Origin of the sequence: Paenibacillus sp. ACRRY (genome assembly GCF_022346995.1) — a bacterium.
Lineage (GTDB): Bacteria > Bacillota > Bacilli > Paenibacillales > Paenibacillaceae > Paenibacillus.
Genome location: NZ_JAKRNM010000009.1, coordinates 1 through 198,375 on the forward strand (window position 1 = coordinate 1; position 198,375 = coordinate 198,375).

The window sequence follows — 198,375 nt, forward strand, 5'->3', positions numbered from 1 at the left end:
GATAGCGGAGGGGTTCCACACGTACCCATCCCGAACACGACCGTTAAGCCCTCTAGCGCCGATGGTACTTGGACCGAAGGGTCCTGGGAGAGTAGGACGCTGCCAAGCGAACTCTTTCATCATACATAGAAAACAGGCTCTGCATGTTAGCGTTGTACGATGAATTGCATTTGCCCTGCAAATGCATATTATTCCCTGATAGCTCAGTTGGTAGAGCACTCGACTGTTAATCGAGTTGTCACAGGTTCGAGTCCTGTTCGGGGAGCCATTTGCTCTCATAGCTCAGTAGGTAGAGTGCATCCATGGTAAGGATGAGGTCACCGGTTCGATCCCGGTTGAGAGCTTTGGAAATGGGGCCCGTTGGTCAAGGGGTTAAGACACCTCCCTTTCACGGAGGTAACAGGGGTTCGAATCCCCTACGGGTCATAGGATGGAGGCTTAGCTCAGCTGGGAGAGCATCTGCCTTACAAGCAGAGGGTCGGGGGTTCGAGCCCCTCAGCCTCCACCATCTTGATTATTGGGGATTAGCCAAGCGGTAAGGCAACGGACTTTGACTCCGTCATGCATAGGTTCAAATCCTATATCCCCAGCCATTTATTTAGAGCCATTAGCTCAGTTGGTAGAGCACCTGACTTTTAATCAGGGTGTCGAAGGTTCGAGCCCTTCATGGCTCACTTGTTATATGCGCGTGTGGCGGAATTGGCAGACGCACTAGACTTAGGATCTAGCGTCTTTGACGTGGGGGTTCAAGTCCCTCCACGCGCATCCTTTATAAGCGGACGTGGCTCAGCGGTAGAGCATCGCCTTGCCAAGGCGAGGGTCGCGGGTTCGATTCCCGTCGTCCGCTCCAATATTATATGCGCCCTTAGCTCAGCTGGATAGAGCGTTTGACTACGAATCAAAAGGCCGGGAGTTCGAATCTCTCAGGGCGCGCCATTATTTTTATCAATATCGGGATGTAGCTCAGCTTGGTAGAGCACCTGGTTTGGGACCAGGGGGTCGCATGTTCAAATCGTGTCATCCCGATTTTATAATTACGCGGGTGTAGTTCAATGGTAGAACTTTAGCCTTCCAAGCTAATAGCGTGGGTTCGATTCCCATCACCCGCTTAGATGATTTTAAGAGCAGCCTCTACACGATGTAGAGGCTGCTCTTTTCTATATGACAACGTTTAGGGTAATATATAAAAAAACAAATGTAAGAAGCCAAGACCTCCATGTTAGAAGGTCTTGGCTTCTTGTGCTCTGTGCATTACTTAGTACATCAAACGAGACAGCCTAAAAGGGCTTCTAAACACTTTAGTTGCGTTTGGGAGCCTTCGGATAGCTATTAGCGCTCGTGACGGTCAGACACTTTTCTACGCATACCTGCTAAGCCAAGAAGTCCGAGCAAACCGAGCCAGCCCCAGTCCATATCATTGTCTCGGTCAGTTGCAGCATTTGCACGAACATTGTTCGTACGGTAGTCACCCGTGTTGTAGTTTGTGCTGTTCATTTGTGTACCACGGTTTTGATCCATACCATGGTTTGCTGAACCATTTGCAGCGGCAGGGCCAGCTAATGCTGCCACTAGGAGTGTAGAAGCAATAAGTGTAGATACCTTTTTATTCATCAGATGTCGCCTCCTTTTTGTTTGAACTATATCTAATCTGCCTTTTACTAAATAAAATTATGTAATTGTTTGTGCGTTAAAATATCCCTCTGGCATAAGTGAACATGCTACATAAAAATTTGCCCACTAATATTAGTTAGGCAAGAATCCCATTTACCCTCAAACTCTTCGGAGATCCAGAATAAACTTTAATGAAGAATCATTTAAAATGACTTAAAGAAACTATTTTGAGCATTAAAACGCATTTAACATAATCAGGTATCAATTCTGGCTTGGTTACATCACTGAATCATCTTTGCTTATAGCCCCTAGGTTGTCGTTTCTATAAGGGGAGGTAGCAAATGATAATAAATTTTTAAATTGATACTTTAATTTATTACATCACTGTGGTAAAGTATACAAAAGCTTGCTTTGCCGGTCATGTTTTTGCCTGGAGATTGAACTGCTTAAATCATGGACATTTTATGATACTCTTCTGTATAAGTGATATTTAATCTTGCTGTATATTTATAAATAAACGCGAATATGTATAAGATGTTTGTTTATATATAGCATGTGAAAAAGATATCATGCGACAAGCTTTTGCCCATTAAATGAAGCAAATCAAGAAAATGAATAATAAAGTGCGTTTTTGTGCGGAAAATCGGGGATAATCCCCTTTTTTACTAATAGAAAAATAAAGATTTTCGTACCATTTTATTGTATGATGTTATGAAGGTGTCAAATTTACGTGTACGAATGTGAACGATCAGATGGGAGGATAAGCATGACTGAAACTATGGTAACCGCCAGCAAAAGCCAATCCAACAACCTGCTTCGGCGAGACGTGCGGTTCCTGGGCAATATACTCGGAGAAGTTCTTGTCCATCAAGGAGGCACGGAGCTTCTCGATATCGTTGAGAAAATTCGGGAAACGAGCAAATCGTTGCGTGCAGAATTTTTGCCTGAACTGTATACAGAGTTCAAAACGATGATCCAGGAATTAGATTCTGAAAATCGTCACCAGGTCATTCGAGCTTTTGCAATTTATTTTCAATTAGTTAATATTGCTGAACAAAACCATCGGATCCGGCGTAAACGGGATTATGAACGATCTGCAGGGGATGCAGTACAGCCTGGTTCGATCGAGAAGGCCGTACAGGATCTGAAGGAACGCGGATTGTCTCATACCGAAGTAGAGCAGATTCTGGACGAATTGTCGCTGGAACTGGTTATGACAGCTCACCCAACCGAGGCTATGCGCCGGGTTATTCTGGATATCCACAAACGGATATCTGAAGATGTCATGCTGCTTGATAATCCTACGCTGACGTTGCGTGAACGTGAACAATTGCGGGAAAAGCTGTTGAACGAAGTTATTACACTCTGGCAAACAGATGAACTTCGCGACCGCAAACCGACTGTACTTGATGAAGTACGGAACGGTATGTATTATTTTCACGAAACGTTGTTCCACGTACTTCCGGATGTATATCAGGAGCTTGAACGCTGCCTGAATAAATTTTATCCTGACCACGACTGGCATGTGCCGACGTATTTGCGCTTCGGTTCCTGGATCGGTGGAGACCGGGACGGAAATCCTTCGGTAACTTCAGACGTAACGTGGCAGACGCTGTTGATGCAGCGCAAGCTCGCTTTGCGTGAATATCAGCGGATTATGATTGAGCTCATGGAACATCTTAGCTTCAGTACGAACATCATTCGTGTGTCGGATGAACTGGTTGAGTCCATTGAGCAAGACCGCAGCTGTGTCACTTTGAAGAAAGTAGACATTTGGCGTAATGAGAAAGAGCCTTATCGGATCAAACTGGCTTACATGATTGCCAAAATGAATAATGTACTTGACGAAAATAAAGTCGGACAGCCGGACCGTTATGACAGTGCTCAGGAATTGATCGATGATCTGATGATTATTGACCGCAGCCTGCGCCATCATTTTGCGGATTATGTAGCGGATACGACCGTTCGTAAAATGATCCGCCAAGTGGAGCTTTTCGGATTCCACACCGCTGCGCTGGATGTTCGTCAGCATAGTCAGGAACATGAAAATGCGATGTCCGAAATTTTGGCCAAGATGAATATTGTTGAAGATTATGCTCGTCTGACGGAGGACGGTAAAATTGATCTGCTAGCTCGCTTGCTTGAGGATCCGCGTCCATTAACTTCTCCATATCATCAGTACAGCGAAGGAACAAAAGAATGTCTTGATGTATTCCGGACAATCAAGCGTGCACAGAGTGAGTTTGGTACAGGCTGCATTACAAGTTACCTGATCAGTATGACGCAGGGAGCAAGTGATCTGCTGGAAGTCATGGTATTTGCCAAGGAAGTAGGATTGTTCCGCAAAGGACAGGGTGGAGAGATTATTTCGACACTTCAGGCTGTGCCACTGTTCGAAACCATTGATGACCTTCATGCCGCTTCTGATATCATGCAGAAGCTCTTCAACCTTCCGGTATATCGCGCAAGCGTAGCATCCCGGAATGAGCTGCATGAAATTATGCTCGGTTATTCAGACAGTAACAAAGATGGCGGAGTGGTAACGGCTAACTGGGAGCTACGGGTAGCTATGAACGCCATTACTGCTGTTGGTAATAAGCATGGCGTCAAGCTGAAGTTCTTCCATGGTCGTGGCGGTGCATTGGGACGTGGAGGCATGCCGCTTAACCGCAGTATTCTTGCACAACCACCGCATACGATTGGTGGGGGAATCAAAATTACGGAGCAGGGCGAAGTCATCTCATCCCGCTATTCCCTGCAAGGTATTGCTTACCGCAGTCTGGAGCAAGCGACATCGGCATTGCTCACAGCTGCACTGAACGGAATGGAGCCACAGGAATCAGTATCTGAACAACGCTGGGATAGCATCATCAAGGATATTTCCGAGGTATCTCTCACGAAGTATCAAGACTTGATCTTCCGTGATCCAGACTTCTTCAATTTCTTTAAAGAATCAACACCGTTGCCAGAGGTTGGTGAGCTCAACATTGGTTCAAGACCATCCAAACGGAAAAACAGTGATAAATTTGAAGACCTGAGAGCAATCCCATGGGTATTCGCCTGGACTCAAAGTCGCTATCTTCTCCCTGCATGGTATGCAGCTGGAACAGGCTTGCAAAGCTACTACCAGAATAAAGAGGAAAATTTGGCTGTCCTCAAGGACATGTATGCCAACTTCCCATTCTTCCGTACACTTATTGATACGGTACAGATGGCTGTTGCCAAGGCAGATCTTGTGATTGCCAAAGAATATTCCGCGATGGCCTCCAACAAGGAAGCACGTGATCGCATTTATGGTCAGATTGAGTCTGAATTCAAGCTGACAAAAGAACTGATTTTGAAAATTACCGGAGAAGCAGAGATTTTGGATGATGTACCGGTAATCCAGGAATCCATTCGTTTGCGTAATCCTTACGTTGATCCATTGTCCTATATGCAGGTGCAGCTGCTTAGTGAGCTGAGAGACATGCGTGAGCGCGGGGAAGATGATACCGAGTTGCTGCGTGAAGTGCTGCTGACGATTAATGGTATTGCTGCAGGACTTCGCAATACGGGCTGATGCATTAACCGCCCCATAATGATTCATGTAGTGAATAGTTAATGGAATTGGATAATAAAATGCACGGTTCTCTCCGCAGTCTTGTGGGAGAGATGAAACGGGACTCCAGTAGGGGTTCCCGTTTTTACTGTTTTTGGTGGATATTTTCCGGCACAGTCTTGATTTTTGACCAAAGTTGATTTACGATTTGATTGGTGAATTACAAGTGTGGACGGGTATCAGAAGGCGGAAGACCCATCAGCATGTCTGGGGGAATAAAGGTGGACAATTTGGAGAACAGGCTGGTTAAGCTGGTCCTAAAGGGTGATCAGCGGGCCTTTGCAGAAATCGTAGAACTATACAAGGACAAGCTATTTCATTTGGCATACCGGATGCTGAACAATCGTCATGAAGCTGAAGACGTTGTGCAGGAAACGTTTTTGCGTGTGTTTCGCAATATGGAGAAATATGATCCGAACCAGAAGTTTTCAACCTGGATCTACCGGATTGCAACCAACTTGTGTATCGACCGTTTACGGAGGAAGAAACCATCTTACTCTTTGGATGCCGAGTTGAATGATCAGGAAGGATCCGATGGTTATGCCATGCTTCCAAGTGATGATCGTACACCAGAGAGCGAAGCACTATTGTCAGAAACACAGACGCTCATTCGTGAGGCTATTGACAGTCTGCCGGCCAAGTATAAGTCCGTCATGATTTTGAGATATTTACAGGACTTGTCGCTTCAAGAAATCAGTGATGTCACAGGCATGCCCGTAACAACGATCAAAACACGTGTGCATAGGGGCCGTGACTTTTTGCGTAAAAAACTGGAATATAAGCTGTAAATCAATTTCAATTTTTTTAGGCGAAATTATTTGAAACATATCCGAAACGGATGCGTATGTAATGTATGCAAGTCTTATGCGTGGTATTTGAAGATGCATGGACTAAGTGATCTAAGAAAGGATTGGCTCTCATATGGATTGCAACTCGGCCGTCTCTTTAATGCATGAATGTTTGGATGAGTCGTTGTCCCCGGCCCAGAAGGTAGAACTGAAAGGTCACCTTGTTACCTGTCCGGAGTGTCGCATGCGCTTTAAAGAGTTGGAACAGACGGAAATGCTGCTCTTTGCCATGAAACATTATTCACCGTCTGCCTCGGATGAGCTGACCAATCGTATTATGAATGCTCTGCCACAGCCCAAGAGACAACAGGTATGGCTCAAATGGGTCAAAGGACATCCCGCGCTGACGGCGGCAGCCTTCTTTTTGGTCGTGATGCTCTTTAGCGCTTGGAGCTTCTGGGATCAGAATAACGAAATGGTCGTTAAGGGGAATAATCTGGACCAGATCGTCATTGAAGGAAACACGGTTATTGTTCCTCAAGGCAAGTCAATTGCGGGCGATCTTACGATAGAGAATGGTACCGCCCAGGTATATGGTGATGTAGATGGCAATCTGACAGTGATCGACGGACAACTGTATCAAGCTTCGACGGCGCATATTTCCGGTCAGGTGAAAAGCATTGATCAGGCGCTAGACTGGTTCTGGTACAAAATAACCAATATGGTGAATGAAGTGGCTTACCGCTAGCACAGGGTAAATTCTTCAATGGTATATACCAAGCAGGGTACCTCCAGTTTGCATGGGGTACTCTTTTTTTATTGGTGACATTGTAATTTATGGTATTTGTGTTGTTTCTGCGCAGTTTGTGACTGGCGTAACTTGCAACCTGAACGTTATCGTTATAACCTAGATACTAAAGAGAACATACTACTACATATAGATAAGCATTTTGCATCTATCCGATAAGGGTCTTCCGATCGGCAAGATATAGAGCCAATTGGTTTTATTCGTTTATACACGGGTTGGACCTGGGAACTGGATACGCTCCAACTTCAGCAGTCGGAAGCTTGTCGAAAGATGTAAAAGCTAAGACCATGGATTATTCAAAATCCGAATGGGTTAATATGAGATCAGGGTTTACTCATCAATGGGGATAGCGGGGGCTAGCTTATGAACTATTTTGCTGACTTAACGTGGAAAGAGTCCATTAAGGACGTTATCGATATATTGATTGTTACCTATATTATGTACAAACTGATTTTGCTTGTACGGGGTACACGTGCTGTCCAGCTGCTTAAAGGTATTCTGTTCCTTGTGGTGATCTGGGCACTAAGTACGTGGCTAAACCTGTATACGCTCAAATGGCTCATGAACCAGATGTTCACATTTGGTGTGGTAGCCGTCTTTATTATATTTCAACCGGAACTGCGCCGTGGTCTGGAGCAACTGGGACGTGGTAAATTGTTCGGACGCTCAACAGCAGCCAGCGATGAAGAATTAACGGTGTTAATTGGGGAGATTATCAAGTCTGTTAATTATTTGTCTCGTCGTAAAATTGGTGCGCTTGTTGTCTTCGAACGGGAAACGGGCTTGAATGATTACACGGAATCCGGGATTCAGATGCAATCGTTGGTTAGCTCGGAACTGATGATCAATATCTTTATTCCAAATACACCGCTCCATGATGGGGCTGTTATTATCCAGGGCAAACAGATCTCTGCAGCGGCATGTTATTTGCCATTATCCGAGAATCCGTTTATCAGCAAGGAACTTGGAACCCGTCACCGTGCCGCCATCGGTATCACGGAGGTAGCCGACGCGATCTGTCTGGTTGTCTCAGAGGAGACAGGACAAGTATCGCTGGCGATGAATGGACAGGTCGTTCGTGACATTAAGGAAGAGTCGCTGATTGCCAAGCTATATGAAGAGCTTCGTCCAACATCCAATCTAAACAAAAAGAATAACTGGACTTCCTTCTGGAAACGGAAGGGGGGAACGAAGTAATGGATAAATGGTTCAACAATAATAACTTTGCCAAGGTCCTTGCGCTTGCAGTCAGTTTGCTGCTCTGGTTTATGATTCATCTGGATGAAGTCCCTACCACGCCAACGATTGCTACTGGAACGACCAACAAGGTGGTAGAGCGTACCGTACCTGTTCAGCCCTATGGCCTTGACAGCAATTCGTATGTGCTCACTTCATTAAGTACGGATGAGGTACGACTGGAGATCAAAGGACAGCGTTCCATGTTAACTTCTATATTTACAAATGATGATTATAAGGTACTCGTTGACCTGAGTCAGGTCAAAGATGGCTCCAATACGCTGCCGCTCGTTCCCGATCTGCCTTCTGGCGTCGAGGTGGTTAGCATGGAGCCTTCCATGGTTACAGTCAATGTAGAAAAATTGGGCACCAAATCCTTCAATGTGAATATTGTACCCGAAGGAGATCCATCCGCTGGATACAGCCTTGGCACCCCTGTCGTAGAGCCGTCTGGTCCGGTTAAGGTAACTCTGCCGGAAGGGCAGTTGGACGCTGTAGCGAAGGTTCAGGGCAGTGTGAGCGTGAAGGATGCAAAGGATGATGTGGCGCAGAAAAAGGTGAAACTGCAGGCATATGATGCAGAAGGCAAAGTACTTGAGAATGCAGTCATTACGCCTCAAACCGTTGAAGTTCGCATTCCGGTTAATCAGCCCTATAAATCTGTACCCTTAAGAATCAAATATTCAGGACAGCTGCCGGAGGGATTGGTACTGTCCAGTGTGGAACCAAACGTGAAAGAAGTCTCGGTTTACGGTACGGATGGGGCGCTTGCGGGTATACAGGCCTACGACCAAGTTACCTTGGATCTTACACAATTCGAAGAGGCAGGTACATCGACAGTTAACGTGGACTTGACGCCGCCTCCGGGTTTTGAGAAAATCGAGCCTAGTTCGATTCAGATCAAGGTTACTGTGTCACCATATGATGAGACAGAGGAGACAACAAAGGTCTTTCCCAATGTTCCCATAACTCTTACGGGGGTGGGAAACGGCTTGGAAGCTGCACTGGTCACGCCAAAGAGCGGCGGTGTAAATCTTACACTGAAGGGTTCTCCGAGTATGCTTGAAGGTCTGAGCGTCGAGGATATCAAGCTGATGGCAGATCTTCAGGGGCTTGCCGCCGGGACGCATGATGTGCAGCTGGATGCTGAATTGCCCCGATTCGCTGAGCTGGATGGTGCCTCTAATCCATTGAGCGCTACAGTCAAGATCAGTGAAAAAGCTGAGGATACGACAGTTCCCCCAAGCGAAGAGCCCACGGATGAAGGCAACGCCGGACCGGACCCTTCGCCTGCAGAAGTGGAGAACGGGGAGACGGAACCTGCACCTGATGAAGGGGAAACGACAGAATCGAATACGGATAATCAGGAGCAGCAAACCCAGCAAGGTAATACAACGAATCGAGGGAACTCGAGTAACAGCAGCGGTAGTAGCGGCACCAATGGCTCAAATCCGTAATGATTCAGAATGATTTGATAAAATAAATATTTGATGCTCTTATATGATGCGAATAAAAGGAGTTAGATCATGGGGAAATATTTTGGTACAGACGGTGTAAGAGGTGTTGCCAATAAAGAATTAACGGCGGAGCTGGCTTACAGCATCGGTCGCTGTGGCGGTTACGTGCTTGCTGGCGGTGTAGAGAGACCCAAAGTGGTGATCGGGATGGATACCCGGATCTCGGGACTGATGCTGGAATCTGCACTGGTTGCAGGTCTATTGTCCATCGGTGCTGATGTCATTCGTCTGGGCGTTGTATCCACTCCAGGAGTGGCCTATATTGCTCGTTTGCTTAAAGCCGACGCGGGAGTCATGATCTCGGCTTCCCATAATCCGGTAGAAGATAACGGAATCAAGTTTTTTGGCGGGGACGGTTTCAAATTATCTGACGAGACAGAGAACCGGATCGAAGAACTGATGGATGCAGAAACGGATCAACTGCCACGTCCTGTTGGCGGCGGATTGGGTACCGTAACGGTGGATGAGCAGTCGCGTTACAGTTATCTCGAATATTTGAAAACAACCGTAAACGAGTCATTCTCCGGACTTAAAATTGTACTCGATTGTGCAAACGGAGCAGCTTATGAGCTGGCGCCTAAATTGTTTGCAGAGCTTGGGGCAGAAGTCATTGCAATTGGTGCTGAGCCTAACGGCCTGAATATCAATGAGCAATGTGGTTCCACACACCCGGAGCATCTGAAACAAGAAGTGCTCAAACATAAAGCGGATCTGGGTCTTGCTTTTGATGGAGATGCGGATCGTCTGATTGCCATTGATGAAACGGGCGCTGAGGTCGATGGAGACTTCATTCTGTGCATCTGTGGTGATGCGATGAATCGTGCGGGCAAGCTAAAAGACAGTACAGTGGTATCCACCGTCATGAGTAATATCGGATTTTATAAAGCGACGGAGAAACTTGCACTGAAAACAGCTAAAACAGCTGTGGGTGACCGCTACGTGATGGAGGAGATGCGCCGCGGTGGGTATAATCTGGGTGGTGAGCAATCCGGCCATGTTATTTTCCTGGATTACAATACAACCGGAGATGGTATGCTGACTGCCATTCAACTCGTGGATACCCTCAAGGCATCGGGCAAAAAGCTGAGTGATCTGAAATCACTAATGACTCAATACCCACAAGTTCTGGTCAATGTACGAGTTGAAGACAAGAGCAAATACGAAGGTAATGCTGCAATCGAGCAGGCTATTACTACAGTAGAGCAACAGCTTGGTGATAATGGACGTGTTCTTGTTCGCGCGTCTGGTACAGAGTCTCTGATTCGTGTTATGGCGGAAGGACCAGATAAAGCTGAATTGGAACAGTTCGTATCTCAGATCGCAGATGTGGTGCAAAAAGAACTGGTTTAACTCCTTAGATATACATTTTGTGAACACTTTCCCACTGTGGGGTTGTCATCATAAAATGTTATAATAAAGGGTATATGCTTGAATCAAGAACTGAAATCCCGCGTCCCGATTGGTAAGGCCAAAGGTCTAATGATCCGGTCGGGATTGTGGGTAAATATGCTGAATTCGTCACAGGTACTTTGCTCCATTGCAAAATGAACCTGACGTGCATATAATGAGTGGAGTTGTCATTCAGACACAGAAAGTGAGGATCGTAAGGTATCAGTTACACAAGCGCCAGAGCTTGAAGTTGCGCGGGAAGGATTCTGAAGCAGTATGGATCTAGGAACTCAAGATTCACTGATCAGGATCGACGGCAATCAAGCTGACGAGGTGGAGGTGTTCGGATTGTTCGGCGGGGACCTCCCGGTGAAGCACCAGAGCCGTAAACCGGATTGCGGAAAATGGATAGGTGACTGTCCACACAACGCGCCGGTGTAGGTGCAAGAGTTAAACTAAATTCAAATGAATGTGCGTGAAGAGCGTAAACAGTACGCGGACGGGAAAATGATGTACATTCATGATTGCATTCATAACAGACTATAATGACTGCGGGGCGACACGAGGTCGCTCTGATCATTGATAATTGAATAGGTAAACAGTATTCATGAAACGTTAGGCAATCATTCATTTTTCCGATATGCCGCCTCTGCCTGTTTCTCTTCGTGACACGTATTCATATACAAACGGAGGAAATAAACTATGTGCGGTATTGTTGGATATATTGGTAATAAGAACACTCAATCGGTATTGGTCGAAGGATTGAAAAAGCTCGAGTATCGTGGTTATGATTCTGCAGGTATCGCGGTATTCACACCGGAAGGTCTGCAAATCACGAAAGCTCTTGGTCGTCTTGCGAATCTTGAAGCCAAGCTGGATGGTGCACCACTGGTAGGTAATGCCGGAATCGGACACACACGTTGGGCAACTCATGGTAAACCATCGGATGAGAACTCCCATCCACACACGGATGGAAGCCAGAAATTCTCTGTAGTTCACAACGGGATCATCGAGAACTATCTGGAACTGAAGGATGAATTGATGGCTCAAGGTCATACGTTCACTTCCGAGACAGATACTGAAGTTATCTCTCACCTGATTGCACGTGAATACAATGGTGATATCGTTAAAACCGTGCAAAAAGTGATCACGTTGTTGCGTGGTGCATTCGCACTGGGTGTATTGACAGAGCATGAGCCGGAGAAACTCGTAGCTGTGCGTCAAGCAAGCCCATTGATTATTGGTATTGGTGAAGGCGAGAACTTCATTGGTTCCGACATCCCGGCAATTCTGGAACATACACGTAACGTGTACATTCTGAATGATGGTGAAATGGCTGTATTGACACATGATGCTGTCGAATTGATGACGATTGAAGGCAACTTTATTTCTCGGGAAATGATTCGTGTCGATTGGGATGCTGTAACTGCAGAAAAAGGCGGATTCGAGCACTTCATGTTGAAAGAAATTCATGAGCAACCAAAAGCATATCGTGATACGATGCTGGGTCGCATCGATAATGAAAGCAAAAAGGTTCAACTTCCTGAGTTGAAAATGACTGAAGAACAAATCAAAAATATTCGTAACGTTCAAATCATTGCATGTGGTACTGCGTACCATGCAGGTCTGGTTGGACGTACAGTGATTGAGCAATTGGTGCGTATTCCGGTTGAAACAGATGTTGCTTCCGAGTACCGTTACCGTTCTCCAATCGTGCACAAAGATACACTCGTAATTGTAGTGAGCCAATCGGGTGAAACTGCGGATACTCTTGCTGCGCTGCGCGAAGCACAATCCAATGGTGCACACGTACTGGCTATCACGAACGTAGTGGGAAGCTCCATTGCACGTGATGCAGACGATGTGATTGCAACACTGGCAGGACCGGAAATCGCGGTTGCTTCCACCAAAGCATACACTTCACAGTTGATTGCATTCAATCTGCTTGGACTGTACCTTGCACAAGTGCGTGGTACACAAACATCAGAAGAAATTGCACACACCCTGGCAGCAATGCAAGCATTGCCAGAGCAAGTGGAATCCATGCTGGAGCAAGCGGATGCGATCAAAGGATATGCAGAGCAAATCTCCAAACATCAACATCTCTTCTTCATCGGCCGTGGTCTTGATTATGCGGTAGCTCAAGAAGGATCGTTGAAACTGAAAGAGATCTCTTACATCCACTCTGAGGCGTACGCTGCAGGTGAGTTGAAACACGGTACACTGGCATTGATTGAAGACGGTATTCCTGTTATTGCCTTGGCAACACAAGAGAACGTACTCGAGAAAACAGTGAGCAACATCAAGGAAGTAAAAGCACGTGGCGCGGATGTACTGGCAATTACGTACGAAGAGCACGTAGCAAGCTTGCTGAAATCCGTAGACCAAGCGTTTGCGATTCCTAAGACACTGCCACTGCTCAGCCCGGCATTGTCCGTAGTTGCTCTGCAATTGCTGGCATACTACGCTTCCCTGGCACTGGGTCACGATGTGGATAAACCACGTAACCTGGCAAAAAGCGTAACGGTTGAGTAAGAGGTAAATCGTAGGTTCGATGATAATGGATAAGAGTAGTGAATGGTATTCATGAAATCCTATAATAAGTAATAGTTAGTAAAAAAGATGATATGACTTGGTCATATCATCTTTTTTTGTTATCCAGTATACTGAACATAAGTTTTTTCATCATCCGATCAAATTTAAATAAACATATTCCAAAATGAAAGAGGTAAAATGATGGCGACTTGTGCAGATGTATTAATCGTAATCGATCTACAAAATGGCGTATGTACCAGTGGTGAGAATCATTTATATGAGTTGCCGAATTTGCTCGATAGAGTTAATCGGAGAATAGCAATTTATAGAGAATTAGATAAACCTATCATTTTTGTTCAGCACGGTGATGAAGAATTAGTGCCTGGAGAGGAACCATGGGCTATCCATTCCGATCTGGATGTTCAAGAGCAAGACGTTTTTGTGCGGAAAATACATGCGAATTCATTTTACAACACAAACCTGAGAAGCCTCTTGGACCAATTCGCTGTACATCGTATCGAGTTTTGCGGAGCCCAGACGGAGTACTGTATGGATGCTACGATTAAATTCGCTCATGGGCTGGGATATGAAAACTATATGATACAGAATGCGACCTCTACTTTAGATAATCCATGGATGTCCGCAAAAGAGACCATTTCTTTTTATGAAAACATATGGGGAAATCGATTTTTGAATTGGATAGATGGTGAATCGTAGAAGTTGGATAGATGATGAGGCGTAAAAGAACACGCATAATATATAATCACTACAAGAGCATTAATCAGCCGAGTGTAAATATATGTAAAGTCCAATAACATTAATCTAAAATGTAGTAAAGGGTCCTGATGGCAATCAATACTGTCATAGGACCCTTTTTGTTTTTGTTATCCAACAATAAGATGTTTTTCTCTGGTTGAATGTCAGTACATGCTGTTAAGTCTTTAAGGTTTGGCAGGTAAGTTACTAATTAAGCTTTGAGACAAACGTACTATCATACGGAGGCCGCCCTCCTGTCACTCTTGTGAACAGCTTTTGATTATGCCCAAGTGGTAATCGTATCAACCGGGAGGCGATAGGAAGGATATCCTTCTTTGACAGCCTTGCCTATGGAAATCAGCATCACGGGTTGGAATCGGTCTTTGTCCAGGCCAAAGACCTCTGCGATTCGGTCTTTATCATAACCGGCCATGGGATTGGTATCATATCCGTGGGCACGGGCAACAAGCATGAGCTGCATACTAATAAGGCTAGAGTCAATGAGATTCATGTCACGCAGATCGGATGGGCCCATGCCTGCATAATAAGGCTTTGCCTGCTGCACCTGCATTTCCTTAATGTCTTGAGGCATGTATCCCAATTCGACTGATTTACTGAAAATTTCGTCCATATACTCTATGTTATTGGCATCGTAAAATACAGCAATTACTGCCGAAGAGGTAAGAGCCTGTGTTTGGTTGAAAGAGGCCAGTGGAGCAAGTTTCTCCTTCCCTTCAGCGCTGTCGATAACAAGGAAACGCCAGGGTTGCATGTTAATGGCAGAGGGGGCCCGCGAAGCCTTCGCCAATATCTGACTCAATTCCTCGCGGCTGATTTTCACCTCGGGGTTGTAGACTTTAACGGAACGACGTTCCAGGACGATGTTATCGAAATCATTTGTTCTGTTAGATTGGCCAGTGGTTGTATCCATATGGTTATCTCTCCTCGATCATATTTGCGTGATTGGATTCAGGCTTTCATCCGACTCACTATGAGGAGTGTAAACTATGAAGTATACTTTATAGCAAGAGCGCGAAGAGGGGCGATCCATATGAAGATTAGTGAAGTAGCAAAACAAGTAAACCTTCCTATATCAACGATCCGTTACTATGAAAAGATAGGTATTATCACGGATGAGCATGTTCTGAGAGACCCAAATAACTACCGGGTATATGATTCAGGCATCGTGCAGCATCTGGATGTGGTGAAACAAAGCTTGGCTGTTGGCTTTACGATTCAGGATATTCAATCCATGATCGCCAAAGGCGGATTTTCACGAAATGAACAGAGAAGCATTATTCAGGATAAGATATCCGAAATTGAAGAAATTCAGAAGAAGCTGGAACATGCTAAACAAGATCTTTACGACATCCTTCAGACGGATATTACTTGTGAGGATGGCTTTGGAAAGTATTAGATCACTTCAAATCAAACATGCTCCAGTAAATCCAGATAATATTGTCTCAGTGCTTCCTTCAAGCTGGTTGGCTTCATGATCTGAATGGATTTGCCATAGCCCGCAAGATAACGAATGATAAAGTCAAGCTCATGAGGTTCATACGAGCCTACAAGATAGGTCTGTTCCGTGATCACTTCGAGTTTCATGGATGGGAAGTGCTCCTGCTGGAATAGCTCTATTCCCACTTCATTGATTCGGCATTGAAAAGAAATGGCTTGTTCGGATGACTTCCAGAGTGAATGGGCATCCTGGAGCGAAAGCTCCTTGATATGGTCCAATGGTTCGATATCTGTTAGTTGGGGTGATGTGATTCGGTCACATCGGAATACACGGTACGCCTGCTTGTGCAGATCATATGCCTGGCAATACCAATAGCCTCTCATCGCATAGAGGGCAATGGGCTGGATGGTGCGGACATTGGAGCAGGTTACGTATGAAGACGAGCTCTTGGTATGTCTGCTTGTTCGGGCATTTTGATAAACAATCTGTATCACTGTATTCTGGACGGCGGCCATTAACAGAAACTCCAGGTTCTCACTATTCTTAATCTGTTCCGTATGTTTAAACGAAACACGATGCTCGATGTTCTCGATATCCTGCCGCTGCTTATCGGATAATGCGCTTAAGAATTTCTCATGAATCGAACGGAAGGTAGCCTGAAAGGGCAGGTTAGAGAAACTCCGAAGGGCCTGCATGGCAAAATAAAGGGCATGAAGCTCTCCTGTATTAAACGATATGGGGGGCAGCTGCATCTGTTGAAGTAGACGATAACCACCGTATCTCCCGTACTCGGCATAGATGGGTGCACCGAGTTCTTCGAGTGAGGCGATATCTCTGATCGCGGTTCGCTTGGAGATCTGAAACTCCTGCATGAGATCCTGCAGGGTAAACTGCTGTTTTTGATTGATAAAGCGCAGCATCTGGTTCATGCGTTCTGATTTTTTCATCGTAAAAAACCTTTCAATGGTGCCATGTGTTGGCACCTTTTGTTGTTATGATGATAAGTGTAATCCAATCTAACCAAGGAGGCAAACGATAATGAATTTTGAAGTGATCCCATTTTTGTCGATGAACGGGGATGCGGCAGCAGCCATCGCATTTTACGAGAAGGTTCTGGGGGCCAAAGTGCTTTTTAAGAAAAGTTATAAAGAGATGAAGGAAATAAATCCGGGCTTCGAGTACCCTGCTGGCCAAGATGAGTATATTACGCATTCAGTGCTGGAGATTGGCGTGAACAAGATCATGATTGCGGAGGAGGCAATGGATCCAGAGAGACCGTGGCAATTGGGAAACAGTACGTCACTATGCATTCAATCCAAGGATAAAAGTACGATGGATCAACTATATACCTCTCTTGTACAACATGAGGGAGTGAAGGTGCTGGTGCCTTACGAACAAAATGAATTTAGCCCAGGTTATGGCATTGTGCGTGATCCGTTCGGAATTGCGATTCAGCTCTGTGTGACCTTGCACGATTTTTAACATAAAATCAAGGACGGGGGCTACTCGCCCGGTTCAACAGAATATCATCAAAAGCGTCAAAAAAAGAAGAACCATTGGTACCCATACCAATGTGCTCTTCTTTCTTTGTTTTCCTGAATAGAAATGTTCCCGCAATCTGAAGATAGCCTGATCACATGGGATACAGGAGTCTATCCTTTTTTTACTTATTTACCTTGTAAGCTGTGACGCTTGAACTTCATCATTTTTTTCACTGAAAATCAGAGCAAGTGCAGCCAGCATCAAGATGAGGGAGACAGCCCGCTGCCAGGAGAATTCAATGAGCTCACTGCCGAACAGTCCCGTTGCATCGATAATAAAACCAGCAACAATCTGACCCACGATTGCCGTAAGGTTGGCAGGTGTTACCCCGAGTTTATTCACAGCAAAAGTTGATAAGAACAGATATCCAAAACCCATGAATACAGCAGAGAGCTGTAACTTGGGTGCATGAAGCAAGTCGAGCAGGTGTCCACTACCAAAAAAATTAATCAGTACGGCCAGAATTAATGTACCTGACGCAAAAGTGAAAAATACCGTCTCCAGCAGGCCGATATTACGGCTAATGGTACCATTAATGGAGGACTGTGCACTAAGCACTGCTCCACCGATCAAAGTAACGATAACAATCAATAAACCTATGCCCATGGTGATCCTCCTTAGAATAAAGTTAGAGCTAGCGCGCCCAGCATCAATACCAAGGCGGCGATTCGTTTGCTCCCAACCGGTTTGCGGTTGCTCCCCAGCCATCCGTAATGATCAATCAGAATGCTGGTGACCATCTGTCCGACGACAATGGCAATCATGGAGATTCCTACGCCCACAATTGGAACACCAATGACCAAGGCTAGCAAGTAGATAACCCCGAGCAAACCCCCAAGGAGGTTCCACTTCGGAAATTTGGTGATGGCAGAGAGGTTTCCTTTGCCGAAGAAAATCAACAAAATCAGTGAGATGATCGCACCCATGAAGAAATTATAAAAATCAGCTTCCAGCGTGCCGACTTGTTCCCCAAGCTTGCCGTACAGCGCTCCCTCAAAACTTAGAAGAGCTCCTGTCGCAATGGCGATGATATAAAAAATCAGCTTTTTCAATTGATCTCGACTCCTTGAAATGTGATTAATTTGCAGGTGCATGACCCATCATAAGGAATTGTAGAGGCGAAGACAATGAAAGATCTTGCTTTGTTTTTCTGAAAAATTATAGATCTTGCTGTGGCAAACAGGGTATAGTAATACAGCTAGAGAGTGATCAAGCATGGACACAGGAGGAGACAGCAATGAACGAGACAAGAAAAGAAACGTCCTCCCGATTGCTGTACATAGGCAGAGTCAACGGTAATCCCAATTGGAATTTTCCAAGCCACATGCATGAGGATATCAGTGAAATTGTCTATGTATCTGATGGGGAAGGCATTATTAAAATTAACGAACATCCTTATGCCGTGCAAAAAGGCGATTTGTTAATCTATAACCAAGGTGTCATTCATGAGCAATGTACCTCTCCGGTCTGTCCACTCAGCCTTTATTATTGTGGAATAGCCAATATCTATTCAGACGGGTCAAGGCGAGAACACATCATTCCGGAAAACGCTTCTCCGTATATAAAAACTGAAGCGCACGCTGACAGAATCAGCGAGCTGCTTGACTTCATGTATGAGGAATCGTCCAATCAACAGGCAGGTTATGAGAAGATCTGTGAAGGATTGCTGGGTGCACTTCTTGCCTTAATACAACGGTTGGTTCAACCGAATGTTTCACGAAAGCAAGATTCGGATCATCTGGCTGTGCGGATCAAGGAATATCTTGATGAGAACTACCTACAGCACTTGAAATTGCAGGATATTGCTGCGCATTTTCATATGAACCCTTACTATTTATCCCATGTGTTTAAGCACAAGTATGATGATTCCCCAATCCGTTACATTGTCCACAGAAGAATGGGAGAAGCGAAGTGCCTGCTGACCAAGACAGACATGAAGGTGAGTGAGATCGCACATGTTTTGGGCTATCAGAATGCAAATTATTTCACCATTCTTTTCACCAAGACTATGGGCGAATCACCTACCCAATACAAGAAAAATGAGCGTTCAGAACGCGTCGATCTAACGGAAACGTAAACCTAATGCTGTAAGCATAGGGGGGAGTGAACACCTTGCTCTACTTCATTAACTCATCATGATGATGTTATGTATAATTAGAGGAAGGCCTAACGTCAGAGGCAGGCAAGTGTAAATAGCGAGGGGGCAGAGGACTGGATTGCGAAAACAAGGGGTTATCGGGAAAGAGAGCAGACTGCGACTACTGGAAGCTGCAACACAGGAATTTGCGTTAAATGGATTCTATCAGGCGAAAATAAGCTCTATCGTTGCCCGTGCAGGGGTAACGCAGCCTGCATTTTATCTTTATTTTGAGAGCAAGGAAGCAGCTTTTGCAGAGCTGATCGATAGTTTTCGAAATGGACTAATTCAGGTCGTCCGGGATAGTCATATCGAGGCAGGAAAGAACAGGAACGATCTCAAGGAAGCTGTCGTGGAATCATTGGGGCAGATTTACCGTTATCTCGGAGAGAATCCGGCGCTGACCCGGATCGGACTGTATCAGTCCGCGGAGTCGGTGAGAATTAAAGCCGAGATTGCGAGTTTGATGGAGCAAAATCTGATTGCAGAACAACAAGCGGGATATTACAGGCATGATCTGGATACGGTTTTCTTCGCCGAAGCGTTGCTGGCCATCGTGGAACGGTTAACATTGATCAAGCTGCTGCCGGGGCACGAAACGCCGTCCAAGCTTGCGCGGATCACACAGGATCTGTTTTTCTATGGAATTTTGGACACGAAGCATCGGGATTAAAATCCTATTCAATGCGCTATGCAGATATCAGGTTTTTGATTGGGTCATTGTTTTGCATTTGCATGATCACCTTATACTATAACACTAAGAGCCAGACTTCGTATTATCGAAGTCTGGCTCTATTCGAGTTGCTGTTAGACTGCGCTCGCAGCATAAAAACCAGAGCGCACGGCAGTACCTACTTTACCAATTTTGACGCAATCGCCGATAAGGCTGGTTTTGGATTCGAACTTGGCTCGAATCTGCTCCGCTACGGTTGTATTTTTTCTCATACCAAAAGCATTAATCATCGTATCTGCCTCAATGAACACCTTGGATCCCTCCGCATTCTCCGCATATAAACCATTAGCTTCAAAGGAAAGGACTTTGTGCCCTCCGAGTATGGTAACCCCGTGACTTTCCAGCATGGGCATTAGAGCTGCCCGATTAATGTACATCACATCCTGTCCCGCTTCCGGACGCATCTCCACAATCGTTACTTTTTTGCCTTCCATAGCCAGCTCAAGTCCCAGGTCACATCCTGTTAAACCGCCACCGGTTATGACAATCCGTTCGCCGCGAACAAGTTCCTTCTGCAAATGTGCTTCAATTGCCCCAATGACATGACCATGATGAATACCGGGGATTGGGGGGATAAGAGGTACGGCCCCTGCCCCAATGAAAATGTGATCGGCTGATTGGAGCGCTGGATCATCCGGTGTCATCTCATGATTCAGATGCATTTGCACGTGAAGCTGCTTTAACTGCCGTTCATACCAGTCAATCAAGGCACGCAGCTGACCTTTGAATTCCGGCGTAGCCGCACTGGTTACCTGTCCGCCAATCGCTGCCTCTTTCTCATACAAAGTAACCTCGTGACCTTTGAGTGCAGCTACACGGGCTGCTTCAAGTCCGGAAGGGCCCCCACCTACAACAACGATTTTCTTCGGTGTCTCCGCAGGCTCGATGACAAAACGCTTTTCATTTGCGGCCTGAATATTAACCGCACAGCTGATTTTGGTGTTGCGCTCAATAATGCGACCGATGCACTCCTCGTTACAACGAATACACGGACGGATATCTTCACGCATATTATTGCGCAGCTTGTTCGGAAGCTCGGCATCGGCGATGAGCGCACGGCCGAACATGACAAAATCGGCATCGCCAGATGCTATTAACCGTACTGCACTCTCAGGAGTATGGCTGCCCGAGTTCAGAATGGGAATGTTCACGGCTTGCCGGGCAGGTGCACACATGTAGTCCATACAGGCATCACCCAGATAGGCTGGTGGGAAAATATAATCAATTCTCTCATAGGAACCTGCATCGATATCAATGGCGTCCACGCCAGCACGTTCCAGAATCTGAAGCATCTCCAGACTGTCCTCAACCGTACGACCGCCTTCAAAGCGATGATCCAGCGCGATTCGGAACAAGATAGGCATGTTAGGACCTACTGCCTTGCGAATTGCCTGAACAATCTCAACCGCAAATCGCATGCGCTTCTCGGTGCTGCCTCCATAGTCATCTTCACGTTTGTTCCAGATGGGGGACATGAACTGGTCTATCAGATAACCCGCGTGGGCATGAATCTCGATTCCATCGAATCCTGCCCGTTTCAGCCTAGCAGCCGAATCTGCAAATTGTTCCATGATCGTCTGAATTTCCTCCACGGTGAGTGGATGACATAGTACCTCCGGATTATATATCGCAGGGATGGGCGAGGCAGATACCGGGGGCTTGCCTGAACGATCTGGCAGTGCATTACGCCCGGTCCCGCAGCTTAACTGAGCGATAATCCGGGTACCGTAACGCTGCACCGCATCCACAAGATCGGTAAGCATGGGTACGACATAATCCTTTTCAACAATGCCTTCGAGTACACCCTGTGCCAAATCTTCGGTCAGAAATTGTGCACCCAGGATGATCATGCCCGCGCCACCTTTGGCACGTTCTTCATAGTAATCAATCTCTTCGAGTGAGATTCGGCCATCGGGACCGGCAGAGTTGGTCCCCATGGGGGACATGACGATTCGATTTTTCACGTCCATGCTTCCGATGTGGAAGGGGGTGAACAGCTTTTCATAAGGATGACTCATGTGGATATACCTCCTGTTGTTCTGGCTCGTGGAATTGATCAATAAATGCATTCTAGAAATTTCGATTTCGCTAAGGTAGGTTACTGGTGAGTAATATAATGGATAAGCTCATGGTAACCCTTTTGCATGATATTAAAAGTGAAAAAAATCACAAACGTTACCATGATCTATGATCTATGATCGTGTCAACCAGTCAGTGCTGCTTGCTGCACTAATCCTAGATGAATTAGAGGGACGAGAGCAGATGGTCTCAAGGGACGGGGATAAAAAAGGCCTGCAGGAATGTATCCTGCAGGCCCAATGTATTAATCCAAGCGATTAAACCTCCTGCAAGCTCGCGGCTTCGAGCTTGGCAAGACGTTTCATGACTTTCTTCAGCATTACCGAGGCTTTGACGCGAAGAGGAAGATCAGGAGAAATTTCAATGGTGTAGTGCCCGGCAGCGATCAGCTCTTTCAGTTCGGCAACAGAGGCACAAGGGCGGTCTAATACATTAAACACACTGCCGTATTGCAGACATTGGTGCGTATCACTTCCGGCCGTTACGGGTTTGCCCAGGGACTGGGCGAATGTTTCAACCTGACTGCGGCAGGTTTGGATACCGGTTTTGTACATATCTTTGGCGTTCAGGTCGAAGGCATCCAGACGTCCAAGCAGACCTGGGTCAAGCTCATACAGAGGGGTCGATTCCCGGAAAGGGTGTGCACCAATTTTGAATAGGGGCCAGGCTTCGGCTAGATCAAGCAGGTTGGCAAAGGGGATGAATGACCCCTTGGCTGTATAATTTTCCAGCCCGGCACGAACGGCAAGGATATGCTCTTTTTGACCAATGAGCAAAATATGTCCGGTCTCCTGAATGTCCACCTCCATTCCGGGAAAAATGCGCAGTCCGTCCGCGTCATAATATTCTCCGTTGTAGGGGTAGAGACGATCCAGCGTCTCATACACATCGTAAAAGTGGCGAGTGTTGAAATGTTCGGTAAGCGCGAGGGCGTCCAGTCCGCTGGCCTTGGCTTCGGCGACCATTTCAGTGAAGTAGTCGACGGAGAAATCAGAGTTTTTGGATAATTTGCCGTGAGTATGAAGATCAATACGCATGTCGAGACACTCCTTTTATTCCATGAATGGTTAAGTATATGAATTACAAAATTTCGTAATGTGCGCCCAGCCAGAACAGGAGGACAACATAGATGGCTGACCCGACAAGAAAACCGATATCGCTTGGGGTAATCTTCAGGTGGGCCAGCTTCAGCCGTTTCGAATCCGGATTCTTCATTCCGTAAGAGAAACCACGGGTTTCGAGTGCTTCCACAGTGGTACGGGAACGTTTGGCGGTTGCCAGCATTAACGGGAAGAAGGATATAACAAACAGTTTCATGTAGTAAACAACAAGCCTCCAGTAGAACCAGCCATGGCTGGATGGGACCTGACCTCGCAGTCTGTACGAGAGCATAATGTTGCGGAATTCACCAAACAACACGGGCAAAATGCGGTACGCATACGATAGGCTGAACGAGAATGCCGCAGGCATTCCGAGTGCCAGCAAGCCATCCCCGATTCGTTCCGGATCCATACCGGAGAAGAGAGTGATGCTTGCCAGGGATACGATCGACAGCTTCAGGGTTAGGAGTAATAATGGAAATGCGGATTCCAGGTTCCCCCCGAAGAACAGCGAGATAATAAACATCCAGCCCACCTGACCGATCAGCCCCAGACATAGAATGATGATGATGAAGGGAGCAGCTCGTGACATGATGGTCGTGGTGACCATGAGCATAAACATGCCGAGCAGCACCGTACCGTTATGAACGAACCAGGGAACGATGGCAAAGAAGAGATACCAGATGAGCATGACACGCGGATCAATGCGGGACAGACTTGCATGTCCGCTGCCATATACGGTATTCATCAACTCCAGCTGAATGCGTTCAATGGATATTTTGTCAAACCAGTTGCGTACAAGCTGCATCAATGTCTTCCTCCTTGGTAAACGAATGATTCAAAAGCTTCTCCACAAATGTCTCGGGAGTCGGACAGAGTGCGGATAGACCCAGCCGATGAGATAGTTCCATCATCTGAGTAAGGGCAAGTCCGGAACGACGCAGGAGCGGCTCGTCGGCAAACACCTCGGAAGGTGTCCCATCTGCTTCAACTCGTCCATCATGCAGCACGATGACACGACTGGCCCATTGGGTAACCAGCTGCATATCATGAGTTGCGATCACGGTTGTCCGCACATGCTGATCCAGTTCATCCAATACGCCAATCAGTTCCTCTCGCGTAGCCAGGTCCAGGTTGGCGGTAGGCTCATCGAGCAGCATAAGAGAAGGTTTCATGGCTGCGCCGATCGCAAGGGTAACGCGTCGCTGTTGTCCACCGCTGAGGAGACGGGCATCCCGCTCCTGTAACGGGGTGAGCCGAAAGCGATCGAGTACATGTGCAATTTGTTCGTCGGCTCCCTTGATGCGGCGGCGTCTCAAGAAATAGGAAACCTCTTTGCGCACACTGTCTTCGATAAACATCTCGGCCGAATGTTGAAAAATATAAGCGACTCGGCCAGCCAGCTGTTCCAAGGATGAACGATGTGTGGTCTCCCCAAGCACGCTGACACTGCCTTCCTGAGGCAAACTGATGCCGGCCATGAGCCGGAGTAGTGAAGACTTACCCGCACCGTTGTTGCCCACCAGGGCGATCCGTTCTCCTTCACGGAGTGAAAAGTTAACACCACGAATAATTTCATGTTCTTTTTTGCCAAGCCCTCTATATCGCAGACGTGTATCCTTGAATTGTACGATCGGGAGAGAAGCAGTATTTGCATGCTGTTCAGAACGGGACGGTGCGTTGCTCTCCGCAGTATGGGGCTGTCTACCCTGACTGGCCAGTAGTGCGGATATCGCAGCAGTGTGCTGTTTATTAAAATAAACCGCGGCTTCCTCCACCGTAATTGGGAAAAGCTGATGATTCAGCTGCTCGGGTTGGGTTACCTGATCTCGCATCAATGATGGAGCAGCCTGAATGGCTGCACGGGTCACTTCAGGAGGTTGAATGCCCAGACGCTCTAAGTCTGCGATACGATTCAAACCTTCCTGGACTGGTAGATTCCACAGAACACGTCCTTTATCCATCAGGACCACATCCGCACAGAAGTCAGCAATAAATTCGGTATGATGCTCGATGACAATAATGGTCTTGCCGTGCTCTGTATTTAACTGATACAGGCATTCATAGATGAGTCTGGCATGCTGTGGATCCAGCTGGGAGACGGGTTCATCCACGATGAGAATGTCCGGGTCCATGGATAGTGCCCCAGCGAGTGCAAGCAGGTGCTTCTGTCCGCCGCTCAATTCCCAGATGTACCGATTGTGGATGGAGTCCAGACCGCACATCGTCAGCGCACGTTCACCCAGCTCCCTATAGTTGGCCAGTCCGTAATTCAGCGGAGCAAAGCAAGCTTCATCGAGCACGGTCGGGCGCACCAGCTGATTATCAAAATCCTGATAAACATATCCAATTTTTCTGGACAGATCTGCAACACTTTGCCCGGTCGCTGAGACTCCAAGTACATGAACTTCACCCGCAAAGTCACCCGTATAGAACTGGGGAATCAGGCCGTTAAACAATTTGCACATCGTTGACTTGCCACATCCGTTGCCTCCGATAATCGCAGTGAAGCTTCCGCGGGAGAGCTCCAGGGAGGCTCCGTTCAGAACAGGTTCTTCCGAACCCGGATAGGTGAAAATAACATCATGAATGGCAATAGCAGTATCGCATGAAGAAGCAGGATGGGAAGAGTGTGTATTAGGCATAAGGGCGATTCTCCGTACCTGAAATGGCTTTGTTTTTGCTTCGTTTTGCGCGCATGATCCAAAGTGTTACGACCGCGATGAATGCAGCAGCACCGATACTAATCCAGATCGAGGCTGAGCCGTATTGATCGGCATAGTCCGTTTCCCAAACGGCGAAGTTGATGTCCATCTCGGACAGGGATTCCGCGCCAAAAGCGATTGCGAGCAGCAGCAGACCGATCAGGAACAGCTTCGGACGGAAGAAACCGATACCTTCATATTTCATGCCAGGCTTACGAGGTTTAATGCCGAGCAGTGGCTCGATTTTGCCATAGAGAAGAGGAACAAGGTAAAGCGTAGGCAGCAGAGCGAACAGGATACCCGAGAACAATACGTCGTTCAGGAATCCAACGCCTTCAATCAGCACAACACTCTCGGCAAGTCCGGGAACGGCTTCGAGTTCTTCCACACCAATCCATACTTTGCCGATATCGACCAATGAACTTAGGAATTGATGAATGATGACCCCAGTCATGGCTGCGACGCCGACTTGCCTGCGATTGTGGGGATCACTGACCATGCGGCCTGCGACATACATTGCGAAGGAAAAGGTAATGAATTTCTCCAATTCGCCGAGTCCGCCGAATTGGCCCAGCATCAGCTCACCGAAGATGACTTCACCAAGAGCAGCACCGAGAGCGGCAATCATGGGATGGAACAGGATGCAGAGCGTCAGTGGAATAAAAGCAAAATATTCAACCGACAATTCAATCGGTCCAAGCTGCAGCTTGGGAATGAGCTCTGTAAACATGTTGGACAAACCGTACAGTGACATGGAAAGCACAAACACCATCATTTTCTGTGAAGACGTCAGCGTATAACGCTCAGTCATCTTCTTCATCGACACATACCTCCCTGAATGTTGTTGATCATAGCCACAGTCTAGGGGCAGAGTATTAACGCAAAAGGAGAGATTTGTAAATCGATTGTAATATTTATTACAAATACAAATATAAATGAAAAATTTATTACATAGATAAACCACTTGATCTCCAATCAGCTGGTATACTGATGGCAGAGCGAGAAGAGGAGTGAATCCGGAATGAATTTATTTACCCAAAAAGAACAGCTATCACCTGGTCATCTGAAAATTGCCGATTTTGTTGAGCGAAACCCTGAAGAGATATTATTCATGACGGAGCAGGAAATCGCCGACAGGCTCGGAGTAAGTATAGCCACCGTTTCACGCTTCTGGCGAGCTGTTGGATATGACAATGCCAAAGCATTCAAAATTCGGCTGCGCACCTCCGAGGATACGACACCTGCACTCAAATTAAATAAAACAATCTCCCGCATGGACACGAGCAGCTTGCCTGTGCAATTGCTGGAAGCTTCGGTATCCCATCTTCAGGAGACGTTATCGCATATGAAGCAGGGAGATTTGGAGCATGCTGCTTCCATCCTTGCTGAAGCCAGAAGAGTATATATCTATGCGCCCGGACCCTCAGCCGGTTTGGCAGAGCTGCTGTCATTCCGGTTATCGAGATTTGGATTAACCGTCATCCATCTGGCCGGAAGCGGACATGAATTGCTGGAGTCGCTAATGCACATGCAGCAGGAGGATATGGTCTTACTGATGAGCTTTACCCGTCTGCTGCCTGAAGCAGAGGTCATACTGGATTATGCCAAGGAAGTAAACAGCAAGGCCGTACTAGTGACGGACCGGGAGGATCTGTTATATGGACTCGCAACGGAATTGTCTTTCTATGTGAGTCGCGGTGAGCTCGGGGAATTCCACTCCATGGTTACTCCACTTCTTCTTATGGAGCAGCTGGTGCTCGCTGTTGGGTTATTGCAGAAGGAGCTGGCGTTATCCAAGCTGGAGAGGCTCGCTGAACTACGCAGCAGATATGCAGATAAGCTGCCTCGCGGATAATTCCGGGTATAGCCGATCATCTGACATGGTTATGATGCTCCTCATTTGGTGTAAAAACATAGATGAGAGCAATGGCTGTTGCTGACCAGCATATTGAATTACATATGGAATGAGGGAATCGTATGACAACAAGAGGAATCGACCATATAGGGATTACTGTGCCGGATGTGGAACAAGCGACTGTTTTCCTTCAGCAGGCATTTGGCGCCAGACTTGTATATGACAACATTACGCCTCAGGATCCCCCGCAAGAAGGTCCTGAAACAGAACAAAAGCTGGGACTACGATCTGGGGCGAAGGTCATTCATATTCGGATGTTATCTCTCGGAGAGAGCGCCAGTATTGAACTATTTCAGTTTGGGAATACGGAGCAGAATGATCCTGCCAGGGCATCAGACTTCGGTGTGCAGCATGTAGCCTTATATGTGGATCAGATGGAGAACGCGGTGAAACGATTCACAGAAGCAGGGGGAGAGCTACTCTCTGAGCCCAGTGCATTGTCTGGCCCTATTGAAGGCGGGAAAGGCAATCAGTTCGTGTATGGACGTGCGCCGTGGGGCATGTTGATTGAAATGATCTCTTACCCTGCCGGCATAGATTATCCCAAGGATAGTGAGGATCAACGTTGGACACCTAAGGCAGGAAGTACGGATTAGAGACTGGGAAGGCGAATTCATGTGATACGCTGGGAGTGCTCCTTGTGAGGACCGTTTCGGAAGAAACTGTCCTTTTTTTGTGCGTATTTGTCCATTTACGTGTTGACACGTTGATAATAAAATGAGGATTAGTCCATTAAGTTAACCAAAATAAGATTATGCAAAATTTTTTTAGGGAAAATCAAATATAAGTGATCCAAATGTCCTGAATTGGGGTATCAATAGTAGAAGCGTTCAGAACGATCACATGAATACATAAAAATTGGACAGGGATAGTCTACGAAAAAATAAGAAATAAGAATGAGGTTATGGGGGAAATCAGGTGCCTATAGTAGATTTGGACAAGAAAAAAGACATTGTCACGGATGCGCTGGTCATTAAGGCCATGGAAAAAAGTCTGGCGATCATTCGTTTTGACCTGGATCGGCGGGTAACGTATGTCAATGAGACATTTGCTCGTACGATGGGGTATCAGGTAGATGAAATGTACGGGATGCACCATCGGCAATTATGTTTTGCGGATTTCGCTAACAGCATGGATTATGAGTTGTTCTGGAACAGTATCTTTAACGGCGTAAGCTTCCAGGACAAGATTGAGCGTAAGGATGCTAGTGGCAACTCCGTCTGGCTTGAGGCAACATATATGCCTGTTTATGATGAGTCTAATGAGAGAATTCTTGGTGTCTCCAAAATCGCAACCAACATTACAAAACGTCAGAGAAACATCTCGGCCGTGGTCCATGAATTGAAAACGATGTCACATGAGATGAACAAGCATGCGGATATTGGAATTGAGCGCAGTCGTGAGCTGCTGTCCGGTATTACGGAAATTTCAGAAGTTTCGGCTCATAACCGGACTACTTTGACTGATTTGCAGGAGCAAGCAGGCTCGATCCAAGGTGTCGTCAAAACTATTCAACAGATAGCATCGCAGACACAGCTGCTCGCACTGAATGCTGCTATTGAAGCTGCACATGCAGGTGAGTACGGACGTGGGTTCGATGTTGTAGCCAAGGAAGTCAGAAAGTTGTCTGCTATGGTTGGGGATTCCATTAATGAAATCCGCGATAGTGTGAAAGGCATAACCCAAGAGATTAAGAACATTTCCAGCGGAACTCAGAAAGTTGAAGCCTACGCCCAGCAAAGCCAGCAGAAGATTACGGTAGCGTTGAAGGATTTTACAACCATTGCAGAATCTGCACAGCTGCTTGATGCCAAGGCGCAGCAAGTCACCAAGATTGTCTAAGATGTATTTCTCTTCTATGAATGAACTTAATAAGGATAACAACATGGCAGGTCTCCGACACAGGGGCCTGCTTTTTTATTACGCCAAAAAAACGGGAATTATTGTGAGCCTTCGGGGAAAGAATACTCAGAAATACATGTAGGTTCAGGTTCACAGCTTAGAGAAATGTTGGGGTGAGGGTGATGTGGTCCAAAATATTATCGTATGTACCCGAATGGTCGATATGGATGCAGGCTTTTTTGGTTGTAATCATTCCGCTAGTGATATTAAAAGTAGCTCGGTGGACTAGCTCTTCTATCAGAAGAGGTGCATTTATTAACTCCAGTTCACAGCAGAAGCAAAGCTCAGGAAACTCCTCATCGAATGCTTCTGACCAAGCGCAGGGAACTGAATCCGGAGCATATGCGAATATCAAGTTGACGGGACACTATACCACAGATCTGATCAGTTCAAGAGAAACCTTTGGCCAGAATGCCGACGTACATATACGGGAGTTCTTCATCTATGGCACGGACACACCTGCGGCTGTCATGTATGTCGATGGTCTGGTAGATCAGGAGTTGGTCGACGACCATTTGATCACGCCTCTTATGTTGAGAGGGGTACCCGAACTGAAACAGGATGCCTTCATCCATCCGGAAAATGCTCACCTGCTTAAGGGATACCTGAAAAATCATTTACTGCCTGTCAGTCAGGTAGAGGAAACCGAATCATTACAGGAACTTGCTCTGGGTGTACTATCCGGGAAAAATGCTCTCATTATGGATGGCATGCCTGGTGCTCTCCTCATTGGATCAGCCAAAGGAAAAACACGCAGTATTGAAGAGCCGTTATCCGAAGCCCTGCTCCGTGGGCCACGCATTGGTTTTACGGAAAGTCTCAGTGATAATACGGGGATACTGCGGAGATATGGGACTAACCAGAGCCTGTTCATACAGAAATATGAAGTAGGTACACGGATCAAAAAGGATCTGGTTATTGCGTATATTCAAGATATTGCCAACCCCGAGATTGTAGCTGAAGTACAAAAGCGAATCGAAAAGCTGGATGTAGACGCCATGTTGGAATCCGGGTATGTAGAGCAACTCATTGAGGATGATCAGCTGAGTCCTTTTCAGCAGGTGCAGAATACGGAAAGACCGGACCGGGTCATCAGTGCTTTGCTTGAAGGACGTGTTGCCATATTGCTGGACGGTACACCCTTCGCCTTAATTGTACCGACCACCTTCAGCATGCTGCTGCAATCACCTGAAGACTACTACGAGCGATGGATTCCGGGTACCTTTCTCCGCATGCTTCGTTTTCTGGCTGCCATGATTGCCCTTCTTGCACCTGCTTTGTACATCTCGTTTATTTCCTTTCATCCGGGTCTGATTCCGACCAAACTGGCATTGACCATTATCGAGACGCGGAAAGGAGTGCCGTTTCCCTCCATTATCGAAGCACTCATTATGGAGACGGCGATTGAAATATTGCGCGAAGCCGGTATACGTCTGCCGAAACCGATTGGACCCGCGATGGGAATCGTCGGGGGTCTCATTATCGGGGATGCCGCCGTACAGGCAGGGATCGTCAGTCCGTTTCTGGTTATTGTCGTTGCCGTTACGGCAATCTCGTCATTCTCCATTCCGACGTACAGCGCAGGGATAACACTGCGGATTCTGCGTTTTATAGGCATGTTTAGTGCAGCAGTACTTGGCTTGTACGGAGTGGTTTTGTTTATCCTGTTACTCTGCAGCCATCTTGCACGGTTACAGAGCTTTGGTGTTCCATATGTCAGCCCGAGTGTTCCCTATAGATTATCAGACTGGAAGGACTTTCTGATCCGGGCACCGATGAGCATGATGAAGGAACGCCCTTACATGATGAAACCCAAAGATCAGGACCGCAAGAAATGAGGGCAAGGCTATGAAAATGATGAAGAGGTGAAGCCGATGAAGCCTTCCTACACACCCATAACGACAACACAGGCTGCGATCATGATCATTAACTACATGCTGGGAGCAGGTATCCTGACCTTGCCGCGGACAACAGTGGAAGCCGTAGATACACCGGATGTGTGGATTTCCATTATCATCTCGGGTGTAATCATTACGCTCATTGGTTTCATCATGGTTACGCTCTGCCGGAGATTCCCAGGAAAAACGGTGTTTCAGTTTGTTCCGGAGATTACCGGCAGATGGATTGCCATGGTGATCAGTATGGCAATCATCCTGTATTTTGTCATTATCTCTGCTTTTGAAGTCAGGGTGCTCGCGGAAGTGACCAATTTATATCTTCTTGAGCGTACGCCGACTTGGGCCATCGTGATGGGATTTATGTGGATCGGGATCTATCTGATATCGGGCGGTTTGAATGCGATCGTGCGATTATTCGAGATTGTGTTGCCTATCACAATTGTTATCTTTGTCATCGCCATCCTGCTTAGCAGCAAAGTCTTTGAGATTAACAATCTGAGACCCGTGCTGGGAGAGGGATTTATGCCGGTCATAAAGGGATTGAAGCCGTCGCTCTTGGCCTATACAGGATATGAAATCATGTTTGTTGTTATGGCCTATATGAAGAGTCCAGAGAAAGGATTTAAGTCCGTTTTTTGGGGAACAGCTATTCCTACCATAATCTATCTGGTTACAGTCGTAATGGTGGTGGGCAGCTTGTCCATTAATGGCATGAAGACCCGAACCTGGCCTACACTTGATTTGATGCGTAGTTTTGAGATTCAGGGATTGATATTTGAACGCTTCGAATCGTTACTTCTGGTCATCTGGATTATGCAGATCTTCTCCACCTTCACCGTCACACTGTACGGTGCTTCCATAGGATGCGCTCAATTGTTCAAACGAAAGGAAATACTGGGAGCCATGTTTATTTTAGTTTCCATTATCTATTTTATTGCCTTTCTTCCAAACGACGTCAATCAGACTTTTGCACTTGGTGACTTTGTGGGAAAGGTATCTGTTTATTTGTTTGCTATCCTTCCAGCCCTTTTGCTGCTGTTAAGCTTTGTTCGCAAAAAAGGAGGCCAGAAGAAATGAAGATGCCTTGGAAGAAGCTGATATTGTTTTCTGTATCGCTATGCATGTTGTTTACGCAAACAGGCTGCTGGAGCAGCAAAGAGATTGAGGACTTGGGTGTCTATGTGGCTCTTGGAATTGATGTGCCTGAGCAAACTGAATTTGAAAAGGACGTAAACGCTCATGGTGGTCATTATCCCAAAGAAAACAATATAACCGCCACAGTGCAGATTGTACCTAAGGATTCATCCAAACAAAACAGCCAGCAAGGTTCTCCGTCAGCGGGCAAGTCCTATTTCAACGAACAATTAACGGGGGATTCTCTATTAGAAATATTCCGTCAGTTTGCACTCAGAAGAGATCGTCCCCTTATCGGACATCACTTGAAAGTGATCGTGGTTTCGCAAGAAATTTCACGGAAATATAGCTTGGAACAATTGCTTGATTTTGTATTGCGTGATAACGATATCCGTCCCAGTTGCCTGGTTGTGGTGAGTGATGAAAAAGCCATTGATGCTTTGCACTCCAATGATCCTAGTGAAATCCCGGCATTTTACCTGACTGGTCTTGTTGACAATTCATACTTGTCGAATAAAATCATGCCCGCTGTGTCACTAGCTAAGTTGGATGCAACCATGCAGTCTGGCAGAAGCTTTCTCCTCCAAAATGTCATCTCCTATAAAGGCGAACATAAATTTTCGGGTGCAGGAATATTTGACTCCAAGACAAAACGCCTTATAGGAACCTTAAGCCAAGTCGATCTCGAAGGGTTGTCGTGGATTCAGGATAGGCCTAAGGGAGGCGTAATAAAAACATATGAGGAACGAACTGGGAGTACAGTTGTATATGAGATTAAGCATACCAAAGGGGAAATTATCCCTACAGTCCATGGGGACGATATCTCGTTCCATGTTAAGGTGGAATCGGAAGGTTGGTTCATGGAAGATTGGACGGTTCCCGAAGTATCGGGAGACGAAGAATATCTTCACAAATTGGAGGATGATTTTAAGAAAATCGCGGAACAGCAGGTGAAACAGGTCCTGGATAAAATTCAGCATGAGTACAAGGTAGATGTTGCTGGGTTTGGCGAGAAACTGCGCATTAAATATCCGAAAGTATGGAAGAGGGTTAAACCTGATTGGGATAAGACATTCAGTGAAATTCCGATTACCTACGACATCAAAATCAAAATCAAGAATCAGGGATCTTCGACGGAGTAATATCTGAAGGAGCAATATCTGAAAAGGTAATACCTGGACAAGCCATACAGCCTTCTCAAACCCGCTAAGGATCTGAGAAGGCTGTTTCACATGCCCTTGCCAAAGTTATTCAATAACCAGCATACGCGGGGATGTTTCCTGAATTACACGGGAGGAGAACCAGGAGCCGAGAGCTGCAGCGATAATGCCGATGCAGGCGAATAGAACAATTCCACCCCCATTCAGAATAAGAGGAAGCTGTACTATACCATAGTCAGCAAGGATCATTTCAAGAAGAACAGGCAGCACATACACGCCAACCAGGATTCCCAGCAGAGCGCCCATGGCGGATAGGAGCGATATTCCCAAGGCAATAGACAGCCGAATGCGGCGTGAGGTCAATCCAAGTGATGTGTAGATGCCATACGTTCTGCTTTCTTTGCGGATACTAATCCGGCAGGTACTGAAAATAATAATAAATGTAACCAGGATAAACAGCAGCCCAATCAGGCTCATGGGGTAAATTAATATGTCTGCCGCTTCGGCGTAGACCGAATCGAGCAGTGTCTGCTGCGTTACAACTGAAGCGGAATCTTTAAATTGATGATTCATTTCCCTGGCCACAACTTCCGCTTCCAGCGGATCATTCAAATTAATGAATATGGCATCAAAATCACTGTAATTCGGGCGAATCGTATTCATGGCCTCCATCGTAATTCGTCCTGAGATGGACATATTGGCAATAGCTTGATAAATTCCTGTGATGAGGAATGTGCGCTTTTCCCCTTCAATATAAAGTACCAGGAAGTCACCGGGATTTTTGTTTAAGGACTCAGCTACACCCACGCCGATGGCGATTTCATTCTCCCGCTGCGGGTTATTCCCCTCTAATGTCTCAAATCCAAGATCCTGGTAGCTGCCATCCAGTACACTCAGAGCTACACTGGTGGATAGCCGTTTATCATCCCCTGAAGAGTCTGGGCTAACTACGCCAGTAATGTTTCCTTGCCAGCCTGCATTTTTGATTCTTACATCCTCTTGTATCCATTGATTGAAATCCTCTTTGGGAAAGGTACTTTTATTCACAACGACAGCGGCGATGTTGGCATTGTCATAACCCCACTGGGCTGCAGTCTGAGCAATTCCGGTGATACTGGTTAACAGAACAAATCCCAAAACCAGTACGGAAGAAGCTGTTGTTGTCAGCAAGAGCATTAGAATAGAACTTTTGATGTTTTTGATAACATGACGAATTCCAATCACTGCGGCTACAGGAAGGCGAGCGAACCCGAACAGACTGGTTAGCGGCGAGTTCATTCTCCGCGCCATCCGGGTATTGTCCATCTCCGACATTCCATAACGGATGGCCTGCACCGGCTGAATACTCCGTGCTTTTTTGGCATACATCACAACGAACAAAAGGATCATGACGAACAGGAAAAAGCCCACAAGCATGGCTGAGCCTATCCCCTCGACCGAGATGTCACGATTTCCCACGCGAAGAGAAGACACGGAGATATTAATGATGAATTTGGATATCCATATACTGAGCCCAAGTCCCGGAAGGATGGCTATACAGGAAAGTAAGAAATATTGGATGACATAAGTACCGATTGTTTTTGCCGAGGTCAGTCCGAGTGTTTTCAGAATACCGATCGTTTTATAGTTGGCCAGGATGGCATCCGAAATCGTAAATCCTATCGTAATCAGAGCGATGGCAAGCATGACAACCCCTAGGAAAACCATGATAAATCCGATGATTTGATTAATAATCAGATAGAAAGAGGAGATGCTTTCAAACTCCATCTTGGTTTCCAGAAACGGACTGCCTGCTTCAAGCGAGTATCGTTCCCAATAGGTTGAATTGGTACTGTAATTGTCGAAATGGATACCCAGCATATAATTATCGTTGCCCTCAAGAGATTGAACATGCTCCGAATAATCGGAAGGGTTCATCCAGACTCGCGCTGTATTGGTGAAGGGTGCCCCATAGGGGACATCGACTACAATACCGGATATATTCAATTCGATGGTATTGCTCCCCGTTTTGAAGCCAATAGTATCTCCTGCCGAGACACCGTAGGCATTGGCCATGGAAGTGGGAATCCAGACCGAACCGGGCTCGGGAACCACTTCTGTTGTTCCACTAGAAAAAATAAGCTTATCCACAACCCGCGGCGTTGAGGGGGTATTTATCATGTAAAGGTAAATATTAGGGATATCCTTGCCATGAAACGAGATGCCCGATACCGTTCGATACGTAAGCAATTCAGACACTTCTACGCCGTCCTGGGAAGCCCACCAGGAGTGAACAGCCTTCGGATCATTCAGGCCTTTATCAAAAGTCAAAATCTGATGTGATCCATTGGTCCGGGTATGCATTTCTCTAAACTGATTAACTGTGTTGGCCAGAATCATGACAGCTGTAGACAACAGCAGCGTGGATAGAAGAATGAGCAGAGCGATAAACGAGTTTTGTATTTTGCTTCTGCTCAGGTAGGAGAGACTAAGTTTCAACATGACAGCCATCGTTATTCCTTCCCCGATACAAAGGCAAATATCATGTCTTCACGGCCATGAACCTGATGTTCGTTATAGGGTTCGAATTCGAGAATGCCACCAACCTTGCCGTCCTGGATTAATATGAGACGATCAGCACGGCAGGCAGCCTTGATATCGTGCGTGACCATGACAACGGACTGCCCTTTTCGATGAATGTCTGTCAGGATGTCGAGAACAGCCTTACCGTGTTCCACATTCAGACTTCCAGTTGGTTCATCGGCGAAAAGGACGTCAGGAGTATTGATTAAAGCCCGCGCAATGGCGGCTCGCTGCTGCTGGCCCCCTGAAGTCTGGGAGGGAAGACGGCTGCTCAGACTGGCAATATCCAAGGATTTCATCAATTGGGCTGCCCGCAGCTGAATTTCATTCTTTTTGGTCCCGGCGATGTAACCCGGCAGTGCAATATTCTCTCGAATGGAGAGATCTGGTACCAGATTAATACTCTGATAGATATAACCAATCCGGCGAGTGCGAAAATCAGACATTTCCCGTTCGCTGTAAGCATCAATGCGTTGTTCCTGAAAATAGACTTCACCAGCAGTCACATGGTCCAGACCACTCAGCAGATAGAGCAGGGTGGATTTGCCCGAACCCGAGTTACCCATGATGACCGTAAAATCCCCTTGGTATATATCCAGATCAACATTTCGTATGGCATGGTATTGCTCCGGGCCTGTGCTGTATGTTTTGCATAGGTTATGCGCTCGAATAATCGTTGTTTTACTCAAGACAATCACTCCTCAGGTGCAGTATACGATTTATTTTAGAGGGGGGATGTTGAGGAAGTCTTATCAAATTATGAATAAAGTATTACAGGCTGGTGCCAGCCTGAATGGATTGGACGAGTCAGCAGACCGGCAGACTAAATTGAAAGCTGGTTCCTTGCCCCTCTCTGCTTGAAAAGGATATACGTCCCCCGTGTGCTTCAACGATATTTTTGCAAATGGACAAGCCAAGACCTGTCCCCTCTTGTACGTGTCTGGACACAGGAGATGCCTGTCCCCGGAAATAACGTTCAAATACGAAAGGCATATCTTGTGCCCGTATTCCCTGGCCAGTGTCTGTGATTGTCACAATGAACTGATCGGCTCTCAGCTCTGTATGAATGCAAATGGCATCCCCGCGGCGGGTGTGCTTCAGTGCATTGGATATGAGATTGGAGAGAACTTGTTCGATCCTTGTAGTGTCCATGCGGATTAACACATTTGGAACAGATTCAGGCTTTTCATACGTTAGACCTTTCATGCGCACAGCATGTCCAAACGATCCAAGCATGGCTTCGAAAGTGGGGCCACTATACACTTCGCACGGCTCTACGGATATCTGACCCAGTTCCTGCAGCGCATGAAGTAGCAGATCTTCAACCAGTTGGGCTGTTTTGTCTGTGTGAGTCTGCATGATTCGCATATACTCCATCAGGGTTTCCTCATCCGTGCACATTCCTTCAATAATGGCTTCAATATACGCTTTAACCGTAGTGATGGGCGTTTTGATATCATGCGAAATATTGGTGATAAGTTCCTTTTGCGCCTGCTCTTGCTTGGTGCGTTGTTCACTCAAATACTTGATTTCTGTACGCATCAGATCAAACATGGCATATAATTCGCCTACTTCGTCTGCATGTTTATAATGAATTGGCTTATCGTACTGTCCCTTGAGAATAGATTCGGCATGATGATAAAGCATATTTACCGGTAACAGTAATCGTTTATGTATTTTACGATGCATGGTTAACAGAAGAATGCCTAGAATAAGTGTGATTATCATGGATAAGCCTGCAACCAGATAAGGCAAGGCGGATGATGGTTGGACAGTAACCATGGCTTTAGGGATGGTAAAGAAGGCATTTCCGATCTGAATTCCATCCGCAGCATGGAGGACAGGAAAAGCCATGTCCACCGTATCCTCTCCATTGTTGGCATACACGGCATGGTTCAGATCATAATGAAAGGCGGATGCCAGATGCATATGTTCTCCTTCAGAGGATGGATCTGAAGAGATCATGATGGTACCGTCCAGACCGACATAGGATAACTTGATGCCTTGCTCTTTGGCGAGGGCACGAACGTTTTCCTGTACCTTCGGGCTGGTGAGTTGATGAAGATTCTGCTCCAAAGCAAGCATCACGGGATTGATGCTGAGCCGGACCAGATTAATAGACAAGTTGGACTCCTCGGTATGATGACCTAACCGATCTGCGGCAAGTGTCAGGCTGCATCCAAGAAGAAGAATAAGCAATATGAGTACGGTAATCAGCCAGCGTTTGGACCATTGGAGTAACGACATCTAGATTGTGGTCTCCCATCTATCTTATTCGTGGTTGAATTTGTAGCCGACTCCCCAGACTGTCTTCAGAACAACGGGCTCTGATGGGGTGGATTCAATTTTCTCTCTCAATCTTCGGATATATACAGTAACCGTATTTTCATCCCCGTAAGCGTCATAGCCCCAGACTGCATCCAGTAACTGCGACTTGGAGAACACCTGATTCTTGTGGCTCGCCAGGTAGTACAGAAGCTCGAATTCCTTCGCAGAAAGTGAAACTTCATCTCCGCTTAGCGTAACCTTGTACGCTTTTTTGTCGATCATCAGGTTGGACAGACGAAGGAGGTGTGTTTCATCTCGCTCGGATGTAAGACTGTCATACCGTCTGAAATGGGCATTGATTCGCGCAAGCAACTCACTCAAGGAGAAGGGTTTGGTCATATAATCATCTGCCCCAAAGCCCAGACCAAGCACCTTGTCTGTATCACTTCCCCTTGCACTTAGAATGAGGATCGGAATGTTGTTTCTTCGCCTTATTTCACGGCATACCTCAATACCATCCATATCCGGTAACATGATATCCAGGATAATATAGTCCGGTTGCAGCATGTCCATCATTTGCAATCCATCTTGTCCAGTGGCTGCAACGGCAGCGTCATATTGATTCTTGTTCAGATAGTCTCTTACAATGCGTGAAATGTCCTGCTCGTCTTCAATAATGAGTATTTTTCGTGGATGAGGCATAGGTATCGCTCCAATGAAGGTTAATGGAATTTCCGTTAATGATGGTTGAATCTGTAAATAGCTATGATTTTAACTATACAGGGTTATCTGGAAGGAGTCATGAGTAAATTTGGAGCAGCAAAAAGTTCAAAGAACCCATAACGTTACCTGTTTACAGGTCGTCATGGGTTCGAGTTTCCAGATATGTTACACATGCTCCAGATCAAAAGAGGGGTGGGACTGGGATTTCAGATATTCCAGAGGGGACATCCCGAAGTGAGCGCGGAACACTCGGTGGAAATAAGAATAGCTGGCGAATCCGCATGTCTCAGCGATATGCTCCAGTGTCATCTCACTGTACTTCATGCGTTCAAGGGCGACATTCAGACGAATTTCAATCGCATACTGGATCATGGTTTTGCCGTAGTGTTCCTTGAACAACCGTACCGCACGTGACAGACTTAGACCAGCGTAACGGGCAGCCTCTTCAAGTTTGAACGTAACGGTCGCATGTTCCTCAATGAATCGCTTTAGCTTCAGGGTAGAGGACACGCTTCGATCCGTCTGGAGACTTTCGCTAATCGCACGGTCGATGTACAGACAGAGTCCGCGTAATAACGCGTCTTTTAACTCTTCATTCTCTTCAAGAGGTCCCCGGCGCTGCTCCAGCAATATATTGCGCCACAGGCTGACCAGCTTGTCATCCAGACCAATTCGGTTCACGGGAGGGCGCTGAATTCGCTTCCACCATTGGTCAATCCAGGAACCTTCACAGAACAAATAATAGTCCCCGCTGGACAAGCGGCCTTCCTTATGCGGTTCTTCGACGACGAGATGATAGTCATCTCCTGGTTTCAAGAGCAGCAAATCACCGCTCGTCATCGTAAATTCTTCATCCTGCACATATACCTTGCAAGAGCCTTCGGTTTGCAGACGGAACAGGTAGGTCTGAAGCTCGCCCTTCATGTTGTGGTTAAATGCCTTGTAGTGATAAGAGTAGTCACAGATCAGTACTGAAGTCTTCAACGGTTCCAAAGATGCAAACCTCCAATATAGGTATCCTGCATGCACTTTTATAGGTGAAATCATCGTGATGCAAAATACTGGAATAAAAAATCAATCAAATAGTTCATGTTCTGACGATATTGTATATGTTCATTCTAGCCTGTTTTGCGGTAGGATGATAGCAGATAGAGCAATGAAAGCAAATTTGAGAGCAGAGGTGTATCATTCATGAAAAAACTTAATATTGGTTTGCAATTGTTCACCCTCCGTGATGAAACTGCAGCAGATTTCCGTGGCACATTGCGCAAGGTAGCAGAGCTTGGTTATGAAGGTGTGGAATTCGCTGGTTATGGTGACATTCCTGCCGAAGAGATGAAAGCATTGCTGGATGAGCTAGGTCTCAAAGGATTCAGCAGCCACGTTTCCCTGCACGCGATGCGCGAAGATTTGCAAAAACAAATTGATTACCTCAAAACGATTGGGGCTCAATATATGATCTGTCCTTACCTCATGCCTGAAGATCGCCCTGACAATGCTGAAGGCTGGACCAAGTTGTTCGCTGAACTGCAGCAATATGGTGCGGAAGCAGCGAAGCAAGGCTTGATCTTTGGTTATCACAACCATGACTTCGAATTCCATGGCCAAGTTGGCGACAAAAATGCCTTTGATGCCATGTTCGCTGAAACTACGCCTGAGGCTGTACAAGTGGAAATGGACGTATGCTGGGTCCAATTTGCGGGACAAAATCCGATCGAGTATATTAATCAATATGCGGGCCGTTTGCCGCTTCTGCATCTGAAGGACTTCAGCAAAGACGAACAGGGTCAGATGAAGACATTGGAACTGGGACAAGGTTCGGTGGACCTTCCAGCAGTTATTGAAGCATCAACAAACGCAGGCGTGGAGTGGCTGATCGTGGAGCAGGACGTATGTCAGAATCCTCCACTTGAAAGCGTAGCCAACAGTTATAACTGGCTGAAACAGAACTACCTTAACCAATTTTAATCTAGCAATTCGAATCATTCAATGAAGCTAATGCTGAATCTACTTGTCAAAGGGGACATTAATCCATGAGTAAAATTAAAGTTGCTGTATTCGGCTGTGGAGCCATTGCTGAACGCAGACATATTCCAGAATACGCTGCTAATGAAAACGTAGAGCTTGTCGCTTTTGCTGATCCAATTGTGGAGCGTGCAGAGAAAATGGCCGAAACATACGGCGGCAAAGCATACTCCAGCTATGAAGAGCTGCTTGCAAACGAAACAGTTGATGCTGTTAGCGTATGCACACCTAACTATCTGCATGCCTCCATGGCCATTGCTGCTGCGAATGCAGGCAAGCACGTACTGGTTGAGAAACCAATGGCTGTTACAACCGAAGAAGGCGAGCAAATGATTGAAGCTGCCAAGAAAAACGGTGTGTATCTGATGGTTGGACACAACCAACGCCTGATGCCTCCACATGTCAAAGCAAAAGAAATCCTGGATTCCGGCAAACTGGGTAAAGTGCTGAATTTCCGTACTTCCTTTGGTCATCCAGGACCGGAAGCATGGAGTGTGGACGGAGCAGAGAGCTGGTTCTTCCGTAAGGAAGAAGCAATTATGGGCGCCATGGGTGACCTCGGCGTGCACAAGTCTGATTTCATCCGCTATTTGCTGAACGATGAAGTGTCCGAAGTGGCTGGGTTCATTAGCACGCTGCACAAAGAAGGCACTCAAGTTGATGACAATGCGACATGCTTGCTGCGCATGAAGAGTGGTGCCATTGGTACACTCGTTGCCAGCTGGACTCAATACAGAGCAGGAGATAACAGTACTGTTCTGTGGTGCGAGAATGGCGTCATGAAAATCGGAACGGTCGAAGGCGACGAAGTAATCGTCGAGCTGACGAACGGTACGGTTGAAACGTACAAAGTTGGTGCGATGGCAACGAATGAGAAACAGGTACCAAGCGGCGTAATCGACGCATTTGTGGAATCCATTGTGACTCAAACACCTCCTACCATTTCAGGTGAAGAAGGTCTTCGTTCCCTGCAAGTCATTCTGGCAGCGTTCGAATCCGAGAAGACAGGTCAGATCATTAAACTGTAAGGCGGACTCGTTCAAAGTCATTATATATGTTCATGTGAGGGTACCTCCAGCGTTTCTCTGGTTGGTGCCCTTTTTATTTACTTTAGTAAGAAAAAGAGACGGCCTTCCGCATCGAAAGCGGAGAGGACCGTCTCTTAAACCATACTGCTTTTGAAGCGTTCTCGCCTCGATCAGTTCTTGCAGTTACACAACCGGTTTGACGTCGCTCGCAAGATCAAGCCAGGCAATTTCGTCCGCAGTCAGAGTCAGGCGCGAGCCTTCGTCACAGGATAACAACTCATCACGATTCTGCGCTCCGATCAGTGCGCAGGTCGGGAAGGACTGATTCAATACATAAGCTAACGCAATCTGAATCGCCGTCGTATTCTTCGTTTCGGCCAATTCCCCGGCACGGCGCAGTCTTTCCCAGTTGCCGTCACTGTAGAAGACACGAACCAGATCAGCATTGTCACGTACTTCAGGTGTGAAACGACCGGTGAAGAAGCCGCGTGCCTGCGAGGACCAGGACAGCAGCGGAAGCTGTGTCCGTTCATGCCATGCCAGTGTCTCTGCATCTGCCGATACACAGCCAGCCCAGAACGGCTCGTTCGCCTTGGCCAGGCTGAGGTTCGGGCTGCTGAATGTGAAGCCCTTCAGATCATGTGCAGCCGCATACGTATTGGCTTCCTCCAAACGCTGCCAAGTCCAGTTGGAGGCACCGATCGCACCAATTTTACCAGACTCAATGTGCTCATTCAGTGCTTCAAGAATGGCACCAACAGGAATATTCGGATCGTCTCGGTGTAATGCATACAATTCGACATGATCCGTCTGCAGACGTTCCAGGCTGGTAAGCAGATCGCTGCGAATGGCATCGGCATTGACACGGGGGCCGTTCATATCATGGTGGGCACCTTTCGTCAGAATGACAACCTGATCGCGATTACCGCGTTCTTGCATATAGCGTCCGAGCACTTCTTCACTCTGTCCGCCGCAATAGATATGAGCCGTATCCACGGTGTTTCCGCCAATCGCCAGAAAGGCATCCATATTCGTGGCCGCTTTTTCATAAGCATCATGCACAAAATAATCCGTACCTTTGATCAACCGGGAGATCGGTTTTCCTGCACCATTAATCGTAATGAATTCCATTGTACACACCATCCTCGTTTATAGTGTAATTCGTGTACGTTCCTCTGCAGAACGAAGACAAGCTTCAAGTACTTTCATATTGGCCACCGCATCTGATGAAGCAAAACGCAAATCTTTACCTTCAAGTACGGCACGTGCCATATCATCCCCCTGCAAGGAGTAATGGTTGACCTGAGGGACCTCAATTTCCCTGCGTTCACCGCCCGCCGTAACGTAGAAGTTCGAGCTGCGGTCCGGTTTGCTGATAAATGCGGACGGAACCTCAATGATGCCATCCGATCCAAGCACCTCCAGCGTATTGCGGAATGCTGCCCACATGCTGCTGTCAAACGTGACGCCAACGTGATCATTGAATTCAAGTAATCCCGAGGCCATCATGTCAACATGGTCATGCTCAGGGGAGAACATGCCAATGACCGTTACCGCAGAAGGTTCCTGGCCGAGCAGCAGCCGTGCTGCACTGATGGAATAACAGCCAATATCATAGAGAGCGCCGCCGCCCCATTCACGTTTGAACCGGACATTGCCTGATGAACCGGAATTATTGAACGAAAATGTACTATGAATACCGCGAATTTCCCCAATTTCACCGCTGGCAATGACGTCTCTGATCTGGTCGTAACGGGGATGGTGCCGATACATAAATGCTTCGGCGAGCAGTACTCCGGCATCATCACAGGCTTGCGCCATTTCGCGGGCCTCCTGCTCCGTTAATGCTAGTGGTTTCTCGCATAGAATATGTTTTCCCGCCTCAGCTGCACGGATCGTCCACTCCCGGTGGAGATGGTTGGGAAGGGGGATATATACAGCGTCAATGGAGTCATCCTCCAGCAGTGCTTCATAGCTGCCGTAAGCTTGGGGTATTCCAAGCTGATCAGCGGTTTGTTTCGCTTTTTCCTCGTCACGGCTCGCAATCGCGGCCACTTCATTCAACTCCGATTGTTGCAAACCAGGAATGACAGAACCTTTGGCAATGCTAGCGCTACCAAGAATGCCCCAGCGTAATTTTCGATCTGAATTCATGAGTTGTTTCCTCCTGTGGATGAATGTATATTGTGATTATAAGGAATAGATCGATGAATGAAAATGATAATATATTGAGATCTATTAACACAATATTGCTTGCCAAGGAGAAATATTCATGATGAGACAGACTGTATTGCTAACCCTTCAGGATATTCCATATTTTTGTTATCCCGAGTCCGTTGGCCATTATGTGAACCATCCGGAACATTCCGTGTTGCGGGAGGCTGGTGCGCTTAATAACTTCAATATACATTACGTAGCTTCAGGTAAGGGGTATGTGGAAGTGGACGGGATTATCCATGAAATTCGGGCAGGTCAGGCGGTACTCTATTTCCCGCAGCAGCGCCAGCATTATTACAGCAGTGAGGATGATCCGTGGGATGTGCGATGGGTTCATTTTTACGGTGAACGTCTCCATGACTACATGATTGAACGGGGGCTGCATCGCAATCTGCTGTGGACGCTGCGGCAGCAAGCCCCTTGGGAAGAGGCTCATCTGGCCTTGCTCGGGGAGGCTGAACAGAACCGGATGCTGCGTCCGGCTCAGCTGTCCACGTTGACGTATGCTGTACTGGCCGAGTTTGTCCAACATGCGGTGCCTCTGAAGAACACACGTACCAGTCAAGCGGAGAACCGTATTCTCGGATTGCTCCCGCAGATGCAGCAGGAGGCATGTCAGCCGTTTTTACTGCAGGATTGGGCGGATCTAGCGGGTGTCAGTTCGTATTACTTTTGCAAATTGTTCAAGAGTGCAGTCGAGATGACACCGATGGAATTCGTAACCCGTTCCCGGCTGCAGATGGCGAAGCAGTGGCTGCTCGAACGTCCAACGGCCAACATTGGACAGATTGCCGAGGAGGCGGGATACCCGAACGCCAGCTATTTCAACCGCCAGTTCATGGCGCACGAAGGAATGACACCTACGGAATACCGTGGACTTTATCACAATTAATAAAATATAGAGGTTCCAAGTAACCACGTGAAATCTCGGATAGCCTGGGGTTTGACAGTGAGCTCAATCAAGTCTATTATGGATAAATTAAATCCGTATACAATGAGGTGCCCTCATGAAATATTCAAAAGCAACCAACTATGCCTTGCATACCATGCTTCACCTTGTGATTACTGAACCGGAACAGCTGGTTAGTGTTCATCAACTGGCTGATTTGCAGAAAGTTTCCCCAACCTATCTGTCCAAAATATTGACCAAACTGGTTAAGGCGGGCATGATTGAATCCACTTCCGGGGCTAACGGTGGCTACCGTCTGAGTCGTAAAAATTCGGATCCTTCGTTTCTGGAGATTATTCACGCCATTGAAGGGCAGGCTTCCCTGTTCGAATGCTCTCAGAACCATAACGAGGGCTGTTTGATTCAGCAGGTGATGATTCATGCAGAGGAACAGATGGAGAACTATCTAAGCAATAAGAAAATGTCCGAGCTGGCTGCCCAAATGAAGGCGTATCAGAGGTAACCTTTGGGGGAAGAGCGATCAGCTTCTAGCTGAGTGCGGCTTCCCACTTTATTTTTTATATAGGTACGAATAGATCCAAAAGTCCGAGAGAGGCATGAAGCAACATGCCTAACTTTCGGTCTTTTTTCGTAGTGATAGCCAAGCATACAATATGCCGTTGTGCCTAATACAAGCGTAATGGTACAATAAGGAAGATTAATAGATACATATCTTTTAAACCTATTACATCTCTGGAGGGACAACAGATGAGCCAATCAACCATCACAGGACTGGAACAATTGCTTGCGCTGGAAAATATCCGTAACACGAAGGCACGCTATTGCCGCTTTATTGATACGAAACAGTGGGACGCACTGGGCGAGGTGTTTGCTCCGGATGCAGTAGCTGATTTCAGTACGGAAGGTAACCCCATTCCGGTATTAACGGGCCGTGACACCATCGTGCAGGTATTCCGTGACCTGGTGGATGTTGCTGTAACCGTGCATCACGTACACAGCGCCGAGGTTGAATTTGTATCCGCGAACGAAGCCAAGGTTATTTCTCCGATGGAGGATTGGGTGACATTCCCCGAAGGCAATGAGAACAAATCCTTCCACGGATTTGGACACTACCATGAGACGTTTGTTCAGATCGACGGTCAATGGTATATCAAGCATACAAGCTTGAAGCGTCTGCGTTTGGATATGTTTGAATAATAATCATGAGAGATATAAAGTAAATCAGAATAGCAAAAGCCCCAAGAACATGTTCTATGTCTTTGGGGCTTATTTTATATTAATAATCCTAGCCTAACCTCTTCTGTCACTCCTTAAGAGCTTGGATTAGGACGATGCGGAAGAAGCTTTTTTGCGGGACTGCATGGACAGATACACCCAAGAGAACAACACGGATGCCAGAGCAACCACGGTCATGCCCCAGAAAATATTGGTGTAGGCTGACGACAAGGACAGCTGCTGCATCGCAGTCAGAGCTACGCCGGTTACAGCGACACTGAATGCACCGCTGAAGAATTGGCTGAGTTGGAAGAGGCCCATGCCCGCACCCACCTGATCCATGGTCAGGTTGTTGGACAGTTCGTTGGAAACGCTGGTTGTGAGCGCTGAGAAACCCACACTCAGCAGGATATAAATGACCATAATGGCATAGATGCTGTTGTCGGCAAACAGAGCGAACAACCCGGCGGCAGCCAGCAGCAGCCATGGTGCAAATCTAAGCAGCAATGTATTGCCGTGCCTGTCAATCATTCGGCCAATCCGATTTGACAGAAGCATGGAGACAACTGCGCCAGGGAAGATGACCAGTCCGGATTGGGCTGGAGTCAAGGCGTACAGATGAGCCAAAATTTGCGGCAGCAGGAACAGAGTCGAGAAGTTGTTGATGTAGGAGACGATCCCGAGCGAGCTGAGCATCATATATTTTTTGTTTTTGAACAGGGCAGGTTGAACAAATGGATCGGCCGCGCGTCGAATCCGTAACCAGAACAATAGAAGTGCTACGACACCAACGACGAGAGTTACCCACTCACGTGAGGTGAGGAACAGAAGAACACCGGTTGTTCCGATCGCCAGAAGCAATGCACCCAGCAAGTCGAACGAACCCTTTTGCGGCATTTCACTTGGAAGCAGCTTGAAGAACACAGGGATCAGGAATAATGTTAACCCCGTAACGATAAAGAGATCATGCCATCCAAGAAATTGAGTAATGCTGCCGCCGATGACAGGACCAAGTCCAAGACCGAGAGAGCTGGCAGACATAATTACAGCCATGGATTTCCCCCGGCGGTCACTCGGAACGTAACGCGTGATGAGCACGATGGCAAGTCCCGGCACAGATGCGGCGCCTGCTGCCTGAATCAGGCGTGCACAGAGCAGGATAATGAAGTGATTACTGAAGAATCCCAGAACCGACGCTGCACCAAGTAAAGTGAGACCAGTTGTAAATAAAGTCCGAATCGGTACAAAGTCCGACAGGCGTGAAAAGGTAATCGACGATATGGCAAAAACGATGGAATACCCTGTAACAATCCATGAAGAAGCAACGGATGAGAGCTGGAATTCGGCTGCAATTTTGGGCAGGGCCAGATTGAACATCATCGTATTCATGACGACGAGAACGACCGTGAAACCGAGCAAACTTACAATTAACCCTTCCTGTAGTCCGGTCGTTCGTTCCCCGGATGATGCGGTTGCGGTGTTATTCATGAAAACCTCCTTGAACTAATGTGTAATTTCGCAATATTTCAGAAACGGTATGTAACATTTGCAAAATGAGATATACAGTGAATCCCATGCCTGACAGCAGGGGTTACATTGACGAAATTATAATTAAAGTTCGATTGGTATCGAACATTAGAAATATATCATGGAATTGTGCTAAAATACAATGGATAGTCTGAAAAAAGGAGACTACATTATGAAAATTTTACATCATCCTCAAATAGAGGATATTGAACTTTCTTCCGTGTTGTACGCGTTAAGTGATCCGACCCGTCTTGGTATTGTTGCGGAAGCAGCCAAGAGTGGAGAGCAGCCCTGCAGTCATTTTAATGCACCTGTTGTGAAATCCACGATGTCCCACCATATTCGCACCCTGCGGGAAGCTGGCGTCATTCGGGTGCGGGTGCAGGGTACCCAGCATTTCCTTACATTGAGGTTAGAGGATCTGGAAACACGATTCCCGGGTCTCATGCAGCCGTTGTTGCAGGCCGCTGCTCAGGCGTCCACCCATCATTCCTAAAACTTGTCCTTTCTTCAGGCTGAAGAGGGGGCATTTTTTTATTTCTACTTGGTGGAATCTCTTTTAATACAACTACTTATTTCAGCCTGTACAAGAAAAAATATACAAATTTTAATTTTGGGGTAATCCGTAGCCCTCCATGTTCCGAATATTATAATAGATGGTCTTTTTTGGGTGATGGATATTGAACGACAACAGGGGGCGGGAGTATGGTGCATAATCCGGAAACCATTCAGGAATGTATCGAAAAGGCACGGCAAAGACTCTACCAGATTGCAAATTCACATGCGGAATTAATGCATCCAGAGGTCATTCGCCAATCGATGATTCTGGATGAGTTAATTAATGAATATAACAAAGCCATTCGTATAAACGGAAAAACACCCCGAGACGGAAGCCCCGGGATGAGATGATGCGACATTGGTTCGCGTTCGTTCTATTCTTTTACCGCCCCAAGCACAATCCCCTTGACGAAGAAACGCTGCAGGAACGGATACACAAGCAGGATGGGCAGAGCGCCAATGAAGATCTGAGCCGCATTGACTGTGCGTTGAGACATGTTCTGAAGCTGTGTGGCATCCACATTCATGTTGGAGAAGTCCTGCTGAACGATAATCGTCTGCATCAACGTAGCCAGCGGATATTTGGAAGCATCATTCATATAGATCAACCCGTCAAACCAGGAATTCCACTGGCCTACCATGGTGAATAGCGAGATCGTCGCAATCGCGGGCATGGACACCGGCAGATAGATCCGGAACAAGGTTGTAATATGGTTAGCTCCATCAATAAAGGCCGCCTCTTCCAGCTCCTTCGGAACGTTACGGAAGAAGTTCATCATCAGAATCAGGTTCCAGACCGCAACCGCTCCTGGCAAAATCAGTGCCCACAGCGTGTTGATTAGCCCCAGCTTTTGAATCAAAATGTAGGACGGGATCAACCCGCCGCTGAACAGCATCGTGAAGATAAAAAACCAAGCATACATAGAGCGTCCCTTGAAATGAAGACTTTCTTTCGATAATGGATATGCCGTTAGAATGACCAGCACCATACTGAGCAGTGTGCCCAGAACGGTACGCTGAACCGAGATCCATAATGCACTGAGAAAGTTGCTGTTACCAAACGTTTTGGTATAGGCATCTACCGTAAAATCAATCGGCCAGAGTGTGACCAGATTGGCGGAGGCTGCCGCCTTGCCGCTGAAAGAGACCGCCAGAATATGGACGAGCGGCAGCACACACAGAAGTGAAATGGCCGCAATGAAGAACAGGTTGAAGCCATTGAATATCCGGTATCCGGTCGTTTTGTGATACACCTTGATTCCCCCTTAATGCAGTATGCTATGCCCCTTAGAAAATGCGGTAATTGGCGATTTTGTAAGCCATCCGGTAGGCAGTAATGACCAGGAACATCGCGACGAAAGACTTGAATAGTCCAACGGCTGTTGCGAAGCTCATTTTGCCATTCAGGATTCCCATCCGGTACACAAACGTGTCGATAATATCGCCCTTCTCATACACGAGCGGGTTATACAGATTGAAAATCTGGTCAAAACCTGCATTCAAAATATTACCAAGGGACAGCGTTCCCACTACGATAATCATCGGCACCAGGGCAGGCAACGTAATGTGCAGTGTCTGCTTGAGCCGTGTTGCCCCATCCACCTCGGATGCCTCATAGAGAGCCGGATTAATCCCCGCAAGCGCAGCCAGAAATACGATCGTGCCAAATCCGAATTCCTTCCATACATCACTGATGACAACCGTTACCCGAAACCAATCACCATCTCCGAGAAAGAAAATCGGTTCAATCCCTACAGCTGCCAGCACCTGGTTCACCAGTCCGCCCTCGGGGGACAGCATGTCGAGCAGAATGCCACCTAATACAACCCAGGACAGGAAGTGGGGCAGGTACACGAGTGTCTGTGAGAACCGTTTGAACGTAGAGTTTCGTACCTCATTCAGCAAAATGGCGAATACCACCGGGGCCACCAGGCCAGCCACAATTTTCATGGAAGCAATCAGCACGGTGTTCCAGATCACCTGGACACTGTCCGGATACTCGAACATGAACTGGAAGTTATCCCATCCTACCCATTTGGAGCCCGTGAATCCCAGCCAAGGTTTGAAATCCTGAAAAGCAATAATAATGCCGCCCATGGGTACATAGGCGAACAGCAATGTGAGCAGTACAGCAGGCAGCAGCATCAGGTGCAGCGGCCATGTGCGTTTGAAGTTCCAGCGGGTGCGTTTGCGTGGATTGCGTATCGCCTGCCGTACCGGCGTGTTGGTTGTTAATGGTTGTTCCATAGCCATCAGTGTCCCTCCTTATGTATCGTCCAGCCTCCGCATGGTGAGGCATTTCGGCCTCTTGCAAAAAGTGGAGCAACTGAATTATAGCAATGGAAAACGGCACGCTATAGACCAACATTTCAAGGCGAATGTTGATTTGTTAACCTGTTGAGGAAATCCATGATTCCAAAATCAATATAGATATGAAAGGGTTTTCAATATAAAATAGGACTTCGATAACGTTCGATCATATTTTGAGACAGGGTGAAACGATGAAATTCACAGTATTTGCAAAAACGGTCATTCTGCTGATCTGCCTGCTGGTTCCCATCTTGCTGCTCTATACCTATGCCAACCAAGCGAACGTGGACATGGTCGTGGAGGAGAAACAGCAGTCGAGTTTGAACCAATTCAATTATTTCAGCTCTCAGGTAGATAAAAATATTGAGCAGCTCTCGCTCTATGGGCTTACCCTTCTGAGGGACCCCAGCATACTGCATTACCGTTACATGACGGAAACGACCAGCCAGTATGAGAAGAACAGCATTTATTTGGACATTCTCGACAAATTATCGTTGTACCAGTCCACCAGCCGCTGGAAAAACGACATTACAATCGTGCTTCCGCAGGCAGAACTGGTGTTATCCACCAAGGCAAGCCGAACTGTCTTCAATGAGAACATGCTGAAGTTTCCCCAGCCTGGCCAGTGGCAATTGGATGACAGTGGATTCACGTATTTCTTCACGGACAATTACGAGTGGAATGCCAAGCCAGCGCCGACAGGAGTTCGTACCGTGATGGAGATTAATTTTGATCCGATGAATATTGTTGCCATGCTGGACGACTTCAAGGAAGCGCAGGGAGGAGATCCTTTTCTGTACGTACCAGGCAAAGATCCCTTATTAAATCGTAGTGCAGACCCTGATCTGGTGCAGGCAATCATGGAAAATATGTCGTTGAACGGACTGGACAGCGAGGGGAATCATCAGCTGGAGGCAGATGGCAAGCAGTATCTGGTGAGTTATGTTCGTTCCAAACAGCTTCATGGCGTTTATGTGAATCCCGTCGTACTGGATGACCTGCTCACGCCAATGGATAAGAGCCGGAACATGTTTATTACATCCATACTCTTGCTGCTGGTCTTAAGCATTGGGGCAGCATTGCTGCTCTACCGCAAAGTCCAGATTCCCATCTATCGCCTGATGCAGGGGCTGCAGCAGATTCGCAAAGGCCAGCTGTCGACCCGAATCCCGGTGGATCATTCACGCGATGAATTCGCGTACCTGACCCAGAGCTTCAATCATATGGCGGAACAAATTCAGGAATTGATCGAGAAGGTGTATGAGGAACGCATTCGTTCAAGAGAAGCCACACTCAAGCATTTGCAGTCACAGATCAATCCGCATTTTCTGTACAACTGCCTGTTCTATATTAAAAATATGACCCAGCTCGGTCATTCGGAAGCCGTTATTGCGATGTCGCTGAGTCTGGGAGATTACTACCGGTACATCACCCGGGATGAGAATGACATGACAACGGTGGAGGAGGAAATTCGGCTGCTGAACAATTATTTATCGATACAGCAGATGCGAACCAATCGGTTATCCTACGAAATTGCTGTACCGCAGGAGCTGATGCAGCAGCAGATTCCAAGACTACTCATTCAGCCGATCGTGGAGAATGCTGTTATTCATGGTATTGAACCAAGCGAAGGCAGTGGCCATATTGTGGTGACCGGAATGTCGGTCAAAGAGCAAATCAAAGGAAAATCCTTCAACCGCTACAGTTTGTTCGTGGATAACGACGGGGTTACGTTGACACCCGAAGAGATTGAAGAATTGGAACGGGAAGTGAATGAACCGATGGGCGAGGAAATTGGAACCGGCACATGGAACGTGCATCAGCGTCTGGTTACGAGATATGGGCATTCATCCGGGCTTCATTTTGCAGCAATACCTTACGGGGGACTTAGTGTGGAAATACGATGGTTTGAGGAGGAACAATCTCATGATGAATTTAATGGTCGTGGATGACGAACAATCAGCGGTGGAATCCATCGCTTCCTCTATCGCATGGAGGGAATATGGCATCGGTCAGGTATATAAGGCATATTCGGTCAAGGAAGCGTTGCAGCAGATGGCTGCCCATCAAGTTCATATCATCATTACGGATATCCGTATGCCAGGCTTGTCGGGACTGGATCTCGTTAGTCATATTCGGCAAAAGTGGGAGCAGACCAAATGCATTATTTTATCAGGACATGCTTCTTTTGATTATGCGAAACAGGCTCTTAAACATGGAACGGTAAGTTATCTGCTTAAACCGGTGCGCGATGAAGAACTGATCGAAGCCGTGCAGCAGGCCTCCGTGCAGATCCGGCTGGAAGGAGAGAAACAGCAGCTGCATCATCGTGCCATGTATTCAGTAAGAGAACATTTGCCTGAGAGAAGGGCAGAGTTAATGAAGGATGTGCTGCTCGGGCGCAAGTTTGCCGAGGATGAACTCGTGGGTAAGCTGGAACAACTGGAGATCGGCTTTCGTCCCCAGGATAAAATGCAGCTGCTGCTGATCCGCTATGATGATCCACAGCCCACGCACAAGGCATTTCGATTAATGAAATACGCCATATCCAATGTGGTGGAAGAAATTTTCAGCAGCAGCTACCATCTCTGCCATACCGATGATGCGTATGATGATCTGGTGTTCATGGCCAGTCCGAAACAGGCACAGTCTGAACCGGAACTGCTGATGGGACGGCTGGGCGATCGACTGATACACAGTGTCAAACAGTATTTGAATGCAACGATCTCGCTATCCGTCAGCAAAACAGGACGTTTCCCGCATCAGATACCGCAGCTGTATCATCAGGCTGTAAGTGCCTTGCGGAAGCAGGGGGAAGCAGGTAAAGGATTGCATCTGAATGCCGCAGCCAGCTCGCACGGAGCCTCCTTGAAATCACTTACTGCGCTCTATGAACCGCCTGGTCTGACAACGCTGCTAGAAGCCGGGAGAATGGAGGATGCACATCGCAAGATCGATCAGATCTTTGCCGAGCTATCAGGCAGTGTTTTTCCGGAGCATGTCTATGTAGCCTTTCATTATCTGGCGGCCGCTTTCTCATACATGGCTCACCGGGAAGGCAAGCAGTTATCCGATGTACTTGGAGAACAATATCAGCAGCTGCTGAAGGATGGTTACGGTGTATCGCTGCGCAGTCTGGAGGCATGGACCCGGAGCGTCATGCAGCAATGGACAGAGCGTACCCAAGACTCGGGTCAAGAGAGCGGGTCCACCCTGATTCGGCAGGTGCAGCACTGGATTGACCATCATCTGGGAGAAGACCTGTCCCTGCAGGTCATTGCGGGAGAGGTTCATCTGCATCCGGTGTATTTGTCCAAAATGTACAAACAGTCCACTGGCGAAGGCATCAGCGATTACATTATTCGCTCCAGAATGGAACGCGCTGTGCACCTGCTGAAGCATACCGGGATGAAGATCTATGAAGTTGGCCAGGAAGTGGGCTATAACAATACCCCTTACTTCATTCAAGTGTTTCGCAAGCATTATGGCCTGACACCACAGGATTTTCGGAACGGTTAACAAATCAATATGAACATTGAAATTGTGATATATGTTTGCCTCCCCGGCTGCACTATCCTTTTCATGTAAGGTGCATGAAGCATGAATGGATGATGCGTGATGCACAAAGGGTATCCAAAGTTACCTGAGGAGGGGTTAGTTCATGTATAAAAAGATGATGACGGCAGTGCTTGCATTAACCATGGTTGCTGTAACAGCATGCAGTTCGGGGGCCAAAGAGGAACCTGCGAAGGAAGCGGCTGCGCCACTTGCGATGCAGAACGGGAAGTATGAACCAGCGGTGCAGATGAGCTATTTGCGGGCCTGGAACGATGATACGAAGTTCAAGAACGGGGAAACGGCACAGAGCAATGTGCATACCCAATGGGCCAAGGAACGTCTCGGCATTGACCTGACCACACCGTGGGCAGTGTCGGTGACTAATGATGCCTTCTATACGAAGCTGCGACTGTCCCTTTCCGCCAACGAAGAGCTGCCGGATATCGTTTCCATCCGTGGGGACTACAATCTGGTGCGTGAGTTGATTGAGTCCGGTAAGTTTGCTGATGCAGGTGCACTGTTTGATAAATATGCTTCTGACACGTGGAAACAGGCGTCCGAATCGGCACCAGAGGAATGGTATCCTTACATGTATGAGGGTCAGCGTTACGGGATTCCGATCTTCGACTATGCCTACAACGGCGATCCGGTGATGTTTATCCGGGAAGACTGGCTGAAGAAGCTGGGACTGGACGAACCAAAAACGATCGATGAGCTGGTTGCGGTCATGGATGCATTTACGAATCAGGACCCGGATGGTAATGGCAAGAAGGATACGTATGGACTGACCGTCGGCATGAAGAATGCGCTGAATACATGGATGACGGAATCCGGCTGGATCTTCGGCATGTATAACACGATGCCAGGACAATGGAACGAGGCTGAAGACGGAACGCTGCAATACGGCTCGGTGCAGCCAGGAGTGAAGGAAGGTCTGGCTACAATGAAAGACTGGCTCTCCAAAGGTTATCTGCCCAAGGAAGCTGGTGTATATGATGAGATCAAGGCAGCTGAACTGTTTACGGCAGGCAAGGCCGGGATCATCGTGGGTCCGCACTGGATGCCCAACTGGCCGATTGATGACGTGAAGAAAAATGTGGACGGTGCCACCTATAAAGCCATTGCTCTGCCAACTGGCCCGACGGGTGAGAGTTATCACCATGGTTCTGGGGCAAGCAACGGAGTGGTGTTGATCAACAAGGATATGGCTAATCCGGAAGTGTACTTCACCTATCAAAATTATCTGTTCGATAACTTTGCCAATCCGGAGGTGGGCAGTGAGTTCGAGCATGGGTTTGCCCAAGGATATGATTATGACATCGTGGACGGCAAAGTTGTTGGCGAAGCCGAAGTGAAAGATGGCGTATCGCCGCTGAAATACACGATTACCTATGACGGGGCACGGATTCCGGACCTGATGATGGATACACTCGCAGAACTCGCGACAGGCAAGGAACCGGAGACACCTTTTGAGAAAAATACGAGCATTGCCAACAAACCGGAAGTGTTTGCTGCAGCTCAAGTTGTCGTTGCCCATAAGGATGATGCCATCAAGAACAAGTTCACGGGTGCGCCAACCGATACGATGAAAATGAAGAAGGATGCGCTCGACAAGCTGGAGAAGGATACGTTCAGCAAAATCATTTATGGTCAAGTTGGCATTGAGGAATTTGATGCCTTTGTAACGAAGTGGAAGTCCATGGGTGGCGACGAGATTACCGCCGAAGTAAACGAATGGTTTAAGACCGTGAATTAATACGGTAAACGGTTTATGGTATGAATTGAAATGTAAAATTGACATGAGAACGGAGAGGACAGAAAAGACCTGGAGAAGCGAAGCGGTTGCCTTTATCACCGGATTTCTTCCTCTATTCATTTAATTAAAGGAATCCGGGGATAACAGCAATCGGAAGGTTTTCTGTACTCGCAGTGGCTGATATGTACAAACTATTTTTACTATAAGGTTGGAATCATACTAAAGTATTAAATAGAGTGAAGCGGGTTTCGTGAATACACCGGATTTGGGCGGGAAGTCGCCTGATTCCGGTGTTTTTGGTTTGAGTACAGGATGTACAGACAAGTGCATAAGAAGAGATCATCCATTTTCTTAGCCAACAACCGTGCATAAGTCTTATTGTTCCAAGTGTGCTTGAGAGAGTAAAATAATAGGGGTTATGCGAACGTCAATACGTATTTTCACTTGCAAGATTTATGGAGCGATCCTAAAGAAACAGAACATGAGCTGTTATTCATTCGATAGAGTTTAATCACGAAAGGCAGGAAATTAGATGAGTACACTATATGATCAGGCCATGGAAGAGATGATTGGCGCCATTCATGAATGGTTTGACGAACAAGAGAAGCGAAGCGACTTGGACAAGGTAGTGAAGCGAACCACGCTGCAGATGGGGATCTTCGATGATGTTTTACTGGATTACAGACCTGGACGCACAACGGTTGACAGCCTGGATCTCGGTTTGGATGATGGCTTGAAATCCAGAAACGCAGGTTCATTTACGGAAGAGCAGGTGCGAAGCGAAATTCAGCCTCAGCTTGCAGAAGTGATCCAGAGAAGATTGGATGAGCTGGGAGATACACCACTGATCAACTATCGTTTCACTTTTCGCGGGAAATTTCCAACGACGGAAGGAAAGCTGCAATTGACGCTATTTGAATATATCAACGAAGAGAAGAAAGAACAGCTGCTGGAACGCATTCATTCCTATGTGGAACAAAAGCTGGAGAACGGTACATATCCAACGAAGCCGCTGGAGTCCTTTTTTCTGACGCGTCATTTACTTGATCCAGGGCTGTTTCCGAGTCCAAATATCGCCTGGATTATAGCTCAATATGACCGCATTCAGGAATTGAATAAAGGGCGTCAGGATGCTCTGGCGGAGCATCGCGGCAATATCATTCGTGCATTGAAGGATTGGGCAGAGAATCAATTTTTGCCACAGTATTATGATATTCAGTTATCGGAGTATAGGTCGAATGAATATGCACTCAAGCCAGGCGCCGTTCTGGAACAGAATGAGTCTCATGGAGAAATTGAGAACCATGGGCAGCAAGAGGCCCAGCCTATCGATCTGCTGCTGTACGCAGCGGTCATGATTCTGCGTTTTGAGCCCAGCTACAGTAAACCGACAGGCCTTACCTTCCTGGAACTGGCGAAACAACTGGGGAGCGACCGTGCTGTTCGAATGATGACGGAAGGCAGCGGGGCATATGCCAAGGAAGACATTCATGTGAAGAATGAACAAGTAGAATGCACAGCCAATGATGTGTTCTCTCTCATTACAATCGTTATCCGTCAGGAGGAAGCATCTGCCTACGAGCAGGCACTCGCATTCATTATTCGTTTACTGAAGAGAGGCTTCCCTAAGAGTTATAAGATCAAGCTCAAATCCAAGGTAAAACAATATTTGCCGATAAAGGGACTCGCCAAGTCGGATACTCATCGATTCTTCGCGAGTGCACTGGATTATCCGAGTTTGTATCCACTTCTTGAAGAGTACGCTCGTGAAGCTATTGAAGAATTCGAATGGTATGGAGACACGGAGGGGGAGAAGAACTGTATGCCAGGCAGCTATGCCACGTTTGGACTGGGACTCGCAGACGAGGCGTATTTTCCATTGGTTGAATTTTATATGGGAGAAGTGGACGACGAACACCAATTGGTTCAGGACAAATTCACTGCTGCTTTTGCCGAAAAGCATGGTATAACAGCCAGCTCTGCACCTGCATTGGTTGCCTGCCTACGACGTTCGACGGATGGCTTGAAGCTGAAGATTCAGCCCGAACTGGAGAATGACGAGAAGCTTGCTCTTATGGTACAGCAGATCAGTGGATTGGAAACCTATGAAGTAGAGCGTGTGATATATCCGGTCTGGGGCAAAGTGGAGAAGCTAGCAGGTCTGGCCCGCAAGGCCGAAGGGAAACGAAAAGAGCTACTGCTTGAGCTTCTGCAGGCTGCAGGCAAGTAGGAGCTTAACCATCAAGATGCGGAAAAGCATCTAGAAAGGGGAGAGTCATGGAAGCATTGACTCGTGCCATATGGGCAGGGTTATCTGTTCAGGAAAAAGAAGAGCTGCTGCATGGGATGATTGCCTTATGTCCGGCGGGTATGGAATATATCGGTGTAAGAACGTTTGAACGGTTCGGTCAGCGAACCGAAACGGGTGTATTTATGTATGCTGGGCGAGAGTTTGTGTTTGTACCTGGAGACCGTGTGACCTTAGGGTGGAATCAGTGGCAGGATGGCATGAATGAGGAGACTTCAGCAGATCTATCTGAGGCGATAAGTGAGTATGGCGTAGAGGACATGGATTCTTTTCTCGCGAGCCAGATGTCACCGGTGAGAGAAGCGGCTATCGCTCCCATGCTGGTAGAGTGCCATTTACAATCGGTTGGCTGGCTTGAAGCTACCGAAGAAGAGGTATTTACAAGGCATGGATCTGAGTTTGCAGCAGAGCTTGAGCATTTCAAGCATTCTGATCTAAAGGGATTGGAGCAGTATCAGGCGTTTCGCCTGGAGCGTCAGGGTGAGGAAGTCCGGATACAACGATATAACGAGGAGCTTACACTTGAAGCCTTGCTGGAGGAACAAGCTGAAGCGGGTTTTGGTTTGCTCACCGAGGATGAATGGGAGTATTTGTACGGGGGAGGCTGTCGTACGTTATTTCCCTGGGGCGATAATTTCGATTATACGATGAAGTTGAAGCATTTTGGACGATTGGAAGGGCTGACTGAGATCGTGGGTGAATCGGTCGAGACGGATCGGTCGCTCGTTGCAGAGGATGAAATGCCGTATGATTTGGAGCAGCCCAATTTTTTTGGACTCCAGTTTGCCGGAGATCCGTACAAAGTTGAATTGACGATGGATTGTTCTGGAGAAGTGCTGCCCAAAGGCGGCGATGGCGGCGAGTTGATCTGTGGCGGCATGGGTCCTTTGATTGGTTATCTTCCTGCGTCTGCTGTGTATTATCGTAACAGCAATGCCAATGAACTGGACTGGGAAGATTGGATGGATTCCATGTATTATAGAAGAGTTATTCGTTTAACAGACCTGACTTGAAAACGATAAGAAGCAGTATGGAATATTCGGTCCTTGCTGCTTTTTTTGTTTTTTTTGCTTCTCATTTAAATTTCAAGATTCAAATGTGATCTACCCCTGTGCCGCTCTACGGCTTAGTGGGTAAATATAATCAGGTTCAACGTCCCAAGAACAGGAGTGGGGGCGCATTGAGCCTGAATGCCTATCCTTTTACAATAAACAGATAGGCTCTTCCATTGGAGTTTGATGCATATATCATGGAAAAGAGGAATGACTGTGCCTACATATACTTCGTTTACCTGTTCTGGCCGGGAGGCCCTGTTTCTGTTTCAGTTCATGAATATCCCGGAAGCTGAAGTGCTCTTCGCACATCTGAATGATGCTGCATTACAGGGCGAGCAGGTCAAGCGTACATTTGAAAAAATAAAAACCGATCTGATCAAGGACGGCGTTATTGAGTCTGAGGATAACGTCATTACCATACATCCGCAAGTCCATCAGCTGCTTCAGGGCTGCAAGCTCAGCAGCGCAGTGATGAAGCTTCACCTGCATACATCAATCTCCTCGGAACAGAGTGAATCATCTCTGACTTATGGCTTCATATCCGGAACAAACATGGTTGAATGGGTCTGGAATCCTGAACAGGATCAGGTGACCCTGACTTCGTTCGAAAGCTTGCAGGACTTGCTTCGCATTATGGGGAATCGGATTGAATTGTCTGACTCTACTGAGGAATCCATCCATACCCCTATTCAGAAGCATACACTGCAGCAGCTGCTGACATTGACGAAACAATCCGGGATGGAAAGGGTAACCCATGCCTTGCGACAGGACCTGCACGTATATTCGACTGCAATTCATGAACTGAACCAAGCGTTTGTTAACATCGAAAAACAAGGGCAGTTTGAGGTGTCCACCCGCAGGATGCAGGACAAGCCACAGACCATTTATTTTATCGGCAGTCGTGCAGGCAATTGGCTGTTCATCGAAGACATGGAAAGTGAAAGAAAAGACATGTTTACAGCATTCAAGATCACAGAAGAAGAGCTTGTCCAGAGCCTTTTTCTGCTAACGACGCGTTCGTTATCCATCTTGCCTGCAGTTTAATCCCATAGAACGCAGGTATGCTTAAGGGGGAGAAATAGTTGACCAAGATTATTATGAAATCCGAGTACCTGAACTCGCTGGCACAGCAGATTGAACAGGTTACTGCACAGCTGCAGCAGGTGGATGGCGTACTCCAGCGCTCCATTCAGGGAGCGGCCTGGCAGTCGGGGAACCGGCAGACCATTATCGGCTTATATCAGTCACACCAGCAGCGGTTTCAGACTGCCGGACAGAGCATGCAGCAGCTGGCTGCATATGTGAAAACCACTCGTGAGCGAATGGAACAGGAGGATCAGTCCGGGGGTACATTTGGGCTGACGGGCATTAATCTGCTCGCACCATTTGATGGGCCTGGCAGCACGGTCGGGACACTGACTGCTGCTGCGGCTGTTGCCAAACTGGGGTATCGGGTCAGAAATGGTTATATGGTGAAGCAGCAGCTTGATCGGAATACCCCGCGAATTTTGGTTCGTGAAAGCTATGATTCCGTCAAGAATAACCCGTTAGTCAATGGCAGACCCAGAGATTATAAAATTCATTACGTCCGTGACATTGAAGCCAAAATAGCTAACGGAACAGCCACGCCTCAGATTAAGGAAATCGCCTCGATGATCAAGCCAGGTTATGCGGTTAGGTCAGCATTGACGGATAAGCTGGGCTGGGCAAGTGTCGGCATTGATGTGTTTACGGACACACAGGAGAACATCAGTCAGAACGCATCCACTGACAAAATTGCCGGGGACATCATCGGAAACGTTGTTGTTGGTGGGGCAACGACAGTAGGAGCAACCCTGCTGACTGCTGCGATTCTACCTGCGGCGGCACCCGTGCTGGCCGTTGGTGCGGTTGGTTTGGGCGTATCCGTAGGTCTGACATATCTCGCAGAAGGGGTAACCATGAACATGGATCTGGATGGCGACGGACAGGATGATTCGGTGAAAGACGTGGTGAAACACGGAGCGAAGAAGGCCTGGTCTACCGTATCAGGATGGTTCAAATAGATGGCACGTCAGAAACGTTCCACGTCATCGACGAACAATCCGGTTACAACAAGTGTAGAAGGAACCTCCTACCACCCGGACGCATTTGAGGATTATCTTGCGGTATATGCATCGGATGGAATTCGTTTCAGTGCAGGTACGCTAGTGCTCTTCTTTCTGAACGTATTCCTGCTGATCCCGGTATTTAGTGTTCCGTTCCAGTCCTTATATGCTTATATTCTGCTGCCTCCTCTGGCAGTCATGAATGTATGGGCAGTAGCCCTGATTGCGGCACCGCGCAGACTGCAGCTGAATTATGTTTTGTTCCGCGGCGTATTTGGAATCGTCTGTTCCCTGGGATTCATGATCATCGTGCAAAAGTTCGCTTATGGCATGCTTGGACTGACAACCCCATGGTATGCGATCGGATCGTTTGCAGTGTACGGTTTCGCCTTGTATCAGTATGCCAGGTTCCATCTGCGTAAGCTGCAGCAGTCCCCACATCGACCAAAAGCGGGTGCAGGCTCACGTATGCCTGTCGCTACGCTGACCATGCTGACTGGCGCGGGTTATCTGGTGGCCAATCTATCATTGGCCTTTGTCACGCAGCAGACCGTTGCGGTGGTCCTGATGTGTGTCTATATTATGCTGGCTTTTGTTGTATTTCACTTTATCATGGATATGCATCGGTATTACTGGCTGCGCCGGGTAATGCATGCCCCGAAGGAAACCACTGCCCATAAAGCGCCGAATAGTTGAAGGAGGTTACATACCATATGGAAAGAGATACATTGACTTTACTGCCCAACGGATCCGTGATCCGGCTGAAGGAAGGCACCAAAAAACTCGTCATTTACGGACGCAAGCAGATGTTAATGACAGAACCGCCTCGTCAGTTCGATTACATTGGATGTTTGTACCCGGAAGGATATATTAATCCGGATTATACGTATGTGTTCAATCATGAAGATATCGAAGAGATCATTTTCAGAGGGTATGTGGATGAGGAAGAAGAAGCATTTGCTAAGAATTTGAATGAATGAATAAATGATGGGCTTGAGTTGAAAAAAATAAATATGAACTTTGCAGAAATAAGCAAAAGTTTAAAATACGACCTTAACAGATAACGGATCAGTCCTAGCGTGACTGATCCGTTTCACGGAAGCGGGTTGCCGTCTGCTGAAGGCTGGTGCTGGTTTCCTGCAACCCGATCAGATAATTGCTGATCGACGTCATACTGTCGTTGATCCGCTGCATGAATTCACGCTGCCGTTCACCTTCCCACTGGCCTTCGGCTTGATCCACCATCATTCTCAGCTGTGCCAGAATATCATTGCCGTTCTGGGAAGCCTTGCTGAATTCACCTGCCAGCTGCTGCAGCTCCTCAGGCGAAAGATCTATTCGCTGGTTCATTGTTGTTCCCTCCTTGTCTGTTGGTGCCACTGTTAAATGTGCATATACCATTCATTATAACCTCATCTTGAGCGAATTGAAGCTGGACGAAAGCCATGTTTTCATAACAGTCATACGGTCTGGAATAGGACAAAACGCACATCAAAGCTGCCCCTGTTGGCAGGAGCAGCATGATGTGCGTTTTGGTATTTCGTTTTATTTCAGTTTTTGCACGGAAACGGCCATTTGTTCCAGCTGCGTGTGGGTCAGTGCATTATTTGGTGAGCTGAGCGTAACATAGCGATCATCCAATTGGAATGTCAGCATATCCGTTTTGTCTGGTGTATACCACTTGGCATTTACGCCGTTAGACAGTTTGACTTCTTTGCCATCATAGCTGAACGAATAGTCTTTCGGGGATACCGTCACATTCATATTTTTGAATACAAAGTTTACGCCATCACCGCCGGCACTCACATTTTTGAATGCATCTCCGGCAATCATGTGCTGAGGCGCGTAAGCTGTCTCAAAGCCATCGAATTTCGCAAATGCTTTACGAATGGTAGCTGCTTGTTCCTTGGTGTAATTTACATTGGCAAACCCGGTAATGCCTTGATTATTGTTATTTACCTTTTGGACGGAAACGGCCACCTGAGCAAGCTGTGCCTGAGTCAACTTATGGTCAGGGGAGCTGAGCGTAACATAGCGATCATCCAATTGGAATGTCAGCATGCCCGTTTGATCAGGAGTGTACCATTTGGCAGTAACGCCATTGGACAATTTTACTTCTTTGCTGTTATAGCCATCCGAGTAATCACGTGGAGATACACTTACTTTCATATGGGTGAAGATAAAGCTTACACCATCGCCCCCGGCGCCTACGCTTTTAAATGTATCACCTTTGATACTTTGCTGAGGTGCATAGGCTGTTTCAAAACCATCGAACTGTGCAAATGCTTTTTGAATCGCTTCTTTTTGCGCTGTACTATAGGTTACATTGGACAGGGCAGAAGGATTGCTCGTTGCTTCGCCGATGGTAACCTGACCTTTTTTGCCGTCGTACGATACAGGAACATGTAGCGCATCCGCAATGGCACGTACAGGCAGGTAGGTTGAATTGTTGTAAGTGATTGGTGCAAGTTTATTGCCATTGCCGTCCGTTGGTGTATAAGCTGCTCCGTCTACATTGAAGCTGATGCCGTGATTAAGATAAGCGGAGATTTTCTCCAGTTGAGTACCGGCGAATACACCTGCAGCTCCTGTTAATGTCATGCCAAGTACCATCACCGTTGCAGCGGATTTCTTCAGGTTTTTTTTCATCATATATAATCTCTCCTTTAGGCTCAGTGTATAAGTTGATCTGATAGAATTTACACTTTACCACTTCGAATGCAGTACCATCTTCCGATCCCTCTTATCCCCAGATTTATTTACTTATTTTAAAAGGGTAAATCCGGTGATAAAGGTGACCGCTTCGCTTCTTCAGATTGGTTCTGCACTCTACGTTAGAGTGTAAAACGTCAGGCTCAACTTATATGAATGTCATTTGTAGGGGCTCGCTGTCCCTTATGGCTTTATATTAAACCCGGAAGTTATCCATAATAATTCTGAATTATCTCCAACTTGTAAACATTGCAAAATGTATTTATGTGAAAAGTGAAACCAAAGAAAAGCAAAGGAGAGAGGGAAGCTTGACCGACATTCATTGTGGTTCGGATTTGGAGTTGGGTATGTGTATGGGGTGTTTTGATCAAAAGGAGTCTTGTGTGAACAGATTCATGTATAGATGCTGCGAGGGTGCTTGGCGGTGATCAGGGAGAGGGGAATAGATTCCCCAACCATCTTATATGTAGAACGAACGATTGAGATGTTGAACAGATTTAAAGTCATACTTAATTGAACCAGGCAGATCGTTTAGTTTACAAGGTAAAGGATCAGTCCGCCCATGCCAAGCACGATGGCACCAACGTATACATAGGTTAACCGGCTCAGATTCTGTTTGGTACGGCGATCATATTCGGGGTTGCTGGTTTGATTAGCTTTGGAATTTCCGATGATTAGGGTTGCAATGCCGCCAAACAAGGCAATACCAATAATTAAGATATAAGGCAGCCAACTCATGAGTGAACCTCCTTCAAAAGGGGATATAATCCATCTCCTTTATTGTACCCCAGGATAACCTGAGGCGTAAGGTTTTATTTGTGATATTAAGGAAAATAAAGCAGATATCTTACAGTGGATACAACTCAATTTCAACAATAGATCATAATAAATTCAAATGATTTTGAGCATGAAAAAAACCATTACTGATGCGGGTTCGCGGCTCTTCCAAACGGAGGTCGTGAATTTTTTTTGCCTATAGGGTGATCCAGATTGGGGATCCCTGCGTTACACCCTTTGAAAACGACGACGAGGAAACAAAAGCATACAAAATTAATTGAGGAGTGAACACGTAATGAAAATGAAAATGAAGAAGTTTATCGCGCCCATGCTAAGCTTGACACTCTTGATGCCAGGAATTGCAGGGGCTGCTTCCGCACCACAGACGTCAATGACTACGATGAAGGCATCCGTGAACACACCTGCTGCTGAACTTAGAGCAAACTTGGATCACCTACTTTCGGAACATTTTGCACTGGCGGTAACAGCTATGGCTAAAGCATATGACGGAGCAAAAGATGCAGACGCAGCTTACAAAGCACTCGACCAAAACGCCCTGGATATGCAGCCGGCTATCGCCTCCCTGTATGGTGATGCAGGTGCGAAGGAGTTCGAACGCATCTTCCGCGCTCACAATAAATACACTGACGATCTGGTGAAAGCAACCAAAATGGGCAACCAGGCTGGCATCAAGCAAGCACAGGATCATATCAATGGATTTGTCGAAGAGTTCTCCACATTCCTGAACACCGCAACAGAAGGCAAGTTGCCAAAAGCGGCAGCCAAAGAAGCACTGAAGGTACATGAGGATCTTGTGCAAAAGGTATTCGATGAATATGTAGCCGGAGATTACAGCGATGCATACAAAGCGTACCGCGAAGGTTTCAAAGAGATGTTCGACGTAAGTAAAGCACTCTCTACGGCAATCACAACACAAATGCCTGAAAAGTTTGAGAACACCAAAGCGGATACAAAAGCGGCTGATCTGAGATCCGCTCTGAATCACCTGGCTTCCGAGCACTTTGCCCTGTCTGCCCTGCAAATGCAAGAGGAATACGATGGACGCACAGCAGCCTCGAATGCTCTCGTTACAGCTGAAGCCGGGAACACAGCTGATTTCAAAGCAGCCATTGCTTCGATCTACGGTAATGATGGAGCCAACGCTTTCGAGAAAATTTGGGTAACCAATCACGTTAATGCACAGAGCGACTATGTAAAGGCCGTTAAAAACAACGACGCAGCAGCTCGTGCAGTGGTAGAGAAGCGTATTGATGGATTCACCACAGAATTCGCTGCATTCCTGGATTCGGCAACAGCAGGCAATCTGCCTAAGGCAGCCGGACAAGAAGCACTGACTACACATGAAGAGCAAGTACAGAAAGTTCTCGATCAATATGCAGCCGGCAATTATGATGCTTCGTATACAACGAATCGTGAAGGTTTCAAAGTGATGTTTGGTGTAGGTCAAGCCTTGGGTAATGCGATCGTGACTCAGAACAATGACAAGTTTCAGGAGTCGATGACACCTGCCCCAACACCAACGCCAGCTCCGGACATGACAACAGTGTGGATGCAAGTGAACAGCAAGATGCTGAAAATTAACGATAAAACGACCAACATGGACACTACACCCGTGCTCTGGAAAAACACGACGTACATTCCACTTCGCTTCCTGAGTGAGGGAATTGGTGCAACAGTGAAATGGGACAAAAAAGCCCAGGAAGTTACGGTTATGGCTGGTGATGATACACTCGTATTCTGGGTGAACAACACAGTCATGAAAGTGAACGGTATTAAGAAAAACGTAGGCTCCACAGTATTTGTTAACAAAGACGGACGTACCCAAGTACCACTGCGTTTCATTGCTGAGTTGTTGAACTGGGACGTGAAATGGGCACAAAAGGATGGTTCTATTACATTGACCCAATCAATGTAGTAGAAGGAAGTCAACCAACCGTATATCCAGCAGGAAGCAGGAGGGCTGCCCGCAAGGCAGCTCTTTTGTGTTTCACCAATTTATTCAAATATTTGGTATAATGATCATCATGTAACACCCTACATAACGGCTTGAATAGCCCTTGCGTCATGAATGAGGTATTATGATATTTCAAAATGCAGAGGAGGCCAGATGAATGAGTGCATCATCAAAACCCGAGCGTCCGGCGAAAAACGTGGATACCCGGCTGTTTATTGCTTGGGCCGTATCCGTCATCGCGACGGGAGGAAGTTTATATTTCAGCGAGATTAAGGGGTACATCCCTTGTGATCTATGCTGGTTCCAGCGAATTTTTATGTATCCACTGACCATCGTGCTTGGGATCGCGTACTTCAAGGATGATGTAGGGATCACCAAATATGTGCTTCCGCTTAGTTTCATTGGAGGTGGAATCTCGTTATATCACGTTACGATTCAGCGGATCTATTCGGCTACTGGAAATTCCGTCGCCTGTGGGCAGATTCCTTGCTATACCGACTATTTGAACTGGTTTGGTTTCATCACGATTCCATTGCTTGCCCTGATTGCGTTTATCATCATTATTGTAATGTTGTGGGGAATTGGCAAAACACCAAAATCTTCTTCATAAGAAAGGACAGATGATGGATGAGTGGACAAGTCCGTTGGTTCATGCCGTTAATTATCGTTCTGCTCCTGACGACTGTGGGCTGTTCTAACGATGAGCAATCCCAGAGTACGGATACGCTGGAGATGATTAAGGTGCAGCTCATGGTACCGGATAAGGTGTCCATCCAGGATGATGTTGCCCTGCAGATTAAACTGACGCAGGGTGGCCAGCCCGTGGATGATGCAGACCATGTGCAATTTCAGGTATGGAATGAAAAAGATGAACCAGCAGCACCTGCTGTGGATCAAGGAATGATGAATCCGGAGGATCTTGAAGCTCAGGGAGCCATTACCGCCAAATCCACAGGAGATGGAATTTACGAAGCCGATTATGCCTTTGAGCAAGCGGGGGTATATGTCGTACAGGTCCATGTAACCGCTGGAGCCATGCATGCGATGCCGAGAACTAAGGTAACCGTAGAGAGTGCTTCCAGTAATTAAAAAAAGAATGCTCAGTTGAACGTTAAAACCCGTCAGACGGAGGTACAAGCCAAACAGGGCTGATGTACCACGTATGACGGGTTTTCTAATGATGATTACTTCATGACGACTTATATGTTCTGCTTAAATATGCTAAATACTGCTTGCGTGTAAGACCTCCAGTACGTTCATTAAACTCATCGTATGATAGCTCCGGAGGAAACCCGAATTCGGCCAGGGCTTTTTCACGCTCCTCGCGGTAGGATGGATGATCGAGCGTTTTGTATTTCTGACGATCTTCAATCGTACCGAAACAATCTTCAAAGATACTGGAATACGTGCCGTGATTTAAAAACGTTCTTGAGGGTTGAAATGTGGTCTCGCTCTCCAGTTTGGAAATGGTGCCTGGCCCCCAGCTCAGACGGTAGGATACTTCCTTATTGAATGCTAAGGTAGAACCATATCCGATAGGAAAGACGATGTCCTCCTCCGTTAATTCCTTACGCCCCACATGCTCATAGCTTCCCCTCATAAAAGAATCATCCATGACAATCCATGTCCGTTCGGATAAAGGGGCTGACACGATCTCTTCCAGCTCGGGGGAACGGTTCGTGGTCTGAAACAGGTAGGGACGAACAAACAAAGGCATAGCCATGACGTCTTTCCAGATGCTCTCGTCCGCGAACAAACCGTCCTTCTCCATCTTGCGCAAATCGCCCACGACCAGAACATATCCATCCGTGAACAAGTCAATTTCTACACGGAAAATTTCTCCCGGTACAGTCCGGTGACGTTTCTTTTTGAAATGACTCAGTCGTTCCAACTTTTGATCATAGTCTTCGGGAATGGATAGTGGAAATGTTTCCAGCCATGCGATGATCTCTTGTTTATTTTGCAGATGCTTGTACCCCGATAGAGGTAAACGAATACCATTTTTACTATGTGAAGCTGTTATGTAGCAGACAGGACGATCTTCTCTAATTCCTGCTGTGAAGGTGACTCCCACTGCCTGGACACTGGAAATATTGGTGTAATTCAATTTCTTCTCTTTGCCGCGTGCAGTCAGGGGCAGTATGACTTCTCTCTGCCTGGTGGGAATGGCTACATCAGCTTCGATATAGGATTGTTCACTAATGGATATCCGTTTGCGGATCAGATCTCCGTCCAAGCAGATGAAATATCCTTCGCGAATCTCTAGAATATCCCACTGCTCATCGATCGCCTGTAACCCAAAGTAGTATCTCAAATCATTCGTCAACCAGCTGTCCATGTGTTCCTCCTATCAATAAATAATTACGTCAAAAGTCTTACGATCATGTATTCGTATAAACTATAACATGATGAAGAGTATGATATACAATCGTCACGATCCTTTTTGATGTGATTCGAAAGTTTAACCTTGACCTTGAAGTATGCTGCAAGGTTTATCCTTGTTGTATTACAGAGACGTTGGAGGATGAACGATGAGAATATTGGAATGGATTTTAGTACTTGTAACCATTGTGGCCGCCATACTGATGCTGGTCCACCCGAAGCGTGGGATGAGGATGGCTATGATAGCTGCTTTGATTTTGTTTACTACGCTGCATGGTGTAATAGAGCAATTTCGATTGCAAATGCTGCCTACATATCTTCTGGTCCTGGTTCTTTTGGTTATACTCGTTGTTCGGCAAAACAATCACAGATCATGGATCAAAGCCACGCTTTCTTCTATCATGGTATTGATACTTAGTGCAGGTTCAGTGGCACTGACCTGGTTACTTCCGGCCTTTACAATGCCTGAGCCGACGGGACCTTATGCCATAGGGACATTCTCGCAGCGGCTCATGGATGAATCCCGCGAAGAAACGAAATCGCCTGAGGCAGGAGACAAGCGGGAACTTATGATCAATGTCTGGTATCCAGTGGATCAGGAAGCTGCCAAAGGACTTTACCTGGAGCATTATCCCGCAGAGCTGGGTGAAGCCATCAGCCTCGTGTTCGGTATTCCACCACAGGTGTTTAGCTATCTGGACACGATTCCCACACATGTGGTCACAGGTGCAAAGGTATCGGCCGCAGAGAGCCATTATCCTGTGCTGCTGTTCTCGCCAGGGGTTCGTTCTGCCCGTTTCCAAAGTATGACCGCTATTGAAGAATTGGTTAGCCATGGGTACATTGTTGTGGGGATAGACCATCCTTACACCTCAGCACGAGTTACGTTTCCGGACGGGCACGCCGTGGCTTATAAAACAGACCCTGAATTCGGGACGTCACAGGAACTGTACCAGTATAATGTCAAAGGCGTAGGCATTCGTGCTGCAGACGCAAGTTTTGTACTGGATACACTTACATTATGGAATAGTCATGATCCGAACGGGCTGCTCCAAGGCAAGCTGGATCTGGATCGTGTAGGCATTTTTGGTCACTCTTACGGCGGGGCAACCACAGCGGAGACTCTGGCTCAGGATGATCGGTTTAGCGCAGGGCTTAGTCTGGAAGGTGGTTTCTGGGGTGAAGTGTCCAAGGCCGCTCTGAAACAGCCGTTTATGTATATCATGTCAGGTGAGACAGCCAAAAGTTTTGCACCGGACGCTACCGAAAAAGACAACGTGTTTTATCCGGAATTTGAACCGGATTTGGATCATGTCATGACACATAGCTTGAATGATACCTATTACCTGACTGTGGATGGTTTTTTCCACCAGAGCTTCACCGATATCTCGTTGATCTCGCCCCGAATGTTTGCCAGGGGGATGACGCCTGAGCATAATGTGGATATCACGAGATCATACACGCTGGCATTCTTCGACCGTTATCTTAAGGGGGAGGAGCAGGTACTGTTGGAAGGACCATCAGACCGTTTCCCGGAGGCAGCATACGATACCAAATATACAAGCTTAGGCAATGAACAGGTGAACCAACATGAATAGAAAAGGTGGGACAGGCTTTATGGGTACCATGACGAGAGGCGAATTGGCGAAACGGACAGGAATAAGTATGGCAGCCATCCGTTATTACGAGAACAGTGGCATACTGCCTGCTCCCCGCCGGGCATCTAACGGATATCGAATATATACAGAGGATTATCTGGTCAAAATCAAATTTATTCAGGACGCACAGGCACTGGGATATTCGCTAAAAGAGATTCAGGAAAACTTGCAGCTGCTTAGCCAGGAGGATATGGAAAGTGAACAGCTGAAAATGCTGGTACGTGACCGAATCACGGATATTGAGAGTCACATCAAGAATCTGCAGCGTATGCAGACGTTCCTTGAAGCCTTGCTCATGACATCGGAAAAGGATATCCATAACTATATTCAATCCTTCCGTAACAATAATGAAGAGTAAAATAATTAACCTCCCTTCCACATCACGATGGAATTGGGAGGTTACTCATTTCATATGAAGCCTGCTTCCCGCAAAAAGTGGTGTACAATTCTCGTCTGGTACTTGACCCGTACTGATCGCTTCAGGCTCCAGCAAGTTTCAACGGTGACGGAACGAGCCTGCAGCAGTCTGGCGGCAGCTGTCCGGGCAGATCCAGGAAGCTCATGCTGCTTCAGGTTGAAATGCCGATCACGAATGGCGATGGAACGATTCATGTGTTCAATAATTCTTCTGCATGCCGGAACGGCACGGCTTCCTGGATTGGTGATCAGGGTTTGCCCCAATACACGGGAACTGAGCTGGGACAATCCGTTAGCCTCGTGCAGGTCGATCCACCAGTCTGGCCCATGTTCACGAGCCAGACGAAAGACGGCAGAAGCAAGTGGATGCTTCGCTTTGGCAGATATGCGGCGTGGAAATGTTCTGTTCAGATCGGGATTGCCCCTGATTTTTTTGTCATAAGCTTTCTGGTTCACTCGTGGAATAATAATGAGAAGACCGCGCTGAATGACTAGTCGTCCTGCTGCGCAATCGTCGGCGAGTTTTTGCGCAGCAGCCATGCTTGCGGTTTCGTTTCCATGAACGCCGGAAGTGACAACCATCACGGGGCCAGACGCTGCACCACGTACCATGTAGTAGGGAGTGGAGTGTGTGCTGGACGCTGCTAGGACATGTTTAGTAACAAGCATGAACCTCACCTCCGTTACTACAGTACGTCATGTCCTTCTTGCATGTAACGGCATCCGAACAGGCCCTCATCCAGATCTGTCCAAAATGGGCCAATCAGTATACCTGGTGGATAATATCTTCGAAATCGGGTTCTTGCATCTCTACATCGATAATCTCACCCCATTGTTCCAGCAGCTTCAGAATATTCATAGTACTCCATTCTTTCCGGTTCACTTGTACAGTAACGACCAGACCGTCAACACCTGTAATCTGGATGGCAGGAGGTATGGTATCCGGAATATGAAACTCCCCTCGGTAAGTCACCCGGATAATCGTGGGCAGACCAATCGTGTCCCGCAGAGAGGAGATCGTACCGTCATATGTGAGCTGGCCGTGATTGATGACCATCACCCGGCTGCATAACTGCTCAATATCATCCATATCATGCGTCGTCAGCAAAATCGTTTTGCCAAACTCTTCATTTAATGTCCGCAGAAACTGGCGTATGTTCCGTTTGGCGTTCACATCCAGCCCAATGGTGGGTTCATCGAGAAAAAGCAGCTCCGGATCATGCAGCATGGAAGCTGCCAGATCTGCACGCATCCGCTGTCCAAGTGAGAGTTTACGGACAGGGGTGGACCAGAAGGATTCAAGGTCCAGCAGTTCGGCGAACTGGGACAACCGTTTCCTTTTGAGTTCAGCAGGTACGCCGTACATTTCAGCCAGAATATCATACGAATCCTTCACGGGCAGATCCCACCAGAGCTGGCTGCGCTGTCCAAACACTACCCCCAGTCGTCTTACCGTTTGCAGCCTTTCCAGATGCGGGTTCATGCCGGCTAGCAGGACTTCCCCCGAGGTCGGGTGGAGGATGCCAGTCAACATTTTGATCGTAGTTGACTTGCCGGCACCATTCGGGCCGATGTATCCAACGAACTCTCCTTGTGGAATGTCAAAACTGATGTCACGTACAGCCTCTTTGGACACGTAATCTCGTGAAAATAGCGTTCGAAGTCCGGAGAACCGGCCTTCCCGAACGACAGGCGTTTTGAATTCTTTTTGCAGTTGTCTCGCTGTAATCATGTTCATGGCAAGAACCCTCCTTAACTTCCCGTGCTTTGATATTTGGTGATGCCGTATTTCCAGAAGCGCAGACTGGCAGCCAGACACAGAACAGCTACAGCCGCAATTGCTGCAAGCACCCACGCTCCTCCTTGACCCCGCAGTAGATAAAGAGAGGGTATGTAGTTGACGAATCCAACCGGAATGACCGTCAGCAGAATGCCGGACATCCACTTGGGATATAACGTTAGCGGATATTGGGCAGCCGTACGGGCTGCATCTTCAGTGATTGTCTGCAGTTCCTCGATGCGTGTGGTCCAGAATCCCAGCGTCGCTGTAGCCAGTCCAATAGAGAAGAGAATGATGGCTCCGGTAAGAATAATCAGCAGGGACAGCGGAATGACCGTCCAGCCGATCTGCCCGCTGTGCATCATACCCGCCAGGGACCAGCATAGAATAAACCCGCCCTGCAGCACTTCGCCGATCATGATGCGGAAATTTTGCGGCAGCAGGGCAAGTAATACGGGCATGGGCCTCGTTAACAGTTGATCCAGTTCGCCGCCGACTAAATATTTCTCCAGATGATGAACCTCATTGCCGAAGGTACGGTAAAGTGTTTTGGATAACGTCATGATCGCAAACAGATAACCGATCTCATGGAGAGACCAGCCCTTAATCGCACCAAACTGATGCAGCACCAGAGCAACCATGAGAAATTCGGAGATCTGAATTAGTGCGGCCAGGAGGGATGCCAATATGAAATTGAACTTGTACTGCATCCGGCTGCGAATGCTCGTTCGAATCAGTATTTTATATAGATGGTACCAGGAAGTTCGCTTCATCCGCCTTGCACCTCCATTTTGCGGCGCATCACACGGGTGATGACCAGACAGATCAGGGTCATGAGCACACACCAAAGCAAGGTTCCTCAGAGCAAGGAGCCATCTTCAAAACCGAGATAGATTCGGGTAGGAACATAGAGCAGAAAGGGATAGGGTGATAACCAGGCCAGACGTTCGAGCCAGTCAGGCAGCCATTCGAGCGGAATGAAGAAACCAGCCAGCAAATTCATCAGGGCATGATTGCCCCAGTGAAGCCACGATGATTCGGTCGTCCAGATGGCAGTAACCCCAATGATGTAATTCATGCAGATGGATAAGTAGGATGCGCCGGCAAGACCAAACGCGGCTGATAACAGGGTTGAAGCTTCTGTGGGCCATTGGAGGGAAAAAACGATGGAGAATAGCAGGTAGATCGGAATGCTCTTGTACACGAACTGGTAGGCAATCTGTCCCCATTCGCGTGCCATTAGGTGAGTAAACAGATGCACCGGCCTCATCAGATCCAGCGCGATCTGCCCTGTCCTGACCGTAAGGGGAATTCCGAGTCCATTGGTGAGAAAACCCGAGATCCAGAGAGAGGATTGCGTAAACGCAATGTAACTGACCATCCCCTGTGTCCCGTATTCTCCGAGAGAGTGATCGGCCCCGATGCCGATCCAGAGGCAGGCATACATGTAACCGAACATGGCGCTTGCCAAGTTATGTACCATGTGTGCCCCGCGATATTGCAGATTCCGGGCGTAGGCTTTGGAAGCCAAAGTGAGATAAAGCATATGACACCTCCGATAAGTGGTTTGAACGGCGGTCCCGTTCACTTCAGTCAAGGCGAAAAAGAGAGAAGGACAACAGCATACCAATTTATTCCTTCACAGGCAAGACATTTTTTTGGAATATCCCGGAAGAAACAGGGGTGTTCAACAATGCGCCACAAGACAGCGGTCTGCTTGGTCTTTTATAATGAAGGAGCAAGGACGTAAACGTTTACAATATGAGCTATTCAAATTTAAAATAATCCGCCGGGCATGTGCCTGACGATGGAGGATACAGCTTCAACAATCCGGCAAGAGAGAAGGTTGGAATGAAAAAAATTGCATGGGTTACCGACAGTACCAGCACACTCGATCCACTGTTTGCAGAGCAAAATCACGTATACATTGTACCGCTTCGCGTCGTATTGGGTGAGGAATGCTATCGGGAGACCGAGGACATCTCATCCGAACAGTTCTATGAGAAGCTTGCAGAGGCTTCAAGGGCAAGCAGTTCTCAACCGCCTATAGGTGAGTTTATCGAACTGTATGAATCGCTAAAAGGTCAGTATGATGAGATTATCACCATTCACTGCTCAACTGCGCTTAGCGGAACGCTGCATACTTCAATGCAGGCGGCAGAGATTGCTGGAGTATCGATAACTGCAATTGATTCCAGAGCGGGAGCCTATCCGCTGCGGGAGATGATTTTGCAAGGCGTGGAATTACAGAAACAGGGATGTTCCGTATCTGAGATCAAGCTTCATATTGAACAGATGATGGATAACATGTCCTTTTACCTCATTCCGGCCAGTCTTCAGCATCTTCACCGCAGTGGGCGCGTGTCAGGCACACAGCTTGTACTCAGCCAATTGTTGAAAATTCATCTGCTCTTGCGATTTGAAGAGGGCAAGGTCGTCGTAAACGAGAAGATTCGTACTTTCAAGCGAGCCAAACAGCGCATGTTAGAGGTGCTGAAGGTCGACATGGAGAAAGTAAAACACGTGTGTATCATGCATGCCGATAATCAGGAAGAAGCCATCACGATCAAGCAGCAAATTACCGATTTGCTTCCCCGGTTGAAGACGGAAATCATGCCTTTTATCCCTGTGGTAGGTATTCATGCAGGCGCAGGTACGATTGGTCTGTGCTGGATACGAAGCGAGATGACATAGATGGATGAATGATCGAAAAGGTAGGAGAGTCTCCTTGTACACAGGTGGCTTCCCTACCTTTTTTGTTTTTTTAAGATGATATTTGAAAGAGTGTTATTCCACGCATTGCCAATTCAGGTGAACTGTGAGGTAATAAAAGAAAACAAAGAAGTTGGGGGAAATCAAGTGTCTAGTCACCGTTTGCTGCTTGTAGAAGACGATCGTTCAATTAGTGAGATGGTTGGGCCATATCTGGAGAAAGAGGGCTACAACGTCACGTATGCATATGACGGGTTAGAGGCAGAGCGTAAATTTCAACAAGCGGAGCCTGCGTTTGATCTGGTTATTCTGGACCTCATGCTGCCGCACCGAAGCGGCATGGACGTGCTGCAGACCATCAGAGCTGCCAGTCTTGTCCCCGTATTAATATTATCTGCGAAGGATGGAGAAGTGGACAAGGCACTGGGACTTGGTTTCGGTGCAGACGACTATCTGAGCAAGCCGTTTTCCCTAATCGAATTGACTGCGCGAATCAAAGCGGCAATTCGCCGAGCCAACTATACGGTACGACAGGTTACCTCGACACCAGCCAAGGATCAACGGATTGAAATTGGTGGGCTGGTGGTGGATATGGAAACCTATGAGGTAGAGCGGGGAGGCATCCCTGTAAGACTGACCTCCAAGGAATTTGGCATTCTTAAGTTGTTTGTTACGCATCCTGGCAGAGTGTTTACGAAGGCGCAGATCTATGCTTCTGTCTGGAACGATCCGTACTACGGGGACGAAAATATCATCAACGTACATATGCGGAGGCTGCGCGAGAAGATCGAGACAGATCCATCGAATCCGCAGTATATCATAACGTTGTGGGGGATCGGTTATAAGCTGGAGGTGGAGCCCAAGTGACGATACTATTGGCCATTTTAACTGGTGTTTTGCTCATTGTTGTCATTTCACTCGCCGTGAAGCTGAATAAGCGCAGCCGGCAATTGGCATATATTCATCAGAAGCTTGGAGGCATTCTGGAAGAGGGTACATATGAGCGTCTGTTGGTCTTTAGCAGCGATGCCCAGATTCGCCTCCTGCTGGGGGATATTAACGAATTGCTGGATTACGCACACCGAACCGGTGCCCGTTATGCCAATCAGGAGAAGGAGATCCGCAATATGCTCTCCAACATCTCCCATGACTTGAAGACCCCTCTCACGGTAGTGATGGGTTACAGTGAGACGCTGCTCCATAGTTCTTCATTAACCGATCAGGAACGGGAAGGTATGATCAGCAAGATTCAGGATAAAGCGCAGGAGGTGCTGCGTCTGATCCATTCCTTCTTTGATCTGGCGAAACTGGAGTCTGGAGATACCGAACTTGCATTGACCCGGGTGAATCTTAGTGAATTATGCAGGCTGAAGATGCTTTCCTTTTATGAAATGTTAACGAATCGGGGTCTGCAGGTGGAGCTGTCCATTCCTGAGGGGGATCTCTTCGTGACCGGTAGTGAGGATGCACTCGACCGGGTGCTGGATAATCTGATTACTAATGCGATGCGATATGGGGCGGATGGTAAGGTATTGGGCCTTATGCTTGAACAAAAGAATAATGGGGAGGTCATGCTGCAGATTTGGGACAGGGGTAAAGGCATTCCGGAAAGGGAACAGGACCGTGTATTCGAGCGAATGTATACGTTGGAGGATTCCCGAAACCGTCTCTATCATGGAAGTGGGCTTGGCCTCACCATCACGAAGCGACTTGTCGAACGGATGGGAGGAAGCATTGAACTTCGCAGTGTACCCTATGAGCGGACATCATTTAAAATCTCTCTAAAATCTCGTTAGTTGCCTTTTTGTGTGTTTTGATGAACTTAAGTTTTTTGTAAGATTTGATTAATAAAAAAGCAGACTTTTCTCTTTACAATACAGATATAAGAACCCGTCAGGGATCGTAAAGGAGAACAGGAACGATGACATATATCGCACGCACGATTGGTGTGACCAAAACCTATGCAGGCACGGAGGTCGTATCCAACGTCAATATGAATATTAAGCAAGGTGAAATATACGGATTTTTGGGACCGAACGGCGCAGGGAAAACGACAATGATGAAAATGTTGACCAATCTGGTTAAGCCCACCGTTGGGGAGATTGAAATGTTCGGGGAGAAGCTTACCCCTAACTCGTATGAAGTATTGAAGCGTATAGGGAGCATCATTGAATATCCTTTTTTCTACGATAAACTGTCCGCCAGGGATAACCTGGAGCTTCACTGCGAGTATATGGGGTTTCATAACAAGAAAGTCATCAGCGATATGATGGAAAGTGTAGGTCTGAAGGATACCGGCAAGAAACCGGTACGGGACTTCTCTCTAGGAATGAAACAAAGGCTGGGGATTGCGCGTGCTCTGATTACAACACCCGAGCTCCTTATTCTCGATGAACCCATCAACGGGCTTGATCCGGTTGGCATTAAAGAAATGCGTGATCTGTTCAAACGCCTCAGTACGGAATACAGAATTACTCTCCTGATCTCCAGTCATATCCTGGGCGAGATTGAGCAAATTGCCGATACAGTAGGGGTAATTCGCGGCGGCCGTCTGGTCGAGGAAGTGTCCATGGAGACCATTCGTGGGACTAAGAGCGAATATATCGAGCTGCAGGTAATTGATGGACGCAAGGCAACTTATGTTATTGAGCATCAGCTTGGACTGAAAAACTATAAATTGGTTGATGACCGTACAGTTCGCATTTATGACCCAGGTGTATCTCCATCCCAAATAACAGGCAGACTGGTTCAGCATGGTGTTGAGATTGAGTCGATTATCAAGCGGTCCCATTCGCTGGAGGAACACTTTCTAAACCTGGTGAAGGGGGATGGGGACGTTGCTTAAACTTATTTTTCTCGAAATGCGAAAACACCGGTTTGCTCGTAATTTCGGATATGCGGCTATCGCCAATGTGGGAATTCTATTGTTTCTGATCATGATTGGTGTGGTGGACTGGGGGGCAGAAGATTATGCCTTCACCACGTACCCGCTCTCCTTTATGCTCATTGATACATTTGCCCGTGCGACCTTTATTATTTTTGGAGGCGCTTTGTTATCGAAGCTGATTATTAGCGAATATAGCAACAAAACGATGAATGTGATGTTTACCTATCCAATCAAACGTCACAAAATAATTGCAGCCAAGCTGATTATCGTATTTGCATTTACCTTTTTCATGATTATGTTTACCAATTTGCTAATGGGAGCAATCCTGCTGACAACCGATCACTTCTATCCCTTTATTGCCGATGAGCTGACGGGTAAGCAAGCACTTCAATTGCTGATCAAGTATACGATTAGTTCGCTGTCTGCTGCTGCGATGGCATTGATCCCGCTGTTGTTCGGCATGCGAAAGCACTCGGTCACGACAACCATGGTGTCATCCATTTTCCTGGTTCTCGCAGTGTGTTCCGGTGTGAATGGACCGAGTGTTTCCATCAATTCCATTATCGTGATCCCATTAACTCTGGGCGCCATCGGCCTTTGGATCGCTTCCCTGTCCATGGTTCGGCTAGAGACAAAAGATGTGAACTAAAGTGCTCGCAAAACCATGCTTCGTATGGCTTCAGATGCCATTGACATCCGCTCGTACAAGGGATAGGATAATGTCAACTGAAACATGAAGGAGAATGCGACTACCATGACGATTCCAAAAACATTGACTATAGCCGGCTCGGATACGAGCGGCGGTGCAGGAATTCAAGCTGATTTGAAAACATTCCAGGAGCTTGGTGTGTACGGTATGACCGTTCTGACGACGGTTGTGGCGATGGAGCCTGAAACATGGGACCACCAGGTTTTCCCTGTAGCTCTGGATGTAGTGGAAGCACAGCTCCGTACCGTTCTGGACGGAATTGGTTTTGATGCGATGAAGACGGGAATGCTGGGTTCCGTAGATATTATTGAACTGGTAGCGAAGCATGTTCGCCGCAGCGGTCTGCCACAGATCGTAATTGACCCGGTAATGGTCTGCAAAGGTACAGATGAAGTACTGCAGCCTGAAAATACGGAAGCGATGATTGAATTTTTGCTGCCAGGTGCTGACCTGGTTACTCCGAACCTGTTTGAAGCTTCCCAACTGGCCAAGAGCGGACCGATCCGTTCCAAGGAACAGATGGAAGCTGCTGCTGCTGTAATTCACAACCATGGGGCGAAGCATGTCCTGATCAAGGACAGAGGCGTGATTACCCCAGGCAAAGCGATGGATCTTCTCTATGATGGCAAAAACTACGAATGGTATGAGGCCGATGTTGTTGGTTCCGGTTATACGCATGGGGCGGGTTGTACAACCTCTGCAGCGATTACCGCTGGTTTGGCGCGCGGTTTGTCCGTAAAAGAGGCTGTACGTGAAGGCAAAGCCTTCATTACTCAAGCGATTGCTGGCGGATTCCCGCTTAATCGTTTTGTTGGCCCGACGCTGCACGCTGCACACCGCATGGAGCAACAACGCTAATAGCGGATGAGGTAAGCGATACCGGGAAGAGACATGGATTCAGCCGAAAGGTGGTTGTCAATGGGCGAAGGTGGCTCGTTGGCAACCGCCTTTTTGTGTGGATTGCTGCGATTTCAGTAACTTGTTAGGGGTATTAATCGTATATAACATGGAGTTCATTCCAGAACATGGATGGACACACGAACGACACATGGAATCGGTATGTTAACAGAAGAAAGATAAAAGGAGAGTCGGCCATGGTGAGAACAGTGCTTCTCGTGGAAGACGAAAGCCGCATTCGTGAAATTGTGGCCGATTATTTTATAAAGGAACAATGGAATGTAATCGAGGCGGAGCATGGAATTGAAGCACTCCAATTGCTGGATCTGCATGAAGTGGATCTGGTCATTCTGGATGTGCTGATGCCTGAAATGGATGGATGGACGCTCTGTGAGCATATTCGGTCTCAATCCACCGTACCTATTATAATGCTGACCGCAAGGTCTGAAGATGATGATAAGATCCACGGATTTAACCTTGGCGTGGATGACTATGTAACGAAGCCGTTCAGCCCTCGTGTGCTGGTTGCGCGTGCGGAGACATTAATGAAGCGAGTCGAAGGTGCGATCAGCAGGGAACAGGGTGTGATCCGGTTTGGTCACGCATTGCTTGATCCTTGGGCGAGACGACTGGAGATGGACGGACTGGAGGTAGAGCTTGCTCCCAAAGAGTATGAATTGCTGCTCTACCTAGCACGCAATCAGGGAATCGTTTTATCCCGGGATGCCATTCTCAATCGGGTCTGGGGATACGATTTTGATGGTGATTCCCGTGTTGTGGATACACACATCAAGAAGCTGCGCAGCAAACTGGGAGATGAGGCCAAGTGTATCCGGACAGTGATTGGCACGGGATATCGATTCGAGGCTGAGGCATGAGACGTAATGGCGTAACGATGAAGCTATTTCTGGTTATGGCTGGTTTTCTGCTCCTCTTATACGGAACATCAGTGACCGCCCAGCTGGTCTGGTTCCCGGACTTTTACCAGCATCAGAAGATCAGCAGCATGAAGAAAAAACTGGCGAAATTCGAGCAGCAGTATTCCAGTGGGCATTGGGATAGTATACAGCTGGCTAAGGAAACCGGGAAGTTCATGCGTCAGAATCAGTCGCATCTGGTGATTTTGACAAGTACGGGTAAACTGGTCAACGATCCGTTTCACATTACACTGCTCCGCGAGGATGGCAGTCAGGTGAAGGTCTCCCTATCCCTGTTCATCAATAGTGAGAACGCGGGCTGGATCGCCACTCATCTGAAATATGGTCAGGAGCTGACCGTCACAGGTCCGGCCAGCGGGTTAAACGAACCGATGGTTTATCCGTTAAAAATCCAGGACACCAATTCTGCCGCGCGAGGTACGGAGGATTTTCAGGAGCTCTCTGAACCAGTTCAGGAATGGTCTGGCGTATTGACCGAAGTGGTGCTTCCCAATCTGGGAACATGGAGTCAGAGACAGGGACTGCTTGTTCAGGCACTGGACAGCCGCTTCCCGCTCTCAACGGAGGACCAGCTCAGTCTGGCGAATGGCAAGATGCTTAATGAAGAATGGACGGATAGCTGGAGCGGTGTTCGGAACGTGATTACCATTGCTCCGGTCCACAAAAACGGGCCGCAGCAGCAGCTTATTTTCACCCTGACTTCTCTGCAGGAGATGAGGGAAGCGAATGAAGCAACACGTTTGTTCTATGCATATTTTGGTATGGGTGCATTTGTGCTGATTCTGTTTCTTTCCCTCCTATTGTCCAGAATTGTCACAAAACCTTTACTGGCTTTGAACCATGTGGCCAAAAAGATGTCGACGCTTGATTTCTCCGTGAAATCGCCGATCAAACGCAATGATGAAATTGGCAGTTTGTCCGATAGCCTCAACGCTCTTTCCACCACATTGGGGCAAACGCTGGAGGAACTCAGACAGGCGAATCGCCAAATGCGGACCGATATGGAGATGAAGCAGCGGATCGAACAGCGGCAGCGTGAATTTTTTGCCGATGCATCGCATGAACTCAAAACGCCTATCAGTATCATCAAGGGATATTCCGAAGGGCTGAAGGATGGAGTCAGCGAGAACAAGCGGGAGCGTTACATTGAGATCATTGCGGATGAAGCGGTCAAAATGGAAACGATGGTTGAAGAAATGCTGGATCTCGTTCGGTTGGAATCTCAGGCGATCAAGCTGAATATCAGTGCAGTAGTCCTTGGAGACATGATCGAGGAGATTGCCGGGCGTCTCGGCCCGCAGCTGAAGGAAAAAGGACTCGAAATCGTGCTTGTCTCCACCACAGAGCAGACCGTTGAGGGAGATCGAAGCAAGCTGGAGCAAGTGATCTATAACATGATGATGAATGCTATACGTCATGCGCTGCCGCAGACCGATATAATGATTGAGATCAGCAGGCTGGAAGGGCAGGTAAGAATCTCCATCGAGAATAAAGGTGAAGGGATCTCGGAAGCTGAACGCCAGTATATCTGGGAGAGATTTTATCGGGTAGAGCGATCACGTAATCGCAAAATGGGAGGAACAGGCCTTGGCCTGGCCATCGCGAAGCAGATTCTTGATCTGCACGGATGCAGTTATGGAGTGGAGAACACGCCGGACGGAGTCCGCTTTTATATTATTTTTCCTAATGCTTAGTACGAAAGGGAGTCAAGTCTTATGAAATCTTTACCGTCCATTTTAACGTTGGGCAATTTAACTTCGGGCATGCTTGCCGTCATTATGGCCATTCATGGCGAGTTCGCCCTGGCTGTGACGATGATTTGGGTTGCCATGTTCTTTGACCTGTTTGATGGCTTTGCCGCACGAAAATTACATTGTGAAGGGGAGTTCGGGAAGGCACTGGATTCCCTGGCTGATGTCATTTCCTTCGGAACAGCCCCGGTGCTGATTCTGTATCTGAATTCTATGAACGAAGTAAGCGTGCTTGGCATGGCATTGACGGCATTGTTCCCGGTATGTGGCGCCTTGCGTTTGGCTCGTTACAATTGTCAGAAGACAGCAAGTGTAGGTTTCGTCGGAATGCCAATCACGTTTGCAGGTGGACTGATGTCCTTTTTCGCGCTCTGGAGTCCTTATTTCACCCATGGTGTAGCTTATCTTGTTATCGTTGTATTATCCGGTCTAATGGTCAGCCAAATTCGATTCCCATCTCTGAAACAGGTGCTGGCGCCTCATGAGAAGGACATCGTGGAACCGAAATAAGGAGCGAGTCAGTCATGGAAATTGCTAAAGAGTTTATTGGTCAATATGGATATTTTGCAATCTACGGTTTGCTCGCTCTGGGTGTCATCGGCATGCCCATTCCCGATGAGGTGATGATGACCTTTGTCGGTTATCTCGCCTCCATCTCGGTCCTAAACTATTCGGTTTCGATCATTGTCAGCTTTGGTGGTGCATTTACGGGAGGACTGCTCAGCTACGCTATTGGCAAGAAGGCGGGCAGACCTCTCGTCGTAAAGTATGGCAAGTGGGTAGGCGTGAACCCCAAACGGCTGGGGAGGGTGGAGGGCTGGTTCCTGAAGTATGGGTACTGGTCCATTATCCTCGGCTATTTTATTCCTGGTATTCGCCATCTGATGTGCTGTTTCTCCGGCATTAGCCGCATGGCCATCGGAAAATATGTAGTGATCTCCGGGATCGGGGCATTCATATGGTGCGTCGTATTTATATCGATCGGTTTCTATGTAGGTGTGTTAACTTAAAATGGGACAACCTGTGTAAGTTTCGGGTTGAGGATAAAGACCTCTTGTATATGGAGTGGTCTTTTTTTGTTTTTCTAGATGTTCTATATTACCCCTGACGAAAGTCACCTAGCTGCAAATGTAACGAACTGGAGTGTGCTTATCAAAGAAATATTAGCAATGTAAAAATTCTAAAGAACCTCATTATCCTTATTTCATGAATAGGTGAAGATATAGCCGGCAATTGAATCGATTACCCAGAAATAACGTTTCTTAAATTCGTTTGTTAACGGATGTGAAGATTTTCGGGAAAATAGAGCTTCTCACGTTCATAAGATGTAGGTCCGATATCGTTGTTTGCCACTAGCAACATGCAGTAATTGTTGTTCTGTTAAACTGTGAAGCACAAGGGCGGGCCAAGGGCGGGCATACTGATCCGTAACTCTCAGGTGTGCTGCTAGCCATTACAAAAAAGCCGCCTTGAGCATGCTTTACCTTCGGATTTGGAGGTGAAGCAATGGTTCAAAGCGGCGTTTATTTTACGACTTAAATAGTTAATCTGATGAAATTATAGCTAGCCTCTAATGATTCTCAATATTGGTTCATTACCAGTGATAATTCCCGTAAACTATCCGTTTAGATGGGCTTTCTCAATGCCTTGTTCAATACGAGTTTCGCCTTTTTTGCGAGCAAAGGTTATTTTGAGCAGCGGTGGGGTAACAAGTGTAGTTACGATAACCATGATGACCACGCTGGTAAAATATTCGGGATCGAGCAAGCCGGAAGCGAGCCCAGTTGAAGCAATAATCAGTGCAACCTCACCTCTGGATATCATTCCTGCACCGATGGCCAGAGAAGAAACCCGATTAAAACCAGTAAGTCTTGCACCGGCTCCGCCTCCAAGCAGCTTCGTCACAATTGCAATCAAACTGATAGCAATGATAAACCAGATTTGGGAACCAACACCGTCAAAAGTGACATTCAAACCGATACTTACGAAGAATACCGGTACAAAAATACTATAGGCGATGGGCTCAACTTTTCGTTCAACTTCATGCTTGAAATTGGTTTGAGAAATGGCAATCCCAGCGGCAAATGCACCAATAATCCCCGCAACGCCCATCCATTCAGCGAAATAAGAAAAACCGAAACAGATGATTAATCCTGCAGTTATGACAGTCTCCGTAACTTTGAGAGGTGCCATCCACTTCATGATTTTAGGGACAAGGAACCAGCCAGCAGCGATAATAATAACAAAGAACAATAACTTTTTACCAATAAGCAAACTGATTGACGTGTCACCTGCACCTGTTCCGAGCAAGCTCATCATAACGGCTAGCAGTACAACAACCAGAACATCATCAACTACAGCTGCACCGAGAATCGTAGTACCCTCACGAGAACTGAGCTGATCCATGTCCTTCAGTGTCTGGACTGAAATACTTACCGACGTAGCACAGAACAGAAGTCCGAAGAAAAGAGCGTGAGTCTGGGACATGCCGAAAGCTATGGCAGAACCATACCCTCCGATAAATGGAAGAATAATACCTCCAACGGCAACCGCAAAAGCTGCCTTCCAGTTTTTCTTCAGTTCCTCGAGGTCCGTCTCAAGTCCAGCAATGAACATTAACAGTAGTACACCAATTTCCGCCATATAATGAACAAAATCAGTTTGTTGTACCCAGCCCAGAATAGCAGGTCCAAGAATAACACCTACAATCAGCTTACCCAAGACTGATGGTTGACCGAGTCTAACGGATAAATCCCCAGCCAATTTGGTGAAAATCAAAATTAATGCAAGTACCAAAACAAATTCCATAAGTGCACTCCTCTCCAACAGTAGCGTCTATAGGATTTCCTCACCAAGAGCACTTGATTCCATTGTCATAATACAAAAAAATGGCATAGAAAGGCGCAAATAACAGTGCCCTAATATGCCATAAAAAGACAAGGAGGGGCCCTTGGTGACAGGCTCCTCCGATTTCAACGCGTATGTGATTATTTAAATTAATTATACCATAAAGTCTGTACTGGGTAAACCGGTGAGTGCCGACATTCGGATGAAAACAAACTGTTAAGGGCAAATTATATGGGTATGGGACGCTTTTTGTTCAGAGTGTTGTCACTTAACAGGGGGCAGGCCGCGAGATATAATGACATAGAACATAGAAGTTAGCATATGAGGAGGATTTTGCATTGGGCAAACATAACAAAGGGGAATCGAATATTCAATCCAATTCGGCCACCCCGACAAGTAATAAAAATTTCGCAGGTATCATTATTACCATTTCCATTCTTGCCAATGTCATTATTTTATTGTTGTTCTTCGCACCTTCAATCGGATACAAAGGGGATGTCGCCTTTGATATTACGGTGCTGCCGCGGTTCAATGCCGTGTTTAACAGTTTTACTTTCATTTTCCTGCTTGCCGCGCTGATTGCTATTATCAAAAAGAACGTGAAGCTCCATAAACGATTTATTCTTGCTGCGTTCTCAACAACATTGCTGTTTCTAGTCACGTATTTGTCGTTCCACTATCTATCTCCGGAAACGTCCAAATACGGCGGGGAAGGTATTGTTCGCTCCATCTATTTCTTTATTTTGATTACTCACAGTATTCTTGCAGCCATTATTGTGCCGCTGGCTTTGTTTACTCTCGTATGGGGCTGGACAAACCAACTGAAAAAACACCGCAAGATTGCTCGCTGGACGATGCCGATCTGGCTGTATGTCAGTTCCACAGGGGTAGTCGTATACCTGATGATGGCTCCATACTATTAATGTAGTGAATGTTCTTAGGCATATCTCGCCGCACATGCGGGTAATGGTTTTAAGGAAGGAGGTACGGCAATGTACAGAGTAGTATTAATTCGTCATGGACAGAGTATGTGGAATGTGGAGAACCGATTTACGGGCTGGACTGATGTAGACCTGACTAAGGACGGATATGGTGAAGCCCGCAAAGCTGGCAAAATCTTAAAGGAACAGGGTTTTGATTTTGACTATGCTTATGCTTCGGTACTTAAACGTTCCATTCGTACGCTGGATATTGCGCTTGATGAGATGGACCGGATGTGGATTCCGATCACGAAGACGTGGAAGCTTAATGAACGTCATTACGGTGCTCTGCAAGGCTTGAATAAGCAGCAGACTGCAGTCAAATACGGAGAAGACCAGGTCATGGAGTGGAGACGTTCTGTTAGCGTATCTCCGCCGCCGCTGGATGAGACGGATGATCGTTATGTGCAGGATGTGGACAAATATAAGCGTCTGGGTTGTACCATTCCACGTACCGAGAACTTGATGGATACGTCCAAGCGGGTGCTGGAGTATTGGAACAGCGAGATCAAACCCATGGTGTCGGCCGGGAAAAGGGTACTGATCTCTGCGCACGGGAATACACTTCGTTCACTTGTTATGCATTTGGATGAGATGTCAGAAGCCGATGTTATGGCTCTCAACATTCCTACAGGTATCCCGCTTGTTTACGAGTTGGATGAAAATTTGCATCCCATCGGACACTTCTACCTGACTGCGGATGGTTCGACGTACAAACATGAAGAAATGACCCATGTTGCACCTCCGTCGGATTGATCTCAAGTCAGAGCTAATCAAGGTGACTCCTAATTTTAGGGGTCATTTTTTTGATGATATCAATTAGGCGGCTGGCATTCAGGAGTTTTTCCTGCATCGTCCGAAGAAGATATGACTGGCGTGACATAGCCGTTTCGTTTTCCTCACAAAGGGTAAATTTCAAGCAAGACACGATGTACATCAATCCCTTAAGGAGGAGAAACACATGTCTAAAAAAAGCGGAATTATAATGACGGCCATTGGTGCAGGCGTAACCTATCTGATGAGGAACAAGCAGGCCAGAGATAAACTGTTCTCAACGGTTTCCGGCATGATGAAAGGCTCGAATTCTTCAAATGGAAGCAAAAAAGTACAGCGAGTAGATATAAATTAGACTCACCGTGTGAGTACACTAGCAAGGCCCGGAGCAGTTAAGGTTCCGGGCTTTTCTATGTTTATTCCCATTGCACCCTAAGATGCGATTTTTACCAGGAAGAATGATACAATGAATACTTGCAGAACGTATGAAAGGGGATGTACACATATGAAGAAAAACCGTCTAGGCTCATCTGAACTGTACGTCGGAGAAATTGGACTGGGCTGTATGTCGCTCGGAACCGAAGTGGAGCCTGCAGTAGATCTGATTCATGAGGCACTGGATCGTGGCGTCAATCTGCTGGATACAGCTGACCTGTATGATGCAGGACGCAATGAAGAAATTGTGGGGAAAGCAATCAAGGGACGCCGTGAGCAGGTGATTGTCGCAACGAAGGTGGGCAATCGCCGATTGCCGGGAAAAGAGGGCTGGTCATGGGATCCGTCCAAAGCGTATATCAAGCAAGCTGTCCATGACAGCCTCAGACGACTCCAAACGGATTACATCGACCTGTATCAGCTGCATGGCGGTACATTGGATGATCCAATTGAAGAGACGATTGAAGCCTTCGAGGAGCTGAAGCAGGAAGGTCTGATTCGGTATTATGGCATATCGTCCATTCGCCCGAATGTAATTCGGGAGTATGTAAGGAGATCATCCATTGCCAGTGTTATGAATCAATACAGCGTCGTGGATCGCCGGGCAGAGGAGGAAGTGCTGCCTTTGCTTGAACAAAAGGGGATCAGCGTCATTGCCCGCGGACCTGTTGCCAGCGGAGTGCTCGCGGATTCTGGTGCTTCCAAGGTAGAGAAAGGTTACCTGGATTATACGCCGGATCAGCTGCTTGCCATTCGTGAAGGCTTAAGCCGCCTGGTTACAGACGAGCGGAGCATGGCGCAAACTGCGATTCGATACGCCTTATCCCATCCGGCGGTGGCTGCCGTTGTTCCTGGAGCAAGCTCCCGAACACAGCTGCTGCACAATATTGAGGCTGCGGAATCTGCACCCCTTACGGATGCGGAAATTCAAGAAATACGAGAGCATTATCCGGCCAATCAGTACAAGCAGCATCGTTGAACATTCAGACTGCCTATTGCAATTGTAACTATTAGAGGTACAATAGAGGTCAACCATTAAGATTTGTACAAGGGAGAGAAGACATATGGAAAGAATTCAAAGTGAACAACAATATCGTGATACCATTAATTCAGACGGGCTGACCGTCATCAAATTCGATACAAATTGGTGCCCGGACTGCAAAAACCTCGACCGCTTTATTGGTGCAGTTATCGATCAGCACTCGGACAAAACCTTCTATGCAATGGATGCGGAAGAATTCCAACCGCTCGCTGAGGAGAATGCGGTACGCGGCATTCCAAGTTTGCTCGTGTTCCAGAACGGCAAGAAGATTGCCCACCTGCATAGTAAATGGGCAAAAACGCCTACACAAATCTCCGAGTACCTGGAGACGCTTGAATCCAAAGTATAAGGATATGAAGAAGGCGACACCGGTTCCGGTAGGAACGCGTGTCGCCTTTTTAGGTTTGCTTTGTTTTACTGCAACTACATCATCAAAATGAAAAAGAATACGGCTGCCAGCACGAAGCGATAAATCGCAAAGACAGTCAGGCTGAGCTTTTTCAAAATGGACAAAAATGTCTTAATGGCAAGCATGGCAACGATAAATGCAGCGATAAATCCAATCGCAAAGATAGGGAAGTCGCTACCGTTCAGATGATCGATGCTCTTGTAGAGGTCGTATCCTGTGGCTCCAATCATGATGGGAACGGACACCAGGAAGGTAAATTCAGCAGCAGCAACGCGGCTTACCCCTGCGAACAATCCGCCAGAGATCGTTGAACCGGAACGCGAGAAACCTGGCCACAAGGCCAAAATCTGAAAAAGTCCCACGACAAATGCCTGTGTATACGTAATATCGTCCACATCATGTGTTGTGATTCGGTGACTTCGGCGGCTCCAGCGCTCAGCTACAATCATCAGGATCCCGCCAATGACCAAACTGTACAATACAGTCTCTGGCCCAAATAGATGTGCCTTGATCCAGTCGCGGAAAACAAGCCCAATGACTACAGCCGGTACCATCGCCAAAAAGATATGTACAAGGTTCAGACGTTGGGAGTAGCTCCTCTTGCCTCCGGTGAAGCGGAACATATCAATGAATTTGTTCCAATAGAGCACAACGACAGCAAGTACAGCACCGAGTTGAACAACCACTTCAAACGTTTTGACTGACTCGTTGTCCTCCGATAATCCCAGCAAGTGGGCGGTCAGAATCATGTGTCCGGTCGAGGACACGGGCAAAAACTCAGTCAAACCTTCGATGATGCCCATAATAATGGATGATAAAATGTCCAATGCTCTTCCTCCTTGAAATGCAGATGCAGAGTGCGGTCTGCTCTGCTTGACTGACAATGCTTGTTCAGCAGAACAAGGCTATCATCTATTATGATCAGAAACGTGTCCAACTTCAACTTATGCATTGAATTGATTGTTTAAAACCATATTGACAAAAACCTAGTTATCCCATAGGATATAGTTAACTGACTGACTGATCAATCGGGAGGGTATTGAAATGTCCAAAGTAAATGATAAGGAACCCGGAGAAGAACGCCGGGATCAGATTATACGTATTGCGATGCAGCGATTTGCGACTCATGGGTATCATCAGACCAAGATATCGGATATCGTTCGTGAAGCTGGTGTAGCTCAAGGGACGTTTTATTGGCATTTCAAGAGTAAGGAAGCCATCGCTGAAGAGATTGTGTTAACAGGCAGAGAGAAATTGCTTGAAGCCATCGGTCAGGGTTATCGCAAGGATGCAGGATCGGTTGAGGATATGGTCAAGGCGTCAGAGCGATTGTTCATCAGCTTGTTCTCTTTTGCCGCAGACAACCGTTACTTTATGGAGCTGCTGCTGAAAGGTGTCGTGACCGAAGAATCGGTACGTCGTCTGGTTGAGGAGACACGCGGTGCTGTGGAGTCAGCGTTCCGCCATAACATGGAACGTGCCATTGAACTTGGCATGCTGCCACCTTCGATGGATGTGCCTGTACGGGCTGCTCTATTGGTGAGCATGATCGAAGGCATGATCTCCCGCTGGTTGTTTGGCTCTGCGGAGCTGCATGAAGGGATATCGGCTAAGACAGCTGAGTCGCTTGCTGCGGAAGCATCCAGCTTTGAATTTTACGGTTTGCTGGGCACGTAATGATGTGCCAGCACCGAGAGCTTTTTTACATGATTGAGACAGAAGCAGGGAATAATGGGTACAACTATTAACCACATGAATGAGAGGAAGTTAACATGATGAATAATGGAACACCAAGTAACGGCAAAAAGATGCGCAAAAGTTGGATGCTGACGGCAATTCTGCTTATGGTTGTACTGGTTGTAAGTGCATGCGGAAGCAAAACAACCGACAATGGCAGCAGTAATGAAGCTCAAGCAAGTAATGAACTGGAACAGATCAAGTCAGCGGGTACCATGAAAGTAGGTATGATGGGGACCTATGCACCGTACAACTTCTTGAATGATAATAAAGAAATGGACGGCTTTGATGCAGATATCGCACGTGAGGTTGCCAAGCGCCTCGGGGTTGAAGTTGAATTTGTATCTCAAGAGTTCTCTGGCTTGATTCCAAGTTTGCAATCCAAGAAAATTGATGCTGTTATCAGCCAGATGACGATTACCGATGAGCGGAAACAGGCCCTCGATTTCAGTGAAGGCTATATTACAAACCAAGTCAAAATCATTGTGAAAAGTGATAATAACGATATTACCAAACTCGAAGACTTCAAAGGGAAAACGATTGGCGTAGGTCTTGGCACGAATGACGAAACTTACCTGCGTAATGAGGTATTGCCGAAAGTGGGAGACTTCACGATCAAGACGTATGACGATGTCATTTCTTCACTAAAAGATCTGAATGCTGGACGGATTGATGCAACCATCAACAACCTGTACGCACTGAAACCTATTGTGGATGCCAATGGATTTGATATCAAGGCAGTAGGTGAAGCGATTAAGAGTGACCAAGCCGGCATCGCCGTTCGTAAAAATAATCCGGAACTTGTTGCTGCACTGAATGATGCTCTCCAAGGCATGAAGGATGATGGCACGTACAATACCATTTTCAAAAAATGGTTTGGTGAAGAGCCTGCGCAATAATGAACCTGCAAGGCGAAGGGAAGTTTGATCCATGGAACTGGTATATGAGAATCTCTCCTTCTTTTTGAAGGGGGCATATTACACACTGTATTTAACCGTAATATCCATGTTTTTTGCTTTTTTCATCGGAGTGCTTGTTGCCATTGCTCGTCTTAAGGGGCCAGTGTGGCTCCGATTAATCGCAAGATTCTACGTATCCATCATGCGGGGAACCCCGCTATTGGTGCAATTATTCGTTATCTATTACGGATTGGTCGATTATGGAATAACCCTAGGATCACTCACGGCTGCCTGTCTCGGACTTAGTTTGAATGCAGGAGCGTTCCTGTCTGAGACATTCCGAGGCGCCATACAAGCTGTGCCCAAGGGGCAGACAGAAGCGGCTTATGCAACGGGAATGACCCCCTTTCAGACGATGAAACGGATCATTTTCCCGCAGGCAGTTCGCATTGCCATTCCACCGATGGGGAATACCTTTATTGGTATGCTGAAGGAAACATCACTTGTGGCAACCATCGGTGTAACGGAGCTTCTGCGTTCAGCACAGTTACTGGTATCACAATATGCGTTGAATATGCCGTTTTATCTGGCCATAGGTGTGATGTACTGGATTATGAGTATCGGCTTCTCGGCCATTCTGGAACAAGTGGAGCGCCGGTTGGCCCGGGCTTACTGATGGAGGGAGAGAACCGATGATTACAACTACTGGACTGAAGAAACATTTTGGAAAACATGAAGTACTTACGAATATTGATCTGCACGTGAATGAAAAAGATATCGTAGTCCTGCTAGGACCAAGTGGTTCCGGCAAAAGCACGCTGCTTCGCTGTCTGAATGGACTAGAAGAACTGTCCGGCGGAAAGATTGAAGTGAATGGTATTATCGTGGACAGCAATGATCCGCTGCGAGTTCAGCGCTCACGGGTGCTTGAGATCCGCCGTCAGACTGGCATGGTGTTTCAGCAATTCAACCTTTATCCGCACAAAACGGTACTGGGAAATGTGATGGAAGGCCTCGTGACGGTGAAGAAAATCAAGCGTGACGAAGCGGCCGAACGCGGCCGCATTCTGCTGGATCGTGTAGGACTGTCGGACAAGCAGGATGCTTATCCATCCCGCCTGTCAGGTGGACAACAACAGCGGGTTGCGATTGCTCGTGCGCTTGCCATGGAACCGAAAGTGATGCTGTTCGATGAGCCGACTTCAGCCCTTGACCCCGAACTTGTAGGCGAGGTTCTTTCGGTCATGAAGGAGCTGGCACAGGAAGGCATGACAATGCTGGTGGTCACGCATGAATTGAAGTTTGCCCGGAATGTGGCGAGTAAGATCGTATTTATGGCAGATGGTTCAATCGTGGAAGAAGCCAGTCCACAGGCATTTTTCGAACATCCGGAACAGGAACGAACACGAAGATTTTTGCAGCAAATTACTGAATTCTAAGAATGCCGTACCTGGAACGATTATCTGCAGATCATAAACCATTTTAAGAAAGAAGGATAACATCATGAATGTAACAACCGTATGGAAAGGCAAACGCGCGTTTACTTCCGAAGGACCCTCTGGCTATGCTGTAGGCATGGATGCCACGGCTGCTTATGGTGGTGACAGCAAGGGTGCTACACCGATGGAACTGTTGCTTGCAGGTCTTGGAGGATGCATGGGAATCGATATTACAATGATTTTGGATGCCTTCCTGGACAAAATCACCGGAATTGAGATTGAAGCTCAAGGTACGCGCAGTGAAGGGATGCCCAAAGGTTTTACATCCATTGATCTGATCTTCAAAGTCGATGGAGATATCCCGGATTATCGTATCTGGAAAGCCATCCAAATGGCTGAAGAAAAATACTGCGCTGTATCGGCTTCATTGAGCGCGGATATTCATCCTAAGCTGATTCTGAATGGGGTAGAGACACCCCGTCCTTAATTGTTCAATATAGCTTCAGCAAAAAAAGAGTCTTGCGTTTATATCGCCATCTGTTTGCGATGCAGCATATCTGCAAGCCCGGCCGCCATACCTATGGCGGCCTTTTTATTGTTTTTGGATGGTGAATACATCATTTGGTCACTGCAATTGAGCAAGAATGTATGCTAATCTAAGGAAATAATTGCCGAGACCAAAACCTGGATATATAAGAGCTTATATGGGTTGTATGGTATGATAAGTGGAAACGCAGGAACTGATTGATCTTGCCATTTGTATGTAAGCGCTTATATAGACAATGGAAGGTGCAGATATGTTAAGAAGGTTTATACGTGTATCGAACAATCTCAAATTGAAGCATAAACTGCTGATTTCCTATGTACTTGTCGTCATGATTCCGGTTCTGATCATCGGTCTTGCCGTGACCGGATATTTCCGGCAGCAGGCACTGGATAATGCGATCGGGCAGACAATCAACAACGTGGACAAGATCAAGAGCCAGACAGCCACATTGCTGCGTGTGCCGACGGATATTTCCGATATTCTGATGTTCAACAATGAACTGAAGGAGATTGTGAACAAGCGCTATTCCAGCGTAATGGAACTCACTTCTGCTTATTTGGCCTATAAGGATTTTCAGGAATATAAGCGACAATATCGTGAGGTGGCAGGCATTCGTTTTTATTCCGATAACCCCACCCTGATCAATAATCTGGAGTTTATCCCGCTGAACGAGCAGACGAAGCAAAGCTATTGGTATCAAAAAGCGCTGTTATCGACGAACACGGGATGGTTCTACATTCCGGACAAGGAAGATAATCCGGTTCACAAACTCAGCCTGGTGCGCAAAGTGCCTTTTCCTGAATATCGCACTGAGGGTGTACTGCTGATTGAAATCAATCAGGATGAGCTCAACGAATTACTTCGACAGGAACCCTTTGAAACGCTGATGGCGGATGAGCAAGGTTATGTTGTGGCTGCCAAAAATACGGATCTGGTGGGCAAAACGCTGGACGAGCTGGATTTCGGCGTTGATTTACAGAATCAGGCCAAGGGAACACTGGAAGCTGATTTTCAGGGAGAACCGTCCAATATTGTTATTGATGAGCTGCGCCCTGTGTCGAGTATGAACAGCTTGAAGGTAATCTCCGTCTTCGAGACCAAGGATATCGTCAAGGATGCCAATAAGATCAGTCTGATCGGGATGCTCTTTATCTCCCTTGTCCTAATCATCGCACTCTTACTTGTATATATTATTTCATTCCTTACTTCGAACAGGCTGCTTCGTCTTAGCAAGCATCTGAACAAGCTGGCCCTTGGGGATCTGAATGTGACGTCCAGAATCGACGGAGACGATGAAATTGGACAATTATCGAGACAATTCAATTACATGGTCAAAAGCATAAACGAATTAATGACGCAGGTCGTTGAAACGACTGAGCAGAACAACCAATTGGAAATCGCGCAGAAAGAGATTAAACTGAAAATGATGGCAAGTCAGATTAATCCTCACTTTTTGTTTAACGCCCTGGAGTCCATTCGCATGAAAGCTCATATCAAAGGTGAGGCTGAGATTGCAAATATCGTCAGACTACTCGGCAAACTGATGCGCAAGAGCCTTGAAATCGGGAGTGGCAAAACGACCTTCCAGGCTGAGCTCGAGATGGTTAGCTCTTACCTGGAGATACAGAAATTCCGCTACGGGGATCGACTTGCCTTTCAGATTCATATCGATCCCGGAGCAGAGAAAATATACATTCCGCCTTTGATCGTTCAACCTCTGGTGGAGAACGCCATTGTGCATGGATTGGAGAATAAAGAGGGAACGGTCCATGTCAATGTAGATATTCGTCTGGTCAATGATGTGGTACAGGTTCGCGTCAAGGATGATGGGGCCGGTATTACACCGGAGCGTCTTGCAGAGGTTATGCAATTTATCCGCGGACCGGAGGAGCAGGAGAAGAGCCGGATTGGGCTGCGCAACGTGCATCAACGGTTAACGCTGACATACGGTGAACCGTACGGATTACAGATTACGAGTGTGTATGGGGAAGGAACAGAGATTGCTTTTGAATTACCTTCAGGAGGGGAACCGCATGTATAAAGTATTTTTGGTAGATGACGAACCGAGCATACGCGAAGGGCTGACAACGATCATAGATTGGGCCGAGTATGGATTTGAGGTGATTGCTACCGCAGCAAGTGGACGGGAGGCCATTACTCGATTTGATGAGCTTAAACCGGATCTGACCATTATCGATATCCGTATGCCGGGCATGACTGGATTGGACGTAATCGAAGAGGTGCGGAAACAACATCCGGGATCACATTTTCTCATTCTGAGTGGGTATGCCGATTTTGATTATGCCAAGAAAGCAATCAGCTTCGGTGTGGATGGGTACTTGCTAAAGCCTGTGGATGAAGAAGAGATCATCGGTGAGCTTCAGCGTATTGCTGCAGTGCTTACACGTGAGCAGGAAGCACTGGCACGTCATGCAGGTGAAGATACGGCATATCGGGAGCATCAGATCGAGGCACTTCTGTTTGATAATCTGGAAGGCGTCGGTCCCATCGAAGAGGATGCCCTTGGGTTGAAGTGGCCGCAATATCAGGTTGTGCTGTTAGAGATGCATACCGCACCTGATGTGCAGCGCGGAGGTGTAGTTAAACGAAAACTGGCAGAGGCCTTTGATCAAAAGGATCGGGGAATCGTCTTCTCCTATCATTCAGGTCTCGCCTTGTTGTGCAAGGATCCGATTACATCGGCTTCGTCTGCCGAGCATCTATATGATGAGCTGAAGCGGCTCCTCGGAGAATGGAACATTACGATGTACGGGGCAGCAGGCGAACCGGCCAATACGACTTCCGAGATTGTCAGATCCTATAAACAGGCTAACGAACTTCTTGCAGAACGTTTTCTATTCAACGAACAACGTATTATGTTATGGAATGAAGAGCTTGCTGCTGAAGGAACGGTTGCTTCCATGATCGGCGAAATTGAAAGCGCTGAGCCTGGCGAGTCGGAATTGGCGGACAAGCTGTATTATGCCCTCGACATACGCAGCATGGAATCTGTAATTCGGGTGCTGGGCGAGATCGAAGAGCGAATTGTTCCATACCATCGAACAGAACAGGCAATCAAAACGGCGTTCTCACAGGTGTTCTCCATGGCAATCAACAAACTGGCTGCCTCGAACCAGCATATGCAGTCGATCATGCAGGAACATTCTGTCCTGATCAACGAAGTATATCATCAATTAACGGTATCTGATCTGAAGGCGATGGCAGAAGGCCATCTAAGTCGTCTTATTCAACGTATGGGCGGTAGCAGTAAAGATACGGCACTTAAACAAATGATCGATTTTATTCGGCGTAATCCGGGGGAAAATCTCAAGCTGGAGGTTCTTGCCGAGGTATTCAACTATAACAGCAGTTATCTTGGCAAGCTGTTCAAGAACCACACGGGAGAGTCTTTCAACGCATTCTTGGATAAGGTTCGAATCGAAAAAGCGAAAGAACTGCTTGATGAAGGGTTAAAGGTACATCAGGTCGCCGCAAGAGTGGGGTATGCCAATGTGGATTATTTTCACGGCAAGTTTAAGAAGTATGTAGGAGAGTCTCCTTCAGCGTACAAACATGCCAGATCCCAATATAAAGATCAGCCTGAAGAGCCTGATGGCGTCTAGTCGCAAGAATCACAGGCTCTGCTTTTTATGTTTCAATTTTTTTATCAATATATAAAACGTTTTCGGTCCCTTTACATTTCTTGAATTTGTATTCATGATATAATCCATCGTCTTCCTTATATAAACAATGGTGTCTTCCATATCTAAGTCTTAAACTGGATGTATCTTATTCCGGGACAAGGAGAGACAATCAGATGAAACCATCGGATATACAAGCTGTTCGCAATACGTTTGACCTGAAAGGGACCTGGAAGTTCTGTCTCGAAACAGATCTTGCCCATGACAAGAGGCCTCCCCTTTCTGATGAATCAGTATGGGGAACGATTCAAGTCCCCGGTTCCTGGGAAGAGCAGGGGTATGGAGACGAACCGGATTATCTGAGGATGGATACATGGACCAAGATACGTGAATACGAGGGTGCTGCCTGGTATGCGACGAATGTGGATCTTACGCCGTCAGAACCGGACTGCGAGTATGTATTAAGACTTGAGGGAGTCAGATGGACAACTGATCTCTGGGTAAATGGACAGCATGCCGGACAGCGTGACAGTCTGCTTGTGGCGCAGGAATGGGATATTACATCCCTACTCCATTCGGGAATGCAAAACCGGTTGGAGTTGCGTGTGGATAATACGATGAAGCTGCCTTTGGCCGGAAGTCATATTCATTCCATCCACACGGCTACAGCGTGGGGCGGAATTACAGGCGGAGCCTATCTGGATCGACTCCCTTCTTGTCGCATCAAGCAATTGCATATCCAGCCTAACGCCGAGAACGGGATCGTAACGATCCGTTATGATGTAAGCGCTAGCGAACCAACCATATCCAAATCCAGTACATGTCATCTTCATGTGGATATTAGGCACCCTGACGGAAGCTGGCTTCCGAGGCAGAGCCGTACCCTCGCTTCAATGTCTCTTCAGAATGAGGGCCGACAATTCGAAGGGAGTTATGGCACGCAGCAATGGGATCTTGATCTTGGTCAGGAAAAGGACATTGCCCTGTGGTCGGATACATCCCCGAGGTTGTATCAGGTCGTTGTCTCCTTGCAGGATGAAGAGCGAGAGCTGGATAGGGTGGAACGGACATTCGGCATGCGTTCCTTCAGAGCGAATGGAAAGAAGCTTGAGCTGAACAGCGTACCTGTATTTTTACGAGGATACGTGGATTGTTGCATTTTTCCGTTAACAGGTTATCCGGTCTGGGACAAGCAGCATTATATACAGCAGTTTCGTACGGCAAAGTCTTATGGATTCAATCATGTACGTCTGCATGGCTGGAGTGCACCCCGGGCGTTCTGGGAAGCGGCAGATGAAGAAGGCATGCTTGTTCAGGCTGAACTTCCGCACTGGTCACGGTGGTTTGAGAATCGTGACGTGAAGGCACCAGCAGAGATCATGCTATTCTTGACCCGCGAATTAAAAGGATTATTACATTCCTTGCACACGCATCCTTCCTTCGTCATGTTTTCGTTGGGAAATGAACTGATTGGGCCTAACGGACATCCTGAATTGAATGATTTGGTAGAGCTCGCTCGTTCTCTTGACCCCACCCGGTTATATACGGATAATACGGGCTTTGGTCAGCTGCCGGCTCAAGGCCGAAATGCAGACTTTTATATTCAGTCATTGAACTGGCATCCACCACTGGAATCAGAGTTGTCTGCCGTACCGGACACCACGCTGGATTACCATGATGTCACCCGGCTTACGAATGATCCTGTTGTTGGGCATGAACATGCACAGTTCACCATGTATGTACGCCCTCAGGAGCGGAAGAAGTACACAGGCGTCCTGCGACCAAGCTGGTTGGAATCCATTGAAGAGTCCATTACGCGCAGAGGCCTGGCGGATGATGTGGAAGATTTCCAGCACGCAAGTGGCATACATCTGATGCGGTCCTTAAAGGAAGCGATGGAACGAGTTCGCCGCACACCAGATGCAGCGGGCATACAATTGCTTGATATCCGTGATTTTCCTGGACAGGGACATGCGACAACAGGATTTCTGGACGTTTTCTGGGAGAGCAAAGGAATAGTGGAACCGGCAGCATTCAAGCAGTTTAACGAAAGCAGTGTGCTCTTGCTGAGCTGTAGTCAGCGGACCTACTATGCTGGAGAAACCGTTTATATTGAAGCCATCATATCTCATTATGGAGAGATGCCGATTGTAGATGCCTCAATCCATTGGAAGCTTATCCGTAATAATATCATTGAGGACGAGGGCGAGTGGGCATACGGAGATATCAGCTGTGGTTCCGTTGTTTCGCTTGGGCGTCTGACCATACAGGCACCCAATAGTGCTGCTGCATTTGTGATCGAAGCTGAGATCAGATCAGGTAATTCGGAGCGCATGGCCGCCAACATCTGGCATGGTTGGTCGTTTCCTCACTATCATCCTCACGATCGGTCTCATCGGATCTGGAATAGCGTAGGTGAGCTGCAACCATTTTTACTGGATTCCCAACATCGTCAGGTGGACCATCTGGATGGAAAAGACTTACTCAGCCAAAATCAGATAGACTTGGTGATCATCTCTTCACTTACACCTAATGTACTCGATTATCTGATGAATGGTGGCAGTGTCTGGCTTCAGGTTAAACCGGATGAACTATACGATGCTGTTAACACCAAGTATCTGCCTGTATTCTGGAATTATCTCATGTTTGCAACACAGTCTGGAGCAACGATGGGAATGAATCTGCAGGAAAAGGTACCTTTGCTGGGCCGTTTCCCACATGATCAGGCTTCCGATTGGCATTGGTACCATCTGGTGAATGGTACTCCTGCGATATGCCTTGATTCGTTACATGAGATACGTCCATCCATTGAAGTAATTGACCATTTTCACAGAGCCAAGCGATTGGCATATGCTTTTGAGGCTAGAGTGGGGCGGGGGAAACTCCTGGTATCGTCATTGCCATTTGCCAACGTTCCCATGATGAAGCGTCCCGAGGCTGCCTTCCTGTTTCAGGAGATAGTCGCGTACTTGTTGGGGGATCAATTCGATCCTGTTGCCACGATATCGGCGGCCGAATTGTTGGGCATCGTCAAGCTGCAGACCATACAGTTCACATTATGATTGCGAGGACCTGGTACAGGTCCTTTTTCTATTCTCTAAAAATGAAGGTAAACGATTACCATAAAACGTTTTCGGTAATTAGCATTTTAAATTATATCTACCTTATTATGGCGTAAATTGTAGATGAAAGGCCTTAAAATACCTGATTTTGATCAGATAATGTCGAATTGTGTGAGCGGATATCTAATTTTTATATGATTTTCTCTAAAATCCAGATGGTATTTTGAAAACGCTCTATCAGTTATGATTGATCTATAAAACAGAGGAGGGGGAACGGAGATGGAAACGCTAACAAAAAAATCCGCTTCCGCGAAAAGAAGCAGTAACCCCAAGCCGCCAGTAAACAAACGGCGGAACGGAATTTGGGATAGCATCAAGCAGCAGAAGTATCTCTATCTCATGTCACTGCCATTCGTAATTTGGGTTTTTGTATTTAACTATCTGCCGCTATGGGGATGGACGATGGCTTTCCAAAATTATAAACCAGCCAGATCGTTCGGCGAACAAGAATGGGTTGGTTTTAAACACTTTGTAGAGCTGTTTAGCGATGAGCGTTTTTATCTGGTACTTCGAAACACGCTTGCAATGAGCTTAATGGGGCTGATTGTCGGTTTTGTTGTGCCGATTTTCTTTGCAATTCTATTGAACGAAATGAAGGGCATGCTATTCAAACGGACGGTCCAAACCGTCTCCTACTTGCCTCACTTTGTATCATGGGTCGTTGTAGCAGGGATCATTACCAAGATGCTCTCCACCGATGGAGGGATTGTCAACGACATTTTGCTGGGCCTGAATATTATTGATCAACCAATTCAATTCATGGCGAAGGGGAACCTATTTTGGTACATTGTAACCGCTTCAGATATGTGGAAAGAAACGGGCTGGAATGCCATCATCTATTTGGCTGCGATTACAGGTATTGACCAGGAATTGTACGAAGCCTCCCGTGTCGACGGAGCAAACCGCTGGAGACAAATGTGGCACATCACGCTGCCAGGTATCCGGACAACCATTTCCGTATTATTTATCATGTCCATTGGACACTTGATCAGTATCGGTTTCGAGAAGCAGATGTTGCTGCAAAACAGTCTGGTATTAGACTACTCGGAAGTTCTCGATCTCTACGCACTCAATTATGGTTTGAATATGGGACGATTCTCATATGGTACAGCCATAGGTATATTCAACTCCGTTGTCAGTATCATCCTTCTGTTTACAGCGAACGGGTTGTTCAAAAAATTCACCAAAGAAAGCATTATGTAGGGAGGGGGAAACATTATGGCGAACAAATCATTCAATGCTACACGGGGCGATAAACTGTTCGATATATTCAATTATATCGCGATGGCGCTGGTGTTGGTCGTAACGCTGTATCCATTCCTGAACGTGCTTGCGATCTCACTGAATAACTCAACAGATACGGTACGTGGTGGAATTTACTTGTGGCCGCGGGAGTTTACGCTGGAAAACTACAAAACGATCTTCCAATATGACGGGCTGCTGCAAGGTCTGCAGATTTCCATTCTGCGTACGATTGTGGGTACCCTGCTCGGTCTGATCAGTTCATCCATGATTGCTTTTACACTGAGCCGTCCAGACTTCAAATTGAGAAAATTTGTGTCAACTACACTGGCACTCACGATGTATTTCTCCGGTGGTCTGATTCCGGTGTACATCCTGATGCGTGACCTGAACCTGATCGGTACATTCTGGGTATATGTATTGCCAGGCATGATCAGTGCATTTAACGTATTCATCATCCGTTCGTTCATTGATGGATTGCCGTATGCACTGCAAGAGTCCGCTAAGCTAGACGGTGCAAATGACTTTAAGATTTTCTACAAAATCATCTTGCCACTCTGTAAACCGGTACTTGCAACGATTGCATTGTTCCTTGCAGTAGGCCAATGGAACGCATGGTTTGATACGTATCTGTACAATGGTTCCAAGGCACATCTGACAACACTCCAGTATGAGTTGATGAAAGTACTGCAAAGTACACAGCAAGGTTCTGGTGCGGGACGCAATGCCAATGACATGGCACAGCAGATGACACAGATTTCACCAGAATCCATCAAGATGGCCATTACGATCGTCGTTACCGTTCCAATCCTGGTTGTGTATCCATTCCTGCAAAAGTACTTTGTAGGCGGTATGACACTGGGTGCAGTAAAAGCATAAGCAACATTATAGAGCTGCCAAAAAGAGCAGCCGTAAACTAAAAAAAGCATCAGGTGCCCGAGGCGTGACCAATTGGTTTGCGCCTCACCGTATAGGGCTGCGGAGCGGCATTCATGAAGCTATAGACAGGGACAAAAAAGTCCCGGATAAGACAGACATATGAAACAGGGAGGATTACCATTATGGCAAGTTTTAAAATGAAAGGGGCACTGGCTCCTGTACTTGCGATGTCTTTGCTCGCAGGTTGTGGTGGTGGAGGAACTGGCGGCGAAACGTCGTTTAAAGACACAAGTGGTGACACGTCTCCGCTCACATTCAGCTTTTTTAGCGTCGATCCCAGTCCAAACTGGAATGGCATGAAGGATGAGGTAGGCCAGGTTATTACGGAGAAAACAGGAATAACACTTAACGGTGAATTTGCCGTCAGCGGTGGTCAGGACAAAATATCCTTAATGGCAGCGAGCGGCGATTATCCCGATATCGTGTCACCCAAAGGAGAGCTTAGCAAACTGGTGGATGCAGGAGCTATGTTGGATCTGACAGATCTGATTGACCAGTATGCTCCCAATCTGAAGAAGCTGTATGGTAATTACATGGACCGGTTGAAATACAGTAATGAAGATCAGGCTATTTATGTGCTGCCGACGTATTATGCGGTAGATCAGAAGTATTTTGATGCAGGCGGCGGGTTCGGTATTCAGCACCGTGTATTGAAAGAGCTGGGCTACCCTGAGGTACGCACGCTCGAGGATTTTGAAAATGTATTAAGAGCATACAAAGAGAAACACCCGACGATTGATGGTCAGCCAACGATCCCGCTAACACTGGATGCGGATGACTGGAGAATCATGATCACGGTAACGAATCCGGCTTTCCTGGCAACAGGTGCACCGGATGACGGTGAATATTACATCAATCCGGAAACGTACGAAGCAATGCTTCACTACAAACGTCCAGAGGAAAAAGAGTACTTCCGTTGGTTGAACAAAATGTACAACGAGGGATTGCTTGATCAGGACAGCTTCGTACAAAAAACAGACCAGTACAAATCCAAGATCGCAAGTGGACGTGTACTTGGTGTTATAGACCAGGATTGGGGCTATTCTGATGCAGAGAATGCACTGAAAGCAGCTGGTAAATCTGAAGCAACATATTCACATTTCCCGGTGACGCTATCTGAGGATATCAAGGATCATTCCTATCAGGACACGGGATTCGTATCCGGCTGGGGTGTAGGTATTTCAACCACGAATCCGGATCCGGTTCGTACAATCAAATTCTTCGACTACTTGGCTTCTGATGAAGGTCAAGTGTTGATGAACTGGGGAATTGAAGGCCAACACTACGAAGTGAAGGATGGCAAGCGCGTTATTCCTGCCGATGTTCTGGATCAAAAGATAAACAATGCATCCGTATTCCAAAAAGAGACGGGTATTGGTCTGTACACCAATATGTCGGGTCATTATGGAGATGGTGTTAAGGATTCAACGGATAACTACTATACGGCGAATTTCCCTGAACAGATCGTAGCGGCGTATTCCGATGCAGAGAAAGAAACACTGAAAGCGTATGGTGCTACAACATGGAAAGACTTGTACCCAAGTGAAGATGAGTTCCCGGTTAAACCATGGGGAGCGGCATACAATTTGCCAACTCCAGGTGACTCCAATTACAACGTCATCTTCCAGAAAACGCAGGATATTATCCGTAAACGAATTCCGGAGGCTATTCTCAGTTCCCCGGATCAGTTTGACAGCATCTACGATGGAATGATTGCAGAAGTGAACAAGGCCGGTGCAGAAGAAATGGAGCAACAATATACCGAGCTTGTCCAAAATCGCGTTAAATTGTGGAATGGTGAAGCTCAATAATTATTCTATAGTGTACCATTCAATTTTTTGAAGAGGAGAACCCAGAAACCTGGGTTCTTCTTTTTGTACTAAAACGTTTTCTAAAAAACGTTTTCAAATTTGTGAATTCACTATTGACAAGGACTTTCCGAGCGATTATGATTCAAATATGAAAGCACTTACATCACTGGTATGACAGACCTTAACGGCTTTCCCTTCAAGTCTGAAACAAAGGAAATTATCAGGTTTATAAATTAAAAAGGTAAAATTAAACTTATTTAGTAAGCGCTTTTAAAGTAATAAAAACTAAAGATTTACATCAAGATCATTCATTTTCCGGTATGTGCAGGTCAGCCTGTTATACAATAGATAGCTTCATTTTATCCATAAGGGGGATTATACATGAAGGGCAAAACACCAAAAACATTCGCAATGCTTCTACTCGCAAGTGCACTGGCCATTACGGCAGGCTGTGGAGGAGGAGGTACTACTGCTTCAGAAACACCAGAGGATACAGGTGATACAACCAGTCCAATCACGTTTACATTCTTTGGTGCAGATGCAAGTCCAAACTGGAACAATATGAAGGATGCAGTCGGCCAAGAGATTACCAAACAAACAGGTGTTACGATTGAGGCAGAGTACGATGTGAATAATGGCGGGGATCAGAAAATACCTTTGATGGCTGCCAGCGGTGATTACCCTGATATTATCTTTCCTAAAGGGAACTTATCGAAGCTTGTTGACGCAGGTGCTATGCTTGACCTTACCGATCTAATCGAAGAACATGCACCGAACCTGAAAAAAATCTATGGCGATCAGATGAATCGTCTGAAATACAGTTTGGAAGACCAGGCCATTTATGCGATTCCGACGAATATGGGTGTAGATAACATTGCATTTGATGCAACGGGCGGTTTCGAAATTCAACAAAAAGTATTAAAAGAGCTCGGATATCCGGAAGTAAAGACACTTGAGGATTACGAAAACGTATTGAGAACTTATTATGAGAAGCATCCAACCATCGATGGTCAGCCAACCATTCCTTTGACACTGAATGCAGATGACTGGAAGATTATGATCACGGTAACGAACCCTGCTTTTCAGGCAACGGGTGGACCGGATGACGGGGAGTACTACATTAATCCTGAAACCTATGAAGCCATGCTGCATTACAAGCGTCCAGAAGAAAAAGAATACTTCCGTTGGTTGAACAAAATGTACAATGAAGGACTACTCGACAAAGATACATTTGTACAAAAAGATGACCAATACAAATCCAAGATTGCCAGTGGCCGTGTACTGGGTCTGATTGACCAAGAATGGAACTATGGTGAAGCGGAGAATGCATTGAAGGGTGCCGGCAAGGATGACAGCACATATGCTCACTTCTCTGTATCTCTGAACGAGGATATTGTGGATCATACTTTCCAGCCAACCGGTTTTGACGGGTATGGAATCGGGATTTCAACAACAGCTAAAGATCCGGTACGGATCATCAAATTCATGGATTGGCTTGCTTCTGATGAGGGTCAAGTGCTTCGAAACTGGGGAATTGAAGGTCAACACTACAACGTTGAGAACGGCAAGCGTGTGATCCCTGATGATGTTCAGGATCGCAAAACCAATGATAACTCGGCTTTCACCAAAGAAACAGGTATTGGTTTGTATAACATCTTTAGTGCGAGATACGGCGATGGCGTAAAAGATTCAACGGATAACTACTTCACAACGAATTTCCCAGAACAAATCCAGGTTGGCTATACAGCTGCTGAGAAAGAAACGCTAAAAGCCTATGGTATTACAACATGGAAGGATTTCTACCCTTCTGAAGATGAACTGAAGTTGAAAGACTGGGGCGCTGCGTACAATATGCCGGTTCCATCAGATACAGACTACAACGTAACATTCCAGAAAACACAGGATATCATCCGCAAACGGATTCCTGAAGCCATTCTGGCGAAGCCTGAAAACTTCGACCAAGTTTACGACAGTCTCCTGGCAGAGCTCGACAAAGCGGGGGCAGTGGAGATGGAAAAACAATACACCGTATGGGTGAAGGAACGTGTAGCCCTGTGGACTGGTAAAGATGTGAAATAACTGAAAATTTCAGAAAAACGAATCATAATTTAAAGCTTTTGATTTACAGAAGGAGGCCTTGTAAAAAGGCCTTTTTTTGTTGTTGACGGGACGGTTAGGATAGCATATAATCATTGATGTAAGCACTTTCAGTAAGCGTTTTAAATAAGGTTTCGAAAACGTTTTACCATTGTTAGAAGCATTTAAGTGATCTGTTCGCACATCGTCTTTTAGGCTTACAAAAAGTATGGATTAGTTTTGTGGTAAGCGCATACAGAAATGCGCTCCAAAAGTGGTATTCGCAGGCTTAGCCTGTTATACAGATAAAACCTTCATAATAATAGGGGGAACTAGACAATGAGAGGCAAAATGAAAGGCAATACACCTAAGACTTTTGCAATGTTGATGCTCGCAAGTGCGCTGTTGGTTACTGCTGGTTGTGGAAATTCGGGGAGCAAAAGTGCTTCTGAAGATTCAAACGGTACCGATCCTGTTACATTTACGTTCTTTGGTGCTGATGCAAGTCCGACTTGGAACAAGATGCAAGATGCTGTTGGTAAGGAAATTACCAAGCAGACAGGCGTTACAATTGAAGCGGAATATGATGTGAACAATGGCGGCGAGCAAAAGATTTCTCTCATGGCTGCCAGTGGGGATTTTCCTGATATCATTTTCCCGAAAGGTAACTTGTCTAAGCTTGTAGATGCTGGTGCGATGATTGACCTCACAGATCTGATTGAGGAGCATGCACCAAACCTGAAGAAAATCTATGGCGATCAGATGAATCGTTTGAAATACAGCACAGAAGATCCGTCCATCTACACGATCCCAACCAATATGGGTGTAGATAATATGACGTTTGACGCAACAGGTGGTTTCGAGATTCAACAAAAAGTGTTGAAAGAGCTCGGCTACCCTGAGGTAAAAACACTTGAAGATTACGAAAATGTACTCAAAGCTTATTATGAAAAACATCCAACGATTGATGGACAGCCAACCATTCCACTGACATTGAATGCGGATGACTGGAAAATCATGATTACGGTAACGAATCCGGCATTCCAAGCAACAGGTGCTCCGGATGACGGTGAATACTATGTCAATCCAGAAACTTATGAAGCAATGCTTCACTACAAACGTCCAGAAGAAAAAGAATATTTCCGTTGGTTGAACAAAATGTATAATGAAGGACTGCTTGACAAGGATACATTTGTTCAAAAAGACGACCAATACAAATCCAAAATTGCCAGCGGCCGCGTACTCGGTCTGATTGACCAAGAATGGAACTATCAAGAAGCTGAAAATGCACTGAAAGGTGCCGGCAAGGATGACAGCACATATGCTCACTTCTCTGTCTCCCTGAATGAAGATATCGTGGACCACACATTCCAGCCAACCGGATTTGACGGTTATGGAATCGGAATCACGACTTCTGCGGAAGATCCAGTACGTATTATCAAATTCATGGACTGGCTTGCTTCGGACGAAGGCCAAGTGCTGAGAAACTGGGGTATTGAAGGCCAGCACTACAATGTAGAAGATGGCAAACGTGTCATTCCGGCTGAAATCCAAGATCGCAAAACCAATGACAACTCTGCATTCAGCAAAGAAACTGGTATCGGAATGTACAATGTCTTCAGTGCAAGATATGGTGATGGTGTGAAGGATTCAACAGATAACTACTATACAACCAACTTCCCTGAGCAAATTATAGCTGGTTATACAGCGGCTGAGAAAGAGACGCTCAAAGCCTATGGCATTACAACTTGGAAAGAGTTCTACCCATCAGAAGAGGAACTTCCACTCAAGGACTGGGGAGCATTGTATAACATGTCCGTGCCTACAGGTACAGATTATGATGTAACATTCCAAAAAACGCAGGATATCGTACGCAAACGGATTCCTGAAGCGGTGCTGACTTCGGCAGCGAACTTCGATAAAGTATATGATGACTTCCTCGCCGAGCTTGACAAAGCTGGTGCAGTGGAAATGGAGAAACAGTATACGGTATGGGTTAAAGATCGTATATCCCTGTGGACAGGCAAAGAAGTGAAATAATCAAGCTAGGGTGGGAATCCACCAACAGTATAGAAGAGGTCCTCAATGAGGGTCTCTTCTTGTTTGTCTTGTGATGTTTTACATTGACGAAGAATGTTAAATCCAATATACTTTTCTTACTGAAAGCACTTTCACTTTAATGTGGATTGAGCACTGGATTTGAGTGTATAAAGCGTTAGTGGATACATAGAAATAAGCTCTTATACTGATGTATTCGAAAACGTTTTAGATATTTCAGGTAAATAAATAGATGATTCATGAAGAGGAGTTATTTTATGTCCCTATTCAATGAGAAAACAAAGATCAATCGTCTATGGTATCGCCAGCCAGCTGCTCGCTGGGAAGAGGCGCTGCCTATTGGGAACGGCCGTCTCGGCGGCATGGTGTACGGAGGTGCAGCGGAAGAGCGTATTCAGCTTAACGAAGACACCCTGTGGTCGGGTTTTCCGAGGGACACCATTCAGTACAGCAGCCAGAGATACTTGAAGCGCACCCGTGAACTAATCATGTCGGGACAATATAGTGAAGCTGAAGAGCTCCTCAACCGCGAAATGTTAGGCCGTGATGTGGAAGCTTACCAGCCGATGGGACACTTCATCCTGCAGCAGGAAGGACTCCTTGCGCTGAATTATGAAGAGTTTGAACGTGAACTGGATCTGGAATCCGGTATAGCTAAGACGAGCTATGCCTATGAAGGTGTCCGTTATGTTCGTGAAGTGTACACCAGTACACCCGATGATCTGATGATATGTACGCTCACGGCTGACAAGGATGGGGCAGTTAACGTCACTGCTTATTTGGATAGCCCGCATCCGTATACAACCCAGCATTCCGAAGATAGCGTGACGATGTTCAGCCGTTGTCCGAGTCATGTGGAATCGAACTACTTCCGGGATCATCCCGAATCGGTCATCTACGAAGAAGACCGGGGAACCTCGTATGCCGTTCGTTTAGCGGTGACGGTGACCGGAAATGAGGCGAAGATATCGACTGCGGATGGCAAGCTTCATGTTCAGGGAGCCAAACAGGTTGTATTTTACTTGGCTGCAGCTACTGCTTTTGAGAGTTATGAGATTATTCCTGTGAAGGATGGACCATTGCTTGACCAAGAGTGCAGAGATGTCATTGCCAAAGCCATGACATTAGGCCATGAAAGCCTGCGTATTCGGCATGAGGCTGATCACCAGTCTTTATTCTCTCGGGTCCGTCTTGATCTCGGATCTACTTCTAACGCAGAGCTGCCTACCGATGAGCGGCTGCAATCCTACCAGACTGGAGTTCAAGATCCGGGGCTAGAAGCTCTTTATTTTCAATATGGCAGATATCTATTAATGGCCAGCTCGCGCCCAGGCACACAGCCAGCCAATCTGCAGGGCATATGGAATCATCAGGTTGAGCCGCCTTGGCACAGTGATTATACGATTAATATCAATACGGAAATGAATTATTGGCCAGCAGAGGTGTGTAATCTGAGCGAATGCCATGAACCACTATTCGATTTGTTGGAGGACCTCAGTCAGACTGGGCGCAGAACAGCTCGCATATTGTACGGTGCTCGTGGGTGGACAGCCCATCACAACGTGGATATTTGGAGAACGACAACACCTACAGGCGGTGATGCCAGTTGGGCATTTTGGCCGATGGGTGGTGTCTGGTTGACTTCGCATCTATGGGAACATTACCTCTTTACCGGAGATCAGCGTTTTCTCGAAGAGCGTGCTTATCCGGTCATGAAGGAGGCAGCTCTATTCTGTCTGGATTGGCTGATTGAAGGACCAGATGGCTATCTGGTTACTGCACCTTCAACCTCGCCGGAGAACAAGTTCCTGACCGATGAAGGAGAAGCTCGCAGTATTTCGATGGCGTCGACGATGGATATGACACTGATTCGTGAATTGTTCACCAGATGTATTGAGGCAGCCGGGACTCTTGAAGTCGATCAGGCATTGGTTTCGGAATTTGAAGCCAGCCTGAGCAGATTATATCCGTTCCGGATTGGCAGTGAAAATCAATTGCAGGAATGGTTCAAGGATTTCGCCGAATCGGAGCCGGGACATCGCCATGTTTCCCATCTGTATGGCCTGTACCCGGGAGAACAGATCAATCGAAAGGATACACCTGAGCTTGTAGAAGCTTCACGTGTATCGCTTGAACGGCGCATATCGCAAGGGGGCGGGCATACTGGATGGAGCTGTGCATGGTTAATTAACCTGTATGCACGTCTGCTTGACGGTGGCCAAGCGCATCAGTTTGTGCGTACATTGCTTGCCCGGTCGACGCATCCCAATCTGTTCGATGATCACCCTCCATTCCAGATCGATGGCAACTTCGGAGGTACGGCTGGCATAGCCGAGATGCTGCTGCAGAGCCATCTGAATGAACTGCATTTGCTTCCGGCCCTGCCAGATGAATGGAGACAAGGCAGTGTAACAGGTTTGCGTGCGCGGGGTGGTTATACCCTATCCATGGAGTGGAAAGACAGCAAATTGATTTCTGCCGAAATTAGGGCTGAACGTGATGGCTCGGTGACCATTCGAAGCGCACATGCGCTACGGGGTGAAAATGGGGAGCAGCATCAGGCTGATCTGACACCTCAAGGGGATTATGTAATTACTTTATCCATGACTGCAGGGCAGACTGTCCGCGTATCATGAGGAGATGAGGGAGAAATCAATGTCAATTTTTCAATTTCCACAGGATTTTCGCTGGGGTACAGCAACAGCTTCCTATCAGATAGAAGGAGCAGCACAGGAAGGTGGACGCGGTGTATCTATTTGGGATACGTTTGCCCGGACACCAGGCAAAGTTTTCAACGGGGATAACGGAGATGTAGCTTGCGACAGCTACCACCGTTATGAGGAAGATATTGAGCTGATGAAAAAGCTTGGTATCAACACATACCGATTCTCCATTGCTTGGCCGCGCATTATCCCGGATGGGGATGGCGAGATCAATCGTGAAGGCTTGGACTTTTACCACCGCTTCGTGGACAAGCTGCTTGAGGTAGGTATTGAACCTTTTTGCACGCTCTATCACTGGGACCTGCCTCAAGTGTTGGAGGATGATGGAGGTTGGGGAAATCGGAGAACCGTCGATGCATTTGTTAAATATGCAGAGATCATCTTCAAGGAATTCACAGGTAAAATCAAGTTCTGGCTGACGTTTAACGAACCATGGTGCATTGCGTTCCTGTCTAACCTGCTGGGAATTCATGCACCGGGGAACAAAGACCTTCAGACATCCCTTAATGTGGCTCATGGACTGCTTGTGGCTCATGGTAAAGCGGTACAATCCTTCCGGCGCCTCGGTACAACGGGACAGATCGGTATTGCGCCGAACGTGTGCTGGGCTGAGCCATACAGCAAGTCACCTGAAGATCAGGCGGCATGCGACCGCTCTATCGCACTCAACACAGACTGGTTCCTGGACCCAATCTATAAAGGTTCCTATCCACAATTCATGGTGGATTGGTTTGCCCAAGCGGGTGCCACAGTGCCAATCCAGGAAGGGGATATGGAGATTATCTCGCAACCGATTGACCTGCTCGGAATCAACTATTACACCATGGGCATTAATCGCTTCAATCCGGAAGCAGGGGCTCTGCAGTCTGAAGAAGTGGGCATGGGACTGACAAAGACGGACATTGGTTGGCCGATTGAATCCCGTGGGCTGTATGAGTTCATGCATTATTTGCAAAAGTATGGCAACGTCGATGTCTACATCACCGAGAATGGTGCTTGTATCAATGATGATCTGGAAAATGGGAAAATTAATGATGATCGCCGGATTTCCTATTACGAACAGCATTTAGCCCAAATTCACCGGATCATTAACGATGGCATTAACCTGAAGGGGTACATGGCATGGTCTCTGATGGACAACTTCGAATGGGCAGAAGGGTACCGGATGCGTTTCGGTCTTGTTCATGTGGACTATCGTTCACTGGTAAGAACGCCGAAGGAGAGCTTTTACTGGTACCAGAATGTCATTAAAAATAACTGGTTGGAGACACGTAATTAGTTATAGATATTTATGCAAGGCATACGTTTTAAATAAGACGGTGGGTTCGGTTTATTCGAACCGCCGTTTTTTTGTAGGGATTTTCAGAAAAAGGAGACATGTTCATAAAGCGTTCAAAAGGTTAAATCGTATTGCTGTTATGAAGAGGCCATTTTTGGGTTATACATAACAAGAAGATAAAATAAGTGTTTGTCAACATCAGAAATTAAAATAAAGTGTCCAAATTTCGAAATAAATTTGAACATTTATTGACTAAAAATCATACTGATGTGGTATATTGATAAAAGGAAAGCACTTACAAAAAGGGAAAAGGAAGTGTTTACTATGGCATCGAAGACAGCAATGGTAAGCCAATTGGAGCGTAAAGATAAGAATATGCGGCGCGCAGTGTTGACGATGACAGTTCTGGCCTGGATCGCCCTCATTACGGGAGTGGTCATGTGTTTGATTAACCTGAATGAATTTAATGACCGTAATCTTGGCTTGATGGTCGGTATCGGTTTTCTGGTAGGTAGTGTATTTATTTATGTAATCGCCAAATCAATTGGTCTTGTTCATACACGCCGGGAAGATGAAGGAGCGGATTAATTATAATCTGGCGATCTTTCGTTCATAATAAGACTGGATAAGTACCCGGAATCCAGTCAATAAAGCCCTTTGCGGATTCGTTGAGACTGTTCAACGGGACTGCAAAGGGTTTTATTTTGTGACTCGAAGTGTAATGATTACAATGGAAAAATATCAAGTGTGCAAGTGATTTGTGAGAAAAAATTCACACATTTAAGGTGTAAAATCGACAAATTTGTTAACAAGACCAAAAAAGTTGCTCATTTCTGATATCTTTAGAAGGAAGAGAGTAGTATACTGATTTTTCAGTATGAGCGAATTTAAGGAGAGGGGATCAAGATGAACAAGAAACCTAGGTCGCTTACCCGGATTATTATTCCGGTTGTCCTGACGTTGGTTACAATTGCATTGATTGTCTGGCCAATGCTGGCAGGCGGGCAGTACGTTGTTCTGGATCCGAAGGGACCTATTGGCGCTTCGCAGAGAGATTTGATTGTCATTTCGACAATTCTTTGTGCGATCGTTATCGTGCCTGTGTTGATTTTGTCTGCTGTAATCGTTTGGCGTTACCGCGACAAGCCGGACAATAAAGCTGCGTATGAGCCGAACTGGGCTCATAGTACCAAAGCTGAGGCTATCTGGTGGACGGTTCCAATTGTTATCATTGGATTGCTTGCGATCGTAACTGTTCGCTACACCTATGATTTGGAGCCTTCGAAGCCACTGGCTTCCGAGAAAGAACCCATTACCATTCAAGTATCTTCACTGGACTGGAAATGGTTGTTTATGTATCCTGAGCAAGGCATTGCAACGGTCAATACGTTGAATATTCCGGCAGACCGGCCCGTGAAATTTGAGCTCACCGCGGATTCACCGATGAACTCGTTCTGGATTCCGCAGCTTGGTGGACAAATTTATACGATGTCGGGTATGGCGATGACCTTGTATTTGCAAGCAGATCACGAAGGAACTTACTTCGGTTCTGGCGCCAACTTTACTGGCGAACATTTCGCCCAAATGCGTTTCGATGTCAACGCAACATCGGATGAAGAATTCGATCAATGGGTAACTGAAGTAAAACAGCAATCCCAACCGTTGACGCAAGAGACGTATAACACATTGGCGGAACCGGGAACTAGCAATGTTGCTTATTATTCTTCCTTCCCTGAAGGATTGTTCCAAGACATCGTGACCAAGTATGTCATTGAAGGTACAGGCGCACATAACCATGGAACTTCGGAAGAAGCTTCAGGCGCCCAAGAAAATACGTCCACGAAAGTGGACAAGAGTGCTAACTAAAGATTCGAAAGGAGGCCCCCAATGTTAGAGAGACTTAAGGAGTTTGCATCGGAGTTTTTCGTTACCGGTGACCCGCTGATTTATGGTGCGGACGTGGCCATCGGTATTACGATGATTACCATCGTAGCGGTGCTAACTTATTTCAAAAAATGGGGCTGGCTCTGGCGTAACTGGTTAACAACCGTCGATCATAAAAAGATCGGTATTATGTATATCATTGCTTCCATCATCATGTTGTTCCGTGGTGGTGTCGATGCGCTGATGATGCGTCTTCAGCTAGCTATGCCTAACATGGATTTCTTGCATCCAGAACATTATAACCAAGTCTTTACGACTCACGGTACCATCATGATCTTGTTCATGGCGATGCCATTTATGTTCGGTTTGTTTAACGTAATTGTGCCTCTGCAAATAGGGGCAAGGGACGTCGCGTTTCCGTTCCTGAATGCTTTAAGCTTCTGGTTATTCTTCCTAGGAGCAATGCTGTTCAACCTATCCTTCGTTATCGGTGGATCACCTGATGCAGGATGGCTGAGTTATCCGCCTTTATCGGAGCTGTCACACAGTCCGGGGGTAGGACAGAACTTCTATATATGGGGTATACAGATCTCGGGTATCGGTTCCCTGGCTACCGGTATCAACTTCCTGGTTACCATCATTAAAATGCGTGCGCCAGGCATGAAATGGATGAAAATGCCGATGTTCACATGGTCGGTATTCTCCACTTGTATCATCATCTTGTTTGCATTCCCAATCCTGACTGTGACACTTGCATTGCTCTTCCTGGATCGATTCGGCGGGGCGCATTTCTTCACGCTTGATATGGGCGGTAACCCAATGATGTATATCAACTTGATCTGGATGTGGGGTCACCCTGAGGTATACATTGTCGTCTTGCCGGCATTCGGTGTGTTCTCCGAGATTGTAAGTACGTTCTCGAAGAAAAAACTGTTTGGTTACAAATCAATGGTATTTGCGATGTTGATCATTAGCTTCCTGTCCTTCTTCACATGGGCGCATCACTTCTTCACGATGGGTTCGGGAGCAGACGTTAATGCATTCTTCGCTGTTACAACGATGTTGATTGCCATTCCGACAGGGGTTAAAATCTTCAACTGGCTGTTCACGATGTATCGTGGACGGATCCGGATGGCCACCCCGATGTTATGGACAATCGCATTTATTCCATGCTTTATCGTCGGTGGTATGACGGGGGTTCTGCTTTCCGTAGCACCAGCTGACTTCCAGTTCCACAACAGTTACTTCCTGATTGCCCACTTCCACCAAGTATTGATCGGTGGTGTAGTATTCGGATACTTCGCAGGTCTGTACTACTGGTGGCCAAAAATGTTCGGTTTCCAACTTGAAGAGAAACTGGGCAAATGGGCGTTCTGGACTTGGAATATTGGTTTCTATGTCTGCTTCATGCCGCAGTACGCTGTAGGTTTGATGGGTATGACACGTCGTCTGAGCACCTACGGCTGGGATACCGGCTGGTGGGAACTGAACTTCGTATCCACAATCGGGGCATTCCTGATGGGTGTAGGTTTCTTGTTCCAGGTTGCACAAATCGCAGACGGTATTCGCAAATACAAAACACTTAAAGCATCCGGCGATCCATGGGATGGTCGTACACTCGAGTGGTCGATTCCTTCACCAGCTCCTGAGTACAACTTTGCCATTACACCGCGCGGTGATGATATTGATGAGTGGTGGGAAGAGAAAGAACGTCGTGCCAAAGGCATCTACCCACCAGAGCAGCCGCTCGAACCGATTCATATGCCTAAGAACTCCGCAATTCCGTTTATCATGTCTGTCTTCTGGTTCATCGCCGGTTTCGGCTTTGTATTCGGATGGCTGTGGATGGCGATTCTCGGACTCGCTGGCGTAGGGATCTGCATGATCGCTCGTTCATTCTCATACGATACGGATTATTACATTCCGGTCGACGAAATTAAGCGTACCGAAGCGTCGTTAAGGGGGTCGGTATAATGGCTCAAGCAGCCGCTAAGCATGGTCACGATCACGGTCACGACCATGGTCACCATGATCCACAAGAATTGAAATTGCTCGGTTTCTGGTTCTTCCTGATTTCCGACGTTATCCTGTTCTCCGTATTGTTCGCAACCTTTATTGTGTTGCGTGACAATACGGCGGGCGGACCAATATTGTCTGAGCTGATCAAAATGCCGGGCGTTATTGCCGAGACATTCATCTTGCTCACAAGTTCATTTACGAGCGGACTTGCCGTTCTTGCGATGAACCAAGGTAAAGTGAAGCAGCTGATTAGCTGGCTGGCAGTTACAGCCGTTCTCGGTGCAGCCTTTATCGCACTTGAAGTAACCGAGTTTGTTGAGATGATTCACGAAGGATTCAGCTACACGACGAGTGCTGCTTCCGGCGCATTCTTCACCCTCGTGGGAACTCACGGACTTCACGTATCGTTAGGTTTGATCTGGATGATCGGATTGATGTTCCAATTGAAAAAACGTGGTATTACCGATGTGACTCGCGGTAAAATCAACGTAATCAGCTTGTACTGGCACTTCTTGGACGTCGTCTGGATCTTCCTCCTGTCGATCGTTTATCTGATGGGGGTGATGTAGATGGCAGAGCATAACTCACATGATTCTCATGCTCACGAACAGCATGGCTCCATGAAGTCCTATGTCATCGGCTTCATTCTGTCCATCGTCCTCACAATCATCCCATTGGTGGTTGTACTGAACGATATGATGGGCAGAACAGGAACAATGGTTGTTATTCTCGTAACGGCCGCACTACAGTTTGTGGTTCAACTCTTCTTCTTCATGCATATTCGTGAAACAGGAAAACCACGCTGGAATGTCATGGCTTTGATTTTCGGCCTGCTGATCATGTTGACCATCGTTCTTGGTTCAATCTGGATCATGCTGAACAATGCCGTTGCACATTAAGATTTGAATAAAGAGGATCTCCCGGTCTGCACTGCAGACTGTGGAGATCCTCTTTTTTTGTTTTCACAAAAGTGGAAAGCCATAATATATAGCTTAAAATATATTCGGTTTATTTTTTTCGAAAAAAGGTACACAAATGATACATAATGAACTAAAATGAACTTATATGAACTTTATAATCTAATTATCTCAAACATCACTCAATTGACGAAGGGAATGGATTAATGATGCAAAATCGTTATGCGGCACACCCCAATGAAGTGAAAAATTATGATACGTCTCGCCTGCGTGAGGAATTTCTAATGGAACAATTGTTCGCAACAGACGAGTTGGTTACTGTATATTCTCATGTGGATCGTTATATTGTAGGAACAGCGGTACCTCAGAGCAAGGACATTGCGCTTGAAGTGAACCTGAAAGACATTGGAACGGATTTTTTCCTGGAGCGTCGTGAAATCGGTATCATTAATGTCGGAGGACATGGAACGGTCACGGCGGATGGTCAGGGTTATGAGATTGGTGCGAAAGAATGCCTATATATCGGTAAAGGCGTAAAAGAAGTCGTGTTCAAAAGTAACGGCAATGAGCAACCGGCTCAGTTTTATTTTGTATCCACGCCGGCTCATCATGCTTATCCTACGCAAAAGGCAACCCAGGAACAGGCTCAGCCGAACCACCTGGGCAGCATTGAAAGTTCCAATGAACGGACCATCTATCGCTACATTCACCAGGGTGAGGGCGGAATTCAGAGCTGTCAGCTGGTAATGGGGATTACCGAGCTGGACAAGGGTAACATGTGGAACACCATGCCTGCACATACCCATAACCGCCGCTCCGAGGTATATTTGTATTGGAATCTGCCCGAGGACGGCGTAGTGTTCCACATGATGGGCGAGCCGAACGAGACTCGGCATCTGGTTGTACGTGACCGCCAGGCGATTATCTCTCCAAGCTGGTCCATTCACAGCGGCGTTGGCACAAGCAGTTATACCTTCTGTTGGGCCATGGCTGGTGAGAACCAAACGTTCGAGGATATGGACGGCGTAGCGATGAAAGACCTGAAATAAACGCGTAAATTCCAAGAAACAGGAAGTTGATTGTATGAATCCATTGAAAAGACATGAGAAAATTATGGAGGCTCTGCTGGAGCGCCAGGAAGTTACCGTTAATGATCTGAGCGAACTGCTGCAGGTGACGGGCAAGACGGTTCGTGAGGATCTTGACAAGCTGGAAGCGATGGGATTGCTTGTACGTGTCCACGGAGGAGCCATGCTGGCTCAGAATGACCAGTATGGTATCCTCACGAGCCGCGGAGCGACAGAGAAGCATCATTCGGAGAAGACGGAAATCGCCGAGCGTGCGCTCGCTTACATACGTCCCAATGAAATCATTGCGCTGGACGGAGGGAGCACTACACTGGAGATGGCGAAGCGGATGGATAATCAGCCGCTAACTGTCGTAACCAATGATCTCTTCATTATTGCCGAGCTGACCAAGAAGGAGCAGGTCCGGCTGGTCGTGCCTGGAGGGGCGAGAGTCCGTAATATGCTGGTGGGAGATGACACGGCGGCTTTTATCTCCAGTCTTAATATCCACAAAGCATTTATCTCAACCACTGCACTACATCCGGAGTTCGGACTCTCCATCTATACAGGTGATCTGGTTCCACTGAAAAAAGCAATGATCTCTGCCTCCCAGCAGGTCTTCGGCGTGGTGGACCATTATAAATTTGGGCAATTTGCATTGCGGACCTTTGCACATTGTTCCGAGCTGGACTGTATTATCAGTGACAGTCATCTGGATGAAGAGACCGCCGCACTGTATAACCAAATCGGTGTCAAAGTCGATTACCAAAGCTAAACGCACAGCACTTGATTTCAGAATCGCTAAGCATATGCAAAAGAAGTTGGTTGTTATCACTTATAGGTTTGCATCTCATAACATGCGGAGGAATCATTCATGAATCCATTTGATCTAAGCGGACAAGTTGCACTTGTAACCGGTACATCCGGTGGTTTGGGACAGGGAATGGCGATTGGTCTGGCAGAAGCCGGAGCAGATGTGGTACTCGTTTCCTATTCAAAACCATCCGAGACAGCAGGTGCAATCGAAGCGCTCGGGCGCAAAGCATATATCATTGAAGCCGATTTAAGCCATGAAGATGAATTGCCGGCAGTATTTGAGAAGGCATTGGCTTTCCAGGGTAAAATTGATATTCTCGTTAACAATGCGGGGATTATTCGCCGTACACCTGCAGCTGATCACGGACAGCAGGACTGGCACGATGTCATCGGGCTTAACCTGAACACGGTATTTTTCCTGAGCCAACTGGCGGGCAGACACATGATTGAACGCGGCAGCGGCAAAATCATTAATATCGCCTCCATGTTGTCCTATCAGGGAGGCATTAACGTCCCAGGTTATACAGCCAGTAAGCATGGGGTTGCGGGCTTGACCAAAGCACTCGCCAATGAGTGGGCAGGTAAGGGTATACAAATTAACGGGATCGCACCAGGTTACATGGAGACGGATAATACCACTCAGATTCGTGCCGATGAAAACCGGTATCGGGATATCACAGCACGCATTCCGGCAGGACGATGGGGAACTCCGGAAGATCTGAAAGGGCCGGTCGTGTTTCTTGCATCGGCAGCTTCGGATTATTTGAATGGTCATGTACTGAATGTAGATGGCGGCTGGATGGCTCGTTAATCTGCTCTGCTATCAATGATTGAAGGAGGCAGTGACATGAAACTTGGTATTCTGGCACATACGTTTGGCCAGCAGCCTACAGCCCAGCTGGCGCAAACAATCGCAGATCATGGATTCAATTCGGTGCAGCTGGCACTTGCCAAAGCCTTATCGGATGTTGACTCGGCTAACGGCAAACTCAGTCCGGGACTCGCGAACGAAATTGGGGAGCAGTTTGCAAAGCGCGGAGTCAAGATCGCTGTTCTGGGCTGTTATATTAATCCGATCGATCCGGATGCTGCGCGCAGACGGGCAGACATTGAGCGTTTCAAGGAACATCTGCGGTATGCCCGGGATTTTGGTTGCAGCATGGTTGCAACGGAAACGGGAGGATTGGATACCTACCAAGCCACCCATCCAGACGGGTATGAAGAAAAAGCCTGGAGCGTGCTGCGGGAAACGCTGGAGGAAATCACGGAGGAAGCGGAAAAGTGGGGCGTACATGCGGCCATTGAGCCTGTGTCTACCCACACACTTCATACACGTGAACATATGACTCGTTTGTTTGAAGAGATCCCGTCCTCCAATCTGGGCATGTTATTTGATCCATGCAATCTGATCAAACAACCGCATGTTACAGGCCAGGGTGCTTTCTTGCGTGACGTAATGGAGACGCTATACCAGCGAATCATTGTCATACATGCGAAGGATGTGGCCTTCAATGCACAGGGTGAGAAAATGAATCCTGTACCGGGTGCAGGCATATTGGATTATCCGCTGTTTTTTGAACTGTTAAAAACGTATAAGCCACATATCGATATTTCATTGGAGGGTGTAACTGCGGAAGAAGCGGTTCCTGCAGCCAAGCATTTGCGTGAAGTATGGAATGGTGTGCGAGTCTAGAGATTGGGCTGAGATAAGCTCATTTTGCGATATTAAAATAGCCAGGAAACCTTTGCCCTCGCAAAGGTTTTTTGGTATGACCTTGTCGACAATACATATAAAATATTTCTTATCGGATAAATCGGAAATAACTCTTTTCAAACACGACATCTTGTGAGAGAATATGGAAAACATATGCCACCATGTGAGGACACCAGGATCTTGAAACGTATAAGCCAAGGGAGGATTCAGATTTATGTCAAACGAACGTGAGCTTTCATTTGAAACATTGGCAATTCATGCAGGCCAGGAGATTGATCCAACGACTCATGCACGCGCTGTGCCCTTGTACCAGACCACATCTTATGGTTTCAAGGACACGGAACATGCTGCCAATCTGTTTGGTCTGAAAGAGTTTGGCAACATCTATACCCGTTTAATGAACCCGACAACCGATGTGTTCGAGCAGCGGATTGCGGCATTGGAGGGAGGAGCTGGGGCACTGGCTACAGCTTCCGGGCAGGCAGCCATCACGTTTTCTCTCTTGAATATCGCCGGTGCAGGGGATGAAATTGTATCCTCGGCGAGCTTGTATGGTGGTACGTATAATTTGTTCTCAACCACATTGCCGAAGCTGGGTCTTGATGTGAAGTTTGTTGATTCCAGTGATCCCGAGAATTTCAGGGCGGCCATTACAGAGAAAACGAAAGCATTATATGCAGAAACGATCGGCAATCCTCAAGGAAATGTGCTGGACATTGAAGCGGTTGCGGCGATTGCCCATGAGCATGGCATTCCTTTGATCGTGGATAACACGTTCCCGAGCCCATACTTGCTTCGTCCGATTGAACATGGAGCAGATATTGTAGTTCACTCGGCCACGAAGTTTATTGGCGGTCATGGTACATCCATTGGAGGCGTGATTGTCGATAGCGGAAAATTTGACTGGAAAGCGAGTGGCAAGTTCCCGGGCTTGACGGAGCCGGACTCGAGTTATCATGGTGTGGTATATACCGAAGCGGTTGGACCGATTGCCTATATCATCAAAGCGCGTGTGCAGTTGCTGCGCGACTTGGGTGCGACCATCTCGCCATTTAATTCATGGCTGCTGCTGCAAGGACTGGAAACATTGCATCTGCGTGTGGAACGCCATAGCAGCAATGCACTGGCTGTTGCGGAATATCTGGAGAAGCATGAGGACGTTCTGTGGGTGAGCTACGCGGGTCTGCCAAGTCATGCCTCCTATGAACTCGCACAAAAGTATCTGCCAAGAGGGCAGGGGGCAATCCTGACATTTGGTATTAAAGGTGGTGTAGATGCAGGACGTAAGCTGATTGAAAGTGTGAAGCTGTTCTCACATCTTGCGAATGTGGGTGATTCCAAGTCGCTGATCATTCACCCGGCAAGCACAACCCATCAGCAGCTGACAGAAGATGAGCAGACCGCAGCAGGTGTTAACCCTGAACTCATTCGTCTGTCTGTCGGAACGGAAAATATTCAGGATATCCTGTATGACCTGGAACAAGCCATCAAGGCAAGTCAGGGAGCGAGTGTTGGAGCGTAACCAAAGGGATCATACGAAAGCCGCCGTCCTCAAGGACAGGCGGTTTTTTATGTTCCAGCAGCCTTTGATCTGGAAACTTCCCATTTACAAACGTCAATACGAGGCATATAATGAAGAAAAGTTGTATTGGGTAAACATAATTGCATAAGTACAAAAATGATTATCATTCTCATTCAAAAACCATGCTGCTGCGGGATTCCCGCAGCAGCATGTGTCATTTTTAGGGCATTAACAATGGCTCTCATTCTCAATACGACGGAACTTAAATCATCGAAACAAGAAAGGATTGTGATTCACATGCAAGCAATACATCAACCTATACACACCCAGGCCACAGCAGAACAGCGATCCGTGCAGTCGCCTAATCCGAACCGTGGACGCAGACCGAACTTTCGGGCCATGCTCCGGAATAAGGAGATGCAGGCGGCTCTCGGTAGTGGAATGATTATGCTTATTGCATGGGGAATGTCACCGTATTTCAACACATTATCAGTTATGTTGTATATCGTGTCTTATGCACTTGGAGGATGGACCAAGGCCAAGGAGGGCGTGGAGACACTGGTCAAGGACCGCGATCTGGATGTGAATCTGCTCATGATAGCCGCATCACTGGGTGCAGCAGCTATTGGATACTGGAATGAAGGCGCGATGCTGATCTTCATTTTTTCGTTAAGTGGTGCGCTGGAGAGTTATGCGACGGAACGGAGTCATAAGGATATTTCATCGCTGCTCGCACTCAAGCCGGAGACAGCACTGCGTATTGAGAATGGGCAGATGAACCTTGTTAACATTGATGAGCTGATGCCTGGTGATCTGCTGCTGATCAAACCGGGGGAATTAATCCCGGCTGACGGCATCGTGTATCGCGGGAGTTCGTTCATTAATCAGGCTTCCATTACGGGTGAATCTCTGCCGGTGGATAAAGCTGAGGGTGACGAGGTATATGCAGGAACGGTCAATGGAGAAGGTGCTTTGTATGTAGAGGTATCCAAATCAGCAGAAGGTTCGCTGTTTGGCAAAATCATTAAGCTGGTCGAAGAGGCGCAAGCCGAAGTACCGAATTCCCAGCGTTTTATTGAGCGATTCGAAGGCATTTACGCACGAATGGTTGTGGGTGTAACTCTGATCGTTATTGCAGGAGCTCCACTGATGCTGGGCTGGACTTGGAATGAGGCTTTTTATAAAGCGATGGTTTTTCTCGTTGTAGCTTCACCTTGTGCACTGGTTTCCTCCATTATGCCAGTCATGCTGTCTACGATGTCCAGCAGTGCACGTCGCGGCATTTTGTTCAAGGGAGGGGCCCATGTGGAGAATATGGCTCAAACCCGGGTCGTGGCTTTTGATAAAACAGGAACATTGACCATGGGTACTCCCCAAGTTACAGATATATTAACAGCCGAGGGCATGAAGCGTGCCGAACTGCTGTCTGCAGTAGCTGCGATTGAGAACTTATCCATGCATCCACTGGCTCGTGCCATTGTAGATCAGGCAGATGGTGAAGGTATTGCCATTCAAGAAGCTGAGCAGGTACAAACGCTGACAGGTTGGGGGATTGAAGGGTACGTACAAGGTGTTCTCTGGCAGATTGGGAAAACGAATGAAATGCAGTCCAATACCCATCCACATTGGCAAGACGAACGTGCTCGCCTGGAGAGTGAAGGCAAAACGGTATCGATCGTGATGGCGGATAACCATTTTGCTGGTCTGATCGCCATGCGGGATACCATTCGTCCACAAGCCGCAGCAGCAGTGAAGAAGCTGGAGGATATGGGCGTAAAGGTGGCCATGCTGACAGGTGATCGAACCCAATCTGCAGCAGTGATTGCACGAGAAACAGGAGTAAGTCTCGTCTATGCCGATCTGCTACCCGAAGATAAAGTGAAACAGGTACAGACATTGCGTCAAGCCTATGGACAGGTGCTCATGGTTGGTGATGGTGTTAATGATGCGCCTGCACTTGCAGTGGCTACTGTGGGCATGGGCATGGGAATGTCGGGAAGCGGGACAGCGCTGGAGGTGGCTGATGTGGTGCTCATGAATGATAATATCGAGGAAATTGCCTGGGTGATTGAGCAGGCACGAAGAGCACAACGGACCGTGAAGCAGAATATGTTTTTTGCCATTACGGTTATCCTGGCACTGATCGCGGGGAATTTTCTGCAAGGTGTGGCATTGCCACTGGGGGTTGTTGGTCATGAGGGCAGTACGATTTTGGTTATACTCAATGGTTTAAGACTGCTGCGTTAATGATCCGAAAAAATAGACTTGTAAGGATACTGTTCTATTCATCCTATGGGACATATTCAGCCTACCTTACAAAGGCTCCCAGTAATTTCATGTAATCTTCATTTGTGACCAAAAAAAGAACCTGCAGGGCAGAATGATCTGTCCTCAGGTTCCTTGTGGCTTAACGTTCATTTTCGGAAAAGTCTTGCTCAGAATAGTTCGGTCAAACCAATCATGGTGATGAGTCCTAGCAAAAATGAAACGGTAGCTACACGTGCGTTGCCGTCCCCGTGACTTTCGGGAATCAGCTCTTTGTATACAATGAACATCATCGCACCTGCGGCGAACGCAAGCCCATAAGGCACAAGTCCTGCGACGAGACTGCTAAGTGTGTAGCCAATCATGGCGGTGATAATTTCGACGGCTCCTGTCAAGGTTGCGATTCCAAGCGCCTTGAAGCGGCCAATATTCTGATTCACGAGGAACAGAGCAACCAGGAATCCTTCGGGAGCATTTTGCAAACCAATCGAAAAGGCAATAAGATTGCCCAGACTGGCATCGGTACTGGCGTAACTGACACCTACAGATAAACCTTCAGGTAGGTTATGCATGGTAATGGCCGCAATAATCATGAAGGCTTTGGCTTCAATTTTAAATGGCATCTTCTCTGGATTCTCCAGATCCACGTGGGGGATCTTCATCTCGAGTACCAGCAAAACCATGCTGCCGAGCATAATACCAAGAGCAAGCACGAACAGGTTCGACTGCCCCAGCGCCTCGGGAATGAGATTGTACACCGAAGCCGAGGTCATGATGCCTGCTGCGTAAGCAAGCAAGATATCACGCAGACGGTGTGTTACTTTCCGCATAAATAGAATAGGTACGGCCCCAAGGCCGGTAGACATGGCTGAGATAAAGCTGCCAATGAGTGCATCGTTCATGCTTCCATTTTCCCTCCTGATGAAGACTTCTTCATAATCGCTGCCGAGCATTGACACCGTAGTTAAAAGAGATCATAATGAACAACAGATTAGAATGATTATAAATTAGAATTCCATTTCTGCATAGGGCAATTGTCATATCGGGCAGGTCTTGTGGACATGATTTAGGCTTATATCGATCTAGTGTATGCAAGGGCGTTTGCTTTTGATGCCGGTGAGCCCAACCTTTTTGCAGAACTCGGGGGAGGAACTATACATGTATAAATCCATTATTATCGGAACAGGCCCAGCAGGGCTGACAGCAGCAATCTATCTGGCGCGTGCCAACCTTAACCCACTGGTTATCGAAGGACCACAACCTGGTGGCCAATTGACAACAACAACGGAAGTGGAGAACTTCCCAGGTTTCCCTGATGGCATTATGGGTCCTGAACTGATGGACAACATGCGTAAACAAGCAGAACGTTTTGGCGCTGAATTCCGCACAGGCTGGGTAAACAACATCGATATGAGCGAGCGTCCGTTCAAAATCCAGGTTGAGGGCATGGGTGAACTGGTATCGGAAACCTTAATCCTGTCTACTGGTGCATCCGCTAAATACCTTGGTATTCCTGGAGAAGAAACAAACGTGGGCCGCGGTGTCAGCACTTGCGCAACATGTGACGGATTCTTCTTCCGCAATAAAGAAATCATCGTTATCGGCGGAGGCGACTCTGCATTGGAAGAAGCAAGCTTCCTGTCCCGTTTTGGTTCCAAAGTAACTTTGGTACATCGTCGTGAGGAGCTTCGCGGTTCCAAAATCATGCAAGACCGTGCACGCAGCAACGAAAAAGTAGAAATGGCTCTGAACCGTACACCGATCGAAGTCATTGCTGGTGATCATGGGGTAACTGGACTGAAAGTGTTGAACAACGCAACGGGCGAAGAAGAAATTCTTCCGGCAAGCGGCGTATTTGTAGCAATCGGTCACACACCAAACACTGGGTTCCTTGGTGGACAGATTACAACAGATGAACATGGGTATATTATGACCACACCAGGTACTTCTGAAACGAACATTCCAGGCGTATTCGCTTGTGGAGACGTTCAAGATACACGCTACAAACAAGCGATCACAGCAGCAGGCAGCGGATGTATGGCTGCAATGGATGCTGAGAAATTCATCGAAAGCCTGGAGCATAGCGCAGTAGCCCTGTAAGGTATCCCTTTTAAATGGGTAAATTAACGTTATAACTATATATAAACTATATGAGGTGAATGAATAATGGAAAACGTAATTGTATACACATCGACCAACTGCCCAAACTGCAAATCGGTGAAGACTTTCCTGGCTGAAAAAGGAATTTCTTATGAAGAGCGCAATATCGAGACAAGCGACGAGTTCGCACAACAAGTGTGGGATATGGGCGTACGTGCAGTACCTCTGACCGTTATTGGTGAACACCGCATCCTGGGTATGAACAAAACGCAATTCGCAAAAGCACTGGACGCTTAATCATCCCAGTCGGATCATTAAGAATGAATAGAGCTATTCCGGTTCGCGCGAGCCGTTTGAATATATAAGAGAAAGAAGCCTTGGTCCTGTTCTGGACTGAGGCTTCTTTTGTTGGCATTACGCTGGGTCCGATACTCCTTCAGGATTCTCGTTACTGGGAAGTGAAAAATCCCCTTGCCACAGGGATCAGGAGCACATGGTAACATGAACTCTAGATTCACTGCGGAAGGGGATTTCGTCATTTAAACCAGGTATTTCATCTAAAAAAAGATGCTCATAAACGTCTGAAAAACAACATACACCAATACGCCTGACAGCATATACATGAACCCAGCCTTCTTTTTGCTCTGAAACAATCGAAGTATGCCGAGGCTGAACAGCGGCGCAAGCACGATCAAGAACAGGAGTACGGTGACAAACATTTGCGCCGAGATATCTGAAGTATCCACGTAGGTCACGGGTTTTCACTCCGTTTCGTTATAGGAATTAACACAGCGGCAATCATTCCGCCATGACAAAAATCACATATCCTCATTATAACTCTGGATTTCTTTAACAAAAAGGGAGGAAATGGGGCGAAATGATGTCAATTTTCAGCTGTTATTAGACCGAAACTCTTATTTTACCTAAAAACTGGGAAATGGCAGAGTAAGCGGCACCAATACGGGTAGAACGACTGCCCAACGCTGCCCATTCAATTTGCAAACTGCGACGGTGATAGGGCAGAGTACGTTCTTCGACGACTTGTTTGAGAGCTGTTTCAATCCATGGACCTGCTTCGGAGAGAGGCCCACCAATAATGATGCGTTCAGGATTGAAGCTGTTAACGATATTCGTGATGCCCACGCCCAGTTTGCGGCCTATGTTCTCGTATAAATTCAATACTGCCTCATGGCCTTGCTGTGCATATTCTAAGAGCTCTCGGGTTGTGTGGGCAGGCAAGTGAAGCTGATGGTCGGGGTACTCATACGCCTTTTCGGAAGCATATAACTCCCAGCAGCCGTGATTGCCGCAGGAGCAGGGTCTTCCCTCGGCTTCAATTGACATGTGGCCAGTCTCACCAGCGTAGCCCCAGGCACCTTTGTACAATTCACCGTCTACCATAATTCCCGATCCGATACCCATCCCTGCACTGATATAGATAAGATGACGTACACCAATGCCGCTGCCAAAATTCAATTCCCCATGAGCCCCTGCATTGGCCTCGTTGTCGATCGTTACAGGAAGCTCAAACATCTCCTCCAGCATGGAGCGAAGTTCGACCTTCTCCCAACCCAAGTTCGGTGCAAACAGCACTGTGCCAGCTTCATCTACCATCCCAGGGACCCCAATGCCAATCCCAATTACACCATGTGGGGAGGGGGGAGCCGACTGAATTAGATGTTCCGCCGCACGTTTCAACTGTTCCAATACGGAAGGCACATCGTGCTGTTCCAGCTTGATGGCATACTCCGATATGATATGGCCCTCTAGATCGGTAAGCACACCCTTCAGGTGAGTTACGCTGAGCTCCAGACCAACTGCATATCCAGCCGTACCTCGAAACAGCAGCATGAGCGGTTTGCGGCCACCGCTGGATTCGCCCGGACCAATTTCCTGGACAAGCTCATCGCTAATGAGATCAGCAACAAGGTTGGACACCGTTGCTTTGTTAAGTCCCGTAACCTCGGATACCTTTGCGCGGGAAAGGGGGGCATGACGGCGAATGGTATCGAGGACGATAGACTTGTTTATTTTTTTGACCAGCATCTGGTCTCCGGTAATTTTCATAACAATCAGGCACTCCTATTCTGTATATAAAAGGGTTCAATCATTCATCCGGTGCTCAAGTTATTCGACTATTATAGCGTAAACAACCCCGGAAAAAACAATTTTATTTTACTTTGTTTAACCAATAGACAAAGTATAACCGATGTGATAGGATAACGGTGTAAACGATTTCTTTAAAACTATTGAGGAGGCATTTTACATGGCCTATTTTGAATCCGTTAATAAAATCGCATTTGAAGGCAAAGACTCCACCAATCCTTTTTCATTCAAACATTACAATCCGGAAGAAGTTGTTGCCGGCAAAACGATGGAAGAGCACTTCCGTTTCGGCATGGCTTACTGGCATACATTAACTGCAGGCGGCAGTGACCCGTTCGGTGCAGAGACAGCTGTTCGTTCTTGGGATAAATACTCGGGTCTGGACCTCGCGAAAGTACGCGTGGAAGCGGCTTTTGAATTTTTGGAAAAAATGAATCTCCCGTTCTTCTGTTTCCACGATGTGGACATCGCACCAGAAGGCAACAGCCTGCGTGAATTCTACAGCAACATCGACACGATCGTTGACCTGATCGAAGACCACATGAAATCCAGCGGCAAAAAACTGCTCTGGAACACGGCGAACATGTTCTCCAACCCGCGCTTCATGTTTGGTGCAGCTTCCACATGCAATGCTGACGTGTACGCACATGCAGCAGCGCAAATCAAGAAAGGTCTGGAAGTGGGTAAACGTCTGGGCGCTGAAAACTATGTATTCTGGGGCGGCCGTGAAGGTTACGACACATTGCTTAACACAGACATGCAGCTGGAGCAGGACAACATTGCCCGCATGTTCCACATGGCTGTAGACTACGCGAAGGAAATTGGCTTTGACGCACAATTCCTGATCGAGCCTAAACCGAAAGAGCCAACGAAACACCAATATGACTATGATGCAGCAACTTCCATTGCATTCCTGCAAAAATACGGTTTGGACAAACACTTCAAACTGAACCTGGAAGCAAACCATGCAACTCTGGCAGGCCACACATTCGACCACGAAATCCGTGTTGCCCGCACAAACGGCATGCTCGGTTCCCTCGATGCCAACCAAGGCGATATGCTGATCGGTTGGGATACGGATGAGTTCCCAGTGGATATGTACGATGCAACACTGACAATGTACGAAGTATTGAAAAACGGCGGTATTGGCCGTGGTGGCGTGAACTTCGACGCTAAAGTACGCCGTGGATCCTTCGAAGCAGACGATCTGTTCCTGGCTCACATCGCAGGTATGGACACATACGCTAAAGGTCTGAAAGTAGCAGCAAAATTGATCGAAGACCGCGTATTCGATGACTTCATCGAAAAACGTTACAGCAGCTTCAAAGAAGGTATCGGTGCAGATGTGGTTGCAGGTAAAGCGACTCTGGCTTCCCTTGCTGAATACGCACTGAACAACGAAAGCCCACGCAAAAACCAATCCGGTCGTCAAGAATTGCTGAGAGCAAAACTCAACCAATACATCTTGGCTGACTAATAACTGGAATCAACTTGTATAAGCTTGGCTAGGGACACAATCCCTTTATGTACGAGCTTGTACCACGGACGTTGAACAGGCATGACATTCGGACCGTCCCCGACTTTCCCCTGGGAAGGCGGGGACGGTTTTTTGATACCAAACAAAGCCATCTTTAAAGGTTTTCTAATCACCAATTGGTTACATGTTCAATTGATGACGTTTCATTTATAACCAATGACTAATCAAGGTCACTGGATCAATCTTTCCGCTATAAGAACGAGTACTTTTTTACTGTTTTGATATAAATATTTGTCCATGATAATGCATGCAGAACGAAGTGAGCAGAAAGGACCTGAAGAAGCGAAGCGTTCGCATTTATCCCCGGATTTCTCCCTTGAAAGGGAATGAAGGAAATCCGGGGGTAACGGCGATCGGAAGGTTTTCTGATCACGAAGTGACCTCATGCTTAACAAAGCTTCTTTTATATAATCATGTTAAGAAACGAGGGATACCCATGAGTTACGTAATTGGTGTCGATCTGGGAACCAGTGCAGTCAAAACGGTGCTGGTTAACCGTGAAGGAAAAGTGGCATTTGAAGCATCTGAGGCTTACCCGCTGCACCAGCCCAAGGCTGGCTACAGTGAGCAGAATCCGGAAGATTGGGTAGAGCAGACCATTGTCTCCCTGCGCAAATTGCTGGAAGTATCCGGCGTACAGCCTTCCGAAATTGAAGGGCTCAGCTTCTCTGGGCAAATGCATGGACTTGTTCTGGTAGATGCAGAGGGGAAACCACTGCGCAATGCCATACTGTGGAACGATACACGTACTACGGCTCAGTGCCGCCGCATAGAGAAAGTATTGGACAATAAACTATTAAGCATCGCCCGGAACCGTGCACTCGAAGGCTTCACGCTGCCAAAAATCCTGTGGGTACAGGAGAACGAACCGGAGCTGCTGCAGCAAGCATCCTTGTTCCTGCTGCCGAAGGACTATGTTCGTTATCGCCTGACTGGCGATTATGCCATGGATTATTCGGATGCAGCAGGTACATTGCTGCTGGACGTTGCTGGCAAACAGTGGAGCAAGGAGATTGCGGAAGCCTTTGAACTGCCGATCTCACTCTGTCCGCGTCTCGTGGAATCGTTTGAAGAAGTGGGCACATTGCTTCCAGAGATCGCAGATCAAACGGGTCTTGCGGCGGCGACCAAAGTATTTGCAGGCGGAGCCGACAATGCATGCGGGGCAATCGGCGCTGGCATTCTGAGTGAAGGACAGACGATGTGCAGCATCGGTACGTCCGGAGTGGTGCTTTCTTACGAGGAACGCAAAGATCTCGATTTTGAAGGAAAAGTACACTTTTTCAATCATGGGGAGAAGGATGCCTTCTATATTATGGGGGTAACGCTTGCCGCTGGATACAGCCTGTCGTGGTTTAAGGATACGTTTGCAGCGGACAAATCATTTGATGTGCTCTTGCAGGGAATTGATCAGGTTCCGGCGGGAAGCAACGGCTTGTTATTCACTCCTTATATTGTTGGAGAGCGGACGCCTCATCCAGATGCGAACATTCGCGGCAGCTTTATCGGCATGGATGCCGGACATAAGCTGGAGCACTTTGGGCGTGCAGTCATGGAGGGAATTACGTTCTCCCTGCGGGAATCGATCGATATTCTGCGTGGTGCAGGCAAAACGGTCAATGAGGTCATCTCCATCGGAGGTGGTGCCAAAAATGAAGCCTGGCTGCAAATGCAGGCGGATATCTTTGATGCCACGATTGTGAAGCTTGAGAGTGAGCAGGGTCCAGCAATGGGCGCGGCAATGCTTGCAGCATATGGCTGCGGCTGGTTCCCTTCTCTGCAGGAATGTGCGGCGGCGTTCATTCGCCCTGCCAAATCCTATGTACCGAACCCGGAAACGGTAGCTGTGTATGATGGACTCTTTGCACTGTATCAGGAAGTATATGGTCAGACACGCAGTCTGAATGATCGTCTGGCCGAGTACCGTTAATTCATAAAGTGAAACATTCAATATATGTAACAAAGGTTAACCGAAGCACTCGCGGAAGCGAGTGCTTTTTTTATTGAATATAGACAGCAACTAAAAGCACCGGATCACAGTAACGGGTGAGCAGCGAGAAGGGGAGCTCTCAGACATAACCCCATCCCGGATATGCATAGATTGAGTATAGAGGATGGGCATAAGCCGAGAAGCCAAACGTTAAGTTGAGGCCGATAATTGGTTAAGATGAAAGTTTATCTGATGAATACTTAAGCCTGTAAATAGGCTCCAATCCAGTCCTATATATCTTTCTTAGCTGCAATCGGATAGCAAAACCTTGAGAGATAATAAAATCAGCTTAAGCCACGGGGGTGAAGCTTTGAATGACCGTGAGGAAGTCGACAGACCACATATTACGCTGTCCATGATCGTACGCAATGAAGAACAGCGATATCTTAGTCAGGCACTGCAAACGCATCGGCCTTGGATTGATCGTGCGGTCATCATAGATGATGGGAGCACCGATCATACGGTTGCTCTATGTGAAGAGTTGCTTGAAGGGATTCCCCTGGTTATGGTGGAAAATCGGGCTTCCCGGTTCGCCGATGAAGTGAGTTTGCGCAAGCAGCAATGGGAGGCGACGATAGCTACTGGACCCGAATGGATTCTAAATCTGGATGCCGATGAGATTCTGACGGCTGACTTTGGCATACAGCGCAATCAGCTCCTGGGAAGTAGCGAGGACGCGATTTACTTCAGATTGTTTGATATGTGGAGTGATACGCACTACCGGGAGGATCAATATTGGCAGGCACATGCATATTACCGTCCATTTCTCGTCCGTTATCGTCCCGGATTGACTTATGAGTGGAAGGAAACCCCGCAGCACTGCGGACGTTTCCCTCTTACGATCCAGCATTTTTCCTATGGATGTCATACGCCTCGTGTGAAGCATTACGGCTGGGCTCGCGAGGAGGATCGCATCCGCAAATTCGAGCGTTATCAGGAACTGGACCCGGATGCAAGGTACGGTTGGAGAGAACAGTATGATTCCATTCTGGATACAGATCCAAGGCTGCTGCCCTGGGTGGAATAAGAAAGGGGGACCTATACTTGAATAAGGTGAAACCGAAGGAGAAGGTGCTGATTGCCAGTCCGGTTCGTCAAACCGCAGCAGTGCTCCGTGAATTTTTGGAATCTCTGACCTTCTTGGAGCGAACGACGGTGGAGACGGACTATTTGTTTATAGACGATAATGAAGAGGAGGCGTCTTCCAATATCCTTCGTGATTTTGCATCACAGCAGGGAGGAACTGTATTTGAATCAGATCACGATGATGGAACTGCTCAGGGAAAAGGGACATACAGCAGGGATGAGGGAGGTCATTACTGGCGTGACGAACAGATTTGGCGGGTAGCCGGATTGAAAAACCGTATCCTGCAATACGCCCGCGAACAGAATTACGATGCTGTTTTCCTGATTGATTCGGATCTTGTGCTGCATCCCCGCACGCTGGAACAGCTTGCTTCCACGCAGAAGGATATTGTATCGAATATTTTCTGGACGCGCTGGCAGCCGGGTACAAGGGAAATGCCGCAGGTATGGCTGCAGGATGAGTACGCTTTGTACCGAAAAGGCAGGAAATCCGAAGCGGGTAAGGAAATTCTGGATGAGAACACGCAAACCGATGCGTTTCTAAACCAATTGCGAGTGCCAGGCTGTTACGAGGTTGGTGGACTCGGTGCATGCACGCTCATTCGCAGGAATGCTCTGGAAGGTGGGGTTTCCTTCGACCAGATTCCGAATGTATCGTTCTGGGGTGAGGATCGTCATTTTTGCATTCGAGCCCAGGCACTCGGTTTTCGTTTATACGTGGATACCCATCTTCCGGCTTATCATATCTACCGATTATCTGAACTTCCGGGTGCTGCTGCGTATAATCGCAGAGTCAGACGAGGAGAAGAGGCAATTCGTATTACGCTATGTATGATTGTGAAAAATGAAGAGGCTTCCCTCGCCAGATGTCTGGATTCGGTGAAGGGCATTGCCGACGAGATTGTCATCGTGGATACCGGCTCAACGGATGGTACGCGTCAAATTGCGGCCAGATATACAGAGCGAATCGTTGATTTTGAATGGATTGATGACTTTGCAGCTGCACGCAACTTCGCCTTCGATCAGGCAACCACGGAATATATACTTTGGCTGGATGCTGATGATGTGTTCGAACCGAATGATCGGACGAAGCTTATTGATTTGAAACACTCTCTTGATCCTGCAGTGGACAGCGTTACCATGGACTATAATCTGTCATTCACTCCAGATGGAAAGGTAGCCTACAGCTTGAGACGGAATCGTCTGGTGCGACGGGATCGAAATTACCGCTGGATTGGGGCAGTGCATGAATATCTGGAAGTTGGCGGCAATCTGCTGCATAGCGATATTGCGGTGACCCATAAGAAAGACAAGGAGTACACAGACCGCAACCTAAAGATTTACCGCAAGCGTGAGGAAGCAGGGGAACATTTCTCTCCACGGGATCTCTATTACTTTGGTAATGAACTGAAAGATCATGGACAGCATGAGGATGCGATTACATACTACGGGAAGTTTCTGGATACGGGTCTCGGCTGGGTGGAGGATCAGATTGCCGCCTGCCAGAAAATTGCGGATTGCGAAGCGGCATTGGGACGCTCAGAACAGGAAGTTTCAGCGCTTCTGAGGTCGTTTGCCTATGATTTGCCGAGAGCAGAGATCTGCTGTCGCCTGGGAGGTTATTTCGCGGATCGAGGAGATTATCGCAAGGCGGTATTCTGGTATGAACAGGCAACCCACGCTGTTCGTCCTGCCGATCCGATGGTTGTGCTGAACGAAGCAGCCTGGACATGGATGCCCCACTTGCAGCTATGTGTATGTTATGACCGGCTGGGCAACCGTGCCAAGGCGAAGGAGCACAATGATATTGCTCTGGCATATCATCCTACACACCCCAGCATGCTGTACAATGATCAATATTTCAAGGATCTGGAAAAGGAAAGTGTACTGGAAGAGGCTTGATTCAGGCAGATACCTCTCTTATGGAATGGGTTGAATGGGTGTTATCCACCGACATTCGTCCCTGTTGATAAGAGAGGTTTTTTGGGTTGTGTATTTCATCAAGGATAAATTCGTTTTACAATATGAATTAACGGAAAAGCGGTGATAATAATACTGTCTTCGGCTGCCGAATCTATGAAGCAAGGGGAAGCTCGCATGAATTTGACGGAAGTATTACTGGAGTCAAGGCTGGTTGCCATTGTTCGCGGCATTAGCCGGGAAGCAGCGATAACTGCAGGAAAAGGCATGACAGACGGAGGAATCCGCCTGATGGAAGTAACGCTTAATACACCTGGGGCACATGAGATTATCGGAGACTGGCGGACCCGGCATGAAGGACAGGCTTATGTTGGAGCGGGAACGGTTCTTAATGTGCAGATGGCCAAGGAAGCCGTTGCAGCAGGTGCTCAATTTCTGGTATCGCCCAATGTCGATCTGTCCGTTATTGAATATGCTGTAGAACATGGGGTGGAGATCTGGCCGGGAGCGATGACACCTACCGAAATTGTTGCTGCCTATGAAGCAGGCGCACGTGTGGTAAAGTTATTTCCGATGGCGAGTCTGGGACTACCGTATTTACGGGAAATCAAAGCACCGCTTAATCATATTCCGCTGCTTGCAACGGGCGGGGCTAATCTGGACAATATTACAGATTACTTTGCTGCTGGTGCAGCAGCTGTGGGACTTGGCAGTGCACTTTTGCCGAGAGAGGCACTGAATGCGGGAAATCATGAACAGATTGCTGCATGTACACATGCATTTGTAGAAGCAGCGAGAGTCAAAAGGTAAAAACTCAATCAACAATATGTACATTTGGGTATATATAAAAGATGTGGCTGTTTAACAGGGCGTTAATGGTATTGGCGTACAATAGGTGTAAGACAGAGGCCGGAGAGGAGAAATGCACAGTGAAAGCCAGAACGATGATTGGTGGAGTTATTGCTGTTGCTGCCGTAACGGCAGGTGGCTTATGGAAGGCGGCGGTGAAGAGTCAGACACCCAAAAAGATTCCGATCACGCTTACTCCGCCCATGCCATTCGAAGATGTCACCTTCGAGAGTGGTGGAGGACGGGTTCACGGATGGTTTATTCCGGCTGGAGCCCATGTTCCCAAACCTTGGCCGCTAATCATTATCGCCCATGGCTGGGGTTCCAACCGATCACGTGTGCTCCGTTACGCTCGTCCCATCTGGGAAGCCGGATATGCTCTCTTCATGTATGATGTTCGGAGTCATGGGGCCAGTGATCCGGTAAAAGCGGCATCTGCCTATCTGTTCCGTGACGACCTGCTCTCGGCACTACGCTACACTACCTCTCGGCCGGAGATTGATCCGGGTGCCATCGGTGTGCTCGGCCATTCCCTTGGAGGTCTGGGAACGATCATGGCGGTAACGGAACATATCCCGGTATCGGCAGTCATCACGGATTCGATGCCATCCCAGTTTGAAGTAATCGTCAGTTCGGAGCTGAAACGTCGGCGATTGCCACTGTTCCCACTGGCGCAGTTGATTCCGCGAATCTGGTTCTGGAGGCTTGGAGAATCATTGAAAACGTACCGACAGCGTGATCCGGTCCTGCTGCTGAATGAACGACGTAAGGGCATGCAGCTGCCAATGCTTATGGTGCACTCCAAGGGAGATAATTTTATTCCGCCAAGCGAGCTGGAGTACTTCATGTCCAAGGCTGATCCACCTGTAGAGCATCTGTGGGTGAATAGCGGCGGACACAGCTGCTCAGAGGAAGATCCTGTCTTCTGGGAAACCGTCATTCCTTTCTTGAAAAACCATGTTCAGGTTCAGGCTAAACGGGACGATTCAGACGTTGTCTCTAATAAATCCTAATAACCGTCAGCCTGTATGACAATCGGGCTAACAGTGAAAACGCCAACCAGGTTGGCGTTTTTTGGTCTGTTCCAACCATTATGCAAAAATTCTCATCTGTAAAATTGTTGGGAAAACGACGATTAAAAAGGAAGCTTATGGTATCATAGAATAGACTGGCAATATTCATGCAGGGTTATTTCGCATGCATCCATGTATGAAATTGAAGGGAGAGGTCCAGATTTGAGTTTTCAGATTCGATTCAAAATGATGACAGCCAGAGCTGCTTCAGCAGCCATGGCGGCATTGCTTCTGGCATCGCAGACTCCAGGGTTTGCAGGCAGCGTGTCAGCAGCGCAAGCAGAACAGGTAACAGAAGCTGCACCGGGGGAAAATGAACAACTAGACATGACTAGCAATGACGTGCCTGAGGGGGCTAAAATCTCCTCCAAGCAAGCCAGTGAGAATATATTGAACCTGTTTCCGATGTTGAAAAAAGCAACCATCACCTCGTCGCAATTTGATCCGAATAACCGATTCCCTCCACTGGAGTATAAAACATGGGATATCGGATTTCAGATTACCGAGGGGAATCATTCCATGGGGTTCAGCGCATCTGTACATGCAGGAACAGGGGAAGTACTGAGTGTACATTTGCCATCTGATTTATTGGATAAGCAGTTATCTGGGTCAGAAGCCAAACTGACCAAGGACGAAGTGGAAGAGCAGGCGGTGGCCTTCCTGTACAAGGCAATCCCTGGATTGAAGGAAGGCGCATACGCATCCCTGGGAGACCTGTACCAAACGGCGGGACAGCAATCGTTGTTTGGCAGAACCGAATATCAATATGCATACCAACTGAAGCATGACGGTTTGTTATCTGAAGCGGAGACGGTTTACATAAGTGTGGATCAGAGTGGCTTGGTAACAGGTTATTCACGAATGACGACCGCGTCGGAATACCCTTCATCGAAACCGGCTGTATCTGCAGAGAAGGCAAGGCAGCAATTCGAAGAACAGTTCGATGTAGAACTCGCCTACATTTCGAAAAACCGCCTGTCTTCAAAGCAAGGTCAGCCGTACTATCTTGGATATACGCCGAAGGATTCCAGCATGGTTCCGCTTGAGGCGAATACGTTGGAGCGGTTCAACGCCATGACTGGAAAAGTCATTACCGAGGATACCGTACACCAGGACAAACCGCTGAAAGGCAGCGTTGCTGCTTTTGTTCCAGCGAAAGGACAGAGACTGAATGCCCAGCAGGCGGAGAGTCTGGTGAAAAAGAGCTTTGATATTCCGGAAGGATACAAGCTGGAATACAGCCAGTTAAATAAAGGCAGCTACTGGAGTCCGAACAATCAGGTTTGGAGTCTGAGCTGGAGCAACCGAAACGCGAATATGTCCTACATGTTCATGCGGGACATTTCAGCGCAAGTGGATGCTACCACCGGACAAATTTACAGCTATAGCCTGTATCAGCGAATGGGTTCGGATGCCGCACAAGAGAAACCGGATGAGAACAATGAAGGCAAGTCCGTAACCCGTACACAAGCCGAGAAACTTGCGATTAACTCGGTTATTGCACTTGTGCCGGATGCGACGGAACAGTTTAAGCTGTCCAGCATGCTTGAGGTAGAGGACGCTCGTACGTTCATCTTTCAGCGCTACCTGAATGGAATCGCGGTTAAGGATGATCTGGTACAGGTACAGGTCCTGAAGGATGGAACGATTAGTGAATTCTACGCCAATCTTGCTGCAACGCCTGAGCAGCTGCCTGCAAGCAAGGAGCCGGCGATCAGCTACGAAGAGGCAAAAGCAGCCTACCTCGAAGAATTCAAGCTGGTTCTGGCATACTCCCGTTACGGTGGACAGGGTACGAGCAGTGGCCAAGTCACTCCGTCAGGAATAAATCTTGCGTATATGCCTACACGGGATGATAAATCGATCTACGGCAGCTATGAAGTACTTGATGCCAATACAGGCGAATGGACGTCTTTGTACAACACTTCCAGCACGGCAGTTCTAGCTGCACCTAATGATATTGCTGGTCATGTGGCTGAAGAGGCAATACTCAATATGACCCAGCATAGCGTTTTGATTCCTGACGAACAGGGACGTGTCTTCCCGGATCGGGTGATCACCCGAGGAGATTGGTTTAACTATCTCGCTAGAGCGGTTAATCCGAATCTGGACATCTATTACACGGTGAACGGGGATGACAAGCTGTATGCGGACATTACGCCGGATAGCCCTTACTATCAGGCAGTGCGTACATTAATTGACCAGCGCTGGCTCACTGGCGCTGATCCGGAAGTTAATCTGAATCCACAGGATGAGATGACTCGGGAAGAACTGGCTGTATTACTTGTCCGTATACTTCGGTACGAGAAGCTGGCTGGTTTCTACACCATGCCATCGGATCTGCCGAACCTTGTAGATGCGAACTCGATTACCAATAAAGGTGCCGTATCTCTTAGCATGAAGCTGGGATTGCTTCCTTCAATAGAAGGGCGTTTCATGCCAGCACGTAAAGTGACTGTAGCTGAAGCGTCACAGGTATTGGAGCGATTGGCCCAGCTGCAGGGCAAGACGGATTCATTTATGACAGGCAGTCGTCTGTATTAAGAAGTATTCTTGCATAACCCGCTCTGGTAAGTCATAGGTTGGTTATAGCGGGTATGTGTTATTTTGCTGAAGACAAGGGAGACCTTCTGCGGAAGGTCTCTTTTGATTCTTTTCGACAAAACTAGAAGCCTGACGTCAGATCCTTTTGTGATACAATGGCATGAGAATGTTGCAAAGAGAGGTGGTATCCTTTCATGGGCAAAAACGGAAAACGAGTGATCACCATATTGCTGGCAGGCTGTCTAATTGCTGTGGCTTTGCCTCGCGCGGTTGACCTGGATCAACTGTATGCTGCATCGGACACATCAGATATTTCCACAACCAAGGATTTACGCCAGACGTTGCTTACAGCCATGTCACAGCGAACGGAGGAGCTTGTATTTACATACAAGGGCGATGTGAAAGGACTCAAAAAGCAGCTCCAGAGCTCCATTGACGAAGCAATGACGAGTGATCCCTATATCCAATATACCGTCAAAAGTTATGCTTTTAATTATAAAGGTTCGAACGTTTCGGCCGAGGTCCATGTGAATCTGTCCTACCGGGAGACCAAGGAACAGACCGATTACGTTAACCGCAAAGTGACTCATGTTTTAAAAGAAATCATCACACCTGGCATGACCAATCATGAGAAAGTGAAAGCAATCCATGATTGGATTGTTCTCCATCTCGCCTATGATACATCTCTTCAGAAATACACGGCCTATGATGGGCTTGTCACGGGCAGCACCGTATGTCAGGGATATTCCCTGCTTGCTTACCGCATGCTGGAACAGGTTGGTATTGAGAATCGGATAGTGGAAGGTACGGCAGGTGATCAGCTGCATGCGTGGAATATCGTGAAGCTGGACGGCAAGTGGTACCACATGGATACAACCTGGGATGATCCGACACCTGACCGCAAAGGCAAGGTTAGTCATAATTATTACTTGCTCAGCGACGACGAGATGGCACGTGACCATATCTGGACGGGCAAAGGCAAATATCCGACTGCGCCAGCTCCTTACCGGGAGGCTCTGCAAACCTTGATTCAAAGCGGTGGCAGCAAGGCACCGGCATATCAGAAGCTGTACCATGCGCTGGAATATTCGCTCTATGACGAGAAAGATGCAATTAGTGGACACTCCGCACTGGAAACCAAGGTGCAGAATGTGCTGAAGGAAGGCGGAGCCACGCTTACTTTCAGATACAAAGGTACTGAGGCAAGTCTGGTTGAAGATTTGCAGAATTTGTATCAGCTCGGGATGAAATCGATATCGTATTATGTGTCCAAAATGGAGGATACAACGGATCTGCGTGTGAAGATCAACTGGACGTTATGAATCAAGGCGCATGTAATAACGCCATAATGGTATACAAACAAAATCCCCCTGCTTCTAAACCGTAGAGAACGGTCAGAAGCAGGGGGATTTTTGATACGTTTACTGCACAGAGGAATCCGTAGGGGAGAAGTCGCATTCCTGCAATGGCACCACTTTGGTTTTCTTGATCCATTTGTAACCAAGCCATAGAATCAGGAACAGCGGTACACTCAGGTAGGCAACAAGCGCTCCGCTCCAGTCGATCTGATCGCCCGTAAACGCCTGGTAGTTCTGACCGATAATGACGATGATACAGAGTACAAAAGCGAATATCGGACCAAACGGGAACCAGCGTGCGCGATAAGGCAAGTCTTTCAAGTCTCTACCTTGGGCAACATAAGCCCGGCGGAAGCGATAATGGCTGATTGCGATGCCAAGCCAGGTGATAAAGCCGCACATGCCGGATGCATTCAGCAGCCAGGTATACACAATACCGTCTCCAAACAGGGAGGCGAGAAACGCCAGCATGCCGACAGCTGTAGTGACGAGCAGGGCATTCATCGGAATGCCTTTTTTGTTCAAACGTCCAAGGAAACGCGGCGCCTTGCCATCACGGGCAAGAGCATAGAGGACCCGGCTTGAAGCATACATGCCGGAGTTACCGGCAGACAGCACAGAGGTCAGAATGACCGCATTCATTACCGAAGCTGCAATGGCGAGCCCGGCTTTTTCAAATACTAGCGTAAATGGACTGACACCGATGTTGTTCAGATCACCTTTGAGCAGGTTCGGATGAGTATACGGGATGATCAAACTGATTACGGTGATCGCCAAAATATAGAAGATCAGAATCCGCCAGAATACCTGCCGAATGGCACGAGGCACATTCTCACGCGGATTTTCACTCTCACCCGCAGCTACACCAATGAGCTCGGTTCCCTGGAAAGAGAACCCTGCAGCCATGAACACACCAAGTACGGCAAAGAATCCACCATGGATGGGCGCATCACCCACTGTAAAGTTGCTGAAACCGACTGCCTCTCCGCCCATAATACCGAAGATCATCAGCACACCCACGGTCAAAAAGATAATGACGGTAGCCACTTTGATGATGGCGAACCAATATTCCGATTCGCCATAACCTTTAACAGAAAGTACATTCAGAGCAAAGATTAATACGAGAAATAGCAGGCTCCATAACATGGACGAGCTGTCAGGGAACCAGTACTTGATGAGTACCGTAGCTGCAGCCAGTTCGGCCGCAATGGTAACGGCCCAGTTGTACCAGAAATTCCAGCCCATGGCGAAGCCGAGTGCGGGATCGACGAAACGAGCGGCATACGTATTGAATGAACCGGAGTCAGGCATAAATGTAGCCAGTTCTCCAAGGCTTGTCATCAGAAAGTAAACCATGATGCCGACGGCGGCGTATGCAATCAATGCACCACCCGGACCGGCTGTAGAGATAGCGGTACCGCTTGCGAGGAACAGCCCTGTACCGATGGAGCCACCGAGGGCAATCATCGTCATATGCCGTGCACGCAATCCTTTTTTCAGGGAACCGTTCCCTGTTGTTGTTTGCTTGTTGCGGTCTTGCAATGAAAACACTCCTTCACTCAGCGTACTGATGATATGGATCAATGGCGCTATACGCACAAAAGACCGCAGGCTTTGGCCTGCGGTCTTGATATCCATTGTCCGCACCTGTCCCAGATGTTATAAGATAGCTCAACACAGAAGAATTCATACCACCCATACGGGCTGGTGTGTATCTCTGTGACAGTTCTGTACCTTTCGGCAGCAGCCCCAACCATACTGGACATCGTAAGGAACCGTCCAGCAGGCTTCGGCGGGTGCACCTTTCGGCTGATCTCATGAGCGGCTCCTTAGCGCCTCCTTCAGCTTACTGATCGCACCCGCGACCTCTACCTCATCATCGTGGATGAGGTGTATCTATTGTCTATGAAATTATTGAATAGCAGAACGTTACATGACATGTTCTGTTGCTCAAACAGACACTCAGTATACCTTTCCTCGTTTCATCATGCAATAACAAAAGTTGGATGTTCTCTTAACAAGGATTAATCTGTATTTTTGTTGCGTCCGGCCATTTGCTGCCATACGGTGCCTGCAGCCTGTTCACCAGATTCAATTCGCTCCAGTGCCATCTTGGCCTGCAAACTAACCTCAAATTCGGGGTCTTCTGCTGCCTTCCGCAGAGCTTGCTCTGCTTCTTCGGTTCCCACTTCATATAAGAAACGGGCTGCACGCCAGCGCACCAGCTTGCTGCTGTCGGTGAGCGTAGCCGTCATCGCAGCGGTTGCAGCTGGGTCTCCGATATCGGACAAGGTGTCTCCAGCGGTACGACGTACGGCAGGGGAGCTGTCTTTGAGTGCTTCATACAGCAATTCCATGGCGTCCGGCGTTTTGATGTCTCCAAGATAGACTACCGCCAACCGACGTATCTGCATTTTACTGTCATGCAGGGCGCGGGCCACAAGCGGCAATCTCTCTTCTGTAGGTTCCATACCATCAAAAGCGGCATATCGTACATTCCAATCCTCACTGCTTAGAGCTTCTTCCAGTTCAGCACCTTCAAGCTTGCGGCGGCGTTCAACAAACTCTTCTGTATTGGTCCCGTGCGCAATGGCCTGTTCAATGACCTGCTTCAGACGCTCCGGAGGATAGGCTGCCTCCAGCTCCTGCTCAACCTCACGGGCAATATCCGGCAATTCACCGTACCGTACGCCGTAATCACTCAATTTACGTTCCTTGATCAGGGTTGCACTGGCCACTTCAGTAACGGCCTTAACGAAGCGATCGGAGAGAGAGATTCGTTCTTCTTTTGCACCGGCCTTAACCCGGATCTGCATCGGAACACCGCGGAAAAACTGTACAAATACCTGTGCTTCGCCAAAGTGCTCGCCTGATGCATCTTCGGATTCAATCCAGTCAAGGTCAATTCCTTGTTGACCCAGACGGTTCTGGACTTCCCCCAGAATGACGGACCAGTCGGCATTGCCCTTGCGATCCAGCGCAACGAAGTCCGTGGTGTGAAATACACTTTTAACGCCAGGAATATGGAGCATCTGGCGGATAAACGCTGGAGCAGAACGTTCATTATCCAGCGTGTAGGTTCTGCGAATCCCGTCTTCGAGACGCTCATCGAGATGAAGCATCATCGTATTGGGACTGGGTGTTGGTTCAATGGAAACAATATTCATCGGTTCATAACCTCCTGTACCGGATTCATCATTTAAGTTCCCGTGATAGAAACGGGGATATCCCTATTTTACATGAAAGGAAGCAAACTGCGAAATGAATGAGAAACCTTACATAGTTGTGTGAGAAGTACTAAGATTGTTAACACTTCTTTCATGTTCACTCACAAACATTTTTAAATGAAGATTGGCACAATAAGTAGAATGAAACAACTGGAGGTTACAACTATGGAACGTATAACAGTACTTTCGGACGGAAGCCGCGGTATTGCTTATGAGAATATTGTCGAATTGTTTAACGAGTGGATGGAGGAAGAGCAGGAAGAATGCATTCGAGGCGAGGAACAAAACCTGAAGATGGGGTCAAGGTCCACTTGGGGCCGATCGCGTTATTGCATTGTCGATTACATGGATGCAAGCCAGGCCATCTCGGCATCCAATGCCATTCGTGCTTTTATCCCACAGCTCCCCCTGCTGGTCATCACCGATTTCCAATCGTTGATTCGCAGACAGCATTTGCAGCAGATTACAGGCAATGGCCTCATTAAGATGATCCTGTGGAATCAGTGCGAACCACATCAGCTTTATTTGGACATTCAGAAATGGCTGCACTCCACCCTGCAGGATTAAGAAGAAGCCATGCCCTCTGCCATGTCGATTCAGAGATACACACGGAGAGGGCATAGCCATAGTTAAGGAATATTAGACTTAAGTCACATACTTATAACCTGTTCCCCAAACGGTCTTGATATAGCGTGGATTTTTGGGGTCGGGTTCGATTTTTTTACGCAAGCTGGAGATATGTACATCAATGGTACGGTCCAAATAGGCTCGTTCCGATCCTTTTATTCGGTCCATCAGCTCATTACGGGTAAATACTTTACCCGGATATTTGTACAATTCTTTCATGATCTCAAATTCAATATGAGTGACTTCGATTTCTACTCCGTTGACGAACAGAGTCCGTCTATATTCATTCACGCTCACATGCCCCGTAGTTTCTAATGGTTTATCCTCTTTTGCTGGTTTATCAGGATAAGAAATGGCGGATCTGCGCAGCAGCGCCTTAATTCTTGCGTCAAGCTCCTTCAGACTAAAAGGCTTACAAAGGAAATCATCAGCGCCATTATGTAATGCTCGGAGTCGGTCATTCAGCATTGTGCTTGCCGAAATCATAAGAATCGGTACAGTGGAATGCTGACGAAATGCATCTACCAGATCATTTCCATCCATTTCGGGAAGCATCAGGTCAGTCACAACAATATCCGGTCCGAACCTTGGGAAAAGTTGAAGTGCCTCACGGGCGTGATGAACCCGTTCTGTTATGTACCCTTCCTCCTCAAGAAAGAAAGCAATCATGTCAGCAAGATTTTTCTCATCTTCTATAAGAAGTACTTTGATAGACATAGAGGTCACACTCCTGGTGAAAAGAATTTGTTAAGAAATTACTAAAAAAAAGCTGAGTTTTGTGTGAAAATACCACAAATTTTTTAATGTTTATATTCCAATATATAGGATGTATATGTAGGGGAGTACAAACTCAAGAAGAACTTCAGTATTTTACCATAGCAGTAGCTATTTTGCCGATGAATCAAATTTTGCCAACAGAAAAACCTTTTGATATATACAGTATAATGTATCAGAGGGATTTGAGGGAAGAAAAGTAGGCAGAACGGCTTTCATTTATAGGAGGAACCAACGTTGTTGTTGAAAACAGATTTAGAACTAGACCAAGAGGATTGTAGTCCATGCTTCGAATAATGGCCGCCAAACTGTTGGTATGGATTGTAGAGAAACTGCGCATCGCGTGGATAGGAACTGTGATTCTCATTGTGCTTGGAGCAATGGGGAGCATATATCCACTTACGTTATTTTATGGCGTTCAGTTAATGTTCGGCAGTGCTGCTGCCCTTGTTGCCCTGCGCTTGCACGGCGGTACGTATGGTTTTATCACCTTTACTGCAATCAGTGGAATACATCTGTTATATACGGGGCCAACTTCACATTGTTTCTATATGATCATTGCTCATTGTATTGAAATGATCTGGATGCTGGGATGGCAGATGCGTTGGAAGAACGGAAGCATTATGAAGGCCAATGCCGTGTTTTGGGTCGTTATGTTGTTACCTGTTTTGGGGTATGGTCATTATTTTCTGAACATGAATCTGGATGAAGTAAAGTATGCATATATGCATATTGCCGTGGTCAGCATGGTTAACGCGCTAATCGCCGGAATTATAGTGGACTTCTGGATCACCAACGGTGAGCCTCAATCGAAGAGGACAGGCACCATCCCGCTTAGCCGAATTGCTTTTAAATATGTGGTCGTGTTTGTTGTTGTGGTCTCCCTATTTCTTTTATCAGCTGATAGCCGTAGACAGTTAAGTCAAATACATGAAACAATAATATTAAATATGAAACACGCAGCGAATGCAGTGACTCAGGATCTGGATGAACGGTTTTTGACGGTTCAAAATATGCAGCAGGCTATGAAGCGTTATCATCATCTATTGGATGTAAACGTCATTATTCTGGATAAAAATGATCGCGTGATTGCTTCAGGGCTGGATACCGTAATCATTGGCGAATATTTAAATACAAGCAATTATCGTTATCTGAAGGAGGGGGAGTCCTCCGTTATCTTCCGTTCAGGAGACGCTTATTACAGCGATGCGCTCACCTACTGGAAGCATGCTTCATTTATCTATAAAGCAGATGTGGAGTCAGATACCTCTTACCGTGTTTTTGTGGAGACAAGTTCAGCTAATTATTATTCGCGGATTGAAAGGATCTATCTGACGACCCTTCAGAGTCTGTTTCTCATTTTTGTAACGTCAATGGTTGTGGCTGCTCCATTAAGCCGAAAGGTGGTAAGTCCTCTGATCAGGCTTACTCGGATGACTGGTTTACTCCCGAGGTTATTATTTCGTAAAGGCAAAATGGATTGGCCAACAAGCCATGTCATGGAAGTTCAAATTTTGATTGGAAATCTGCGCAAAATGGCAGACGTGCTGCTTGAACAATTCGAACAGATCCGTCAGGACAAATTAACACTGGAGGACAGAGTCCGTGCACGGACCAAGGAACTGAAAAATAGTGAGGAAATCAAACGCGCCATCATCGATTCTTCTATTGACGCCATTATTGCCGTGGATTCTAATGGATTGATCATTGAGTTTAATCCCGAAGCCGAAAGAATGTTTGGGCTGAAACGTGAAGAGGTCGTTCTCGAGACCAATGCTCCGTCACTCTTTCAGGGAGCGAGTTGCGTGGAGATCAAAGAGATGCTGGAGAGATATGAATATATCCGAGGTAAGCGGCATGTCAATGTCGAGGAGATTTCAGGCATTCGCAGAGATGGCTCAGTTTTCCCGATCGAATACAAAATCGTGGAAATTCAGCTTGGCAACAATGAGAAGCTGTATAACCTGTTTATTAAAGATATTACCGATAAAACACGAGCAGAGGAAGAACGTGTGCGTCATGCACTCGCGCTCGAGAAACTGAATGCAGAATTGTTTAATGAGAAGATTGCAATTCAGGAACAGCGTGATATCAGTGAACACTTTATTGAATCCGTTCGGGAAGGGCTGGTTATGTCCGATCGCTCGGGCATGATTACCATCGTTAACCGAAGGGTTGAGGAGATGTTTGGCCTTGGCGACTTCCTGGGCAGATCCATCGAAGATTTCGCTCAAGCCATGGATAAGGTTGTCCTGACGGATGACTTCAATCTGGTGGATCAAACAAAAGCCTTTTTGCACGGGGAACGTGCCTTTGTGGAGACCGAATTCAGTTTTAATAACAAGGAGAAAAGCGTGTTTTCCCTCTATATTAAACAAGTAGATGTGCCTGGCAAAAACCATGGGTTCCTGCTTGTGTTCCGTGACCGTACGGAAGAAGAACGCCTGAATCGAATGAAAAACGAGTTGATTAGCGTGGTATCCCATGAGCTGAGGACCCCAGTTGCAACCATTATGGGTTATGTAGAATTAATGATGATGTATGATTTACCCGCTTCACAGCGACAGGAGTTTATGGAAACGATCTCGTCGGAGGGCAGCCGTTTAAGCAGCCTGCTTGAGGATGTACTGGATATCCAGCGTCTGGACAATGAAGGCATGACCTATCATATGACGTATGTACCTCTGCTTGAATTGGTGGAGGGGGTAGCAGAGCAATGGAATATCAAATCCATTCAACGGATCCATGTGCATGCCTTCAACGGAGACTTCTTTGCGTATGCGGACCAGAATCGGATGGTCCAGGTGCTCCATAACCTGATTGGCAATGCAGTAAAATACTCACCAGGAACAGAACGGATTGACATTACCATGTGGGAAGATAATGAGTGGATATGCATTGACGTACGCGACTACGGAATCGGTATTCCAGAGGACGTGCAGGACCAGCTGTTTACGAAGTTTTACCGTGTGGATAACTCAGACCACCGGCAGATCGGCGGAACCGGACTTGGACTGTATATCTCACGCAAAATTGTCGAAGATCATCAAGGAACGCTTACGTTTATATCCGCAATTGGCAAAGGAAGTACCTTCAAAGTACGTTTGCCCAAGCAGGAGGATCTCCTATAAGCAGGAACTTGTTCAGGGGTGCCCGTAGTCGCTGACCGGGTGGATACAACATACTTAAGCCTTTATTTTTCAGTGAACCATGTACTGAAGGATAAAGGCTTTTTTTGTTTTTCAATTTTTCAGGATAAAAAACCATGAACTTTTGCAAACTGTCTATAGCGCCATAATTTGCATCGGATCAAAAGGAGGATGGCAGGTATATGTTTCGCAAACAGGAGAAAACGCTCATTATTGTCTGCCTCGTCGCAGCAGTAGTCGTACTGTATGCCGTTGTGAAAAGTATCATGCGTATCATGAGTTATTGAGCTATTTGGACAAGCAGATACATGAAGCTGTACATCATGATGAAGAGGAGTGTCACCCATGTCATCGCTGGACCCTGTTCTGCTCAGCCGGATTTTGACCGGTCTGACCTTGGCTGTACATATTATATTTGCCTCCATCGGCGTAGGCGTTCCGCTAATGATTGCGCTGGCCGAATGGCGGGGGCTGCGAACGAACGATATCCATTACACCTTGCTGGCACGCAGATGGGCGCGGGGTTTTGTCATCACCGTGGCTGTTGGTGTCGTCACTGGAACCTCCATCGGTCTGCAGCTTAGCCTGCTGTGGCCGATGTTTATGAGGGTCGCGGGCCAGGCAATTGCCCTGCCGCTGTTTATGGAGACGTTCGCCTTTTTCGTGGAAGCGATCTTTCTGGGAATTTACCTGTATACCTGGGATCGGTTCAAGAAGAAATACACACATATGCTGCTGCTCATTCCGGTAGCACTGGGATCATCCGCTTCGGCAATATTCATTACAACCGTGAATTCCTTCATGAACCAGCCTCAAGGATTCACCTTGATTAACGGCATCATGAAGGACATTCATCCGATTGCAGCCATGTTGAACCCTGCTACGCCAACCAAAGTTTCTCACGTGCTGGCATCGTCGTATACGCTCAGTGCAGGTGTTCTTGCGGGTATCGCTGCGTTCAGTCTGCTCCGTGGTCGTGATCATGTCTATTACAAAAAGGCACTTAAACTTACCACGGTGTGTGCCCTGGTTTTTGCGGTTAGCACAGTCATGATCGGCGACTCCTCGGGCAAGTTTCTGGCGAAATACCAGCCGGAGAAGCTGGCTGCGGCGGAATGGCACTTCAAGACCATGAAGGAGGCCCCGCTCGTCTATGGCGGAATACTCGACGAGAATAATGAGGTGAAATATGCGATTGAAATTCCATATGCGCTCAGTATTCTTGCGGGAAATCGGCTTGACACCGAAGTGAAGGGACTGGAAGAGTACCCTGCTGATTTGAGGCCGCCGTTGTCCATTCATTACATGTTTGATCTGAAGGTAACGACAGGTGTGATCATCCTGCTGATTCCTGTTCTGTATGTGTTCCGCCGCTGGCTTCCGGGACGAAAGCCGTATCCGAAATGGCTCCTGCTCGGAATCGTTTTTCTCGGTCCACTGGCCATGGTTGCGATTGAGCTGGGGTGGATGTTTGCCGAGGTTGGCAGGCAGCCGTGGATTCTGCGGGGATACATGAAAGTATCGGAAGCAGCTACAACCTCTACCTCGGTAGGATGGATGCTTGTTCTGTTCATCCTGTTATATCTGGTCCTGTGTTTTTCTGCTATTCGGGTGCTCAGCAAGCTGTTCCGGAACAAGGAAGCCGAGAAAGAGTTGGATTCACTCGGACTTGAGGGAGGGATTGTCCATTGAGCTTTGAAATTGCAGGCATTGCGATATTATGGACGTTTTTGTTTGGTTATCTGATCGTGGCTTCCATTGATTTTGGAGCAGGATTTTTCAGTTTCTATAGTTTGCTTACAGGGCATGAGAACAAAATCCATAACATTATTCAGCGCTACCTGTCGCCGGTGTGGGAAGTGACGAATGTATTTCTGATCTTTTTCGTCGTCGGCTTGGTAGGGTTCTATCCGGATAGTGCCTTTTATTATGGAACAGCTCTTCTGGTCCCCGGCTCCCTGGCTATTGTGCTGCTAGCTATTCGGGGTGTCTACTACGCGTACAATACGTATGGCAATCATGGTAAAAACAGTCGCATCTACATGGCTTTATATGGTGCGACGGGATTATTGATTCCGGCTGTCTTTTCTACGATTTTGGCCATTTCAGAGGGAGGAATTATCGAGCAGGTTGGTGAGCAGGTGTTTTTCCGCTGGGGTGAATTTCTGACGAATCCATATACCTGGTCGGTTGTACTGCTTGCGCTCGTCAGTGTGCTTTATATTTCGGCGATGTTTTTGTCCTATTATGCCAAGAGAGCTGAAGATGAGACGGCATTTGAAGTGCTGAGGGAATACGCGCTGCTGTGGAGCTTGCCCACGATTTTTGCCAGCTTCCTGGCGTTCCTGCAGATTAACAAACAGAATCCCTTGCACTTTGAACAAATGGTCAATATTTCATGGATGTTTATCGCATCGTTTATTTGTTTTGTTATTGCGGTCTCGCTTGTATGGAAGCGAAAGTACCTCGGGTGGTGCTTCATCGCCGTGATGCTTCAATTCGCCTTCGCCTGGTATGGATACGGCAGGTCGCATCTGCCCTATATCCTGTATCCCTACATCAACATCTATGATAGCTTTACCAATCGGACGATGGGGATTGCGCTTATCACGGCATTCAGTCTTGGTCTGCTGGTGCTGATTCCGTCGTTAATCCTCATCATGAAGCTGTTTTTGTTTGATGCGAATTACGTCCGTGGCCAATCGGGTAAAAAGAAAGGATGAACCTCATGAATCTGGAAGGGGCAACAGGCATTCCGGGCATAACGGGTTTGAGCTTCTTTGAAGAATTCACGATCATGTATGCACCGCCACTCATTATTGTTGCTGCGATTGCATTTCTGTTCGTGTATCTGGCAGTATGCAAAAACCCAAAAGATTAATCCGTCTCGCTTTTTTCAAAATGGCTTAGGTTGGGTTAAGATATTAGGAAGGGAGGAGGGCCCTTTCATGCCGAAAATCCGTTATAACAACATTGATAATGTAAGTACGGACAAAACGTTGAAGGAATTCAAGCAGTGGAGGGAGCAGCGGCGGAGCAAGGTGAAGGATTATTCGTATACCGTGCCCAAACACCCGCCTGAGCTGGATTATCTGCATGCCAACCGGGATGAGACCACCATCACCTGGATTGGTCACTCCACTTTTTTTATTCAATACTATGGACTGAACATCGTGACTGACCCCGTATGGGCTGAAAAAATGGGATTTCAACGGAGGCTGGGTCCCCCCGGTATTCCGATTCAAGATATTCCACCGCTGGATGTCATCCTGATCTCCCATTCTCACTATGATCATTTGCATCTGGCTTCATTGCGGAAGCTCGTTACCGCCAAAACCTTGCTGATTGTACCGGATGGACTTAAACGAAAAATGGTGCGCAAGGGCTTCCATCGTTGCCACGAGATGAAATGGTGGGAGCATATCGTACTCGGCGGCGTCAAACTCACCTTTGTCCCGGCACAGCACTGGACCCGCCGGACGTTATTTGATACGAATACATCTCACTGGGGCGGATATGTATTGGAGCAGCATCATGCGCTGACAACGTCGTCCGAGGAGAGTGCGGCTGCAAGTGAACAGAACGAACCGTCCTCAGAACCAAGAACGCAGACATCGCAGCAATCAGAGGGACCACCTGTTTTGTATTTTGTTGGGGACACAGGATACTTTCAGGGCTTCAAAACGATTGGAGAACGCTTTGACATCGGTGTTACGTTAATGCCGATTGGTGCCTATGACCCCGAATGGTTCATGACGTCCCAGCACGTAACGCCGGAAGAAGCGCTGCAAGGATTCGTAGAGTCCGGTTCACAGCTTATGGTTCCAATGCATTATGGTACGTTTAAACTCGCGGATGATACGCCTAAGGAAGCACTGGATCGGCTGGAAGTCGAACGTGAACGACTCGGAATCAACAAAGAACGAATTCGGGTGCTCGGACACGGTGAGACGCTGCGTATTCGTCATGATGATCATAGAAAGAGCTAACAAAAGCGAGCTAAATATGCTAAGGTAGGGTTATATCCGCAGCAATAGCACAATTACCAAAACTTTAACGAGTAAAAAGCGGCTAATTTTCGAATTTGCCGTTTTTTTGTGTTATAATATGGTGCCAGAATAGGCTACGGGATATTGAATCCATGATTGCTATGAATGCAGTAGCAGATTATTAAAATAAAGGATGGTATGCTTAATGATTAGTACAAGCGGCATCACGCTCCGCTACGGAAAACGTGCACTTTTTGAAGATGTGAATATCAAGTTCACGCCAGGCAACTGTTATGGCCTGATCGGCGCCAACGGAGCCGGCAAATCAACATTCCTGAAAATTTTGTCCGGTGAAATTGAAGCAAACTCGGGAGAGGTGCACATCACCCCGGGCGAACGTATGGCCGTTTTGAAGCAAAACCACTTTGAATATGATGAGTACCCGGTTCTCGAAACCGTAATTATGGGCCACAGCCGTCTTTACTCCATCATGAAAGAGAAGGATGCACTGTATGCCAAAGCGGACTTTACAGAAGAAGATGGTCTGCGTGCCGGTGAGCTTGAAGGTGAATTCGCCGAGCTGAATGGCTGGGATGCTGAGCCGGATGCAGCGGCACTCCTAATCGGTCTGGGTATCGATCGTGATATGCATGAGAAGAAGATGACAGAGCTGAGCGGTAATGAGAAGGTTCGTGTCTTGCTGGCACAGGCGTTGTTTGGTACTCCAAACAATTTGCTGCTCGATGAGCCTACCAACCACTTGGATCTTGAATCCATTCAATGGCTCGAGAACTTCCTGATGGATTATGAAGGTACAGTTATTGTTGTATCCCATGACCGTCACTTCTTGAACAAGGTATGTACGCACATTGCGGATATCGATTTCGGTAAAATCCAGCTGTATGTAGGTAACTATGACTTCTGGTACGAATCCAGCCAACTGGCGCTCGCGTTGCAGCGTGATGCGAACAAGAAAAAAGAAGAGAAGATTAAAGAGCTGCAAGCCTTTATTCAACGCTTCTCGGCGAATGCGTCCAAGTCGAAGCAAGCAACTTCGCGTAAGAAACAACTCGACAAAATTACGCTGGATGACCTTCGTCCATCAAACCGTAAATACCCGTTCATTAACTTCAAACCTGAGCGTGAAGCAGGTAAACAATTGTTGACATTAGATCGCATTAGCAAGTCAATTGATGGTGTGAACATGCTGAATGATATTAGCTTCGTGGTAAACAAAGGGGATAAAATCGCATTTGTTGGCCCGAATGGTAATGCCAAATCGCTGTTGTTTGACATCCTTATGGGTGAAGTGGAAGCGGATAGCGGTGAGTATACTTGGGGTGTAACAACATCACAGGCTTATTTCCCGAAAGACAACTCCAAATATTTTGACGGTGTAGACATGACTCTGGTGGATTGGTTGCGTCAGTATTCCAAAGATCAGGACGAAACGTATCTTCGCGGATTCTTGGGTCGTATGCTCTTTTCAGGTGAGGAATCCTTGAAAAAGGCAAGCGTACTCTCCGGAGGAGAGAAAGTTCGCTGTATGCTGGCAAAAATGATGCAAACGGGTGCTAATGCACTGATTCTAGATGAGCCAACGAACCACTTGGATCTCGAATCTATTACTGCCCTGAACAATGGTATGATTGATTTTGACGGCACGATGCTGTTCACGTCCCATGACCATCAGTTCATTCAAACCATTGCTAACCGGATTATCGAAATTACGCCAAATGGCATTATTGATCGCCAAATGAGCTATGATGAATATCTGGAAAGTGACGAAATTAAAGAACTGCGTAAAAAAATGTACCCGGTTGAAGCTTAAGAATAATTATTGGGGTTCAGAACCCCAAATGTAAATAAAAAAGAACCGTAAGCCCTGTTGAAAGGAGCTTGCGGTTCTTTTTCTTGCGTAAGCAGACCCGGGATTTCTCTAGGATCCACCTGTACGGCGGCGCTGATTGTTGGGCTTTTTATTGTTTTGGCTCTTCATCGCTTTTGGCCCGCCTTCAAAATAGGCACTGGATTGGTTACCAGAGTTCGCCTGTTGTTTCTTCTGCGCCAGTTTCTGGCGTATGGCATCCTGCAAACTGATTTTTTTCGGTTCAGTGTTTTCGCTCATCATTGTTTCCCTCCCGGTCTTACAGTAAGCCGTCCGAATTGGACGGGATGTACCTATTTTATACGTTTTGCAAAAGCCCCACAAGGGCAACCTGATAATAAGTGGGGATCCTTCACTTTTTGACTAGGCCAACACTCTTTCTCTAAGCCTACAGCAATGCAGCTTGGCAACTTTGTTTCGGCTTCCCTACAGCCATGCAACCTGGCAACACTGTTTCTATAGACCCACTAGGGTGGCATTTGGTACCATGTAAAAACCGTAATACGAAACGTAAAAGGAGTGTCGCCCGGTTTGAACGCTTATGAAGAAATACGTAAAGGGGAGCGAGGGGCTTGGGTCAGCATCGCAGCTTATCTGATCTTATCCGCCTTTAAGCTAATCTGTGGATATTTATTCGCTTCCAGCGCATTGCTGGCAGATGGTTTTAATAACCTTACGGATATTGTTGCTTCGGTTGCCGTATTAATCGGACTTCGGATTTCCCAGAAACCACCCGACTCAGATCATGCTTATGGGCATTTCAGAGCAGAGACCGTTGCTGCTTTAGTAGCTTCCTTCATTATGGCCATGGTTGGACTTCAGGTTTTGGTTGAAGCGGTACGTTCATGGTATGAAGGGGACTTTGCAGCACCTAACTTATGGTCTGCGGCCGTCGCTGGGATCTGTGCGGTAGTTATGCTGGGCGTATACCGATATAATCATCGCTTGGCGCTGCAGATTAACAATCAGGCGCTTATGGCAGCGGCCAAGGATAATCGATCAGATGCCTGGGTGAGTATCGGCGCGGCAGTCGGCATTGTAGGCGCCCAATTTGGTTTACCGTGGCTGGACAAGGTAGCTGCAATTGCTGTAGGACTTCTAATTTGCAAAACGGCATGGGAAATTTTCCGGGATTCCACGCATCGGTTAACGGACGGATTCGATCAAGATCAGTTAACAGATCTTAGATCATCTGTAGCTCGGGTTCCTGGAGTAGAAATGATTAAGGACGTCAAGGCACGTGTACATGGGAGCCATGTGCTTGTGGATGTAGTCATTGAAGTGGATGGCGGGCTTAGTTTAATTGAAGGTCATCAGATCTGTGATCAAGTAGAGGAACGGTTGAAGCGTTCACACAATATTATGCATGTTCACGTGCATGTTGAGCCGAGAATGGAAGATCAGGCAGAACATACATGAATGATCTGAGTAAAATATTTTGTTTAAAAAAAGAGGACAGTCGCTATGAGCGCTGTCCTCTTTACTTATGTTCAGAACGATTATACGATACTATTGGATGGCAACGTGGATCCACGCTTTGCCTTTCCAAGTGTATACTTGAACCCATTCGCCGCCATCGAAACCGTCTACAACTTCACCAGTTGTATCGATCACTTGGGCACTCAGTGCACCGATTGGTTTGCCGTTAGGTGCATCGTAGAACCAAGTGCGCTCCAGAAGGTTAAGCAGCATAGTAGGTACAAGAACCTCATCACCTGGTTTTACAACAGGCTCGTCAAAGATTTTGTCATCATCCGTGCCATATGTTGCGCCAGTAACAGTTTCTGCTGTACCTTCAACGGTTTCTACAACCGGTTTGTTTACTTCAACAGCAGGTGTTGTTTCAGCAGGTGTTGTTGCCTCCGTTCCTGTCTCCGGAGTTACTGTTCCAGTAACCGCTTCCTCAGCACCGGCAGCAGCAGCCATTGAACCCATCAAAGTCAAAGCAGCGGCAAAACTTACGATTTTTTTCATTGTTTTTTCCTCCTCGGGTTAGGTATGTAATTTGTTGTTCTGTGTTAAAAGTAACCAAGCGACCTCACTTGTGAATCAACATTTTAACAATATTTTCTTTTATTCTCCAGAGTCAACTGGAGCAATTGTGGGTATAAGGGAAACTTGTAAATATCAGACCTCAGTGGGAGAAAACCGGGCTGGCTATGTAAAAAAAGTCCTGTTTGTGGATAAATACTGGTTTAAAGAGAAGCGGGAATGGAATAGGGAAGAAAGGAGTGTAATACATAATAATTAGATGGGGGGACCTTGTGCCCTGGGACAATCGTTGCAAAAAAAAGGGCAAACACATAACAAAAGCCTAACGGCTTTTGCAAGCACGCTAGGCTTTTGTATGTAATCTGATAAAGAGGTTATCAAGAGCAACCTGATTCATCGCATTCGGCTGCGTCCGGTAATCAGGGAGATTACGAACAATACAACAAAGATGAAGAAGAGGACTTTGGCAATGGAAGCAGCTGCCTCAACAATACCGAAAAATCCGAAAATCCCTGCAACAAGAGCAATAACTAGAAATAGTACAGACCATTTCAACATGTGTATTCATCCTTTCGTTTAGGAATATGGGGTCAGCGATGTTCATTCCGCTGCCGTGTGTAGTTGTTCTTTAACCTGGGGGTTTTGCAATGAAACATCCATCAATTATCCAAAAACAGGGAAGACGGTAGTCCGTTCTAATTTTGTTTCGCGCCTGAAATGGTCGGGTAACTATAGCAATAACAAAACGATGTATATGAGAAAGCGAGGTTCTTCTATGATCTATCAAATTAGTGTTGCCTTGATTGCGGTAGCTTTTGCAGTGTTGGTTTTCTTTTTGATTCGTACATTGAAATCTGCTCAGGGCTCACTGGACAATGTGTCCAAGACACTTCAGGAAGTTCAGAAAACGATTGACGAACTGAGTTATGAAGTGAAACAGACGGTAAGGCATGCCAATGATATTACGGTTGATGTGCAGCACAAGATGAAACAAATCGATCCGGTAATGGAATCGGTACAAAATTTGGGAGAGGTTTTGAATGAGGTAACCGAGGCTGCCAAACAGGTATCCACGACGATGATCGCCAAATTTCAAACCAAACGCAACAATCAAGAGCAGCAAAACAAACGTGCAGAGGTAGCTAAAGTACAGACAACGCCTGCCACACCTACAGATCGGACCCTGCAAAGTTATCAGGCTACATATAACGATGACCCAAAGGGCGGGAAAAACTGGGTGAAGTACATCGATCTGGCGGCTAATGTGTGGCAACGTATGCGTAAATAACATGACCGCTGTGTAATCCTGAATGTCTTTCAGAGCGGTGATGAACTGAACTTGATGAAAGGGTGAGAATCATGATGAAACTATTGCTGGTAATGTTTAGCGTAATTTCTCCCTTTTCCGTTCAACCGGCAGCGATACCTGCTGCTCAAGATATGCAATGGACGGTAGTGGAAGAAGAAGTGCCAGAGGTTACTCTGGCTGCTGATCGATCCGGACCGGTTCGGCATTTTCAGACTCTGAATGGCATTTCTCTGGATGATAGCAAAGGTCATATTTTATCTGAGAAGGGTCAGCCCCTTCACAAAAAGGCAGATCCATATCTGGGATGTCCCGAATATGAGTTTGCTGACGTCAAGGTTGGACTCTGTGAGGATACCGGAGAGATCCAGTATATCCACATTGATGGAACTGAAGACCGGTTGAAACTTAACCAGCAGTGGATTGACATGAATGTCGAATCCATCCGCCAGGCTTTGGGTGAGCCGTATGTGGTAGCTGAAGATGGAGAAGTGTACCTGCGGGGTAATCAAGCCATTAAGGTTTATATCGAGCCCGGCACCGAGCAGATTGACGGAGTCGATTTGTTTGAAGATCATCTCCAGTAGCGTAGAAATGGTTTCTTATTAAAGAAGCGTTTCAAATTAATATGGCAAGGTTAAATATTAAAAGTAGCTCGAAAAGAAGATTATCAGAGGAGAGTGGAGACGATGAATTCAACCAATGCGCAAGCTTATGCAAAAGTGGTGGAAAACGGAGTTCAAGCGGTAGAAGCAGTGAAAGAGCTGCAGAACACCGGTTACCTTGCTGATCACATCTTCGTTCTAGCCCACGAGAAGGATCGTACGGATCGAATTGCTGATACTGCGGATGCCAAGGAAATAGGTATTAAGGAAGAAGGCGTATTCGACTCCATGGCGAATTTGTTCCGATCACGCGGTGATGAACTCCGAGCCAAAATAGTATCTATGGGCTTTACAGAAGCTGAAGCAGACTTTTACGAGAGTGAACTCGATAAAGGCAAAGTGCTTGTTATTGCCAAGAAAAAGGATTAAATGGTTCAAATGGTAACTGAAGCATCCTGAACAGGACGAGCTTCAGATTCAAAAACATAGATAAGGAATGGGGATATCCCCATTCCTTATCTATGTTTTTGCGAGTTTGGAAGCGGGATCAGAACGCGGGCAAAAACAGGGCGGCGAGCAGGTGTTTTTTCCTGTGGTGGTGCCATTTACTGATAGAAGTTTTTTGCTTTTACGATTATAGTTATAGTAGGAAATATTATGTCTACTGCTGTATTGAACGCGAAAAATGTATATTTTGGGTTGTTACACGACTTGATAAAAATCGACAAACCCGGAACGGAACGCCACAGATAAGGGAGATAGAAATGAAAATACTTATTGTTGACGACAATCCGACGAATGTCATTATTATTCGAGAAATTCTGAAAAAAGAGAACTATCGTGACATTTTAACGGCAAGTTCAGCCATGGAAATGTTTGAAGTATTGGGAATTGGGGAGGAAAACAACGAACTACGTCCCAGACCGTCGGATATTGACCTGATTTTGCTAGATATGATGATGCCTGAAATGGATGGAATTGAAGCTTGCAGTATTGTGCAGAAATTCGAGAATCTTAAGGATATTCCTATTATTATGGTTACAGCGATCGGGGACTCGAAGAAACTTGCCGAAGCATTGGATGCGGGAGCATCGGATTATGTAACCAAACCGATTAACAAGGTGGAGTTAATGGCCCGAATTCGACTTGCTCTCCGTTTGAAGCAGGAGAAGGACTGGCATAAGGAACGCGATCAACGCATTCAGGATGAACTTAAGCTGGCTGCCATGGTGCAGAATGCGGTGTTAAGTCCGGCCATTGACGAGCCGTTGTTCCATGTGAATGCCATCTATAAACCTTCATTTGAACTTGCAGGAGATCTCTACTCCTGGTACCCGCTGGGTGAAGGCCGCTATGGAGTATTGCTGCTGGATATGATGGGGCATGGAATTTCGTCATCCCTGTTTACCATGTTTATAGCTTCGGTATTGAAGGATACGGTTACGACCTACGTAGACCCTGAGAAGGTGATTCAGGAGTTGAATCGTCGCTTTAATCAGCTGCATCTGGAAAAGCAGTTGGTACAGTACTATTTTACAGCCATATACCTGGTAGTAGATACCCGAATGAAACGCATTGACTATGTCAATGCGGGGCATCCACCGGCATTATTTTTCCAGGAAGACGGGAGTGTAACGACATTTGATGCCGTATGCTGCCCGGTAGGTTTGTTCGACAAGATGGATATTGAACCACAGACCATCCACTATGAGGGTGACGGACACATTGCGCTTTATACTGATGGACTGCTTGAGGCTGTTCAAGGGGATCAGGAGGAGCAACTGGAATTCCTGAAAGAACAGCTGAAGGGCTCGCATGAATGGAATGAAGCAAACATGCAGGCTACGTTCTTTGATGACGAGATTCCCCAAGAGCGAGATGATGATAAATGCCTGGTGTGGATTACGTTAAATAAAGGGGCGGAAACTGAATGAAGATCAGAAATAAGCTGCTGATTGGTTTTACCGCACTCATGGCCATATTGATTGTACTTACATTTGTAAGCTATGAACGGCTGAATAGCAGCAATCAACAGGTTGATCAGATGTACCAGGAGCGGTATTTGAAGGTTAGATATACTTCGTCTGTACGCGGAGAAGTTAATGATATAGCGAAAGTACTGGCTAACTTGTTGCTTAACCCAAATAACTCAACGAACGCTGCTGAAAATGAGCTGAAGGAAATGCAGGAACGGGGAGAAGGTTACCTGAAGGAAGTTCGTGAACGGGCGGACAGTGCAGGCGAGCATCAACTGGTCGATCGTGTTAATGCTGCCTGGGATTCATATAATTCATATGCGACTAGACAGATCAGCTTGATGGCCCAGGGACGTGCGGAGGATGGGAACAACTACCGCAATTCAACGGGCCTTGCCGTGCAGAAGGAAGCTGTAGATAGTTTAAACGCGCTCTCCCGTTTTCAAGACCAGGAGATTGATACGGAAATCAAGCAAGCGAACGAAGAGTATAACCGTGCCGTTCAGATTACAGTAGGCATTATGGTTGGCGGATTGCTGCTCGCACTTGGTGTGATTTTATGGGTACTTCCGAGCATTACAAGAGGTCTGAATACAGTCTCGATGATGATTACAAGTTTCGGTAAAGGTCGTTATCGCACCATCAGACGCATTCAGGTCAGGTCTACAGACGAAATTGGCCAGATTGCCAATGTGTTCAAAGAGGTATCAGCTGATCTGGAAGAAAAACAGGAAGTCGAGAAGGCTTATATGCAGGCACAGCAGGATCAGAACTGGATGAGCTCCAACATAGCCAGAGTGCCTGAACTACTGCGTGGTGTTGGTTCCATTCGCCAGATCTCGCAAATGTTTATCAGTGAGTTTACTCCGGTCCTTGGAGCACAGCTCGGCGTGGTTTATCTGATTGATGAAGAGAAGCACCCCGATGAGTTGAGAAGATATGGGGCATACGCCTTCGAGGAGAACGAGGACATTGGCAAGGAAGTATATCGGGTTGGCGAAGGTTTAATTGGTCAAGCTGCCCTTGATATGAAACCGATTATTCTTGAAGATACGCCTGAAGATTACATCCAGATTGGTTCAGCATCGGGTTCTACCCGCGCAACCAGCATTATGATCTTCCCTGTCGTTTTTGAAGATGAACTGATTGGTGTTGTCGAATTGGCTTCTTTTGAAGGTTTTAATGATCTGCATAAACAATTATTCTCTCAGCTCATTATGAATCTGGGTGTCATTCTTAATAACGTACGCCGCCGTCTTCGTGTGGAGGAGTTGCTGCGTGAATCCCAGGCTCTTACAGAGGAACTTCAGGTACAGTCCGAGGAACTGCAGACACAGCAGGAAGAATTACGACGTTCCAATGAAAATCTGGAAGAACAGACAGACGCCCTCAAACGTTCCGAAGAACTGCTGCAGCGTCAGCAGGAAGAACTGGAGCATTTTAATACCGAATTGATTGCCAAGACTCGTGCTCTTGAAGAGCAGGTTCGTGAAGTCGAAGAGAAAAATGACGAAATTGAGAAAACGAAAACGCAATTGGAACAGCAAGCCATGCAGCTGTCGATGACCAGCAAATACAAGTCCGAATTCCTGGCAAATATGTCGCATGAACTTCGGACACCGCTGAACAGTCTGCTGATTCTGTCTCAATTATTGTCTGAAAACAAAGAAGGAAATCTCAGCAGTAAACAGCAGGAATACGCTCAAACGATCTATATGTCTGGTGCGGATCTGCTTAAAATGATTGACGAAATTTTGGACCTGTCCAAAGTAGACGCAGGAAAAATGGATATCAATTATGAAACGGTTCGAATGGATGAGTTGACCGCTTTTGTGAAACAAAACTTTGGCCCCATGGCCAATAAAAAAGAACTGGATCTCAATATTGAATTTGAAAGTAATATACCCGAATGGGTATACACTGACAGCCATCGCGTGAAGCAAATTTTACGCAACTTGTTGTCGAATGCCTTCAAGTTTACCAACCGGGGATCCGTTAGCATTATTGGACGGAAGATGAAACCGGAAGAACTTCCGGGGTATCTGAACACCAATCAGGAATACATTGGATTTACCGTGAAGGATACAGGAATTGGAATACCTTCAGACAAAACAGATCTGATCTTTGAAGCCTTCCAGCAAGTCGATGGAACAACCAGTCGCAAATACGGCGGTACCGGACTGGGCCTATCGATCAGCCGTGAACTTGCACGTCTGCTTGGTGGCGCGATTCAGGTCGAGTCCTCTGAAGGTGTGGGCAGTTCGTTTACGTTATATCTTCCGGACAATCATGAAGAAGCAGCTCCGGAAGAGGAAGGAGCTTCCCTGGCTGCCGCATCTGCCGAGTATGATTCGTCTGCAAGCCGATCCGGGACAATACGTTCAAGCAGGCAAACGGTCATTGCTCCAGATCCTGATAGTACTTCCCTAATGAACATGCCAGCAAACGACACGGCTGTTTCCGTCCAGATTGATGATGATCAGGAGAATCTAACGGATGGTGACAAAATTCTGCTTATTATTGAGGATGACGTGAATTTTGCTCACATTTTGATGGATATGGCGAGAGGAAGAGGATTTAAGGCAATTGTGGCAACACAAGGGGACAAGGGACTTGAAATGGCCCGTCAATATTTGCCGGATGCGATTATTCTCGACATTCAGCTTCCGGTCATGGATGGTTGGGCGATTCTGGGCGAACTGAAGAGCAGCTCGGCAACACGCCATATACCGGTACATGTTATTTCCGTGATTGATGATATGAAGCAAGGATTGATGATGGGTGCCATTGCCTACCTGAAAAAACCTTCCAGTAAGGATTCACTGGATAAAGCCTTCTCGCATATCGAATCCTATACAGAGAATCAGTTGAAACGTTTGCTAATTGTGGAAGATGACGAAGTACAGCGCAAAGCAATCATTGAACTCATCGGACATGACGATGTTGCCATAACGGCAGTGTCTACAGGCAGCGAGGCTTTAACTGAACTCCATAGCCAGAGGTACGATTGCATGGTGCTGGATCTGATGTTGACGGACATGACCGGATTCGAGTTGCTTGACCAGATCAGGGATGATGAATATCTGAACGATCTGCCGATTATCATCTACACAGGCAAAGAGCTGGATAGCAAGGAAGAAATGAAGCTGCGCAAATATGCGGAGTCCATCATTATCAAAGATGTGAAATCACCTGAACGTCTGCTTGATGAGACAACCTTGTTCCTTCACCGGGTAGAAGCCAATCTGCCGGAAGACAAGCGCAGAATTCTGCAGAAGCTGCATAACAAGGAAACCTTGTTTGAAGGTAAGAAAATACTGCTCGTGGATGATGATATTCGAAATGTATTTGCCCTTTCGAGTGTGCTCGAAGGTTACCGAATGGATGTTACGTTCGCTGAAAACGGCCGCGAAGCTCTTGAGATTTTGGATAAGAATCCGGATATCGACCTTGTGTTGATGGATATGATGATGCCGGAAATGGATGGATACGAGGCGATGACACGTATTCGGCAGATTCCGAGATTTGAGAAGTTACCAATTATTGCACTGACGGCCAAAGCCATGAAAGATGATCGGGGCAAGTGTATTGAAGCTGGTGCTTCCGATTATGTGAAGAAACCGATTCAAACAGATCAATTGTTATCATTAATGCGCGTGTGGCTGTATTCGTAACCCAATAGTTTGGGTAATGAACAACAATACAACTATTACGTAAGTAACAAATGAAGAAGTGGAGAGAATCTATGACACCGTGGGAACCTACCGAGGCTGATGAACAATCGGTCCGCATGCCGCAAGATGAAGAACGCGAATTGATTGAGATTGAGTTGTTATTGGAAGGTATGCACCGTCTGTACGGATATGACTTTAGAAATTACGCATTGCCATCTTTGAGACGAAGAATCTGGCACTATGCACATTCGGAGGGTCTTAAAACGATATCCGGGCTTCAGGAAAAGGTTCTGCATGAGCGTTCAGCATTCGAACGGTTCGTACAGAATCTGTCCATTCCTGTGACCGAAATGTTTCGTGATCCTGCGCTCTTCCGGACATTCCGTGAAAAGATCATACCTGTGTTAAGGACCTATCCTTATATTCGGATTTGGCACGCAGGCTGCTCCACGGGTGAAGAAGTGTATTCCATGGCGATTATGCTGCATGAGGAAGGGTTGTATGACAAGGCACGGATCTATGCCACCGATATGAATGACCGCTCACTGCAGCAAGCCAAGGAAGGCGTATATGGTATTGAAAAGATGAAATTATACACTACAAATTATTTGGAGGCAGGGGGTACTAGAGCCTTCTCCGAATACTATACAGCGAAGTATAACTCGGTTATGTTTCATCCTTATTTGCGAAAAAATATTATTTTTGCAGAGCATAATCTGGCAACAGACCGGTCATTTAACGAATTTAACGTTATTTTTTGCCGCAACGTCATGATTTATTTTAATGATGAATTAAGGAATCATGTGCATGGGCTATTTCATGAGAGCTTGAGCCATTTTGGCATTCTTGTTCTGGGATCCAAGGAATCGATCCATTTCACAGAATTCAGCGATGCTTACGAGCCGTTGGACCGGACGGAAAAAATATACCGGAAGATCAAATAGGGGGTTATGGTTAGCCATGGGGCTCAATGAACCAATCCACATATTATTGGTAGATGACCGCCCCGAGAATCTGCTTGCTCTAGAAGCAGTTTTGGAATCGGAACAGTATAAACTCGTCAAGGCAACTTCTGGAGAAGAGGCACTTCGATGCTTGCTTAAAGACGAATTTGCGGTCATTGTGCTTGATGTGCAGATGCCTGGAATGGACGGAATTGAGACAGCGAAGTTAATTAAAGCGCGTGATAAGTCAAAGGATGTACCCATTATCTTTATCTCTGCCAACAGCAGGGAAGCAGAACATTTATTTGCGGGATATTCGGCAGGTGCCATCGATTATATGGTGAAGCCGTTTATCCCTCAGATTCTAAAATCCAAAATAGAGGGTTTTGTCGAAATGTTCATTACGAACAAACGGCTTAAAACCCAAACCATGCTGCTTCATCAGAAAACGCAGGAACTCGAAAAAATGAATCAGCAGCTGATTCAGGCGAAAGAGGAAGCGGAAATCGCAGCCAATGCCAAAACCGAGTTTCTGGCGATGATGAGTCATGAGATCCGTACACCGATGAATGGTGTTATCGGGATGGTTGATTTGCTGATGGAGACAGAATTGAAGGATGACCAGAAGGAATATATCGATATCGTGAGAAAGAGTGCGGATGCACTTGTCACGGTTATTAATGATATTCTTGATTTTACCAAAATGGAATCCGGGAAAATGGAGCTGGAGGAGCATCCGTTTGATCTCGTTACATGTATTAGAGAGGTACTCGGCCTGTTTGCTGTGGAAGCAGGTAAAAAGAATCTGGAGCTGGACTACTTCCTCGAGGATTCTGTCCCTGCCTTGGTGTACGGCGATATGGCTAGACTGCGTCAGGTCCTGATGAATTTGATTGCCAATGCAATCAAGTTTACGGACCAGGGCGGAGTCTATCTGATCGTATCTGTTAACGAAGAAAAAGACGGTAGAATGACCTTGGAATTTGCAGTAAAGGATACTGGTATTGGGATATCCTCAGACAAAGTGGATCGCCTGTTCCAGCCATTTTCTCAGTTGGATACATCGATGACACGCAAGTACGGTGGAACTGGCTTGGGACTTGCCATTTGCCGGACGTTAGTGGAAATGATGGGCGGAAGCATTCATCTGGATACGAGTGAGAAGCGTGGTGCTACCTTTGTCTTCACTATTCAGGTTCAACGCTATGTGGAGACGGAACTGATTATCGGTAATGGAGAAGAACAACCGGAGAATATGGAACGTTATGAAATGCAGCCTTCCGTATTGATTGTCGATGATCACCCCATTAACCAAAAGTTGATGGCAATTATGCTGAGCAAGCTGGGCTTCACTTCGGATACCGCAGAAGATGGACAGAAAGCGCTGGATATGGTTCTAGAGAACCCTGGCTATGATTATATATTTATGGATTTGCAAATGCCGGTTATGGACGGATTGGAATGTACACGTAAAATTCGGGAAAGTCTTCCGAAGGAAAAGCAGCCTGTTGTACTGGCCATGACCGCCAATGTAATGGAGGGCATCCAGCAGCGCTGCCTTGCTGTCGGAATGGATGATTACATCAGTAAACCCGTTAAGATGGGCAGTGTGAAGCAAAAATTGTCGCGATTTCAGGAAGAGCGCCAGAGCTTCAAATCAGCCTCGTCAGCCATGAATCGAGCCAATTGAAATAATTGCTAATTATGATTTTGTTTCATCTGGGCTCAAGTTGGGTTATTAGGTAAGGAAACCATTGATCAGGAGAGAGATGTCTAATGAATACAAATAAAAATGAAAAATTCAATGCAAAGACCGAAACACAAAACGGCGTGTGCACGGTATATCTTACCGGCGAACTGGATTTGTCGGTAGCTCCTGAATTTCGTTTGGTCATGGAGCCGCTTGTGGACAACAAGGAACAAGATTTGATTATCAATATGAAAGACCTGAAGTATATCGATAGCACAGGGATTGGAATCCTGTTATCTGTTCTGAAAGCACGGCATGGAATGGAAGCTCGTTTTGAAGTACAAGAAGTTCCTGCGCAGATTCAGAAGCTTTTTGATATGACGGGTATTGCCAAATTCTTTGTCTCACAGAAGAATTCCCAATAGGAAAGGATCGAAAAAGGAATGAATGCAGAAGTTCAAAGAGTCACCCTAAACTTACCGGCGACAGCTGATTACGTGGATATTGTAAGACTGAATCTTTATGGTGTAGCGTCCAAAATGGGATTTTCTTATGAGGACATCGAGGACATGAAAGTAGCCGTATCTGAGGCTTGTAACAACTCTGTGTTGTATGCCTACTCACACGAAGGCGGCATGGTTGAGGTTGTTTTTGAAGTGGACAGCGAAACACTGGCTATTACAGTCAAGGACGAAGGTGCGAGCTTCGAAAACGTCAACCCGGCAGTATCCCGCGCAGGCCTTCATGACACTGAGCTGACGGATGCCCAAATTGGTGGACTCGGATTCTATCTGATGCAAGCCCTGATGGATGACGTCAGTGTGGAAAGTGAGACGGGCAAAGGTACGAAAGTCGTACTCGTAAAACGTCTTGCAAGAAGTGAGGAGAAAGTATGAACGAAAAAGTGACTCCCCCAGAGTCCATGTCTGAATCCGTAGGTTTGATCTGGGAATACCAGCAGACCAAGGATAATGAAATTGCAACAGTTCTTATCCGCAAATATGAACCGATGGTGAAGATGGCGGCAGGTAAGATTGCCCGGAATCGTCCGGATCTGTACGAAGATTTGTACCAGACTGGCCAAATGGCTCTGATACGGCTTCTACAGCAGTACGATATTAATCTGGGCATCCCGTTTGAACCTTATGCTATGAAGAGCATGATCGGTCATATGAAGAACTACCTTCGGGACAAATCCTGGTATATTCAGGTGCCGCGACGAATCAAGGAAAAAGGAGCACTTGTTCAGCATGCCATTGATGAATTGACGGTGAAGTTTGAACGCTCACCTAGCGTGGATGAGATTGCTGAATACCTTGACCTGACCCCAGAGGAAACCATCGAAGTGTTAGCTGGTCGGGAATGTTATCACTACGTCTCACTGGATTCTCCATTATCTCAGGATGAAAGTGCGGCAACGCTTGGTGAATTGATCAGTGCAGACGTAAACGACTTTGATTCGGTGGAGAAGCGGATGGACTTGCAGCAGGCATTGGGACAGTTGAAGGAACAGGAGCAGAAGGTGCTGATTTTGGCCTTCCAGGATGGTCAGTCTCAACGGGCAATAGCTCAAAAATTGGGAGTATCCCAAATGAGTGTTTCCCGAATTCAGAAGAGAGCTACTGAAAAATTGAAACAGATCATGTCAAATGCTTCAATGCTATGAGATGTGAACCCCTGATGTTGTTAAGTACGGCATAAGAAGGACACGTTATTCCACTGGAATACATACGTGTCCTTTTTTGAAATTTGTTTTGAATGTGTTGTTTATTATGAATCCAGGAGTGATGTTGTGACGGTGGATCGGGTCAAGCTGGCAGCCAGGCGCGACAAGTTAACATTTTCGGAGCAGTGGAATTGGTGGGACTGGGTGGCACCAGAAGACGGGGAGATGGCCCAAGTAATAGAGGGGCTTATTGAGGAGTTTCCAGAGATGCAATACTTCCTTCGTAAGATCCCAGAGGTGCAGTCCAATTATCTGTCTGTACGATACTTGAACGGGACAGATCCGGTTATATTTGGTTCACTTCTATATGCAGTCAAAAATGAGAAAGATAGTACACGCAAAGACAATCAGATGTTTTTCTACGTCGACCAAAAAAGTTTGGTAACGATTAATTTGGATGATAACACCAGAGGGATCATGAATACGGGAGAACGCTCTGCCATGCTGCAGCAGTGTAACACAGCTCGTGATGGGATGTTTGTTCTGTTTCGGGCCATATTGCACTACTATCATGTGGGCATGGATCAGTTCGAAATGCATTTGCGTGAACTTGAACGGAAGATGGAATCGCGTAATGCTCGAACATTGATGGACCAAATTCTTGAAGCGCGATTTGAGCTTTTGTATTGGAGCAATCTGTTTATCCCTTATTCTGAATTAATGGCGGCAGCACGTGAGGCCTATCTGGATGATATTGAGGACAGTCGTTTCTTCAAGCAGCTGCAGTACCGGATCGAGCGAATGGAACGTCTCTTTCAGCATTATGAAAAAGAAATCGATACACTCATTTCCATAGATAATGCGACTTCCGGTGTTCGTGGTAACGAGATTATGAAGACACTGACCATCGTCACTTCGGTATGTACGCCCGCAACGGCTGCCGGTGCAATCTGGGGAATGAACTTCGAGAACCTGCCCTTGATTGACAAGACATGGGGAGTTGTATTGGTCATCGGACTCATCCTCGCCAGCATGGCTAGCATGTATGTATGGATGATGATGAAAGGGTGGACGGGAGATCTGTTAAAGTTGAAGCCCACGCAGCGACCGGCTGATGACCCCGGGAAACGGGGGAATTCCGTGCGGAAGGGATGATTGCTCTTTAATCTAGCTCTTGTAATCTTCGATATATCCAAGCAGATCTGCAATGTACTGTCCCACAATCGGCATGTTTACAAATTGACTGAGTATAAGACCTAAGAGACCAAGTACAACAAAGGTTCCGAGGGTAAGTCCAAGTCCTCTCGCCATACCAGCAGTGAAATTGGTGATAATCCGTTTTTTGGGGCTGGTGTAATTCTCGATAATATCCTTGATCTGTGCCTTTTCCAAACTGTCCGCAAGCTGATCCAGACGTGTGTTCAGCTTTTTGACTTCATGGCGCAATTCAAAAGGATGCTCTGCCGTATCATACTGCTGCGATGGTTTGCTTCCAGTAACGGGGGTATTTCCGTTTATTGTGACTTTGCTCATGTGAGTCCTCCTCCTATTACAATGGATGAAAAATAGCCAGCTGAAACTCAGCTGGCTATTGACCATTCGCTCAAGCCCTTACAGGCTGGTCGAATTCAGCTCTTTTCGTGCATCTTCCTTTGCTTCCTCGGAAGCGGAAGCAACTTCGCTGGTCGCTTTGGAAGCTTCATCCGCCACATCCGCGGAAGCTTTTCTTACTGAATCCATGACGTCGTTACGGCCTTGATTCACCGTTTTTGCGATATCGGACGTTTTGGTAGAAACAGTTTTAGCCAGTTCGGTAGCCTTGTCACTGACAACGGCTGCAACTTCCTTGGTGCGGTCGGTAACCATGCCAACCTTCTCGGAAAGATCGCCGCGAAGTTCGCGTCCTGGTTTAGGTGCGAAGAGCAATGCTGCTGCTGCTCCCAGCAAGCCACCGATGAAAATGCCTTTTGCGAAAGTCGAACCGCTTTGTACAGGATATTGATCTTCTGCTTTATTCATGTCTAATCACTCCTTCTTCAAATTAAAAAACGTTTACGAAACAACGAACACCTTGTTGACCGATCAGGCAGCCTGTCTGAACAGCCTGGACACAAGCCCCAGCAAAAAGACAAAGAGCGCTGTACCAATAATGGCAGGGATCACGGCGAAGTTGCCGACAACGGGTCCCCAGTTACCAAGTAACAGTGCACCCAGCCAGGCACCTACAAAACCGGCAACCATGGCTCCAATGATGCCCCCAGGCATATTGTGACCGGCAAGTGCATCTCCAATGAGGCCGATGATAACTGCCAAGATGATGCTGAGAATAATGCCCCACATAACAACCGCCTCCTTTACACTTGATGCAGGATGTTGTCTGTTCGCGTTTGCTTACTTCGTATATAAACGTCGTGCATCAAGCTGAAACAACTGAAGCAGATATGGGCATCCTGGAATTTGGAGGAAAATTCAGATCATTCGTTTGATTGCACCCATCATGCACACAAGCCAGGCAAGTCCGGCAACGAATCCGGCAAATACATCGGTAGGATAGTGCACACCTATCATAATCCGGCTGATTCCGATGAGACCGATAAACCCTATACCGCACACAATAGGCAGCATAATGGAGGCAGACCGCGTCTGTCGTTCAATGGCCCAGATGACAAAAAACATGCCGTAAAATCCCATCGAAATCATGGCGTGACCGCTGGGGAAGCTATATCCATGAACCGCTATTAAATGTTCGAGTTCAGGCCGGCTTCGACGAAAAATTTCCTTGAGCCCTGTGTTAAGCAGCCACATGACTGCAAAGCTGCCCAGAATGACATAGCCATAGATGGAGTATCGTGAATTGCGCTGTATAAAGAAGAGGGCCGCTGCACAGACTGCGGCTAATGCCGAGATCTTGAAAGAACCAATGGCAGTAATGAAGGAAATGACAGGCAGAAGTGCAAGACGAGATTCAGAATGGAGATAAAACCAGTGTTGAATCCGATCGTCCAATTGAATAATAAAATGAGTCCCCAGCCAGGCACCTAATATGGCCAAAATAATGACTAGAGCAGAACTGAACAGAACACCTACTCCACTCCAGACAAAAAGGGAGCGCCAGGCTATACGTGGGGAATTTCTAAATAAAGAGGAATTGCTTTCACGCAGCATAAATGAGATCTCCTTCAATATAAAGTTGGTTAATCATTCCAAGTTGGTATAGGCTTACCCGAAAAGCATGTCGAAAAAACTGAAAAAACATCGCTTTTGTACTATAATTTAAAGATATCCCATGCGGCGTTGTGACGCAAAGCAGAGATGAGACTGGGAGCATAAAGGAGAGAACTCGCATGGAGAGTGCGTTGTTAGTTAAAGAATTTCGTGCAGGCGTGATGGAATGCGCCCACTTTGGACACATAAGCATCACGAATGAAAATGGAGGTGTCGTTTATTCGGCAGGGAATCCGCATTTCAGAGCATTTACCCGCTCATCTGCCAAGCCTTTTCAGGCGATCCCAGGCATCCGTGCAGGGATTGCAGCCCATTATGGGTTAACATCCCAGGAAATTGCGATCATGGCATCTTCCCATCGTTCGGAGCCAGAACATATTGAAGTATTGGAGAAATTATCAGCCAAACTTGGATTGGGAGAAGAGTGTTTGATTTGCGCGGCAAGTTACCCGCTGAACGAGGAGAGCCGGAATCAGTGGCTACGTAGTCAAGGGGAGAAACGAAGAATCTTGCATAATTGTTCGGGAAAACACCTTGGCATCCTGGGTTACAGTCAGATGAAAAACTTCGATCTGGACAGCTATGCGGAGCGGGAACATCCGGTGCAGCTTGAAATTCTGGAAACGATGGCTTCTATGGCTGGAATTGAGCAGAAGGAAATTGAACTCGGGACGGATGGCTGCGGCTTTCCGGTATTTTCGTTGCCTTTATCGGCGCTGTCGAATGCGTATCTGAAGCTGGCTTGTCCGGATTTAATTGAAGATGAACCGACACGCTCGGCAGTGGAAACCATTACGTCTGCCATGAATGATCAACCTCTTATGGTTGGAGGAACTGGACGGGTGGATTCGGTGCTTCTTGAAGACAGCAATATTGTTGCCAAAGGCGGCTTCAAGGGGGTATTCGGTTTTGCATTGAAAAAGGAAAGGCTCGGGATAACATTTAAGGTGCTCGATGGATCTGAGGATGAGTGGGCATGGATTGCTAAATCGATCCTGGAGCAGATTGGATATTCCAATCGGACAACCATCGAACGACTGGCTCAAGTGTTCCCTCCTGAAATTCGCAATGATGCCGGAAATATTGTGGGATACGCGGATTGTGAATTCGTGCTTCACTCACCTGAGGAAAGCGTATAACCATAAGCTAGGGGCGTGATTAGAATCTCCGGACCCCGGGTAAAGATGAGATACCAACAGGTATTCATCTAAGCATTCATATACACGCAAGACCTGCTGCGAGATGTAGGCAGCAGCTCTAAACCCTTGGAGGTGGATGAACATGATTAAAGTAGTGACATCGGAAGAAAGGCACACGTCGGATCGAGGTTGGATACACAGTGAGTTCAGCTTTTCTTTTGCAGATTATGACGATCCAAGCAATGCCCATTTTGGTTGCCTGCTGGCTCATAATGACAACACGCTGATGCCGCAGGAAGGCTTTAAACGACATCCACATCATGACCTGGAAATTGTGAGTTACGTGATATCCGGTAAGCTCAAGCATACAGACAGCATGGGAACCGAACAGGTACTTGAGCCGGGAACGGTACAGGTGATGAGTGCTGGCACCGGTGTGGAACATTCCGAGACCAATCCGTCCGAGGATGAACCGGTACGTTTCCTGCAGATGTGGTTCCTGCCGTCCCAGCGCATGCTGAAACCGTCGTATACGAATCGGCAATTTGATCCGCAGGAACAGCTGAACCGGCTGTGCCCTGTTGTATCCGGGCAGGGAGGGGAGGGAGCCGAAGGCGCCCTTCCAATTTCACAGGATGTGACCTGTTATCTGACCCAATTGGAGTCTGGTAAAAAAATCATGTATCCACAGCATGAAGACAGACGCACACATCTGTTTCTGATCAGTGGTCATGTGGATATCGCCTGTGCAGATGGTAATTTCAATCTGAAGCCAGGGGATGCTGCCCGTATTCGGAAAAGCTGTGATCTGCAAATTACGAGTACAGGGAGCGAAATCGCAGAATTCGTACTGGTAGACTTGCCTTAACTTGCTTAAACGACAAGTCATGTTAAGCAAATGAGGGTATCAAGTATCAAAAAAGATAAAAAGGACCTGCTCTCCACTTGGTGGAGGCAGGCCCTTTTTATTTGTATGAATGAAGTGGGTTACAACTAAGCTTTACGCAGGTTTCCCAGTTCGGAAGCAACAGCTTCCACTTCGGAAATACTCAGATGCTCCTTGCTCATCACCATCTCATACAGATCATGCAAATCTTCGTATTTGTCGAGGGGGAAAGCCGAAGCCTGCATGGCAGCACCGCTGGCCATACGCAGCTTGGTTTTAATCGCTTCAATCATATATTCCATATTGGCCGCGTTCGGTTGTGTCAAATCCATCGTTATGTCCATCCCTTCCGTATCGGAAACTGTTGTCATTGTATCATGATTGGACAGGCACAGGCCAATGTTTTGCGGGAATCCCCCTGTATCGGATAAAATGTAAAATACAATACTCATTCACAATGCTTCCTTACGTGTAAAGGAGGGAAAAAGATTGGCAGCATACAAGCGTGAAATGGTGCGCCACCAGAGTCGTGAAACCCCAAAAGGTGTGCCGGGAGAGGACCTGGTTTTATTTTTCAAACATATTTATGAACAACATTCACCTGATGAAATAACATTTGTCTGTATTGGAACCGATCGTTCCTCGGGAGATGCGCTCGGGCCTTTGACAGGAAGCCTGCTGGAGGAGCGCGGAGTGGGTCATGTTGTAGGGACGTTGTCAGCTCCTTGTGATGCAGATACACTGGAGAAACGAATGTCTGAGATCCCGGCACATCATGCCATTGTTGCAATTGATGCCTGTCTGGGCCCAAAACATGCCACAGGTACATATTATCTTTCGCATCATGCATTGAATCCCGCTCAATCCGTAGGGGGGAAGCTGCCACCTGTTGGACAATATAGTGTGGCAGCTGTAGTAAACGTCAACGGTCCCAGACCCTATTCCATCCTGCAGATGACTTCGCTTCATCTCGTCATGAACATGTCCCGAATGATCGCTGATGCTGCGTTTGAGGCGAGAAAAATGAAATAAACGTTTCATTCATGGGATGAAAGCTTAATAATATACAACTTGAACGACAAGAAGTTGGTTATATACAATGAATGTAATCAATTCAATTCGCGCAGAGAGAGGGATTCATATGGAAAAAGTGATATGTGATGGAACGACGATATGTTATGCCGAACAAGGCAAGGGAGAAGCGCTTATTTTGCTTCACGGATACTGCGGCAGTTCGTCATATTGGGATGAAGTTGTGCCGGAGCTTGCACGTCATTATCGCTGCATCGTACCCGATCTGCGTGGACACGGTAAGACTGATGCCCCTATGGGCAATTACACAATAGATCAGATGGGCAATGATGTTCTCCAGTTAATGGATGAGCTAAATGTGGACAAGGCAGTCCTGCTCGGGCACTCCATGGGAGGATATATCGCCCTTTCCATCGCTCAGCGTCATCCGGAGCGACTGAAAGCCTTTGGTTTGATCCATTCTACCGCATATCCGGATAGCGAAGAAGGCAAGGAAAAGCGCCTTCGTGCGGTATCGGCCATTCAGACGGATGGTATTGTAAGCTTTGTGGATGGATTGGTTCCGGGATTATTTGCCCCTGAGCATCTGGAGCAGTTATCGGCAAAAGTATCACGTGTGAAGGAAATCGGGTACCAGACGGCACCTCAGGGTGCAGTTGGAGCCGCGCTAGCTATGCGTGAACGTCCGGATCGCCGTGATGTTTTATCGGCTACACCGCTACCGGTTTTGCTGGTTGCAGGTGAAAAAGACTCCGTGATTCCGCCGGAACGTACGTTTACGAGCGATAAACCGCATATTGTACAAGCGGTCATTGCCGGGGCCGGCCACATGAGCATGTATGAAGCACCCGAACAGTTGATTCAGGTTATTAGTCAATTTATGAATGGTTTACCTAAGGCGTAAATCTCGAAATTCATTATTTTCAGCAGAGTCCATCATTGTATATACCGTTACAATAGGCAACCCCTGTATCGTCTGTATAAGACGACGGGGGTTTTTTTGCATCTTGGAATCCAAGAGGAGGTCCTTTTTTGGCTTTTTGATAGGGCATGAATTAAACTAGCAATAATGGACGATGATCCGACTGAGCGAATGAGGGGGCATATTTGATGTTCAGAAAAGACTATCTGCTCCGCATGATGGAGGAAATGACCGAGGCGATTGGCAAAGCATTTACACTCAGACAACAGCGGAAACACACGGAGGCGCTGTCGGAGTTGGACGAGCTGCTTCGCAGGCAGTTTGGCATGAATTTGTCTTTGCTGAATTCTCTCCCTGCAGAGGATGTCATTGAAATGTTTCGTTTTCGCGGAGTCATTGAAGTGGACAATCTGCAGCAAGCCGCACGGCTGATTGAAGAGGAAGCTTATATTTATGGAGAAAAGGCCAGAGTGGAAGGCATCGATGATCAGGAGAAGCAGGATTCAGAGGATGAAGGACTTATCCGATTAATGAAATCATTACACTTTTATCTGTATGCCCTGAATCATGGTGCCAACCCGAAACTGCTGGATGCACCGGAACGCGTGCAATCGATATTGGAACAAACGAAAGAATACGAACTTCCTGCCCGTACGGAAAAACAGCTTGCGCTGTATCAAGAACAACATGGGCGATATGATCTGGCCGAGAACAGCTGGTACCGCGTCCTGCGGGTAGGTGAAGGACATCCCGTGAATTATCGAGAAGATGTGAAGGCCTTTTACGAACGATTGAGCAAGCTTGAAGATGGGCAACTGGAACAGGGCGGCCTGCCACGTCAGGAAGTGGAGGAAGGTCTCGCTGAACTCACCCGCTAATCGGGGAACAAACCAGTACACAAATGGAATAAGGCTTGTTAGGTGTCTTCACTTGGAGCGGCACCGGAATTGTGGTATGGTTACGGTTGACCAAACCAAATCGAAAGTGAGATGTACCCCGTGGATTCATTGCGAAAGCTTATACAAGACATCTTTGAGCAGAATTCGCTGATTACAGCGACCTGGAGCCAGCTGCGCAGACGGGACAATGTCTCGTATACCAAAGTGCAAGTCAAGCCGGTAACGCTGAAGAATCAGCTGCATTATCAATTCGCATTTCATTATAACAACAAAGTGCTGCACGAGAATTTGACTTCGGCTGAAGCCATAGAACGTATGACTTTGCTGTGCGAAGAGACGTTTCGTCAAGGGCTCCTCTGTACGACAGAGGCAGATTATCAAATTTTGATCAGCAAAAAATATAAAGTATCCATTCTGACCAAATCCCCATCCAAGACGTCAGTGGATCTCTCGCATAACCGTAAGAAGCAATACGTGCTGGAAGAGGGAGTCCCTGTCTCGTTCCTGGTTGAACTGGGAATTATGAATGAAGAGGGCCGGGTATTGGCTCGCAAGTACGATAAGTTCAGACAGATCAATCGTTTCCTTGAAATGGTACAGGATGTCATTCCGCATCTGCCTGAGGGACGTCCGCTTACCATCGTTGATTTTGGCTGCGGCAAATCCTATCTGACCTTTGCCCTGTATCACTACTTGTCGGTACAACAGCGCAGATCGCTGAAGATCATCGGTCTTGACCTGAAAGCCGATGTCATTGAACATTGCAACGCTCTTGCAAACAGGCTGCACTATGGTGATCTGAAGTTCCTGGTTGGTGATATTGCAGACTACGACGAATTGAATGAAGTGGATATGGTCGTGACACTGCATGCTTGTGATACGGCAACAGATGCGGCACTGGAGAAAGCGGTTCGTTGGGGCGCTTCAGTCATACTGTCCGTACCGTGCTGTCAGCATGAATTGTTTGACCAGATCGAATCGCCGGTCATGAATCCGTTATTGTCCCATGGTATTCTGAAGGAGCGCTTTTCCGCACTGGCTACAGATGCCATTCGTGCGAAGCTTCTGGATCTGATGGGTTACAAAACGCAACTGCTGGAATTCATTGATATGGAGCATACACCCAAAAACATTCTGATTCGTGCTGTACGTGGACAGGCAGGTCAAACGGCTGATATGTGGAAGGAATACACAGAGTTCCGTGATTTCATACATGCGGATCCGTATTTGGAGCGGGCTTGTGCAGATCTGCTGCCGGGTGGTGCCAATCCGATTGTAACAGCAGAGGGCGATGTAGCGGAACATAATGCAGATCGTCCAAGCGGGAAATCGACAACCGGCCCAGACTCCTGTGACCACTGCTAAATGTCGAGAAGCTCTAACCATAGTTGGCGGAAGGTCTGCCATGTCCAGGAATGGACATACTGGTATGAGGGTCCCGCTATGGAAACGAATAAACGATTGTGCTTTATTTGAATGGAAATGATGACGACTAGACATAAGACAGAGACCCTATGAGGGTCTTCTGTCTTTTTTTATATGTCATGCGTGTTAAGAGAGAATGAAATGCGCTTGGGAGATTTGTAATGTTTGTTCAATAAAAGAAGATGGAAAGGAGGTGGGCAGTTGCGACAGCAGAGAAACGGCAATCATACGGCTGAGCATCAGCAGGATAAGAATCGGTCAGAAATAAAGATGAATATTTGCGGCACAGCGCCAGTATTGGGTACAGATGCAGGAGATCTGGACTTGAGTAGCAGGCTTAAACAAGTGAAGACGAAGACGTTTGCGATGGATGCGTCGGCATTAACGATGGTACTGGGCGTGATGGGTACGATCATGTTGTTGGCTGCATGTATGTATCGGGGTCTATATTTTCCTTCCGCTGTGTACGGGGTCATTTTGTTTTTTTCGGGAACCTTCCTCATGGGAGTGATCATGCTCCTTCTGTTACGTGTAATGCGGAGTAAGAAAAATAAAACACTGAAAATCCGCATAAATCGTGATATTGACAGTAATGAAGAAATGAAGACACGTGATCTGCATATGAATCTTAATGGCTGGATCATCTGGCCCATCATCATGATGATTTGTTATGGCCTGCATGCCTGTTTGGGTTCTGTAAGCACTCAGGGCAGCATGGATGAAATGCTGCGGTGGAGTTTGCTGGCTATCTTTGCCTTGCTGGCAGGGCTGCTGGCTTCGTGTGCACACGGCGTGAGATGGTTCGCCGTGGGGTGGCAGGCTGCAGGCAGCCTGCTTGTGTTCAGCGGGCTGCTTGCGGTATGCGGCGTGCTGCCGCTGCCTTTCGCGGTCATGCGAACAGCTGACCCCGAGATTAGCTCCGCCGGTGCCAGGCTCGGCGGACTGCTGCAGTATCCCAATGCGTACGGCGCCGTTGCCGGCATGTACGCATTGGAGCGGCTGGCTGCAGTCACGCGTGCCATGGCCCGTCCCGTGACGGCCTGGCGCCTTATCGCGGCAGCGCTGCCGCTTATGCCCGCGCAGGCTGCGCTCCTGCTGAGCGAGTCGCGCGGCGCCTGGCTGGCGACCGGCCTCGCCGCCAGCGCCTTCGCTTGGCAGCGGCGCGGAGACCGCCTGCCGCTGCTGCTCGCCATGGCCGCGCCCCTGGCGAGCGCGGCCTGGCTGTACCGCCAGCTGGTTGCTGCCCAGCTGGCGCCTGCACCCGTGCCCGGCCTGCTGGCACTGGCCGGGGCATGGGCAGCTGCGCTGCTTGGCACGCTGCTGCTGTGCCGCCTGTGGCACAGCGGCGCCAGGGCACGCACCGCTGCCTTGACGGCCATGGCACTGGCGGTGACCACCGCCGCCATGCTGGCCGTGGCCTCCACCGCCGAACGACTCGCGGCAGGTGTCGGCACGGGGCTGTCCCGCCTCCGCATGTGGCGGGACGCCCTGGAGCTCTGGTCCGGGGCCGCATGGCTTGGCCACGGGGGAGATGCATGGCGCAGCATGTTCCGCGCCATCCAATCCTCGCCGTATGTCGGAGGCGAGGTCCACAATGGCCTGATCGATATTGCCCTTGATACGGGCCTGCTCGGCCTAATAATCATCTGCGCCTGGTTTGCTTTTACCATTCGGAATACCGTGAAATACGCATCATGGTTGATGCCCTCCATGCTAGTTTTTGTTTTGCATGGGATCATGGATTTTGACTGGAGCTTCACATTGGTATGGATGCTGTTCATCTGGCTGGGAGCATGGTCATACGCATATAAAAATGAACAGCGTATAGCCATTACGGACGAGCATACCGTAATCCAGGAGAGACAAGTACCAGTAGCTGATACGAACGAAAGATCCGTACAACCATCGCTTCTGTCCAAGGAGTTTTCATATCAGGCTGTGCGGCGAACAATGCGAACAATACCATGGTTGACTGCCCTGGCGATCCTAATTTGGCTTGGGGGAACAGTCTGGCTGGCCGGGCGTAATAACTTGGCGGAAGTAGAGTATCGTTTGGTTAGATCTGCACCACAAGAAATGAATCAGCATAGGGCCGAATTGACAGCTGCATTTCACGCGAATCCATACCGGCCCGAGATTACCATCTCTCTTTCGCGTACTCTTTCAGCCAATGATGCAGAGAAACTGCTGCTGAGCAGCTTGTCCCACTCCCCGGCAGAGCCGCAGCTCTACCAGGAACTGGGGAAGCTTGCAGCCCAAGCAGGGCAGGGAGCGCAGGCCGGCAAGTACTTTGAACAAGCAATTGCATTGAATCGGTATGATAGCCATATTCAGTCCGCTGCCTTGTACTGGATGATTCATGCATCACGTCAGGAATGGGCTGCCGGTTATACGAACCGAGCCAGGCAGACCGCCGCTGCAGGTGTACGAATGTATGAGCATTACGAACAGTTGAATGCAAGAGTGGCTGCAGCGAAGACACGTAATGATCGCCAATTCACCTTAGATGACAATGCTGCCATTTACATCACTCAACTACGTATTCTTGCGTCGACTGCCATTCCTTAGGGATGGACCAGACAAACAAACTACCTGGGTTTAATGCCGCCTGCTTCTGCTTCTGCTTCTCTTAAACATGAATAATGGCGAAGCTGCTCAAGGAACATTTCTTTGTTTCTCAGCGTGCTTCTTCCTGTAGGAAATGCATTGAATCGTCTGTATTCTACAGACGATATCCGCCAAATGCCTGCTGAAATGCAGCCTGAAGCGGTTCAATGTCCACATTCCATAGAGAAGCTATATCTGCACTGACGTCATTGTTCCACCACTCACATAATTTCTTTCGATTGTCCCGGTTTTCACCGATCCAGAGCAGATTGGCAATCACCTTTCCATAATAGAGTTCTTCCGCCTGTTTCATCTGATCGGGAGAAATGTAGACTTTCAGCCGTTTCGCAGTCCGGTACAGCTCCTTGCTGCAAGCTCTGCGAATCCCTCTTGCGGAAGGTAATTTCTGGCTAGGGTTGCTATGTTTGACCGGGGGAGTGCCGGGTGTTGATTTGGGTGACATCTTCTCACGCTCCTCTCCCGATACCATATGCGAAGGATGACTTGCAGGACACTAACCCGGTTCGGGGAAGTAGCAACAAACTGCAGCCCTGTGCTAAAATAGGGACGAACATCCATGGTGCTGCGGAGCACCGCCAATCAGGATGAAGAAAGAGGGTCGAGATGGACGTTATTCATAACATTGTCGGTCAATTGTTCGACTGGATTCAGAGCCTTGGATACTTTGGAATTATGCTGGGATTAATGCTCGAAGTCATCCCCAGTGAAATTGTACTGGCATATGGAGGATTTCTCGTTTCACAGGGCAATATCAATTTCTTAGGTGCAATGATATTCGGTACCGTGGGCGGTGTAATAGCCCAGCTCTTTATTTACTGGATTGGCCGTTATGGCGGCAGACCTGTGCTTGAACGTTACGGAAAATACATACTGATCCAGAAAAAGCACATCGACCATTCCGAGGAGTGGTTTCGCAAGTATGGTACAGGTGTCATTTTCACGGCGCGTTTTGTTCCGGTTGTGCGTCATGCCATCTCGATTCCTGCAGGCATATCTAAAATGCATACAGGCAGGTTCATTCTGCTGACAACACTTGCTGTTATACCTTGGACTGCATTGTTTATATATTTAGGGATGGTACTCGGAGACCAATGGGAACATATTAACGAAAAAGCAGCACCTTACATTATGCCGATTTTGCTTGTTGCACTCGCACTTATGATTATTTATGTACTTATTAAATGGATGAATGTTCGAAAAAAGAGAGGAAGTGTCTAGTTATGGGTAAACCAAACTTGTCTCACAAATTCGGTAAGGGTCTGCCTCCGAAGGAATTCATTGAGAGCATGACCAAGAACCAGAGCGAATTTCAAAAGAACTATGACAGCTTCACATGGTCAAGCGAAGAGGATCGCGAGTTCTTCGAGAGCTTGAATCACCGCGATGATCTGCGCGTTTTGATTTTGGCTGCTGACTGGTGTGGAGATGTTGTTCGCAACATACCTGTGGTATTCCATGCGCTGGAGATCTCGGGCATTCCAACCGAAGTTCTTATTATGGAAAATCATCCTGAAGTGATGGATGAATTCCTTACGATGGGCGGTCGTTCCGTACCTATCGTTATTTTTGCCGATACAGGCGGACATGTGCTGGGCCAATGGGGACCACGCCCTCAGCATGTACAGGAAGTCATGGTTGAATTTAAACGCGAGAATCCGGATCGTGATGCAGCTGATTATCAGGAGAAGATGGCTGTGGTACGTCAGGAAATCGGTAAACGTTATGGGGAAGGAACGGAGTCGCATGCAGTCATTATCCGTGAACTGCGTGAACTGATTTCGGGTTACTAATCCAAGATGCTTAACATTCGTACATTTACACTCGGTCCGCTTCAGACGAATGCTTATCTGCTGCAAGGCGAAGATCCGGGAAAAGCCGTTATCATTGATCCAGGTATGAACCCGGGTCCGCTGCTCAAAGCTATTCAAGGCCTGGAAATTGAAGCGATTTTGCTGACACATGCTCATTTTGATCATATGGGTGGTGTGGACGAAATTCGCAAATTGAAGGGCTGTCCAGTCTATTTGCACGATCTGGAGAATGACTGGCTGACCTCTCCCAAACTGAATGGATCGTTGAACTGGCCACAGGCTTCACCGCCTCTTTCGACAGATCCTGCAGAATATGCGATGGATGAAGGACAGACCCTCCATTTTGTTGGGCATACATTTAAGGTATATCATACACCTGGACATTCCCCAGGCAGCGTTAGCTTGCTGTGTGGTGATGATTTGTTTGCAGGAGACGTTCTGTTCCGCATGGGCGTAGGGAGAACAGATCTGACGGGTGGACGGGAACGGGACTTGATTGATTCGATTCAAAACAAGCTGTATACCTTTGCGGATGAAGTGAAGGTGTACCCTGGTCATGGCTCTAAAACAACCATCGGTTATGAGAAGCAGAATAATCCTTACGTTTCCGCAAGATGATCGACATTTAAGTGAAGAAAGTCTGGACAAGTGACAATTTTTTCATTAGAATAGCAATTAGTTGTTACAAGCGTTAAGGCATCATCTATCTAAAGCTTTGAATAGCAATACCCTAACTTGCGAAGCACGCAGACTGTGGTCTATACCCGGTTTGCGTTCTTTTTTTGTTTTCAGCAATATTTGCAAGGGAAGAGTCATCCAGATACAACTTACATAAGAAGAGTCATAATAATGCAGACCGCTTTGGATTTAAGTAGCAAGTACATGGAATTGAACCTTAGAACGTAGCATTTAATTTGTGAAACATGAGGAACAGGAGAGCGAGGAAGAAGAAGTGGAGAAGAAGCGAGTGATACCTTTTGTACAGCGCGCCCAATATTCATCGATTGAAGAGAGCCGCCGTATGATGGAGATGGGTAAGTTTGAATTAGCGACAGAGCGTCCTCAATTACATAACTACAGAAGCAAGGCAATGAATGAACCTTTGGAACAGCAGCAAAATATATGGAGAAGTCGAGTTTTGAGCAGTGGATCCCGCAACCAGCCGTGGTTCGACAAGCTGCAGGAATACCGGAATGAAGTCTGATTGCCCGGGAAATTGTCGGCTTCAGATTTTTTTGTGATTCATTTGAACGTTTATGCAGAGACTGTCGTATTAACACAAGAATGAAGGGGAAGCAGAGGTGAAGAACCAGATGGAAGCAGCCGAACTAGAAGAGGTCCGAAGGGCTGCAGCAGGAGATGATGGTGCGCTGGCGGCGCTGCTTCAACGTCATTATGCTTTCGTGTACAAATATTTGGTCAAGGTTACGATGGATCCAAACGCTGCTGAAGAAACCGTTCAGGATACGATGATTCGATGTATGGAGAACATTCATCGTTATGACGGTTCGTCTGCCTTTTCATCATGGATGATTACCATTGCTACACGCATCTATATTGACAAGACAAGGCGTAAGAAAAGAGAAAATGGTTGGTTGAATATGATTCGTAGTGAAGCCGTTAGACGATTCCGGTGGCAGTTTGAGAGCAGGAATGAAGAATGGACGGACGTCATGGATGCCATGACCAGATTAACGCCGGAACACCGTGTTGCTGTTCTGTTGAAGCACTATTATGGCTATGGCTATGATGAGATTGGGGAAATGCTCGGTATTCCAGCCGGAACAGCGAAATCAAGAACGGCCTATGGCCTTCGTCAATTGAGAAAGGAGTTGGGATAAGCATGAGCAGGACGGATGGACAAGATGAGCAAGAGCTCCTCGAACGACTGCAGCAGCAGATGAAAGTGCTGGATGATGCATATGAGCCCGTCAGTATACCTTCATTGGCCTCGCTGGAAGTGCAGGTCAGAGAACGAAGACGAATCAAACGCCGCAAGAATCTGATCGAGATGATTTTGTTCTGGGTGATCGGACTGATGGTCATTGCTTCTGGGGCGCTGCTGTTCCTGTCTGCTCCAGCTCTTTATGTGGGTATTCAGGCTGCTGGTGTAGCGGCAGCAGTGACAGCAGCAATCATATGGGCGGGCAAACATCGGAAGGAGGAGGCTTCTCATGAATAATATGCATTATGCGTTGGATGAGATCTCTCCGATCTGGATGATACTGATCGCAATCCTTTTGTTCGTGCAAGGGACGTGGATTTTTCAGGATGCACGTAAACGTGGGCGTTTCCCCTGGTTATGGGGATTATGGGGGATCACCGGATTTCCGACACCACTCATTGTATATTGGTTCGTAGTTATTCGATCAGGTCGCAGAAGAACCTGACCTATATAATGGAAGGCACTCTGGTGATAAAAAAGGATTTTACACAAATATGTTGTTTAATTCTAGTAATCGTAGACATCGTTATTCTTTTCTAGTAGACTATACAAATAAATATGAAAGATAGACTACCAGGAGGTTAGACGATGCTGCGATTAGGAGAAAAGGTTGTCATCGTCGCGGATGCGTTTGAGCAGAATCTTCCTGTGGGGGAATATGGTTACATCATCGCTTATGACCGGAATCCGGACAATGCGTTCGATTACGTGCTTCGAGTGCCGCAGGTGAACCGGAACTTTTTTGTTCCATCCGGCGACGTCGATCTGGAAGAGGTTCTGCTGAAGCAGGAAGCTGAGCGGGTCGAGCGAGAAGCGTTGATAGATTACGCCCTTGCGACACACAACGAGAAACTGTTTCATCATCTGATGAACGGAGATATTCAAGCTGTGGAAGAGGAAGAGGAAACCGCGAACGATGTTATGTCACAGGCGGATTTTATAAAGCAGGTTAATCTGCGTGCATGGATTTAAGATCTAGAGAGTCGGCTGATGCCGGCTCTTTTTTGATCATTGCATGAACTTCGTAGAATGGGGTTATTTTGCTTATTAGACAAGTCAGGTCATTTGCATTGAATTGTCGAACCATCTCCCCTATAATGAAAAAAGTTATCTTGGGACTTTAGCCCGTTAAACGAGCGATTCGTTTCAGGCAGTTTCGGGAAGTTGAACGAAATGAAGGAGGCATCCGGAAATGAGTATTTCGAATAATGACGTTCAGCATGTGGCCAAGCTGGCCCGGCTCAATTTGACTTCTGAAGAAGAACAGACGCTTACAGGACAGCTGAACGCGATTTTAAAATATGCAGAGAAGCTGAATGAGCTGGATACAGAGAACATTGAGCCAACGACTCACGTTCTGCATGTCAGCAATGTGATGCGTGAGGATGAAACGAAGGAAAGCCTGTCAATCGAACAGGTGATGCGCAATGCACCGGAAGAAGAAGACGGGCAGTTTAAAGTGCCTGCTGTAATGGAATAACGGATAACCGGAAGGAGGACGAAATACCGTGAGTTTATTTGAACAATCGTTGCCTGAGTTACATAACAAGCTGCACGCCAAGGAATTGTCGGTCAGCGACCTGGTGGACCAAGCATATCAGAACATTAGTGCACGTGAAGACAAAGTTAAGGCATATCTTGCGCTGGATGAGGAACAGGCTCGTTCCCGTGCGCGTCAGCTGGATGACCGGCTCGTCAGTGGCGAGGAGAAAGGTTTGCTCTTTGGATTACCGGTAGGTATTAAGGATAATATCGTTACGAACGGACTGCGCACGACATGCGGCAGCCAGTTTTTGCGCAACTTCGACCCGGTGTATGATGCAACGGTTGTCGAAAAGCTGAGAGCTGCAGATACAGTGACGATCGGTAAACTGAACATGGATGAATTCGCCATGGGCGGTTCAAATGAAAATTCAAGTTTCTATCCTGTGCGCAACCCATGGGCGCTGGATCGTGTTCCAGGTGGCTCCAGTGGTGGTTCTGCGGCTGCAGTGGCTGCAGGCGAAGCGTACTTCACGCTTGGATCTGACACGGGCGGTTCCATTAGACAGCCTGCTTCGTATTGCGGCGTTGTCGGCATGAAGCCGACTTATGGACTCGTTTCGCGTTTCGGATTGGTTGCATTTGCATCCTCATTGGATCAGATCGGACCTCTGACGAAAAACGTTGAAGATTCTGCTTATGTACTGCAAGCAATTGCTGGCTATGATGCCAAAGATTCGACATCTGCAAAAGTGGAGATCCCGGACTACTTGAGCGGACTGACAGGTGATGTCAAAGGACTGCGCATTGCCGTACCGAAGGAGTACATTGGAGAAGGTGTTGATCCGCAAGTTAAAGAGACCATTCTCTCTGCCTTGAAAGTGCTTGAGGGACTCGGTGCCACTTGGGAAGAAGTATCCCTTCCGCATACCGAATATGCGGTGGCTACGTATTATTTGCTCGCTTCTTCAGAGGCTTCTTCCAACCTTGCCCGGTTTGACGGCGTGCGTTATGGCGTACGTGCAGATAACCCGGACAACCTGCTCGACCTGTATCACCAATCCCGCAGCCAAGGCTTTGGTCCGGAAGTGAAACGTCGTATCATGCTCGGGACGTATGCGCTGAGCTCGGGTTACTATGATGCTTATTACCTGAAAGCTCAAAAAGTGCGTACATTGATCAAACAGGATTTCGATGACGTATTTGCCAAATATGATGTCATTATTGGACCAACTGCGCCTACAACCGCATTTAAACTGGGTTCTCAGGTGGATGATCCACTCACCATGTATCTCAATGACATCCTGACCATTCCGGTCAGTCTGGCAGGCGTACCTGCAGTGAGCATCCCATGCGGCTTCTCGGATGGATTGCCTGTTGGCATGCAGATTATTGGTAAAGCCTTTGATGAAACGACTGTACTGCGCGTTGCGCATGCGTTTGAACAAAATACAGAATTCCACAAGCAGCGTCCGCAGCTGTAGACTGCCCGGAACGGAGGAATATTGAAATGTCTGCATCTAAATATGAAACGGTCATTGGACTTGAGGTCCATGTGGAGTTGCATACCAACTCCAAAATCTTTTGTGGCTGTTCTACGGCCTTTGGAGCACCACCAAACACCCATACTTGTCCCGTCTGTCTCGGACATCCGGGCGTATTGCCTGTACTGAACCGTCAGGCTGTGGATTATGCCATGAAAGCAGCGATGGCCCTCAACTGTACCATTGCTGATGTCAGCAAATTCGATCGCAAAAACTATTTCTATCCGGATTCACCAAAAGCCTACCAGATCTCACAATTCGATCAACCGATCGGTGAGAACGGGTGGATTGATATTGAAGTAAACGGAGAAACGAAACGAATCGGTATTACCCGTCTTCATCTGGAAGAAGATGCAGGTAAGCTTACTCACGTGGATGGCGGCTATGCTTCATTGGTTGACTTCAACCGTGTGGGTACACCTCTTGTGGAGATTGTATCCGAACCGGAAATTTCTTCACCGGAAGAAGCACGTGCGTATCTGGAAAAATTGCGTGCGATCATGCAGTACTGCGATGTGTCGGATGTGAAAATGGAAGAGGGTTCACTCCGTTGTGATGCCAACATCAGTTTGCGTCCGCATGGGCAGGAGAAGCTGGGAACAAGAGCAGAACTGAAAAACATGAACTCTTTCCGTGGCGTTCAGCGCGGTTTGGAATATGAGCAGTTCCGTCAGGCTGAAATTCTGGATGACGGCGGCGAAGTGGTTCAGGAGACGCGTCGCTGGGATGAAGCGCAAGGAAAAACGCTGACCATGCGTGGCAAAGAGCAAGCGCACGACTATCGCTATTTCCCGGATCCGGATCTGGTGAAGCTGCATATTGATGCTGCCTGGAAGGAGCGAATCAAAGCTTCGATTCCGGAGCTCCCTGACGAGCGCAAAGCACGTTATACTGCTGATTACGGATTGCCCAATTATGATGCAGAAGTGATCACTTCATCCAAAGCGGTTGCTGATCTTTTTGAAGACAGCCTGAAATATACGCAGGATGCCAAAGCCGTATCCAACTGGATTATGGGCGACCTGCTTGGTTATCTGAACAACAGCAATCTGGAATTGTCTCAGGTGCCTCTGACGGGTCAGGGACTTGGTGAGATGATCGGATTGCTGGAGAAAGGCACGATTAGCAGCAAAATCGCCAAAACCGTCTTTAAGGAAATGCTGGAGAGCGGCAAGCTTCCACAGCAGATCGTTGAGGAAAAAGGTCTTGTGCAAATCAGTGACGAAGGTGCCATTCTTGCCATTGTAGAGCAGGTTGTTGCGAACAACCCTCAATCCGTGGAAGATTACAAGGCAGGCAAACAGAAAGCGATCGGCTTCCTGGTAGGACAAGTTATGAAAGAAAGTAAAGGCAAGGCTAATCCGGGTCTGGTTAATCAACTGCTTGCAGATGTACTGAACCGCTAATCCATCCGGTGAGGCCGGACAGAAAGAGGCTCGTCCCTGTGACAGCCTCTTTTCTTATTTCTATAAGGCAAACACATGTGGTAAATAATCATGTACAGTGTAATCGAATTCAGTTGCGTACGAAGGAGATGAGGGCCAGAATGAAGATTCAATTACTGTCACTGAATGATCTGGAGACCACAGGGCAGCTATGGCGGCTTCAGCATGTAGCCTATCGGCTGGAAGCGGAGATGATTGGTTTTCAGGAAATTCCGCCTTTGATGGATACGATCGAATCTCTGCAAAGCTGCGGGGAGACCTTTTACGGCTGCCTGGATGATGAAGAAGAACTCCTGGGTGCTGTTGCAGTGGCGGAGGAAGAGAAGGACACATTGACGATCACACGCATGATGGTGCACCCTGAGCATTTTCGCAAAGGTATTGCAGCCGCATTAATGAGGCATGTATTCGAGCAGTACCCGGATCTTCCGCGGTATATCGTATCAACAGGTACATTGAACCAACCCGCTGTCAATTTATATACCAAATTCGGTTTCATACCTGTAGAGGTTACGTCGATTGCACCAGGTGTGGAATTAACGACATTTCATAAGAATAAACATTAATTATGTGAATTTTTTGAAGGAGGAATACCAGTTTTGGGCAATCCTTGGTTTATCGATGAGTGGCACATTTTATTGCGATTATTACTAGCCATGCTGCTTGGAGGACTTGTAGGTCTGGAGCGTGAACGTTCCAATCATGCTGCTGGTCTGCGTACCCACATTCTGGTCTGTCTCGGGTCTGCACTGATCATGATGTTGTCTGTTTATGGTTTTAAGGATTTTGCCAATGAATTAAATGTGCGGATTGATCCGGCTCGTCTGGCAACAGCGGTTATTACGGGTGTCGGCTTCCTGGGAGCGGGTACGATCCTGTTTACTGGAAAGTCCATTACAGGACTCACTACTGCGGCTTCAATCTGGGTGGTAGCAGCCATTGGACTGGCAGCAGGCGCGGGATTCTTTTTTGCCTCCATCGTATCTACGATTCTGGTACTGCTCAATCTGTGGGTGTTCAACAAGCTGGAGCTCAGGTATATACGAGGAAACAAGCTGCATGTCGTCACCCTGCATACGTTGTCTGAACCTGGCTTCCTGGAACAGGTGTCTTCATTCATGGAGCAGGAGAAGATTAAAATACGAAAAATTACAGTCAATGAGCAGGATCTGGCTTTTGCTGAAGTCATTTCGGTTGAACGAAAGATTGAGATTGTACTCCACGTGCATGTACCACATGAACTTAATACAGTGCAGCTGGTAACTAAGCTAAGGCAATGGGAGCATGTGACCAAAGTATCCATAGAATAAATCCATAAAACCCTCCATAGGCCTGTTGTGCCGGAGGGTTTTTAACCATATCCATATTTCTTCCAGTTACTCTCCGGGCACTTTAGGGTACTATCTAACCAAATGCATGAAGAGCGGGAATGCTATTTCATAAGAAAGGAGCATGTCATGAAAAGAAAACATCCGTCCGGGAAAAGAGGACAAACGGCCAAAACCAAGCCGCTCCGAAATCGGACACACAAATTTATTGCCGGATTGCTCAGTGCGATCATTCCTGGTCTGGGTCATATCTATTTGCGGCTGTATATGAGAGGTCTGACGTTTATGCTGCTTGTGCTGCTTGATCTGTCAGCACTTTTGTATTTTTCATCTATCGGCATACAGATTAATGTGCCTCTTTTAATTTTGCTCGCTTTGTTCATTCCAGTGATCTACTTTTACAATGTATTCGATGTACTGCAATCCGCGGATTGGGTCATGATGCGGAGGCGCAGAGCTGCAACTCAAGGAAACACGGACAGGCCTCTAATGAATGAACGGGCTGTTGGTGAAGCCTTTATGGCATGGGAGCGAGGTGTTTCGTTTGGACTGCTGCTTATTGTTGGTGGCGGACTGATGGTTCTGTTTTTCCGCAAACCTCGCTGGTTTCAGGAAATGCTCGCTCTGTATGGTGGATATGTTTTTGCCGGTGTACTCATTATTGTAGGGCTGATCCTGTTCGGCCGTGAGATCTGGGTCATGCTGCGCAAGAAAAAAAGGTTAAATTAGGAGATGGAGGAGGGAAAATAATGAACCGTAAAGTCCGGGTCGGTCGCTATACGGCTGCAGCCTTAATCGTAGCGGTCGGTGTGCTGTTGATTTTGGATAAACGGTGGGGAACTGACTACGTATATGATATGGTCGACTGGTGGCCATTGCTGCTGATCGCATTGGGTGTGGAATACATACTGCTATTTCTGTGGACGCGCAGCAAGAAAAAGACATCCGGTGATGAGCTGCAGGATGAGAAAGTGAAGATGCGTTTCAGACCGGATGCCAAGGGCATCTTGGCTTCCCTTGTGCTGACGGCTGCCGTATTTATTGTGACAGAGCAGGATCACTACATGCACTTGTGGAACAGGGTGAGCCTTAATCTGGGCGCAGCCTCCATGGACTATAGCCAGGCAGCGGGGTATATGCAAGACAAGGGTACGATTCGTGTGCCTGTTGGTATGGATACTTCCGATCTTGTCGTGCAGGGGGTTAATGGGGATATCTCGGTACAGCGCGGAGATACGGAAGAGATAGAGGTACGAACTGTAGTTTGGGTAGATAAGACATCCGAAGTAGAGGCAAAAGCCGTGGCAGATGCATCGTTTGTTGAAACGGATGGCACCAAGGTTATTCATATTACGGCAACGGGCAAGACTTATGGAGAAAACGATAAAACACAGCCTCGCATGAATATGACGATTACGATACCGGATGATCGGCGTTTTAATCTGGACATTCGTACTTCTAATGGAGCCATATTGTTAAATCGGCCGGAGGCAATTAGCACTATTGTGGCTGAAACGGGGAATGGACGTATCCGGATTACGAATGCAGTAGGTGACATTACGGGCAAAACGTTAAATGGCGATGTGATTGTGGCCAATGCAATGGGTAATGTCGATCTGGATAGCAACCGGGGAGATATGAAGGCCCGTGGAGTTTCAGGAGATGTAGATCTGACGACACAGGTAGGGAGTATTAGCATTACGGATTCAATCGGTGAATTTACTGCTGAAACACGGAACGGAAATATTACGCTGGATGGCGCAAATCTCGCGATCAGGGCTCAGTCTCTGAATGGCAGCATCAGCATCGTTTCTTCCAAAGTAGGCGGGGATTGGGATGTATACAGTGCCGTTGGTGCAATCAGCATTCTTTTGCCTCATCAGGGAGATTACAGTCTGAACGGCTCCAGCAGTTACGGTGATCTGAAGACCGACCTGCCGTTTACAGTGCAAAATAAAACCATTGAAGGCCAGCTTGGTGAAGGGGAATACACGGTTAAAATTGAAGGGAACAGCGACCTCACCATTAATCGCAACCCGGATGTGCCTTCGACGGATACGAACAGTTCAAACCCGGAAGACACCGATGACGATTTGGAGCAGAGCGAAGGTAACGAGGAGAATTCCCAGGATAATACGTCTGAAGTTCCGTAACTGCCGCGTTGACAATAAACTTACAATCGCCGTACAATAAAATAATAAAAGGCAAGGTTACATGGAAGGAAAGATTAAACGTCCTGTTCTTTGTCAAGAATCAACTCTGATGGATAAGATGATAATGGGTCTTGTTTCTTCAGGAGAATGAAAGGTAAGGCGGTGGGTTTTATGGCAACACGTGTCCAACATGCGTTGGAGCATCTGAAGACGACCGGTGTCCGTATTACACCCCAGCGCCATGCCATATTGAATTATCTGATGGAATCCATGGGGCATCCGACTGCCGATGAAATTTACCGTGCGCTTGAACCCCAATTTCCCAGTATGAGCGTGGCGACTGTATATAACAATCTGAAGATGTTTCTGGAGGCCGGCATGGTTCGGGAATTGACATACGGAGATAACTCCAGCCGCTTCGATGCCAATGTGACGGATCATTACCATGTCATTTGTGATAAATGCGGTAAAATTGAAGATTTCAGTTATCCTTCGCTCAAAAGCGTTGAGCTCCAGGCAGAATCAAGTACCGGATTTGAAGTTCACGGACACCGATTGGAAGTTTATGGTGTTTGTAAAAGTTGCAGGGATTAAGAGAGATGAATTACAATATTAGCGTGCAGAATTCAGTTTGAATTCTACACGTTTTTTGTTTTTTTAGATTAAAGATTATGATTTTCTCGCGGCAATGATATCTTCATGATTCAGCATGATTAACGGAGGTAGGCGTTTGAGTAGAAAAAGCAGATATACAAAGCAGAAGAAGAGGCGCTCGTTCTGGCCTGGGTTTTTGGGAGCATGTCTCATTGCAGGCGGTGCATACTGGTTTATAACGAATGTCTGGCTGAACCAGGTTCACGAGGACCCCGATTGGATCGGAATGAATCAGCCTGTTTTTGTGGATGGTCAATTGATGGATGGTGAAGCTTCGGGAACAGGGGAGGAGCTTAAACTGCCGTTGAATGTACTGCAGGAGGCAATTGATCCGGGTATACGTTACGAAGCGGACACGGGGGATATTATTATTGCGACTCCGCAACGTGTGCTTCATATGAAGGAAGGGAGCACCAAGGCTGAGCTTAATCATAAGGATTATCCGATGTCAGTTGAGCCTGAGGTCATTGGAGGAGAGGCATACATCCCCCTTAAACCCTTAAAGGAAGTTTATGGGATAGCCATACAGGAAGATACGACTACGGGTGCCGTATTGTTGATGCGTGGAGGAGACACCATTCAATATGCGGAGATTGATACCTTGTCATCCAAAGCGGATAAAACCATTCCGTTGTACAAACGTGGGGGAGAGTCTTCACCGATAATTGCGGATATGGAACAGAACGCCCGGGTACGGGTATGGCAGACGGGGGATGAACAGAGTTTTGTTCAGTTGGATAACGGCTATGCCGGTTATGTGGATAATAAGTACGTTTCCCTGACAGAGAAAAAGGAGCTGGACAAGCCCAAATTCACTCTGACTGCGGCAGAGAAAAAGTGGCAGAGTAAAACGGTGAATCTAGTATGGGAGGCGGTATACAACCGTCAGCCTGACGTTAGTTCTATAAGCAAGATGCCGGGTGTGAATGTGGTCAGTCCAACGTGGTTCCATATTACGGATGGCCAGGGCAATGTGAAGAGCAAAGCCGATAAAGCGTATGTTAACTGGGCACACCGTTCCGGAATGGAAGTATGGGGACTGATGGATAACAGTTTTGACCCGGATATTACAAAAGAGGCCGTAGCCTCATATGAGACCCGTACGCATATCATCGAACAGATGCTGCAATACGCGCAGACCTATCAATTGGATGGCATCAATATTGATTTCGAGAACGTATATACCGATGATGGCCCCAATATTACTCAATTTGTCCGTGAGATTAAGGCGATGGCACGCATACATGGACTCATGCTTTCCATTGATGTAACTCCAAAATCCAATAGTGAAATGTGGTCCGCTTTTCTGGATCGACGTTCACTCGGTACCTTTGTCGATTACATGATGGTTATGGCGTACGATGAGCACTGGGCTGCCAGTCCGAAAGCTGGTTCTGTAGCTTCGCTGCCGTGGACAGAGGCCTCTATGCGAAAAATTCTTGAAGAAGATGAAGTGCCTGCCGACAAATTGATCATGTCTGTTCCGCTGTATACACGAATCTGGACAGAAGAAACAGACGAACAGGGAGAGATTAAAGTATCTTCCAAAGCGGTCGGAATGTATACTGTTGCTGATTTGATCAAGGAGAAGAAACTCAAACCTGTGTTGGACCCTCAAAGTGGACAGAATTATGTGGAATTTGCTGAGGATGGGGCGACCAAGAAAATTTGGATAGAAGATGCTGTTTCTTTACAGGCTCGTGTAGAACTCATTGAATCACTCAAACTGGGTGGTGTGGCTGCCTGGAATCGCAGTTTTGCTAATGCATCAGCATGGAAGACATTACAACAGGTAAGTCGTTAGAGATAAACGGTTACTGAACTTATCTTTTTATATGATTCGAATTAATTCATTGTCTGAAAAAACGCAAAAAGGCTCGGTATAGATACCGGGCCTTTTTGTTGTTTACTCGTTGATCTTAGATGTGAAGTGAATGAGTGATATTAGCCTTTTGGGCTAATACGGTGATCCGCATCAGAAACAGACGGAGAAGGCGCTTTCAGATGAGGGCGGTTTGTGTTCGCTTGATTAGGATCCAGAGTGAGGATGGTATGGCAGAACATACAACGATCCGTCTTGCCAAGCATCTTGGTCAATTTACCGCATTCAGGGCAATCCACTTGAACAGCACTTGTAGACAACATTCCAGCCCAGAAGTAGATAGCCAGACTAGCCATCATGGCAACTAGTCCGATGACGAGTCCCACGGCTGCAAACACTTTGCCTGCATGTCCCCAAAACACGATTCCGGCAGTTCCCAGTACCATTAGCCCCATGCCTAGCATGGTGAGTAACAATCCCCAAGTGCGAAAAGCATTAATTTTAGCTGATTTAAAAATCATGAAAAATGCTCCTATCGTATGAGTAGTATCGGACCTGGAAAAGAAGGAAACTTTAGTCTGCATGTAGAATTACATTATAACTGACTTGGCGTTTAACTGCCATGAAATGTATGGAGGGAATCGTGGAATTAATGAACCTAGCTTTTTTGTCCGGACAGTCGGAAGAGTCGGGGGCAGTTGGGGCTATCGCTTATTCCCATCCGGGTGAGCGATTCCACGGCTCCCTGATTCAGGATTTCGAATTGCTTGTTCTCATTGTCTGTGATACGGATCAGGTCATATCGAAGGTTGGGCATTACCGTTATGGCGATCTGCGTTATCAAATGATCTATGCGGGCCGTCATCAACTGCAGAGCGGCGTAATAACTGGCGATAATAATAATCTCATGCAATGTTTGATTGAGGGCGAGATCATATGGGAATCAGAAGGTGCCTTGAGTGCCCTGAGGGAAGAGCTATCCGCATTTGGACTGGAACTGCGGGAACAAAAGTTGCTGCATGAATTCGCAAGCTTTCTTAGAATGTATGTGGAGGCCAAGCGGCACATTCAGGAAGGACATGTAGTTGATGCTTATTACAGTGTACTGGAGGCTCTGGGGAACTGGGCCAGGATTGTGTTGATAGAACAGGGAGTATATCCGGACCATGCTGTTTGGACACATGTGCAAAGTATGGATCGTGCACTCTGGAAGCTCTATCAGGAGCTTACGGTAAGTTCGGAGACCCTGGAACAGCGAGTGGAACTTGTTCTTCTTGCCTGTGAATTTTCGGTCATGTCCAAGATGGGTGATTGCTCGGAATTGCTTCTACGGGTAATGAGAAGCCGGAAAGAAGCGTGGAGCGTGGACGAACTGGTCCATCATCCTCAATTAAGATTTGTAGGAGAAGATCTCCCTTTGATCCTGCGGAAACTAGTTCTTCGTTCTATTGTAAAGGAATCAGCCGGTTGGCCATCCCTGATAGGAGGCGAAGGGCGGGAGATTCGATATTGGATCGAAGCCTGAACAAGGCTGTATATTCAATTATTTGGTTTGGCAAAAGGAGGGGAAACCTTCCTTTTTTGTTTGTAATATAAATTAATAAAAACAGGTTGACTCGTACTTATGGAATGTGATACATTATATTTCGTTCCCCAAACGGGCTTCTAGAAAAAAGACTTACGAGGGACAATTAGGGACTAAACGATTTGAAAAAAGAATCGAAAAAAAGTTCTTGACGAAAAGACACTGAATGTGATACATTATTTAAGTCGACGCTGAAAACGCGGTTGATGAAAAAAAGAATCACAAACAACGTTTGATCTTTGAAAACTGAACAACGAGTGAGTATATGATCTTGCTTGCAAGATCAACAAATGAGATTTTTAATCTCGTCAGATTCAAAATGAGCTAATCGCTCTTTTCAATACCTCAGATGATTTTCATAGCGTCTAACCGCGCTGCTGAAATTCATCTTTATTGGAGAGTTTGATCCTGGCTCAGGACGAACGCTGGCGGCATGCCTAATACATGCAAGTCGAGCGGACTTGAAGAGAAG

The 198,375-nt window shown here is 47.1% G+C and carries 179 protein-coding genes, 11 tRNA genes, 2 rRNA genes, 1 pseudogene and 1 riboswitch; of the genes and pseudogenes, 147 read left to right on the top strand and 46 right to left on the bottom strand.

Annotation, left to right across the window (positions count from 1 at the left end; all coding sequences use genetic code 11):
• The 12 genes from rrf to MH144_RS23760 form a co-directional block, all read left to right on the top strand.
• Window positions 1-108, top strand: a 5S ribosomal RNA gene (rrf, locus tag MH144_RS23705); the annotation flags it as partial.
• A gap of 84 nt (window positions 109-192) precedes the next feature.
• Window positions 193-268, top strand: a tRNA-Asn gene (locus MH144_RS23710).
• Between the two features lie 3 nt (window positions 269-271).
• Window positions 272-344: transfer RNA gene (locus MH144_RS23715), tRNA-Thr, on the top strand.
• A gap of 10 nt (window positions 345-354) precedes the next feature.
• A tRNA-Glu gene (locus MH144_RS23720) sits at window positions 355-426 on the top strand.
• A 6-nt stretch (window positions 427-432) separates the two neighbouring features.
• Window positions 433-508, top strand: a tRNA-Val gene (locus tag MH144_RS23725).
• A 10-nt stretch (window positions 509-518) separates the two neighbouring features.
• Window positions 519-593 (top strand) — tRNA-Gln (locus MH144_RS23730).
• An 8-nt stretch (window positions 594-601) separates the two neighbouring features.
• Window positions 602-674: transfer RNA gene (locus tag MH144_RS23735), tRNA-Lys, on the top strand.
• A gap of 10 nt (window positions 675-684) precedes the next feature.
• Window positions 685-765 (top strand) — tRNA-Leu (locus tag MH144_RS23740).
• A 10-nt stretch (window positions 766-775) separates the two neighbouring features.
• Window positions 776-850 (top strand) — tRNA-Gly (locus MH144_RS23745).
• A 9-nt stretch (window positions 851-859) separates the two neighbouring features.
• A tRNA-Arg gene (locus tag MH144_RS23750) sits at window positions 860-936 on the top strand.
• A gap of 16 nt (window positions 937-952) precedes the next feature.
• Window positions 953-1,026 (top strand) — tRNA-Pro (locus MH144_RS23755).
• A 12-nt stretch (window positions 1,027-1,038) separates the two neighbouring features.
• Window positions 1,039-1,109 (top strand) — tRNA-Gly (locus MH144_RS23760).
• 220 nt (window positions 1,110-1,329) lie between these two features.
• Here MH144_RS23760 and MH144_RS23765 read toward each other — a convergent pair.
• Window positions 1,330-1,611, bottom strand: coding sequence for a WGxxGxxG family protein (locus tag MH144_RS23765; RefSeq protein WP_239304755.1), 282 nt, complete (start codon window positions 1,609-1,611; stop codon window positions 1,330-1,332).
• 766 nt (window positions 1,612-2,377) lie between these two features.
• Here MH144_RS23765 and ppc point away from each other — a divergent pair.
• The 8 genes from ppc to MH144_RS23805 all read left to right on the top strand — a co-directional run bounded on the left by ppc (window position 2,378) and on the right by MH144_RS23805 (window position 14,199).
• Complete coding sequence (gene ppc, locus MH144_RS23770; protein ID WP_239304757.1) at window positions 2,378-5,170, top strand: phosphoenolpyruvate carboxylase; 2,793 nt, start codon at window positions 2,378-2,380, stop codon at window positions 5,168-5,170.
• A 260-nt stretch (window positions 5,171-5,430) separates the two neighbouring features.
• Window positions 5,431-5,997, top strand: a complete 567-nt coding sequence (gene sigW, locus MH144_RS23775) for an RNA polymerase sigma factor SigW (RefSeq protein WP_017692117.1) — start codon at window positions 5,431-5,433, stop codon at window positions 5,995-5,997.
• Window positions 5,998-6,130: 133 nt separating this feature from the next.
• Window positions 6,131-6,745 carry a zf-HC2 domain-containing protein gene (locus MH144_RS23780; protein ID WP_095361676.1) on the top strand — a complete coding sequence of 205 codons (615 nt, stop codon included), beginning with the start codon at window positions 6,131-6,133 and terminating at the stop codon, window positions 6,743-6,745.
• Between the two features lie 423 nt (window positions 6,746-7,168).
• Entirely contained in the window at window positions 7,169-8,002 is an 834-nt protein-coding gene (gene cdaA / locus MH144_RS23785) for a diadenylate cyclase CdaA (RefSeq protein WP_095292238.1), read from the top strand.
• Complete coding sequence (locus MH144_RS23790; protein ID WP_239304759.1) at window positions 8,002-9,498, top strand: CdaR family protein; 1,497 nt, start codon at window positions 8,002-8,004, stop codon at window positions 9,496-9,498. Before cdaA ends, MH144_RS23790 begins: the two co-directional genes overlap by 1 nt.
• Before the next feature lie 69 nt (window positions 9,499-9,567).
• Window positions 9,568-10,908 (top strand): phosphoglucosamine mutase, encoded by a 1,341-nt coding sequence (gene glmM / locus MH144_RS23795; protein WP_239304761.1) that lies wholly within the window; start codon window positions 9,568-9,570, stop codon window positions 10,906-10,908.
• 741 nt (window positions 10,909-11,649) lie between these two features.
• Window positions 11,650-13,482, top strand: coding sequence for a glutamine--fructose-6-phosphate transaminase (isomerizing) (gene glmS / locus MH144_RS23800; RefSeq protein ID WP_239304763.1), 1,833 nt, complete (start codon window positions 11,650-11,652; stop codon window positions 13,480-13,482).
• 201 nt (window positions 13,483-13,683) lie between these two features.
• Window positions 13,684-14,199, top strand: a complete 516-nt coding sequence (locus tag MH144_RS23805) for a cysteine hydrolase family protein (protein WP_239304765.1) — start codon at window positions 13,684-13,686, stop codon at window positions 14,197-14,199.
• Window positions 14,200-14,518: 319 nt separating this feature from the next.
• Here the strand turns inward: MH144_RS23805 and MH144_RS23810 are convergent, their stop codons facing one another.
• Complete coding sequence (locus tag MH144_RS23810) at window positions 14,519-15,169, bottom strand: nitroreductase family protein (RefSeq protein WP_239304767.1); 651 nt, start codon at window positions 15,167-15,169, stop codon at window positions 14,519-14,521.
• Window positions 15,170-15,289: 120 nt separating this feature from the next.
• Here MH144_RS23810 and MH144_RS23815 point away from each other — a divergent pair, with 120 nt between their 5' ends.
• Window positions 15,290-15,655 carry a MerR family transcriptional regulator gene (locus tag MH144_RS23815; RefSeq protein WP_239304769.1) on the top strand — a complete coding sequence of 122 codons (366 nt, stop codon included), beginning with the start codon at window positions 15,290-15,292 and terminating at the stop codon, window positions 15,653-15,655.
• An 11-nt stretch (window positions 15,656-15,666) separates the two neighbouring features.
• On the opposite strand, the gene MH144_RS23820 is transcribed toward MH144_RS23815, so the two are convergent.
• Window positions 15,667-16,644, bottom strand: coding sequence for a helix-turn-helix transcriptional regulator (locus MH144_RS23820; RefSeq protein ID WP_239304771.1), 978 nt, complete (start codon window positions 16,642-16,644; stop codon window positions 15,667-15,669).
• 91 nt (window positions 16,645-16,735) lie between these two features.
• On the opposite strand from MH144_RS23820, the gene MH144_RS23825 reads away from it, so the two are divergent.
• A complete protein-coding gene (locus MH144_RS23825; protein WP_239304773.1) occupies window positions 16,736-17,179 on the top strand; it encodes a VOC family protein in 444 nt (147 codons plus the stop codon).
• A 189-nt stretch (window positions 17,180-17,368) separates the two neighbouring features.
• On the opposite strand, the gene MH144_RS23830 is transcribed toward MH144_RS23825, so the two are convergent.
• Complete coding sequence (locus MH144_RS23830; RefSeq protein ID WP_275440281.1) at window positions 17,369-17,845, bottom strand: DMT family transporter; 477 nt, start codon at window positions 17,843-17,845, stop codon at window positions 17,369-17,371.
• 11 nt (window positions 17,846-17,856) lie between these two features.
• Entirely contained in the window at window positions 17,857-18,291 is a 435-nt protein-coding gene (locus MH144_RS23835) for a DMT family transporter (protein WP_239304776.1), read from the bottom strand.
• Between the two features lie 185 nt (window positions 18,292-18,476).
• On the opposite strand from MH144_RS23835, the gene MH144_RS23840 reads away from it, so the two are divergent.
• Together MH144_RS23840 and MH144_RS23845 are read left to right on the top strand one after the other, a co-directional pair.
• The gene (locus tag MH144_RS23840; RefSeq protein ID WP_239304778.1) at window positions 18,477-19,316 is read left to right on the top strand and encodes a helix-turn-helix domain-containing protein; all 840 of its coding nucleotides are present in this window, start codon (window positions 18,477-18,479) and stop codon (window positions 19,314-19,316) included.
• Between the two features lie 139 nt (window positions 19,317-19,455).
• Window positions 19,456-20,049, top strand: coding sequence for a TetR/AcrR family transcriptional regulator (locus tag MH144_RS23845; protein WP_239304780.1), 594 nt, complete (start codon window positions 19,456-19,458; stop codon window positions 20,047-20,049).
• A 134-nt stretch (window positions 20,050-20,183) separates the two neighbouring features.
• Here the strand turns inward: MH144_RS23845 and MH144_RS23850 are convergent, their stop codons facing one another.
• From MH144_RS23850 to MH144_RS23870, 5 genes are all read right to left on the bottom strand, one after another.
• Window positions 20,184-22,127, bottom strand: a complete 1,944-nt coding sequence (locus MH144_RS23850; RefSeq protein WP_239304782.1) for an NAD(P)/FAD-dependent oxidoreductase — start codon at window positions 22,125-22,127, stop codon at window positions 20,184-20,186.
• Between the two features lie 318 nt (window positions 22,128-22,445).
• Window positions 22,446-23,225, bottom strand: coding sequence for a PHP domain-containing protein (locus MH144_RS23855; RefSeq protein ID WP_193724406.1), 780 nt, complete (start codon window positions 23,223-23,225; stop codon window positions 22,446-22,448).
• Window positions 23,226-23,268: 43 nt separating this feature from the next.
• Window positions 23,269-24,096: an energy-coupling factor transporter transmembrane component T family protein gene (locus tag MH144_RS23860; protein ID WP_239304784.1), complete on the bottom strand. Its 828-nt coding sequence runs from the start codon at window positions 24,094-24,096 to the stop codon at window positions 23,269-23,271.
• Window positions 24,071-25,933 (bottom strand): ABC transporter ATP-binding protein, encoded by a 1,863-nt coding sequence (locus MH144_RS23865; RefSeq protein ID WP_239304786.1) that lies wholly within the window; start codon window positions 25,931-25,933, stop codon window positions 24,071-24,073. Before MH144_RS23865 ends, MH144_RS23860 begins: the two co-directional genes overlap by 26 nt.
• Entirely contained in the window at window positions 25,926-26,813 is an 888-nt protein-coding gene (locus MH144_RS23870) for a DUF8171 family membrane protein (protein ID WP_239304788.1), read from the bottom strand. The genes MH144_RS23865 and MH144_RS23870 overlap by 8 nt, the downstream gene beginning before the upstream one ends.
• A gap of 201 nt (window positions 26,814-27,014) precedes the next feature.
• Here MH144_RS23870 and MH144_RS23875 point away from each other — a divergent pair, with 201 nt between their 5' ends.
• The 6 genes from MH144_RS23875 (at window position 27,015) to MH144_RS23900 (ending at window position 33,984) form a co-directional block, all read left to right on the top strand.
• Window positions 27,015-27,848 (top strand): MurR/RpiR family transcriptional regulator, encoded by an 834-nt coding sequence (locus MH144_RS23875; protein ID WP_239304790.1) that lies wholly within the window; start codon window positions 27,015-27,017, stop codon window positions 27,846-27,848.
• A 122-nt stretch (window positions 27,849-27,970) separates the two neighbouring features.
• A complete protein-coding gene (locus tag MH144_RS23880) occupies window positions 27,971-28,504 on the top strand; it encodes a VOC family protein (protein WP_239304792.1) in 534 nt (177 codons plus the stop codon).
• Window positions 28,505-28,889: 385 nt separating this feature from the next.
• Window positions 28,890-29,750: a methyl-accepting chemotaxis protein gene (locus MH144_RS23885; RefSeq protein WP_275440286.1), complete on the top strand. Its 861-nt coding sequence runs from the start codon at window positions 28,890-28,892 to the stop codon at window positions 29,748-29,750.
• Window positions 29,751-29,932: 182 nt separating this feature from the next.
• Window positions 29,933-31,648: a spore germination protein gene (locus tag MH144_RS23890; protein WP_239304796.1), complete on the top strand. Its 1,716-nt coding sequence runs from the start codon at window positions 29,933-29,935 to the stop codon at window positions 31,646-31,648.
• Window positions 31,649-31,684: 36 nt separating this feature from the next.
• Window positions 31,685-32,785, top strand: coding sequence for a GerAB/ArcD/ProY family transporter (locus MH144_RS23895; RefSeq protein ID WP_239304798.1), 1,101 nt, complete (start codon window positions 31,685-31,687; stop codon window positions 32,783-32,785).
• Window positions 32,782-33,984 (top strand): Ger(x)C family spore germination protein, encoded by a 1,203-nt coding sequence (locus MH144_RS23900; RefSeq protein WP_343226105.1) that lies wholly within the window; start codon window positions 32,782-32,784, stop codon window positions 33,982-33,984. Before MH144_RS23895 ends, MH144_RS23900 begins: the two co-directional genes overlap by 4 nt.
• 105 nt (window positions 33,985-34,089) lie before the next feature.
• On the opposite strand, the gene MH144_RS23905 is transcribed toward MH144_RS23900, so the two are convergent.
• From MH144_RS23905 to MH144_RS23925, 5 genes are all read right to left on the bottom strand, one after another.
• Window positions 34,090-36,492, bottom strand: coding sequence for an ABC transporter permease (locus MH144_RS23905; protein WP_239304800.1), 2,403 nt, complete (start codon window positions 36,490-36,492; stop codon window positions 34,090-34,092).
• Window positions 36,493-36,494: 2 nt separating this feature from the next.
• On the bottom strand, window positions 36,495-37,253 hold the full coding sequence (locus MH144_RS23910; protein WP_239304802.1) for an ABC transporter ATP-binding protein: 759 nt from the start codon (window positions 37,251-37,253) through the stop codon (window positions 36,495-36,497).
• A 118-nt stretch (window positions 37,254-37,371) separates the two neighbouring features.
• Entirely contained in the window at window positions 37,372-38,811 is a 1,440-nt protein-coding gene (locus MH144_RS23915; RefSeq protein ID WP_239304804.1) for a HAMP domain-containing sensor histidine kinase, read from the bottom strand.
• 24 nt (window positions 38,812-38,835) lie between these two features.
• Window positions 38,836-39,534 carry a response regulator transcription factor gene (locus tag MH144_RS23920; RefSeq protein ID WP_239304806.1) on the bottom strand — a complete coding sequence of 233 codons (699 nt, stop codon included), beginning with the start codon at window positions 39,532-39,534 and terminating at the stop codon, window positions 38,836-38,838.
• Between the two features lie 186 nt (window positions 39,535-39,720).
• On the bottom strand, window positions 39,721-40,539 hold the full coding sequence (locus MH144_RS23925; protein WP_239304962.1) for a helix-turn-helix domain-containing protein: 819 nt from the start codon (window positions 40,537-40,539) through the stop codon (window positions 39,721-39,723).
• Between the two features lie 207 nt (window positions 40,540-40,746).
• Between MH144_RS23925 and MH144_RS23930 the strand changes: the two genes are divergently transcribed.
• Window positions 40,747-41,523 carry a sugar phosphate isomerase/epimerase family protein gene (locus MH144_RS23930; RefSeq protein ID WP_239304808.1) on the top strand — a complete coding sequence of 259 codons (777 nt, stop codon included), beginning with the start codon at window positions 40,747-40,749 and terminating at the stop codon, window positions 41,521-41,523.
• A 65-nt stretch (window positions 41,524-41,588) separates the two neighbouring features.
• Window positions 41,589-42,608, top strand: a complete 1,020-nt coding sequence (locus tag MH144_RS23935; protein ID WP_239304810.1) for a Gfo/Idh/MocA family protein — start codon at window positions 41,589-41,591, stop codon at window positions 42,606-42,608.
• A gap of 183 nt (window positions 42,609-42,791) precedes the next feature.
• Here the strand turns inward: MH144_RS23935 and MH144_RS23940 are convergent, their stop codons facing one another.
• Together MH144_RS23940 and MH144_RS23945 are read right to left on the bottom strand one after the other, a co-directional pair.
• Window positions 42,792-43,739 carry an aldo/keto reductase gene (locus tag MH144_RS23940; protein WP_239304812.1) on the bottom strand — a complete coding sequence of 316 codons (948 nt, stop codon included), beginning with the start codon at window positions 43,737-43,739 and terminating at the stop codon, window positions 42,792-42,794.
• An 18-nt stretch (window positions 43,740-43,757) separates the two neighbouring features.
• Entirely contained in the window at window positions 43,758-44,762 is a 1,005-nt protein-coding gene (locus MH144_RS23945; RefSeq protein WP_239304814.1) for a Gfo/Idh/MocA family protein, read from the bottom strand.
• 118 nt (window positions 44,763-44,880) lie between these two features.
• Between MH144_RS23945 and MH144_RS23950 the strand changes: the two genes are divergently transcribed.
• From MH144_RS23950 to MH144_RS23960, 3 genes are all read left to right on the top strand, one after another.
• Window positions 44,881-45,717 carry an AraC family transcriptional regulator gene (locus MH144_RS23950; RefSeq protein ID WP_239304816.1) on the top strand — a complete coding sequence of 279 codons (837 nt, stop codon included), beginning with the start codon at window positions 44,881-44,883 and terminating at the stop codon, window positions 45,715-45,717.
• 115 nt (window positions 45,718-45,832) lie between these two features.
• Entirely contained in the window at window positions 45,833-46,237 is a 405-nt protein-coding gene (locus MH144_RS23955) for an RrF2 family transcriptional regulator (RefSeq protein ID WP_239304818.1), read from the top strand.
• 245 nt (window positions 46,238-46,482) lie between these two features.
• Window positions 46,483-46,932, top strand: a complete 450-nt coding sequence (locus MH144_RS23960; protein WP_239304820.1) for a nuclear transport factor 2 family protein — start codon at window positions 46,483-46,485, stop codon at window positions 46,930-46,932.
• A 126-nt stretch (window positions 46,933-47,058) separates the two neighbouring features.
• Here MH144_RS23960 and MH144_RS23965 read toward each other — a convergent pair whose 3' ends face one another.
• Window positions 47,059-48,438, bottom strand: a complete 1,380-nt coding sequence (locus MH144_RS23965; RefSeq protein ID WP_239304822.1) for an MFS transporter — start codon at window positions 48,436-48,438, stop codon at window positions 47,059-47,061.
• 211 nt (window positions 48,439-48,649) lie between these two features.
• Here MH144_RS23965 and MH144_RS23970 point away from each other — a divergent pair, with 211 nt between their 5' ends.
• Both MH144_RS23970 and MH144_RS23975 read left to right on the top strand, forming a co-directional pair.
• Entirely contained in the window at window positions 48,650-48,973 is a 324-nt protein-coding gene (locus MH144_RS23970; protein WP_239304824.1) for an ArsR/SmtB family transcription factor, read from the top strand.
• A 209-nt stretch (window positions 48,974-49,182) separates the two neighbouring features.
• The gene (locus MH144_RS23975; RefSeq protein ID WP_095361707.1) at window positions 49,183-49,386 is read left to right on the top strand and encodes an aspartyl-phosphate phosphatase Spo0E family protein; all 204 of its coding nucleotides are present in this window, start codon (window positions 49,183-49,185) and stop codon (window positions 49,384-49,386) included.
• Window positions 49,387-49,409: 23 nt separating this feature from the next.
• Here MH144_RS23975 and MH144_RS23980 read toward each other — a convergent pair whose 3' ends face one another.
• The gene (locus MH144_RS23980) at window positions 49,410-50,288 is read right to left on the bottom strand and encodes a carbohydrate ABC transporter permease (RefSeq protein WP_239304826.1); all 879 of its coding nucleotides are present in this window, start codon (window positions 50,286-50,288) and stop codon (window positions 49,410-49,412) included.
• Window positions 50,289-50,322: 34 nt separating this feature from the next.
• Window positions 50,323-51,288, bottom strand: coding sequence for an ABC transporter permease (locus MH144_RS23985; RefSeq protein WP_239304828.1), 966 nt, complete (start codon window positions 51,286-51,288; stop codon window positions 50,323-50,325).
• Between the two features lie 248 nt (window positions 51,289-51,536).
• On the opposite strand from MH144_RS23985, the gene MH144_RS23990 reads away from it, so the two are divergent.
• The 9 genes from MH144_RS23990 to MH144_RS24030 all read left to right on the top strand — a co-directional run bounded on the left by MH144_RS23990 (window position 51,537) and on the right by MH144_RS24030 (window position 63,089).
• Complete coding sequence (locus tag MH144_RS23990; RefSeq protein WP_239304830.1) at window positions 51,537-53,297, top strand: sensor histidine kinase; 1,761 nt, start codon at window positions 51,537-51,539, stop codon at window positions 53,295-53,297.
• Window positions 53,272-54,864, top strand: coding sequence for a response regulator transcription factor (locus MH144_RS23995; protein WP_239304832.1), 1,593 nt, complete (start codon window positions 53,272-53,274; stop codon window positions 54,862-54,864). Before MH144_RS23990 ends, MH144_RS23995 begins: the two co-directional genes overlap by 26 nt.
• Before the next feature lie 142 nt (window positions 54,865-55,006).
• Complete coding sequence (locus tag MH144_RS24000; RefSeq protein WP_239304834.1) at window positions 55,007-56,659, top strand: extracellular solute-binding protein; 1,653 nt, start codon at window positions 55,007-55,009, stop codon at window positions 56,657-56,659.
• 532 nt (window positions 56,660-57,191) lie between these two features.
• Window positions 57,192-58,889, top strand: a complete 1,698-nt coding sequence (locus tag MH144_RS24005; RefSeq protein WP_239304836.1) for a DUF6138 family protein — start codon at window positions 57,192-57,194, stop codon at window positions 58,887-58,889.
• A gap of 47 nt (window positions 58,890-58,936) precedes the next feature.
• On the top strand, window positions 58,937-59,980 hold the full coding sequence (locus tag MH144_RS24010; RefSeq protein WP_239304838.1) for a hypothetical protein: 1,044 nt from the start codon (window positions 58,937-58,939) through the stop codon (window positions 59,978-59,980).
• A gap of 255 nt (window positions 59,981-60,235) precedes the next feature.
• A complete protein-coding gene (locus MH144_RS24015) occupies window positions 60,236-61,066 on the top strand; it encodes a hypothetical protein (RefSeq protein ID WP_239304840.1) in 831 nt (276 codons plus the stop codon).
• 38 nt (window positions 61,067-61,104) lie between these two features.
• A complete protein-coding gene (locus MH144_RS24020; protein ID WP_239304842.1) occupies window positions 61,105-62,067 on the top strand; it encodes a hypothetical protein in 963 nt (320 codons plus the stop codon).
• Window positions 62,068-62,805 (top strand): hypothetical protein, encoded by a 738-nt coding sequence (locus MH144_RS24025; protein WP_239304844.1) that lies wholly within the window; start codon window positions 62,068-62,070, stop codon window positions 62,803-62,805.
• 17 nt (window positions 62,806-62,822) lie between these two features.
• Window positions 62,823-63,089, top strand: coding sequence for a DUF4176 domain-containing protein (locus MH144_RS24030; protein WP_239304846.1), 267 nt, complete (start codon window positions 62,823-62,825; stop codon window positions 63,087-63,089).
• A gap of 94 nt (window positions 63,090-63,183) precedes the next feature.
• Here MH144_RS24030 and MH144_RS24035 read toward each other — a convergent pair whose 3' ends face one another.
• From MH144_RS24035 to MH144_RS24045, 3 genes are all read right to left on the bottom strand, one after another.
• Window positions 63,184-63,459 (bottom strand): WXG100 family type VII secretion target, encoded by a 276-nt coding sequence (locus MH144_RS24035; protein WP_239304848.1) that lies wholly within the window; start codon window positions 63,457-63,459, stop codon window positions 63,184-63,186.
• Window positions 63,460-63,654: 195 nt separating this feature from the next.
• Window positions 63,655-64,761 carry a stalk domain-containing protein gene (locus tag MH144_RS24040; protein WP_239304850.1) on the bottom strand — a complete coding sequence of 369 codons (1,107 nt, stop codon included), beginning with the start codon at window positions 64,759-64,761 and terminating at the stop codon, window positions 63,655-63,657.
• A gap of 591 nt (window positions 64,762-65,352) precedes the next feature.
• The gene (locus MH144_RS24045) at window positions 65,353-65,559 is read right to left on the bottom strand and encodes a hypothetical protein (RefSeq protein ID WP_095292370.1); all 207 of its coding nucleotides are present in this window, start codon (window positions 65,557-65,559) and stop codon (window positions 65,353-65,355) included.
• A gap of 340 nt (window positions 65,560-65,899) precedes the next feature.
• On the opposite strand from MH144_RS24045, the gene MH144_RS24050 reads away from it, so the two are divergent.
• The 3 genes from MH144_RS24050 to MH144_RS24060 all read left to right on the top strand — a co-directional run bounded on the left by MH144_RS24050 (window position 65,900) and on the right by MH144_RS24060 (window position 68,662).
• Window positions 65,900-67,534 carry a copper amine oxidase N-terminal domain-containing protein gene (locus tag MH144_RS24050; RefSeq protein ID WP_239304963.1) on the top strand — a complete coding sequence of 545 codons (1,635 nt, stop codon included), beginning with the start codon at window positions 65,900-65,902 and terminating at the stop codon, window positions 67,532-67,534.
• 196 nt (window positions 67,535-67,730) lie between these two features.
• A complete protein-coding gene (locus tag MH144_RS24055; RefSeq protein ID WP_239304852.1) occupies window positions 67,731-68,183 on the top strand; it encodes a disulfide oxidoreductase in 453 nt (150 codons plus the stop codon).
• Window positions 68,184-68,200: 17 nt separating this feature from the next.
• Complete coding sequence (locus MH144_RS24060; protein ID WP_239304854.1) at window positions 68,201-68,662, top strand: FixH family protein; 462 nt, start codon at window positions 68,201-68,203, stop codon at window positions 68,660-68,662.
• 100 nt (window positions 68,663-68,762) lie between these two features.
• Here MH144_RS24060 and MH144_RS24065 read toward each other — a convergent pair whose 3' ends face one another.
• Window positions 68,763-69,911 carry an immunity 26/phosphotriesterase HocA family protein gene (locus tag MH144_RS24065; protein WP_239304856.1) on the bottom strand — a complete coding sequence of 383 codons (1,149 nt, stop codon included), beginning with the start codon at window positions 69,909-69,911 and terminating at the stop codon, window positions 68,763-68,765.
• Window positions 69,912-70,104: 193 nt separating this feature from the next.
• Between MH144_RS24065 and MH144_RS24070 the strand changes: the two genes are divergently transcribed.
• Together MH144_RS24070 and MH144_RS24075 are read left to right on the top strand one after the other, a co-directional pair.
• Window positions 70,105-71,553, top strand: coding sequence for an alpha/beta hydrolase family protein (locus MH144_RS24070; RefSeq protein WP_239304858.1), 1,449 nt, complete (start codon window positions 70,105-70,107; stop codon window positions 71,551-71,553).
• Window positions 71,546-71,971 (top strand): MerR family transcriptional regulator, encoded by a 426-nt coding sequence (locus tag MH144_RS24075; RefSeq protein ID WP_343226107.1) that lies wholly within the window; start codon window positions 71,546-71,548, stop codon window positions 71,969-71,971. Before MH144_RS24070 ends, MH144_RS24075 begins: the two co-directional genes overlap by 8 nt.
• 50 nt (window positions 71,972-72,021) lie before the next feature.
• Here the strand turns inward: MH144_RS24075 and MH144_RS24080 are convergent, their stop codons facing one another.
• From MH144_RS24080 to MH144_RS24095, 4 genes and pseudogenes are all read right to left on the bottom strand, one after another.
• Window positions 72,022-72,699, bottom strand: coding sequence for a succinylglutamate desuccinylase/aspartoacylase family protein (locus MH144_RS24080; RefSeq protein ID WP_239304860.1), 678 nt, complete (start codon window positions 72,697-72,699; stop codon window positions 72,022-72,024).
• Window positions 72,700-72,793: 94 nt separating this feature from the next.
• Window positions 72,794-73,762 (bottom strand): ABC transporter ATP-binding protein, encoded by a 969-nt coding sequence (locus MH144_RS24085; protein WP_239304965.1) that lies wholly within the window; start codon window positions 73,760-73,762, stop codon window positions 72,794-72,796.
• 20 nt (window positions 73,763-73,782) lie between these two features.
• Complete coding sequence (locus tag MH144_RS24090; protein WP_239304862.1) at window positions 73,783-74,583, bottom strand: ABC transporter permease; 801 nt, start codon at window positions 74,581-74,583, stop codon at window positions 73,783-73,785.
• Window positions 74,580-75,356 (bottom strand): annotated as a pseudogene (locus MH144_RS24095) (ABC transporter permease). Before MH144_RS24095 ends, MH144_RS24090 begins: the two are co-directional and overlap by 4 nt.
• A gap of 305 nt (window positions 75,357-75,661) precedes the next feature.
• Between MH144_RS24095 and MH144_RS24100 the strand changes: the two are divergent.
• The 10 genes from MH144_RS24100 (at window position 75,662) to MH144_RS24145 (ending at window position 84,714) form a co-directional block, all read left to right on the top strand.
• Window positions 75,662-76,504, top strand: a complete 843-nt coding sequence (locus MH144_RS24100) for a DegV family protein (protein WP_239304864.1) — start codon at window positions 75,662-75,664, stop codon at window positions 76,502-76,504.
• Between the two features lie 216 nt (window positions 76,505-76,720).
• Window positions 76,721-77,389 carry a response regulator transcription factor gene (locus MH144_RS24105; RefSeq protein ID WP_481857392.1) on the top strand — a complete coding sequence of 223 codons (669 nt, stop codon included), beginning with the start codon at window positions 76,721-76,723 and terminating at the stop codon, window positions 77,387-77,389.
• A complete protein-coding gene (locus tag MH144_RS24110; protein WP_239304866.1) occupies window positions 77,386-78,318 on the top strand; it encodes a sensor histidine kinase in 933 nt (310 codons plus the stop codon). The genes MH144_RS24105 and MH144_RS24110 overlap by 4 nt, the downstream gene beginning before the upstream one ends.
• Window positions 78,319-78,443: 125 nt before the next feature.
• Entirely contained in the window at window positions 78,444-79,367 is a 924-nt protein-coding gene (locus MH144_RS24115) for an ABC transporter ATP-binding protein (RefSeq protein WP_239304868.1), read from the top strand.
• The gene (locus MH144_RS24120) at window positions 79,360-80,058 is read left to right on the top strand and encodes an ABC transporter permease (RefSeq protein WP_239304870.1); all 699 of its coding nucleotides are present in this window, start codon (window positions 79,360-79,362) and stop codon (window positions 80,056-80,058) included. The genes MH144_RS24115 and MH144_RS24120 overlap by 8 nt, the downstream gene beginning before the upstream one ends.
• 105 nt (window positions 80,059-80,163) lie before the next feature.
• Window positions 80,164-80,976, top strand: a complete 813-nt coding sequence (gene thiD, locus MH144_RS24125) for a bifunctional hydroxymethylpyrimidine kinase/phosphomethylpyrimidine kinase (protein WP_239304872.1) — start codon at window positions 80,164-80,166, stop codon at window positions 80,974-80,976.
• 236 nt (window positions 80,977-81,212) lie between these two features.
• Window positions 81,213-81,893 carry a response regulator transcription factor gene (locus MH144_RS24130; protein WP_239304874.1) on the top strand — a complete coding sequence of 227 codons (681 nt, stop codon included), beginning with the start codon at window positions 81,213-81,215 and terminating at the stop codon, window positions 81,891-81,893.
• Complete coding sequence (locus MH144_RS24135) at window positions 81,890-83,647, top strand: sensor histidine kinase (RefSeq protein ID WP_239304876.1); 1,758 nt, start codon at window positions 81,890-81,892, stop codon at window positions 83,645-83,647. The genes MH144_RS24130 and MH144_RS24135 overlap by 4 nt, the downstream gene beginning before the upstream one ends.
• Before the next feature lie 21 nt (window positions 83,648-83,668).
• On the top strand, window positions 83,669-84,214 hold the full coding sequence (gene pssA / locus MH144_RS24140) for a CDP-diacylglycerol--serine O-phosphatidyltransferase (protein WP_183526144.1): 546 nt from the start codon (window positions 83,669-83,671) through the stop codon (window positions 84,212-84,214).
• A 14-nt stretch (window positions 84,215-84,228) separates the two neighbouring features.
• Complete coding sequence (locus MH144_RS24145; protein ID WP_239304878.1) at window positions 84,229-84,714, top strand: DedA family protein; 486 nt, start codon at window positions 84,229-84,231, stop codon at window positions 84,712-84,714.
• Between the two features lie 607 nt (window positions 84,715-85,321).
• Here the strand turns inward: MH144_RS24145 and MH144_RS24150 are convergent.
• Window positions 85,322-86,512, bottom strand: coding sequence for a cation:proton antiporter (locus tag MH144_RS24150; protein ID WP_239304880.1), 1,191 nt, complete (start codon window positions 86,510-86,512; stop codon window positions 85,322-85,324).
• 377 nt (window positions 86,513-86,889) lie between these two features.
• Between MH144_RS24150 and MH144_RS24155 the strand changes: the two genes are divergently transcribed.
• The 5 genes from MH144_RS24155 to MH144_RS24175 all read left to right on the top strand — a co-directional run bounded on the left by MH144_RS24155 (window position 86,890) and on the right by MH144_RS24175 (window position 90,131).
• Window positions 86,890-87,474 (top strand): DUF420 domain-containing protein, encoded by a 585-nt coding sequence (locus MH144_RS24155; protein WP_239304882.1) that lies wholly within the window; start codon window positions 86,890-86,892, stop codon window positions 87,472-87,474.
• 69 nt (window positions 87,475-87,543) lie between these two features.
• Window positions 87,544-88,287: a 2,3-diphosphoglycerate-dependent phosphoglycerate mutase gene (gene gpmA, locus MH144_RS24160; RefSeq protein ID WP_095361729.1), complete on the top strand. Its 744-nt coding sequence runs from the start codon at window positions 87,544-87,546 to the stop codon at window positions 88,285-88,287.
• A gap of 205 nt (window positions 88,288-88,492) precedes the next feature.
• Window positions 88,493-88,660: a hypothetical protein gene (locus MH144_RS24165; protein WP_153980001.1), complete on the top strand. Its 168-nt coding sequence runs from the start codon at window positions 88,493-88,495 to the stop codon at window positions 88,658-88,660.
• 150 nt (window positions 88,661-88,810) lie between these two features.
• Window positions 88,811-89,719: an aldo/keto reductase gene (locus MH144_RS24170; protein ID WP_239304884.1), complete on the top strand. Its 909-nt coding sequence runs from the start codon at window positions 88,811-88,813 to the stop codon at window positions 89,717-89,719.
• A gap of 85 nt (window positions 89,720-89,804) precedes the next feature.
• The gene (locus MH144_RS24175; protein ID WP_095292336.1) at window positions 89,805-90,131 is read left to right on the top strand and encodes a thioredoxin family protein; all 327 of its coding nucleotides are present in this window, start codon (window positions 89,805-89,807) and stop codon (window positions 90,129-90,131) included.
• A gap of 74 nt (window positions 90,132-90,205) precedes the next feature.
• Here MH144_RS24175 and MH144_RS24180 read toward each other — a convergent pair whose 3' ends face one another.
• Complete coding sequence (locus MH144_RS24180) at window positions 90,206-90,994, bottom strand: undecaprenyl-diphosphate phosphatase (protein ID WP_236146845.1); 789 nt, start codon at window positions 90,992-90,994, stop codon at window positions 90,206-90,208.
• 241 nt (window positions 90,995-91,235) lie between these two features.
• Between MH144_RS24180 and MH144_RS24185 the strand changes: the two genes are divergently transcribed.
• From MH144_RS24185 to MH144_RS24310, 26 genes are all read left to right on the top strand, one after another.
• A complete protein-coding gene (locus tag MH144_RS24185) occupies window positions 91,236-91,868 on the top strand; it encodes a TetR/AcrR family transcriptional regulator (RefSeq protein ID WP_239304886.1) in 633 nt (210 codons plus the stop codon).
• 131 nt (window positions 91,869-91,999) lie between these two features.
• A complete protein-coding gene (locus MH144_RS24190) occupies window positions 92,000-92,827 on the top strand; it encodes a substrate-binding periplasmic protein (protein ID WP_481857393.1) in 828 nt (275 codons plus the stop codon).
• 31 nt (window positions 92,828-92,858) lie between these two features.
• Window positions 92,859-93,503: an amino acid ABC transporter permease gene (locus MH144_RS24195; RefSeq protein WP_239304888.1), complete on the top strand. Its 645-nt coding sequence runs from the start codon at window positions 92,859-92,861 to the stop codon at window positions 93,501-93,503.
• Between the two features lie 16 nt (window positions 93,504-93,519).
• Window positions 93,520-94,266 carry an amino acid ABC transporter ATP-binding protein gene (locus MH144_RS24200; RefSeq protein ID WP_239304890.1) on the top strand — a complete coding sequence of 249 codons (747 nt, stop codon included), beginning with the start codon at window positions 93,520-93,522 and terminating at the stop codon, window positions 94,264-94,266.
• A 64-nt stretch (window positions 94,267-94,330) separates the two neighbouring features.
• The gene (locus tag MH144_RS24205; protein ID WP_076311998.1) at window positions 94,331-94,753 is read left to right on the top strand and encodes an OsmC family protein; all 423 of its coding nucleotides are present in this window, start codon (window positions 94,331-94,333) and stop codon (window positions 94,751-94,753) included.
• Window positions 94,754-95,063: 310 nt separating this feature from the next.
• Window positions 95,064-96,854 (top strand): sensor histidine kinase, encoded by a 1,791-nt coding sequence (locus MH144_RS24210; RefSeq protein WP_153979995.1) that lies wholly within the window; start codon window positions 95,064-95,066, stop codon window positions 96,852-96,854.
• Complete coding sequence (locus tag MH144_RS24215; RefSeq protein ID WP_239304892.1) at window positions 96,847-98,436, top strand: response regulator transcription factor; 1,590 nt, start codon at window positions 96,847-96,849, stop codon at window positions 98,434-98,436. The genes MH144_RS24210 and MH144_RS24215 overlap by 8 nt, the downstream gene beginning before the upstream one ends.
• Window positions 98,437-98,630: 194 nt before the next feature.
• Window positions 98,631-101,516, top strand: coding sequence for a glycoside hydrolase family 2 protein (locus MH144_RS24220; RefSeq protein ID WP_239304894.1), 2,886 nt, complete (start codon window positions 98,631-98,633; stop codon window positions 101,514-101,516).
• Window positions 101,517-101,795: 279 nt separating this feature from the next.
• Window positions 101,796-102,779, top strand: a complete 984-nt coding sequence (locus MH144_RS24225; protein ID WP_239304896.1) for an ABC transporter permease — start codon at window positions 101,796-101,798, stop codon at window positions 102,777-102,779.
• Window positions 102,780-102,794: 15 nt separating this feature from the next.
• Window positions 102,795-103,697: a carbohydrate ABC transporter permease gene (locus MH144_RS24230; RefSeq protein WP_239304898.1), complete on the top strand. Its 903-nt coding sequence runs from the start codon at window positions 102,795-102,797 to the stop codon at window positions 103,695-103,697.
• Window positions 103,698-103,879: 182 nt separating this feature from the next.
• Entirely contained in the window at window positions 103,880-105,568 is a 1,689-nt protein-coding gene (locus MH144_RS24235) for an ABC transporter substrate-binding protein (protein ID WP_239304900.1), read from the top strand.
• A 381-nt stretch (window positions 105,569-105,949) separates the two neighbouring features.
• Window positions 105,950-107,647, top strand: coding sequence for an ABC transporter substrate-binding protein (locus tag MH144_RS24240; RefSeq protein ID WP_239304902.1), 1,698 nt, complete (start codon window positions 105,950-105,952; stop codon window positions 107,645-107,647).
• A gap of 348 nt (window positions 107,648-107,995) precedes the next feature.
• The gene (locus MH144_RS24245; RefSeq protein WP_239304968.1) at window positions 107,996-109,684 is read left to right on the top strand and encodes an ABC transporter substrate-binding protein; all 1,689 of its coding nucleotides are present in this window, start codon (window positions 107,996-107,998) and stop codon (window positions 109,682-109,684) included.
• A 275-nt stretch (window positions 109,685-109,959) separates the two neighbouring features.
• Window positions 109,960-112,338, top strand: a complete 2,379-nt coding sequence (locus tag MH144_RS24250; RefSeq protein WP_239304904.1) for a glycoside hydrolase family 95 protein — start codon at window positions 109,960-109,962, stop codon at window positions 112,336-112,338.
• A 19-nt stretch (window positions 112,339-112,357) separates the two neighbouring features.
• Window positions 112,358-113,704 carry a GH1 family beta-glucosidase gene (locus tag MH144_RS24255; RefSeq protein WP_239304906.1) on the top strand — a complete coding sequence of 449 codons (1,347 nt, stop codon included), beginning with the start codon at window positions 112,358-112,360 and terminating at the stop codon, window positions 113,702-113,704.
• Between the two features lie 324 nt (window positions 113,705-114,028).
• A complete protein-coding gene (locus MH144_RS24260; protein ID WP_095292381.1) occupies window positions 114,029-114,292 on the top strand; it encodes a hypothetical protein in 264 nt (87 codons plus the stop codon).
• 318 nt (window positions 114,293-114,610) lie between these two features.
• Window positions 114,611-115,570 (top strand): ubiquinol oxidase subunit II, encoded by a 960-nt coding sequence (cyoA, locus tag MH144_RS24265; RefSeq protein ID WP_239304907.1) that lies wholly within the window; start codon window positions 114,611-114,613, stop codon window positions 115,568-115,570.
• 21 nt (window positions 115,571-115,591) lie between these two features.
• On the top strand, window positions 115,592-117,562 hold the full coding sequence (locus MH144_RS24270) for a cbb3-type cytochrome c oxidase subunit I (RefSeq protein WP_095361754.1): 1,971 nt from the start codon (window positions 115,592-115,594) through the stop codon (window positions 117,560-117,562).
• Window positions 117,562-118,176, top strand: coding sequence for a cytochrome o ubiquinol oxidase subunit III (gene cyoC, locus MH144_RS24275; protein ID WP_095292385.1), 615 nt, complete (start codon window positions 117,562-117,564; stop codon window positions 118,174-118,176). Before MH144_RS24270 ends, cyoC begins: the two co-directional genes overlap by 1 nt.
• Entirely contained in the window at window positions 118,177-118,506 is a 330-nt protein-coding gene (cyoD, locus tag MH144_RS24280) for a cytochrome o ubiquinol oxidase subunit IV (RefSeq protein ID WP_095292387.1), read from the top strand.
• A 227-nt stretch (window positions 118,507-118,733) separates the two neighbouring features.
• A complete protein-coding gene (gene kduI / locus MH144_RS24285; RefSeq protein ID WP_239304969.1) occupies window positions 118,734-119,573 on the top strand; it encodes a 5-dehydro-4-deoxy-D-glucuronate isomerase in 840 nt (279 codons plus the stop codon).
• 34 nt (window positions 119,574-119,607) lie between these two features.
• The gene (locus tag MH144_RS24290; protein WP_239304908.1) at window positions 119,608-120,366 is read left to right on the top strand and encodes a DeoR/GlpR family DNA-binding transcription regulator; all 759 of its coding nucleotides are present in this window, start codon (window positions 119,608-119,610) and stop codon (window positions 120,364-120,366) included.
• A 99-nt stretch (window positions 120,367-120,465) separates the two neighbouring features.
• Window positions 120,466-121,218, top strand: a complete 753-nt coding sequence (kduD, locus tag MH144_RS24295; protein ID WP_239304909.1) for a 2-dehydro-3-deoxy-D-gluconate 5-dehydrogenase KduD — start codon at window positions 120,466-120,468, stop codon at window positions 121,216-121,218.
• 36 nt (window positions 121,219-121,254) lie between these two features.
• A complete protein-coding gene (locus MH144_RS24300) occupies window positions 121,255-122,100 on the top strand; it encodes a sugar phosphate isomerase/epimerase family protein (protein ID WP_239304910.1) in 846 nt (281 codons plus the stop codon).
• Window positions 122,101-122,335: 235 nt separating this feature from the next.
• Window positions 122,336-123,643: a homocysteine synthase gene (locus MH144_RS24305; protein ID WP_239304911.1), complete on the top strand. Its 1,308-nt coding sequence runs from the start codon at window positions 122,336-122,338 to the stop codon at window positions 123,641-123,643.
• 297 nt (window positions 123,644-123,940) lie between these two features.
• On the top strand, window positions 123,941-125,890 hold the full coding sequence (locus MH144_RS24310; protein WP_239304912.1) for a heavy metal translocating P-type ATPase: 1,950 nt from the start codon (window positions 123,941-123,943) through the stop codon (window positions 125,888-125,890).
• Between the two features lie 188 nt (window positions 125,891-126,078).
• Here MH144_RS24310 and MH144_RS24315 read toward each other — a convergent pair whose 3' ends face one another.
• Window positions 126,079-126,810, bottom strand: a complete 732-nt coding sequence (locus MH144_RS24315) for a ZIP family metal transporter (RefSeq protein WP_127539829.1) — start codon at window positions 126,808-126,810, stop codon at window positions 126,079-126,081.
• A 256-nt stretch (window positions 126,811-127,066) separates the two neighbouring features.
• On the opposite strand from MH144_RS24315, the gene trxB reads away from it, so the two are divergent.
• Together trxB and MH144_RS24325 are read left to right on the top strand one after the other, a co-directional pair.
• The gene (gene trxB, locus MH144_RS24320; protein ID WP_095292395.1) at window positions 127,067-128,008 is read left to right on the top strand and encodes a thioredoxin-disulfide reductase; all 942 of its coding nucleotides are present in this window, start codon (window positions 127,067-127,069) and stop codon (window positions 128,006-128,008) included.
• A 66-nt stretch (window positions 128,009-128,074) separates the two neighbouring features.
• Window positions 128,075-128,305: a glutaredoxin family protein gene (locus MH144_RS24325; protein ID WP_095361761.1), complete on the top strand. Its 231-nt coding sequence runs from the start codon at window positions 128,075-128,077 to the stop codon at window positions 128,303-128,305.
• A 260-nt stretch (window positions 128,306-128,565) separates the two neighbouring features.
• On the opposite strand, the gene MH144_RS24330 is transcribed toward MH144_RS24325, so the two are convergent.
• Window positions 128,566-128,763: a hypothetical protein gene (locus MH144_RS24330; protein WP_053779005.1), complete on the bottom strand. Its 198-nt coding sequence runs from the start codon at window positions 128,761-128,763 to the stop codon at window positions 128,566-128,568.
• Between the two features lie 145 nt (window positions 128,764-128,908).
• Window positions 128,909-130,075 (bottom strand): ROK family transcriptional regulator, encoded by a 1,167-nt coding sequence (locus MH144_RS24335; RefSeq protein ID WP_239304913.1) that lies wholly within the window; start codon window positions 130,073-130,075, stop codon window positions 128,909-128,911.
• Window positions 130,076-130,274: 199 nt separating this feature from the next.
• Here MH144_RS24335 and xylA point away from each other — a divergent pair, with 199 nt between their 5' ends.
• From xylA to MH144_RS24375, 8 genes are all read left to right on the top strand, one after another.
• Window positions 130,275-131,591 carry a xylose isomerase gene (xylA, locus tag MH144_RS24340; protein WP_239304914.1) on the top strand — a complete coding sequence of 439 codons (1,317 nt, stop codon included), beginning with the start codon at window positions 130,275-130,277 and terminating at the stop codon, window positions 131,589-131,591.
• Between the two features lie 496 nt (window positions 131,592-132,087).
• Window positions 132,088-133,581: a xylulokinase gene (gene xylB / locus MH144_RS24345; protein ID WP_239304915.1), complete on the top strand. Its 1,494-nt coding sequence runs from the start codon at window positions 132,088-132,090 to the stop codon at window positions 133,579-133,581.
• Window positions 133,582-133,951: 370 nt separating this feature from the next.
• Window positions 133,952-134,668 carry a glycosyltransferase family 2 protein gene (locus MH144_RS24350; RefSeq protein WP_239304916.1) on the top strand — a complete coding sequence of 239 codons (717 nt, stop codon included), beginning with the start codon at window positions 133,952-133,954 and terminating at the stop codon, window positions 134,666-134,668.
• An 890-nt stretch (window positions 134,669-135,558) separates the two neighbouring features.
• Window positions 135,559-136,629, top strand: a complete 1,071-nt coding sequence (locus tag MH144_RS31030; RefSeq protein ID WP_343226112.1) for a glycosyltransferase — start codon at window positions 135,559-135,561, stop codon at window positions 136,627-136,629.
• 195 nt (window positions 136,630-136,824) lie between these two features.
• Window positions 136,825-137,457 (top strand): bifunctional 4-hydroxy-2-oxoglutarate aldolase/2-dehydro-3-deoxy-phosphogluconate aldolase, encoded by a 633-nt coding sequence (locus tag MH144_RS24360; protein WP_239304917.1) that lies wholly within the window; start codon window positions 136,825-136,827, stop codon window positions 137,455-137,457.
• A 119-nt stretch (window positions 137,458-137,576) separates the two neighbouring features.
• Window positions 137,577-138,509, top strand: coding sequence for an alpha/beta hydrolase (locus MH144_RS24365; protein WP_239304918.1), 933 nt, complete (start codon window positions 137,577-137,579; stop codon window positions 138,507-138,509).
• A gap of 222 nt (window positions 138,510-138,731) precedes the next feature.
• Complete coding sequence (locus MH144_RS24370; RefSeq protein WP_239304919.1) at window positions 138,732-141,113, top strand: YcdB/YcdC domain-containing protein; 2,382 nt, start codon at window positions 138,732-138,734, stop codon at window positions 141,111-141,113.
• 194 nt (window positions 141,114-141,307) lie between these two features.
• A complete protein-coding gene (locus tag MH144_RS24375; RefSeq protein ID WP_239304920.1) occupies window positions 141,308-142,435 on the top strand; it encodes a transglutaminase domain-containing protein in 1,128 nt (375 codons plus the stop codon).
• 99 nt (window positions 142,436-142,534) lie between these two features.
• Here MH144_RS24375 and MH144_RS24380 read toward each other — a convergent pair whose 3' ends face one another.
• Window positions 142,535-144,109 (bottom strand): amino acid permease, encoded by a 1,575-nt coding sequence (locus tag MH144_RS24380; protein WP_275440284.1) that lies wholly within the window; start codon window positions 144,107-144,109, stop codon window positions 142,535-142,537.
• Window positions 144,110-144,130: 21 nt separating this feature from the next.
• Window positions 144,131-144,350: riboswitch (Lysine riboswitch) on the bottom strand.
• Window positions 144,351-144,495: 145 nt separating this feature from the next.
• The gene (locus MH144_RS24385; protein WP_239304921.1) at window positions 144,496-145,638 is read right to left on the bottom strand and encodes a virulence factor; all 1,143 of its coding nucleotides are present in this window, start codon (window positions 145,636-145,638) and stop codon (window positions 144,496-144,498) included.
• A 225-nt stretch (window positions 145,639-145,863) separates the two neighbouring features.
• On the opposite strand from MH144_RS24385, the gene MH144_RS24390 reads away from it, so the two are divergent.
• Window positions 145,864-146,265 (top strand): hypothetical protein, encoded by a 402-nt coding sequence (locus tag MH144_RS24390; RefSeq protein ID WP_239304922.1) that lies wholly within the window; start codon window positions 145,864-145,866, stop codon window positions 146,263-146,265.
• Window positions 146,266-146,343: 78 nt separating this feature from the next.
• On the opposite strand, the gene MH144_RS24395 is transcribed toward MH144_RS24390, so the two are convergent.
• Window positions 146,344-147,042: a response regulator transcription factor gene (locus MH144_RS24395; RefSeq protein WP_239304923.1), complete on the bottom strand. Its 699-nt coding sequence runs from the start codon at window positions 147,040-147,042 to the stop codon at window positions 146,344-146,346.
• A gap of 341 nt (window positions 147,043-147,383) precedes the next feature.
• Here MH144_RS24395 and MH144_RS24400 point away from each other — a divergent pair, with 341 nt between their 5' ends.
• The 6 genes from MH144_RS24400 (at window position 147,384) to MH144_RS24425 (ending at window position 156,068) form a co-directional block, all read left to right on the top strand.
• The gene (locus MH144_RS24400) at window positions 147,384-150,230 is read left to right on the top strand and encodes an ATP-binding protein (protein ID WP_239304924.1); all 2,847 of its coding nucleotides are present in this window, start codon (window positions 147,384-147,386) and stop codon (window positions 150,228-150,230) included.
• A 363-nt stretch (window positions 150,231-150,593) separates the two neighbouring features.
• On the top strand, window positions 150,594-151,940 hold the full coding sequence (locus tag MH144_RS24405) for a cytochrome ubiquinol oxidase subunit I (protein ID WP_239304925.1): 1,347 nt from the start codon (window positions 150,594-150,596) through the stop codon (window positions 151,938-151,940).
• A complete protein-coding gene (locus MH144_RS24410; RefSeq protein ID WP_239304926.1) occupies window positions 151,937-152,971 on the top strand; it encodes a cytochrome d ubiquinol oxidase subunit II in 1,035 nt (344 codons plus the stop codon). Before MH144_RS24405 ends, MH144_RS24410 begins: the two co-directional genes overlap by 4 nt.
• A gap of 5 nt (window positions 152,972-152,976) precedes the next feature.
• Entirely contained in the window at window positions 152,977-153,129 is a 153-nt protein-coding gene (gene cydS, locus MH144_RS24415) for a cytochrome bd oxidase small subunit CydS family protein (RefSeq protein ID WP_170948273.1), read from the top strand.
• A 67-nt stretch (window positions 153,130-153,196) separates the two neighbouring features.
• Entirely contained in the window at window positions 153,197-154,237 is a 1,041-nt protein-coding gene (locus MH144_RS24420; protein ID WP_239304927.1) for an MBL fold metallo-hydrolase, read from the top strand.
• Window positions 154,238-154,442: 205 nt separating this feature from the next.
• Window positions 154,443-156,068, top strand: coding sequence for an ABC-F family ATP-binding cassette domain-containing protein (locus MH144_RS24425; protein ID WP_239304928.1), 1,626 nt, complete (start codon window positions 154,443-154,445; stop codon window positions 156,066-156,068).
• A gap of 108 nt (window positions 156,069-156,176) precedes the next feature.
• On the opposite strand, the gene MH144_RS24430 is transcribed toward MH144_RS24425, so the two are convergent.
• Window positions 156,177-156,365, bottom strand: coding sequence for a hypothetical protein (locus tag MH144_RS24430; protein WP_095292429.1), 189 nt, complete (start codon window positions 156,363-156,365; stop codon window positions 156,177-156,179).
• A gap of 291 nt (window positions 156,366-156,656) precedes the next feature.
• On the opposite strand from MH144_RS24430, the gene MH144_RS24435 reads away from it, so the two are divergent.
• Entirely contained in the window at window positions 156,657-157,544 is an 888-nt protein-coding gene (locus MH144_RS24435) for a cation diffusion facilitator family transporter (RefSeq protein WP_239304929.1), read from the top strand.
• Between the two features lie 90 nt (window positions 157,545-157,634).
• Here the strand turns inward: MH144_RS24435 and MH144_RS24440 are convergent, their stop codons facing one another.
• The gene (locus MH144_RS24440) at window positions 157,635-158,099 is read right to left on the bottom strand and encodes a hypothetical protein (RefSeq protein WP_239304930.1); all 465 of its coding nucleotides are present in this window, start codon (window positions 158,097-158,099) and stop codon (window positions 157,635-157,637) included.
• A 411-nt stretch (window positions 158,100-158,510) separates the two neighbouring features.
• Window positions 158,511-158,675, bottom strand: a complete 165-nt coding sequence (locus tag MH144_RS24445; RefSeq protein WP_082704249.1) for a DUF1328 domain-containing protein — start codon at window positions 158,673-158,675, stop codon at window positions 158,511-158,513.
• 217 nt (window positions 158,676-158,892) lie between these two features.
• Between MH144_RS24445 and MH144_RS24450 the strand changes: the two genes are divergently transcribed.
• From MH144_RS24450 to MH144_RS24500, 11 genes are all read left to right on the top strand, one after another.
• On the top strand, window positions 158,893-159,405 hold the full coding sequence (locus tag MH144_RS24450; protein WP_239304931.1) for a DUF948 domain-containing protein: 513 nt from the start codon (window positions 158,893-158,895) through the stop codon (window positions 159,403-159,405).
• Between the two features lie 71 nt (window positions 159,406-159,476).
• A complete protein-coding gene (locus tag MH144_RS24455) occupies window positions 159,477-160,010 on the top strand; it encodes a hypothetical protein (RefSeq protein ID WP_239304932.1) in 534 nt (177 codons plus the stop codon).
• A 102-nt stretch (window positions 160,011-160,112) separates the two neighbouring features.
• The gene (locus MH144_RS24460; protein ID WP_095292442.1) at window positions 160,113-160,457 is read left to right on the top strand and encodes a YflT domain-containing protein; all 345 of its coding nucleotides are present in this window, start codon (window positions 160,113-160,115) and stop codon (window positions 160,455-160,457) included.
• A 335-nt stretch (window positions 160,458-160,792) separates the two neighbouring features.
• Window positions 160,793-161,962: a PP2C family protein-serine/threonine phosphatase gene (locus MH144_RS24465; RefSeq protein ID WP_239304933.1), complete on the top strand. Its 1,170-nt coding sequence runs from the start codon at window positions 160,793-160,795 to the stop codon at window positions 161,960-161,962.
• Window positions 161,959-165,678 (top strand): response regulator, encoded by a 3,720-nt coding sequence (locus MH144_RS24470; RefSeq protein ID WP_239304934.1) that lies wholly within the window; start codon window positions 161,959-161,961, stop codon window positions 165,676-165,678. Before MH144_RS24465 ends, MH144_RS24470 begins: the two co-directional genes overlap by 4 nt.
• A 71-nt stretch (window positions 165,679-165,749) precedes the next feature.
• Window positions 165,750-166,622, top strand: a complete 873-nt coding sequence (locus tag MH144_RS24475) for a CheR family methyltransferase (protein ID WP_127539871.1) — start codon at window positions 165,750-165,752, stop codon at window positions 166,620-166,622.
• 16 nt (window positions 166,623-166,638) lie between these two features.
• On the top strand, window positions 166,639-168,312 hold the full coding sequence (locus MH144_RS24480; RefSeq protein ID WP_239304935.1) for a response regulator: 1,674 nt from the start codon (window positions 166,639-166,641) through the stop codon (window positions 168,310-168,312).
• An 86-nt stretch (window positions 168,313-168,398) separates the two neighbouring features.
• Entirely contained in the window at window positions 168,399-168,737 is a 339-nt protein-coding gene (locus MH144_RS24485; RefSeq protein ID WP_095361785.1) for an STAS domain-containing protein, read from the top strand.
• Between the two features lie 18 nt (window positions 168,738-168,755).
• Entirely contained in the window at window positions 168,756-169,208 is a 453-nt protein-coding gene (gene rsbW / locus MH144_RS24490) for an anti-sigma B factor RsbW (protein ID WP_095292459.1), read from the top strand.
• Complete coding sequence (locus tag MH144_RS24495; protein WP_095292462.1) at window positions 169,205-169,978, top strand: sigma-70 family RNA polymerase sigma factor; 774 nt, start codon at window positions 169,205-169,207, stop codon at window positions 169,976-169,978. Before rsbW ends, MH144_RS24495 begins: the two co-directional genes overlap by 4 nt.
• Before the next feature lie 126 nt (window positions 169,979-170,104).
• Window positions 170,105-171,133, top strand: a complete 1,029-nt coding sequence (locus MH144_RS24500; RefSeq protein WP_239304936.1) for a magnesium transporter CorA family protein — start codon at window positions 170,105-170,107, stop codon at window positions 171,131-171,133.
• 12 nt (window positions 171,134-171,145) lie between these two features.
• Here MH144_RS24500 and MH144_RS24505 read toward each other — a convergent pair whose 3' ends face one another.
• The 4 genes from MH144_RS24505 to MH144_RS24520 form a co-directional block, all read right to left on the bottom strand.
• Window positions 171,146-171,511, bottom strand: a complete 366-nt coding sequence (locus MH144_RS24505; RefSeq protein WP_239304937.1) for a DUF5665 domain-containing protein — start codon at window positions 171,509-171,511, stop codon at window positions 171,146-171,148.
• A 78-nt stretch (window positions 171,512-171,589) separates the two neighbouring features.
• The gene (locus MH144_RS24510) at window positions 171,590-171,997 is read right to left on the bottom strand and encodes a YtxH domain-containing protein (protein ID WP_239304938.1); all 408 of its coding nucleotides are present in this window, start codon (window positions 171,995-171,997) and stop codon (window positions 171,590-171,592) included.
• A gap of 63 nt (window positions 171,998-172,060) precedes the next feature.
• Window positions 172,061-172,318, bottom strand: coding sequence for a GlsB/YeaQ/YmgE family stress response membrane protein (locus MH144_RS24515; RefSeq protein WP_239304939.1), 258 nt, complete (start codon window positions 172,316-172,318; stop codon window positions 172,061-172,063).
• Between the two features lie 129 nt (window positions 172,319-172,447).
• Entirely contained in the window at window positions 172,448-173,143 is a 696-nt protein-coding gene (locus MH144_RS24520) for a phosphatase PAP2 family protein (RefSeq protein ID WP_239304940.1), read from the bottom strand.
• A gap of 179 nt (window positions 173,144-173,322) precedes the next feature.
• Here MH144_RS24520 and MH144_RS24525 point away from each other — a divergent pair, with 179 nt between their 5' ends.
• Together MH144_RS24525 and MH144_RS24530 are read left to right on the top strand one after the other, a co-directional pair.
• Complete coding sequence (locus tag MH144_RS24525) at window positions 173,323-174,342, top strand: asparaginase (RefSeq protein ID WP_239304941.1); 1,020 nt, start codon at window positions 173,323-173,325, stop codon at window positions 174,340-174,342.
• 142 nt (window positions 174,343-174,484) lie between these two features.
• Window positions 174,485-175,210 (top strand): pirin family protein, encoded by a 726-nt coding sequence (locus MH144_RS24530; RefSeq protein ID WP_239304942.1) that lies wholly within the window; start codon window positions 174,485-174,487, stop codon window positions 175,208-175,210.
• 125 nt (window positions 175,211-175,335) lie between these two features.
• Here the strand turns inward: MH144_RS24530 and MH144_RS24535 are convergent, their stop codons facing one another.
• Complete coding sequence (locus MH144_RS24535) at window positions 175,336-175,560, bottom strand: DUF1128 domain-containing protein (RefSeq protein WP_095292560.1); 225 nt, start codon at window positions 175,558-175,560, stop codon at window positions 175,336-175,338.
• A 157-nt stretch (window positions 175,561-175,717) separates the two neighbouring features.
• Here MH144_RS24535 and yyaC point away from each other — a divergent pair, with 157 nt between their 5' ends.
• The 5 genes from yyaC (at window position 175,718) to MH144_RS24560 (ending at window position 182,074) form a co-directional block, all read left to right on the top strand.
• The gene (gene yyaC / locus MH144_RS24540; RefSeq protein ID WP_239304943.1) at window positions 175,718-176,260 is read left to right on the top strand and encodes a spore protease YyaC; all 543 of its coding nucleotides are present in this window, start codon (window positions 175,718-175,720) and stop codon (window positions 176,258-176,260) included.
• A gap of 109 nt (window positions 176,261-176,369) precedes the next feature.
• Window positions 176,370-177,164: an alpha/beta fold hydrolase gene (locus tag MH144_RS24545; protein WP_239304944.1), complete on the top strand. Its 795-nt coding sequence runs from the start codon at window positions 176,370-176,372 to the stop codon at window positions 177,162-177,164.
• 206 nt (window positions 177,165-177,370) lie between these two features.
• Complete coding sequence (locus MH144_RS24550) at window positions 177,371-178,060, top strand: DUF6483 family protein (RefSeq protein ID WP_239304945.1); 690 nt, start codon at window positions 177,371-177,373, stop codon at window positions 178,058-178,060.
• Window positions 178,061-178,171: 111 nt separating this feature from the next.
• Complete coding sequence (locus tag MH144_RS24555; RefSeq protein WP_239304946.1) at window positions 178,172-179,446, top strand: class I SAM-dependent methyltransferase; 1,275 nt, start codon at window positions 178,172-178,174, stop codon at window positions 179,444-179,446.
• Between the two features lie 261 nt (window positions 179,447-179,707).
• Window positions 179,708-182,074, top strand: a complete 2,367-nt coding sequence (locus tag MH144_RS24560; RefSeq protein ID WP_239304947.1) for an O-antigen ligase family protein — start codon at window positions 179,708-179,710, stop codon at window positions 182,072-182,074.
• Between the two features lie 154 nt (window positions 182,075-182,228).
• On the opposite strand, the gene MH144_RS24565 is transcribed toward MH144_RS24560, so the two are convergent.
• Window positions 182,229-182,576 carry a dehydrogenase gene (locus tag MH144_RS24565; RefSeq protein ID WP_095292492.1) on the bottom strand — a complete coding sequence of 116 codons (348 nt, stop codon included), beginning with the start codon at window positions 182,574-182,576 and terminating at the stop codon, window positions 182,229-182,231.
• 161 nt (window positions 182,577-182,737) lie between these two features.
• Here MH144_RS24565 and uptA point away from each other — a divergent pair, with 161 nt between their 5' ends.
• The 17 genes from uptA to MH144_RS24650 all read left to right on the top strand — a co-directional run bounded on the left by uptA (window position 182,738) and on the right by MH144_RS24650 (window position 196,300).
• The gene (gene uptA / locus MH144_RS24570; RefSeq protein ID WP_239304948.1) at window positions 182,738-183,352 is read left to right on the top strand and encodes an undecaprenyl phosphate transporter UptA; all 615 of its coding nucleotides are present in this window, start codon (window positions 182,738-182,740) and stop codon (window positions 183,350-183,352) included.
• A 2-nt stretch (window positions 183,353-183,354) separates the two neighbouring features.
• Window positions 183,355-183,924 carry a thioredoxin family protein gene (locus MH144_RS24575; RefSeq protein ID WP_239304949.1) on the top strand — a complete coding sequence of 190 codons (570 nt, stop codon included), beginning with the start codon at window positions 183,355-183,357 and terminating at the stop codon, window positions 183,922-183,924.
• 6 nt (window positions 183,925-183,930) lie between these two features.
• Window positions 183,931-184,563: an MBL fold metallo-hydrolase gene (locus MH144_RS24580; protein WP_239304950.1), complete on the top strand. Its 633-nt coding sequence runs from the start codon at window positions 183,931-183,933 to the stop codon at window positions 184,561-184,563.
• A gap of 298 nt (window positions 184,564-184,861) precedes the next feature.
• Window positions 184,862-185,149, top strand: a complete 288-nt coding sequence (locus tag MH144_RS24585; RefSeq protein ID WP_239304951.1) for a hypothetical protein — start codon at window positions 184,862-184,864, stop codon at window positions 185,147-185,149.
• A 97-nt stretch (window positions 185,150-185,246) separates the two neighbouring features.
• Window positions 185,247-185,786 (top strand): RNA polymerase sigma factor SigY, encoded by a 540-nt coding sequence (sigY, locus tag MH144_RS24590; RefSeq protein WP_343226111.1) that lies wholly within the window; start codon window positions 185,247-185,249, stop codon window positions 185,784-185,786.
• Between the two features lie 2 nt (window positions 185,787-185,788).
• Entirely contained in the window at window positions 185,789-186,127 is a 339-nt protein-coding gene (locus tag MH144_RS24595) for a DUF5345 family protein (RefSeq protein ID WP_239304952.1), read from the top strand.
• Entirely contained in the window at window positions 186,120-186,335 is a 216-nt protein-coding gene (locus MH144_RS24600; RefSeq protein WP_239304953.1) for a sigmaY antisigma factor component, read from the top strand. Before MH144_RS24595 ends, MH144_RS24600 begins: the two co-directional genes overlap by 8 nt.
• 143 nt (window positions 186,336-186,478) lie before the next feature.
• Entirely contained in the window at window positions 186,479-186,862 is a 384-nt protein-coding gene (locus MH144_RS24605) for an ATPase (RefSeq protein WP_095292512.1), read from the top strand.
• A 220-nt stretch (window positions 186,863-187,082) separates the two neighbouring features.
• The gene (gene gatC / locus MH144_RS24610) at window positions 187,083-187,370 is read left to right on the top strand and encodes an Asp-tRNA(Asn)/Glu-tRNA(Gln) amidotransferase subunit GatC (protein ID WP_175395353.1); all 288 of its coding nucleotides are present in this window, start codon (window positions 187,083-187,085) and stop codon (window positions 187,368-187,370) included.
• A gap of 28 nt (window positions 187,371-187,398) precedes the next feature.
• Entirely contained in the window at window positions 187,399-188,856 is a 1,458-nt protein-coding gene (gene gatA, locus MH144_RS24615) for an Asp-tRNA(Asn)/Glu-tRNA(Gln) amidotransferase subunit GatA (protein ID WP_095292518.1), read from the top strand.
• Window positions 188,857-188,882: 26 nt separating this feature from the next.
• A complete protein-coding gene (gene gatB / locus MH144_RS24620) occupies window positions 188,883-190,322 on the top strand; it encodes an Asp-tRNA(Asn)/Glu-tRNA(Gln) amidotransferase subunit GatB (protein ID WP_095292521.1) in 1,440 nt (479 codons plus the stop codon).
• Window positions 190,323-190,462: 140 nt separating this feature from the next.
• Window positions 190,463-190,927: a GNAT family N-acetyltransferase gene (locus MH144_RS24625; RefSeq protein ID WP_239304954.1), complete on the top strand. Its 465-nt coding sequence runs from the start codon at window positions 190,463-190,465 to the stop codon at window positions 190,925-190,927.
• Between the two features lie 33 nt (window positions 190,928-190,960).
• Window positions 190,961-191,671: an MgtC/SapB family protein gene (locus MH144_RS24630; RefSeq protein WP_239304955.1), complete on the top strand. Its 711-nt coding sequence runs from the start codon at window positions 190,961-190,963 to the stop codon at window positions 191,669-191,671.
• A gap of 147 nt (window positions 191,672-191,818) precedes the next feature.
• Window positions 191,819-192,418: a hypothetical protein gene (locus MH144_RS24635; protein WP_239304956.1), complete on the top strand. Its 600-nt coding sequence runs from the start codon at window positions 191,819-191,821 to the stop codon at window positions 192,416-192,418.
• A 20-nt stretch (window positions 192,419-192,438) separates the two neighbouring features.
• Window positions 192,439-193,842, top strand: coding sequence for a DUF4097 family beta strand repeat-containing protein (locus MH144_RS24640; RefSeq protein WP_239304957.1), 1,404 nt, complete (start codon window positions 192,439-192,441; stop codon window positions 193,840-193,842).
• A 171-nt stretch (window positions 193,843-194,013) separates the two neighbouring features.
• Window positions 194,014-194,436 (top strand): peroxide-responsive transcriptional repressor PerR, encoded by a 423-nt coding sequence (gene perR, locus MH144_RS24645; protein ID WP_024631328.1) that lies wholly within the window; start codon window positions 194,014-194,016, stop codon window positions 194,434-194,436.
• A 115-nt stretch (window positions 194,437-194,551) separates the two neighbouring features.
• Window positions 194,552-196,300, top strand: coding sequence for a glycosyl hydrolase family 18 protein (locus MH144_RS24650; protein ID WP_239304958.1), 1,749 nt, complete (start codon window positions 194,552-194,554; stop codon window positions 196,298-196,300).
• 140 nt (window positions 196,301-196,440) lie between these two features.
• Here MH144_RS24650 and MH144_RS24655 read toward each other — a convergent pair whose 3' ends face one another.
• The gene (locus MH144_RS24655) at window positions 196,441-196,839 is read right to left on the bottom strand and encodes a YgzB family protein (RefSeq protein ID WP_239304959.1); all 399 of its coding nucleotides are present in this window, start codon (window positions 196,837-196,839) and stop codon (window positions 196,441-196,443) included.
• 131 nt (window positions 196,840-196,970) lie between these two features.
• On the opposite strand from MH144_RS24655, the gene MH144_RS24660 reads away from it, so the two are divergent.
• Window positions 196,971-197,843, top strand: coding sequence for a nucleotidyltransferase-like protein (locus MH144_RS24660; RefSeq protein WP_239304973.1), 873 nt, complete (start codon window positions 196,971-196,973; stop codon window positions 197,841-197,843).
• Window positions 197,844-198,293: 450 nt separating this feature from the next.
• A 16S ribosomal RNA gene (locus MH144_RS24665) occupies window positions 198,294-198,375 on the top strand; the annotation flags it as partial.

Bases quoted from the DNA above. Each gene is read 5' to 3' on its own strand.
- MH144_RS23765 (WP_239304755.1), bottom strand. From the start codon at position 1,611: ATGAATAAAAAGGTATCTACACTTATTGCTTCTACACTCCTAGTGGCA.
- ppc (WP_239304757.1), top strand. From the start codon at position 2,378: ATGACTGAAACTATGGTAACCGCCAGCAAAAGCCAATCCAACAACCTG.
- MH144_RS23780 (WP_095361676.1), top strand. From the start codon at position 6,131: ATGGATTGCAACTCGGCCGTCTCTTTAATGCATGAATGTTTGGATGAG.
- cdaA (WP_095292238.1), top strand. From the start codon at position 7,169: ATGAACTATTTTGCTGACTTAACGTGGAAAGAGTCCATTAAGGACGTT.
- MH144_RS23790 (WP_239304759.1), top strand. From the start codon at position 8,002: ATGGATAAATGGTTCAACAATAATAACTTTGCCAAGGTCCTTGCGCTT.
- glmM (WP_239304761.1), top strand. From the start codon at position 9,568: ATGGGGAAATATTTTGGTACAGACGGTGTAAGAGGTGTTGCCAATAAA.
- glmS (WP_239304763.1), top strand. From the start codon at position 11,650: ATGTGCGGTATTGTTGGATATATTGGTAATAAGAACACTCAATCGGTA.
- MH144_RS23805 (WP_239304765.1), top strand. From the start codon at position 13,684: ATGGCGACTTGTGCAGATGTATTAATCGTAATCGATCTACAAAATGGC.
- MH144_RS23810 (WP_239304767.1), bottom strand. From the start codon at position 15,169: ATGGATACAACCACTGGCCAATCTAACAGAACAAATGATTTCGATAAC.
- MH144_RS23815 (WP_239304769.1), top strand. From the start codon at position 15,290: ATGAAGATTAGTGAAGTAGCAAAACAAGTAAACCTTCCTATATCAACG.
- MH144_RS23820 (WP_239304771.1), bottom strand. From the start codon at position 16,644: ATGAAAAAATCAGAACGCATGAACCAGATGCTGCGCTTTATCAATCAA.
- MH144_RS23825 (WP_239304773.1), top strand. From the start codon at position 16,736: ATGAATTTTGAAGTGATCCCATTTTTGTCGATGAACGGGGATGCGGCA.
- MH144_RS23830 (WP_275440281.1), bottom strand. From the start codon at position 17,845: ATGGGCATAGGTTTATTGATTGTTATCGTTACTTTGATCGGTGGAGCA.
- MH144_RS23840 (WP_239304778.1), top strand. From the start codon at position 18,477: ATGAACGAGACAAGAAAAGAAACGTCCTCCCGATTGCTGTACATAGGC.
- MH144_RS23850 (WP_239304782.1), bottom strand. From the start codon at position 22,127: ATGAGTCATCCTTATGAAAAGCTGTTCACCCCCTTCCACATCGGAAGC.
- MH144_RS23855 (WP_193724406.1), bottom strand. From the start codon at position 23,225: ATGCGTATTGATCTTCATACTCACGGCAAATTATCCAAAAACTCTGAT.
- MH144_RS23860 (WP_239304784.1), bottom strand. From the start codon at position 24,096: ATGCAGCTTGTACGCAACTGGTTTGACAAAATATCCATTGAACGCATT.
- MH144_RS23865 (WP_239304786.1), bottom strand. From the start codon at position 25,933: ATGCCTAATACACACTCTTCCCATCCTGCTTCTTCATGCGATACTGCT.
- MH144_RS23870 (WP_239304788.1), bottom strand. From the start codon at position 26,813: ATGAAGAAGATGACTGAGCGTTATACGCTGACGTCTTCACAGAAAATG.
- MH144_RS23875 (WP_239304790.1), top strand. From the start codon at position 27,015: ATGAATTTATTTACCCAAAAAGAACAGCTATCACCTGGTCATCTGAAA.
- MH144_RS23880 (WP_239304792.1), top strand. From the start codon at position 27,971: ATGACAACAAGAGGAATCGACCATATAGGGATTACTGTGCCGGATGTG.
- MH144_RS23885 (WP_275440286.1), top strand. From the start codon at position 28,890: ATGGAAAAAAGTCTGGCGATCATTCGTTTTGACCTGGATCGGCGGGTA.
- MH144_RS23890 (WP_239304796.1), top strand. From the start codon at position 29,933: ATGTGGTCCAAAATATTATCGTATGTACCCGAATGGTCGATATGGATG.
- MH144_RS23895 (WP_239304798.1), top strand. From the start codon at position 31,685: ATGAAGCCTTCCTACACACCCATAACGACAACACAGGCTGCGATCATG.
- MH144_RS23900 (WP_343226105.1), top strand. From the start codon at position 32,782: ATGAAGATGCCTTGGAAGAAGCTGATATTGTTTTCTGTATCGCTATGC.
- MH144_RS23905 (WP_239304800.1), bottom strand. From the start codon at position 36,492: ATGGCTGTCATGTTGAAACTTAGTCTCTCCTACCTGAGCAGAAGCAAA.
- MH144_RS23915 (WP_239304804.1), bottom strand. From the start codon at position 38,811: ATGTCGTTACTCCAATGGTCCAAACGCTGGCTGATTACCGTACTCATA.
- MH144_RS23920 (WP_239304806.1), bottom strand. From the start codon at position 39,534: ATGCCTCATCCACGAAAAATACTCATTATTGAAGACGAGCAGGACATT.
- MH144_RS23930 (WP_239304808.1), top strand. From the start codon at position 40,747: ATGAAAAAACTTAATATTGGTTTGCAATTGTTCACCCTCCGTGATGAA.
- MH144_RS23935 (WP_239304810.1), top strand. From the start codon at position 41,589: ATGAGTAAAATTAAAGTTGCTGTATTCGGCTGTGGAGCCATTGCTGAA.
- MH144_RS23940 (WP_239304812.1), bottom strand. From the start codon at position 43,739: ATGGAATTCATTACGATTAATGGTGCAGGAAAACCGATCTCCCGGTTG.
- MH144_RS23945 (WP_239304814.1), bottom strand. From the start codon at position 44,762: ATGAATTCAGATCGAAAATTACGCTGGGGCATTCTTGGTAGCGCTAGC.
- MH144_RS23950 (WP_239304816.1), top strand. From the start codon at position 44,881: ATGATGAGACAGACTGTATTGCTAACCCTTCAGGATATTCCATATTTT.
- MH144_RS23955 (WP_239304818.1), top strand. From the start codon at position 45,833: ATGAAATATTCAAAAGCAACCAACTATGCCTTGCATACCATGCTTCAC.
- MH144_RS23960 (WP_239304820.1), top strand. From the start codon at position 46,483: ATGAGCCAATCAACCATCACAGGACTGGAACAATTGCTTGCGCTGGAA.
- MH144_RS23965 (WP_239304822.1), bottom strand. From the start codon at position 48,438: ATGAATAACACCGCAACCGCATCATCCGGGGAACGAACGACCGGACTA.
- MH144_RS23970 (WP_239304824.1), top strand. From the start codon at position 48,650: ATGAAAATTTTACATCATCCTCAAATAGAGGATATTGAACTTTCTTCC.
- MH144_RS23975 (WP_095361707.1), top strand. From the start codon at position 49,183: ATGGTGCATAATCCGGAAACCATTCAGGAATGTATCGAAAAGGCACGG.
- MH144_RS23985 (WP_239304828.1), bottom strand. From the start codon at position 51,288: ATGGCTATGGAACAACCATTAACAACCAACACGCCGGTACGGCAGGCG.
- MH144_RS23990 (WP_239304830.1), top strand. From the start codon at position 51,537: ATGAAATTCACAGTATTTGCAAAAACGGTCATTCTGCTGATCTGCCTG.
- MH144_RS23995 (WP_239304832.1), top strand. From the start codon at position 53,272: ATGATGAATTTAATGGTCGTGGATGACGAACAATCAGCGGTGGAATCC.
- MH144_RS24000 (WP_239304834.1), top strand. From the start codon at position 55,007: ATGTATAAAAAGATGATGACGGCAGTGCTTGCATTAACCATGGTTGCT.
- MH144_RS24005 (WP_239304836.1), top strand. From the start codon at position 57,192: ATGAGTACACTATATGATCAGGCCATGGAAGAGATGATTGGCGCCATT.
- MH144_RS24010 (WP_239304838.1), top strand. From the start codon at position 58,937: ATGGAAGCATTGACTCGTGCCATATGGGCAGGGTTATCTGTTCAGGAA.
- MH144_RS24025 (WP_239304844.1), top strand. From the start codon at position 62,068: ATGGCACGTCAGAAACGTTCCACGTCATCGACGAACAATCCGGTTACA.
- MH144_RS24030 (WP_239304846.1), top strand. From the start codon at position 62,823: ATGGAAAGAGATACATTGACTTTACTGCCCAACGGATCCGTGATCCGG.
- MH144_RS24035 (WP_239304848.1), bottom strand. From the start codon at position 63,459: ATGAACCAGCGAATAGATCTTTCGCCTGAGGAGCTGCAGCAGCTGGCA.
- MH144_RS24040 (WP_239304850.1), bottom strand. From the start codon at position 64,761: ATGATGAAAAAAAACCTGAAGAAATCCGCTGCAACGGTGATGGTACTT.
- MH144_RS24045 (WP_095292370.1), bottom strand. From the start codon at position 65,559: ATGAGTTGGCTGCCTTATATCTTAATTATTGGTATTGCCTTGTTTGGC.
- MH144_RS24050 (WP_239304963.1), top strand. From the start codon at position 65,900: ATGAAAATGAAGAAGTTTATCGCGCCCATGCTAAGCTTGACACTCTTG.
- MH144_RS24055 (WP_239304852.1), top strand. From the start codon at position 67,731: ATGAGTGCATCATCAAAACCCGAGCGTCCGGCGAAAAACGTGGATACC.
- MH144_RS24060 (WP_239304854.1), top strand. From the start codon at position 68,201: ATGAGTGGACAAGTCCGTTGGTTCATGCCGTTAATTATCGTTCTGCTC.
- MH144_RS24065 (WP_239304856.1), bottom strand. From the start codon at position 69,911: ATGGACAGCTGGTTGACGAATGATTTGAGATACTACTTTGGGTTACAG.
- MH144_RS24070 (WP_239304858.1), top strand. From the start codon at position 70,105: ATGAGAATATTGGAATGGATTTTAGTACTTGTAACCATTGTGGCCGCC.
- MH144_RS24075 (WP_343226107.1), top strand. From the start codon at position 71,546: ATGAATAGAAAAGGTGGGACAGGCTTTATGGGTACCATGACGAGAGGC.
- MH144_RS24080 (WP_239304860.1), bottom strand. From the start codon at position 72,699: ATGCTTGTTACTAAACATGTCCTAGCAGCGTCCAGCACACACTCCACT.
- MH144_RS24085 (WP_239304965.1), bottom strand. From the start codon at position 73,762: ATGATTACAGCGAGACAACTGCAAAAAGAATTCAAAACGCCTGTCGTT.
- MH144_RS24090 (WP_239304862.1), bottom strand. From the start codon at position 74,583: ATGAAGCGAACTTCCTGGTACCATCTATATAAAATACTGATTCGAACG.
- MH144_RS24100 (WP_239304864.1), top strand. From the start codon at position 75,662: ATGAAAAAAATTGCATGGGTTACCGACAGTACCAGCACACTCGATCCA.
- MH144_RS24105 (WP_481857392.1), top strand. From the start codon at position 76,721: ATGGTTGGGCCATATCTGGAGAAAGAGGGCTACAACGTCACGTATGCA.
- MH144_RS24115 (WP_239304868.1), top strand. From the start codon at position 78,444: ATGACATATATCGCACGCACGATTGGTGTGACCAAAACCTATGCAGGC.
- thiD (WP_239304872.1), top strand. From the start codon at position 80,164: ATGACGATTCCAAAAACATTGACTATAGCCGGCTCGGATACGAGCGGC.
- MH144_RS24130 (WP_239304874.1), top strand. From the start codon at position 81,213: ATGGTGAGAACAGTGCTTCTCGTGGAAGACGAAAGCCGCATTCGTGAA.
- MH144_RS24135 (WP_239304876.1), top strand. From the start codon at position 81,890: ATGAGACGTAATGGCGTAACGATGAAGCTATTTCTGGTTATGGCTGGT.
- pssA (WP_183526144.1), top strand. From the start codon at position 83,669: ATGAAATCTTTACCGTCCATTTTAACGTTGGGCAATTTAACTTCGGGC.
- MH144_RS24145 (WP_239304878.1), top strand. From the start codon at position 84,229: ATGGAAATTGCTAAAGAGTTTATTGGTCAATATGGATATTTTGCAATC.
- MH144_RS24150 (WP_239304880.1), bottom strand. From the start codon at position 86,512: ATGGAATTTGTTTTGGTACTTGCATTAATTTTGATTTTCACCAAATTG.
- gpmA (WP_095361729.1), top strand. From the start codon at position 87,544: ATGTACAGAGTAGTATTAATTCGTCATGGACAGAGTATGTGGAATGTG.
- MH144_RS24165 (WP_153980001.1), top strand. From the start codon at position 88,493: ATGTCTAAAAAAAGCGGAATTATAATGACGGCCATTGGTGCAGGCGTA.
- MH144_RS24170 (WP_239304884.1), top strand. From the start codon at position 88,811: ATGAAGAAAAACCGTCTAGGCTCATCTGAACTGTACGTCGGAGAAATT.
- MH144_RS24175 (WP_095292336.1), top strand. From the start codon at position 89,805: ATGGAAAGAATTCAAAGTGAACAACAATATCGTGATACCATTAATTCA.
- MH144_RS24180 (WP_236146845.1), bottom strand. From the start codon at position 90,994: ATGGGCATCATCGAAGGTTTGACTGAGTTTTTGCCCGTGTCCTCGACC.
- MH144_RS24185 (WP_239304886.1), top strand. From the start codon at position 91,236: ATGTCCAAAGTAAATGATAAGGAACCCGGAGAAGAACGCCGGGATCAG.
- MH144_RS24190 (WP_481857393.1), top strand. From the start codon at position 92,000: ATGCGCAAAAGTTGGATGCTGACGGCAATTCTGCTTATGGTTGTACTG.
- MH144_RS24195 (WP_239304888.1), top strand. From the start codon at position 92,859: ATGGAACTGGTATATGAGAATCTCTCCTTCTTTTTGAAGGGGGCATAT.
- MH144_RS24200 (WP_239304890.1), top strand. From the start codon at position 93,520: ATGATTACAACTACTGGACTGAAGAAACATTTTGGAAAACATGAAGTA.
- MH144_RS24205 (WP_076311998.1), top strand. From the start codon at position 94,331: ATGAATGTAACAACCGTATGGAAAGGCAAACGCGCGTTTACTTCCGAA.
- MH144_RS24210 (WP_153979995.1), top strand. From the start codon at position 95,064: ATGTTAAGAAGGTTTATACGTGTATCGAACAATCTCAAATTGAAGCAT.
- MH144_RS24215 (WP_239304892.1), top strand. From the start codon at position 96,847: ATGTATAAAGTATTTTTGGTAGATGACGAACCGAGCATACGCGAAGGG.
- MH144_RS24220 (WP_239304894.1), top strand. From the start codon at position 98,631: ATGAAACCATCGGATATACAAGCTGTTCGCAATACGTTTGACCTGAAA.
- MH144_RS24225 (WP_239304896.1), top strand. From the start codon at position 101,796: ATGGAAACGCTAACAAAAAAATCCGCTTCCGCGAAAAGAAGCAGTAAC.
- MH144_RS24230 (WP_239304898.1), top strand. From the start codon at position 102,795: ATGGCGAACAAATCATTCAATGCTACACGGGGCGATAAACTGTTCGAT.
- MH144_RS24235 (WP_239304900.1), top strand. From the start codon at position 103,880: ATGGCAAGTTTTAAAATGAAAGGGGCACTGGCTCCTGTACTTGCGATG.
- MH144_RS24240 (WP_239304902.1), top strand. From the start codon at position 105,950: ATGAAGGGCAAAACACCAAAAACATTCGCAATGCTTCTACTCGCAAGT.
- MH144_RS24245 (WP_239304968.1), top strand. From the start codon at position 107,996: ATGAAAGGCAATACACCTAAGACTTTTGCAATGTTGATGCTCGCAAGT.
- MH144_RS24250 (WP_239304904.1), top strand. From the start codon at position 109,960: ATGTCCCTATTCAATGAGAAAACAAAGATCAATCGTCTATGGTATCGC.
- MH144_RS24255 (WP_239304906.1), top strand. From the start codon at position 112,358: ATGTCAATTTTTCAATTTCCACAGGATTTTCGCTGGGGTACAGCAACA.
- MH144_RS24260 (WP_095292381.1), top strand. From the start codon at position 114,029: ATGGCATCGAAGACAGCAATGGTAAGCCAATTGGAGCGTAAAGATAAG.
- cyoA (WP_239304907.1), top strand. From the start codon at position 114,611: ATGAACAAGAAACCTAGGTCGCTTACCCGGATTATTATTCCGGTTGTC.
- MH144_RS24270 (WP_095361754.1), top strand. From the start codon at position 115,592: ATGTTAGAGAGACTTAAGGAGTTTGCATCGGAGTTTTTCGTTACCGGT.
- cyoC (WP_095292385.1), top strand. From the start codon at position 117,562: ATGGCTCAAGCAGCCGCTAAGCATGGTCACGATCACGGTCACGACCAT.
- cyoD (WP_095292387.1), top strand. From the start codon at position 118,177: ATGGCAGAGCATAACTCACATGATTCTCATGCTCACGAACAGCATGGC.
- kduI (WP_239304969.1), top strand. From the start codon at position 118,734: ATGCAAAATCGTTATGCGGCACACCCCAATGAAGTGAAAAATTATGAT.
- MH144_RS24290 (WP_239304908.1), top strand. From the start codon at position 119,608: ATGAATCCATTGAAAAGACATGAGAAAATTATGGAGGCTCTGCTGGAG.
- kduD (WP_239304909.1), top strand. From the start codon at position 120,466: ATGAATCCATTTGATCTAAGCGGACAAGTTGCACTTGTAACCGGTACA.
- MH144_RS24300 (WP_239304910.1), top strand. From the start codon at position 121,255: ATGAAACTTGGTATTCTGGCACATACGTTTGGCCAGCAGCCTACAGCC.
- MH144_RS24305 (WP_239304911.1), top strand. From the start codon at position 122,336: ATGTCAAACGAACGTGAGCTTTCATTTGAAACATTGGCAATTCATGCA.
- MH144_RS24310 (WP_239304912.1), top strand. From the start codon at position 123,941: ATGCAAGCAATACATCAACCTATACACACCCAGGCCACAGCAGAACAG.
- MH144_RS24315 (WP_127539829.1), bottom strand. From the start codon at position 126,810: ATGAACGATGCACTCATTGGCAGCTTTATCTCAGCCATGTCTACCGGC.
- trxB (WP_095292395.1), top strand. From the start codon at position 127,067: ATGTATAAATCCATTATTATCGGAACAGGCCCAGCAGGGCTGACAGCA.
- MH144_RS24325 (WP_095361761.1), top strand. From the start codon at position 128,075: ATGGAAAACGTAATTGTATACACATCGACCAACTGCCCAAACTGCAAA.
- MH144_RS24335 (WP_239304913.1), bottom strand. From the start codon at position 130,075: ATGAAAATTACCGGAGACCAGATGCTGGTCAAAAAAATAAACAAGTCT.
- xylA (WP_239304914.1), top strand. From the start codon at position 130,275: ATGGCCTATTTTGAATCCGTTAATAAAATCGCATTTGAAGGCAAAGAC.
- xylB (WP_239304915.1), top strand. From the start codon at position 132,088: ATGAGTTACGTAATTGGTGTCGATCTGGGAACCAGTGCAGTCAAAACG.
- MH144_RS31030 (WP_343226112.1), top strand. From the start codon at position 135,559: ATGATTGTGAAAAATGAAGAGGCTTCCCTCGCCAGATGTCTGGATTCG.
- MH144_RS24360 (WP_239304917.1), top strand. From the start codon at position 136,825: ATGAATTTGACGGAAGTATTACTGGAGTCAAGGCTGGTTGCCATTGTT.
- MH144_RS24375 (WP_239304920.1), top strand. From the start codon at position 141,308: ATGGGCAAAAACGGAAAACGAGTGATCACCATATTGCTGGCAGGCTGT.
- MH144_RS24380 (WP_275440284.1), bottom strand. From the start codon at position 144,109: ATGGATATCAAGACCGCAGGCCAAAGCCTGCGGTCTTTTGTGCGTATA.
- MH144_RS24385 (WP_239304921.1), bottom strand. From the start codon at position 145,638: ATGAATATTGTTTCCATTGAACCAACACCCAGTCCCAATACGATGATG.
- MH144_RS24390 (WP_239304922.1), top strand. From the start codon at position 145,864: ATGGAACGTATAACAGTACTTTCGGACGGAAGCCGCGGTATTGCTTAT.
- MH144_RS24395 (WP_239304923.1), bottom strand. From the start codon at position 147,042: ATGTCTATCAAAGTACTTCTTATAGAAGATGAGAAAAATCTTGCTGAC.
- MH144_RS24400 (WP_239304924.1), top strand. From the start codon at position 147,384: ATGCTTCGAATAATGGCCGCCAAACTGTTGGTATGGATTGTAGAGAAA.
- MH144_RS24405 (WP_239304925.1), top strand. From the start codon at position 150,594: ATGTCATCGCTGGACCCTGTTCTGCTCAGCCGGATTTTGACCGGTCTG.
- cydS (WP_170948273.1), top strand. From the start codon at position 152,977: ATGAATCTGGAAGGGGCAACAGGCATTCCGGGCATAACGGGTTTGAGC.
- MH144_RS24420 (WP_239304927.1), top strand. From the start codon at position 153,197: ATGCCGAAAATCCGTTATAACAACATTGATAATGTAAGTACGGACAAA.
- MH144_RS24425 (WP_239304928.1), top strand. From the start codon at position 154,443: ATGATTAGTACAAGCGGCATCACGCTCCGCTACGGAAAACGTGCACTT.
- MH144_RS24430 (WP_095292429.1), bottom strand. From the start codon at position 156,365: ATGAGCGAAAACACTGAACCGAAAAAAATCAGTTTGCAGGATGCCATA.
- MH144_RS24440 (WP_239304930.1), bottom strand. From the start codon at position 158,099: ATGAAAAAAATCGTAAGTTTTGCCGCTGCTTTGACTTTGATGGGTTCA.
- MH144_RS24445 (WP_082704249.1), bottom strand. From the start codon at position 158,675: ATGTTGAAATGGTCTGTACTATTTCTAGTTATTGCTCTTGTTGCAGGG.
- MH144_RS24450 (WP_239304931.1), top strand. From the start codon at position 158,893: ATGATCTATCAAATTAGTGTTGCCTTGATTGCGGTAGCTTTTGCAGTG.
- MH144_RS24455 (WP_239304932.1), top strand. From the start codon at position 159,477: ATGATGAAACTATTGCTGGTAATGTTTAGCGTAATTTCTCCCTTTTCC.
- MH144_RS24460 (WP_095292442.1), top strand. From the start codon at position 160,113: ATGAATTCAACCAATGCGCAAGCTTATGCAAAAGTGGTGGAAAACGGA.
- MH144_RS24465 (WP_239304933.1), top strand. From the start codon at position 160,793: ATGAAAATACTTATTGTTGACGACAATCCGACGAATGTCATTATTATT.
- MH144_RS24470 (WP_239304934.1), top strand. From the start codon at position 161,959: ATGAAGATCAGAAATAAGCTGCTGATTGGTTTTACCGCACTCATGGCC.
- MH144_RS24475 (WP_127539871.1), top strand. From the start codon at position 165,750: ATGACACCGTGGGAACCTACCGAGGCTGATGAACAATCGGTCCGCATG.
- MH144_RS24480 (WP_239304935.1), top strand. From the start codon at position 166,639: ATGGGGCTCAATGAACCAATCCACATATTATTGGTAGATGACCGCCCC.
- MH144_RS24485 (WP_095361785.1), top strand. From the start codon at position 168,399: ATGAATACAAATAAAAATGAAAAATTCAATGCAAAGACCGAAACACAA.
- rsbW (WP_095292459.1), top strand. From the start codon at position 168,756: ATGAATGCAGAAGTTCAAAGAGTCACCCTAAACTTACCGGCGACAGCT.
- MH144_RS24495 (WP_095292462.1), top strand. From the start codon at position 169,205: ATGAACGAAAAAGTGACTCCCCCAGAGTCCATGTCTGAATCCGTAGGT.
- MH144_RS24505 (WP_239304937.1), bottom strand. From the start codon at position 171,511: ATGAGCAAAGTCACAATAAACGGAAATACCCCCGTTACTGGAAGCAAA.
- MH144_RS24510 (WP_239304938.1), bottom strand. From the start codon at position 171,997: ATGAATAAAGCAGAAGATCAATATCCTGTACAAAGCGGTTCGACTTTC.
- MH144_RS24515 (WP_239304939.1), bottom strand. From the start codon at position 172,318: ATGTGGGGCATTATTCTCAGCATCATCTTGGCAGTTATCATCGGCCTC.
- MH144_RS24520 (WP_239304940.1), bottom strand. From the start codon at position 173,143: ATGCTGCGTGAAAGCAATTCCTCTTTATTTAGAAATTCCCCACGTATA.
- MH144_RS24525 (WP_239304941.1), top strand. From the start codon at position 173,323: ATGGAGAGTGCGTTGTTAGTTAAAGAATTTCGTGCAGGCGTGATGGAA.
- MH144_RS24530 (WP_239304942.1), top strand. From the start codon at position 174,485: ATGATTAAAGTAGTGACATCGGAAGAAAGGCACACGTCGGATCGAGGT.
- MH144_RS24535 (WP_095292560.1), bottom strand. From the start codon at position 175,560: ATGGATTTGACACAACCGAACGCGGCCAATATGGAATATATGATTGAA.
- MH144_RS24545 (WP_239304944.1), top strand. From the start codon at position 176,370: ATGGAAAAAGTGATATGTGATGGAACGACGATATGTTATGCCGAACAA.
- MH144_RS24550 (WP_239304945.1), top strand. From the start codon at position 177,371: ATGTTCAGAAAAGACTATCTGCTCCGCATGATGGAGGAAATGACCGAG.
- MH144_RS24555 (WP_239304946.1), top strand. From the start codon at position 178,172: ATGTACCCCGTGGATTCATTGCGAAAGCTTATACAAGACATCTTTGAG.
- MH144_RS24565 (WP_095292492.1), bottom strand. From the start codon at position 182,576: ATGTCACCCAAATCAACACCCGGCACTCCCCCGGTCAAACATAGCAAC.
- uptA (WP_239304948.1), top strand. From the start codon at position 182,738: ATGGACGTTATTCATAACATTGTCGGTCAATTGTTCGACTGGATTCAG.
- MH144_RS24575 (WP_239304949.1), top strand. From the start codon at position 183,355: ATGGGTAAACCAAACTTGTCTCACAAATTCGGTAAGGGTCTGCCTCCG.
- MH144_RS24580 (WP_239304950.1), top strand. From the start codon at position 183,931: ATGCTTAACATTCGTACATTTACACTCGGTCCGCTTCAGACGAATGCT.
- MH144_RS24595 (WP_239304952.1), top strand. From the start codon at position 185,789: ATGAGCAGGACGGATGGACAAGATGAGCAAGAGCTCCTCGAACGACTG.
- MH144_RS24600 (WP_239304953.1), top strand. From the start codon at position 186,120: ATGAATAATATGCATTATGCGTTGGATGAGATCTCTCCGATCTGGATG.
- MH144_RS24605 (WP_095292512.1), top strand. From the start codon at position 186,479: ATGCTGCGATTAGGAGAAAAGGTTGTCATCGTCGCGGATGCGTTTGAG.
- gatC (WP_175395353.1), top strand. From the start codon at position 187,083: ATGAGTATTTCGAATAATGACGTTCAGCATGTGGCCAAGCTGGCCCGG.
- gatB (WP_095292521.1), top strand. From the start codon at position 188,883: ATGTCTGCATCTAAATATGAAACGGTCATTGGACTTGAGGTCCATGTG.
- MH144_RS24625 (WP_239304954.1), top strand. From the start codon at position 190,463: ATGAAGATTCAATTACTGTCACTGAATGATCTGGAGACCACAGGGCAG.
- MH144_RS24635 (WP_239304956.1), top strand. From the start codon at position 191,819: ATGAAAAGAAAACATCCGTCCGGGAAAAGAGGACAAACGGCCAAAACC.
- MH144_RS24640 (WP_239304957.1), top strand. From the start codon at position 192,439: ATGAACCGTAAAGTCCGGGTCGGTCGCTATACGGCTGCAGCCTTAATC.
- perR (WP_024631328.1), top strand. From the start codon at position 194,014: ATGGCAACACGTGTCCAACATGCGTTGGAGCATCTGAAGACGACCGGT.
- MH144_RS24650 (WP_239304958.1), top strand. From the start codon at position 194,552: ATGATTAACGGAGGTAGGCGTTTGAGTAGAAAAAGCAGATATACAAAG.
- MH144_RS24655 (WP_239304959.1), bottom strand. From the start codon at position 196,839: ATGATTTTTAAATCAGCTAAAATTAATGCTTTTCGCACTTGGGGATTG.
- MH144_RS24660 (WP_239304973.1), top strand. From the start codon at position 196,971: ATGAACCTAGCTTTTTTGTCCGGACAGTCGGAAGAGTCGGGGGCAGTT.